Origin of the sequence: Mesorhizobium sp. M0410, from assembly GCF_040321435.1 — a bacterium.
GTDB lineage: Bacteria > Pseudomonadota > Alphaproteobacteria > Rhizobiales > Rhizobiaceae > Mesorhizobium.
The window spans coordinates 56,062-281,466 of record NZ_JAMYRN010000003.1 but is presented as its reverse complement, the minus strand read 5'-3'; the positions used below and the strand labels follow the sequence as shown (position 1 = coordinate 281,466).

At 63.1% G+C, this 225,405-nt stretch carries 217 protein-coding genes, 3 tRNA genes and 3 pseudogenes (2 of these 223 cut by a window edge); 111 read left to right on the top strand and 112 right to left on the bottom strand.

Translation table 11 applies throughout. From position 1 onward, the window contains the following. From NKI63_RS05495 to NKI63_RS05470, 6 genes are all read right to left on the bottom strand, one after another. On the bottom strand, positions 1–174 hold the 5' portion of the coding sequence (locus tag NKI63_RS05495; RefSeq protein WP_352506398.1) for an alpha/beta fold hydrolase. Its footprint begins 846 nt before the window's first position; 174 of the gene's 1,020 nt are visible here — the first part of the coding sequence; the start codon lies at positions 172–174; its stop codon lies off the left edge, out of view. A 43-nt stretch (positions 175–217) separates the two neighbouring features. Beyond that, positions 218–1,336, bottom strand: coding sequence for a redoxin domain-containing protein (locus NKI63_RS05490; RefSeq protein ID WP_352820675.1), 1,119 nt, complete (start codon positions 1,334–1,336; stop codon positions 218–220). 72 nt (positions 1,337–1,408) lie between these two features. Next, positions 1,409–2,005: a VOC family protein gene (locus NKI63_RS05485; protein WP_352478279.1), complete on the bottom strand. Its 597-nt coding sequence runs from the start codon at positions 2,003–2,005 to the stop codon at positions 1,409–1,411. Positions 2,006–2,054: 49 nt separating this feature from the next. After that, a complete protein-coding gene (locus tag NKI63_RS05480; RefSeq protein WP_352820672.1) occupies positions 2,055–3,389 on the bottom strand; it encodes an epoxide hydrolase family protein in 1,335 nt (444 codons plus the stop codon). After that, positions 3,386–3,814, bottom strand: a complete 429-nt coding sequence (locus tag NKI63_RS05475) for a DUF6130 family protein (RefSeq protein ID WP_352506306.1) — start codon at positions 3,812–3,814, stop codon at positions 3,386–3,388. Before NKI63_RS05475 ends, NKI63_RS05480 begins: the two co-directional genes overlap by 4 nt. 87 nt (positions 3,815–3,901) lie before the next feature. Beyond that, on the bottom strand, positions 3,902–5,263 hold the full coding sequence (locus NKI63_RS05470; RefSeq protein ID WP_352506307.1) for an epoxide hydrolase family protein: 1,362 nt from the start codon (positions 5,261–5,263) through the stop codon (positions 3,902–3,904). A gap of 224 nt (positions 5,264–5,487) precedes the next feature. Here NKI63_RS05470 and NKI63_RS05465 point away from each other — a divergent pair, with 224 nt between their 5' ends. Continuing rightward, positions 5,488–8,340 carry an ATP-binding protein gene (locus NKI63_RS05465; protein WP_352506308.1) on the top strand — a complete coding sequence of 951 codons (2,853 nt, stop codon included), beginning with the start codon at positions 5,488–5,490 and terminating at the stop codon, positions 8,338–8,340. A 401-nt stretch (positions 8,341–8,741) separates the two neighbouring features. Here NKI63_RS05465 and NKI63_RS05460 read toward each other — a convergent pair whose 3' ends face one another. From NKI63_RS05460 to NKI63_RS05450, 3 genes are all read right to left on the bottom strand, one after another. Continuing rightward, positions 8,742–9,794, bottom strand: a complete 1,053-nt coding sequence (locus tag NKI63_RS05460; protein WP_352820726.1) for an aminopeptidase — start codon at positions 9,792–9,794, stop codon at positions 8,742–8,744. Between the two features lie 332 nt (positions 9,795–10,126). Continuing rightward, the gene (locus NKI63_RS05455; protein WP_352688085.1) at positions 10,127–10,546 is read right to left on the bottom strand and encodes a DOPA 4,5-dioxygenase family protein; all 420 of its coding nucleotides are present in this window, start codon (positions 10,544–10,546) and stop codon (positions 10,127–10,129) included. A gap of 149 nt (positions 10,547–10,695) precedes the next feature. Beyond that, entirely contained in the window at positions 10,696–12,429 is a 1,734-nt protein-coding gene (locus NKI63_RS05450; protein WP_352820669.1) for a chloride channel protein, read from the bottom strand. A 343-nt stretch (positions 12,430–12,772) separates the two neighbouring features. Between NKI63_RS05450 and NKI63_RS05445 the strand changes: the two genes are divergently transcribed. Continuing rightward, on the top strand, positions 12,773–13,057 hold the full coding sequence (locus tag NKI63_RS05445; protein WP_352688081.1) for an SCP2 sterol-binding domain-containing protein: 285 nt from the start codon (positions 12,773–12,775) through the stop codon (positions 13,055–13,057). 60 nt (positions 13,058–13,117) lie between these two features. On the opposite strand, the gene NKI63_RS05440 is transcribed toward NKI63_RS05445, so the two are convergent. Both NKI63_RS05440 and odc2 read right to left on the bottom strand, forming a co-directional pair. Further along, positions 13,118–13,681, bottom strand: coding sequence for a GNAT family N-acetyltransferase (locus NKI63_RS05440; protein WP_352688095.1), 564 nt, complete (start codon positions 13,679–13,681; stop codon positions 13,118–13,120). A gap of 261 nt (positions 13,682–13,942) precedes the next feature. Continuing rightward, entirely contained in the window at positions 13,943–15,076 is a 1,134-nt protein-coding gene (odc2, locus tag NKI63_RS05435) for an ornithine/lysine decarboxylase (protein WP_352506312.1), read from the bottom strand. 563 nt (positions 15,077–15,639) lie between these two features. Between odc2 and NKI63_RS05430 the strand changes: the two genes are divergently transcribed. The 4 genes from NKI63_RS05430 to NKI63_RS05415 all read left to right on the top strand — a co-directional run bounded on the left by NKI63_RS05430 (position 15,640) and on the right by NKI63_RS05415 (position 19,637). After that, positions 15,640–16,839, top strand: a complete 1,200-nt coding sequence (locus NKI63_RS05430) for an amidase (RefSeq protein ID WP_352820667.1) — start codon at positions 15,640–15,642, stop codon at positions 16,837–16,839. Between the two features lies 1 nt (position 16,840). Further along, on the top strand, positions 16,841–17,740 hold the full coding sequence (locus tag NKI63_RS05425) for a LysR family transcriptional regulator (protein ID WP_352688077.1): 900 nt from the start codon (positions 16,841–16,843) through the stop codon (positions 17,738–17,740). An 86-nt stretch (positions 17,741–17,826) separates the two neighbouring features. Beyond that, the gene (locus NKI63_RS05420) at positions 17,827–18,495 is read left to right on the top strand and encodes a DUF1007 family protein (protein WP_254816980.1); all 669 of its coding nucleotides are present in this window, start codon (positions 17,827–17,829) and stop codon (positions 18,493–18,495) included. Further along, the gene (locus NKI63_RS05415) at positions 18,492–19,637 is read left to right on the top strand and encodes a nickel/cobalt transporter (protein ID WP_352820724.1); all 1,146 of its coding nucleotides are present in this window, start codon (positions 18,492–18,494) and stop codon (positions 19,635–19,637) included. Before NKI63_RS05420 ends, NKI63_RS05415 begins: the two co-directional genes overlap by 4 nt. Positions 19,638–19,662: 25 nt before the next feature. On the opposite strand, the gene denD is transcribed toward NKI63_RS05415, so the two are convergent. The 4 genes from denD to NKI63_RS05395 form a co-directional block, all read right to left on the bottom strand. After that, positions 19,663–20,640 (bottom strand): D-erythronate dehydrogenase, encoded by a 978-nt coding sequence (denD, locus tag NKI63_RS05410; RefSeq protein ID WP_352702815.1) that lies wholly within the window; start codon positions 20,638–20,640, stop codon positions 19,663–19,665. A 1-nt stretch (position 20,641) separates the two neighbouring features. Beyond that, the gene (locus tag NKI63_RS05405; RefSeq protein WP_254816978.1) at positions 20,642–20,848 is read right to left on the bottom strand and encodes a hypothetical protein; all 207 of its coding nucleotides are present in this window, start codon (positions 20,846–20,848) and stop codon (positions 20,642–20,644) included. 62 nt (positions 20,849–20,910) lie between these two features. Further along, positions 20,911–21,894 carry a cation diffusion facilitator family transporter gene (locus NKI63_RS05400; protein WP_352736981.1) on the bottom strand — a complete coding sequence of 328 codons (984 nt, stop codon included), beginning with the start codon at positions 21,892–21,894 and terminating at the stop codon, positions 20,911–20,913. 114 nt (positions 21,895–22,008) lie between these two features. Further along, the gene (locus NKI63_RS05395; protein WP_352647573.1) at positions 22,009–22,695 is read right to left on the bottom strand and encodes a GNAT family N-acetyltransferase; all 687 of its coding nucleotides are present in this window, start codon (positions 22,693–22,695) and stop codon (positions 22,009–22,011) included. An 82-nt stretch (positions 22,696–22,777) separates the two neighbouring features. On the opposite strand from NKI63_RS05395, the gene NKI63_RS05390 reads away from it, so the two are divergent. Then, complete coding sequence (locus NKI63_RS05390; RefSeq protein WP_352820664.1) at positions 22,778–23,962, top strand: pyridoxal phosphate-dependent aminotransferase; 1,185 nt, start codon at positions 22,778–22,780, stop codon at positions 23,960–23,962. Positions 23,963–23,984: 22 nt separating this feature from the next. Next, complete coding sequence (locus NKI63_RS05385; protein WP_254816974.1) at positions 23,985–24,365, top strand: YciI family protein; 381 nt, start codon at positions 23,985–23,987, stop codon at positions 24,363–24,365. Positions 24,366–24,385: 20 nt separating this feature from the next. Here NKI63_RS05385 and NKI63_RS05380 read toward each other — a convergent pair whose 3' ends face one another. Together NKI63_RS05380 and NKI63_RS05375 are read right to left on the bottom strand one after the other, a co-directional pair. After that, positions 24,386–25,141, bottom strand: coding sequence for an SDR family oxidoreductase (locus NKI63_RS05380; RefSeq protein WP_352688061.1), 756 nt, complete (start codon positions 25,139–25,141; stop codon positions 24,386–24,388). A gap of 222 nt (positions 25,142–25,363) precedes the next feature. After that, positions 25,364–26,110: a tellurite resistance TerB family protein gene (locus NKI63_RS05375; RefSeq protein WP_352469546.1), complete on the bottom strand. Its 747-nt coding sequence runs from the start codon at positions 26,108–26,110 to the stop codon at positions 25,364–25,366. Positions 26,111–26,385: 275 nt separating this feature from the next. Here NKI63_RS05375 and NKI63_RS05370 point away from each other — a divergent pair, with 275 nt between their 5' ends. Then, positions 26,386–26,745 (top strand): YybH family protein, encoded by a 360-nt coding sequence (locus tag NKI63_RS05370; protein WP_352820662.1) that lies wholly within the window; start codon positions 26,386–26,388, stop codon positions 26,743–26,745. Positions 26,746–26,766: 21 nt separating this feature from the next. Here the strand turns inward: NKI63_RS05370 and trhO are convergent, their stop codons facing one another. Beyond that, positions 26,767–27,684 (bottom strand): oxygen-dependent tRNA uridine(34) hydroxylase TrhO, encoded by a 918-nt coding sequence (trhO, locus tag NKI63_RS05365; RefSeq protein WP_352776978.1) that lies wholly within the window; start codon positions 27,682–27,684, stop codon positions 26,767–26,769. Positions 27,685–27,837: 153 nt separating this feature from the next. On the opposite strand from trhO, the gene NKI63_RS05360 reads away from it, so the two are divergent. Further along, positions 27,838–28,476: a 2-dehydro-3-deoxy-phosphogluconate aldolase gene (locus tag NKI63_RS05360; RefSeq protein WP_352752549.1), complete on the top strand. Its 639-nt coding sequence runs from the start codon at positions 27,838–27,840 to the stop codon at positions 28,474–28,476. A 41-nt stretch (positions 28,477–28,517) separates the two neighbouring features. On the opposite strand, the gene NKI63_RS05355 is transcribed toward NKI63_RS05360, so the two are convergent. From NKI63_RS05355 to NKI63_RS05345, 3 genes are all read right to left on the bottom strand, one after another. Then, positions 28,518–28,591 (bottom strand) — tRNA-Gln (locus tag NKI63_RS05355). 83 nt (positions 28,592–28,674) lie between these two features. Beyond that, positions 28,675–30,519 (bottom strand): peptidoglycan L,D-endopeptidase MepK, encoded by a 1,845-nt coding sequence (mepK, locus tag NKI63_RS05350; RefSeq protein ID WP_352736985.1) that lies wholly within the window; start codon positions 30,517–30,519, stop codon positions 28,675–28,677. A 359-nt stretch (positions 30,520–30,878) separates the two neighbouring features. After that, positions 30,879–32,441 carry a sigma-54-dependent transcriptional regulator gene (locus NKI63_RS05345; RefSeq protein WP_352820659.1) on the bottom strand — a complete coding sequence of 521 codons (1,563 nt, stop codon included), beginning with the start codon at positions 32,439–32,441 and terminating at the stop codon, positions 30,879–30,881. Positions 32,442–32,593: 152 nt separating this feature from the next. Between NKI63_RS05345 and NKI63_RS05340 the strand changes: the two genes are divergently transcribed. The 6 genes from NKI63_RS05340 to NKI63_RS05315 all read left to right on the top strand — a co-directional run bounded on the left by NKI63_RS05340 (position 32,594) and on the right by NKI63_RS05315 (position 38,762). Further along, positions 32,594–34,429 carry a M3 family oligoendopeptidase gene (locus NKI63_RS05340; protein WP_352688052.1) on the top strand — a complete coding sequence of 612 codons (1,836 nt, stop codon included), beginning with the start codon at positions 32,594–32,596 and terminating at the stop codon, positions 34,427–34,429. 391 nt (positions 34,430–34,820) lie between these two features. Further along, the gene (locus NKI63_RS05335) at positions 34,821–35,609 is read left to right on the top strand and encodes a helix-hairpin-helix domain-containing protein (RefSeq protein ID WP_352688050.1); all 789 of its coding nucleotides are present in this window, start codon (positions 34,821–34,823) and stop codon (positions 35,607–35,609) included. 156 nt (positions 35,610–35,765) lie between these two features. Beyond that, positions 35,766–36,911 (top strand): aminodeoxychorismate synthase component I, encoded by a 1,146-nt coding sequence (locus tag NKI63_RS05330; RefSeq protein ID WP_352506327.1) that lies wholly within the window; start codon positions 35,766–35,768, stop codon positions 36,909–36,911. Further along, a complete protein-coding gene (locus tag NKI63_RS05325) occupies positions 36,860–37,522 on the top strand; it encodes an aminotransferase class IV family protein (RefSeq protein ID WP_352688048.1) in 663 nt (220 codons plus the stop codon). Before NKI63_RS05330 ends, NKI63_RS05325 begins: the two co-directional genes overlap by 52 nt. A gap of 17 nt (positions 37,523–37,539) precedes the next feature. Continuing rightward, entirely contained in the window at positions 37,540–37,827 is a 288-nt protein-coding gene (locus NKI63_RS05320; protein ID WP_352688047.1) for a YciI family protein, read from the top strand. Next, positions 37,824–38,762: a heme-dependent oxidative N-demethylase family protein gene (locus tag NKI63_RS05315; RefSeq protein WP_352688045.1), complete on the top strand. Its 939-nt coding sequence runs from the start codon at positions 37,824–37,826 to the stop codon at positions 38,760–38,762. The genes NKI63_RS05320 and NKI63_RS05315 overlap by 4 nt, the downstream gene beginning before the upstream one ends. Positions 38,763–38,884: 122 nt before the next feature. Here NKI63_RS05315 and NKI63_RS05310 read toward each other — a convergent pair whose 3' ends face one another. Then, the gene (locus NKI63_RS05310; RefSeq protein WP_352688043.1) at positions 38,885–39,328 is read right to left on the bottom strand and encodes a hypothetical protein; all 444 of its coding nucleotides are present in this window, start codon (positions 39,326–39,328) and stop codon (positions 38,885–38,887) included. Positions 39,329–39,342: 14 nt separating this feature from the next. Then, the gene (locus NKI63_RS05305; protein ID WP_352752551.1) at positions 39,343–39,669 is read right to left on the bottom strand and encodes a MoaF-related domain-containing protein; all 327 of its coding nucleotides are present in this window, start codon (positions 39,667–39,669) and stop codon (positions 39,343–39,345) included. A gap of 16 nt (positions 39,670–39,685) precedes the next feature. Here NKI63_RS05305 and NKI63_RS05300 point away from each other — a divergent pair, with 16 nt between their 5' ends. The 8 genes from NKI63_RS05300 to NKI63_RS05265 all read left to right on the top strand — a co-directional run bounded on the left by NKI63_RS05300 (position 39,686) and on the right by NKI63_RS05265 (position 49,617). Beyond that, positions 39,686–40,912 (top strand): LacI family DNA-binding transcriptional regulator, encoded by a 1,227-nt coding sequence (locus tag NKI63_RS05300; RefSeq protein WP_352820723.1) that lies wholly within the window; start codon positions 39,686–39,688, stop codon positions 40,910–40,912. Between the two features lie 156 nt (positions 40,913–41,068). Next, entirely contained in the window at positions 41,069–42,307 is a 1,239-nt protein-coding gene (locus tag NKI63_RS05295) for a hypothetical protein (protein WP_352688037.1), read from the top strand. Positions 42,308–42,429: 122 nt separating this feature from the next. Beyond that, on the top strand, positions 42,430–43,875 hold the full coding sequence (locus tag NKI63_RS05290; protein ID WP_352688036.1) for a homospermidine synthase: 1,446 nt from the start codon (positions 42,430–42,432) through the stop codon (positions 43,873–43,875). 187 nt (positions 43,876–44,062) lie between these two features. Continuing rightward, on the top strand, positions 44,063–44,437 hold the full coding sequence (gene omp10, locus NKI63_RS05285) for an outer membrane lipoprotein Omp10 (RefSeq protein ID WP_254817073.1): 375 nt from the start codon (positions 44,063–44,065) through the stop codon (positions 44,435–44,437). A 290-nt stretch (positions 44,438–44,727) separates the two neighbouring features. Next, positions 44,728–46,854, top strand: coding sequence for a 5'-nucleotidase C-terminal domain-containing protein (locus NKI63_RS05280; RefSeq protein WP_352688035.1), 2,127 nt, complete (start codon positions 44,728–44,730; stop codon positions 46,852–46,854). 150 nt (positions 46,855–47,004) lie between these two features. Then, complete coding sequence (gene hemH, locus NKI63_RS05275) at positions 47,005–48,069, top strand: ferrochelatase (protein ID WP_352688034.1); 1,065 nt, start codon at positions 47,005–47,007, stop codon at positions 48,067–48,069. Between the two features lie 131 nt (positions 48,070–48,200). Beyond that, entirely contained in the window at positions 48,201–49,148 is a 948-nt protein-coding gene (locus tag NKI63_RS05270; protein ID WP_352688032.1) for an SPFH domain-containing protein, read from the top strand. Between the two features lie 4 nt (positions 49,149–49,152). After that, positions 49,153–49,617 carry an NfeD family protein gene (locus NKI63_RS05265; RefSeq protein WP_352506338.1) on the top strand — a complete coding sequence of 155 codons (465 nt, stop codon included), beginning with the start codon at positions 49,153–49,155 and terminating at the stop codon, positions 49,615–49,617. 13 nt (positions 49,618–49,630) lie between these two features. Here NKI63_RS05265 and NKI63_RS05260 read toward each other — a convergent pair whose 3' ends face one another. Then, positions 49,631–50,632 carry a KpsF/GutQ family sugar-phosphate isomerase gene (locus NKI63_RS05260; protein WP_254817072.1) on the bottom strand — a complete coding sequence of 334 codons (1,002 nt, stop codon included), beginning with the start codon at positions 50,630–50,632 and terminating at the stop codon, positions 49,631–49,633. Between the two features lie 150 nt (positions 50,633–50,782). Here NKI63_RS05260 and NKI63_RS05255 point away from each other — a divergent pair, with 150 nt between their 5' ends. Further along, positions 50,783–52,540, top strand: a complete 1,758-nt coding sequence (locus tag NKI63_RS05255; RefSeq protein WP_352506339.1) for an outer membrane beta-barrel protein — start codon at positions 50,783–50,785, stop codon at positions 52,538–52,540. A 131-nt stretch (positions 52,541–52,671) separates the two neighbouring features. Here the strand turns inward: NKI63_RS05255 and galU are convergent, their stop codons facing one another. After that, positions 52,672–53,577 (bottom strand): UTP--glucose-1-phosphate uridylyltransferase GalU, encoded by a 906-nt coding sequence (gene galU / locus NKI63_RS05250; RefSeq protein WP_352506340.1) that lies wholly within the window; start codon positions 53,575–53,577, stop codon positions 52,672–52,674. A gap of 207 nt (positions 53,578–53,784) precedes the next feature. Here galU and NKI63_RS05245 point away from each other — a divergent pair, with 207 nt between their 5' ends. Further along, positions 53,785–55,011: a lytic murein transglycosylase gene (locus tag NKI63_RS05245; RefSeq protein ID WP_254816924.1), complete on the top strand. Its 1,227-nt coding sequence runs from the start codon at positions 53,785–53,787 to the stop codon at positions 55,009–55,011. A 26-nt stretch (positions 55,012–55,037) separates the two neighbouring features. After that, positions 55,038–56,285 (top strand): SGNH/GDSL hydrolase family protein, encoded by a 1,248-nt coding sequence (locus tag NKI63_RS05240; RefSeq protein ID WP_352688030.1) that lies wholly within the window; start codon positions 55,038–55,040, stop codon positions 56,283–56,285. Between the two features lie 36 nt (positions 56,286–56,321). Here the strand turns inward: NKI63_RS05240 and NKI63_RS05235 are convergent, their stop codons facing one another. Next, entirely contained in the window at positions 56,322–57,776 is a 1,455-nt protein-coding gene (locus NKI63_RS05235) for a glutamate synthase subunit beta (RefSeq protein WP_254816922.1), read from the bottom strand. A 143-nt stretch (positions 57,777–57,919) separates the two neighbouring features. Next, positions 57,920–62,650 carry a glutamate synthase large subunit gene (gene gltB, locus NKI63_RS05230; RefSeq protein ID WP_352688028.1) on the bottom strand — a complete coding sequence of 1,577 codons (4,731 nt, stop codon included), beginning with the start codon at positions 62,648–62,650 and terminating at the stop codon, positions 57,920–57,922. Positions 62,651–63,127: 477 nt separating this feature from the next. Here gltB and NKI63_RS05225 point away from each other — a divergent pair, with 477 nt between their 5' ends. Next, positions 63,128–64,180 (top strand): threonine aldolase family protein, encoded by a 1,053-nt coding sequence (locus NKI63_RS05225; RefSeq protein ID WP_352820653.1) that lies wholly within the window; start codon positions 63,128–63,130, stop codon positions 64,178–64,180. A 90-nt stretch (positions 64,181–64,270) separates the two neighbouring features. Here the strand turns inward: NKI63_RS05225 and NKI63_RS05220 are convergent, their stop codons facing one another. Then, entirely contained in the window at positions 64,271–64,735 is a 465-nt protein-coding gene (locus tag NKI63_RS05220; RefSeq protein ID WP_352478207.1) for an Hsp20 family protein, read from the bottom strand. Positions 64,736–65,205: 470 nt separating this feature from the next. Between NKI63_RS05220 and NKI63_RS05215 the strand changes: the two genes are divergently transcribed. Together NKI63_RS05215 and NKI63_RS05210 are read left to right on the top strand one after the other, a co-directional pair. Next, positions 65,206–66,180: an alpha/beta fold hydrolase gene (locus tag NKI63_RS05215; RefSeq protein WP_352688026.1), complete on the top strand. Its 975-nt coding sequence runs from the start codon at positions 65,206–65,208 to the stop codon at positions 66,178–66,180. Between the two features lie 137 nt (positions 66,181–66,317). Further along, complete coding sequence (locus NKI63_RS05210) at positions 66,318–66,776, top strand: styrene oxide isomerase (protein ID WP_352752554.1); 459 nt, start codon at positions 66,318–66,320, stop codon at positions 66,774–66,776. A gap of 146 nt (positions 66,777–66,922) precedes the next feature. Here the strand turns inward: NKI63_RS05210 and hisN are convergent, their stop codons facing one another. Further along, positions 66,923–67,696, bottom strand: a complete 774-nt coding sequence (hisN, locus tag NKI63_RS05205) for a histidinol-phosphatase (RefSeq protein ID WP_352688022.1) — start codon at positions 67,694–67,696, stop codon at positions 66,923–66,925. A gap of 326 nt (positions 67,697–68,022) precedes the next feature. Next, positions 68,023–68,964, bottom strand: a complete 942-nt coding sequence (locus tag NKI63_RS05200; protein WP_254816915.1) for an N-formylglutamate amidohydrolase — start codon at positions 68,962–68,964, stop codon at positions 68,023–68,025. A gap of 153 nt (positions 68,965–69,117) precedes the next feature. Between NKI63_RS05200 and cpdR the strand changes: the two genes are divergently transcribed. Next, positions 69,118–69,480 (top strand): cell cycle two-component system response regulator CpdR, encoded by a 363-nt coding sequence (gene cpdR / locus NKI63_RS05195; protein WP_006199474.1) that lies wholly within the window; start codon positions 69,118–69,120, stop codon positions 69,478–69,480. Between the two features lie 103 nt (positions 69,481–69,583). Next, positions 69,584–69,658: transfer RNA gene (locus tag NKI63_RS05190), tRNA-Val, on the top strand. A 91-nt stretch (positions 69,659–69,749) separates the two neighbouring features. Here the strand turns inward: NKI63_RS05190 and fcl are convergent. Together fcl and NKI63_RS05180 are read right to left on the bottom strand one after the other, a co-directional pair. After that, positions 69,750–70,712 (bottom strand): GDP-L-fucose synthase, encoded by a 963-nt coding sequence (gene fcl, locus NKI63_RS05185; RefSeq protein ID WP_352752556.1) that lies wholly within the window; start codon positions 70,710–70,712, stop codon positions 69,750–69,752. A 162-nt stretch (positions 70,713–70,874) separates the two neighbouring features. Then, the gene (locus NKI63_RS05180; RefSeq protein WP_352820650.1) at positions 70,875–72,029 is read right to left on the bottom strand and encodes a dihydrodipicolinate synthase family protein; all 1,155 of its coding nucleotides are present in this window, start codon (positions 72,027–72,029) and stop codon (positions 70,875–70,877) included. A 245-nt stretch (positions 72,030–72,274) separates the two neighbouring features. Between NKI63_RS05180 and NKI63_RS05175 the strand changes: the two genes are divergently transcribed. The 13 genes from NKI63_RS05175 to NKI63_RS05115 all read left to right on the top strand — a co-directional run bounded on the left by NKI63_RS05175 (position 72,275) and on the right by NKI63_RS05115 (position 86,955). Further along, positions 72,275–73,330, top strand: coding sequence for a LacI family DNA-binding transcriptional regulator (locus NKI63_RS05175; RefSeq protein ID WP_352647626.1), 1,056 nt, complete (start codon positions 72,275–72,277; stop codon positions 73,328–73,330). Beyond that, positions 73,327–74,343 (top strand): Gfo/Idh/MocA family protein, encoded by a 1,017-nt coding sequence (locus tag NKI63_RS05170; RefSeq protein ID WP_352820648.1) that lies wholly within the window; start codon positions 73,327–73,329, stop codon positions 74,341–74,343. The genes NKI63_RS05175 and NKI63_RS05170 overlap by 4 nt, the downstream gene beginning before the upstream one ends. Then, positions 74,340–75,941, top strand: coding sequence for an acyl CoA:acetate/3-ketoacid CoA transferase (locus tag NKI63_RS05165; protein WP_352506353.1), 1,602 nt, complete (start codon positions 74,340–74,342; stop codon positions 75,939–75,941). The genes NKI63_RS05170 and NKI63_RS05165 overlap by 4 nt, the downstream gene beginning before the upstream one ends. Further along, positions 75,934–76,710 (top strand): enoyl-CoA hydratase/isomerase family protein, encoded by a 777-nt coding sequence (locus NKI63_RS05160; protein ID WP_352506354.1) that lies wholly within the window; start codon positions 75,934–75,936, stop codon positions 76,708–76,710. Before NKI63_RS05165 ends, NKI63_RS05160 begins: the two co-directional genes overlap by 8 nt. A gap of 15 nt (positions 76,711–76,725) precedes the next feature. Then, the gene (locus NKI63_RS05155; RefSeq protein ID WP_352506355.1) at positions 76,726–78,237 is read left to right on the top strand and encodes an aldehyde dehydrogenase family protein; all 1,512 of its coding nucleotides are present in this window, start codon (positions 76,726–76,728) and stop codon (positions 78,235–78,237) included. A gap of 60 nt (positions 78,238–78,297) precedes the next feature. Beyond that, positions 78,298–79,551 (top strand): ABC transporter substrate-binding protein, encoded by a 1,254-nt coding sequence (locus NKI63_RS05150; protein ID WP_352506356.1) that lies wholly within the window; start codon positions 78,298–78,300, stop codon positions 79,549–79,551. Positions 79,552–79,693: 142 nt separating this feature from the next. After that, entirely contained in the window at positions 79,694–80,653 is a 960-nt protein-coding gene (locus NKI63_RS05145; protein WP_352506357.1) for a carbohydrate ABC transporter permease, read from the top strand. Further along, positions 80,650–81,594: a carbohydrate ABC transporter permease gene (locus NKI63_RS05140; protein ID WP_254816905.1), complete on the top strand. Its 945-nt coding sequence runs from the start codon at positions 80,650–80,652 to the stop codon at positions 81,592–81,594. Before NKI63_RS05145 ends, NKI63_RS05140 begins: the two co-directional genes overlap by 4 nt. A gap of 4 nt (positions 81,595–81,598) precedes the next feature. Further along, a complete protein-coding gene (locus tag NKI63_RS05135; RefSeq protein WP_352506358.1) occupies positions 81,599–82,714 on the top strand; it encodes an ABC transporter ATP-binding protein in 1,116 nt (371 codons plus the stop codon). A 5-nt stretch (positions 82,715–82,719) separates the two neighbouring features. Beyond that, on the top strand, positions 82,720–84,234 hold the full coding sequence (locus NKI63_RS05130; protein WP_352506359.1) for a GMC oxidoreductase: 1,515 nt from the start codon (positions 82,720–82,722) through the stop codon (positions 84,232–84,234). Then, entirely contained in the window at positions 84,231–84,992 is a 762-nt protein-coding gene (locus NKI63_RS05125) for a 3-ketoacyl-ACP reductase (protein WP_352506360.1), read from the top strand. Before NKI63_RS05130 ends, NKI63_RS05125 begins: the two co-directional genes overlap by 4 nt. 12 nt (positions 84,993–85,004) lie before the next feature. Further along, entirely contained in the window at positions 85,005–86,633 is a 1,629-nt protein-coding gene (locus NKI63_RS05120) for a GMC family oxidoreductase (protein WP_352506361.1), read from the top strand. A gap of 10 nt (positions 86,634–86,643) precedes the next feature. Further along, positions 86,644–86,955, top strand: a complete 312-nt coding sequence (locus NKI63_RS05115; RefSeq protein WP_352506362.1) for a Dabb family protein — start codon at positions 86,644–86,646, stop codon at positions 86,953–86,955. On the opposite strand, the gene NKI63_RS05110 is transcribed toward NKI63_RS05115, so the two are convergent. The 12 genes from NKI63_RS05110 to NKI63_RS05055 form a co-directional block, all read right to left on the bottom strand. After that, positions 86,956–87,801 (bottom strand): EamA family transporter, encoded by an 846-nt coding sequence (locus NKI63_RS05110; RefSeq protein ID WP_352506363.1) that lies wholly within the window; start codon positions 87,799–87,801, stop codon positions 86,956–86,958. Positions 87,802–87,808: 7 nt separating this feature from the next. After that, positions 87,809–88,723 carry an endonuclease/exonuclease/phosphatase family protein gene (locus NKI63_RS05105; protein ID WP_352506364.1) on the bottom strand — a complete coding sequence of 305 codons (915 nt, stop codon included), beginning with the start codon at positions 88,721–88,723 and terminating at the stop codon, positions 87,809–87,811. 89 nt (positions 88,724–88,812) lie between these two features. Further along, positions 88,813–90,363: a cation:proton antiporter gene (locus NKI63_RS05100; RefSeq protein ID WP_352506365.1), complete on the bottom strand. Its 1,551-nt coding sequence runs from the start codon at positions 90,361–90,363 to the stop codon at positions 88,813–88,815. 140 nt (positions 90,364–90,503) lie between these two features. Continuing rightward, positions 90,504–91,568 (bottom strand): ABC transporter ATP-binding protein, encoded by a 1,065-nt coding sequence (locus tag NKI63_RS05095; protein ID WP_254816897.1) that lies wholly within the window; start codon positions 91,566–91,568, stop codon positions 90,504–90,506. 16 nt (positions 91,569–91,584) lie between these two features. Next, a complete protein-coding gene (locus NKI63_RS05090; protein ID WP_352478173.1) occupies positions 91,585–92,376 on the bottom strand; it encodes an ABC transporter permease in 792 nt (263 codons plus the stop codon). After that, a complete protein-coding gene (locus NKI63_RS05085; RefSeq protein ID WP_023675356.1) occupies positions 92,373–93,287 on the bottom strand; it encodes an ABC transporter permease in 915 nt (304 codons plus the stop codon). Before NKI63_RS05085 ends, NKI63_RS05090 begins: the two co-directional genes overlap by 4 nt. A gap of 64 nt (positions 93,288–93,351) precedes the next feature. After that, positions 93,352–94,458 (bottom strand): ABC transporter substrate-binding protein, encoded by a 1,107-nt coding sequence (locus tag NKI63_RS05080; RefSeq protein WP_352820642.1) that lies wholly within the window; start codon positions 94,456–94,458, stop codon positions 93,352–93,354. A 242-nt stretch (positions 94,459–94,700) separates the two neighbouring features. Further along, positions 94,701–95,873 (bottom strand): iron-containing alcohol dehydrogenase, encoded by a 1,173-nt coding sequence (locus NKI63_RS05075; protein ID WP_352820640.1) that lies wholly within the window; start codon positions 95,871–95,873, stop codon positions 94,701–94,703. A gap of 17 nt (positions 95,874–95,890) precedes the next feature. Beyond that, the gene (locus NKI63_RS05070; protein WP_352820638.1) at positions 95,891–97,279 is read right to left on the bottom strand and encodes an aldehyde dehydrogenase family protein; all 1,389 of its coding nucleotides are present in this window, start codon (positions 97,277–97,279) and stop codon (positions 95,891–95,893) included. A 181-nt stretch (positions 97,280–97,460) separates the two neighbouring features. Further along, positions 97,461–98,831: a glutamine synthetase family protein gene (locus tag NKI63_RS05065; RefSeq protein ID WP_352820636.1), complete on the bottom strand. Its 1,371-nt coding sequence runs from the start codon at positions 98,829–98,831 to the stop codon at positions 97,461–97,463. A 107-nt stretch (positions 98,832–98,938) separates the two neighbouring features. After that, the gene (locus NKI63_RS05060) at positions 98,939–100,495 is read right to left on the bottom strand and encodes an amino acid permease (protein WP_352820635.1); all 1,557 of its coding nucleotides are present in this window, start codon (positions 100,493–100,495) and stop codon (positions 98,939–98,941) included. 21 nt (positions 100,496–100,516) lie between these two features. Then, positions 100,517–101,341, bottom strand: a complete 825-nt coding sequence (locus NKI63_RS05055) for an N-formylglutamate amidohydrolase (RefSeq protein WP_352820633.1) — start codon at positions 101,339–101,341, stop codon at positions 100,517–100,519. Between the two features lie 145 nt (positions 101,342–101,486). Here NKI63_RS05055 and NKI63_RS05050 point away from each other — a divergent pair, with 145 nt between their 5' ends. Then, positions 101,487–102,314 carry a MurR/RpiR family transcriptional regulator gene (locus NKI63_RS05050; RefSeq protein WP_254816889.1) on the top strand — a complete coding sequence of 276 codons (828 nt, stop codon included), beginning with the start codon at positions 101,487–101,489 and terminating at the stop codon, positions 102,312–102,314. 35 nt (positions 102,315–102,349) lie between these two features. On the opposite strand, the gene NKI63_RS05045 is transcribed toward NKI63_RS05050, so the two are convergent. Continuing rightward, entirely contained in the window at positions 102,350–102,610 is a 261-nt protein-coding gene (locus tag NKI63_RS05045) for a hypothetical protein (RefSeq protein ID WP_352702741.1), read from the bottom strand. Positions 102,611–102,834: 224 nt separating this feature from the next. On the opposite strand from NKI63_RS05045, the pseudogene NKI63_RS05040 reads away from it, so the two are divergent. Both NKI63_RS05040 and NKI63_RS05035 read left to right on the top strand, forming a co-directional pair. After that, positions 102,835–103,649 (top strand): annotated as a pseudogene (locus tag NKI63_RS05040) (SDR family oxidoreductase). A gap of 39 nt (positions 103,650–103,688) precedes the next feature. Next, positions 103,689–104,183 carry a MaoC family dehydratase gene (locus NKI63_RS05035; RefSeq protein ID WP_031211357.1) on the top strand — a complete coding sequence of 165 codons (495 nt, stop codon included), beginning with the start codon at positions 103,689–103,691 and terminating at the stop codon, positions 104,181–104,183. A gap of 21 nt (positions 104,184–104,204) precedes the next feature. Here NKI63_RS05035 and NKI63_RS05030 read toward each other — a convergent pair whose 3' ends face one another. Beyond that, positions 104,205–104,912 carry a hypothetical protein gene (locus NKI63_RS05030; protein WP_352506376.1) on the bottom strand — a complete coding sequence of 236 codons (708 nt, stop codon included), beginning with the start codon at positions 104,910–104,912 and terminating at the stop codon, positions 104,205–104,207. 191 nt (positions 104,913–105,103) lie between these two features. Here NKI63_RS05030 and NKI63_RS05025 point away from each other — a divergent pair, with 191 nt between their 5' ends. Next, positions 105,104–105,745 (top strand): TetR/AcrR family transcriptional regulator, encoded by a 642-nt coding sequence (locus tag NKI63_RS05025; protein ID WP_254816887.1) that lies wholly within the window; start codon positions 105,104–105,106, stop codon positions 105,743–105,745. 177 nt (positions 105,746–105,922) lie between these two features. Further along, the gene (locus tag NKI63_RS05020) at positions 105,923–106,159 is read left to right on the top strand and encodes a DUF680 domain-containing protein (protein WP_352478154.1); all 237 of its coding nucleotides are present in this window, start codon (positions 105,923–105,925) and stop codon (positions 106,157–106,159) included. A 101-nt stretch (positions 106,160–106,260) separates the two neighbouring features. On the opposite strand, the gene NKI63_RS05015 is transcribed toward NKI63_RS05020, so the two are convergent. Genes NKI63_RS05015 through NKI63_RS04990 form a run of 6 tightly spaced genes read right to left on the bottom strand, consistent with a single transcriptional unit; the run spans position 106,261 to position 112,080 of the window. Beyond that, positions 106,261–106,485: a hypothetical protein gene (locus NKI63_RS05015; RefSeq protein ID WP_352506379.1), complete on the bottom strand. Its 225-nt coding sequence runs from the start codon at positions 106,483–106,485 to the stop codon at positions 106,261–106,263. A 53-nt stretch (positions 106,486–106,538) separates the two neighbouring features. Beyond that, positions 106,539–107,117 (bottom strand): sarcosine oxidase subunit gamma, encoded by a 579-nt coding sequence (locus tag NKI63_RS05010; protein WP_352820629.1) that lies wholly within the window; start codon positions 107,115–107,117, stop codon positions 106,539–106,541. After that, positions 107,110–110,103, bottom strand: coding sequence for a sarcosine oxidase subunit alpha (locus NKI63_RS05005; RefSeq protein WP_352820627.1), 2,994 nt, complete (start codon positions 110,101–110,103; stop codon positions 107,110–107,112). Before NKI63_RS05005 ends, NKI63_RS05010 begins: the two co-directional genes overlap by 8 nt. Next, positions 110,100–110,396 (bottom strand): sarcosine oxidase subunit delta, encoded by a 297-nt coding sequence (locus tag NKI63_RS05000; RefSeq protein WP_352506382.1) that lies wholly within the window; start codon positions 110,394–110,396, stop codon positions 110,100–110,102. The genes NKI63_RS05005 and NKI63_RS05000 overlap by 4 nt, the downstream gene beginning before the upstream one ends. 8 nt (positions 110,397–110,404) lie before the next feature. Further along, complete coding sequence (locus NKI63_RS04995) at positions 110,405–110,827, bottom strand: hypothetical protein (protein WP_352506383.1); 423 nt, start codon at positions 110,825–110,827, stop codon at positions 110,405–110,407. Beyond that, the gene (locus tag NKI63_RS04990; protein WP_352506384.1) at positions 110,827–112,080 is read right to left on the bottom strand and encodes a sarcosine oxidase subunit beta; all 1,254 of its coding nucleotides are present in this window, start codon (positions 112,078–112,080) and stop codon (positions 110,827–110,829) included. Before NKI63_RS04990 ends, NKI63_RS04995 begins: the two co-directional genes overlap by 1 nt. A 272-nt stretch (positions 112,081–112,352) precedes the next feature. On the opposite strand from NKI63_RS04990, the gene NKI63_RS04985 reads away from it, so the two are divergent. From NKI63_RS04985 to NKI63_RS04960, 6 genes are all read left to right on the top strand, one after another. Next, on the top strand, positions 112,353–113,111 hold the full coding sequence (locus NKI63_RS04985) for an SDR family oxidoreductase (RefSeq protein WP_352506385.1): 759 nt from the start codon (positions 112,353–112,355) through the stop codon (positions 113,109–113,111). Between the two features lie 108 nt (positions 113,112–113,219). Further along, the gene (locus tag NKI63_RS04980; RefSeq protein ID WP_352506386.1) at positions 113,220–113,606 is read left to right on the top strand and encodes an SET domain-containing protein; all 387 of its coding nucleotides are present in this window, start codon (positions 113,220–113,222) and stop codon (positions 113,604–113,606) included. 267 nt (positions 113,607–113,873) lie between these two features. After that, a complete protein-coding gene (gene rpsU / locus NKI63_RS04975; protein WP_023675331.1) occupies positions 113,874–114,146 on the top strand; it encodes a 30S ribosomal protein S21 in 273 nt (90 codons plus the stop codon). Between the two features lie 161 nt (positions 114,147–114,307). Further along, on the top strand, positions 114,308–115,153 hold the full coding sequence (locus NKI63_RS04970) for a tetratricopeptide repeat protein (protein ID WP_352478138.1): 846 nt from the start codon (positions 114,308–114,310) through the stop codon (positions 115,151–115,153). A 136-nt stretch (positions 115,154–115,289) separates the two neighbouring features. Continuing rightward, positions 115,290–115,763, top strand: a complete 474-nt coding sequence (locus NKI63_RS04965; RefSeq protein ID WP_352506387.1) for a DUF992 domain-containing protein — start codon at positions 115,290–115,292, stop codon at positions 115,761–115,763. A 409-nt stretch (positions 115,764–116,172) separates the two neighbouring features. Next, a complete protein-coding gene (locus NKI63_RS04960; protein ID WP_352776971.1) occupies positions 116,173–117,705 on the top strand; it encodes an MFS transporter in 1,533 nt (510 codons plus the stop codon). A 22-nt stretch (positions 117,706–117,727) separates the two neighbouring features. On the opposite strand, the gene coaBC is transcribed toward NKI63_RS04960, so the two are convergent. The 5 genes from coaBC to ubiE form a co-directional block, all read right to left on the bottom strand. Beyond that, complete coding sequence (gene coaBC / locus NKI63_RS04955) at positions 117,728–118,954, bottom strand: bifunctional phosphopantothenoylcysteine decarboxylase/phosphopantothenate--cysteine ligase CoaBC (RefSeq protein ID WP_254816873.1); 1,227 nt, start codon at positions 118,952–118,954, stop codon at positions 117,728–117,730. A gap of 25 nt (positions 118,955–118,979) precedes the next feature. Beyond that, positions 118,980–119,387 carry a type II toxin-antitoxin system VapC family toxin gene (locus NKI63_RS04950; RefSeq protein ID WP_352506389.1) on the bottom strand — a complete coding sequence of 136 codons (408 nt, stop codon included), beginning with the start codon at positions 119,385–119,387 and terminating at the stop codon, positions 118,980–118,982. Beyond that, the gene (locus NKI63_RS04945; protein ID WP_254816871.1) at positions 119,384–119,644 is read right to left on the bottom strand and encodes a FitA-like ribbon-helix-helix domain-containing protein; all 261 of its coding nucleotides are present in this window, start codon (positions 119,642–119,644) and stop codon (positions 119,384–119,386) included. Before NKI63_RS04945 ends, NKI63_RS04950 begins: the two co-directional genes overlap by 4 nt. A gap of 70 nt (positions 119,645–119,714) precedes the next feature. Beyond that, positions 119,715–121,289, bottom strand: a complete 1,575-nt coding sequence (gene ubiB, locus NKI63_RS04940; protein WP_352506391.1) for a 2-polyprenylphenol 6-hydroxylase — start codon at positions 121,287–121,289, stop codon at positions 119,715–119,717. A 70-nt stretch (positions 121,290–121,359) separates the two neighbouring features. Further along, positions 121,360–122,136, bottom strand: coding sequence for a bifunctional demethylmenaquinone methyltransferase/2-methoxy-6-polyprenyl-1,4-benzoquinol methylase UbiE (gene ubiE, locus NKI63_RS04935; RefSeq protein WP_352506392.1), 777 nt, complete (start codon positions 122,134–122,136; stop codon positions 121,360–121,362). Between the two features lie 167 nt (positions 122,137–122,303). Between ubiE and NKI63_RS04930 the strand changes: the two genes are divergently transcribed. The 3 genes from NKI63_RS04930 to NKI63_RS04920 all read left to right on the top strand — a co-directional run bounded on the left by NKI63_RS04930 (position 122,304) and on the right by NKI63_RS04920 (position 124,696). Beyond that, a complete protein-coding gene (locus NKI63_RS04930; RefSeq protein ID WP_254816868.1) occupies positions 122,304–123,278 on the top strand; it encodes an adenosine deaminase in 975 nt (324 codons plus the stop codon). Positions 123,279–123,405: 127 nt separating this feature from the next. Then, positions 123,406–124,035 carry a uracil phosphoribosyltransferase gene (upp, locus tag NKI63_RS04925; protein WP_254816867.1) on the top strand — a complete coding sequence of 210 codons (630 nt, stop codon included), beginning with the start codon at positions 123,406–123,408 and terminating at the stop codon, positions 124,033–124,035. Between the two features lie 100 nt (positions 124,036–124,135). Next, positions 124,136–124,696 (top strand): TIGR02281 family clan AA aspartic protease, encoded by a 561-nt coding sequence (locus NKI63_RS04920; RefSeq protein WP_352506393.1) that lies wholly within the window; start codon positions 124,136–124,138, stop codon positions 124,694–124,696. 107 nt (positions 124,697–124,803) lie between these two features. Here the strand turns inward: NKI63_RS04920 and deoA are convergent, their stop codons facing one another. Genes deoA through NKI63_RS04890 form a run of 6 tightly spaced genes read right to left on the bottom strand, consistent with a single transcriptional unit; the run spans position 124,804 to position 130,978 of the window. After that, positions 124,804–126,123: a thymidine phosphorylase gene (gene deoA, locus NKI63_RS04915; RefSeq protein ID WP_352687985.1), complete on the bottom strand. Its 1,320-nt coding sequence runs from the start codon at positions 126,121–126,123 to the stop codon at positions 124,804–124,806. After that, entirely contained in the window at positions 126,123–126,941 is an 819-nt protein-coding gene (locus NKI63_RS04910) for a purine-nucleoside phosphorylase (RefSeq protein ID WP_352820623.1), read from the bottom strand. The genes deoA and NKI63_RS04910 overlap by 1 nt, the downstream gene beginning before the upstream one ends. Then, positions 126,938–127,330, bottom strand: coding sequence for a cytidine deaminase (cdd, locus tag NKI63_RS04905; RefSeq protein ID WP_352509888.1), 393 nt, complete (start codon positions 127,328–127,330; stop codon positions 126,938–126,940). The genes NKI63_RS04910 and cdd overlap by 4 nt, the downstream gene beginning before the upstream one ends. A gap of 6 nt (positions 127,331–127,336) precedes the next feature. Then, positions 127,337–128,308 carry an ABC transporter permease gene (locus tag NKI63_RS04900; protein ID WP_352509889.1) on the bottom strand — a complete coding sequence of 324 codons (972 nt, stop codon included), beginning with the start codon at positions 128,306–128,308 and terminating at the stop codon, positions 127,337–127,339. Between the two features lies 1 nt (position 128,309). Continuing rightward, positions 128,310–129,449, bottom strand: coding sequence for an ABC transporter permease (locus NKI63_RS04895; RefSeq protein ID WP_352509890.1), 1,140 nt, complete (start codon positions 129,447–129,449; stop codon positions 128,310–128,312). Beyond that, positions 129,446–130,978: an ABC transporter ATP-binding protein gene (locus NKI63_RS04890; RefSeq protein ID WP_352478115.1), complete on the bottom strand. Its 1,533-nt coding sequence runs from the start codon at positions 130,976–130,978 to the stop codon at positions 129,446–129,448. Before NKI63_RS04890 ends, NKI63_RS04895 begins: the two co-directional genes overlap by 4 nt. A 181-nt stretch (positions 130,979–131,159) precedes the next feature. Here NKI63_RS04890 and NKI63_RS04885 point away from each other — a divergent pair, with 181 nt between their 5' ends. Beyond that, on the top strand, positions 131,160–131,381 hold the full coding sequence (locus NKI63_RS04885) for a SlyX family protein (protein WP_352509891.1): 222 nt from the start codon (positions 131,160–131,162) through the stop codon (positions 131,379–131,381). A 65-nt stretch (positions 131,382–131,446) separates the two neighbouring features. Here NKI63_RS04885 and NKI63_RS04880 read toward each other — a convergent pair whose 3' ends face one another. From NKI63_RS04880 to NKI63_RS04870, 3 genes are all read right to left on the bottom strand, one after another. Then, positions 131,447–132,436 (bottom strand): BMP family lipoprotein, encoded by a 990-nt coding sequence (locus NKI63_RS04880; RefSeq protein ID WP_254816859.1) that lies wholly within the window; start codon positions 132,434–132,436, stop codon positions 131,447–131,449. Between the two features lie 213 nt (positions 132,437–132,649). Next, a complete protein-coding gene (gene msrA / locus NKI63_RS04875; protein WP_352509893.1) occupies positions 132,650–133,312 on the bottom strand; it encodes a peptide-methionine (S)-S-oxide reductase MsrA in 663 nt (220 codons plus the stop codon). 68 nt (positions 133,313–133,380) lie between these two features. Then, a complete protein-coding gene (locus tag NKI63_RS04870) occupies positions 133,381–133,704 on the bottom strand; it encodes a hypothetical protein (protein ID WP_352509895.1) in 324 nt (107 codons plus the stop codon). Positions 133,705–134,130: 426 nt separating this feature from the next. Between NKI63_RS04870 and NKI63_RS04865 the strand changes: the two genes are divergently transcribed. Next, positions 134,131–134,220, top strand: a tRNA-Ser gene (locus NKI63_RS04865). Positions 134,221–134,975: 755 nt separating this feature from the next. On the opposite strand, the gene NKI63_RS04860 is transcribed toward NKI63_RS04865, so the two are convergent. Then, on the bottom strand, positions 134,976–135,692 hold the full coding sequence (locus NKI63_RS04860; protein ID WP_352820620.1) for a pentapeptide repeat-containing protein: 717 nt from the start codon (positions 135,690–135,692) through the stop codon (positions 134,976–134,978). Between the two features lie 365 nt (positions 135,693–136,057). Between NKI63_RS04860 and NKI63_RS04855 the strand changes: the two genes are divergently transcribed. Both NKI63_RS04855 and NKI63_RS04850 read left to right on the top strand, forming a co-directional pair. Beyond that, complete coding sequence (locus NKI63_RS04855) at positions 136,058–136,267, top strand: hypothetical protein (RefSeq protein ID WP_254816855.1); 210 nt, start codon at positions 136,058–136,060, stop codon at positions 136,265–136,267. 3 nt (positions 136,268–136,270) lie between these two features. Next, positions 136,271–136,462, top strand: coding sequence for a hypothetical protein (locus NKI63_RS04850; RefSeq protein ID WP_254816854.1), 192 nt, complete (start codon positions 136,271–136,273; stop codon positions 136,460–136,462). A 348-nt stretch (positions 136,463–136,810) separates the two neighbouring features. Here NKI63_RS04850 and NKI63_RS04845 read toward each other — a convergent pair whose 3' ends face one another. From NKI63_RS04845 to NKI63_RS04830, 4 genes are all read right to left on the bottom strand, one after another. After that, positions 136,811–137,218, bottom strand: a complete 408-nt coding sequence (locus tag NKI63_RS04845; RefSeq protein ID WP_352506573.1) for a hypothetical protein — start codon at positions 137,216–137,218, stop codon at positions 136,811–136,813. 268 nt (positions 137,219–137,486) lie between these two features. Continuing rightward, positions 137,487–137,741 (bottom strand): hypothetical protein, encoded by a 255-nt coding sequence (locus tag NKI63_RS04840; protein WP_352506574.1) that lies wholly within the window; start codon positions 137,739–137,741, stop codon positions 137,487–137,489. Between the two features lie 471 nt (positions 137,742–138,212). Continuing rightward, the gene (locus NKI63_RS04835; protein WP_352506575.1) at positions 138,213–138,821 is read right to left on the bottom strand and encodes a YdeI/OmpD-associated family protein; all 609 of its coding nucleotides are present in this window, start codon (positions 138,819–138,821) and stop codon (positions 138,213–138,215) included. Positions 138,822–138,885: 64 nt separating this feature from the next. Further along, complete coding sequence (locus NKI63_RS04830) at positions 138,886–139,107, bottom strand: cupin domain-containing protein (RefSeq protein ID WP_352737497.1); 222 nt, start codon at positions 139,105–139,107, stop codon at positions 138,886–138,888. Positions 139,108–139,316: 209 nt separating this feature from the next. Here NKI63_RS04830 and NKI63_RS04825 point away from each other — a divergent pair. Further along, positions 139,317–139,463, top strand: a pseudogene (locus NKI63_RS04825) (DUF3597 family protein); the annotation flags it as partial. 476 nt (positions 139,464–139,939) lie between these two features. Here the strand turns inward: NKI63_RS04825 and NKI63_RS04820 are convergent. Next, positions 139,940–140,188 (bottom strand): hypothetical protein, encoded by a 249-nt coding sequence (locus NKI63_RS04820; protein ID WP_352820618.1) that lies wholly within the window; start codon positions 140,186–140,188, stop codon positions 139,940–139,942. A 146-nt stretch (positions 140,189–140,334) separates the two neighbouring features. Here NKI63_RS04820 and NKI63_RS04815 point away from each other — a divergent pair, with 146 nt between their 5' ends. The 12 genes from NKI63_RS04815 to NKI63_RS04760 all read left to right on the top strand — a co-directional run bounded on the left by NKI63_RS04815 (position 140,335) and on the right by NKI63_RS04760 (position 151,883). Next, on the top strand, positions 140,335–140,523 hold the full coding sequence (locus tag NKI63_RS04815; RefSeq protein WP_292657372.1) for a DUF3606 domain-containing protein: 189 nt from the start codon (positions 140,335–140,337) through the stop codon (positions 140,521–140,523). Beyond that, positions 140,523–140,705 carry a hypothetical protein gene (locus NKI63_RS04810; protein ID WP_352649580.1) on the top strand — a complete coding sequence of 61 codons (183 nt, stop codon included), beginning with the start codon at positions 140,523–140,525 and terminating at the stop codon, positions 140,703–140,705. Before NKI63_RS04815 ends, NKI63_RS04810 begins: the two co-directional genes overlap by 1 nt. Before the next feature lie 113 nt (positions 140,706–140,818). After that, a complete protein-coding gene (locus NKI63_RS04805) occupies positions 140,819–142,300 on the top strand; it encodes a hypothetical protein (RefSeq protein WP_352820616.1) in 1,482 nt (493 codons plus the stop codon). 331 nt (positions 142,301–142,631) lie between these two features. Further along, complete coding sequence (locus NKI63_RS04800; RefSeq protein WP_023675300.1) at positions 142,632–142,721, top strand: K(+)-transporting ATPase subunit F; 90 nt, start codon at positions 142,632–142,634, stop codon at positions 142,719–142,721. A 25-nt stretch (positions 142,722–142,746) separates the two neighbouring features. Next, entirely contained in the window at positions 142,747–144,450 is a 1,704-nt protein-coding gene (gene kdpA / locus NKI63_RS04795) for a potassium-transporting ATPase subunit KdpA (protein ID WP_352820614.1), read from the top strand. Positions 144,451–144,457: 7 nt separating this feature from the next. Further along, a complete protein-coding gene (locus NKI63_RS04790) occupies positions 144,458–144,667 on the top strand; it encodes a hypothetical protein (RefSeq protein ID WP_352649577.1) in 210 nt (69 codons plus the stop codon). Then, a complete protein-coding gene (gene kdpB / locus NKI63_RS04785; RefSeq protein ID WP_352820612.1) occupies positions 144,664–146,751 on the top strand; it encodes a potassium-transporting ATPase subunit KdpB in 2,088 nt (695 codons plus the stop codon). Before NKI63_RS04790 ends, kdpB begins: the two co-directional genes overlap by 4 nt. Before the next feature lie 12 nt (positions 146,752–146,763). Beyond that, positions 146,764–147,333 carry a potassium-transporting ATPase subunit KdpC gene (kdpC, locus tag NKI63_RS04780; protein WP_352820610.1) on the top strand — a complete coding sequence of 190 codons (570 nt, stop codon included), beginning with the start codon at positions 146,764–146,766 and terminating at the stop codon, positions 147,331–147,333. A 53-nt stretch (positions 147,334–147,386) separates the two neighbouring features. Beyond that, positions 147,387–150,128 carry a DUF4118 domain-containing protein gene (locus NKI63_RS04775; protein ID WP_352820609.1) on the top strand — a complete coding sequence of 914 codons (2,742 nt, stop codon included), beginning with the start codon at positions 147,387–147,389 and terminating at the stop codon, positions 150,126–150,128. Beyond that, positions 150,125–150,817, top strand: coding sequence for a response regulator transcription factor (locus tag NKI63_RS04770; protein ID WP_352820607.1), 693 nt, complete (start codon positions 150,125–150,127; stop codon positions 150,815–150,817). The genes NKI63_RS04775 and NKI63_RS04770 overlap by 4 nt, the downstream gene beginning before the upstream one ends. Before the next feature lie 160 nt (positions 150,818–150,977). Continuing rightward, positions 150,978–151,244 (top strand): hypothetical protein, encoded by a 267-nt coding sequence (locus NKI63_RS04765; RefSeq protein WP_352687974.1) that lies wholly within the window; start codon positions 150,978–150,980, stop codon positions 151,242–151,244. Positions 151,245–151,373: 129 nt separating this feature from the next. Then, on the top strand, positions 151,374–151,883 hold the full coding sequence (locus NKI63_RS04760) for an NUDIX hydrolase (RefSeq protein WP_352820605.1): 510 nt from the start codon (positions 151,374–151,376) through the stop codon (positions 151,881–151,883). A gap of 76 nt (positions 151,884–151,959) precedes the next feature. On the opposite strand, the gene NKI63_RS04755 is transcribed toward NKI63_RS04760, so the two are convergent. From NKI63_RS04755 to NKI63_RS04730, 6 genes and pseudogenes are all read right to left on the bottom strand, one after another. Beyond that, positions 151,960–152,808, bottom strand: a complete 849-nt coding sequence (locus NKI63_RS04755; protein ID WP_352820603.1) for a citryl-CoA lyase — start codon at positions 152,806–152,808, stop codon at positions 151,960–151,962. Next, a pseudogene (locus NKI63_RS04750) lies at positions 152,805–153,470 on the bottom strand (CoA transferase); the annotation flags it as partial. The gene NKI63_RS04755 and the pseudogene NKI63_RS04750, both read right to left, overlap by 4 nt. 100 nt (positions 153,471–153,570) lie before the next feature. Beyond that, the gene (locus NKI63_RS04745) at positions 153,571–155,094 is read right to left on the bottom strand and encodes a tripartite tricarboxylate transporter permease (RefSeq protein WP_254816834.1); all 1,524 of its coding nucleotides are present in this window, start codon (positions 155,092–155,094) and stop codon (positions 153,571–153,573) included. A 4-nt stretch (positions 155,095–155,098) separates the two neighbouring features. Then, positions 155,099–155,632 carry a tripartite tricarboxylate transporter TctB family protein gene (locus tag NKI63_RS04740; protein WP_352506588.1) on the bottom strand — a complete coding sequence of 178 codons (534 nt, stop codon included), beginning with the start codon at positions 155,630–155,632 and terminating at the stop codon, positions 155,099–155,101. A 158-nt stretch (positions 155,633–155,790) separates the two neighbouring features. Continuing rightward, on the bottom strand, positions 155,791–156,768 hold the full coding sequence (locus NKI63_RS04735; protein ID WP_352476418.1) for a Bug family tripartite tricarboxylate transporter substrate binding protein: 978 nt from the start codon (positions 156,766–156,768) through the stop codon (positions 155,791–155,793). 205 nt (positions 156,769–156,973) lie between these two features. Continuing rightward, positions 156,974–157,513: a GNAT family N-acetyltransferase gene (locus NKI63_RS04730; RefSeq protein ID WP_352506590.1), complete on the bottom strand. Its 540-nt coding sequence runs from the start codon at positions 157,511–157,513 to the stop codon at positions 156,974–156,976. A gap of 226 nt (positions 157,514–157,739) precedes the next feature. On the opposite strand from NKI63_RS04730, the gene NKI63_RS04725 reads away from it, so the two are divergent. The 4 genes from NKI63_RS04725 (at position 157,740) to NKI63_RS04710 (ending at position 161,423) form a co-directional block, all read left to right on the top strand. After that, entirely contained in the window at positions 157,740–158,195 is a 456-nt protein-coding gene (locus NKI63_RS04725) for a DUF2214 family protein (RefSeq protein ID WP_352687967.1), read from the top strand. Positions 158,196–158,377: 182 nt separating this feature from the next. Beyond that, complete coding sequence (locus NKI63_RS04720; RefSeq protein ID WP_352820600.1) at positions 158,378–159,355, top strand: tripartite tricarboxylate transporter substrate-binding protein; 978 nt, start codon at positions 158,378–158,380, stop codon at positions 159,353–159,355. Between the two features lie 79 nt (positions 159,356–159,434). After that, a complete protein-coding gene (locus NKI63_RS04715) occupies positions 159,435–159,902 on the top strand; it encodes a tripartite tricarboxylate transporter TctB family protein (RefSeq protein ID WP_352702678.1) in 468 nt (155 codons plus the stop codon). A 9-nt stretch (positions 159,903–159,911) separates the two neighbouring features. Continuing rightward, complete coding sequence (locus NKI63_RS04710; RefSeq protein WP_352702676.1) at positions 159,912–161,423, top strand: tripartite tricarboxylate transporter permease; 1,512 nt, start codon at positions 159,912–159,914, stop codon at positions 161,421–161,423. Positions 161,424–161,461: 38 nt separating this feature from the next. Here NKI63_RS04710 and nth read toward each other — a convergent pair whose 3' ends face one another. Next, a complete protein-coding gene (nth, locus tag NKI63_RS04705; RefSeq protein ID WP_352702674.1) occupies positions 161,462–162,289 on the bottom strand; it encodes an endonuclease III in 828 nt (275 codons plus the stop codon). Between the two features lie 22 nt (positions 162,290–162,311). On the opposite strand from nth, the gene NKI63_RS04700 reads away from it, so the two are divergent. Next, entirely contained in the window at positions 162,312–162,806 is a 495-nt protein-coding gene (locus NKI63_RS04700; protein ID WP_352506595.1) for a DUF2244 domain-containing protein, read from the top strand. A gap of 9 nt (positions 162,807–162,815) precedes the next feature. On the opposite strand, the gene NKI63_RS04695 is transcribed toward NKI63_RS04700, so the two are convergent. Then, positions 162,816–163,631 (bottom strand): class I SAM-dependent methyltransferase, encoded by an 816-nt coding sequence (locus NKI63_RS04695; RefSeq protein WP_352702672.1) that lies wholly within the window; start codon positions 163,629–163,631, stop codon positions 162,816–162,818. A 114-nt stretch (positions 163,632–163,745) separates the two neighbouring features. Here NKI63_RS04695 and NKI63_RS04690 point away from each other — a divergent pair, with 114 nt between their 5' ends. From NKI63_RS04690 to NKI63_RS04675, 4 genes are all read left to right on the top strand, one after another. Further along, complete coding sequence (locus NKI63_RS04690; RefSeq protein ID WP_352687961.1) at positions 163,746–164,639, top strand: methylated-DNA--[protein]-cysteine S-methyltransferase; 894 nt, start codon at positions 163,746–163,748, stop codon at positions 164,637–164,639. 102 nt (positions 164,640–164,741) lie between these two features. Continuing rightward, positions 164,742–165,650 (top strand): ribokinase, encoded by a 909-nt coding sequence (locus tag NKI63_RS04685; protein WP_352687959.1) that lies wholly within the window; start codon positions 164,742–164,744, stop codon positions 165,648–165,650. 6 nt (positions 165,651–165,656) lie between these two features. Beyond that, complete coding sequence (locus NKI63_RS04680; protein ID WP_352820597.1) at positions 165,657–167,117, top strand: amidase; 1,461 nt, start codon at positions 165,657–165,659, stop codon at positions 167,115–167,117. Positions 167,118–167,220: 103 nt separating this feature from the next. Then, complete coding sequence (locus NKI63_RS04675) at positions 167,221–167,835, top strand: LysE family translocator (protein ID WP_352506599.1); 615 nt, start codon at positions 167,221–167,223, stop codon at positions 167,833–167,835. A gap of 124 nt (positions 167,836–167,959) precedes the next feature. Here the strand turns inward: NKI63_RS04675 and NKI63_RS04670 are convergent, their stop codons facing one another. Continuing rightward, positions 167,960–168,901: a nucleoside hydrolase gene (locus NKI63_RS04670; RefSeq protein WP_352506600.1), complete on the bottom strand. Its 942-nt coding sequence runs from the start codon at positions 168,899–168,901 to the stop codon at positions 167,960–167,962. Positions 168,902–169,045: 144 nt separating this feature from the next. On the opposite strand from NKI63_RS04670, the gene NKI63_RS04665 reads away from it, so the two are divergent. Continuing rightward, a complete protein-coding gene (locus tag NKI63_RS04665; RefSeq protein ID WP_023675270.1) occupies positions 169,046–169,471 on the top strand; it encodes an Hsp20 family protein in 426 nt (141 codons plus the stop codon). Between the two features lie 63 nt (positions 169,472–169,534). Continuing rightward, a complete protein-coding gene (locus tag NKI63_RS04660) occupies positions 169,535–169,792 on the top strand; it encodes a BQ00720 family protein (RefSeq protein WP_023675269.1) in 258 nt (85 codons plus the stop codon). Positions 169,793–169,903: 111 nt separating this feature from the next. Here the strand turns inward: NKI63_RS04660 and ptsN are convergent, their stop codons facing one another. The 6 genes from ptsN to lptC form a co-directional block, all read right to left on the bottom strand. Then, complete coding sequence (gene ptsN / locus NKI63_RS04655; RefSeq protein WP_023675268.1) at positions 169,904–170,368, bottom strand: PTS IIA-like nitrogen regulatory protein PtsN; 465 nt, start codon at positions 170,366–170,368, stop codon at positions 169,904–169,906. A gap of 59 nt (positions 170,369–170,427) precedes the next feature. Further along, positions 170,428–171,012: a ribosome hibernation-promoting factor, HPF/YfiA family gene (hpf, locus tag NKI63_RS04650; RefSeq protein WP_352506601.1), complete on the bottom strand. Its 585-nt coding sequence runs from the start codon at positions 171,010–171,012 to the stop codon at positions 170,428–170,430. Between the two features lie 291 nt (positions 171,013–171,303). Then, a complete protein-coding gene (rpoN, locus tag NKI63_RS04645) occupies positions 171,304–172,830 on the bottom strand; it encodes an RNA polymerase factor sigma-54 (RefSeq protein WP_352820594.1) in 1,527 nt (508 codons plus the stop codon). Between the two features lie 197 nt (positions 172,831–173,027). Continuing rightward, positions 173,028–173,846: an LPS export ABC transporter ATP-binding protein gene (gene lptB / locus NKI63_RS04640; RefSeq protein WP_023718959.1), complete on the bottom strand. Its 819-nt coding sequence runs from the start codon at positions 173,844–173,846 to the stop codon at positions 173,028–173,030. Next, positions 173,846–174,454, bottom strand: a complete 609-nt coding sequence (locus NKI63_RS04635; protein ID WP_254816816.1) for an LptA/OstA family protein — start codon at positions 174,452–174,454, stop codon at positions 173,846–173,848. The genes lptB and NKI63_RS04635 overlap by 1 nt, the downstream gene beginning before the upstream one ends. Continuing rightward, the gene (gene lptC / locus NKI63_RS04630) at positions 174,441–175,154 is read right to left on the bottom strand and encodes an LPS export ABC transporter periplasmic protein LptC (protein WP_352476407.1); all 714 of its coding nucleotides are present in this window, start codon (positions 175,152–175,154) and stop codon (positions 174,441–174,443) included. The genes NKI63_RS04635 and lptC overlap by 14 nt, the downstream gene beginning before the upstream one ends. Positions 175,155–175,459: 305 nt before the next feature. Here lptC and sppA point away from each other — a divergent pair, with 305 nt between their 5' ends. The 4 genes from sppA (at position 175,460) to lhpI (ending at position 178,192) form a co-directional block, all read left to right on the top strand. Further along, positions 175,460–176,416: a signal peptide peptidase SppA gene (sppA, locus tag NKI63_RS04625; RefSeq protein ID WP_352506604.1), complete on the top strand. Its 957-nt coding sequence runs from the start codon at positions 175,460–175,462 to the stop codon at positions 176,414–176,416. An 81-nt stretch (positions 176,417–176,497) separates the two neighbouring features. Then, positions 176,498–176,782, top strand: coding sequence for an integration host factor subunit beta (locus NKI63_RS04620; protein WP_023675261.1), 285 nt, complete (start codon positions 176,498–176,500; stop codon positions 176,780–176,782). A gap of 47 nt (positions 176,783–176,829) precedes the next feature. After that, positions 176,830–177,162: a LapA family protein gene (locus NKI63_RS04615; RefSeq protein WP_352649557.1), complete on the top strand. Its 333-nt coding sequence runs from the start codon at positions 176,830–176,832 to the stop codon at positions 177,160–177,162. 52 nt (positions 177,163–177,214) lie between these two features. Next, the gene (gene lhpI, locus NKI63_RS04610) at positions 177,215–178,192 is read left to right on the top strand and encodes a bifunctional Delta(1)-pyrroline-2-carboxylate/Delta(1)-piperideine-2-carboxylate reductase (protein ID WP_352506605.1); all 978 of its coding nucleotides are present in this window, start codon (positions 177,215–177,217) and stop codon (positions 178,190–178,192) included. A gap of 71 nt (positions 178,193–178,263) precedes the next feature. On the opposite strand, the gene NKI63_RS04605 is transcribed toward lhpI, so the two are convergent. Further along, positions 178,264–178,632: a VOC family protein gene (locus NKI63_RS04605; RefSeq protein ID WP_352506606.1), complete on the bottom strand. Its 369-nt coding sequence runs from the start codon at positions 178,630–178,632 to the stop codon at positions 178,264–178,266. An 86-nt stretch (positions 178,633–178,718) separates the two neighbouring features. Next, a complete protein-coding gene (locus NKI63_RS04600; protein ID WP_352820591.1) occupies positions 178,719–179,402 on the bottom strand; it encodes a helix-turn-helix transcriptional regulator in 684 nt (227 codons plus the stop codon). 123 nt (positions 179,403–179,525) lie between these two features. Here NKI63_RS04600 and NKI63_RS04595 point away from each other — a divergent pair, with 123 nt between their 5' ends. The 7 genes from NKI63_RS04595 (at position 179,526) to olsB (ending at position 186,969) form a co-directional block, all read left to right on the top strand. Then, a complete protein-coding gene (locus NKI63_RS04595) occupies positions 179,526–180,011 on the top strand; it encodes an anthrone oxygenase family protein (RefSeq protein ID WP_352506608.1) in 486 nt (161 codons plus the stop codon). Between the two features lie 89 nt (positions 180,012–180,100). Beyond that, entirely contained in the window at positions 180,101–181,162 is a 1,062-nt protein-coding gene (locus tag NKI63_RS04590; RefSeq protein ID WP_352506609.1) for an RsmD family RNA methyltransferase, read from the top strand. Further along, entirely contained in the window at positions 181,163–182,026 is an 864-nt protein-coding gene (locus NKI63_RS04585) for a TrmH family RNA methyltransferase (protein WP_352476400.1), read from the top strand. Between the two features lie 26 nt (positions 182,027–182,052). After that, positions 182,053–182,529, top strand: coding sequence for a signal peptidase II (gene lspA, locus NKI63_RS04580; protein WP_352820721.1), 477 nt, complete (start codon positions 182,053–182,055; stop codon positions 182,527–182,529). A gap of 51 nt (positions 182,530–182,580) precedes the next feature. Next, positions 182,581–183,570, top strand: coding sequence for an acrylyl-CoA reductase (NADPH) (gene acuI / locus NKI63_RS04575; RefSeq protein ID WP_352506610.1), 990 nt, complete (start codon positions 182,581–182,583; stop codon positions 183,568–183,570). Between the two features lie 85 nt (positions 183,571–183,655). After that, positions 183,656–185,944 (top strand): hybrid sensor histidine kinase/response regulator, encoded by a 2,289-nt coding sequence (locus NKI63_RS04570; RefSeq protein WP_352506611.1) that lies wholly within the window; start codon positions 183,656–183,658, stop codon positions 185,942–185,944. A gap of 149 nt (positions 185,945–186,093) precedes the next feature. Next, entirely contained in the window at positions 186,094–186,969 is an 876-nt protein-coding gene (gene olsB, locus NKI63_RS04565) for a l-ornithine N(alpha)-acyltransferase (RefSeq protein WP_023675251.1), read from the top strand. Positions 186,970–187,076: 107 nt separating this feature from the next. Here olsB and grpE read toward each other — a convergent pair whose 3' ends face one another. Continuing rightward, positions 187,077–187,712 (bottom strand): nucleotide exchange factor GrpE, encoded by a 636-nt coding sequence (grpE, locus tag NKI63_RS04560; RefSeq protein ID WP_352506612.1) that lies wholly within the window; start codon positions 187,710–187,712, stop codon positions 187,077–187,079. Between the two features lie 240 nt (positions 187,713–187,952). Here grpE and NKI63_RS04555 point away from each other — a divergent pair, with 240 nt between their 5' ends. Continuing rightward, positions 187,953–188,153, top strand: a complete 201-nt coding sequence (locus NKI63_RS04555; RefSeq protein ID WP_254816803.1) for a hypothetical protein — start codon at positions 187,953–187,955, stop codon at positions 188,151–188,153. A 125-nt stretch (positions 188,154–188,278) separates the two neighbouring features. Continuing rightward, complete coding sequence (locus NKI63_RS04550; RefSeq protein ID WP_254816802.1) at positions 188,279–189,301, top strand: fatty acid desaturase; 1,023 nt, start codon at positions 188,279–188,281, stop codon at positions 189,299–189,301. Between the two features lie 127 nt (positions 189,302–189,428). Here the strand turns inward: NKI63_RS04550 and NKI63_RS04545 are convergent, their stop codons facing one another. The 6 genes from NKI63_RS04545 to cysG form a co-directional block, all read right to left on the bottom strand. Further along, the gene (locus tag NKI63_RS04545) at positions 189,429–190,049 is read right to left on the bottom strand and encodes a DJ-1/PfpI family protein (RefSeq protein ID WP_352506613.1); all 621 of its coding nucleotides are present in this window, start codon (positions 190,047–190,049) and stop codon (positions 189,429–189,431) included. 126 nt (positions 190,050–190,175) lie between these two features. Then, positions 190,176–190,712 (bottom strand): DUF934 domain-containing protein, encoded by a 537-nt coding sequence (locus NKI63_RS04540; RefSeq protein WP_254816801.1) that lies wholly within the window; start codon positions 190,710–190,712, stop codon positions 190,176–190,178. A gap of 209 nt (positions 190,713–190,921) precedes the next feature. Beyond that, positions 190,922–191,686 (bottom strand): phosphoadenylyl-sulfate reductase, encoded by a 765-nt coding sequence (locus NKI63_RS04535; protein ID WP_352506614.1) that lies wholly within the window; start codon positions 191,684–191,686, stop codon positions 190,922–190,924. Next, positions 191,661–193,331: a nitrite/sulfite reductase gene (locus tag NKI63_RS04530; RefSeq protein ID WP_352506615.1), complete on the bottom strand. Its 1,671-nt coding sequence runs from the start codon at positions 193,329–193,331 to the stop codon at positions 191,661–191,663. The genes NKI63_RS04535 and NKI63_RS04530 overlap by 26 nt, the downstream gene beginning before the upstream one ends. A gap of 73 nt (positions 193,332–193,404) precedes the next feature. After that, positions 193,405–193,710 (bottom strand): DUF2849 domain-containing protein, encoded by a 306-nt coding sequence (locus tag NKI63_RS04525; RefSeq protein WP_352506616.1) that lies wholly within the window; start codon positions 193,708–193,710, stop codon positions 193,405–193,407. Beyond that, positions 193,707–195,158 carry a siroheme synthase CysG gene (gene cysG / locus NKI63_RS04520; protein WP_352506617.1) on the bottom strand — a complete coding sequence of 484 codons (1,452 nt, stop codon included), beginning with the start codon at positions 195,156–195,158 and terminating at the stop codon, positions 193,707–193,709. Before cysG ends, NKI63_RS04525 begins: the two co-directional genes overlap by 4 nt. Positions 195,159–195,593: 435 nt before the next feature. On the opposite strand from cysG, the gene NKI63_RS04515 reads away from it, so the two are divergent. After that, entirely contained in the window at positions 195,594–196,043 is a 450-nt protein-coding gene (locus tag NKI63_RS04515) for a baeRF12 domain-containing protein (RefSeq protein ID WP_352506618.1), read from the top strand. 177 nt (positions 196,044–196,220) lie between these two features. Here the strand turns inward: NKI63_RS04515 and NKI63_RS04510 are convergent, their stop codons facing one another. The 5 genes from NKI63_RS04510 to NKI63_RS04490 all read right to left on the bottom strand — a co-directional run bounded on the left by NKI63_RS04510 (position 196,221) and on the right by NKI63_RS04490 (position 202,117). Further along, the gene (locus tag NKI63_RS04510; protein WP_254816795.1) at positions 196,221–196,973 is read right to left on the bottom strand and encodes an SDR family NAD(P)-dependent oxidoreductase; all 753 of its coding nucleotides are present in this window, start codon (positions 196,971–196,973) and stop codon (positions 196,221–196,223) included. 61 nt (positions 196,974–197,034) lie between these two features. Continuing rightward, a complete protein-coding gene (locus NKI63_RS04505) occupies positions 197,035–199,287 on the bottom strand; it encodes a transglycosylase domain-containing protein (protein ID WP_352506619.1) in 2,253 nt (750 codons plus the stop codon). 425 nt (positions 199,288–199,712) lie between these two features. Beyond that, positions 199,713–199,964, bottom strand: coding sequence for a hypothetical protein (locus tag NKI63_RS04500; RefSeq protein ID WP_352468327.1), 252 nt, complete (start codon positions 199,962–199,964; stop codon positions 199,713–199,715). 43 nt (positions 199,965–200,007) lie between these two features. Continuing rightward, a complete protein-coding gene (locus NKI63_RS04495) occupies positions 200,008–200,628 on the bottom strand; it encodes a ribonuclease D (RefSeq protein ID WP_023675237.1) in 621 nt (206 codons plus the stop codon). Positions 200,629–200,731: 103 nt separating this feature from the next. Next, entirely contained in the window at positions 200,732–202,117 is a 1,386-nt protein-coding gene (locus NKI63_RS04490; protein ID WP_352506620.1) for a M20/M25/M40 family metallo-hydrolase, read from the bottom strand. A gap of 442 nt (positions 202,118–202,559) precedes the next feature. On the opposite strand from NKI63_RS04490, the gene polA reads away from it, so the two are divergent. Beyond that, positions 202,560–205,508 carry a DNA polymerase I gene (gene polA, locus NKI63_RS04485; RefSeq protein WP_352820585.1) on the top strand — a complete coding sequence of 983 codons (2,949 nt, stop codon included), beginning with the start codon at positions 202,560–202,562 and terminating at the stop codon, positions 205,506–205,508. A gap of 110 nt (positions 205,509–205,618) precedes the next feature. Here polA and NKI63_RS04480 read toward each other — a convergent pair whose 3' ends face one another. Continuing rightward, positions 205,619–206,023 (bottom strand): Fur family transcriptional regulator, encoded by a 405-nt coding sequence (locus NKI63_RS04480; RefSeq protein ID WP_023721937.1) that lies wholly within the window; start codon positions 206,021–206,023, stop codon positions 205,619–205,621. Between the two features lie 210 nt (positions 206,024–206,233). Between NKI63_RS04480 and NKI63_RS04475 the strand changes: the two genes are divergently transcribed. The 3 genes from NKI63_RS04475 (at position 206,234) to NKI63_RS04465 (ending at position 209,619) form a co-directional block, all read left to right on the top strand. After that, a complete protein-coding gene (locus NKI63_RS04475) occupies positions 206,234–208,435 on the top strand; it encodes a caspase family protein (protein ID WP_352506622.1) in 2,202 nt (733 codons plus the stop codon). A 102-nt stretch (positions 208,436–208,537) separates the two neighbouring features. Further along, positions 208,538–208,918 carry a hypothetical protein gene (locus NKI63_RS04470; RefSeq protein WP_352506623.1) on the top strand — a complete coding sequence of 127 codons (381 nt, stop codon included), beginning with the start codon at positions 208,538–208,540 and terminating at the stop codon, positions 208,916–208,918. After that, positions 208,915–209,619 (top strand): DUF4760 domain-containing protein, encoded by a 705-nt coding sequence (locus tag NKI63_RS04465; RefSeq protein ID WP_352506624.1) that lies wholly within the window; start codon positions 208,915–208,917, stop codon positions 209,617–209,619. Before NKI63_RS04470 ends, NKI63_RS04465 begins: the two co-directional genes overlap by 4 nt. Positions 209,620–209,702: 83 nt before the next feature. On the opposite strand, the gene NKI63_RS04460 is transcribed toward NKI63_RS04465, so the two are convergent. Then, positions 209,703–210,785: a trypsin-like serine peptidase gene (locus NKI63_RS04460; RefSeq protein WP_352506625.1), complete on the bottom strand. Its 1,083-nt coding sequence runs from the start codon at positions 210,783–210,785 to the stop codon at positions 209,703–209,705. 392 nt (positions 210,786–211,177) lie between these two features. On the opposite strand from NKI63_RS04460, the gene NKI63_RS04455 reads away from it, so the two are divergent. Continuing rightward, positions 211,178–211,804 carry a S1 family peptidase gene (locus NKI63_RS04455; protein WP_352820582.1) on the top strand — a complete coding sequence of 209 codons (627 nt, stop codon included), beginning with the start codon at positions 211,178–211,180 and terminating at the stop codon, positions 211,802–211,804. Further along, the gene (locus NKI63_RS04450; RefSeq protein WP_352506627.1) at positions 211,774–212,265 is read left to right on the top strand and encodes a trypsin-like serine protease; all 492 of its coding nucleotides are present in this window, start codon (positions 211,774–211,776) and stop codon (positions 212,263–212,265) included. The genes NKI63_RS04455 and NKI63_RS04450 overlap by 31 nt, the downstream gene beginning before the upstream one ends. Before the next feature lie 67 nt (positions 212,266–212,332). Here NKI63_RS04450 and NKI63_RS04445 read toward each other — a convergent pair whose 3' ends face one another. Continuing rightward, complete coding sequence (locus NKI63_RS04445; protein ID WP_352687935.1) at positions 212,333–212,683, bottom strand: hypothetical protein; 351 nt, start codon at positions 212,681–212,683, stop codon at positions 212,333–212,335. A gap of 189 nt (positions 212,684–212,872) precedes the next feature. On the opposite strand from NKI63_RS04445, the gene NKI63_RS04440 reads away from it, so the two are divergent. Then, positions 212,873–213,202, top strand: a complete 330-nt coding sequence (locus NKI63_RS04440; RefSeq protein WP_352506629.1) for a DUF2934 domain-containing protein — start codon at positions 212,873–212,875, stop codon at positions 213,200–213,202. A gap of 55 nt (positions 213,203–213,257) precedes the next feature. Here the strand turns inward: NKI63_RS04440 and NKI63_RS04435 are convergent, their stop codons facing one another. From NKI63_RS04435 to NKI63_RS04400, 8 genes are all read right to left on the bottom strand, one after another. Next, a complete protein-coding gene (locus NKI63_RS04435) occupies positions 213,258–213,950 on the bottom strand; it encodes a substrate-binding domain-containing protein (protein WP_352506630.1) in 693 nt (230 codons plus the stop codon). 117 nt (positions 213,951–214,067) lie between these two features. Next, the gene (gene mgrA / locus NKI63_RS04430) at positions 214,068–215,114 is read right to left on the bottom strand and encodes an L-glyceraldehyde 3-phosphate reductase (protein ID WP_352506631.1); all 1,047 of its coding nucleotides are present in this window, start codon (positions 215,112–215,114) and stop codon (positions 214,068–214,070) included. A gap of 130 nt (positions 215,115–215,244) precedes the next feature. After that, on the bottom strand, positions 215,245–216,393 hold the full coding sequence (locus NKI63_RS04425) for a Gfo/Idh/MocA family protein (protein WP_352506632.1): 1,149 nt from the start codon (positions 216,391–216,393) through the stop codon (positions 215,245–215,247). Between the two features lie 12 nt (positions 216,394–216,405). Continuing rightward, positions 216,406–217,152, bottom strand: coding sequence for a sugar phosphate isomerase/epimerase family protein (locus NKI63_RS04420; RefSeq protein ID WP_352506633.1), 747 nt, complete (start codon positions 217,150–217,152; stop codon positions 216,406–216,408). A gap of 74 nt (positions 217,153–217,226) precedes the next feature. Further along, positions 217,227–218,357: an ABC transporter ATP-binding protein gene (locus tag NKI63_RS04415; RefSeq protein ID WP_352506634.1), complete on the bottom strand. Its 1,131-nt coding sequence runs from the start codon at positions 218,355–218,357 to the stop codon at positions 217,227–217,229. 5 nt (positions 218,358–218,362) lie between these two features. Continuing rightward, positions 218,363–219,298, bottom strand: a complete 936-nt coding sequence (locus tag NKI63_RS04410) for a carbohydrate ABC transporter permease (RefSeq protein ID WP_352476375.1) — start codon at positions 219,296–219,298, stop codon at positions 218,363–218,365. Continuing rightward, entirely contained in the window at positions 219,291–220,184 is an 894-nt protein-coding gene (locus tag NKI63_RS04405) for a carbohydrate ABC transporter permease (protein WP_352476374.1), read from the bottom strand. Before NKI63_RS04405 ends, NKI63_RS04410 begins: the two co-directional genes overlap by 8 nt. 107 nt (positions 220,185–220,291) lie before the next feature. Next, entirely contained in the window at positions 220,292–221,530 is a 1,239-nt protein-coding gene (locus NKI63_RS04400; protein ID WP_352506635.1) for an ABC transporter substrate-binding protein, read from the bottom strand. Positions 221,531–221,922: 392 nt separating this feature from the next. Here NKI63_RS04400 and NKI63_RS04395 point away from each other — a divergent pair, with 392 nt between their 5' ends. From NKI63_RS04395 to NKI63_RS04385, 3 genes are all read left to right on the top strand, one after another. Beyond that, positions 221,923–222,972 carry a LacI family transcriptional regulator gene (locus tag NKI63_RS04395; protein WP_352506636.1) on the top strand — a complete coding sequence of 350 codons (1,050 nt, stop codon included), beginning with the start codon at positions 221,923–221,925 and terminating at the stop codon, positions 222,970–222,972. Between the two features lie 322 nt (positions 222,973–223,294). Then, positions 223,295–223,723, top strand: coding sequence for a YybH family protein (locus NKI63_RS04390; protein WP_352476371.1), 429 nt, complete (start codon positions 223,295–223,297; stop codon positions 223,721–223,723). Positions 223,724–224,139: 416 nt separating this feature from the next. After that, positions 224,140–225,405 carry the 5' portion of an adenylate/guanylate cyclase domain-containing protein gene (locus NKI63_RS04385; protein WP_352691141.1) on the top strand. The gene runs 453 nt beyond the window's last position, so only the first 1,266 of its 1,719 coding nucleotides appear in the window; the start codon lies at positions 224,140–224,142; the stop codon falls past the right edge of the window.

Genomic DNA, 225,405 nt, shown 5'->3' with positions numbered 1-225,405 from the left:
GCCGACGCTCAGCACGCCGGCCTCGATCCGCTTCAAGGGCCCAAAGGACGCCGCAGGCTCGCCAGTCGTCTGTTGCGCTTGTGCCGGGCCGATCAGGCCGAACTGAGTGGCGGCGACAGCCATCGCGGCGGCGCCAAAGAACCGACGGCGATCTTGGTCGATCTCATCCGGGATATTGAGTGAATGCATTTGGGAACCTCTATCCTTGCGCGGGCGATCAGCCGAACGTGAATGCAAAGACCTCCACGCCTGAGTCGAGAAACTCGATCTCGAACTGCCGATCGATGATGGGTTTCGATTGTCGGATCAGTTGGTACAGGCGCTGCTCTGTCACTGCGCCTTCGCCCTTTTCATTGACGTCGATGCCGTGAGCCGTGCCTGGCGGCTGTCCGTCGATCAGCACGCGAAATCTCACAGACGTTCCCGGCGCTGCCGGACCCATGACCAGATGAAGGTCGGGCGCGTGAAAACGGTACGCGATGCGGCCATCGGACTTGTTCAGTACGGCGGTTTCTTTCCTTACCGTCCAACTGCCAGACAGCCCCCACTCATTCAGGCGTAGTCGCGCCGGCACGTCGTAGATGTGCGGCGCGTCCAAGACCGCTTCATCGCCGGAGGCAAAATTCTGGGTGCGTTCGTAGCCGAGATAATTTTCCAGAGACTTGAGGGTCTCCCAATTGGCCGCGGCTTCGATGCCGCGGGCATCCACCGACACAGGCTCACGGTCGAATCCGCCGGCGCCAGCCTCAGTCAGCAATTCCTGGATGACCATTTCCGACTGTTGGTATGAGCCCTCGCCAAAGTGGTGATACCGGACGCGTCCTCGCGAATCGACGAAATAGAGTGCCGGCCAGTACTGGTTGCTGAAAGCCCGCCATATGAGATGGTCATTGTCGACGGCGATCGGGTAATCGATCCCCAGGTCTTTCACCGCCCGGTGCACGTTGTTCAGGTCTTTTTCGAACGCGAACTCCGGCGCGTGGATTCCGATCACCACCAAACCATGCTTCCGGTATTTCTCGTCCCAGGTCTGAACGTAGGGAAGCGTGCGCAGCCAGTTGATGCAGGTGTAGGTCCAGAAATCGATGAGGACGACCTTGCCATGCAAAGCCGACGCCGCCAGCGGCGGCGAATTTATCCACTCGTTCGCCACGCCAAGCGAAGCAAGCTCGGATTGACCCTCAAACTGGAGGGAGGAAAGTCCGTGAAGAAACGGAACCCTCATCGGTGCGGAGGCTATCGGCTGAGCCACATTCGCGTCTCCCAGAAAACTGGCAATCGGAGCCCCGATCGCCAGTGCGAGCGCCACCGCGACGAGCAGCTTGGTTGCTTTCATCGACGACGCCTTTTCAGTTTCGATCGATATCGCCGCGCGGACGATTCGGCGGCGCGCTGCGCGCTGAATCCTTCAAAGCGGAAGCTCTTTGCCGGCCTGCTCAGCCACCATGTATTCCGCGTACCAGTCCGGCCAGTTCTCATCGCGCTGGCCGCCGTTGCGCTTCTCGTGCTCGCCGTGGGCCTCCGACGCGCGTCGCAGCGCGGCAGCAAGATCCGCTCCGGAAGCGTAGGTCGTGACATTGGAGTCGATCCGGCCGGGAAAGCGGGTGGTGATTTCCTGCAGCAGCCATTCGTTGCCGTCCGGGTCCTTGAACGTCGCGAACGAGGAGTAGCTGCGCCGCTCGGGATCGCGCCCCTTGACCGCCGGCCTGCCGGGACCTGTGCGGTGAAACGCCTCGCTGACCTCGGCGCCGTGGCCAATGAGCTCGACGCGCGCCGCCTCGATGTCCGACACGACAAGATAAAGTCCGCTTGCCGAGCCGGGCGCCGCCGTCGTGATCCCCGTGCCGAAGTGGATCGAGGCAGGCGAGCCCGGAGGTGTGAACTGCACACCCCGGAACGTATCGCCGACGACGAAATCGCCGTCGAGCCGCCAGCCCAGGCCGCTATAAAAGCTCTTGGCGCGATCGACGTCCGAGACGGGGATGACCACGACCTCGAGCTTCATGTCGAGCGCCTGCTTTTTGAGGGTCCCGGTCGCAGTTTCGCGCTTTTCGTCATGGGGCGTTTTCATGGTTTGAGACATTTGTCGTTCCTTTCGAGTGAGGTGGTTGTTTGGTTTGCCGCAGCGGCCTGAACGCGGCGCGCAACTCGGCAGAAAAGAGCTCCGGCTGCTCCCACGCGGCGAAGTGGCCGCCTTTGTCGACCTCATGGAAGTAGATCAGGTTGGGGTAGGCGCGCCGGGCCCAGGTCTCGGGGGCCCGATAGCCTTCGCCCGGAAAGACCGTGATGGCCACCGGCAGCGAGACTTCGCTGGTCTTTTCAGCGCCGGCAAAAACGGGACTGCGCCCGCCGCCGTACTCCCAGTAAATTCGCCCGGACGAGGTGGCGGTGTTCGTCAGCCAGTACAGCGTGATATCGTCCAGCACTTCGTCAGGCGACTTTTCAGGGTCGCTTTTGTGGTAGGTCCAGCCCGAAAAGCCCGGATGTCCGAGCATCCAAGCGGCGAGCCCTGCGGGGGAGTCATTGATGGCGTAACCGATCGTCTGGGGCCGGGTGCCCATCATCGTGGCGTAGGATCTGTTCCCCATCTTGGCGGCCATGCTGAGCGCATCGAACGCCGCGCGCTCCTTGTCCGTGAGCCCCGACGGCGCCGGTCCGCCGGCGGCGAGCACCGCGGCAATCTCTGGCGGTACGACAGCCGGCAGGTTGACATGAATGCCGAGCAGGCCTGCCGGGGCCAGACGTCCCATTGCATTCGAAACGGGAGAGCCCCAGTCGCCGCCCTGGGCGACGTAATCTGTGTAGCCAAGGCGCTTCATCAGCTCTGCCCAGGCTCGTGCAATGCGGTCTGTACCCCAGCCAGTATCTGTGGGTTTGCCGGAGAAGCCGAAACCCGGCAACGACGGCAGTACGAGGTCGAACGCGTCTTCCGGGCTACCGCCATGCGCCGTGGGATCGGTGAGCGGGCCGACGGTCTTGAGCAGTTCGAGCACCGAGCCGGGCCAGCCATGCGTCATGATCAGCGGCAGGGCATTGGGATGTTTCGAGCGAACGTGAATGAAGTGGATTTCCACGCCGTCGATCGTGGTCATGAACTGGGGCAGGGAATTCAGCTTCGCTTCCGCTGTCCGCCAGTCGTAGGCCGTGCCCCAATACTCGACGAGCGGCCTGATCTTCGCGAGCTGTATGCCCTGCGACTGGTCATCGACCGTCTCCCGGTCGGGCCACCGTGTCTGCGCAATGCGACTGCGAAGATCATCGAGCGGCGCTTGCGGCACATAGACTTTGAAGGGCCGGATCGAGCGATCCTCAACCGGGTTGGCGGAGGCGGGCGCGGAAAGGATGCAAAGCCCGAATGCCAGCACGGCCGCCAGTTGGTCGAGCCTCATGGCTGCACCGTCTTGTCCGGAGTGTGGAACGTCACCGTTTGTTTGGTGAAGACTTTGCCTTCTGGATCCACCACCTCGATCAGCACCATGTGCTGGCCGCTTGGCATGCCCACCAAGATGATGGTGTTGCTCTGACCGTAGTCCGCCCACGCCCAAGGCAGGTCGTCGACAGTGACGTGCAGATGCCCGACCCGCGGAGACACGTTGCGCGCGGCCGCCCCGCCCACAGGCAGGATGCGCAAGTTCTCCACCCGGTACGGGATGAACACGACGCCGCCGACCAGCGGACCCGGAAGCGGCGGCTCCACGATCAGCTTGGGTGCGGGCTCGTTGTCGATGGGAACGACCGTGCTCTGGGCAAACGCGCCCGTGGCGAGCACGGTGCAAGCCGCGAGTGCGGCGAGCGTCTTGATGAGGGGGTTCATTGCAGTCGCTCCCTTCGGAGGTTCGCTACGCAGCTATCGCTGGGCGGAAGATGACGCGCGTCCGGCGCGCCATCCCCCGCCAACACGTCATGTCTGCAACGTCTTGAATGTTGCGCGCACCTCATCGGTGAAACTCTTCGGCTGCTCCCAGGCGGCGAAATGGCAGCCCTTGTCCGTGCGGCCATAGTGCAGAAGCTTCGGGAACGCGCGTTCGGTCCAACTCTTCGGTGCGGTGTAGATTTCGCTGGGGTTCGCAGTCGCACCGACGGGAATTGTGATGCCCTTGGCGTCGAAGAAGCCGGCCTTCGCCGTTTGCGTATGTTCCCAATAGAGACGCGCCGACGAGATCGCCGTGTTCGTCAGCCAGTAGAACGTGATGTTGTCGAGGATGTCGTCGCGGGTAAGGCCCTCCGGCTCTCCATCGAAGGAACGGGCGATCAGCGCATAACTATCCGCATCGTGATCGAGGATCCACGCCGCCAGGCCGGCCGGTGAATCGACGATCCCGTAGAGAGTTTGCGGACGAAGAGCCATCTCGTTGGCGTAGCCCAGGCCGTTTTTGTAGAAGAACGCTACCTGCTCGTAGGCACGCTTCTCGTCGGGGCCAAGATCAGCGGGGGGCGGACCGCCGGAGGCTAGCGCCTTCACGATCTCCGGCGGAATGGTCCCCGGCATATTCGTGTGGATGGCGACCAGCTCGGGAGGTGCGATCAGGGCCATCTGTTCCGTGATGAGTGCTCCCCAATCGCCGCCCTGCGCGACGTAGCGGTCGTAGCCGAGGCGTCTCATCAGCACGATCCACGCCCGCGCGATGCGCCCCGGATCCCAACCGGTTTCGGTGGGCTTGCCGGAAAAGCCGTAGCCCGGCATCGACGGGATCACCACGTCGAACGCGTCGGCCGCGGTACCGCCGTGCGCAGTGGGATTGGTGAACGGATCGATGATCTTTAGGAGTTCGATGACCGAACCGGGCCAGCCATGCGTGATGATGACAGGCAGTGCGCCCCGATGTTTGGATTTCACGTGGATGAAGTGGATGTCCAGGCCGTCGATCTCGGTGACGAAATTCGGCAGCGCCTTCAACCGCGCCTCGCATTTGCTCCAATCATATTCCGTTCCCCAATACTGCATGAGCTTCTGCATCGTGGCGAGTTGCACGCCCTGCGTTGGCCCTACCGTCGCAGGGGTCGACCAGATCCGCCGGGAGGCCTCGTCGGAGACGAGCTCGCGCTCGGGCCAGCGCGTAGCGACGATGCGCCGGCGAAGCTCGGTGAGCTCCTCCTGCGGGAAGCTAACGGTGAAAGGGCGGATGCCATCGCTGGTTGATGCGGCGGCCTTTTGTGACGGGAGCAGGCTCGCGGCGCCTGCGGCGGCGATGCCGACCGCGGCAGTGCCCAAGAGTCGCCGGCGATCCTGGTCGATTGTTTCGGAGGTTCTGGTCGTGTCCATGGGACTCTCCTGGGGTTGATGGATGCGATCTGCACTGCTTGACGTACCCCCGGGAGATGGGATTAGCCCGTTATGCGTCGTGAGCTCTTGTTAGTCGCTGCCCGCCAGCCGCTTTTTTGAGCAGATAGGAGGGGCCAGACAGTGGAGACTCCCTATGGTGCGGGAGCGTTCCTTGACTTAAACTGAGGCGCTGGGTGCAGGCGGCTCCCAAAAGAAGAGACGCCATGACGATAACGGCAAGTCAGGCCAAAGACAGATTGTCGTTTGGCCCTTTCTGCTTGGCTGCGGGTGAAAGGCTCCTGACAAGAGAGGGCGCTCCCGTAGAGCTGGGCTCGCGCGCCCTTGAAATTCTCATCGTCCTGACTTCCGCGCCGAATGAAGTCGTCAGCAAGAAGGATCTGATGTCGCGGGTCTGGCCCGATGTGGTTGTCGAGGAAGGCAGCCTGCGGTTCCACATGACCGGGCTGCGCAAGGCGCTGGGCGATGGAAAGGATGGCGCGCGTTACATCGCGACGCTTCCGGGGCGCGGCTATTGCTTCGTTGCACCGGTCTCGCGATCAAGCACACACGACGAAGCCCCATTCATCGCCGCTGGGTTTCCGCATGCGAATCTTCCAAACCGCTTGAGCAGAATGGTCGGGCGGGATGAGGACGTTCTCAAGCTGTCGGCGCAGCTGAATGCTTCGCGGTTCGTCACCATCGTTGGCGCCGGCGGTGTCGGTAAAACCACCGTCGCGATCGCAGTCGGGCATCATCTGATCGACGCATTTTATGGGGCAGTTCTGTTCGTCGATCTGGGAATGATCGGTGATCCCGGTCTGGTGACGACAGCCGTCGCCTCGATGCTTGGGCTGTCCGTTCAAACAGAAGATGCCACGCCCAACCTAATCGCTTACTTGCGCAACAAGCGGATTCTCTTGATCCTCGATACCTGTGAGCATCTCTTGGATGCGGTGGCGCCTTTGGCAGCAAGCATCGTCGATGCGACGTCACAGGTCCACATTCTGGCAACGAGCCGCGAGGTGCTTCGGGTTGAGGGCGAGCATATCTATCGATTGGATGCGCTTGCCTATCCGCCCGACGAACCTGGACTAACGGCGGCCATTGTCCAGACCTTCCCGGCCACCCAACTGTTCGTCGAACGAGCGGTGGCAGGCGGCGCTCGTTTGGACGTCAGCGATGCGGAAGCCCTGCTCATCGCAAGCATCTGTCGAAAGCTCGACGGCGTGGCGCTCTCCATCGAACTGGCGGCCAGGCGCGTCGAATCCTATGGGCTGCAACAGACCGCCGCGCTTCTTGATCAACGCCTGACACTGCTGTGGCTCGGTTCGCGGACCGCGCCGCCGCGTCAGCAAACCCTGCAGGCGACACTAGACTGGAGCTTGGGGCTCCTGACCGACCTTGAGCGCGTGGTGCTTCGCAGGCTCGCTGTATTCGTCGGTCATTTCACGCTCGATGCTGCACTGGAGGTGGTGACGAGCGCGACCCTCGACCGATCGACCGTCCTTGGCGCCATGGACAGTCTTGTCGCCAAATCGATCGTGGCGACGCGTCCGGTCGGAGCAATGATGCGCTACAGGCTCCTCGATACGACGCGCGCCTACGTTCTCGACATCCCGATCGATGACGCCGAGGCTGCCGATCTGGCAGTGCGCCACGCCGCCTACTATCGGAGATGGCTGGAGCAGACCGGGATCGAGTGGCCAAGCCTGGCGACCGGTGAGGAGCGGGCGCCTCACTTCGCCGCCATCAACAATGTCCGGGCTGCCTTGGAATGGTGCTTCGGCGACAGCGGAAACGCCGACATCGGCCTCGGACTCGCCACCGCTGTCGCGCCGGTTTTCCTGGCAATGTCCTTGTTGCCGGAGTGTCATCGCTGGTCTGAAAGAGCAATATTCGCTTTCGACGATGCCGCCCGCGGCGGACTTGACGAGATGCATCTTCAGGCAGCCCTCGGCGTGTCCTTCATGTTCATGCGGGGAGGACGCGACAGGGCGCGCGTAGCTCTGGAGAGGAGCCTGGCGATCGCCGAGGAGCGCGGCGATCCGCTGGACCGGGTGCGTCTGTTGGGTCCGCTCAACATGTTCCATCTGCGGACGGGCAATTTCGCAACCGCCCTTGAGTTTGCAAGGCGTTGTTCAGCCACAGCCGCGACCTTGGACGACTCGGTCGCCAGCGCGCTGGCACACTCGATTCTGGGCATCTCGCTCCACCTGCGAGGCGACCTCGCGCAGGCCCGCGCAGAGCTGGAGGCGGCGCTCGACCGTGGGCCGCGCTCCCAGCGGACCACGACGATCTATCTGGGGTTCGAAGGCAAAATCCTGGCCAGGGCCATCCTGGCGAGGAACCTTTGGCTACAAGGCCATCCGGATCAAGCCATGGCACACGCCCGACAGGCCGTCGAAGAGGCTGCCGCCATGGATCATTCTCTAACGTTGGCGATCGCGTTGATCTGGGCGATATCGGTCTTCCTTTGGACCGGCGACCTGAAGAGCGCCGAGGCGTACATAGATATGCTCATCGCCCGCGCGGAATCCCATTCCATGACTCCTTACCTGCTGGTCGGTCGGGGCTTCAAAAGCGAAGTCGCGATCCGTCACGGCGATGCAAAAAGCGGCGTCGAGGGCCTGCAGACATCTCTTCAGAAGCTCCACGCGGCGCCTTATGAATTGCTCACGACGCCGCTCAATCTCTCGCTAGTTAGGGGACTGTCCGCGACCGGTCAGGTTGATGAAGCCATTGCGTTGATCGACGAGTCGCTTGGTCAAGTCGAACAGAACGGCGATCAATTGTACCTCCCGGAGTTGCTCCGGATGAAGGGAAGCCTCCTTCTCCAGTCGGAGCGCAACCGTGATGAAGCTGCCGCCTACCTCATGCAGGCACTGGAGTTGAGCCGAAGTCAGCGCGCACGGGCATGGGAGTTGCGAACCGCAACCGACATGGCGACGCTGATGGCCGGGCGAAGGGAGGCGGATAGCGCTCGCGAGCTCTTGCAACCAGTCGTGGAGCATTTCGTTGAGGGCCAGGACACTGCGGATGTTAAGGCTGCCGAGCACCTTCTGGCTACGCTGAGGTAGCAATCGTCAACGAAACTTCTTTCACTGATGATGACCTCTGCTTTGGGAGTAAAGTTGCTTGGCCTGTGAATTTCGTGATGGCCGCTTTTGGCGAAGGAACGGCGCTGTCGTAGTGACTGGAATGGGCGCAAAGCGGCCGGTCATGCCAGCCTGAACTGCACTGCAGGCACACGCGATTTCCGACGCCGAACCTCACATACCGAAGGGCTACCCCGCCTCCCTACGCCCCCAGCGTCGGCTCCGTATTCACCTCCAGCGCCTCTTCCGCCTCATCGTCCTCGCCGAGAACCTCACCTTCACCCCGGCGGCCGGCCCGATCCAGATCGGGTCGACCAGACGGTCGCGCTTGGGGTTGGTGGTGTTGAGGTGGATGAGAATGTCCGGCCCGCTGCTTGTTCAAGTCACTCACAGCTATTCACCGCCTTCAGCGCTTCGGCGCGGGACGGTTTATCCGCAATCCGTCGAACAGACGCGTAGAACCTTGGATAGTCGCCTGAACACAGGTCGAACAAGCGAAGGAATGCCGGAACCTGTTCGCCGTAGACGGAAGTCGCGGCGAGCTTGGCGTTGTTGATCGGCTGTTCAAACCAGGCGTCGTATCCCTGGTATCCGGCCCAGCGCCGGTCGCGCATGTGCCGGTAGCGCAGCCGCAGCGTGTCGATCGCCGCTGCCTTGGCGGCCGCCATCTGCTGCGGGGTACGGGGACTTCCATAGACCTGGGCCAGTTCGTCGCGCGTTTTCGCCACCAGTTTGAGAAAATCGGCGTTGCGCTTGCGAGCGACTTCGTAGCGGCGCAATCCTGCCCGATCGCCGGCGGCGCGGAGCCATTTCCTTGTGCCGGTGGTTTCGACGGCAACGGCGAAAGCCTCGTTGAACGCGGAATCGCCCTCCACATAGAGGCGCTGATGCGCCAGTTCATGGAAGACAAGGCTTGCGAGATAGGTGTCGTCCTGACGAAGCATGGTGCTGAGCAGCGGGTCGCTGGACCAGCCCAGCGTGGAATAGGCGGTGATGCCTGTGACGTAGACGTCCAGCCCCTGTCTCTGAAGCGCGACAGCGCTGTCCGTCGCGGATTTCCGGGAGAAGTAACCCCGGTACGGAACGCAGCCGAAAACCGGAAAGCACCATGTTTTCGGCTCGAGTGAGAATTGCGGCGCGGCAAAAACGGCCCAAGTCACAGCGTCCCGGTGGATGTCGACGTAGCTGCGGTAGCTGCTGTTGTCAGGTAGGGCCAGTTCATCTGTCGCGAATTGTCTTATGGCGCTCGCCGACGTCAGCTTGCTGCGCAATGCCCTGGGCGTCGAAGGATCACGGATCAGTCTTCCAACATTCTTGCGCGCCGCCATGATCCGTACATGACCCTCCAGCGACTGCGCGTAGTAGGAAATGCTTGTGCAGCCGGCCACCCCGAACGCCATGGTCAGCGCGGCCAGTATTCGAAGAACGCGCCTCATAGTTTGCCCACCGCTTGCTTGTCTGCCCATGGAGCTCCCGTTCTCAAACAGAGCACCGATCTTCGTCAAGCAGACACCGGCCCAAAGTTACCGCACTCTTCGCCCGCCCCGACAACCGCATATGAGATTCTTGCGAGGAGGACCCCACCCTAACCCTCCCCACAAGGGGGAGGGAACGCTGCCGCGCACCTTTACGTCCTCCTTGGCATTGAAAGGGCATGCAATTTGCCGAGGTCAGCGCCAACAGAAGTTTCCCTCCCCCTTGTGGGGAGGGGTTAGGGGTGGGGGTACTCGTAGAGCGAAGACCTTGGTTGCCCTACGCGATTGCCCTGCTACACCCCCAACGTCGGCTGCGTATTCACCTCCAGCGCCTCCTCCGCCTCATCCTCCTCGCCAAGCACCTCGCCCTTCACCCCCAACGGCCGCCCTATCCAGATCGGGTCGACCAGATGGTCGCGCTTGGGGTTGGTGGTGTTGGGGTGGATGAGGATGCTCAGGCCGCCATGGTTCAGCATCAGCCATGGGACCAGCGTAGCGAAAATCCCGGTGGCGAAGGAGACCTGGTACATGGCCTGCTGATGCGGGCCGACCGGCTCGTCGCGCCAATTGCCCAGGCGCACGCGGAAACGCTCGCCGATGCGCAGGCGCAGCCATTCGGCATGCTGCCGCTCGGCCTGCCCGTCATAGTAGATGTGCGCGTGATAGCTGACAATTTCCGAAAGCGGCCTTGGACTTTTGGTGTTTTCGTTCACCTTGATGCTCTCCTTCGATGATTACCGGCGAACCCGAAGCATGGAAGGCCGACCTTGTCGAGGCAGCGTTGATGCCGCGTCTTTAGGGGGGAAAACCGGGACAACCGTCTCACTACCATCGATGACCAAGACTTGGCCTGTCACGTGCGCTACCCCTCGCCCGACAGATCGCGCCGCGCCTTGTCGAGTTCTTCGGCATAGCGCCGCATCAGATGGCCTTCGGTCAGCAGCCCGACCACCTTGCGGTCGGTGAAATCCTCGACCACCGCCAATTCCTCGGCGCCGGCGCGCTGAAAAGTCTCGGCGGCCGATTGCACGTTCATGCTCGGCACCAGCACCGCGTCCTTGAACTTGACGAAGGACAGCACCGGCATCTCGTCATCCGACAAATGGCTGTGCAATTCGGCGACGATCAGCACGCCGACATAATGCAGGTCGGCGTCGACCGCGATGACGCGCTGCGAGGCACCGAGCGGCACCTGCTTGCGGAATTCCGCAAGCGTCGTCGAGGCGTCGATGGTGCGGACATCCTTTCGCATCATCGAGCCGACAGTCAGGCTGCGCATCCAGCCGACATCATGCGCGCTGCGGATGGTTTCGCCGCGCAGGTGAAAACGCCATGTCGAGAAGGAATAGCCGAAAGTTTCGCGCACCAGGATCGCCGCCATGAGCGAGGCGGCCAGCACCACGCCGGTCAGCGTCAGGTCACGGGTCGATTCCAGCGCCAGGAAGGTCATCGTCAACGGGCCGCCGACGACGCCTACGGCGAGCGAGGTCATGCCGACGACCGCGGCGACGGCCGGGTCGATGCCGGTCGCCGGCGAGACGAATGCCATAGCGCCGGCAAACATCTTGCCGAGCAGCGCGCCGAGGAACAGCGAGGCAAAGAACAAGCCGCCACGGAAGCCGGAGCCGAGCGAGATCGCCGACGCCGCCAGCTTCAGCACGAAGACGCTGGCCACCACGGCCAGCCCGTAATTCATTGCGAATTCGCGGTGCAGCGCGCCATGGCCGCTGGACAGGACCTGCGGCGTGACCAGCCCCATCAGCCCGACCATCACGCCGTCGATGGCTGGGCGCAGCGAGGCGTCGATCGACAGCCGCGCAAAGACGCGCTCGATCATGCTCACCAGATGCATGATGGCGATGGAAGCGCCGCCGCCCAGAAGCCCGAGCAGCATGAACGGCAGATACTGGCTGACGGTGAGCTGCGGCAAACCGGCGAGTTCCAGCGGAAACGGCACGCCGCCGAACACCTCGGCGGTAAGCGAGGCTGAGATCGCGGCGGCCATCACCGGCGCGACATTGGCGACCGAGTAGATGCCGATGACCAGCTCGAACCCGTAGAAGGCGCCGGTCAGCGGCGCGTCGAAAGCGGCGGCGATCGCGCCGGCGGCACCGCAGCCGACCAGGATGCGGACATCGTTGCGGCGCAGCCTGAATAGGCGCGCCAGCCGCGACGCCAGGCCCGAACCCACCTGCGTATAGCCGGCCTCGAGCCCGACCGAAGCGCCGAAGCCGCTCGAGATCATCGTCTGCCCGGCGATGATGAAGGTGTCGGTCAGCGACATGCGGCCGCCGTAAAGTGCATTGGCTTCGATCGGATCGACCGGCGTGCGGAATTTTCGCTTTCTCAGCCAGATCACCGTCAGCCCGAGCAGGATGCCGCCGATCGCCGGTATCAGCGCCTGCTCCGGCCTTTGCAGCGAAAACATCGCCGAAAGCCGACCGCCGGGCTGAACGCCGAACATGAGCCCATGCAGGACCTGCACCAGTCCGCTCATGCCGGTGACCAGCGCACCCGCCATCATCCCGACCAGGGCCGCCAGAATGACCACGGCAATGCCGCGTGCCTCGAGCAGCGGGATAGATCTGATCAGCACCGCGCGCAACCGGCGGGCATAGACTTGCGGTTCGTTTCTGGGCGGTTCTTTTCTGGAAAGCACCGGGCGGCTCGCCGATATCCAAGGGGGGAGTGGTGCCTGATACCCTCGGCAACATCGCATGGCAACATGCCGGCCGCCAAGGTGTCATGCCCGCGTGATGCTGCGGCGATAAACCCCATCTTCATCTCGGGGAGCCGCGTTGACGTAAACGTCAACCCGAAGCTATATGCGCCGGCGACCGTGATCGCGAAATGCGCAAGACGGCGACTTCGGCCAGATCGAAGTGTCGCGGATCGAAGTGCCAATGTGCGACAAACGCAACGAGACGAGGAGAACCGCCATGGGCGTTCAGGAGATTGCCGACAAGATCAAGTCGCGCGTGGCGAGCGCCGGGTTCGATCGCTCCGTGAAATTCGACACCGGCAGCGACGGCGTCATCGTCATCGACGGCGCCGATGTCTCGACCACCGATGCGCCGGCCGATTGCACGATAAAGCTGTCGCTCGACGATTTGGACTCGCTGATCTCAGGCGATCTCAACCCGACCATGGCTTTCATGTCCGGCAAGATAAAGGTCGAAGGCGACATGAGCGTCGCCATGGCGCTCAGCCAGCTGATCGGCTGATCCACTCCGGTCCGGGATGAAAACGAGCCGCCGTGCAATGGGCGGCTTGTTTCTGATCCGTCACGCAGCGAGCGGCAGCCGCTGTGCCTTCAGCTTGCGCCCGGCCGCCTTCAGCGTGCCTTGCGCGCCGTCGAGCGCGCCTTCCACCAGTTCCAGCGCCAGCAAGCGGTGCCGTTCGTAAGGTCCCGGCATGGCCAGAGGGCCGGTCTTCGCGGCCGAGAACCCGAAGCGCTTGTAGTAGGGCGCGTCGCCGACCAACAGGATCGCCGCATGGCCAAGGCGCGCGGCCTCAGCGATCGCGTGGTGCATCAGCGCCGAGCCAATGCCGGCATTCTTGAGCGCCGGGTCGACCGCAAGCGGGCCGAGCAGCAACGCTGTCTTGCCGCCTTCGCCCAGTACCACGTCCCACAGCCGTACCGTGCCGGCAACAGTGCCCGACGCGTCGCGCGCGACAAAGGCCAGGCCCTCCGAAGGCCGGCGGCCGCGCCGCAGCTTTTCCGACGACTTTTTCCGGCGCTTCGGCCCCATGGCGCGATCGAGCAAAGCCTCGCGCGATGCAATATCTGCCGCAGTTTCGGCGACGATCGCAAAAGCGCCGGTTATCTCCCCCCTTGAGGGGGAGATGTCGCCGCAGGCGACAGAGGGGGTTGCCGCGCGTGAAGCGCTGGCCCCGCACAGTCCAAGAGAGGTCGACGCAGCCGAACCGACCCCCTCTGGCCGCTTCGCGGCCATCTCCCCCTCAAGGGGGGAGACCAGCCAGGCGCCTTCAACAATGAAATCTACAATGTCCATTTCCGCGATCCTTCACGAGCGGAGATCTGTTCCACAGGCGAACCCGGGCAGGCGAAAGGCGCCCACCTCGGGGTGATCTGAGGGCCGAAGCCTTCAGATCACGTAGGATCGGAGAGGCTCGAAGCCGTTGAAGGCGACCGAGGCGTAGGTCGTCGTGTAGGCGCCGGTGCCCTCGATCAGCACCTCGTCGCCGATGGTCAGTGACAAGGGCAGCGGATACGGCGTCTTTTCATACATCACGTCGGCCGAATCGCAGGTCGGGCCGGCGAGCACGCAAGGCGCGGTCTCGCTGCCGTCATGCGCGGTGACGATCGGATAGCGGATCGCCTCGTCCATTGTCTCGGCGAGACCGCCGAACTTGCCGATGTCGAGGAACACCCAGCGCACATTGTCGTTGTCGGCCTTCTTCGAGATCAGCACGACCTCCGATTTGATCACCCCGGCATTGCCGACCATGCCGCGGCCCGGCTCGATGATCGTCTCGGGGATGGCGTTGCCGAAATGCTTCCTGAGCGCCGAGAAGATCGCCTGGCCATAGGCCTGAGCCACCGGCACATCCCTGAGATAGCGGGTCGGGAAGCCGCCGCCCATATTGACCATCTTCAGCACGATGCCTTCGTCGGCCAGCGTCGCGAACACCTTCTTGGCATCGGCGAGCGCGCGATCCCAGGCAGTCAGGTCGGTCTGCTGCGAGCCGACATGGAACGACACGCCATGGGCGTCGAGGCCGAGCGCCTTGGCATGGCGCAGCACGTCGACCGCCATCGCCGGCACACAGCCGAACTTGCGCGACAGCGGCCATTCGGCGCCCTCGCCGTCGGTCAGGACGCGGCAGAACACACGGGCGCCGGGAGCAGCACGTGCGATCTTCTCGACTTCCTCGACGCAGTCCACCGCAAACAGCCGGATGCCGAGCTGGTAGGCGCGCTGGATGTCGCGCTCCTTCTTGATGGTGTTGCCGAAGGAGATGCGGTCCGCCGGCGCACCGGCGTCCATCGCCATCTCGACTTCGGCAACGGAAGCGGTGTCGAAGGACGAGCCCATCGCAGCAAGCAGGCGCAGGATTTCCGGCGCCGGATTTGCTTTCACCGCATAGTAGATCTTGGAATCGGGAAGCGCCTTCTCGAAGGCGCGGAAATTGTCGCGCACGACATCGAGGTCGACGACGAGGCACGGGCCGTTTGGACGTCGGGTGGCGAGAAAGTCAAGGATGCGCTGGGTAGCCATCGGGTCTCTCCATCAGCGCCTTTCGGCGCGCACAAAGGCTTGCGGACGCGGGCTCTCGGCCTCGCGAACACGCGGTGGACAAAGGCGGGACGTCAAATCCATGGAACCAGCCGGTGGAGACCCCGGAACCATGAAGCGCCGTCTCGCGGCGGTGAACCTTGGCCTTGCCCGGCCTCGGTTCGCTTTGTCTGCCTTGGCTTGGATGGGAGGCCCGTCCGCACTGCCGGCAATGAAGGTGTGCCTCTTCAGTAACCCCGGTCTTTGGACGACCGGCAGAACACCAGAAAGGCCCGCACCGTCGTTGCTTCAAGGTGTCCTCGGTTGGCGGTTGGCCGCTAAACCGACTGGAGGGGTTGGCTCCAGTTACCTTACCGATTGCCCTCACCATTCGAGGATCGGCGGACACCCACACGCACGTGCGACTTTGGGCAAGCGCGATATAAGATCGAAAGATTTCACAATCAATAAAAATCGTATGGCAGGTTGTAAAATTTGTGGCATCGAACAATGCTGCGGCAACCAGAAGAAAAATGCTGCGGCAAGCACATCCGGATATCGAACGCATGACAGGCACTCGCGGCCCGCTGAACGCTTTTCTCGACCTTGATCCAATCCCTGTAGCCAATGCGCAATCCGGCCCGCTTGCCGGCTTGCGGCTGGCCGTCAAGGACATCTTCGACGTCGCCGGCTACCGCACCGGCTGCGGCAACCCGCAGAAGTACCGGGACGCTTCACCGGCCATGGCGACCGCGCCGGCCGTCCAGGCGCTGCTTGATTCGGGCGCGCGCTTCGTCGGCAAGACGCAGACCGACGAACTCGCATTTTCCCTGCTTGGGTTGAACGCGCATTTCCCGTCGCCGGTCAACCCGGCAGCACCCGACCGCGTCACCGGCGGCTCGTCCTCTGGTTCTGCCGCGGCAGTCGCCGGCGGGCTGGCCGACATCGCCACCGGGTCCGACACCGGCGGCTCGATCCGTGCGCCGGCAAGCTTCTGCGGCCTGATCGGCCTGAGGACGACGCATGGCCGCATCTCGCTCGACGGCGCCATGCCGCTGGCGCCTTCGCTGGACACGTTCGGCTGGTTCGCAAGCGACATCGTCATCTATGAAAAGGTCGGCACGCTGCTGCTCGGCGACGATCCGCATCGCCACGAACTGAGGCGCCCCATCGCTCTCGATGCACTGGACGGCCTCGTGCTCGGCACGCTGGAGGCCGCGGAATATCGCGCCATGGTCCGCAGTGTCGCGTCCGTGCTGGGCGCACCGCGCACCGTCGGCCCGCTGTCGCATTCCACCGACGATCTCTATTGGTGCTTGCGCAAGCTGCAAGGCTATGAAGCCTGGCAAAGTCACGGCGCCTGGATCGCCGGCGGCGACCGCATGCTCGGACCCGGGGTCAAGGAGCGTTTCGAGCACGGCGCGACCATCGACGCGGCAACCGCACAACGTGAAACGGAACGTCGCGTTTCGTTTCGCCTCGCGCTTGCCGGCCTGCTTGGCGATGACGGCGTTCTTGTGCTGCCGACCGCGCCGGGTGCCGCGCCGCTCAAGGCCGCGTCATTCGACGATTTGCAGGCCTATCGCGAGCGCGCGCTGAGATTGCTGTGTCTTTCCGGCCTGTCCGGCTTTCCGCAGATCACGCTGCCGCTCGGCAAGGTCGGCGGGGCGCCGTTCGGGCTTTCGCTGCTCGGTCCGAAGAACAGCGACCGGCAGTTGATTGCGCTGGCCGCCCGCATCCTTTCAGCCCACCAAGGAGGCGCATGACATGGATACGCTGACCCGCATGCGCGCCTTCATCGACGTGGTCGAGGCCGAAGGCTTTTCGGCGGCGGCGCGCAAGATCGGCCGCTCGAAGGCGCTGCTGTCGAAATATGTGCGCGAACTGGAGGACGAACTCGGCGCACTGCTGCTCAACCGGACCACCAGGCAGTTCTCCCTGACCGAGGCGGGCCACACCTATTACCGGCGCGCCTCGGAGATCGTGCGCGAGGTCGACAGCCTTGCCGATGCGGTGCGCGAATCCTCCGGCGACGTGCGCGGCAGGATCAAGCTATCGGCGCCGCGCACTTTCGCCGACGCGCCGATCGGCCAGTCGCTGATCGACTTCGCCAAGCAGCATCCCGATATCGTACTCGACGTTCAACTCGACGACCGTTTCGTCGATCTGGTCGAGGAGGGCTTCGATCTGGCGGTGCGCATTTCGCGGCTGGAAAATTCCTCGTTGATCGCCAGGCGCCTGGCGCCGTTTTCGGTGCGGCTTTGCGCGTCTCCCGAGCTGATCGCCAAGCACGGCATGCCGGTCAGGCCGCAGGATCTTGCGCGTGTGCCTTGCATTATCGACACCAATGGCCGCTGGCTGACCAACTGGCCTTTCAAGGGCGACAGTGGCGATACGGTGAGCGTTTCGGTCTCCGGCCCGATGGAGGTCAACAGCCCGATGACGGCAAGGGCGGCGGCCGTGGCGGGCTTGGGGTTTTCCATCCTGCCGGATTTCATCGCCGCGCCCGACATCGAAAGCGGCAAGCTGGTGACTGCGCTGGATGACCGCATCCTGCCTGGTGGCGGCATTTTCGCCGTCTATCCGCACCGGCGCTATCTGCCTGCGAAAGTTCGCGTTTTCGTCGACTTCCTGGTGCAGTGGTTCAAGGCGCTGGACAACGCATGAGCTTTCAGCCGCCTTGCGGTCCCATTTTCGCCCCCTTTCTGGTAACTGTCGGCAATTCACCGAAGCCGATTGAATCGCGACCGAGAATGCACCTGAAACAGCAAGCCATCATGCTGGCTTCGGCCTTGACCGCGACGTTTGCCGCCGTCGGACCGGCTGAGGTGCATCCCCACGTCTTCGCCGAAGCCCGCCTCGAAGTGGTCCTGGGCCCGGATCACCAAACTGTGAAGGCATTGCGCCATGTCTGGCGGTTCGACGATTTGTTTTCGAGCACGGTGATGATGGAGTTCGACAAGAATTCCGACCTGAAGCTCGACGACAAGGAGCTGAAGGATGTTGCCGACACCGTCCATGCCTCGCTTGCCGAATTCAACTACTTCCAGCTCGTCACCGTCGACGGCAAGGACGTGGCAATGACCCCGCCGCCGCATCTGATGGCCAATTTCGATAATGACCAGCTGATCATCCTGTTTGAATCCGAACCGAAGGTGCCGATCAAACTTAGCGGCAAGATCGATATCGGCGTCTACGATCCGACCTTCTACACCGCGATCGATTTCACCGAGGATGCCAATCTGCAGGTCGATGGCTTGCCGCCGGCCTGCACCAGCAAGGTTGTCCGCCCCAACCCGGACGAGGCGATCGCCGAAAACCAGAAGACCCTGACCGAGGCCTTCTTCAACGATCCGACAGGTACCGACATGAGCAAGATCTTTGCCACCAAGCTCGAACTGACCTGTCAGCCGGAAGGATAGATCCAGTGGCGAAACCGTCCCTGCGTTTGGCATTCGGTCTTCTGGCCGCCGCCTTTGTGATGACGCACTTTCTCGGCTCCGCCCACGCCCAGAGTTCGCTGGGCATCGGCACCAATGACGGCATGGCTCCAACCGCCACCGGCCCGTTCGCCCACATCCTGATGTGGATCAATCTGCGCCAGCAGGAATTCTATCATGCGCTTGCCGGCGCGATGAACCAGGATGGCAGCAGGCTGTGGCTGCTCATCGGCCTGTCCTTTGCCTATGGCATTTTCCACGCCGCCGGCCCCGGTCACGGCAAGGCGGTGATCTCGTCCTACATGGTGGCCAATGAGGTGGCGCTCAAGCGCGGCATCATGCTGTCCTTCGTCTCGGCCCTGCTGCAGGCGCTGACCGCGATCGTGGTGATGCTGCTCGCCTATTTCGTGTTGCGCGGCACCGCGATATCGATGACCGACGCCGCATGGTTCCTCGAAATCATGAGCTATGTCTTCGTCACCCTGTTCGGCGCCTGGCTGCTTTGGCGCAAGGCCGGCCCGGCCATCCTTCGCCTGTTCGGCGCAAGCCCCGGCTACAGCCTCTCGGCTGCCCATGCCGGCCATTCACATGCCGGCCATTCACATTCCGCGCATGCCCATGCGGCACATTCCCACGCGCTTCATGCGCATGACGATCACGACCATGCGCACGACCATCATGACCACGGCGCACACGACCACGCCCATGCTGCGCACGATCACCACAGCCATGCGGCGGGCGAGGTCTGCGAGACCTGCGGCCACTCGCATGCGCCCGACCCGGCGCTGCTTTCCGGCGATCGCTTCGATTGGCGCACGGCCTGGTCGGCTGTCGCTGCCGTCGGCATCCGCCCCTGCTCCGGCGCGCTGATCGTGCTGAGCTTCGCCTTGCTGAACGGGCTATGGTTCGGCGGCATCCTGTCGGTGCTGGCCATGGCCCTCGGCACCGCAATCACCGTCTCGGCCCTGGCAACGCTTGCGGTGACCGCCAAGAACTGGGCGGTGTATTTCGCCGGCGACGGCCGCATGGGCAACCGCATCCATTCCTTCGTCGAGATCGGCGGCGCCGCCTTCGTCTTCCTGTTCGGCCTGCTGCTGCTCTCGGCCAGCCTGACCGGCGCCTGACCTCGTTGCGTCCGATCGGAGCGCTTTAACTAGGGATATTGCCGCCCAACTCGTCCTCGATATGGACGCGTATGATCTCGTCGAAGCTCGTCTCGGCGGCAAAGCCAAGGTCCCTCGAGCGCTGCGCCTCGAAGCGTGTCGGCCAGCCCTTGACGATAGCCCAGATCGTCTCGTCGGGCTCCTCGCGGATCAGTTTCACCGCCTTGGCGCCGGCGACACGCTCCAGCGCTTCGATCTGCTCGCCGACGCTGACGGCGACGCCCGGCATCGTCAGGTTGCGGCGCGGTCCGACGGCGGCACCGTCGATCTGAGCCGCATGGATCAGGAAATTCACCGCCGAACGCGGGCTGGCGTGTGTATGGATGACCGAGCGCGGCACCGGCAGGATCGCTTCATGGCCGCTCAGCGGCTCGCGGATGATGCCGGAGAAGAAGCCCGAGGCCGCCTTGTTCGGCTTTCCCGGCCTGACGCAGATGGTCGGCAGCCTGATGCCGATGCCGTCGAAGAAACCGCGGCGCGTATAGTCGGCAAGCAGCGCCTCGCCGATCAGCTTCTGCGTGCCGTAGGAGGTCAGCGGCGTCGGGTGGAACTCGTCCGGAATGACGTCGGGAAACGGTGCGCCGAACACGGCGATCGACGAGGTGAAGACGACGCGCGGCGCAAACCCCGCCAGCCTTATGGCATCGAACAGCGCCCTTGTGCCGTCGAGATTGACGCGGTAGCCGAGATCGAAATTGGCCTCCGCCTCGCCCGACACCACGCCGGCGAGATGAAAGATCACGTCGGGGCGCAGCGCGACCAGATTTGTCGTCGCGCCCGGCGCGGCAAGGTCGCCGGTGTGGGGGGTAATGCTGACACCTTCGAGCACCGGTGCTTGCGGCGGCACGATATCGTGAAGATCGAGCGCGGCGATCTTGCGGCCGCCGAGCGCCCCGTCCTTGGCCAACCTGGCGATGAGTTTGCGGCCGACCATGCCTGCCGCGCCGGTAATCAGAATGCGCATGTCACTTTCCCTTTTTGCGCTGGCTGCGGCTACGCAGCCAGAACACGACGAAGATTGCCACCATGAAGATCGCCGCGACGACGCCGGCAAGAACCGTCGAGATCTTGCCGACCGCCAGCATCACTGTTGGAAGATTATAGGCTGCGATGCCGAACAGCAGCAAAACCCAGGCGGCGCCGATCGCCGCATTGCGAGTGTCGCGGTCCATCACGCGGCACCAGGGCGGCGAGAGTTCATGTCGATCGTTGCCAATGCCCAGAACTCCCGAAGTCAGTGATAATGGCCGCGGTGCGCTGCCGTGTCATGCGCATGCTCGTGCTCGTCATCATACTCATGTCTGTCTGCACATTGACCGAATTCCGGTTCGACCGTGGCATGGGCTATGCCATGTTCCGCCGCAAGCCGCTTCTTGATCGCGCTTACCGCCATATGCGCGTCGACGCCGTCATTGAGGCAGGCATGCAACGTCGCCATGTTGCTGGAGCCGTCGAGCGACCAGACATGCATGTGATGTACCTCGCGCACGCCCTTGATCGAACCTTCGATGTCCCTCGCGATCAGGTCGCGGTCGAGGCTTGCAGGCACGCCTTCGAGCAGGACGTGGGCAGCCTCGCGCATCAGCGACCAGGCCGTGGACAGGATCAGCAGCGAGACCAGGACCGACAGGATCGGATCGATAGGTGTCCAGCCCGTCGCCAGGATCACCAGCGCCGCGACGATCGCCGCCGCCGAGCCGAGCAGATCGCCCAGCACATGCAAAATGGCGCCGCGCATATTCAGGCTGCCGCGGTCGCCGCCGTGCAGCACGTAGAACGAGCCGAGATTGACCAGCAGGCCGGCGATCGCGACGACCAGCATCGGCCCGCCGAGCACCGGAGCCGGCGCTAGCAAGCGGCCCCAAGCCTCGTAGACGATCCACAGCGCAATGGCGAAGATGGCGATGCCGTTGGTGTAGGCGACCAGCGTCTTGACCCGGCCGAAACCGTAGGTGAGGCGCACGGTCGCCGGCCGGCTCGCAAGATGAAAGGCATACCAGGCCAGGCCGAGCGCGACGCAATCGGCAAGCATATGGCCGGCATCCGCCAGCAGCGCCAATGAGCCGGTGAAGATGGCGCCCAGCGTCTCCGCAACCATGAAGCCGGCGGTCAAGCAAGCAGCGATCAGCACGCGCTTCTTGTCGGTCGAGCCGTGCACATCACCTGCGCCATGGCTGTGGTCGTGGCCCTGCGCAGCATGGTCGTGGGTATGCGCCATCTATGAGCTCCTGCTAGAGCCTGATCCATCCCGGCAGACCCGGGACGGAGGCTCTGTCTTCATGTTTGACCATGATCTTATCCGAAAACCGGCGTCCACTTTTCGGGATCATGGTCAGGCGCCGAACTCAGCGCGAAAATCCTCGAGCCGTCGCTTCTGCCGGCCGTCGCCCTCGAAATTGGCCGGATCGAGCCATGCCTCATAGGCTCTGCGCAATGCCGGCCACTCCTTGTCGATGATCGAGTACCACGCGGTATCGCGGTTTTCGCCCTTGACCACAAGATGCTGGCGGAAAATGCCCTCGAACTTGAAGCCGAAACGTTCCGCCGCGCGCTTCGACGGCTCGTTGCGGTTGTTGCATTTCCATTCGTAGCGGCGATAGCCAAGCTCATCGAAGATGTATTTCATGAATAGGAACTGCGCTTCCGTCGCCGCCGGCTTACGCGAGATCAGCGGACCCCAATAGATGTTGCCGATCTCGATCACGCCATAGGCGGCGTCGATGCGCATCAGCGTCTGGCGTCCGGCAATTTTTCCGCTGGCCTTGTCGATGACGGTGAAGAACAGCGGGTCCTCGCTGGCTTCGGCCTTGTCCAGCCAGGGCTGGAAGGCGGCACGGGTCTGCGGGGGGTAGTCGGGCAGCCAGGCGAAGCGGCCATCTATGTCGGGCACCGAAGATGCTTCAAACAAGCCGTCGCCGTGCTTTTCAGCGTTAAGCGGCTCAAGCCTGACAGTTCGTCCCTCCAGCACCTTGCGTTCCGGCCGCGGGCGCGGTTGCCAATTCTTGAGATTTTCCGACACGCGAAGCTCCGATCCGTTGACTTTTTCGGGCGGACGCTCACAAAAACGCACGCTCGCTGAAAGAACCACACGGACGGGAAAAATGCTCCACACGATTTCGGCCTTCGACCGCCTCGGCGAGGAAAATGCGTTCGCGGTGCTGGCGCGCGCCACGGCACTTGCCCATCAAGGCCGCGACATCGTCAATCTCGGCATCGGCCAGCCCGACTTCAAGACGCCGCAGCATATCGTCGAGGCGGCGATCAAGGCGCTGCGCGACGGCCATCACGGCTATACGCCGGCCAACGGCCTGCTGGCGACGCGCGAAGCGGTGGTACGCCGCACACTGGCCACCACCGGCGTCGAAGTCTCGCCGGAAGCGGTGATGATCCTGCCCGGCGGCAAGCCGACAATGTTCGCGGCGATCCTGATGTTCGGCGAGCCGGGCGCCGAAATTCTCTATCCTGATCCCGGCTTTCCGATCTACCGCTCGATGATCGAGTTCACTGGCGCTGCCCCCATCCCGGTGCCGATGCGCGAGGAGAACGGCTTTGCCTTTTCGGCTGCGGAGACACTGGCGCTGATCACCCCGAAGACCAGGCTGCTGATCCTCAACTCGCCCGCCAACCCGACCGGCGGCGTCACCCCCCGAGCCGAGATCGAGAAGCTGGTCAGGGGCCTGGCAGCACACCCGGACGTCGCCATCCTCTCCGACGAGATCTACGACGTGATGACCTATGACGGCGAGACGCACTGTTCGCTGCTCACCTTCCCCGAAATCCGTAATCGGCTGATCGTCCTCAACGGCTGGTCGAAGACCTGGGTGATGACCGGCTGGCGCATGGGCTGGTCGATCTGGCCGAACGGCGACAAGGGCGCGCATCTCTATGACAAGGTGCGCAAGCTGGCGGTCAATTGCTGGTCCTGCGTCAACGCGCCGAGCCAGTATGCCGGCATAGCCGCCATCGACGGCCCGCAGGACGACGTCGACAAGATGATGCGCGCCTTCGACCGCCGCAGGAAGGTCGTGGTTGAGGGGTTGAATGCCTTGCCCGGCATTTCATGCATCACGCCGAAAGGCGCCTTCTATGCCTTCCCCAATGTTTCCAAGACCGGCTGGAAGGCCAAGAAGCTCGCCTCGGCGCTGCTCGAGGATGCCGGCGTGGCGCTGATCGGCGGCCCCGATTTCGGCATTCTCGGCGAAGGCTATGTCAGGCTGTCCTACGCGAATTCCGAAGAGAACATCCTGCGCGCGCTGGAGCGGATCGAGGCGTTCCTGGCGAAGTGAGGACGACGAAAGGAGACGCCAGATGTTCTATGCCATTCTTGCCTATCACGAGGAAGAAGCGATCACGGCGCTGACGCCTGAGCAGGATGCGGCGCTGATGACCGATCTTCTCCAGATCAACGATCGGCTCTACCGTCAAGGCACCCTTGGGCCTGCGGCCCGGCTCGGCGCGACACAAGACGCCTGCACCTTGCGCGGGCCAGGCACCGGAATGGTTATCGACGGCCCCTTCGCCGAGACCAAGGAACAATTGCTGGGGCTCTATGTCGTCGACTGTGCCAACCGTGACGCCGCTATCGACATTGCGCGCGACCTTCGCCGCGTCAATCCGACCGCCGTCTACGAAATCCGCCCGATTTCGCTATATTTACCCGGCGTGCCGCTTCCGGTCACCCGGCCCTGATTTCACCGGGTGAGACTAATTTAGCCCCGCCCGACAAATGGCATCTTCGTCGCCATCACGGTCATGAACAGCACGTTGGCGTCGAGCGGCAGGCTGGCCATATGGAGGACCGCATCGGCGACGCGCTCGACATCCATCACCGCTTCGGCGGCAATGGTGCCGTTGGCTTGCGGCACGCCGACCGTCATCGCTTGCGCCATGTCGGTCAGCGCGTTGCCGATGTCGATCTGACCGCAAGCAATGTCGAAGGGCCTGCCGTCCAGCGCCAGCGTCTTGGTCAGCCCGGTGATGGCGTGCTTGGTCGCCGTATAGGGCACCGAGCCCGGCCGTGGCGCATAGGCCGATACCGAGCCGTTGTTGATGATGCGGCCGCCCATCGGCTGCTGCCTGCGCATGGCGCCGAACGCGGCGCGAGCACACAGGAACGAGCCGGTGAGATTGACCCCGACGATATCGTTCCACACTTCGACCGGGATGTCGTCGATCAATGTCGATTTGTAGCTCGTGCCGGCATTGTTGAAGAGCAGGTCGACGCGCCCGAAAGCCGCTGCCACCGTCTCGAACAGATCGTCGACCTGATCGGCCTTGCTGATGTCGCAGGCGAAGGCCAATGCCTTGGCCCGCGTCGGCCCGGCCGCGGCGATCGCATCCTCCAGCACCGGCTTGCGGCGACCGCAGAAGACCGTATTCCAGCCGGCCTTGAGCAGCGCTGTGGCGACGCTCTTGCCGATGCCCGTGCCGGCGCCGGTGACGATGGCGGTTTTATAGTCGGTCATGGCTGTACTCCCTGAAAGGGATGAGGCATCGCAAATGGCGAGAACCATGGCAAGCCGGCCCAAAGCCTGTGCTCACAAAAAGGGCGGCCGTTGGCGACCGCCCCTGATCCGAACCGGGCATGGGAGGAGGAAAGCCGATCCGACTGCCTGAAATCATGCGCTTCCGCGGTTAACGAGAAGCTAACGCCAACGGCGCCGAGTTCCCAGGCTTCCTCTTTCGAGCTACCAGCGCGAGCCTGCGACCGGCTTGGCTGTGCTGCCCGCTGCCGGCACCTTCGCCGCCGTCACCGTCGCCTCGACATGGTCGACCAGTGCATCCGGCAGGCCGAGACGGCCGGCAAGCAGGTCGAGATAGCCGCGTTCGGCCCGCGTGTCCGGATCGATGGCAAGACGCGAGGCGGTGTAGAGTTCCAGCTTTTGCGCATCGGTCTTGGCTCCTGCGATCAGCACATCCAGATCGAGCGGCGCCTCCAGTTCCGACATCAGGAATTTCTCCGCTTCGGCGCCGACGCCGGCGAGGCTGAGCTTGCCGGCGATCTTCTGCCGCTCTTCGTCATCGACGTGGCCGTCGGCCTTCGCCGCCGAGATCATCGCCCTGACCAGCGTCAGCGTGAATTCGTCTTCGCCCTGCGGCGCTTGCGACGGATGGAAGGCGGTATCGGCCGGCGGCGGCAGCAATTCCGGTTCGCCTGCAGCTTGCGTCTCGGCCGGCGCGTTGCCGTTCTTGTAGTTCTGGTAGGCCTTGTAGGCGAGGCCGCCGATCGCAGCCAACCCACCAAGCTTCACCGCCGCACCGGTGACCTGACGGCCTGGGCCGGTTCCGAGCAGCACCGCGGCCAGCGCACCGGCGGCAAGCGGATTGTCCTTGGCCATCTGCACCGCCTGCCCAGCCTTGTCGCGAACGGTCGATCCGGTGCCAGGAATTTGCGAGCCGAGCAGATCGTCGAGGAGCTTCTTGGGATCGAACATCTATGCCTCCAGAATTGGCCCGGCCGAAGGTGCGCGGGCAGGTTTGGACGTCGAAGACCTAGGTCCCGCAGTTTGACATTACAATGACGGGGTGCATCCTTTTGCCCGGTGCCACGCATGACCTCGCACCGACATCTGCTGGGATTACACGCAGAAATCAAAGAGCTGCAGCCTCCTTCCGCGCCCAAAAACACGTGGCGCTTGGACATTGGACGTGTCGAAACCGCCCTCGACTTCAACTAATGTCGCGGCATGTCGCTTGAGAGGAGCCTGGCATGACCGATGAGACTGACCGCGAACCGGCACGCGACCCCCAGGAACTGGAGCGCCTGCTGATTTCACGGCAATGGATCGGGGATATTGACGGCATGGCCGCGCTTTTTGAGCCGCATGCAGTCATCGACAGCGGTGGCGGACAGCTGACGTTCGGCCGCGAAGCCATCCGGGCGCTGTTCGCGGAGATCACCGCAACCGGCCGAAAATTTCAATCCGGAGATCAGCGTCCGGCTGTCGTCAATGGCGACCTGGCGCTCACCTCGACCCGGCTTCCCGACGGCACGATCACCACCGAGGTGGCGCGCCGGCAGAACGACGGGACATGGCTGTGGGTCATCGATCGCTTCTCTGTTGCTTGACGTGAAGTTGCTTCACGTGAGCTAACTTCCGATGTGGCGGTCCCCGCGTGCTTGCGCCAACTCGACCTGGCGCTGGCGCTCGGCGTAACGGGCGCGATCTTCGTCCGAACGGGCATCGAAGCAATGCGGGCATGAAACGCCGGTAGCATATCTCGGCGACAGCCGGTCTTCTGCGGCTAGCGGATGCCGACAGGCGCGGCAAAGTTCGGCCTCGCCTTCGACCAGCCCGTGCGACACCGAAACGCGCTCGTCGAAGACGAAGCATTCGCCTTGCCACAGGCTCTGTTCGGTGGGGACGTCCTCGAGATATTTCAGAATACCGCCCTTGAGGTGGAACACATCCTCGAAGCCTAGCGACTTCACATAGGCCGTCGCCTTCTCGCAGCGTATGCCGCCGGTGCAGAACATGGCGACCTTGCGCCCGTCGAGCTCGTGCCGATGCTGCTCGACCCAGGCCGGGAATTCGCGGAAGCTGTTGGTGGCGGGATCGACAGCGCCCTTGAAGGTGCCGAGCGACACCTCGTAGGCGTTGCGCGTGTCGATGACGATGGTACCCGTATCCGAGATCAGTGCATTCCAGTCGGCCGGCGCGACATAGGTGCCTGCACCTGCCGGATCGATATTGTCCACGCCCATGGTGACGATCTCGCGCTTCAACCGCACCTTCATGCGGTGGAACGGCATCGTTGCGGCGCTGCTGAATTTGATCTCGAGGCCGGCGAGACCGTCGATGGGTTCGAGATGATCGATGAGCGCGGCGATTGCCGTTTCACTGCCGGCGACCGTGCCGTTGATGCCCTCTCGCGCCAACAGCAGCGTGCCTTTGATGCCACGTGCGCAGCAGAAGGCAGCAAGCGGCGCGCGCAGCGCCTCGAAGGTGTCGAGCCGGGCGAAGCGGTAAAGCGCCGCAACGCGGAAGGCTTGGCTGGGCGGTGTCATCACCAAGCCACTAAACGCTCACGACAGCCGGATCAAGGCAGAGCCGGGAGGTTTCGAACACCACGCGTGACATCGCGACACGCCGCGTTTCGTGGACAGAAAAATCGCCTTCTGCTAACCGATCGACTTGATCAACAGAGGAGATGAAGACGAATGCCCAGCACGACCGAAAAGCTCCTGTCGCTCCTCAACGGCCAGCCGGTCATACCAGTGCTGAAGATCGCCAATCCCGCCGACGCGGTGCCGCTGGCCCGGGCGCTGGCCCGCGGCGGCCTGCCGGCGATCGAGATTACGCTGCGCACCGCCGACGCGCTGGAGGCGATCCGCCGGGTGGCGGGCGAGGTCGAAGACGCCGTCGTCGGCGCCGGCACCATCCTGGACGCCCGGCAGTTCGGCGCGGCGGCGGCCGCCGGTTCGAAGTTCATCGTCAGCCCCGGCATCACCCGCGAGCTTCTCGCGGCAGCCAACGACAGCGATGTACCGTTGCTGCCCGGCGCCATCACGCCGGGAGAGGTCATGGCCGCGCGCGAAGCCGGCCTGCGCTTTCTGAAATTCTTCCCGGCCGAACAGTCGGGCGGCATTGCCTCGCTCAAGGCTTTCGCCTCGCCGCTTGCCGACGTGAAATTCTGCCCGACCGGCGGTATCACCGGCAAGAACGCCGCCGATTATCTCAGCCTGCCCAACGTCATCTGCGTCGGCGGTTCCTGGGTGGCGCCGGACGATCTGGTCAAGGCCGGCAAATGGGACGAGATCGAAGCCTTGGCACGCGCGGCAAGCAAGCTCGGGCGCTAGCATCTTCTGCATCAAAGTCGCCGCCGATCTCGTTCGCCGGCTGGTTCCCGCTCATGGACTCGAACCACGATTCACGCCTTCAAAGGGCGCTGTCCTACCATTAGACGAAGCGGGAGAATGCTGACCGCTGGTTAGCATCCCGGGATGAAGGAAGCCAGTGTCGGCGTGGAGGCAGCCGCGCGAGGTGCCGAGCGGGGCCTACTCGGTCTTGAAGCGTGCCACCGACATGAACTTGACGGCTTTGCCGGTGAACCGGTTGGCGTCGGCCATCTCGTTGCCCGGCTGGAAGCCTACCGTATAGACCTCGCTCGGCGCCGTACGGACGAAGTCGTAGGCGTAGCGCGGCGCCGTTGTCGCATCTGAGACGGTTGCTACATACTCACCGCTGTGCAGCGCCCAACGGGCGGCCTGCGGCGCGGCGGCGACCACCACCGGCTTGGGGCCGGGTTTCAGGTCGCGGGCGGTTGCCCTGGGTTCCTTGCGTGTGGTCTTCACGCCTGCACCGATGACGGCAGCCGGATCGGAGCCGGCCGGGCGGGCAACGATGGCCTCGCGCGGCGATGCCCCGTCGTTCGAGGCCCGGTCGTCGCTAGCCGGTTCCTCGAACACCGATGCTTGCTCGGAAAGCGACGCGACCTTGTATTCGTCGGTCGCGCTGACCCTTTCCAGAACGGCCTTGACCTCGTCGGGCTGGGAAGTGTCGGGCCGCGCCGACGGCAATACCGAGAATGCGTCGGTGGCGGTGTTGCTCCGCTCTGCCGCACTCGCCAGCGCCAGCAACACTTGCTTGTCCTGCGGCGCAAGACCCGCCGGCGACAGATCGGCCGGCAGCGAATGATCGGGCCGCCAGCTCGGCACGGGAATGTTGTTTGCCGCGACCTGCACCGGGCCGGCAGCGACAGACGGGTCTGCTATGCCGAACGGAACACTTGCCGGCGCCACGCTTGCCGGCGCTTGCGCGGTCGCCACCGCCTGTTCAGTCGATCCAGCCGCATCCGCCACGCCGAACGGAACGTTTTCAGGCGGCTGAGCGCCGACGTCGGTCTTCGGACGCGGAGCAAAATCCGGCAGCGGAATGCTGCGCGCCGGCAATGCCGCGATGATCGTCTCCGGCGTGTCGTTCTCCGGTTCAGGCGCCGGAGCATCGGCGACGTCCGGAATCTCGGCGCGCTTGGCATCCTGAGGCGCCACGATGGCAATACCAGGCAGGTTGCTGCTCTTGGCGGACGGCGCCGGCTTCACGTTACGGGGCTTTGGTGCCGGCTCGGCCATCGCCACATCGGCGCTGTCGTCCGCCTCGTCGTCGCCACCGCCGAACAAGGCTGCCAGGAACCCGTGGGATTTTTTGCCGCCGCTTGCGCTGGCCAGTTCAATGGCCGGCGCGCCGGCGCCCTTGCGGGCTTTGTAGGAGGCGAGCGCCTGTTGATAACCAGGCAGCGGCTTGCCGTCGCTCGGCACATGCAGCGTCTTGCCGTTGGGGAACACGCGCGCCAGTTCCTGGCGGCTGATGCCGGGCCAGTGGCGCACATTGCCGACATCCATATGCACGAAGGGCGAGCCGGAGCTGGGATAGTAGCCGACGCCGCCGCCCTGCATCCTGAGGCCGATATCTCGCAGCTTCTTCAATGGGACACCGGGAATGTAGAAATCCATAGCCCTGCCGAGCATGTGCTGGCTCTTCTCGGCGACGCCCCTGCTGCGGCTGCGCAGCATCGAATTCGTGGCCGGCGAACGATAGCCGCAGACGACCTGGATGTAATCGGTGGCGCCGCTCTCCCGGTACGCTTCCCAGACTAGGTCCAGCAGACGCGGATCCATCTTGGTCGGCTCGTTGCGACGCCAGTCGCGCAGGATGATGTTGATCTTTCGCAACCCCGCCTGATCGTAGCGGCCGTTGCGCTTGTAGACGATCTCCGCCTTTTCATGCGTGTGGAGATGATAGAGCTTCAGCGAACGTGTCTCGGCGCTGGCGCCGGTTGCCGCCGCTGCAAGGAACCCGACGGCAACAATCACCGCTGCCAGCCATCTCGGCCAGACGCTCATGTGATAATGCCGCCCGTTTTCGTGTCGTTCGATTCTGTTCAAATCAAAAGGCCTTGCAGGCTGCCGTTTTGTCCCCGGATTTGACCAAACGGATGCGTGGTGTGTGCATCCGAATATCGATCCTAATGGTTAATCATCGCTTATTGAAGCCGAAATGCGGTAACACGGTGGCGATATCCCGCCAAAAATATTGCGCCGGATATCTTGGTAAACCGCTGGTTTAGATCATGTTTTGGCGCCAGCTCGAAACACGATCTGTTACCGTCCGCCTTAATACGTGAACACTGTGGCGAGCACATCATTTCGAGGCGCAGTTGCGTGGAATGATGTCCGGATGCGAACCGGCTTGGCCCTGTGACTCAGGAAGCGAGCCGTTCGACGCGGCCGGTTTCCGGGTCGATGCCGTATTCCTTGAGCTTGCGGTAGAGCGTCGACCGACCGATGCCGAGGCGGCGGGCGACTTCGCTCATCTGGCCGTTGTAGTGATCGATGGCGAGCTTGATCATTTCGAGTTCGACGTCGGCCAGTGCACGCACATTGCCGCGCTCGTCGAGCGCCCGCAGCGTGCCGAAACGAGGCTTGGCCGGTGCATCGGCGTCGGCGGCTGCGATGCCGCCAGCGGCCGATATGTTATCACGCGGCAGGCTTCCCGAAGCCAACCCGGAAACTGGCCACCCTGAAGCTGGCCCCACTGAATTGGGCAAGGCGATACCCGAATCGAGATTGACCGTGCCCTCGACCTGCGCCCGGATCTGCGGGAATTCCTCTTCGGTCAGCATGTCGCCGTCGGCGAGCACCGAGGCCCGGAAGACGGCGTTCTCGAGCTGCCTTATGTTGCCCGGCCAGTCATAGGCCTGCAGCATGGTAAGCGCCGCAGCCGAGATGCCTCGCAGGCGGTGGCGCGGATCGGCGGGCGCCACCTTCTCCATGAAGTGCTCCACCAGATAGGGGATGTCGTCGCGACGGTCGCGCAATGGCGGCACGAAGATTGGATAGACGTTCAGCCGATAGAATAGGTCCTCGCGGAACTTGCCGTCCTTGACCTGCTGCAGCAGGTTGCGATGGGTTGCCGAGATCAGCCTGATGTCGACCCTGACGGTCGAGCGCCCGCCAACCGGATCGACCTCGCCGTCCTGTACCGCGCGCAACAGCTTGACCTGCACGTCGAGCGGCAGGTCGCCGATTTCGTCAAGGAACAGCGTGCCGGTGTGCGCTTCGACGAACTTGCCGGTATGTTTTTCGGTGGCGCCGGTGAACGAACCCTTCTCGTGCCCGAACAGAATCGATTCGACCAGATTGTCGGGGATGGCGCCGCAATTGACGGTGACGAAAGGTTTCGAGCGGCGGTCGCCGCTGCCCTGGATGGCGCGCGCCACCAGTTCCTTGCCGACGCCGGATTCACCTTCGATCAGGATCGGAATGTTGGACGCCGCCGCCTTGCGGCCGAGCCGAATCACCCGATCCATCGCCGGACTGTGGGTGATCATGTCCTTGAACGTCAGATGGCCGCCGCGCTGCCGTGACGAGCGCTTCACTTCGCCTTCGAGCGCTTCGACCTTGAGGGCGTTGCCGATCGACGCCTGCAGCCTGTCGGGAGAGGCCGGCTTGACGACGAAGTCGAAGGCGCCGTGACGCATTGCCGAAACGACGGTTTCGATGCCGCCCTGCGCGGTCTGCACGATGACGGGAATGTGGATGCCACGCTCGCGCATCGCCTTCAGCACGCCGATGCCGTCGAGCCCAGGCATCATAAGGTCGAGGATGACCACCGACACGTCGCGCGCATTGGGTCCGTCGACTAACTCGAGACCCGCCTCGCCGCCATCGGCGACGATCGCGGTGTGGCCGAATTTCGTCACCGCCGCCTCGAGCAGCCTGCGCTGCACGGGATCGTCATCGACTATGAGTATGGAAGCTGCCATGACTGATCCGACCGTGCCCGCCCGAGAATGCGCCCTATGGATCATCTTGGCACAGGGTTCTAAATAAGCTTTCAAAAAACCCGGTGAATGAATTCCTTAGGATTTGACCGGCTTCTCGTTTCTTCGAATTTTTGTGTCTGGAAGGATCGGCAATGCGCATGGTTTTTGCTCGAAAGCTGGCGGCGGCGCCCGGTCAGGGCGTGGCGGAGCTTGGCGACCTGCCGGAATGGAATCTGGCCGATCTCTATTCGGGCATGGAAGCGCCCGAATTGAAGCGCGACATCGCCAAGGCCGCCGCCGATGCCATCGCCTTCGAGAGCCGTTGGAAAGGCACGCTCGCCGCCGAGGCCGGGCGTGGCAGCGCCGGCAGGCTTGGCGAGGCGCTTCAGGCCTATGAAGCGCTGGAGGAGCTGATCGGCCGCATCGTCTCCTATGCCGGGCTTGTCTATGCCGGCAACACGTCGGATCCGCAGCGAGCCAAGCTCTATGGCGATATCCAGGAAAAGATGACCGATGCCAGCGCGCACCTGCTGTTTTTCGCGCTCGAGCTGAACCTCATCGACGATGGCGCGATCGAAACCGCACTCGCCGCCGATCCGGCCTTCGCCCATTACCGGCCCTGGGTGCTCGATCTGCGCAAGGACAAGCCCTATCAGCTCGAAGACCGCATCGAGCAGCTCTTCCATGAAAAATCGATTACCGGGCGCGGGGCCTGGAACCGCCTGTTCGACGAGACGATGACCGATTTGCGCTTCGACGTCGACGGCGAGGAGCTGACGCTGGAGCCGGCGCTCAATCGCCTGCAGGACGCAGACAGCGAGGTGCGCCGCCGGGCGTCCGAGGCGCTGGCCACGACCTTCCGCAAGAATTTGCGCGTCTTTACGCTGGTCACCAACACGCTGGCCAAGGACAAGGAGATTTCTGACCGCTGGCGCGGCTTCGAGGATATTGCCGATTCCCGCCATCTCGCCAACCGCGTCGAACGCAGCGTGGTGGATGCACTCGCCGCCGCGGTTCGCGACGCCTATCCGCGCCTGTCGCATCGCTATTATGCGATGAAGGCGCGCTGGCTCGGCATGGAGGTGATGAACCACTGGGACCGCAATGCGCCCCTGCCGGAGACCCCGCAGGCGGTCATCGGCTGGGACGAGGCCAAGAACACCGTGCTTTCCGCCTACCAGCGCTTTTCGCCCGACATGGCGGAGATCGCCAGAACTTTCTTCGACCGCAACTGGATCGATGCACCGGTGAGACCCGGCAAGTCGCCTGGCGCCTTCGCGCATCCGACCGTGCCTTCGGCGCATCCCTATGTGCTGCTCAACTACATGGGCAAGCCGCGCGACGTGATGACGCTGGCGCACGAGCTCGGCCACGGCGTGCACCAGGTGCTGGCCGGCGGCCAGGGCGCCTTGATGGCGTCGACGCCGCTGACGCTGGCCGAAACGGCATCGGTGTTCGGCGAGATGCTGACCTTCCGCTCGCTGCTCGAGCAGACCACCGACAAGCGCGAACGCAAGGCCATGCTCGCCCAGAAGGTCGAGGACATGATCAACACCGTCGTGCGCCAGATCGCCTTCTACGAGTTCGAGCGCAAGGTGCATGCCGAGCGCAAGAGCGGCGAATTGACCTCCGACAAGCTCGGCCAGTTCTGGCTGGAAGTGCAGGCGGAAAGCCTCGGGCCGGCGATCAAGCTGCGCGAGGGGTACGAGGTTTTCTGGACCTATATTCCGCATTTCATCCACTCGCCTTTCTACGTCTATGCCTATGCATTCGGCGATTGCCTGGTGAACTCGCTCTACGCGGTCTACCAGAACGCCGAGCGCGGTTTTCAGGAGAAATATTTTGCCATGCTGCGCGCCGGCGGCACCAAGCATCATTCCGAGCTTCTGGCGCCGTTCGGCCTCGACGCGGCCGACCCTGCCTTCTGGCAAATCGGGCTTGGCGTGATCAGCGGACTGATCGACGAGCTGGAAGCACTGGACAATTGATGCGCAACACTGGGTGATGCGCAACACCGGATGACCGGGTTTTCCAGAACAGTTTAGCTGCAATGCATATTGGCGGTGGTTCTATTCTTGTCTTGGTTATTTGTTCTTAAATAACTTTCCATGGAAGTTTTCCGTTAGATTCCCGTAAGCTGTATGATAGCGTCCGCCCTCAAGCTCAGCCGGGCACGAATGGGCCTGGTCGGAAAGTCCCGACCGGTCATGGCGTGTCGGCGGATGCGACAATGGCTGTTGGCCAGGGGCAAACCGGTCGCCGACAGCTCGATCGAAGCCGGCTGTTCTGCAAATTGCGGAACCACCATCGAATGGTCCTTCGCCGAGGTCATGGCTCTACAGGCCAGGGCGGACGGATGGGACTGGAGAGAGAAAGACAATGGGCACTTTTTTCTACATGCTCCTGGCGTTCCTGGTAGGTGTGTTGGTTGGCTGGTTCATTTGGGGACGCCTGCGTGGCGAGCTCGACAGTTTGCGCGGCGATCTAGACCGCACGCGCAGCGAACGTGACAGATTGCGGGCCGATAGCGACCGTCTGACCGGTGAGTTGGATGCATGCGGCCGCGCCCGCGCCGATCTCGAACGCCGGCTGGGCGAGGCGAAAACCACCCAGGCGCCAACCGCGAAGGCGGCAACAGCCAAGGCGCCAGCCGCCAGGACCGGCGCGATCAAAGCCGCGATGCAGGCGCCGTCAACCCTGATGTCGACATCCGCACCGGCCAAACCGGCGCCGAAGAAATCTGCAACGGCGAAGGCCGCCACCGCGCCACGCGCAAGTGCCGCGAAAACGGCAACGCAGAAACCGCCTGTATCGAAGGCGAGCGCCGCGCCCAGGACCGCGCCGGCGGCAAGCAAGGCTGCGCCAATTGCAAAGAAAGCCGCGACCGGCAAGGCAACAGCCACCGCGGCAGGCAAAGCCAACGATCTGCGTCGCCTGCTCGGCATCGGCCCCACCAACGAGCGGCTGCTCAAAGGGCTTGGCGTCACGACCTATGCCCAGATCGCCGCCTGGACGCCCGACGATGTCAAGCGGATCGAGGCGACGTTGAATTTCGACGGCCGCATCGAACGTGAACGCTGGATCGAGCAGGCGAAACTGCTTGCCGCCGGTGACGAGAAGGAATTTGCGCGCCGCTTCCCGACCGCGGGGGAAGCCAGCAACACCTGACCCATCGCGAGGTGGCATTTTGGAACAAGGCGGCGCCCACTGGCGCCGCATTTGTTTTTGCCCCGCGCCTTTGCGTCTTGAGACGCCGCTCCCTCGATTGCACACGGTCGAGCCCCCATATAGATCGATCGCTGGTGACCGCAGCATTCGAGCCTTATGCCCCTGCCCTTTGCAATTTTCCGGAACGACGAGACCGCGCGTCAGCTCGTTTTCGACCGGCCGGCCGAGATAATCGCAGCGCATGGCGAGGCGGACTTTTTGCCGGTCCTGGAAGCAGCGCAGGCAGCACATGACGGCGGCAAATGGCTGGCCGGCTATTTCTCCTATGAGGCCGGTTACCTGCTCGAACCCAAGCTCGTTCCGCTGCTGCCGGCCGGCCGCCGCGCCCCGCTTTTCTGCCTCGGCGTGTTCGATGCGCCAGCCGAAGAGACGATCGCGCCAGGCGATCTGCCGGCCAGCAACGGCCCAATCTTCGACGCTAAGGCAGCCTGGTCTTCGGATGACTACGCCAAACGCTTTGCCAGCCTGCATGACCATATCCGCAAGGGCGACTGCTACCAGGGCAATCTGACCTTTCCGGTCCACGCACAATGGTCGGGCGATCCACTGGTCGCCTTCAACGCGCTGACTGAACGCCAGCCGGTGAAGTATGGGGCGCTGGTCGCGCTCGGCGATCCGATCGTCTTGTCGCGTTCGCCCGAACTGTTCTTCGAGGTCGACGCGGAAGGCATGATCGAGACGCATCCGATGAAGGGCACCGCGCCGCGCGGCGCAACAAAAGCCGAGGACGATCGCCTGAAAGCGTTCTTGCGCAACGACGAGAAGAACCAGGCCGAGAACCGGATGATTGTCGATCTCCTGCGCAACGACATCTCACTGATCAGCGAGGTTGGCACGCTCGATGTGCCGGAGCTTTTCCGCATCGAGAGCTACCCGACCGTCCACCAGATGGTGAGCCGCGTGCGGGCGAAACTCTTGCCCGGCCTTACCATCCGCCAGATTTTCGCCGCGCTGTTCCCCTGCGGTTCGATCACCGGCGCGCCGAAGATCCGCGCCATGGAGATCCTGCGCGAGCTGGAAGCTGGCCCGCGCGATGTCTACTGCGGCGCCATAGGCTGGATCGCGCCCGGCGGCCGGATGCGCTTTTCGGTGGCGATCCGCACCATCTCGCTCTTTGCCGATGGCGAGGCGGTCTACAATGTCGGCGGTGGCGTCGTCTTCGATTCGACAGCCGAAGAGGAGTACCAGGAGTGTCTGCTGAAAGCCCGTTTCGCGACGGGAACACTGCCGATTTCGAACTGATCGAAACAATGCGCTGGGAACCCGGCTCGGGTTTCCTCCGTTTAGACCGCCATCTCGCGCGGCTCTACGGCTCGGCAAACGAACTCGGCTTCGCCTGCGATCCGCAACGGGTCGGCGAAGCGCTGATGAATGCGGTCGGCCGCCAGCACATCGCGTTGCGCACCCGCCTCGTCCTGTCGCGCAATGGCGAAGCAGCGGTTTCGGTGCAGCCCTACGAGCCGCTCGCCGCAGACAAGGTCTGGACCCTGCAGCTGGCACGGGTGCGGCTTGATTCGAGCGACACGCTGCTGCGTCACAAGACCAGCCGCCGACAAACCTATACGCGCGCCCGCGCCGAATATCTGGCCGGCCGGGCCGACGAGGTGCTGCTCGCCAATGAGCGCGGCGAAATCTGCGAGGGCACGATCACCAACGTCTTTGCCGATTTCGGCGGCGGCGTGCTGGCCACGCCGCGGCTCGATTGCGGCCTGCTGGCTGGCGTCCTGCGCGGCGAACTGCTGGATCAAGGCCGCGCCGGTGAAGCGGTCTACACGTGGAACGAACTGAAATCGGCCAAGGCGCTGTTCGTCGGCAACTCGCTGCGCGGATTGATCCCGGCGCGGCTGGGCTGAAGCATCGGGAGACAACAATGTTCGTGGTTTCGCTGAACTACAAGGTGCCGCTGACCGAGATCGACCGTCTGCAGCAAGCGCATGTCGAGTGGCTGAAGGCCTGCTATACGCAAGGTATCTTTGTCGCCTCCGGGCCAAAGCGGCCAAGGACCGGCGGCATCATCATCGCGCGCGGTCCACGCGAAGTGCTCGATGCCAGACTGGCGGACGATCCCTTCGCCAAGGCAGGTGCCGCCGACTACGAAATCACCGAATTCACGGCGAGAATGGCCGCCGCCGCACTGGAAGTCTACAAAGAAGCATGAGTTTCCGCCCACCGACCCACACACCCTATGACGGCTCGTCGAAACTGTTCACCATCGGGCTGAAGCCGCTCAATCTCGATAGCTGGATCGAGGTCGACGAATATCTGCTGCCCTATCTTGCCAAGAAACGCCGGCTTTACACGGAAATTCCCGACAAGGTTTTTGTCGAGGAGCAAGCAACGCGCGACGCCCAGCGCGAAGTACTCGATCTGCTCGGTGTGCATCTGGCGGCGAACTTTCCTGAGACCCACAGGCGTACCGACAATGCGATCGAGGTGATCGACGGCATCGACAATCTCGAGGGCTCAGGCACCTCAGCTTCTTTCAGCGATGCGCCGCTTGTCGCGGCCTCGTTGCTCGTCCAGGAGGATTTGATCCTGATGCGCCGCGACGAGAGCGGCTGGCGTCTGGCGGCCGGCTCGCTCTGCTTCCCGTCGTCCTGGTCGCTGATCGAAAAATTCGGCAAGCCGCTGCAGCAGATCCACGCGCCGGTACCGGGTTTCGGTCCAGGCACACGCCCGGCCGATCTCATCAACCGCATGTTCGATGGCCTCCAGGGCCAAGCCGTCGAGCGCTACAACTGGTCGATCCAGGCGGGCGACGCACTCTACCATCCGCTCTCCAACATCGAACGCATCGACCGCGCCAGCAATCGCCCGTCGAGATTCCCGGACGGCGACATCGACGCTCATGCTTTCATCCGCGTCGAGCGTCAGACGCTGAGAAAGCTCCCGGTCTCGGGCGACATACTCTTCACCATCCGCATTCATCTCGACCCGCTCGCCGTGCTGGAGCGCCTCCGCGACCGCGCGGCGCTCGCAGCGTCCTTTGCCGAACAACTTCTGGCGCTGGACGAGGCACAGCTCGACTACAAGGGGATGACCGCCGACCGTGACCGGTTGGTCGAGCGGCTCGGGGCGCTGGCGCTGTCCTAGTACTACAGTTGCTAGAGCAGTTCGTCGTTTCACGGAAGCGCCGAACCGCTCTATCTCTTTGTCCTTGCTTGTTCTTGCGCAATTCCGGACGGAAAACCGTTTCACACTTTTCCTGGGATTCCCTAAATCGCAGCCACGCCCAGCAGCAGGATCGCGGACATCGCGGTAAAGACTGTGACGTTGACATCCCACCGCCAGCCCGCCGGTCCAAACGGCGGCCGGAACGGCAGATAGCCGTTCTCGTCATACAGCACGCCGCCGTAGATCGGCCGCGAGAGCATGGCCGCGAAGAATGCTCCATACATGGCCGCGGCCAATCCGCCCGCGAGATAGAGCCGCTCGGCTTCGAGTTGCCCCTTGATCCAGATGAGTCCGAGCGCAATCAGCGCCACTCCGGTATAGCTCAACACCTGCCAGACCACGTGAAACCGGGCGTGGGGAGTCCAGAGCGGGTTGGTGGCGTGGGTGGCGTTCAAGTCGGCTTTGATCATCACCACACCGTAGCCCACGGTCGCGACACTCAGCAGAATTCGAGCAAGCAGATGACTGTCGTAAGCGAGTTCCATCGCATTTTCCTCCCTTATGCAGGAACGACTTGAATGGCGCCCTGGGCACAGAAGAGCTGCCCATCGGCCAGCCGCGCATAATTATGAACGATCCCCTCCTCGTGGTCCTGCAACTGCACAATGAAGTTGCCGCTTTTCTCCGTCCAGCTCGCGAGCACGAGATTCTGGCGTACGCTGGTCAGGCCGACATTGACCACCTCGTCGATTTCGGTGGTCCCGATCGACGCCTGGATGTGCAATTCCTGCGCCGAGAGAAACGTCAGCCGCGGCACGAAGGGGCCGAAAACGCAGTCGAAAGTCTTGCCGACGAGCGAGGCTGGAAAAACATTGGTTTCTGCCATCATCCTCTCCTTGGGCATGGCCGCTGCGGCCACGCCATTTGACGATTCTCAATGTCTTAGTCGCAGAAACACTTCGAATATGTGCTCTTGGAGCGCTCCAAGAGACACGATCCACCTATTTCGGTTTGGAGTCAATAAATTCTTGGAGCGCTCCAAAAAATGGTCTACCTCAGGGAAAACGAGTGAATCGCCAATGCCCACCCTAGCCGATGTCGGCAAGGCTGCCGGAGTTTCCCGGGGGACTGTCTCCAACGTCTTCAACCGGCCGGAGCTGGTCAGGCCTGAATTGCGCGAGCGCGTCGAAGCGGCCGCGCGAGCGCTCGGGTTTGGCGGCCCCGATCCGAAAGGACGATTGCTGCGGGACGGCAAGTTCAATGCCATCGGGTTCATGCCGCCTGGCGCCTATGCCATCTCCGAAGTGATGAGAAGCCCATACCGCCGCGAGCTGGTGCTCGGCGTTTCGCTCGCCTGCGACGAGGCTGGAACGACGCTCAGCCTTGTAAACGGCACCGACAACACGCGCTTCGCCAGCATCCGCGATGCCCTGGTTGACGGCTTTATCCTTGGTCACAGCGCCGACATTGGTCTCATAGTTTCGGTCCAGAGACGCCGTCTGCCCTTCGTCATTCTCGAAAGCGACGCAGGTCCCGATATCAACTCGATAAAGATCGACGGCCGGAGCGGCGCGGTTGCTGCAGTCCGGCATTTGACCGGGCTGGGGCACCGGCATTTTGCCATCCTTTCGGTGCGCCGGACTCCCGGCCCGCCGATTGTCCACATGCCCGGACACGCAACGCGCCCGCTTCTGGCCGGCTTCCCGCTCGACGATGAAAGGCTCGACGGTTTCAAACAGGGTTTGGCGGAGGCGAATTTGTCAATCGATAATGTCCCGATCATCGAGACGATCCCAGGCGAGCCGTCTGCCGGAGCAGTGGTGTTCGACAGGGTGCCTGAAGCAACCGCGATCCTGACCATGTCGGACTGGCAGGCGATCACGATATTGGACGAGGCGGTTCGCCGCGGCATAGACGTGCCGGGCCACGTATCGGTCGTCGGCTTTGACGGCACCGCTGAATCCGCACGCACCACGCCTCCGATGACTACTGTCGCGCAAGACGTGATCGGAAAAGGCAGGCTTGCCGCCCGAATGGTTCTTGACAATGAAGCCCCCCGCCAGGTCGTTCTGCCGGTAGAACTGGTGGTTCGAGCCTCCACAGCCGCGCCGAGGACAAAAATCCGCTGAAACGGGCGGATGCGGCATCCGCACCAGGGGCGGCGTCGCAGCTTTTTTTCGCTGAGCAGCGTCTGGTGCTGGACGAGGCACAACTTGACTAAAAGGGCCTGACAGCCGACCGTGACTACTGGCGGACGACAACTCTAACTTGTGGCTTGGGGAGCAATGATCCAGCATCTTAGCAGGCCGGTCACGTTCATGGCCGCGATCCTGGTACTGTCGACAGCAGCCGAGGCAGAGCCGGTGACTTATGCCGGCAAGCTTGGAAAGAGCGATATCGTCGTCGAATTCACCGACGACCCCGCGGCGCCCGGCAGCCCGCTGGCCGGCCGCTATTTCTACCGCTCGAAGGGCGTCGACATCCCGCTGCAGGCCCGGTCCCAAAAGGGCAGCAGGTTCGAACTGGCCGAGGAGGAGGCATGCGGCGCCGACAATTGCGATGACGGAAAGGCCGCGCCGATTGCCGCCGTGTGGCGCCTGGCCTCGTCCAGTAACGGCAAGACCCTTGAAGGCAGTTGGAACGGAAAGAGGGCGCTGCCGCTCAGATTGGAGCGGGTCGCAAGTCGGCAGGTGACCGGGAACGAGCCCGGCAGCCCGCTCGATCTCTACGATTTCAGCTTCATGAAGTTCTTCGCCAATGACACGCCGATCACCATGGAGACGTCCCCGTATGACTATCTGCGGCTGAACACTCAGCTTGATAACGGCAAGACGACTGGCTGGCCGGACGCGACCTACCGCTATGTCGTCGACCCCCGCACCAAATTCGCCACGCCGCGCATTGTCGAACTGTCCGGCAACGTTCCGATCGAGGCCGCGAATGCTCTGCTGCAAGACAGGCACTGGCGCGCAAACATCGGCGCACTGGGCTGCGTGGCGGCGCAATATGCCGGTTTCAACGAAGGCGGGCCGATTGACGGCGTGAACGACGGCACGCTCGGAGGCTATGCGGACAGCACATTCGAAGTGAGCTCGCTGACGCCGCTGCTGATGAGCTGGCGGGAGTCCGGCAGCATCTTCTGCGGCGGAGCGCATCCGACCAACTATTCGGACGCCTACATCATGGATGTGCGGCGCGGCGTCCTGCTTGGCCTTCAGGACATTTTCTCGGATACGGTGGATGGCAAGCCCGGTCCTTCCCTCGTCTCCTTGGTCAAGCAGCGGCGCAAGAAACCGACCGACCAGACCGATATTGATCACGAAGCCGAATGCGGTATGGACGATCTCATCGGCGAATATTTGGCGGTCAGCCTCTGGCGTGAGGGCGACAAGCAGGTTCTGGTGTTCGGGCTCCAGACCCTACCGCATGCCATCCAGGCCTGCGCCGACGATCTGCTTGAACTGCCGGTCTCCGAGGCACATGCCCTCTTCAAGCCTGAATTCGCAAGACAGGTCGAGCCGTAGCCGGGATGGCGCGGCGTGAGGCCGGCCGTCCGCTTTTCGCTTTATTGTGACAATGATCTATGGTTTGTCGCGCCGCGGCCAAGCCGCTGTTCCGAAGCGTTTTTTGAGGGAGTAATCGATAAATGGCGAATGAAAACTGGCCCGTTTACGGTGAGATCACCGGCCCTGTCGTGATGATCGGCTTCGGCTCGATCGGACGGGGAACGCTGCCGCTGATCGAGCGCCATTTCAAATTCGACAAGTCGCGCATGACCGTCATCGACCCGCGCGACGGCGACCGCAAATTGCTCGACGAGCGCGGCATCACTTTCATGCAGGATGCAGTGACCAAGAAGAACTACAAGAAGCTGCTGACGCCGCTTTTGACCAATGGCGGCGGCCAGGGCTTCTGTGTCAACCTGTCGGTCGACACTTCCTCGCTCGAGTTGATGAAGCTCTGCCGCAAGCTTGGCGTCCTCTACATCGACACGGTGGTCGAGCCCTGGCTCGGCTTTTATTTCGACGAAAAGGCCGACAACGCCTCACGCACCAATTATGCGCTGCGCGAAACGGTGCGTACCGAAATCGCGAAGAACCCGGGCGGGACCACGGCGATCTCATGCTGCGGCGCCAATCCCGGCATGGTCTCGTGGTTCGTCAAGCAGGCACTGGTCAACCTCGCCACAGATCTTGGCCTCGACTTCGCGGAACCCGCGCAGCACGATCGCGAAGGCTGGGCCAAGCTGATGAAGAAGGCCGGCGTCAAGGGCATCCATATCGCCGAGCGCGACACCCAGCGCACCAAGAAACCCAAGCCGATGAACGTGTTCTGGAACACCTGGTCGGTCGAAGGCTTCATTTCGGAAGGCCTGCAGCCGGCCGAGCTCGGTTGGGGCACGCACGAGGCGTGGATGCCGAAGAACGCCAAAAAGCACAAGAACGGCTCGAAGGCCGCTATCTTTCTAGAGCAGCCCGGCGCCAACACGCGCGTGCGCACATGGTGCCCGACGGCCGGTCCGCAATACGGCTTCCTGGTGACGCATAATGAGGCGATTTCGATTGCCGATTTCTTCACCTTGCATGGCAAGAAGGGCAAGGTGCAGTACCGGCCGACCTGCCATTACGCCTATCATCCCTGCAACGACGCCGTGCTGTCGCTGCACGAGATGTTCGGTGCCGCCGGCAAGGCTCAGCCCGTGCATCACGTGCTCGACGAAAACGAATTGGTCGATGGCATCGACGAACTCGGCGTGCTGCTCTACGGCCACGCCAAGAACGCCTACTGGTACGGCTCGCAGCTGTCGCTGGCCGAGGCGCGCAAGCTGGCGCCCTATCAGAACGCCACCGGCATGCAGGTCACGTCGGCGGTGCTGGCGGGCATGGTCTGGGCGCTGGAAAATCCGGAGGCCGGCATCGTCGAAGCCGACGAGATGGATTACAAGCGCTGCCTCGACGTGCAGAACCCCTATCTGGGGCCGGTCAGGAGCTATTATACGGACTGGACACCGCTCGACAATCGGCCTGGTCTGTTTCCCGAGGACCTCGACACCAAAGACCCGTGGCAATTCCGCAACATCCTCGTTCGATAGCAGCGTTGCCTCGACACTCCGCCAGCTTGCAATCGCCCGGAAATCGGGCGATTGAAGAGGGGCGGCCTAGAGCGACGTGCGTCCATTTGGACGCACAAAGTACGCTCCAGCACTTTGAATGTGCGCATCGTGCTTTCCGAAAATCGGATCGATTTTCGAGCCGATGCGAGAGGAGAGGATCTTGATGATGACGATTGCGCAAAGACTGCTTTCGGCTGGCATTGCCGCGGCCGCTGCCGTCACGTTGGCGGCCTGCACCACCACCGGCCCGGGCGAGCCACCGGTGATCACCGCCAAAGGGGTCGAAGGCTCCTGGATCGACGCGCAGGGCACCGGCTTATCCACCTTCAAGGGCGGCAGCTTCGCGACCGTCGCCACCGATACCGGTCAGAAGCTTGCCGATGGCAGCTACACCATGACCGGCGGCACCTCGGTCGAGATCCATGGCACTTCGCTGATCCGCCAGACGCCGATCAGCTTCAACTGCTTGATGGTCTCGACCAGCCAGCTCAATTGCACCAGCGCGAGCGGACAGAATTTTGTGCTGACCAGGCGCACCTGAAGTTCGATTCCGAATTGACTTTGCACAAGGCGGCGGCTTCAAGCCGCCGTTTTCTTGCGCCGGCAAAGCTGATGCCGATTTCCGCTTGCATCGACTGAAACGCGATGTGAACATGGCCCGAGAGGCTGTTACATCCAAGTCAAACAAGAGCGTTAAACGCGTCTGCGCATGACCCCGAAAATCGGAGTCGATTTTCGGAAAGGATCATGCGCAAAATAAAAATGGTACAGCGTCCTTTGCGCGTCCCAAATGACGCGCGGCGCTGTACTCGAGTCATCCGGGAGACGAGAATGAAGAAGATCGCTGCCATCGCCGCGCTGTCGGCATCGGCGCTTGGCCTGTCGGCAGGGGCATCCTTTGCCGACTACACGCTGAACATCCTGCACATCAACGACTGGCACAGCCGCATCGAGAGCAACAACAAGTACGAATCGACCTGCTCGGCCGAGGAGGAGACCAAGGGTGAATGCGTCGGCGGCGCCGCCCGCCTCGTCACAGCGATCGCGCAGGAGCGCAAGAAGCTGGAAGGCCAGAACGTGCTGCTGCTCAGCGCCGGCGACAATTTCCAGGGCTCACTCTTCTACACGACCTACAAGGGCAAGACAGAAGGCGAATTCCTCAACCAGATGAAGTTCGATGCCGAGGCTCTCGGCAACCATGAGTTCGACGATGGCGAGTCGGCGCTGGCGCCGTTTCTCGACATGATCCAGTTTCCGGTGCTCGGCGCCAACGTGAAGGCCAATGCGCAATCCAAGCTCGGCGACCGCGTCAAGCCATCGATCGTGGTCGAGGTCGGCGGCCAGAAGATCGGCATCGTCGGTGCGGTCACCAACGACACGCCGGAGCTTGCCTCGCCTGGCCCGAACATCGCCATCGAAGACGACGTCAAGTCGATCACCGCCGAGGTCGAGAAACTGAAGGGAGAGGGCGTCAACAAAATCATCGCGGTCACCCATATCGGCTACAAGCGCGAGCGCGACGTGATCGCCAAGATCCCGGGCGTCGACGTGGTGGTCGGCGGCCACAGCCATTCGCTGCTCTCCAACACCGACCCCAAGGCGGAAGGCCCTTATCCGACGATGGTCGACAATCCGGACGGCTACAAAGTGCCGGTCGTCCAGGCGGCGTCCTATTCGAAATATCTCGGCGAGCTCAAGGTCGTGTTCGACGACAACGGCGTTGTCAAAGAGGCGAGCGGCGATCCCATACATCTCGACAAATCGATCACGCCCGACCCCGCCGTGCTTGCCCGCATCAAGGAACTCGGCGCGCCGATCGAGGCTTTGAAGAACAAGGAAGTCGCCGAGACCACCAAGGCGATCGACGGCAGTCGGGAAAACTGCCGCGCCCGCGAATGCGAGATGGGCAATCTGGTCTCCGACGCCGTCCTCGACCGGGTCAGGGGCCAGGGTGTCGAGATCGTCATCTCGAATGGCGGCGGCTTGCGCGCCTCGATCGACCAGGGCACCGTCACTATGGGTGAGATTCTCACCGTTCTGCCGTTTCAGAACACGCTGGCGACCTTCCATATCTCCGGCAAGGATCTGGTTGCCGGCCTCGAAAGCGGCCTCAGCCAGGTCGAGGACGGCGCCGGGCGCTTCCCGCAGGTTGCCGGCCTGAAATATGCGTTCGACAGATCGGCACCGCCTAACGGACGCGTCAAATCGGTCGAGGTCATGGAAGGCGGCGTCTGGACGCCGATCAAGCCGGACAAGGATTACCTTGTCGCCACCAACAACTATGTCCGCCAGGGCGGCGACGGCTATAAGGTGTTCGCCGAGAAGGCCAAGAACGCCTATGATTACGGCCCCGGGCTGGAACAGGTCGTCGCCGACTACCTCGGCGCGCACCGGCCCTATACGCCCAAGCTCGACGGCCGCATCACCGAGATCGCCGCGACCGTGACCCCGGCCGCGGAACCGGCCAAGCCTGCCGAACCGCCAAAACCTGCTGAGGCTGCGCCGGTAAAGCCTGCTGAACCGGCAATGCCCGAAATGCCGGCCGGCTCAGGCGATATTTCCAAGACACCGCCGGCCGTCCCGGCGGAAACCGCGCCGGCGGCACCCGCACCCGCCGAGCCGGCCCAGCCGGCGGCACCTGCGGCTCCGGTCACACCGGCTCCGGCGACCCCTGCTCCGGCCGAGCCCGCCGAGACAGCGCCGGCCCCGAGTCAGCCGGCCCCAAGTGAACCGGCGCCAACCGAGCCGGCAAAACCTGCCGAGCCCGCCAAGCCGGCTGAGCCGGCACCGGCCGAAGGCAGCCATGTAATCGTCGCCGGCGATACCTACTGGGATCTCGCGGTGAAGGCCTATGGCGACGGCACCAAATGGAAAATGATTTCCGATGCCAACAAAGCCTACGAGCCACGCCGGCTGCCGGTCGGCGCAACTTTGACGATCCCGGCGGCGTCGAAGTAATCCGGCCGCAGGAACGCAATGCACCCGCCCGGCAGACCGGGCGGGTGTTGCATTTCTGGGATAAGGTGCGGCCAGACGCAGCATTTGAAAACCGGCGCGGCATCGCTAATTTCGCCGCGGCACCGTTGGTTCGCGGTGTTGGAGAACCTCATGACGCTTGCCAACCCTGCTGAAATCAAAGCCGAGAAGACCGCCGCCTCGCCGTCGGCAGGGCGCCCTCCGGTCAGGACCGGCAAGGTCGGTGTCATGCTGATCAATCTCGGCACCCCCGACGGCACCGGCTTCAAGCCGATGTGGCGCTACCTCCGGGAGTTTCTGTCCGATCCACGCGTCATCGAGCTAAACAAGGCGATCTGGTATCCGATCCTCTACGGCGTGGTCCTCACCACCCGGCCGAAGAAGTCGGGCGCCAACTATGCCAGGATATGGAACCGGGAGCGCAACGAGTCGCCGCTGCGCACCTACACCCGCGCCCAGGCCGAGAAGCTCGGGCTCGCGCTCGGCGACCTACCCAATGTCGTTGTCGACTGGGCGATGCGCTACGGCAACCCTTCGACCGCGAGCGTGGCCGAGAGACTGGTCGAGCAAGGCTGCGACCGCATCCTGTCTTTCCCGCTCTATCCGCAATATTCGGCGACGACGACTGCGACTGCCAACGACCAGCTGTTTCGCGCGCTAATGAAGATGCGCCGCGCCCCGGCCATTCGCAGCGTGCCGCCCTATTACAACGAGCCGGCCTATATCGAGGCGCTCGCCCGTTCGATCGAAAAGCATCTGGCGAGCCTCGACTTCGAACCGGAAATTGTCATCGCTTCCTATCACGGCATTCCGAAACCCTATTCCGACAAGGGCGATCCCTACCAAGCCCATTGCCTCGAGACGACGCGGCTGCTGCGCGAAAAGCTCGGCTGGGATGAAAAGAAGCTGATCACCACCTTTCAGTCGCGCTTCGGCGCGCAGGAATGGCTGCAGCCCTACACCGACAAGACGGTCGAAAGACTAGGGCGCGAAGGCGTGAAATCGATCGCCATCGTCAACCCGGGCTTTTCCGTCGACTGCATCGAGACGCTGGACGAGATCGGCAGGGAAGCGGCCGAGACCTTCCACCATGCCGGCGGTGAAAAGTTCACACACATCCCTTGCCTCAACGACAGTGCCGAGGGCATGGCGGTGATCGAGGCAATGGTACGGCGCGAGCTGTCCGGCTGGGCCTGAACAGATCACCCGTCTATTCACCGGCAATCCATAATCACCTGATTGTAACGTTGCTGAAACACACTTAAGTGTTTGATCAAGCCGGCCGCGTGGAACTGTCCGGCATGGCCGGCCTTTGAGGGGAGAGCCAAATGGGTTTCAGTGGTTTCGATATCGCGCTTCTTGTTCTTGTCGCCCTTGTCGTGCTGGTGCTTTTCAAAGGCATCCGGACAATTCCGCAAGGCTATAATTATACCGTCGAACGCTTCGGCCGTTACACCAAGACATTGAGCCCGGGCCTCAACCTCATCGTGCCCTTCGTCGATCGTATCGGCGCCAAGATGAACATGATGGAGCAGGTGCTCGACGTCCCGACGCAGGAGATCATCACGCGCGACAACGCCACCGTTGCCGTCGACGGCGTCGCCTTTTATCAGGTGCTCAACGCGGCGCAGGCCGCCTACCAGGTCGCCGGCCTGCAGAACGCTATCCTCAATTTGACGATGACCAACATCCGCACCGTCATGGGCTCGATGGACCTCGACGAGCTGTTGTCGAACCGGGACGCCATCAACGAGCGCCTGCTGCGCGTCGTCGACGAGGCCGCGCATCCCTGGGGCATCAAGATCACCCGTGTCGAGATCAAGGACATCAACCCGCCGGCCAATCTCGTCGAATCGATGGGCCGCCAGATGATGGCCGAGCGCAATAAGCGCGCCCAGATCCTCGCCGCCGAGGGCCTCAAGCAGTCGCAGATTCTGGAGGCCGAGGGGCGCAAGGAAGCCGCCTTCCGCGACGCCGAGGCGCGCGAGCGATCGGCCGAGGCTGAAGCACGCGCCACGCAGGTGGTGTCGGAGGCGATTTCCAAGGGTGACGTGCAGGCGCTCAACTACTTCGTCGCGCTGAAATACACGGAAGCGCTGACCAGGATCGGCTCCGCGACAAACAGTAAACTCGTGCTGATGCCGATAGAGGCTTCCTCACTGATCGGCACGCTTGGCGGCATTGGCGAAATCGCCAGGGAAGTTTTCAAGGGCGAAGGCACCGCCGGTCCAGCACGACAGGCCCGCCCGCCCGTGGTTCGTCCCAGCGAGACCTGAGGCCATGTTCGACCGCATTGTTTCCGAACTCGGCCCGTGGAGCTGGATGGTCCTCGGCCTCATCCTGCTGGTGATGGAGGTCATCGCGCCCGGCATTTTCATGCTGTGGATCGGCATTGCCGCGCTGTTGATCGGCGTCGTCTCGCTGCTCATCTGGGACGCCGGTTTCTGGACCTGGCAGGTCCAGGTCGTCGCCTTCCTCGTGCTGTCGCTGGTCTCGGCTTATGTCGGCAAGCGGCTGGTGGGCGGACGCCACGATGAGACCGACCAGCCTCTGCTCAACCGCCGCGGCGCACAGATGGTCGGCCGGACGGCGACCCTTGCCGAGCCGATCAAGAATGGGCGCGGCCGCATCAAGCTGGGCGACACGTTGTGGCGTGTCTCCGGCCCCGACCTCCCGGCCGGCACGCAGGTGCGCGTGACGGGTGCCGCTGATACCGATCTGGAACTGACGGTCGAGGCGGTCTAGAAAACTCGCCAGACTAGGCAGCACCGATACGCAGCAGGTCGTGCAGATGGACGAGCCCGATCGGCCGCCTGCCTTCGACCACCATCAGGCTGGTAATGGCCGAGTCGTTGATCGTCTGCAGCGCCGTCGCCACCAGCGTGTCGGGCGCGGCCATTTTTGGCTCTCTGGTCATCACCTGATCGACGCTCATGGCCAAGAGATCGCTGCCGATATGGCGCCTGATGTCGCCATCGGTGATGATGCCGATCAGCTTGCCGTCCGCCGCAGTCACCGCCACGCAGCCAAACCCCTTGCGCGACAATTCGAGGATTGCCTCGCGCATGCCGGTGCCGGACGACACCAGCGGCAGCCTGTCACCGACATGCATGATCTCGCGGATCTGAGTCAGGTTGGCTCCGAGCTGGCCGCCGGGATGGAACGTGCGGAAATGGTCCGGGGTGAAGCCGCGTGCCTCGAGCAGCGCGATGGCCAGCGCATCGCCCATCACCATTTGCAGCAGCGTCGAGGTCGTCGGCGCAAGGCCGTGCGGGCAGGCTTCCGGTGCTCGCGGCAGCAGAAGCACCACGTCGGCCGCACGCGCCAGCGCCGATTTTTCGCCCGCGGTGACCGCGACCAGCGGGATCGAGAAGCGCCTCGAATAGGCGATGATGCCCTTGAGCTCGAGGCTTTCCCCCGACCACGACAGGGCGATGATGGCGTCGTTCCTGGCGATCATGCCGAGGTCGCCGTGATTGGCTTCGGCAGGGTGAACGAAGAAGGCCGGCGTGCCGGTCGAGGCGAGCGTTGCGGCAATCTTCGAGCCGATATGGCCGCTTTTGCCGACCCCGGTGACGATGACGCGGCCATCGATCTGCGACACCATGTCGACGGCCCGTGCGAACGGCTCGGCCAGCCCGTTTTCGAGCGCGTCGGCCAATGCCGCGACGCCGGCCTGCTCTGTCGCCACCGTTCTCAGCGCCGAGGCAATCGCGGCCTGCCCGTCGTGCCGCTTCCTGTCTGGGGATTTCACGTCCATGGACGATGCGATTAGCGCTTCGGCACGCGCCTGTCCAACGGAATTGCCGCTCCGAACACCCTGACGGGCCATCCCTCAACGCTCCGTTAACCATCCCCATTTACGGTTTCGTAAGTATGGCGCGCGTGCGCCGCGCAAGCAGTGGTGCCGATGTCCGGGTTTCAGCCTCAAAACAAAATGGGACGAAAGGGCAAGGCGGTTCGCGCATTGCTGCTGGCAACCACTGTCTTTGCGTTGTCGCGTCCGACACTGCTTTGCGCCCAGGAAACCGAGCTGCGCGGCGAGGTTTCGGATTCGCCAAACCTGGACGACCAGCAGTACAAGATCAGGCAAACGAGCATGGCTGGAACCCAAGCCGCCCAGGCGGCTGCAACCCCCAACGACAATACGCCGCTGCCTACCTATCGTCCGACCAGCCAGGGGGCGTTGCCTGACGACGGCACGGGCGAAGCGGCCGCAACCGGCGGCACTTTCGATCCGCCGGCGGCCAGCGGCGACCCATTTCCCGACAACCCAGCTCCGCCGCCGCGACGGCGGCCAAGCGCGACGCGCGCCGCCAACGCCGCCAACGCCGAAGCCGAGACCACGGACAGCCATACGAGCAAGAGAACCGCGACTGCAGCGACGACCAAGGACACCGATACCGCCGCCATAGACGAGCAGGATACGGCTAACCGCCGTGCGGTGACCATCGATTCCGCCGAAAGGCTCAGGCTCGACCCCGGCGCCGAGCGCACCGAAGCCATCGAAGGCCAGAACAAAAAGAACGAGGACGACCCGTTCGCCGCCACCGGCATCAAGCTCGGCTCGTTCGTGATCCGGCCGACGCTCGAGCAAGGCCTGACGTCTTCGACAAACGCCGATTCGAGCAGCCTCGGCAAGCCGGCCCTGCTGTCGGAAACGACGCTGCGCTTCAACGCCGTCTCCGATTGGCAGGAGAATTCAGCGACGGTTGAGGGCTATGGCATCTTCCGCGAAACCTTGTCCGGCTATGACATTCACGAGGCGCAAGGCCACGTCGACGGCACACTCAACATCGATCTCGACAATGATCTGCGCGCCATCGCCAAGCTGGGCTATGAGGCCGTGCCCGAATCGGCCTCGGCGCCGGACGCAGTCGTCGGCGCCGTTGGCCAGCCGGTGCGCCAGACAGTGAACGGCAGTCTCGCCGTCGAGAAGGATGCCGGCAAGATGCGCTTCGCGCTGACCGGCGCGGTCGAGCACGACATCTTTGGCGACGCTAAGCTTTCGTCGGGCGGATCACTGTCGCAGAAGGGCCGCGACTCGACGCTCTACACGGCCATTTTGCGCACTGGTTACGAGATCTCGCCTGCCATCACGCCGTTCACCGAAATCGAGATCGGCCGGCGCGCTTATGATTTGCGCGTCGATCCAAACGGCTTCCAGCGCTCCTCGACCAGGCTTGGCGCACGGGCCGGCGTCGAGCTCGATCTCCGCGAGAAGCTTACCGGCGAGTTCTCGGTCGGATGGCTGCGCGAAGCCATCGACGACGACGCCCTGCCGGCGATTTCGGGCGCGACGGTCAATGCCGATCTCAAATGGTCGCCGGAACGCGGCACCACGATCGGGCTCACCGCACAGACGACCGCCGAGAACACGACGAATGCGGGCGAAAGCGGCTCCATGCTCTATTCCGGCAGCCTCACGGGCGAGCGGCAGATCCGCGCCAACCTGACCGGAAATGCCGCTCTCGGCCTTGAATGGCGCGACTATACCGGCTCCGACGATCATGATTTGACGCTGAGCGCCGAGGCAGGGCTGACGTGGTGGCTGAACCGCTACACCGGGCTAACCACCCGCGCCAGGACTGAAAAACTGACCAGCAACCTGGTTGGGCGCGACTACACGGCCAATAGCATTTTCGTTGGCGTGAAGTTGCAGCGCTAAATGCATGTCGCGCAAAGGTGTGCAGCGGTTTTGCGATAACGACTGGCATAAAACAAGAGCCTAAGCGCGTCGCATGAGGCCGATCGAACGCGGCGCGCTTTCGCCGACCAGCGCGGCAACCGGTGCTGACACTATAAGGCTAGGCCGCGGCGCTCTGACGGCGCGAGTTCGTCGAGAAGTGTGCGAATGACACCGGCCATGCTTGCATTCATGTCGCTGCGCCACAGCGCGAAGGCAACGTTGGCCTCGACGAAGCCTTCGGGCGAGCCGCAGTCGAACGTGCGCCCGCGATAATGATAGCCGTAGAAGGGCTGTTGTTTCTGCAGTTTCAGCATTGCATCGGTGAGCTGGATCTCGTTGCCGGCGCCTTTTTCCTGGCCTTCGAGTATCTTGAATATCTCAGGCTGCAGGATGTAGCGTCCGTTGATGTAGAGGTTCGACGGCGCCGTGCCGGTCTTCGGCTTTTCCACCATGCCGGTGATGCGGAAACCGTGATGTGCGTCATCGCCGCGGCCGACAATGCCGTATTTGTGCGCCTCGGCCGGATCGCATTCCTGCACGGCGACGATGTTGTTGCCGGTCTCGGCGTAAAGCTCGACCATATCCTTCATGCAGCTTTTTTCCGACTGCATGATCATGTCGGGTAACAGCAGCGCAAAGGGCTCGTCGCCGACAAGCTCGCGCGCGCACCAGACGGCGTGACCAAGGCCGAGTGGTACCTGCTGGCGGGTGAAGCTGGTCTGCCCCGGCGCCGGCTGCAGCCGCTGCAGGCGGGCGAGCTGGTCGTCCTTGCCGCGCTGCGCAAGCGTGTCGTAGAGCTCGAACTGGACATCGAAGTGATCCTCGATGACCGCCTTGTTGCGGCCGGTCACGAAGATGAAATGCTCGATCCCGGCATCGCGCGCCTCATCGACCACATACTGGATGACCGGCCTGTCGACGACCGTCAGCATTTCCTTGGGAATGGCCTTGGTAGCAGGGAGAAAGCGCGTGCCGAGACCGGCAACCGGGAACACTGCCTTGCGAACTCTCTTCATGTGCCAATTATCCATTTGCATGCCTGTTCGGCAATCCCGATTCGAGACATTTTCATGCCGAAATCGAGGATTACTGAACGGTGGGTCATAAATCTCAGCTGGTAAAGCATTGACGCATCTTTTCACCCCGCACGGCACCTATGGTAAACCAAATGCTAACCGGGTTCGGCGATGAATAGTCTTCCTGAGATGAAGAAGGAGGAAAAGATGTCCGTTCGCAACGCCGCAAGGCGCTTCACCAGCGTCCTGACGGCCGCCAGCCTCTCGCTTGCTTTGCTCATGCCCAGCGGGCCGGCTTTTGCCGATGCCGGCTTCCGCCAATGGGTCGCCAGCTTCCGTGCTACCGCCGTGGCGAGCGGCGTTTCCGGCTCCGTCTACGACCAGGCATTCAAGGGCATCAACGATGCTGACCCGGTGGTGCTGGAAAAGGCTCGTACTCAGCCCGAATTCACCGCACCCGCCTGGGATTATTTCGACAACCGCGTCCATGACCAGTCGGTCGCCGTCGGCCAGCAAATGGCAAGGAAATGGAAGCCTTGGCTGGACAGGATCGAGGCAAGATACGGCGTCGACCGCTACATCCTGCTGGCCATCTGGTCGATGGAATCGAACTACGGCGAAACCCTCAAGCGCGATGATATCATGCGCAATGTCGTGCGCTCGCTGGCGACGCTTGGTTATGCGGACCCCAAGCGAGCGAAATTTGCCCGCACCCAGCTGATCGCGGCGCTGAAGATCCTGCAAACCGGCGACATCGACGAAAGCCATCTCAGCGGCTCATGGGCCGGCGCGATGGGCCATACCCAGTTCATCCCTACCAGCTACCTGTCCTATGCGGTCGATATGGACGGCAACGGCAAGCGCGACATCTGGAATTCTATTCCCGACGCACTGGCGACAGCCGCCAATTTGCTGCGGAAGAACGGCTGGCAGGCAGGCAAGACCTGGGGCTATGAAGTCAGCCTTCCGGACGGCAAGAAGCTGCCCGGAGGCTCGAAGTCGCTGTCGCAATGGCAGGCGCTGGGCGTCACCCGTGCCAACGGCAAGCCGTTCAAGAACGGTGCCGACAAGGCGACGTTGAAGCTGCCCGGCGGCCGCGGCGGGCCGGCTTTCCTGATGATCACGAATTTCTCGGTCATCAAGCGTTACAACAATGCTGACAAATATGCGCTCGCCGTGGGCCTTCTTGCCGACGAAATCGCCGGCTATGGCGGGCTTGTGCAGGACTGGAAGCGACCGTTTACCAAGCTCTCCTTCGAGGAAAGGCAGGAGCTTCAGAAGCGACTTTCCGAGCACGGCTTTTACGACGGCAAGTTCGACGGCAAGATCGGTGACGGATCGAAAACCGCCATCATGGCCTTCCAGGCAAAGGCCGGCTTGACCCAGGACGGGTATCCTAGCAAGGAAGTGCTCAAATGGCTCAGGCAGAACTAGAGCCGGTTACGGGATGGAGAGGGTGATTGGTTTCGGCTGCGCGCATCCGGTTAATTGTTCGTCGCGTGCCGATTCTGGTTCTGGCGATCGCCGTTCTGGCAGTCGGCGCCGCCAGTGCCTTTCATACCTCGGCCATGGCGCAGGAGCCGGAAAGTCGTGGCTGGTCGCTGCGCGACCTGTTGTTTCCGCGCAGAAGCGAGCGGTTTGAGCAGCCGCCGCCCGAATTCCAGAGAGAATTCCAGAGAACAAAGCCTAGGCCCAAGCTGAGAAAGCCCCGGTCAGTTCGCCGGCCGCCGCCGGCCGAGCCGACAACCCCAGTGGCCGAGAAGGCGCCGGATGCACGCGTCGTTCTGGTGGTCGGCGATTTCATGGCGTCTGGGCTGGCTGAGGGGCTCGACGCCGCCTTTGCCGAAAACACCGGCGTCAGGATCGTCGTCCGTGCCAACGGATCGTCCGGCTTCGTGCGTGACGATGTCTACAACTGGCCAGAACAGGTCAAGTCGCTGATCGCTGCCGAAAAACCGGCAGCCGTCGTCGTCATGCTCGGATCCAACGACCGGCAGCAGATGCGCGTCGGCGATGTGCGCGAGCAGCCGCGATCCGAGAACTGGACCAAGGAATACGAGCGCCGGACCGATGCGTTCGGCAAGGCCATCGCCGCAACCAAGGTGCCGTATTTGTGGGTTGGCATGCCGGCCTTCCGGGTCTCGAAAATGACCTCCGACATGCTGGCCTTCAACGATATCTTCCGCTCGTCCGCCGAAAGCCACGGCGGCGAATTCGTCGACGTCTGGGACGGGTTTGTCGACGAGAACGGCGCCTTCATCACCAGCGGACCGGACATCAACGGCCAATCGGTGCGCCTGCGCTCCGACGACGGCATCAACATGTCGAAGGCCGGCAAGCGCAAGCTCGCCTTCTATACCGAAAAGCCGCTGATGAAGATCCTGGGGCTGGCCGCGCCGGGAAGCGTGGTGACGGCTTCTGCCCCGGCCGGCGCTCCCGTCGAGGCGCCGGCACCTGCTGCCGCGCCGATAGCTGTCGATCGCACCGTGCCGATGCTGCTCAGCGATCCGGCGCTGGACGGCGGTTCGGAACTTCTCGGCGCCGCCCCGCCGGCAAAAGCTGACAAGAATTTGCCGGGGGAAAGGCTGATCGTCGAGGGCAAGGCGCCCGACGCCTCACCGGGCCGCGCTGACGATTTCTCCTGGCCGCCCAAGACACAGCCTGCGACGGCGGCCGCATCCGATACGACGACGGCGATCCGGCAGTAAAGCTGGCGCCTCTTTCTGTAGAGTTTCGGAACGGGCTCAGCGCGGCAGCACGCTCGATCCCATCAGCGCCTCGTCGATTGCACGCGCCGCCTGGCGGCCCTCGCGGATCGCCCAGACGACCAGCGACTGGCCGCGCCGCACGTCGCCCGCCGCATAGAGCTTTTCGACGCTGGTCCTGTAGTCCCGGTCATTGGCCTCGACATTCTTCGAGCGGCGGCTGTCGGTGACGATCTTCATCTGCCCGTCGAGTTCCGAGACCGGCCCGCGAGCGGCTGGCCCGGCAAAGCCGATGGCGATGAAAGCGAGATCGGCGCGGATGACGAATTCCGTGCCCGCGATCGGCTTGCGCTTTTCGTCGACTTCGCAGCATTTTACCCCGGTCAGCTGGCCGTCTTCGCCAATGAATTCAAGCGTCGCCACCTGGAATTCGCGCTCGGCGCCTTCGGCCTGCGAGGACGACGTGCGCATCTTGGTCGCCCAGTAGGGCCAGACCGACAGCTTGTCCTCCTTTTCCGGCGGCTGCGGCCGGATGTCGAGCTGGGTGACGCGCACCGCGCCCTGGCGGAAGGCGGTACCGACGCAGTCGGAGGCAGTGTCGCCGCCGCCGACGACGACGACGTGCTGGCCGCCGGCGACGATCGGGCGCGACGGCCATGCCACCGACTGGATCGGCTCGCCGCCGATACGCTTGTTCTGCTGAACCAGATACGGCATCGCGTCGTGCACGCCGTCGAGATCGTCGCCAGGGATGTTGGCCGGACGCGGTGTTTCGGAACCGCCGCAATAGAGGACCGCGTCATATTCGGCGAGCAGTTCGGCTACCGGCTTGTCGACGCCGACATTGACGCCACAATGGAAGCTGACACCTTCGCCCTGCATCTGCTCGATGCGCCGGTCGATATAATGCTTCTCGATCTTGAAGTCGGGGATACCGTAGCGCATCAGCCCGCCCGGCCGGCTCTCGCGCTCATAGACGTGAACGTCATGGCCGGCGCGGCCGAGTTGCTGGGCAGCCGCCATTCCCGCCGGCCCCGAGCCGATGATCGCGACGCGCTTGCCGGTCTTCCGTTCCGGCGGATAGGGCCGGATATGGCCGGTTTCATAGGCTTTGTCGGCAATCGCCTGCTCGATCGTCTTTATGGCGACCGGAATATCCTCGAGGTTCAGCGTGCAGGCTTCCTCGCAAGGTGCGGGGCAGATGCGGCCGGTAAACTCCGGAAAATTGTTGGTCGAATGCAGGTTGCGGATCGCGTTTTCCCAGTCGCCATTGTAGACGAGGTCGTTCCAGTCGGGGATCTGGTTGTGGATCGGGCAGCCGGTCGGTCCATGGCAATACGGAATGCCGCAATCCATGCAGCGCGCAGCCTGTTTCTCGACCTCCTTGTCCGACATCGGCAGCGTGAACTCACGGAAATGCCGGATGCGGTCGGAAGCCGGCTGGTACTTGTGCACCTGCCGGTCGATCTCGAGAAACCCTGTTACCTTGCCCATAGTCCAGTCCCTGCTGTCCGGAAGGTACGCCTGGCGACGCACCCGTTAACCTCATAAGGCAGCCGTGGCAACCTTCAGTCCGAGGTCAGGATTGTTGATGAAGATGGTTGCCAGGACGCATGGGCCCCCGGCAATTTCCAAATCTATTCCGCCGCCACGTTCATGCGCATCCGCTCCATCTCGATCAGCGCGCGGCGGTATTCGACCGGCATGATCTTCCGGAATTTCGGCCGGAAAGTCGCCCAATCGTCGAGGATTTCGCGACCTCGTACCGAGCCCGTGTAGTGGACGTGGTTGGAGATCAGCTGGTAGAGCCGCTCCTCGTCGTGGCTGGTCATATCGCCCGATACGTCGACACGGCCCTTATGGTCGAGATCGCCGCCATGGTGGAGCAGCTTTTCCATCAGGTCGTCCTCTTCCGGAACCGGCTCCAGCTCGACCATCGCCATGTTGCAGCGTTCGGCGAAATCGCCCGCCTCGTCGAGCACATAGGCGACGCCGCCCGACATGCCGGCGGCGAAGTTGCGGCCGGTCTGGCCGATGACGACGACGATACCGCCGGTCATGTATTCGCAACCGTGGTCGCCGACGCCTTCAACGACCGCGGCGACACCCGAATTGCGCACAGCAAAACGCTCTCCGGCAACGCCGCAGAAATAGGCCTGGCCCTCGGTTGCGCCGTAGAGCACGGTATTGCCGACAATAATGGACTCGGCAGCAACGATTTTCGTGTTCTCCGGCGGGCGGATGACGATGCGGCCGCCCGACAGACCCTTGCCGACATAGTCATTGGCAGCGCCCACCAGTTCGAACGAAATCCCGCGCGCCAGAAAGGCCCCAAAGGATTGGCCGGCCGTGCCGGTGAGCTTCACCGAGATCGTGTCCTCGCGCAGGCCCTTGTGCTTGAAGCGCTTTGCCACCTCGCCCGACAGCATGGCGCCGGTCGAACGGTCGACGTTGCGGATCGGCAGTTCGATGCCGACCGGCTGCCTGGCTTCAAGCGCCGGCTTTGCCAGTTCGATCAGCTTGCGATCGAGCACGTCGTCGATCGGATGCTTCTGCCGCTCGGTCCAGTGCACCGCCTCGTGTGGCGCATCGGGCTTGTAGAACATCTTGCTGAAGTCGAGTCCGCGCGCCTTCCAGTGCTGGATCAGCTCGCGCTTTTCCAGAAGGTCGGTGTCGCCGATGATCTGGTCGAGATGGGTGTAGCCCATCTCGGCAAGCAGCGCCCGCACCTCTTCCGCCACATAGAAGAAGAAGTTGATGACGTGCTCGGGCGTGCCCTTGAAGCGCTTGCGCAGCACCGGGTCCTGCGTCGCGACGCCGACCGGGCAGGTGTTGAGATGGCACTTGCGCATCATGATGCAGCCGGCCGCGATCAGTGGCGCGGTCGAGAAGCCGAACTCGTCGGCGCCGAGCAGCGCGCCGATGATGACGTCACGCCCTGTGCGCAGGCCGCCATCGACCTGCAGCGCGACGCGCGACCTGAGGCCGTTGAGCACCAGCGTCTGGTGCGTCTCGGCAAGGCCCATCTCCCACGGGCTGCCGGCATGCTTGAGCGAGGTCAGCGGCGAAGCGCCGGTGCCGCCGTCATAGCCTGATATGGTGATGTGGTCGGCACGCGCCTTGGCGACGCCGGCCGCAACCGTGCCGACGCCGACTTCCGAGACCAGCTTGACCGATACGTCGGCCGCCGGATTGACGTTCTTCAGGTCGTAGATGAGCTGCGCCAGATCCTCGATCGAATAGATGTCATGATGCGGCGGCGGCGAGATCAGGCCGACGCCCGGCGTCGAATGCCTGACCTTGGCTATGGTTGCGTCGACCTTGTGGCCCGGCAGCTGGCCGCCCTCGCCGGGCTTTGCCCCTTGCGCGACCTTGATCTGCATCATGTCGGAATTGACCAGATATTCGGCAGTGACGCCAAAGCGTCCCGAAGCGACCTGCTTGATCGCCGAGCGTTCGGGGTTCTTGCCGCCGCCCGGCAGTGGCAGATAGCGGTCGGCCTCTTCGCCGCCCTCGCCGGTATTCGACTTGCCGCCGATGGCGTTCATGGCGCGCGCCAGCGTCGTGTGCGCTTCCCTGGAGATCGAGCCGAAGGACATCGCCCCGGTCGAGAAGCGCTTGACGATATCGGCCGCCGGCATCACCTCGTCGAGTTCGACCTTCTTGCGCCCGGTCTCTTGCGCAAGCTTGATCTTGAACATGCCGCGAATGGTCTGCGCCTGCGCCGTCTCGCTGTCGATCTGGGCGGAATAGTCCTTGAACGTCTCCCACGAGCCCTGGCGCACAGCGTGCTGCAAGGTCGCCACTGCGTCGGGCGACCAGATATGGGCCTCGCCGCGCATGCGGAACATGTATTCGCCGCCGACCTCGAGGCTGTTGCGCAGCACCGGGTCGTTGCCGAAGCCGTCGGTGTGACGGCTGACCGTTTCGGCGGCGATCTCGTCCAGCCCGACGCCTTCGATCAGCGTCGCCGTACCGGTGAAGTACTTGTGCACGAACTCCGACTTCAGCCCAATGGCATCGAAGATCTGCGCGCCGCAATAGGACTGATAAGTCGAGATGCCCATCTTGGACATCACCTTCAGGATGCCCTTGCCGATCGACTTGATGTAGCGGGAGACGACCTCGTAGGCATCGACCTCCGCTGGCAATTCGCCACGCTTGTGCATGTCGAGCAGCGTGTCGAAAGCGAGATAGGGATTGATCGCCTCGGCGCCGTAGCCGGCGAGACAGCAGAAATGATGCACCTCGCGCGGCTCGCCGGATTCCACGACGAGCCCGACCGAGGTGCGCAATCCCTTGCGGATCAAATGATGATGCACGGCCGCCGTTGCCAGCAGCGCCGGAATGGCGATGCGGTCCGGGCCGAGCTGACGGTCCGACAGTATGATGATGTTGTAGCCGCCGGCGACCGCCGCCTCGGCGCGCTCGCATAGCCGGTCTATAGCGCCCTGCATGCCGGCCGCGCCTTCATTCGAAGCATAGGTGATGTCGATCGTCTTGGTGTCGAAACGGTCCTCGGTGTGACCGATGGAGCGGATCTTTTCGAGATCGCCATTGGTCAGGATTGGCTGGCGCACTTCGAGCCGCTTGCGGCGCGAATTGCCGACCAGGTCGAAGATGTTGGGCCGCGGCCCGATGAAGGACACCAGGCTCATCACCAGTTCCTCGCGGATCGGGTCGATCGGCGGGTTGGTGACCTGGGCGAAATTCTGCTTGAAATAGGTGTAGAGCAGCTTCGATCTGTCCGACATCGCCGAAATCGGCGTGTCGGTGCCCATCGAGCCGACTGCTTCCTGGCCGGTGGTCGCCATCGGCGACATCAGCAGCTTGGTGTCTTCCTGGGTGTAGCCGAACGCCTGCTGGCGGTCGAGCAGGCTGACGTCCCTGCGCAGGGCGCGCGGCTCGACCGGCTTCAAATCTTCGAGGATGAGCTGGGTGTTGGCGAGCCAGCTCTTGTAGGGGTGCCTGGTCGCGATCTCCGACTTGATCTCCTCGTCGGAAACGATGCGGCCCTTGTCCAGGTCGATCAGCAGCATGCGGCCGGGCTGCAGCCGCCACTTCTTGACGATCCTTTCCTCCGGCACCGGCAGCACGCCGGCTTCCGAGGCCATGATGACGCGGTCGTCATCGGTAACGATGTAGCGCGCCGGCCGCAGCCCGTTGCGGTCGAGCGTGGCACCGATCTGGCGGCCGTCGGTGAAGGCAACCGCCGCCGGCCCGTCCCACGGCTCCATCAGGGCTGCGTGATACTCATAGAAGGCTTTGCGGTCCTGACCCATCAGCTTGTTGCCGGCCCAGGCTTCCGGGATCAGCATCATCATGGCGTGGGCGAGCGAATAGCCGCCCTGCGTCAGGAATTCGAGCGCATTGTCGAAGCAGGCGGTGTCCGACTGCCCTTCGTAGGAGATCGGCCACAGTTTCGAGATGTCGTTGCCGAACAGTTCGGAATCGACCGAAGCTTGGCGCGCCGCCATCCAGTTGACGTTGCCGCGCAACGTGTTGATCTCGCCATTGTGGGCGACCATGCGGTAGGGATGCGCCAGCTTCCACGACGGGAACGTGTTGGTCGAGAAGCGCTGGTGGACCAGGATCAGCGCCGTCTCGAAACGCGGGTCGGTGAGGTCCTTGTAGTAGGCTCCGACCTGATAGGCCAGGAACATGCCCTTGTAGACGATGGTCCGCGACGACATCGAGACGACATAGAAGCCGTTGTCGACGCCTTTGGTCTCCTCGTGGATACGTCCGGAAATGACCTTGCGCAGGATGTAGAGCCGCCGCTCGTAATCGTCGTCGTTCTCGATCTCGGCGCCGCGGCCCAGGAACACCTGCCGGTGCACCGGCTCGGAAGCGGCGATGTCGGGCGCCTTGGACAGCGACGAATTGTCGACCGGCACGTCGCGAAAGCCGAGCAGCGGCTGGCCCTCGAGTTGCGCCACCTCGGCGATGATGCCTTCGATATGCGCCTGCAGCTCCGGGTCGCGCGGCATGAACACCTGGCCGACGGCATAGTGGCCGGGCTTCGGCAGTTCGACCCCTTGCTTGGCCATCTCCTCACGGAAGAAGCGGTCCGGCAGTTGCACCAGCACGCCGGCGCCGTCGCCCATCAGCGGATCGGCGCCGACCGCGCCGCGATGCGTCAGGTTTTCGAGCACGGCAAGGCCGTCCTCGACGATCTGGTGCGACTTCACGCCCTTCATGTTGACGATGAAGCCGACGCCGCAGGCATCATGCTCGTTGCGCGGATCGTAGAGGCCGCGCGCGGCATAGCCGGTGTTGGTTCGCCAAATATTGGTCAGAGACGGATTTTTGACGGCTGCCGCTTTCGTCTGCGCGGCCTTCGTCGCAGATGGCGTCATGTCCGTCATCGTCCTGTCCTCCGTTCCGTCCCCTTCGGGCGCTGGTTTCCGTCGGGAAGCGCGTGGCTCCCCTTTCAATCTTGCGGCACGTCTTGCGAAATTCTTGCCGACCGTGCGGCTTTCCGCATCGTTCGCATATGGTATTCGTACAGGCCAGAGCCAGGCTGTCTAGCTGTCGCTCGCGGCAATGGCCGCAGAGGCGCAATCATAATGCCAATGCGGGCAGTTTTGTGCGACAAAATAAGACAGCACTACTGTCCTAAATTTTTATGACAGAAATTTTGGATGCACACAAGACCGATTCACAAAATTCTTGAAGCTTTCGCGACAGAAAATTGCGCGGAACGCGGTATCAGCGTAACCTTTCGTCGCTGCATGTACGCTCATGCGTTTCGCTGGCTTTAGCGGATTTTCGGTGTCTGCCCCTTGCGGCCGGCATGCGAAAGCGGCCAAGCTCGCCCCGATTTCCCCAGCATAGGCAGACGCATGATTCTCGCTTCCGACAATTGGGCAGGCGCCCATCCCCGTATCGCTGCCGGCCTCTCGGCCCATGCCGAGGGCTTCTCCACCGCTTATGGCGACGGCGTCCTCGACAAGGCAGTTTACCAGCGCTTCAATGAGATCTTCGAATGCGAAGTCGCGGTGTTTTTCGTCGCCACCGGCACCGCTGCCAATTCGCTGTCGCTGACTACCTATAACAAGCCAGGCGGCATTTCCTTCTGCCATCGCGAATCGCACGTCATCGAGGACGAATGCGGTGCACCGGAATATTTCACCGGCGGTTCGCGGCTTTATACAGTCGAAGGCGCGCTCGGCAAAATCGATGCCGGCAATCTGGAACGGGCGGTGGACCGTTTCGCACCCGAAAACGTCCATTCCGGGCGGCCGGTTGCCGTTTCGATCACTCAGTCGACCGAGGTCGGAACCGTCTACACGCTGAACGAAATCGCCAGGATTTCGGCGATCGCAAAGCAGCATGGACTGCCGCTGCACATGGACGGGGCCCGCTTTGCCAATGCGCTCGTCGCGCTGGAAACGACGCCGGCCGAAATGACCTGGAAGCACGGTATCGACATCCTCTCCTTCGGCGGCACCAAGAATGGCTGTTGGTGCGCCGAGGCGATCGTGCTGTTCGACCTCGAGCGAGCCAAGGAATTGGCCTTTTTGCGCAAGCGCGCGGCCCAGCTGTTCTCGAAATCGCGTTTCATCGCCGCGCAATTCGATGCTTATTTCAGGGGTGGGCTATGGCTCGATACGGCACGGCACGCCAATGCGATGGCGGCACGGCTTGCCGCGGCGATAGAAGATTCCCCTTCCGCCCGGCTGGCCTGGCTGCCGCAGGCGAACGAGGTCTTCGCGGTCATGAAAAAGGCCGAGGCCGAAAGCATGCAAGCGGCAGGCGCGGCCTTCCACGACTGGCACAGGCCGCTCGGCTACGACGGCCACATCGGCGAGGACGAAGCGCTCTACCGCTTCGTCACCAGCTTCGCGACCACGCCCGACGAGGTCGACCGTTTCGGCTACCTGCTCGCCGGATAGCAAGCCTTACCCAGCAAAAAGAGCGGCGCATTGCTGCACCGCCCTTTCTTCCCGGGGAGTTGGCGTCCCCGGAGAACGTAGCTGCCTGGCTTAGGCGGCAGTCTTGGCCTCGATCTGCTTGGCCTTGGCCGGAGCCGAGGTGATCGCGATCTTGCGCGGCTTCAGCTCTTCGGGGATGTTGCGCTTGAGGTCGACGGAGAGCAGCCCGTTCTTCAGCGCGGCGCCGACAACCTCGACGTGATCGGCAAGCTGGAAGCGGCGCTCGAAGGCTCGGCTGGCGATACCGCGATAGAGCAGTTCGGAGCCTTCGCCATTGCCTTCCTCCTTGCGCTCACCCTTGACGGTCAGCACATTGCGGTGAGCTTCGATCGAAATCTCATCTTCCGAGAAGCCGGCCACAGCCATCGAGATGCGATAGGCATCCTCGCCCGTGCGCTCGATGTTGTAAGGCGGATACGTCTGGCCTTCCGGCTGCGCAAGCGAATCGAGCATGGTGAACAGCCGGTCGAAACCGACGGTCGAACGGTAGAGCGGGGAAAAATCAACGTGACGCATGATGTGTTCTCCTGTTGAGCAACAAGGTTGCGTATGGCCGGTGCGAAACCCGTAACAGCGTTCCGGATGGGCCAGCGGCCCCGACATTGGCGACCGCATGACAAATTTGGGAAGCGGACGACGGCATTTCAAGATTTTCCCGCGTCCAAACAGGACCGGTCCCGGCCGACGTCCCGATGCCGATGAACGGCAGATGAACCGTGGCTTCGGCGAGCGTTCAGCCAAGCGGCATTAAAACTGTTCTCGAGATAACGAACAGGTCGCGAAAAAGGCGACACGACGAGGCCGAACCGGGTGCAACGTCCCTTCCTCCCGGGTCGACAGAGGCCGGGAGTACGCCCAAGGCTGCTTCCGGCCTTATTTCTTCGCTGCCTGTCGAGCTCCCCGGCGTCCCGAATTCCTTTGCTTTTGGCGCATGGGCGTTTATGCCTGACTTGCGCCCGTCGGCCCCGACACCAGCCAAACACCGTATGACCGATCTTTTCCACCAGACCCCCGTCTTCCATGAAACTCCGGGCAATCCGCTGCCGGAAAACGCAGCCGGTGGCTTCTTCACCACGCGCGACGGCAAGAAGATCCGCTATGGGCTGTTTGCCGCGGTTGCCCGCCCCATGAAGGGCACCGTCGTCGTCCTGACCGGCCGCAACGAGTGCATCGAGAAGTATTTCGAGACCATTCGCAACCTTGCCGACCGGGGCTTTGGCGTGGCAACCCTCGACTGGCGCGGCCAGGGCGCTTCCGACCGGATGATCGGCAACCGACAGCGCGGCTACGTCCAGAGCTTCTTCGACTACACCGGCGATCTGGAGCAGTTCTTCGAAGAGATCGTGCTGCCCGATTGCCGAGGACCCTACTACATACTGGCCCATTCGGCTGGCGCGGTGATTGCGCTGCTCGCCGCGCCCTCGATGGCGAACCGCGTGCGCCGCATGGTGCTGATCGCACCGTTCTTCACAGTGCCCGACCTGCCGGTTTCGGTAATAACCGTTCGCCGCATCTGTTCGCTGTTCTGCCTTCTCGGCCTCGGCCGGCTCTATGCCGCATGGGGGCCGCGGCCGAAGGAATCGGTGCCCTTCGCCATGAACAAGCTGACCAGCGACCCGGCGCGCTATCGGCGCAACACGCTGATCTACGAAACCTATCCGCAGCTGGCGCTCGGCGGACCGACGATCCGCTGGCTGAAGGCGGCCACGGAGGCATCCTTGATCGTCAGCGACCCGGATTTCATGGCCAAGATCCAGGTGCCCTTGCTGATGATCGCCGCCGGCGCCGACCAAGTTGTCTCGACCAGGGCAGTCGAAGCCTATGCGAGACGTCTGCGCGTCGGCTCGCTAGTGATGATCGACGGCGCCCGCCATGAGATCCTCCAGGAAGCCGACCTCTATCGCGAGCAGTTGCTTGCGGCATTCGATGCCTTCATCCCCGGAACCGGCGACGCTGTTTGACCGCTTCGCGGCGCCCGCCAACAAAGCCCGCACGGGTCGCTTGTCCGGCGCAGCGTGCCCCCTTATTCCCGTTCAGGCATCGAGCGCTAGCTTGCTGCCAAAGAGGTTGGAGGCCATTCGCCGGGAGAAAAACGACCATGAACGCATCAAACACGCTGTCACGTCAGGGGCATCGGCTACTGCAGATTGGCGTCGCGCTGCTGCTGTTTTCGTCATTCCAAGGGTTTGCAATACCGTATCTCGCCGCACCGCGGCTCGGACTGTCCGCGCACACGCTCAGCGCCCTGGAGGGCGTTCTCTTGCTGGCGCTAGGCCTCACATGGTCTAGGCTCAATCTCGGCGCGGCGACGTCGCGGATTGCATTCTGGCTGCTGATCTATTCGGCTTTGGCGATCCTGGCCGCCTACGTGATCGCCAGCGCCTGGGCGGCCGGCAACGAGACTATGCCGTTAGCGGCCGGAGCCTTCCACGGAAGCGCCTTTCAGGAAGCTGTGATCAAAGGTGTGGCGTATTCGTCCGCGCCGACCGGCCTTATCTCTTTCGCGCTCATTTTGTGGGGCCTGCGTCTCTCGGACGCTTGGCCTGCCGATAGCTAATGCATGTCGAAGGTGCGCAGCGGTTGTACGATAACGACATACAAAAAATGCGAGCGCGCCCCCATTCAACGCGCGACGCACTTTGGAACCGTACCGCGGTTTCCGTCGGATTTGCGCAAAACCAGACGCGCGGGTGCACCGGATGCCTAGCCGCGCAGCGCCGCCATCGCCGCCGCGTGCAGTTCCGGTGTCGCCGCCGCCAGGATGTCGCCGCCCTTTTCCGCCGGTCCGCCCTCGAAAGTGGTGACGACGCCGCCTGCCTTCTCGATGATCGGGATCAGTGCGACGATGTCGTAGGGTTTCAATCCGGGATCGGCGACGATATCGACGCTGCCCGCGGCCACCATGGCGAAGGCATAGCAGTCGGTGCCGTAACGGGCGAGCTGGACCTGCTTCTCGAATACGTCATAGCGCAGGCGCGCGTCTCCCTTGAACAGCGCCGGCGTGGTAGTGAACAGCGTCGCCTCGGCGAGATTCGTCGTCTTGCGCGTCGCGAGTTTTCGCGGGCCACCCGGACCTTCATAATGCGAGCCGGAGGCATTGGCGTAGAACAGCTCGCCGGTGAAGGGCTGCGACATCATGCCGGCGACGGCATCGCCGTCGACCGTCAGCCCGACCAGTGTTCCCCATACCGGCAGGCCGGAGATGAAGGCGCGTGTTCCATCGATCGGATCGATCACCCAGACATGCCGGCTGGAGATGTTTTCGCTGCCATGCTCCTCGCCGAGGATGCCGTGATCGGGGTATTGCGCGTTGATCAGCGCCCGGATGGCCCGCTCGGCCTCGCGGTCGGCCTCGGTGACGGGGTCGAAGCTGCCGCGCTCCTTGTTGGTGACCGCGCCCTGATTGCGGAAGCGCGGCAAGGTCTCGGCTGCGGCGGCATGCGCAACGCGCCGCATGAACTCGATGCTGACGTCCAACTGATTCTCCCGCTCCAGCATGTTTGAGATGCCCGTTAGCCCTCGGTTTTATGCCGAAACAAGGGCGTTCGGAGCCTTTCGCTGGACGCTAACTGTTGCTCGAATGCAACGCAATCATCGTGGAAATGCAATTTCCACTTCACAGTGAATTAAAAAACCCGGAACGCGCCTTGACATTTGTGCAGCGCACAATACGTTTGTTCTCGGACAGGGTTCCTGTCCATGCCCTCCTTGGGCGTTTCCTCCCTAGACTTCGACCGTGTCGTGCAAACGATGCGGTCTTTTTTTGTGCCGCCGCATGAGCGGCGAGTGCCGCGATTCCGGCGCTATTCTGCGGCCAGAGGCAGATCCATGAAATTGTGATCGGGCATCGCCATCAGTTCGGCTGAAAACCGCGCCAGATCGTCCGCCAGGGCGTCGAAACCAGATGATCTCTGGAACGTCCGCTCATTCATGTAGAGCCCCCGATTGACCTCGATCTGCAGCGCATGCAGATGGCGCACTGGGCGGCCATAGTGCTCCGTGATGAAGCCTCCGGCATAGGGCTTGTTGTGGGCGACGCTGTAGCCCATGCCGGTGAGCAGGCCGATCGCGGTTTCGGTCAACGCCGCCGCGGCCGAGATGCCGAAACGGTCGCCGACGATGAAATCCGGCCGCAATCCGCTGTCGCCGACCCTTATGCTTGCCGGCATCGAGTGGCAGTCAATCAGCACGGCATAGCCGAAGCGCGCATGGGTTCTGGTCAAGAGCCGTTTCAGCGTCTCGTGATAGGGCTTGTAGACCGCTTCGATGCGCGCCACGGCTTCCGCCAGCGGCAAGCGGCCGGAATAGATGTCGAGCCCCTCGCCTACAAGCTTGGGCACGGTGCCGAGTCCGCCGGCCACCCGCGCTGAGCGGATGTTGCAGAATGACGGCACCGGTTCGGCGAACATGCGCGGGTCGAGTTCCCACGGCTCCCGGTTGACGTCGAGATAGGCACGCGGGAAGTTTGCCGCCAGCATCGGCGCCCCTAGCGCGACGGCACCGCCGAACAATTCCTCGACATAGCAGTCCTCGGAGCGACGGATCGCGTTGCGGTCCAGCTTGGCCATCGCCATGAACCGGTCCGGATAGTAGCGGCCGCTATGCGGCGAGTTGAAGAGGAAGGGAACGCGCTGTTCGGCGCCCGATCGGATTTCGAAGGGTGGAACGACCGAAAAATCCTCGGCTGCCGTTTTCAATTTGAACGAACCCGGGAATACCAATGCATCATGATAGGAAAGTGCCACCTCGCCGCTCGCATGTCCAGCCGCCGAAGCGCCAGCCAAATCAGGATTGTGCGCCCAACGTTCACTTGATGTTTACCGTCACCTCCTCATATACAGCATGGTTAACGGGCTTGCCGCACGGCATTGTCGGTTGGGTGATTCGGACGGGACAAGATGGCACGCATTCTGCTGGCGGAAGACGACGACGACATGCGCCGGTTCCTCGTCAAGGCGCTGGAGCGCGCCGGTTATCAGGTCAGCGATTTCGACAATGGCGCCAGTGCCTATGAGCGGCTGCGCGAGGAGCCTTTTTCGCTGCTTTTGACCGACATCGTCATGCCCGAGATGGATGGCATCGAGCTCGCCCGTCGCGCCACCGAGATCGATCCTGACCTCAAGGTGATGTTCATCACCGGCTTCGCCGCCGTCGCCCTGAACCCTGACTCCAAGGCGCCGAAAGACGCCAAGGTGCTATCGAAGCCGTTCCACCTGCGCGACCTCGTCAACGAAGTCGAAAAGATGCTGCAGGCCGCCTGACGCGCTTTTGTCGCGTCTTGACCGACGCCGCAAGCCAGCCATTCTTTCCCCTTTCCCGCTATTGACGTGCCGAACCAAAAATGGTGTATGCGCGGCTTCGGATGGGCGTGTAGCTCAGCGGGAGAGCACTGCATTGACATTGCAGGGGTCACAGGTTCAATCCCTGTCACGCCCACCATCCAGACAATCCCTCGATTGGCCGTCGGTATTTTCATCGGCTGTCGTTCTCAGCCTCATCCAATCCTGATGCCGAGCTCGCCAATTCAGCTTCAGGCCGCGCCGAGGCGGAGATCGCCGGTCTCGACGTGCTGGAGAAACCACGAATAGGTCTGTTCCAATCCGCTGCGCAGCGAGTAGCGCGGGCGCCAGCCGGTGGCGAACAGACGCGATACGTCCATCAGCTTGCGCGGCGTGCCGTCCGGCTTCGTCGCATCGAATGTTATTGCGGCATCGGCGCCGGCGACCGACACGATGGTGCGGGCAAGGTCGGCAATGGTGATGTCTTCCCCCGAGCCGACATTGATGTGGCTGTCGCCCGAATAATTCTTCAGCAGCCAGACCAGCGCGTCAGCGGCGTCGTCGACATGCAGGAATTCACGCATAGGCGTGCCTGATCCCCACACCTCCAGGCTCTTGCGCCCGGCGCGCTTGGCCTCGTGCGCCTTGCGCATCAGAGCGGGCACGACATGGCTGGAATTGAGGTCGAAATTGTCGCCCGGACCGTAGAGATTGGTCGGCATCGCCGAGATGTAGTCGACGCCGTACTGGCGCCGATAGGCCTGACACAGTTTCAGCCCGGCGATCTTGGCGATCGCATACCATTCGTTGGTGGGCTCGAGCGGCCCGGTCAGCAAGGCGTCCTCGGAGATCGGCTGCGCCGCGAATTTGGGATAGATGCAGGATGAACCGAGAAACAGCAGCTTCTGCACCTCGTTGCGGAAGGCGCTGTCGATGACATTGTTCTGCATGACGAGATTGTCCTGCAGAAAATCGACCGGAAGCCTGTTGTTGGCCAGGATACCGCCAACCTTGGCCGCCGCCATCACCACTGCATCCGGCTTGCGGTCGGCCATCCAGTGCCGCACGCCGGACTGGTCGAGAAGATCGAGCTCGGCGCGCGAGGCGGTCAGGAGCTCGCAATCCTCGTCGGCCAATCGGCGCAGGATGGCCGAGCCGACCATGCCGCGATGTCCGGCCACGAAAACGCGCTTGCCCTGAAGGTCGAAGGTCATCAGCTTACCCCAATGCAGAACGGCAGCTATGCCAGTTGGCCGGCGGAGCGCCGGATCGGCTTCTCTGTTGCCGGACGCATACCGCATACAGATTTGCCCAGACAAGGCAAATCGCAAAGCCACGCGAAGCAACCTTTGGATCGGACGCTGTAGCGCTCGCGATCAGACGCCCGCTACCGCGCAGAGGCTTGTCATTCTGGCAATGGCAAGCTTGGGGTCGGCCAGCAACCCTGCCTGGTCGGCAAGGCGAAAGACATCGGAATAGTGGCGGATGCCGCGCGCCGATTGCATGCCGCCGATCATCGAAAAATGCTCCTGGTGGCCGTTCAGCCATGCCATGAAGACGATGCCGGCCTTGTAATATTCGGTCGGCACCTCGAAGATTTTGCGCGACAGCGGCACTGTCGGGGCCATCAGCGCGTCATAGCCGGCGCGGTCGCCGGCGGCCAGCTTTGCCAGCGCTGCATTGGCGACCGGCGCGATCGCATCGAAGATGCCGAGCAGCGCGTGCGAATGTCTGTCGCCGTCGCCGGCGATCAGCTCGGGGTAATTGATGTCGTCGCCGGTGAACATCACCACGCCCTCGGGCAGCCGGTCCCTGAGGGCAATCTCCTTGCCGGCATCGAGCAGCGAGATCTTTATGCCCTCGACCTTGCCGGCATGGCGTTCGATGATCGCGATCACCGTCTCCAGCGCGGTTTCGAAATCGCTGCTGCCCCAGTAGCCTTTCAGCGTCGGGTCGAACATGTCGCCCAGCCAGTGCAGGATGACCTTGCCGGACGCCTGGGACAGGATGCGGTCGTAGACGCCGACATAATCGTCGGGGCCTTTGGCGATCGCCGCCAGCGTGCGGCTGGCCATCATGATCGCCTTGCCGCCAAGCCCTTCGATGAAGCCGAGCTGTTCTTCATAGGCCGCGATGACATCGTCGAGCGTGCTGGCGGCCCCCGGCGCCAGATGGTCGGTGCCGGCGCCCGACGCAAGATCGGCGCCGTCGACGCTGCGCGCCTCAGCGATCGAGCGGCGGATCAATTCCCTGGCGTTTGCCCAATCGAAACCCATACTGCGCTGCGAGGTGTCCATCGCTTCGGCGACACGGAAGCCAAGCCGCCAAAGGTGACGGCGAAACGCCATCGTCTTCTCCCAGTCGACCGCGGGCCTCGACCACGGATCGGTCATGGCGAGGGGATCGGCAACGACATGGGCGGCGGCGTAGGCGATGCGCGAGAACCGCGCGCCGGCCACAGGCTGCACCGGCTGGCCGACAAGCCTGTAGCGGATACGGCCGCCGCCTTCCCCGGGCAAGGTGATGTCCATGGCTCTCTCCCTTGCCCGCGCCTATTAAATGGAACGTTCCAATAAATCAAGATATTTTGACCGCCTGCCTCGTGCAGCTCAAAATTGCTGCATCGCAGCAGGCGAAAGCCATGCCTGCCAGAGGATTGCGCCCACTGAGCCGCATTTTTCTCGGGTTCGCAAAAACACGATTGACTCAAATGCCTCGCAGAGATTAGATCGTTCCAATAAAATCGCATAAGAAACCTCCGGGAGGACAGATCTGGATGGCCAGCCGGGCCAAGGCAACGATACTCGACATCGCCCGTGAGGCGGGCGTGTCCAAATCGACGGTATCGCTGGTGTTGCAAGGCAGCCGGCTGATCCGGCCTGAGACCGCGCTCAAGGTGCGCAAGGCGATCGAGGATGTCGGGTATGTCTACAACCGCGGCGCCGCCAATCTGCGCAAGGCCCACTCCAACGTCATCGGCATGGTCATCAACGATCTTACCAATCCGTTTTTCGCCGAGATGGCGGTCGGCATGGAGCGCGTCTTCCAGTCGGCCGGGATCGTGCCTTTCATCGCCAACACGGCGGAGAGCCCGGTGCGCCAGGAAGAGGTTCTGAAATCGCTGATGGAGCAGGGTGTCGCCGGGCTCGTCGTGTCGCCGGCGCGCGGCACCACGCCGGGCGCGTTCCGCCGCCTTGAGACCGCAGGCGTTCCGGTCGTCTTCGTCATGCGCCGCCTCCCCGAAAGCCGCATCCCGGTGATCACGCCCGACAATCATCGCGGCGCCTATCTTGCCACCGCCCATCTGATCGGCAAGGGCCACCGCCGGCTGGCCTTCTTCGGCGGTTCGTCCGATCTCGTCGTCTATCACGAGCGGCTGGGCGGCTTTCGCGAGGCCTGTGAAGCGCTCGGCATCGCACCAGCCGACAGGCTGGTCTTCGAGGGCGAAACCAGCCGCAAGGGCGGCATTGCCTGCCTGGAAACCGCCCTTGCCATGGCCTCACCGCCGACCGCGGCCCTTTGCTTCAACGATGCGGTCGCCTTCGGCGTCTTGCTGGCGCTGCGCAAGCGCGGCCTTGAACCCGGCGCGGACTTTGCCGTCGTCGGCTTCGACGACGTCGCCGAGGCCGAGCACTACATGCCGGCGCTGACCAGCGTCGCGGTGAACACCGCCGGCCTCGGCGAGCGCGCCGCCCATGTCGTGCTGAAGATGATCCAATCGCGCACCACGCGCGCCGAGGATCATATCGGCGCCGTCAACCTCGTGGTCAGGGAAAGCTGCGGCCCCGATCGCAAGGAGCATGGCTGCGCAGGAATGGGAGACGCGGCATGACCGTCAGTTGGGGGCTGATCGGCGCCAGCACGATCGCAAGACAGTTCATGATCGGCGCCATCCGCGCGCAGCCGGACGGCGAGATCGCCGCAGTGATGAGCTCCAGCCCGGAGCGGGCTACCACCTATGCTCGGGAAAACCGCATTCCGGCGGCGGTCTCGACGCTTGATGAATTGCTCGGCTCTGACATCGACGCCGTCTACATCTCGACCACCAACGAATTGCATCTCGAACAGACACTCGCCGCCATCGAGGCGGGAAAGCATGTGCTTTGCGAAAAGCCGCTGGCGCTGACCAGCGCCGACGCCCGCAAGATGGTCACAGCGGCCAGGGCCGCCGGCGTCGTGCTCGGCACCAATCACCATCTGCGCAATGCGGGCTCGCACCGGGCGATGCGCGAAGCGATCGCTGCCGGCCGCATCGGCAGGCCGATCGCCGCGCGCGTCTTCCACTCCGTCTATCTGCCGGAAAACCTGCAGGGCTGGCGCATCACCAGGCCGGACGCGGGCGGCGGCGTGGTGCTCGATATCACCGTCCACGATGCCGACACGCTGCGCTTCGTGCTCGGCGACGATCCGGTCGAGATCTCGGCGTTCACGCAATCGGCCGGCATGGCCGCCGGCGGGCTGGAAGACGGCGCCATGTGCCTCTGGCGTTTCGCATCGGGCGTCATCGCCCAGTCGCATGAGGGCTTCACCACCAGATTCGCCGGCACCGGCTTCGAGGTGCATGGCAGCGAAGGCTCGCTGATCGCCAGGGATGTGATGACGCAGAAGCCGGTCGGCTCGGTGTTGCTGCGCACGGCACAGGGCGAGGAGGAATTGAGCTTCGACCGCGAAGATCTCTATGCCCGTTCGCTGCACCAATTCCACGCCGCAATCCGTGGCGAGGGCCAGCCTTCCGCCACCGGCGAAGACGGCGTCTGGTCGCTGACATCAGCCGAAGCGGCATTGCAGTCGGCCAGGTCCGGCAAGGCCGTTGCCATCGACCCGAAGCTCGGGAGTGCCGCGTGAGCAAGCTCGTTTCCGCGGCTGAGGCTGCCGGCCTGATCAGGGATGGCGTGGTCGTTTCCGTGTCGTCGTCGAGCGGCCTCGGCTGCCCGGATGCGGTGCTTGCCGCGATCGGCGAGCGCTTCGACGCCGAAGGCCATCCCAAGGACATCACGACACTGCACCCGATCGCCGCCGGTGACATGTACGGCATCAAGGGCATCGATCACTTAGCCAAGCCCGGCCTGTTGAAGCGCACTTTGTGCGGCTCCTATCCATCCGGGCCGTCATCTTCCGAACCACCGCAGATCTGGAAGATGATCGGCGACAATTCGGTCGCTGCTTACAACGTGCCGTCCGGCATCCTGTTCGACATGCATCGCGAAGCCGCCGCCAAGCGTCCCGGCGTGCTGACCAAGGTCGGGCTCGACACCTTCGCCGACCCGCGCCACCAGGGCTGCGCCATGAATGCTGCCGCCAGCGAGCCGATCGTTTCGGTGCAGCAGTTCGATGGCGAGGAGTGGCTCTATTTCCGCTCGATCGTGCCGCAGGTGGCGATCATCCGCGCCACCACCGCCGATGAGCGCGGCAACCTCACCTATGAGCATGAAGGTGCTTATCTCGGCGGCCTTGAACAGGCGCTGGCCGCCCGCAACAATGGCGGCATCGTCATCGCGCAGGTCAAGCGCGTCGTCGAGAACGGCACGCTGAAGCCACACGATGTACGAGTGCCCGGCGTGCTGGTCGATCATATCGTCGTGGCGCCCGACCAGTTGCAGACGACGCTGACGCCCTACGATCCGGCCATCTCCGGCGAGATTTTCCGGCCGCTGTCGAGCTTCCGCAACGCCGAGATGAACGTCCAGAAGGTCATCGCCCGCCGCGTCGCCATGGAGCTTGCCGACGGCATGGCGGTCAATATCGGCTTCGGCATCTCGGCCAATGTGCCGCGCATCCTGATCGAGGAAGGCCAGCACGGCAAGGTCACCTGGGTCATCGAGCAGGGTGCGGTCGGCGGCGTGCCGCTGCTCGACTTCAAGTTCGGCTGCTCGTCGAATGCCGACGCCTTCATGCCCTCTCCGCACCAGTTCATCTATTTCCAGGCCGGCGGCTTCGACGCCTCGCTGCTGTCCTTCCTGCAGATCGACCGCCATGGCTCTGTCAACGTCTCGAAGCTTTCGGCGCGGCCCCACGTCACCGCCGGCGCCGGCGGCTTCGTCGACATCACCGCGCGAGCGAAGAAGATCGTCTTTTCCGGTTTCTTCAACGCCGGCGCCAAGCTGTCGCTTGCCGGTGACGGCATCCGCATCGACCAGGAGGGCAAGGTCAAGAAAGTCGTCGACGAGGTCGAGCATATCTCCTTCTCGGGCAAGCGTGCCGTCGCGCAGGGACAGGATATCACCTATGTCACCGAGCGTTGCGTGATGAAGCTGACGCCGGCGGGGCTGATGGTGACCGAGTTGGCGCCGGGCATCGATCTCGAGCGCGATGTGCTGGCGCAGGCCGAGATCCCGCTCGCCGTCGCCAACGAGCTGCAAGTGACGCCGGATGCGCTCTACCGGGACCGGCCGATCGGCCTGTCGCTCAATGGCGGCGCGTCGCTTGGAGGCGCACATGGCTGAGCGTCTGGTAACCTTTGAAACCGACGGCGCCATATGCATTGTCACGCTGCGCCGGCCGGAGAAATTCAACGCGCTCGATATTCCGATGCTGCGGGGGTTGGAAGCAGCGCTCGACGAAGCCGAGGCGGCGCAGACCGTCCGCGTCGTGCTGATCTGCGGCGAAGGCAAGGGCTTTTGCGCCGGCGGCGATGTCGAGGCTTGGGCAGAAATGAGCGCCGCCGATTTCCAGGTGCAATGGGTGCGCTACGGCCATCGCGTCTTTGATCGGCTGGCGCGGCTGCGGCAGCCGACGATCGCCGTGCTTGCCGGCCATGCGCTGGGCGGCGGGCTGGAACTGGCGGCGGCTGCGGACTTCCGCGTGGCGGAAACACAGGTGAAGCTGGGGTTCCCCGAAACCTCGATCGGCGTCGTTCCCGGCTGGTCCGGCACCCAGCGCGCCGTGCGCCGCTTCGGCGCACAGGCAGTGCGGCGGATGGCGCTCGGCGGCGAAGTGTTTCTGGCTACCGAGGCTCTTGCTCTGGGGATTGTCGACCGGGTGGTCGAGACCGGTAAGGCGTTCGCCGAAGCCAAGGCCTGGGCCGGCAAGATCGCCGAGCGCGGGCCACTCGCGACCGAGGCCGCCAAGCTGATGATTGCCATTGCGGAAAGCGAGGAGAGTGCTGCCGCGACCGAAGCGCTGGCCAGCGGCTTCATCGCGCTGACAAGCGATCTCAGGACCGGCGTCGAGGCTTTCAGCGCCAAGCAGAAACCGGCCTTCTCAAGATCTTAGGAACCTGAAACTCACATGAACGCACCTCTCAACATCGCCATGCCCGCCGAGGCAGCCGCAGCGCCGAAAAGCTACCGGCTGCTGATCGACGGCAAGTTCGTGGACGCTCGGGACGGCCGCACGCTGGGGCGCAGCAGCCCCGGCCACGGCTTCACCGTCTCGCGCTATGCACAGGCCGGCGCGGCGGACGTCGAGGCTGCGGTACAGGCCGCGCACAGGGCCTTCGAGACCGGCCCGTGGCCGCGCATGAAGGCCGCCGAGCGCGCCGCGATCCTGCTCAAGGCTGCTGACCTGATCGAGGCGCGGCTGGACGAGATTGCCCGGCTCGACGCGCTGGAATCCGGCAAGCCGATTGCCCAGGCGCGCGGCGAGATCGGCGGCGCCGTCGATATCTGGCGCTATGCCGCGGCACTTGCCCGCACGCTTCACGGCGAAAGCTACGCCAATCTCGGCGACGCCATGCTCGGCGTCGTGCTGCGCGAACCGATCGGCGTCGTCTCCATCATCACACCGTGGAATTTCCCGTTCCTTATCGTCAGCCAGAAACTGCCCTTCGCGCTCGCCGCCGGCTGCACGGCGGTGATCAAGCCGAGCGAGATGACCTCGGCCTCGACTTTCGTGCTCGGCGAGATCCTGATGCAGGCCGGCCTGCCGGATGGCGTCGTCAACATCCTTGCCGGTCTGGGCGCCGATATCGGCGCACCGATGGTCAGCCACCCGCTGGTCGAGATGGTGTCGTTCACCGGCTCCACCCGGGTCGGCAGGATGACCATGGCGTCTGCCGCCAACTCGCTGAAGAAAGTCTCGATGGAGCTCGGCGGCAAGAACGGCCAGATCGTCTTTCCCGATGCCGACCTCGATGCCGCCGCCGACGCGGCGGTATTCGGCGGCTTCTTCAACGCCGGCGAATGCTGCAATGCCGGCAGCCGGCTAATCGTCCATGAGGCGATCGCCGATGAGTTCCTCGGCGCCGTCAAAGCCCTCACCGCCAAGGTGACTGTTGGCGACCCGCTCGACGACCGCACCAAGGTCGGCGCGATGATCTCCGCCGACCACATGGCCAAGGTCACCGGCTACGTGACGGCAGCGGAAAACGGCGGCGGCCGGATCTATAGCGGCGGCAAGCAGCTTGCTGCGAGCGCCGGCCAGTATCTTGATCCAACCATCGTTCGCGACGTCACCGAAGACATGGCCATTGCGCGCGAGGAAGTGTTCGGTCCGGTGCTCTCGGTGCTGACTTTTGAATCGATTGAAAGGGCGTTGCACATCGCCAACAACACGCCCTATGGTCTGTCGGCGGGCGTGTGGAGCGCCAGCATCGATACCTGCATGTCGGTGGCGCGGAATGTGCGTTCGGGAACTGTTTGGGTGAACACGTTCATGGAAGGTTATCCCGAACTGCCTTTCGGCGGCTACAAGCAGTCCGGTCTGGGACGCGAACTCGGCAAGCGCGCCGTCGAGGATTATACCGAGGAAAAGACAATCCAGTTTCATCGCGGCCAGCGCACCGGATGGTGGGTCGGCTGAGTTGGGAAGAACCCGGTGGCCATCCGCCGGTCGTTGTAAGTTCAACAAGGGAGGAAGTACATGTTGCGCAAACTGCTTATCGGGACGGGTCTCGCAGCGGGCGTTGCGTTCGCGGCCCATGCCGAGGACGTCAAGGAAGTCCAGATGCTGCATTGGTGGACGTCGGGCGGCGAAGCTGCCGCTCTGAACGTGCTCAAGCAAGATCTGGCCAAGGAAGGCTTTGCCTGGAAGGACGTGCCGGTGGCCGGCGGTGGCGGCGACGCCGCCATGACCGCGCTGAAGGCGATGGTGGCGGCCGGCAACTACCCGACCGCCTCGCAGATGCTTGGCTATACCGTGCTCGACTACGCCGCGGCCGGCGTCATGGGCGACCTGACCGAGACGGCGATAAAGGAAGGCTGGGACAAGTCCGTTCCCGCCGCCCTGCAGAAATTCTCCGTCTATGACGGCAAGTGGGTCGCGGCTCCGGTCAACGTCCACTCGGTCAACTGGCTGTGGATCAACAAGGCGGTGATGGACAAGATCGGCGGCACCGAGCCCAAGACCTTCGACGACTTCATCGCGCTGCTCGACAAGGCCAAGGCGGCGGGCGTCATCCCGCTCGCGCTGGGCGGCCAGAACTGGCAGGAAGCGACCATGTTCGACTCGGTCGTGCTGTCGACCGGCGGGCCTGAGTTCTACAAGAAGGCCTTCAACGACCTCGACGAGGAATCCCTCAAGTCCGACACGATGAAGAAGTCGTTCGACAACCTCGCCAAGCTCGTCACCTATGTCGACCCGAACTTCTCGGGCCGTGACTGGAACCTCGCCACCGCCATGGTCATCAAGGGTGATGCGCTGGTACAGGTGATGGGTGACTGGGCCAAGGGCGAATTCAACGCCGCCAAAAAGGTCCCGGGCACCGACTTTCTCTGCTATCGCTTCCCGGGCACCGACGGCAGCGTGATCTACAACTCCGACATGTTCGGCATGTTCAAGGTTCCGGAAGACCGCAAGGCCGCCCAGATCGCTCTGGCCACCGCAACTCTGTCGAAGAGCTTCCAGTCGGCCTTCAACGTCGTCAAGGGCTCGGTCCCGGCCCGCACCGACGTGCCGGACACCGACTTCGACGCATGCGGCAAGAAGGGCATGGCCGATTTGAAGGCCGCCAATGAAGGCGGCACGCTGTTCGGCTCGCTGGCGCAAGGCTACGGCGCCCCTCCGGCGGTTGCCAACGCCTACAAGGATGTCGTCTCGAAGTTCGTCCACGGCCAGATCAAGACCTCGGACGAGGCGGTGACCCAACTGGTCAGTGCGATCGAAGACGCCAAGTAAGCACGCGCCCATGTGAACGATCTCCCCGGCGCAAGCCGGGGAGATTCCCTGCGGAGGGGTTTTGCGGTTGCGCTGACCGGCACGCTTCGTGCCGCAGAGGCCGCGACGACAGAATTCCGGACCCGCGATACGGAATGGATCGATGAGCATAGTTGCTGAAACCAGTATCACGCTGACGCCGGAGCACGGTGCCCGTCCGGGCGCTTCGGTGCGCTCGCGCCTGCAGGATGCGCTGCCGAAGCTCGTGCTGGCGCCGAGCTTCGCCGCCACCATCGTCTTCGTCTACGGCTTCATCCTGTGGACGATCTATCTGTCCTTCACCAATTCCAAGACCTTTCCCTCCTATGCGATCACCGGGCCACGCGCCTATCAGCGGCTGTGGCGCTGGACTTTCGAAAGCGATCCGCCGTCCTCCTGGTACACCTCGATCACCAATATGGGGGTTTTCGGCTTCCTCTATATTTCCATCTGCCTGGCGCTCGGCCTGTTCCTGGCGATCCTGCTTGACCAGAAGATCCGCGGCGAAGGCATGTTGCGGCCGATCTATCTCTACCCGATGGCACTGTCCTTCATCGTCACCGGCGTTGCCTGGAAATGGTTTCTCGACCCCGGCCTCGGCCTCGAGCAGACGCTGCACCAATGGGGCTGGACGAGCTTCCATTTCGACTGGATCAAGAACAAGGACTTCGTCATCTACACTGTGGTCATCGCCGGTGTCTGGCAGGCGTCAGGCTTCATCATGGCGATGTTCCTGGCCGGCCTGCGCGGCATCGACGGCGAGATCCTGAAGGCGGCGCAGATCGACGGTGCCACCACCTTCCAGCTCTACCGTCGCATCGTCATCCCGCTGCTGCGGCCGATCTTCCTGTCCGCCTTGATCGTCCTCGCGCATCTCGCCATCAAGTCCTACGATCTGGTCGTCGCGCTGACCAGCGGCGGGCCGGGCGGCTCGGCCTGGCTGCCGTCGAACTTCATGTATGAGTACACCTTCAAGCGCAACGAAATGGCCGTCGGCTCGGCCAGCGCCGTGATCATGCTGATGACTATCACCGCGATCATCGTTCCCTATCTCTATTCCGAGCTTCGGGAGAAGCCGCGATGAGCGCCATAGCCACTCCTGCTCGCCAGAGCACAGGCGGTATCAGCGCCAGGACGGTCAACCGTATCGTCATCTACGGGCTGCTGGCGCTGTTTGCGCTGTTCTATCTGATGCCGCTGTTCGTCATGCTGGTGACCTCGTTCAAGACCATGGACGAGATCCAGAACGGCAACATGCTGGCGCTGCCGCAGGCGCCGACCTTCGCCCCTTGGATAAGGGCATGGAGCGAAGTCTGCTCGGGTCTCACCTGCGTCGGCATGAAGGGTTATTTCTGGAACTCGATCAAGATGGTGGTTCCGGCGGTCATTATCTCGACCCTGCTCGGCGCGCTCAACGGCTATGTGCTGACGAAGTGGCGCTTTCGCGGGGCGACGCTGGTGTTCGGGCTGATGCTGTTTGCCTGCTTCATCCCGTTCCAGTCCGTGCTCTTGCCGATGGCAACGATCCTCGGCAGCCTCGGCCGGTTCGGTGTCAAGCTGCAGAACGCGACCGGCTTCACCTTCGGCTTCGGCAATCCAACCGTGAACCTGGTGTTCGTTCACGTCGTCTACGGCATCGGCTTCACCACCCTGTTCTTCCGCAATTATTACGAAGCGTTTCCGAACGAGCTGGTGAAGGCGGCGCAGATCGACGGCGCCAGCTTCTTCCAGATCTTCCGGCGCATCATGCTGCCCAACTCGCTGCCGATCATCGTGGTGACGGTGATCTACCAGTTCACCAACATCTGGAACGACTTCCTCTTCGCCTCCGCATATGCCGGCTCAGGCGACGTGATGCCGATGACGGTGGCGCTGAACAACGTCGTCAACACCTCGACCGGCGTCGTCGAATACAACGTCAATATGGCGGCTGCGATGATCGCCGCGCTGCCGACGCTCCTCGTCTATGTGCTCGCCGGCCGCTATTTCGTGCGCGGCCTTATGGCCGGCGCCGTCAAAGGATAATCGCATGGCTTTTCTGGAAATTGACGGGCTGAAGAAGCGTTTCGGAGCGGTCGAGATCCTGAAAGGCATCGACCTCGACCTGGAAAAGGGCGGCTTCCTCGTGCTGGTCGGGCCTTCCGGTTGCGGCAAGTCCACGCTGCTCAACACCATTGCCGGCCTGGAAACCATCACCGAAGGGGAAATCCGCGTCGACGGACGCACGATCAACGATCTTCACCCCTCCAAGCGCGACATCGCCATGGTGTTCCAGAGCTACGCGCTCTATCCGAACATGACGGTGGCCGGGAATATTGCCTTCGGTATGGAGATGCGCGGCGTGCCGGCCGGCGAGCGCCAGAAGGCGATCGACAAGGTGGCGAAGGTCCTGCAGATCGGCCATTTGCTGAAGCGCAAGCCAAGCCAGCTCTCCGGCGGCCAGCGCCAGCGCGTCGCCATGGGCCGGGCGCTGGTGCGCGATCCAAAGCTGTTCCTGTTCGACGAGCCTTTGTCCAATCTCGATGCCAAGCTGCGTGTCGACATGCGCATCGAGATCAAGCGCCTGCACGCCACCACCGGCACCACCATCGTCTACGTCACCCACGACCAGATCGAGGCGATGACGCTGGCCACCAAGATCGCGGTGATGCGCGACGGCGAGGTGCAGCAGTTCGGCACGCCAGCCGAAATCTATAACAATCCGGTCAACCTGTTTGTTGCCGACTTCATGGGCTCGCCGGCGATGAACCTGATCCCGGCGACGATCGGCAGCAACGGCAGCGGCTTCTCCGTCGTCATGGAGCGCGAGGCGCGCCAGCCGATCTCGCTGCCGCTGGGCAATGCGCCGGCCGGCCTGTCGGCATTCCAGGGAAAACCGATCATCTTCGGCGTCCGCCCGGAAGCACTGACCGATCCCGAGGGTGCCGAACGCAACGCCGCGAACATCGCCCGCGCCGACTGTCACATCGAGGTCATCGAGCCGGCCGGCTCGGATACGTTCGCGGTCACCAATCTCGGCGGCAAGGCCGTGGTGGCGCGGCTGCGCGCCGATGCCAAAATCCAGCCCGGCACGGTTACGCCGCTCGCCTTCAACCTGACTAAGGCGGTGTTCTTCGATCCGGCGACCGAGAAACGCATCGTCTAACGGCCATGACAAATCCCGACATCGTCATCATCGGCTCCGGCATAGGCGGCGCCACGATCGCCTCCGGCCTTGCCGGCGGTGGCGCCTCGATCCTGATGCTGGAGCGCGGCGAACCACTGCCAGCAACGCCGCACACACGCGACACCCACGCGATCTTCGTCGACGGCCATTATCGGCCGAAGGAGCTGTGGCTCGAGGCCGGCGGAGCGCCTTTCAACCCGGGCAATTACTACTATGTCGGCGGCAATTCGAAATTCTACGGCGCGGTGCTGATCCGCTACCGCAGGGAAGACTTTTCGGAGATGGAGCACTATGGCGGCATCTCGCCGGCCTGGCCGTTTTCCTATGAGGAATTCGAACCCTGGTATTCCAGGGCCGAGCAGCTGTTCCGCGTGCGCGGTGCACTCGGCGAAGACCCGACCGAGCCATTCCACTCGATGCCCTACCCTTTCGGGCCGATACCCGACGAGCCGCCGATCGCGCGCGCCCGCGCCGAGCTCAGGAGCCTCGGCCTGCACCCGGCATCGCTGCCGCTCGGCGTCGACATCGAAGCCTGGCTGAAAGACGGCAGCACGCCGTGGGACGCGTTTCCCAACACCGGGACCGGCAAGGTCGACGCCCAAACGGGACCGCTGGCCGCCGCCCTTACCGACCAGAAGATCAAGCTCGAGACCGGCGCCCATGTCGAATATCTCGAGGCATCGCCGGATGCGAGGACGATCATCGCCGTCCATTATCGACAGAACGGTACGCTGAAGAAAGTCGCGCCGAAGCTGGTCATCCTATCGGCCGGCGCAGTCAATTCCGCCGCCATCCTGCTGCGCTCGCCCACCCCTCAGGGCAGAGGCGGTGGCAAAGGCCTGGCCAACCGCTCCGACCAGGTCGGCCGCAACTTCATGAACCACAATTCGAGCGCCATGCTGGCGATCGATCCACGCCGCCGGAACAAATCCGTCTACCAGAAGACGCTGATGCTGAACGATTATTATCTGTCCGACGGCAAGGGCGGCAAGCCGCTCGGCAATGTCCAGCTCCTCGGCAAGATCGACGGCAACATCCTCAAGGCCAATGTCAGGCGCGCGCCCAAATTCGCGCTCGATTTCATGGCTGGCCGCGCCGTCGACTGGTATCTGATGTGCGAGGACCTGCCCGATCCCGAGAGCCGCATCATGGTCGACGGCAAGGACATCGTCATGCAGTGGCGGCGCTCCAACATGCAGTCGCTCGACGGACTGACCAAGGTGATGCGCGAGAATTTCCGCGCCTGCGGCTATCCGATCGTGCTGTCGCGGCCGTTTGACAAGCGCACGCCCTCGCATCAGTGCGGCACGGTGAAGATGGGCAACGATCCAGCGACCTCGCCGCTCGACCCGTTCTGCCGCTCCTTCGACCACAGCAATTTGTTCGTCGTCGATGCCGGCTTCCTGCCGAATTCGGCCGCCGTCAATCCGGCGCTGTCGATCGCCGCACAGGCGCTGCGCGTCGCCGATCATATCCGCAAGACGGAGCTTGCAACATGAGCCGCCCCGCAGCGATCGTCACCGGCGGCGCGCGCGGCATCGGCCTTGCTTGCGCCGAGGCGCTGGCCGATGCAGGCTTCGACATCCTCGTCTCCGACCTTGCCGACGAAGCCGCCGACGGGCTCGCCGCCGACATCACCGGGCGCGGCGCGAAATTCGCCTATGTCAGTTGCGACATCGCCGACCTCGACGGCCATGCAGCGCTGATCGAGGCCGCGACAAGCGCCTTCGGCCGCATCGACTGCCTGGTCAACAATGCCGGCATCGGCGCCGTCCTGCGCGGCGATCTGCTCGAGCTCAAGCCGGAAAATTTCGACCGGGTGCTCGGCATCAATCTGCGCGGCACGGTGTTCCTCAGCCAGCACGTCGCCAAAGCGATGCTCGGCCTGCCGAGCGATGGTGCGAGATCGATCATCACCATCACCTCGGTCAGTGCCGCCATGGCCTCGCCGGAACGTGCTGATTACTGCATCTCCAAGGCCGGGCTTTCGATGTGGGTGAAGAACCTGGCACTGCGGCTTGCCGCCGAAAACATCGCCGTGTTCGAGGTGCGCCCGGGCATCATCCGCACCGACATGACCGCCGGTGTGACCGCCAAATATGACGGGCTGATCGACGGCGGGCTGGTGCCGGCGATGCGCTGGGGCAAGAGCGAAGATATCGGTGCAGCCGTGGCAGCACTCGCCGGTGGCAAGTTCGGCTTTTCGACCGGCTCGGTCATCAATGTCGACGGCGCGCTGTCGGTGCCGAGGCTATGAACAGGTGACGCCATGACCGACTACATCATCGTCGGCGCTGGCCCGGCCGGCTGCGTACTCGCCAACCGGCTGAGCGAAGATCCGTCGCATCAGGTGCTGCTGCTCGAAGCCGGCGGCAAGGACTGGCATCCGCTGATCCACATGCCGGCCGGTTTCGCCAAGATGACCAAGGGCATCGCCGCCTGGGGCTGGTCGACGGTGCCGCAAAAGCACATGCAGGACCGTGTCTTCCGATACACGCAGGCCAAGGTGATCGGCGGCGGCTCGTCGATCAACGCGCAGATCTACACGCGCGGCAACGCCCGCGACTACGACGCCTGGGAGAAGGAAGAAGGTCTTGCCGGCTGGGGCTATCGCGACGTGCTGCCCTATTTCAAACGCGCCGAGAACAATCAGCGTTATGCCAACGATTTTCACGGCGACCAGGGCCCGCTCGGCGTGTCGAACCCGATCGCGCCGCTGCCGATCTGCGAGGCCTATTTCCGTGCCGGACAGGAGATGGGCATCCCCTTCAATCCCGACTTCAACGGGGTAGCCCAGGAGGGCGTCGGTTACTATCAGCTGACGCAGAAGGACGCGAAGCGCTCCTCCGCCTCTGTCGCCTACCTCCGGCCGATCCGCGAGCGAAAGAATCTCACCGTCAGGACCGGCGTTCTGGTGACACGCATCGTCGTCGACAAGGGCCGCGCCGTCGGCGTCGAGATCGTCGACAGGCCGGGCGGCCAGCCAACGATCCTGCGCGCCGAGCGCGAGGTGATCGTCTCGTCCGGCGCTATCGGCTCGCCGAAGCTTCTGATGCAGTCGGGCATCGGCCCGGCCGACCATCTGAAGGCGGTCGGCGTGACACCGGTGCACGATCTGCCCGGCGTCGGCTCCAACCTGCAGGATCATCTCGACCTGTTCGTCATCGCCGAATGCACCGGCGATCACACCTACGACAACTACGCCAAGCTGCACTGGACGGCTTGGGCCGGCCTGCAGTATCTGCTCCTGAAGAAAGGCCCGGTGGCTTCCAGCCTGTTCGAGACCGGCGGCTTCTGGTACGCCGATCCGACCGCCGCCTCTCCCGACATCCAGCTGCATCTCGGCCTCGGCTCCGGCATCGAGGCCGGCGTCGAGAAGCTGAACAATCCGGGCGTGACATTGAACTCGGCCTTCCTGCGTCCGCACTCGCGCGGCACGGTGCGGCTGAACAGCGCCGATCCGGCCGACCGCCCGTTGATCGATCCGAACTATTGGTCCGATCCCTATGACCGCGATATGTCGATCAAGGGGCTGAGGCTGGCGCGCGAGATCATGCGGCAGAAGGCGCTGCAGCCCTATGTGCTGCGCGAGGTATTGCCGGGACCCGACCTGCAGAGCGGCGACGAGCTGTTCGACTACGCCTGCCGCAGTTCCAAGACCGACCACCACCCGGTCGGCACGTGCCGCATGGGCCACGATGCGATGAGCGTGGTAACGCCAGATCTCAGGCTGCGCGGTATCGAGGGCCTGCGCGTCTGCGACGCCTCGGTGATGCCGCGCATCCCCTCCTCCAACACCAATGCCCCGACGATCATGGTTGGCGAAAAAGGCGCCGATCTGATCCTTGGCCGCGAGCCGCTGCCGCCGGCGGTGTTTTCCACCAACCAAGCGGCATGAGGGACAAAGAATGATCAGGCACTGTGTCTTCGTCAGATTTCGCAACGATGTCGCCGACGCCGACCGCGCGGCAATCCATGCCGATCTCGAAGCGTTGCGGGCGGTGATCGACGGCATGGGCAAGGTCGAATTCAGCGCCAATACCAGCCCGGAACCCTTCGCCCGCGGATTCACGCACGGCTTCACCATCGACTTTCGCGACGCTGCGGCACGCGATGCCTATCTGGAGCATGAAGCGCATCAGCGAGCCGGCGCAAAACTGGTCGCGGCGCTCGAAGGCGGCACCGACGGGCTGATGGTGTTTGATCTGGAGATCGCGTGACTATCCCATTCTCAGCGCAACGACGCCGGCAACGATGCTAAGCACCGCGGCACCTCGCCATGCCGTCATCTTCTCGCCGAGCGCGAACACCGAGATCATCATGGCGAACAGGATCGATGTTTCGCGCAGCGACGCCACCGAGGCGATCGGCGCCTTGGTCATCGCCCACATCACGATCCAGTAGGCGCCGCCGCTGAGCACGCCGGTATAGATTCCGGGCTTCCAGTCGCGCGCCAGCACCGGCAGCGCCTGTGGTCCGCGAAAGACGACGCATAGCACCAGCGCCCACAGCGCATCGCAGACGAACAGCCAGGCGGCATAACTCGACGCGGTGGCGGCCAGCCGCGCGCCGCTGCCGTCCGACAGCGTGTAGCTGGCGATGAAGATCGATGTGCCCAGCGCGAAGCCGACGGCGCGCAGGTTCAATTTCTCCAGATGCGCGCCGCCGCGAAACGACAGCACCAGCGTGCCCGCCGACAACAAGAGGATGCCGAGAATGGCGAGCGGCGCCGGCATCTCGGCAACCACCACAACGCCCCCCAAAGCGGCCAGCAATGGCGCGGTGCCGCGCGCCAGCGGATAGGTCTGGGCGAAATCGCCGGCCTTGTAGGCGCCGATCAGGAACGTCCTGTAGCCCATGTGGAAGACAACCGAGGCGAGGATGTATGGCCACACTTCCGGCTTCGGCACCTCGACGAAAGGCAACGTCACCAGCGCAGCGGCACCCATGCCGAGCGTCATCAGTGTGATCGACAGGAAACGGTCGAGATGGACCTTGACCAGCGCGTTCCAGATCGCATGCATGGATGCGGCGGCGAGCACCGCGAAAAAGACAAACAGGCTCATCGGCGGTTCATCCGCCGCCCGTCCCGATGACGATCGGCGTCTCCAGGTCGATATCGACCCAGAGCGGAAAATGGTCGGAAGCGATTTGGCCGATATCGGCGCTGACCGAGCGCACGCGCCCGGCAAACATGCCGCCGACGAAGCAATGGTCGAGCCGGCGCTTTGCCAGCCTGCCATCGATAGTCTTCACATGGGTGTGGAAATCCGCTGTCGGTTCCATTGCGACGGCGGCGGCATCGACAAAACCGTCGAGATAGGCGGCACCGCGATGATAGGGCGCGCTGCCGACAATGCGCCGGTACTCGGCGCTATCCGGCTCCATGTTGAAGTCGCCCAACCAGATCGCCGCTACGGGGTTTTCTGGCTCCTGTTCGCCATTGCTCCAGTTGCGCGCCGGCTCGTCGTCGGCGCCGCTCCATGGACCGCCCTCGGACGGCGCGCTGCGATGCTCGGCGAGCAAATAGTCGATCTGCTCCAGCCGCTCCTCGGCCGCGATATGCGCCAGATGCAACGACAGCACCCGCACCGGACCGGCAGGGGCGCGGATCATGCATTCGAGTGCGGCATTGCGGGTGTTGAGCGGCCGCAGCGTGCGCCTGAGCGGCAGCGTATGCAACCGCGACCAGACGATCGGAAGCTTCGACAGAACCATGGTGCCGAATTGCCGCCGCCGGTTGACGATGTGGCCTTCACGCCGGTGGCTGGCATCCATGTCGAAGGCCGGCCCGTAGACCCAATGATAGTCGGGCAGCAATTGCGAAAGAAGTTCCGGCTGGTCGTCCTCGTTGCTGCGCAACCAGTGCCGTTCCACCTCCTGCAAGGCGACGATGTCGGCGCCGGCCACGACCTTGGCACAACGCGCCAGGTCGTAGCGGCCATCGCTGCCGAAGCCGTACTGGATGTTATAGCTGACCAGCTTCATTGCTTATCCGGCTCAGTTTCCTGCTGGCAGTAGCCGTTCGCTGACAGCCTTGCAATGTGCAGCCGGGCGGAGGGAGCTTGGGCCAGATGCTAAGTGGTCAGCGGCTGGAACCGACCGGGCGGGGATGCTGCCAGTTCCGACCAGTCGATTTCTTCCTCAAGGCGGTGGTAGGCTTCGTCGCCGATCGTCCCGTCGATGCGCAAACGCTCCAGCGCATCACGCTGGCTCTTGATGGCGTAAAGACGCAATCTGTCATACTCGGTCGCCGCCTGGGCATCCTCCGGGTTTTCGGCGATGGCGCGCTGGGCGGCATATTGCTCTCGCACCGCCCCGGCCGCGCTCGATGTCTTGCCGCTGAGCACGTCCAGCGCCGCCTGCATGATGGCGACGCGCGCCTGCGCCACCTCCCGGTCGACCGTCCGGTCGAGGTCGAGATTGAGCAGAAGCAGCAACGGTTTCAGGCTGACGCCTTGCAGCACCAATGTGCCGAGCACGACCGTGAAGGCGGCGAGCACGATCGGATCACGGCCCGGAAAGTCGGCCGGCAAGGCGAAGGCTGCCGCAAGCGTCACCAGGCCACGCATGCCGCACCAGCCGATGAGCACGCCGCCGCGCAATGTCGGTGCGTCCTTCCGCCTGTCCTCGTCGCCCAGACGTGCCAGCGCTCTGAGGATCGCGCCGCAGCCCAGCACCCAGACGAGCCGCGATACGATGACAATGGCCAGCACCGCCAGGGCAAAGACGAACGCCTCGCTTTGTCCTTGCTCGGCAAGTCGACCGACAATCGATCGCGCTTGCAGGCCCATCAGGACGAAGGCCAGGACGTTGAGCACGAACACCGCCGTCTCCCAGACCGAGTAGGAACTGACACGATTCCTTGCCGGCATGCGGCGCGGCGATGTACGGGCGATCGTCATGGCATAGACGACGATCGTGATGATGGCGGACAGCCCTATCCTGTCGGCCAGGATCCAGACGCCAAAGGTTGAGGCGAATTGCACCACGGTGCCGCTCGCCGGGTCGTCGATACGGCCGAGTATGGCGAGAGACAACCGGCCGAGCACATAGCCTGCGGCAAGGCTGCCGACCGTCGACAGCAGGATCATTGGTACGGCACTGCTCAACAGGATGGAGCCGGCGGCTGCGGAAACCGACATTCGGTAGATCAGCAGTGCCGTCGCGTCATTGAGAAGGCTCTCGCCTTCCAGGATGGCGGTGATGCGATGCGGTACCTTGAACTGCCCGAGCACGGCCGCCGCTGCCACCGCATCGGGCGGCGCCACAATCGCGCCAAGCGCTATGGCGGCGGCGACGGGCAGGCCTGCCATCGTCCAGCCCACCAGAGCGACCGCCACCGTGGTGAAGATGACGGCGCCAAGCGCCAGCAGGATGAGCGAAACCTTGTAGCGGTTGAGATCGCGCAGCGACGTGTCGTAGGCCGCGTCGAGCAGAACCGGCGCGATGAACAGAGCGAGCGCCAGCTCCGGGTCGATCTCGATGGTCGGGGCAAACGGCAGGAAGGCGATGCCAGCGCCGGCCAGCGCCAACAATGAAGGATAGGGAATCTGCAGACGCCGCGACAGCGCGGTCAGGACGACCGCGATGAGAAGCAGGACAAGGGTGAGTTCAAAAAGCGCCATGCCTTATCGTAGCGGTGAAGCCGGGCGATTGGCACTGCAAAAACGGCAACGGCTTTGGCTGCTCGTGAATGGTGAATGGCTGCGTGTAGAGGAATTTGGCGCGTAAAGCGCATTCTCACTATTCACTATTCCCTCTTCCCCTAATGCAGCACCAGCATGTCGCCCGACGAGAACGAAATTTCGGCCTTTTCGCCGACGGCCGGCGGCGGCGTGGCCGGGCTGTTGAACGTGTCGAGCGAGACCGTGGCGCCGCCGATGCCGACGCGCACCCGGATGACCGAGCCGAGGAAATGCACTTCGGCGATTTCGCCCGAAAGGCTGGAGTCGCGGCCGGGGTGGCGCCCCAGCGAAATCGCTTCCGGACGCAGTGCCAACGACAGCGTGTCGCCGGATTTCGAGCCGTTGAGCTTGCCCTTGAGCGAAACCTCTTGCGAATTGACGCGCACCTTGCCCGAAGCCGCGTCTGTGACCGTGCCTTCAAGCACGTTCAGCGTGCCGACGAAATTGGCAACGAATTTGGTTGCCGGCCGGTTGTAGATCTCGAACGGCGTGCCTACTTGCTCGGCCTTGCCGCCATACATGACGGCAATGCGGTCGGAGATCGACAGCGCCTCTTCCTGGTCGTGGGTGACGAAGATGGTGGTGATGCCGAGCTTCTTCTGGATCGAGCGGATTTCCTCGCGCAGCGACACGCGCACCTTCGCGTCAAGCGCCGATAGCGGCTCATCGAGCAGCAACAGCTTCGGCTTCGGCGCAATTGCCCGCGCCAGCGCGATGCGCTGCTGCTGGCCGCCGGAAAGCTGGTAGGGATAGCGGTCGCCCATCTGCGGCAGCTTGATGATGTCGAGCATTTCGGCAATGCGCCTGTCGGCATCGGCCTTTGGCATGCCGGCGACCTTCAGCCCGAAGCCGATATTCTGCGCCACGGTGAGGTTCGGAAACAGCGCATAGGCCTGGAACACCATGCCGACATTGCGCTGATTGGGCTTCAGCCGGGTGATGTCCTTGCCGGCCACGACGATCTTGCCGGCGGACGGCTCTTCGAAACCAGCGACCATGCGCAGCACCGTCGTCTTGCCGCAGCCCGATGGCCCAAGGAAAGAGACGAATTCGCCCGGCTCGACGTCGAGGTTGAAATCCTGCACAACGGTGATGGGGCCGAAGGATTTTCGCACATGCTGGATTGAGAGGAAGGGCTCGGTCATGGCTTTTTCCTTCGGGTCAGTTCGGACGGTTCGCCGATCGCGGCGCGAAACGCGACAGGATCTGGATCAGCGACATGCAGCCCCAGGTGATGGCGAAGGCGATGATGGCAAGCGCCGCCGGCTCGTAGGCTCGGTTAGCGCCGACGTTCTGCAGATAGGGTCCGAAGGCAGGCCGGTTGAGCAGGCTAGCCATGGTGAATTCGCCTATCACGATGGCGAAGGTCAGGAAGGCGCCCGACAGCACCGCGATCAGCACATTGGGCAGGATGACCCGGGTGATGATCGTGCCCCAGCCGGCGCCGAGAATCTGCGCCGCCTCGGTCAGTGTCCGCACGTCGATCGTGCGAAGTCCGGTGTCGACGGCGCGATACATGTAGGGCAGTGCTAGTGTCGCATAACCGATGACCAGCAAGGCATTGGCTCCTGTCTCGCTGCCCAGGAACGGCAGCGGTGAGTTCGACCCGTACATTCTAATGTAGCCGAAGACGATGACGATGGCGGGAATGACCAGCGGCAGCAGCGTGATGAACTCGACGACGGGCCTGAGCTGCGGCATCCGCAGGCGGATCCAATAAGCGGTAGGCACCACGATCAGCACGCCGAGAATGATGGTGAAAACAGCAGCGAGTACGGAATAGCCGAAGGTCGCCTGGAAACGGGGGTCGCCAAACACGACTTTGTACGCATCGAAGGAATAGGCGCCGCGCCGCATGCGCATGGAAAATTCCACCGTCGCGATAAGCGGAATGAAGAAGTAGGCAGCGCCCAGCGCGAAGACGACCCAGGCCCAGAAACGTCCGCTCTTCATTTAAGCCACCTTTCCGAGCGCGTCCGGAACCAGATGTAGAAGACATTGGCAAGCCCGGTGATGACGATCATACCGAAGGCAATGGCATAGCCGAGATGGGCATTGTGCAGCACGTCACCGCGGATCTGCGCGTAGAGCAGGATAGGGACGATGTTAAGCGAGGAGCCGGTCAGAGCGTAAGCGGTGGCGATGGCACCGAAGGCGTTGGCGAACAAGAGGATGACGGTGCCGAGGAAGCTTGGCCAGATCACCGGAATGACGACCATACGCCAGAACTGCGCCTGGGTCGCGCCAAGCGTTGCTGCCGCTTCGCCCCATTCCTTCTTCAGCCCGTCGATCGCTGGCACGATGATCACCACCATCAGCGGGATCTGGAAATAGACATAGGTCAGTGTCAGGCCCCAGAACGACAGAATGTTGAAACCATGGGCATAAATGTTGAAGCCGACCAAGACGTTGAGCAGCACCGTGGCGAGCCCGAGCCGGCCGAGCGTCGCGAGAAAGGCGAAGGCCAGCGGCACGCCGGCAAAATTGGAGGCCACGCCGGAGAAGGTCAGTGTCGCCGAGCGTATCCATTCCGGCAGTCCGCCGCGCACGATGGCGATGGCAATGGCAAGCCCCGCGAAAGCACCGATCAGCGACGAGGCGAGGCTGACCTTGATTGAGATCCAGTAGGCGGCAACGATCGACGGCTGCGCCAAGGCCGCTATGTTTTCGAAAGTGAATTCGCCGGCATCGTTCCGGAATGCGCCCAGCATCAGATAGAGCGTGGGCAGGATCAGGAACATGATGGCGAAGATGAAGAAAGGCGCAACGCCAAGCCATTGTGTCGGCAGCCTCATACTGCGGGCGTCGGCAGGAGGCGCGGTCTTCCCGGCAACAGCGTGATCGGACAACGAGATATCGGTCATGCGCCGGCTACCGTCCTGGAGGTATGCCGGGCGGCGATCTAAGCCGCCCGGCTGATCTCAAGTCTTACTTGACGTTGGCGCCGACGACGGCATCCCAGTTCTTGGTGATGGCTTCCTTGGCCTTGCCCTGCTCGTCGAGCGTCGGGAACACCGCGGCTGCATAGGACTCGGCCGGCGGCAGCTTGGCCATCACGTCAGCCGGGAGCTTGCCATTCTTGGCGAGGTCGTTGAAGCGGATCGGGTGACAATAGCCCTTCAGCCAGCCGATCTGGCCTTCGTCGGAATAGAGATATTCCAGCCATAGCTTGGCAGCATTGGGATGCGGCGCGTAGGCGCTGATCGCCTGAACATAGACGCCGGCGACGACACCGGTCTTCGGCACGACGACGTCGACCGGCGGATTGCCCTTCAGCGTATCGCGGCCGGCAAGCGCGTTATAATCCCAGGTCACCAGGATTGGCGTCTGGCCTTGGGCAAGCGTCGCGGGCTTGCCGATGACCGGCACGAAATTGCCGGCGGCGTTGAGCTTCTTGAAGAAGTCGAGACCAGCCGTGCCGGCGGCTTCGCCGGCAGCCGCACCGCCGGAAAGGCCGGCGGCATAGACGGCCTGGATGGCCTGGTTCGAAGCACGCGGGTCACCGGCGAGCGCCACGGTATTGGCAAATTCCGGCTTCAGCAGGTCGGCCCAGTCGGCCGGCGCTTCCTTGACCAGGTCCTTGTTCACCAGAAACGAAAGCACGCCGTAGTAATCGCCGGTCCAAAAGCCTTCGGCATCCTTGGCGCTGTCCGGGATCGAGTCCCAGGTCGATACTTTATAAGCCTGGATCAGGCCATCCTTCTTTGCGGTGGGGCCGAAGCTCAGGCCGACATCGATGACGTCAGGCGCCTGCGGGCCCTTGTTGTCCTTGTTGGCCTTGATCGCTTCGACCTCGTCGCCGGAGCCGGCATCGGGATTGAGCTCGTTGACGGTGATGCCCGGATATTTTGCCTTGAAGCCATCGATGACCGCGCCGTAGCCGCACCAGTCATGCGGCAGCGCGATGGTGGTGAGCTGGCCTTCAGCCTTGGCTGCGGCGACCAGTTCATCCATGGACTGGGCCGACGAGATGGCAGAGGTCGCCATCAGGGCGACGGCCGTAAGGGAAAGCAGTTTTCCCGTGAATTTGAACATGTGTTCTCTCCGTTGAACTGACGCCGTTGGACGCCTGCGATGCGGTATCGTTTTCGTGTGACAGCCAGATGAAAGCTCTGTGAAAGCGATGCCCTGCAGTACGAAAAAGTAAACTCTTTTTAACCGGCTGTAGCAATCGCTACCCGGCTATTTTTCCGGCTAACTAGTTTCGGCCTTGTCGTTCATCCTTTCCCCCTTTCTTCGCCTCTTTTCCAAAGTGGATTTCCAATGCGGAAGTTGTCTCAGACGGCGCCGGCGATGGCATTTTCCAGCAGCGTCAGCGCCGCCTTCTTGGTCAGCTTGACCGGGTTGCCGCCGGCGGTCGGGTCGACTACCGCCATGTCGGCGATCAGGCCCTTGCGCTTCTTGTCCATGTCGAACCCCTTGATCAGGCCGGGCAGCGCATGCGGCACCTTGAGCTCTTTGCGCAGCTTGATGATCGCCTTGGCAAAACCGTCGAAGCCGCCCTTGATGCCGCAATAGGCGGCGAGCCGGGCGATGCGCGGCTCGATCGCCTCGCGGTTGAAGGCCAGTACATAGGGCATGAACACGGCGTTGGTCATGCCGTGGTGGGTGTCGTAAAGCGCGCCGATCGGATGCGACAGCGAATGAATCGCGCCAAGCCCTTTCTGGAAGGCGGCCGCTCCCATGGCAGCGGCGCTCATCATGTTGGCGCGGGCGACCAGATCCTTGCCGTTGGCATAAGCTTTCGGCAGGTTTTCGAAGACCAGCCTGATGCCTTCCACCGCGATGCCGTCGGCCATCGGGTGATAGCCCGGCGCACAATAAGCTTCGAGGCAATGGGCAAGCGCATCCATGCCGGTGCCGGCGGTGATGAAGCCGGGCATGCCAACCGACAGCTCCGGATCGGCAATGACGATCGCCGGCAAGAGCTTCGGATGGAAGATGACCTTCTTGGTGTGGGTCGCCTCATTGGTGATGACGCCGGCGCGACCAACCTCCGAGCCGGTTCCGGCGGTGGTCGGCACCGCGATGATCGGCGCGATCGCATCGGCATCGGCGCGCGTCCACCAGTCGCCGACATCCTCGAAATCCCAGACCGGCCGGGTCTGGCCGGCCTGAAAGGCGATGAGCTTGCCGAGGTCGAGCGCCGAGCCGCCGCCAAAGGCGATGACGCCGTCATGCTTGCCCTGCTTGAACACAGCGATGCCGGCGGTCAGGTTGGAATCGACCGGGTTCGGCTTGACCTCGGAAAACACGCCATACGGAACCTTGGCATCGTCCAGTATTTTCAGCGTCGAAGCCACCACCGGCAGTTTGGCCAGTCCCGGGTCGGTAACGAACAGCGGCCGCTTGATGCCGGTCGCCGCCAGCACCTCCGGCAGCTCCTTGATGCGTCCGGCGCCGAAGCGGACGGTCGTCGGGTAATTCCATTTGGAAACGAGTTTTGTCATTTTTGTCTTTCGAAAAGTCAGATGGCTTCGCGCAGATGGTATGATTTCGGCCTGGTCAGATTGTCGTAGCCGATGGCCGACAGTGCCGCGCCCTTGCCGGTGTCCTTGACGCCGGTCCAGACCAGCGCCGGGTCAAGATAGTCGCAGCGGTTCATGAACACCGTGCCGGTCTCGACGCGGTCGCCGATCGCCGCCGCGTGCTCGGTGTCGCGCGTCCAGATCGAAGCTGTCAGCCCATAGGGGCTATCGTTCATCAGCGCGATCGCCTCCTCGTCGTTGCGCACCTTCATGATGCCGACGATCGGGCCAAAGCTTTCCTCGCGCATGACGCTCATCTGGTGGTCGACCTGGGTCAGCACTTCCGGCGGCAGATAGGGGGAACCCTGCCTGTCATTGGCCACCTTCATATTGATGTGTGCCCTGGCGCCCTTGCGCAACGCCTCGGCCTTCTGCTCGCGGATCAGGTCGGCGAAGCGCGCCTGCGCCATCGGCCCCATGGTGGTCGCCTGGTCGAGCGGATTGCCGACGACGTAGTTCCTGGTCTCGGCAATGAAGCCCTCGACGAATTCATCGTAGACCTTCTCGTGGACATAGACGCGCTCGATGCCGCAGCAGCACTGGCCGGAATTGTAGAAGGCGCCGTCGACCAGATTGGCAACGGCATAGTCCATCTTTGCGTCCGGCAGCACATAGGCCGGATCTTTGCCGCCGAGTTCGAGGCCGAGCGTCATGAAGGTGCCCGCGGCCGCCTTTTCGATGGCGCGGCCGCCGGCGACCGAGCCGGTGAAGTTGACATGGTCGATCTTGCCGGAGCCGAGCAGCCTTTCGGTCTGCGCGTGGTTCATGACAAGGTTCTGGAACAGGCCCTTGGGCAGGCCTGCTCTGTCGAACGCCTGCTGAAAACGTTCGCCGACCAACAATGTCTGCGCCGCGTGCTTGAGGATGACGGCGCTTCCGGCCATCAGCGCCGGGACGATGGTGTTGACGGCGGTGAGATAGGGATAGTTCCAAGGCGCGATCACCATGACCACGCCGAGTGGCACCTTCTTCACATAACGGCGAAAGCCGTCCTTCGGGTTGGAGGCCATGACCGGCTTCAAGGCCGCCTCGGCGATCTCGACCATGTAGCTGACGCGTTCCCTGACGCCGCCGAACTCGCCGCCATAGCGAACCGGCCTGCCCATCTGCCAGGCGATCTCCGGCACGATCTCGCCGGTCATGGCGACCAGCGCTTCAAGCATGGCAAGCATGTATTTGCCGCGCTCGACGACCGGCGTCTCAGCCCACTTCTCCTGCGCCGCCTTGGCACGTTCGACCGCGGCACCGATCGCCTGGTCGGTGGCAAGAGGCCGTTCGGCATAGATCGAACCGTCGACGGGGGATTTTATCTTGACCGTTTCGGTCATGCCTTGGGTCCTCGCATTCTACAATAATTATCGTTGGTCACGCCGCCCTCATCCGCCTGCCGGCACCTTTCCGCCTATAGTGACGGAGAAGGGACAAGCTCCAGCGCTGGCGACCCCCCTCTCCCCGTTCTTCACGAGAGGGTAAAGGTGAGGGGCGGGCGGCGCCGACATTGCCAGCCATTCAATACCGCTCGAACCCCCTGTGTAATTCCCAGTCCGTAATCCGGCGGTCGTACTCGAACTGTTCCCAGTGTGCCGTGTGGACGTAATGCTCCAGCACATCGTCGCCGAGCGCGTGCCTCAGCATCTTCGATTCCGCCAGCGTTGCGGTGGCGTCGCGCAGTGTCTTTGGAATTTCAGGCAGCTGCGAGGCCTGGTAGGCGTCGCCGACGAAGGGCTTCTGCAGTTCAAGCTTTTCATCGATGCCGGCAAGCCCGGCCGCGATCAGTGCCGCGAAGGCGAGATAAGGATTGAGGTCGGCGCCGCCGATGCGGCATTCCATGCGGATGCCCTTGGTGCCCTCGCCGCAAAGACGGAAACCGGCGGTGCGGTTGTCCTCGCTCCACATGATCTTGGTCGGCGCAAAGGTGCCGGCCTGGAAGCGCTTGTAGGAATTGATGTAGGGCGCCAGGAACCAGGTGAATTCCTTGGCATATTTGAGCTGACCGGCCGCCCATTGCTGGCCGAGTGTCGACAGCGTCCACTCGGCATTTTTGTCGTAGAATAATGGCGTCTTGCCGTCGGCGCTCCACAGCGAATTATGGATGTGGCTGGAATTGCCGGCCAGCCCATAATTGTACTTGGCCATGAACGAGATCGCCTTGCCTTCGGACTCGGCGATTTCCTTGGCGCCGTTCTTCAGGATGACGTGGCGGTCGGCCATGTCGAGCGCCTCGGCGTAGCGGACATTGATCTCTTCCTGGCCTGGCCCCCACTCGCCCTTCGAATTCTCGATCGGGATGCCGGCCGCCTCCATCTCGTTGCGCAGCCGGCGCATGACGCCTTCTTCCTTGGTGGTGATGCCGATCTGGTAGTCGCCGATGTAGGGCGATGCCGTCTCGAGGCCCCGCCAGTGCTTCTTGCGGGCGGAATCGTAGGTTTCGCTGAACAGATAGAATTCGAGCTCGGAAGCGAAATAGCCGATATAGCCGCGTTCCTGCAGCCGCTTGACCTGCTTCTTCAGCATGGCGCGCGGCGAATGCGCAAGGTCGTCATGGGTATGGTGGTCGAGCACGTCGCAGATCACCAGCGCTGTCTTCTCCAGCCAGGGGATCCGCCGCAGCGTCGCAAGGTCCGGCTTCATGACGAAATCGCCATAGCCCTTCGACCAGCTCGCCGCCTTGTAGCCGGGCACCGGTTCCATATCGATGTCGGCGGCCAGCAGGTAGTTGCAGCCATGCGTCTCGTCATGCGCGGAATCGACGAAATACCGGGCCAGGAACCGCTTTCCCGCAAGCCGTCCCTGCATGTCGACGATGCAGGCCAGCACGGTGTCGACCTCTCCGCTGGAGACCGCTTGCTTCAACTGATCGAAGGAGAAATTTCCGGCCATTCCTTTGGCACTCCAGCGCTTGTCGTTTCGGGCCTGTAAAAAAGACCACTTTGAAGATGTGGGAAGCTATGGCCGGTAAAGCGCCGGCCATAGCTGGAGGACTTGCCTCAGTGGCCGGTTTCGCCGACGGCCTGTTCCGCAGCCTTGATCGCTGCCTGGCGCGCCGCGATGATGTCGCCGAGCGGCGGGCCCTGGAAGCGGTTGCGCTCGAAGGCAAACCAGACGATCGCCGTCAGGATGAAGAAGCCGACGGTGATGTAGAGCGCCCAGTCGTTCGGCGGCTGGATGCCGATGACGAAGATCAGGAGCATCGACAGGATCGAAAGCACGCCGAACAGCATGAAAATGGCGCGCCCCATGTTCCACGGCCCCATCTTGTCCCATTTCGGCGTTCCCCAGGCCAGCATGCCGAGCACGATCGGCACGGTGAAGGAGAGGAACAGGAAGATGACGGTGCACGACACGACGATGGTGTAGGCCGAGGTGCCTGCGACTGAAACCAGCGTCGAGCCCCAGACGAACAGGACGGACAGGATCGACGCCGTCCAGATCGCCGCCACCGGCGTGCGGTAGGTCGGGCTGACCTTGGCCAGTGCCGAGGAACCCGGCAGGCCGCCGTCCCGCGAGAAGGCGAAGATCATACGCGAAGCGGAGGTGACGGTGGCGAGGCCGCAAAGCAGCTGTGCCAGGAAGACGACGAGGTAGACGAACTCCTTGACGCCCGGGTTGACGCGCTGGTCGAAGGCCCAGAAGAACACGTTCCAGCCCTGTTTGGCCGCATCGTCCATGTTCGGGATCATCAGCACGAAGGCTGCGAGGAACAGATAACCGAAGACGGCCGACCAGATCACCGACATGACCATGGCGCGCGGCACGGAGCTCGCCGCCTTGATGGTCTCCTCGGAAGTATGCGCCGACGCATCGTAGCCGGTGATCGTATAGATCGGCAGCAGCAGGCCAAGCGCGAACACCCAGGCATTGGATACCGACGGCCACACACCGGCGCCGGCATCGCCGGAATAATTGTGGAAGGTGAACAGCCGGCTGAAATCCCAGGTTTCGGCCGAGATCAGGCAGACGACCGCGATGAGGATCGAACCGAAGAAGATCAGATAGCCCGAGAAGTCGGTCAGCTTGGCCGTCAGCTTGATGCCGAGGTGGTTGATCAGTGCCTGGGCGCCCGTGATGATGACCAGGAAGATCATCTGGTTGGTCAGCGTACCCTCGATGCCGAGCGCGGGTCCGAAGGCGCCGAGGAAAAACGTCCAGGTGCCGACATTGATGGCGCCGAGCACGGTGATCAGCCCGAGCAGGTTGAGCCAGGCCGTCACCCAGCCGGTGCCGCGATTGCCGAGGATCGAGCCCCAATGATAGAGGCCGCCGGCGGTCGGATAGGCCGAGCTGATCTGCGACATCGCTACAGCGAAGGTCAGCGAAACGAAACAGCCGACCAGCCAGCCAATGCCGATGCCGATGCCGCCGGAGCCGGAGGTTGCCTGCGCCAGCGAGTTGATGCCGCCGGACAGGATGCAGATGATCGAAAAGGAGACCGCGAAATTTGAAAAGCGACTGAGGCGCCGCTCCAGTTCCTGGGCATAGCCCATATTGTGGAGGACCTTTACGTCCTCCGCCTTGTCAACTTCAGTGTAGCCCGATGCTGCCATTTTTAGTCCCCTTTTGGTTTCTTAGCTGGCCGATTGAACTGACTTTCCGACTGCGCTTGGTCTGGAGGCCTTGGCCGCCTCGGGCTCCAGATTGAGAAAAATACTCGCGAGCAGATCCGCCCATTTCCGCTGCCCGGCTGCGCCGGCGATCTCGTCGTTGCGGACTTCGATCATCGCGCAAGGCAGCCCGCGGGAGCGCGCATGGCGCTCCAGCGTGAAATAGACCCGGTCGGCCGGCGAATAGGGTTCATTGACGCCGACGGTGACGCCGGCAAGCCGCTGCAGCGCCGCGATCAGCGGCGCCGCCAGCCGGCGGTCCTCATCATGGATGACGCCGATGTGCCACGGCCGGCTTTTGCCTTTATAGAGCGGCGTGAAGGAATGGATCGAGACCAGCCTGGTCTCCCGCCCGGCCGCCTGGCGTTCGTCGATGATCGTCGCGATCCGCTCGTGAAACGGTCGCCACGCCAGCGCGATGCGCGCCTCCCGCTGGTCGGCCGAAAGTCCCTGGTTGGCCGGGACCACGGTTTTTTCGCTGGCGCTGACCGTCACTATCAGGTCCGGCGCGTCGAGTGGCCGGTTGCAGTCGATAACGAGCCGCGAGATGCAGGTCTCGACCAGCGTCGCATCGAGTGCCTCGGCCATGCGGCGCGCCACCGGCAAGGCGCCGGGATCCCAGGCGATGTGGCGGGAAAGATCCTCGGCGGCAAGGCCGAGCGTTCCGAATTCCGGTGGCAGGAAATTCGAGGCGTGGTCGCAGGTCAGCACGAAAGGGCTCGATCCGCCAGGGTTCGTCACCCTTACGGTTTCAGGCGATGCAAGGCTGGCGGGCCGTGCTGTCTCCATTGTCTGCTGTCCCCGGGGAGCGCTGTATCGTATGTTACGTATTTTGCCTCATTGCGTCCCTGCGGATGATTTCATACAGTTTGGCCGGCTTTGTCAAACGCGATTTCGATAATGCGGTAACGGCACGGCCAGGGTGGGGAAAAACATGGTTTCCAGCATTGCCGAACTGATCTCCGACCGCATCGGCGCCATGCCGGCCGGCGAGCGGCGCGCTGCACAAACACTGATCGCCAGCTATCCGCTGATCGGGCTGAAGACGGTCGCCGAATTCTCGGCTGCCGCCGGCGTGTCGTCGCCGACGATCCTGCGTTTCGTCGCCCGGCTCGGCTTCCAGAACTATCCGGAATTCCAGTCGACGCTGCAAGACGAGCTGGCGGCGCAATTGCAGTCGCCGGCCTCGCGCACGCTCAATCCGCCATCGCAGGGCGCCAGCGCCGTCTCGCCGATGCTGGAGGCGACGCTCGACAATATGCGCGAGACATTCCGGCATCTCTCGGACAAGCAGCTTGCCGACATCGTCGCCAAGCTTGCCGACCGGCGCGGCAAGACATTCCTGATCGGCGGCCGCTTCACCGATCCGCTGGCGCGCTATATGGCGGCCCACCTTGCTATCATCAAACCCAACGTCTTCCATCTGGCCGGCCAGGAAAGCGTCTGGCGCGACCGGCTGATCGACATGGGCAAGCGAGACGTGCTGGTGATCTTCGACATCAGGCGCTATCAGGACAGCCTCGTCCGCTTTGCCGAGACCGCCAACCAGCGCGGCGTGCAGATCGTGCTGTTTACCGACCAGTGGCTGTCGCCGATCGCTCGCTTTGCCCGCCATGTCATCGCCGGGCGCACCGCCGTGCCTTCGGCCTGGGACTCATCCGCCGCCCTTTTCGTCGTTGCCGAAGCGCTGATCGGCGCCGTTACAAGGCAGCTCGAGGCCGACGGCGCCAAACGCATCCGCGAGCTGGAAAGCCTGCGGTAGCGCAGGCTTTTGGAAAAGCACGCTCCTGGCCGTGCCTAGTCAACCAAAAAACTGACCATCTGCAGGATCAGGATCAGCAACAAAACGCCAAAGGCAGACGCCAAAACAGCTGCCAGCAGGACGATGCGTTGTTTCTTACCCACAGCTCCCCCGGGAAAGCATAGCTCCAGTCCACGAACGAATGTCAGTCCTGCCCTATCGCTCGGCCACCGTCCCACGTCATCAAGACCCGCCTGCGGCTTGGCGGAGGAGTAATGACGACTTGCTTCACGCGCGAAATGAACCGCTGGGGCCAAGGTGCTCGCTTAGAGGGACGGCTGCATCATTCATCCGACCCATGTCACGGCCGAATGACCACCTTGCCGTTCGGGCTTAACCATTTCAGCCGCAAACCGTGCCATTGCCCCAATCCGGATACTTTAGCCGTGGCAAGGATAATCGTAGTTCGGCTAGCCTTGTCGAGGCGAAGCCGCTCCTTGAACCATCAGTCAAACAGCGGTGAACTGCGCGGAGGAAATCGATGAGCTATCTGGACGAGCTGTTCTCAGTCGCCGGCAAGACGGCGCTGGTCACCGGCGCCGCGACCGGCATCGGGCGCATGGCGGCGACCGCTCTGGTCAAGGCCGGCGCCACCGTGATGATCGCCTCGCGCAAGGGCGAGGATTGCGTCGGGGTAGCCGGCGAGTTGAACGGCCTTGGCGCGCCCGGCAGGGCGGAAGGTTTTGCCGGCGACGTCTCCAGCGAGGCCGGCATTGCGGCGCTTGTGGCCGAGGTCAGGCGCGGACCGAGCGGCTGCATATCCTGGTCAACAATGCCGGCATCTCCTGGGGGGCGCCGCTGGAAAGCTTTCCCTACCATGCCTGGGCCAAGGTGTTCGGCGTCAATGTGACCGCGGTCTTCCACCTGACGCGCGAGTTGCTGCCACTGCTCGAGGCCGCCGCCAGCGATGCCGACCCGGCCCGGGTGATCAACCTCGGATCGGTGATGGGCACGCAGCCTTTGGCCGAAGATGCCTACTCCTACTCGGCCTCGAAGGCCGCGGTTCACCACCTGACGCGCATCCTGGCGATCGAATTCGCCGCCCGCCGCATCACGCTCAACGCCTTTGCGCCTGGCCCTTTCCGGAGCCGGATGACGGCCTTCGCTACCGGCACCGAAGACCAGGCAAGACATGTCGGCAATCATGTTCCGATCGGCCGCATCGGCGCACCGGATGACATTGCCGGCGCAACGCTCTATTTGTGCAGCAGGGCCGGCAGCTATGTCACCGGCGCCATCCTGCCGATCGATGGCGGGCAGTCGGTGCAACACGGGCTGACATTGTTCAAGGAATGAGACGCACGCCATCCGGCGAGTGAAATGCCGGGGGTGAAGATGGAGGACATCAGCGTGGAACCGATCAGTCTCGATGTGCTTCTGGCCAACGTCGGCAAGGAAGTCGGCGTGTCGCCATGGCGGGTCGTCACCCAGCGCATGATCGACCAGTTCGCCGATGCCACCGACGACCATCAGTTCATCCATTGCGATCCGGAACGCGCCAGCCGCGAAACGCCGTTCGGCGGCACCATCGCGCATGGCTTCCTGTCGCTTTCGCTGTTGTCGGCGATGACCTTCGAAACCATGCCGCCGCTGGAAAACAGCAAGATGGGCGTCAATCACGGCTTCGATTCGCTGCGCTTCCTGGCGCCGGTGAAGACCGGCTCGCGCATCCGCACCCGTTTCGTGCTGGCCGACGTCAAGGTCAGGCCGTCGGGGTGGGTGCAGACGGCGCACGACGTGACGATCGAGATCGAGGGCTCGAAAAAACCGGCGCTGACCGCGCGCTGGCTGACGCTGACGCTGATCGAACGCCAACCGGAAGCGGTTTGACTGGCATCCAAGCCGGGGAACCTAAATCTGTTTGGCTTCGGCCGCGACATACTTCATATGGCGGCTGACCTGCAGCGCAATGTAGACGACCAGTGAGCAGCCGATTGGGAACACGATCTCGTTGAGGCCGGTTGCGATCGCCTGCGGCAGTGCGAGAGCAGCGTCATTTGCCGCGGCCGTGTCGATGGTCAGCACTGTGGTGCTGCCGCCGAATACCGCGCCTATCAGGACGCCTGCCAGCGCGAAATGGAGCGGACGCGGTTCTTCCTTCGATGCCAGCGACGCCAGTATCCAGCCGAGCAGCCTGTATTCGATCGCCCGCAGTACACCCAGGGTCGTGAGCGACAGGATGGCCGGCTTTGCCGCCGCGTCCAGCGCGCTGACCATGACCTTTTGCGTCCCTTTGGCGATGCCCATCGCCAGTGGCGCTGAAATCGCGCTGATCAAGCCGCCGAGCGAGGCTCGCACCTTGGTGAGTGCCGTGCCGAGGCTGACGCCGGCGCAGACGAAGAACGACCAGGTCACGCCTTGCGCCAGTTCGATCAGAACCTGCGTCGTCGCGGGGTAGGCACCTGCCGCAAATCTGACGGTCAGAATGAGAGCTTCCATGGCAAAGCCGAGCGCGATCGCCAGCCATGCGACCATGACGACGCGCCTGAGCGCCATCCTGGCGCGATGGGAAAGCGGGTCCACGTCCGGCACGCCGGACGAAAGCTCAGTTCCGGTCATAACGCCTCTCGAAACGAAATTCTTGCAGAGCCGCGAATTAGTCTTTGTCTGTAACAGTCCGATGTTGCCGTCTTTATTGCCGGGTTACATGGGTATTGCGACAGTCAACCTTCTGCTTGGTGCCACCCTTGCCCGACGCCGTACAGCGTATATATGCTGCATCCAGCCATCGGTCATAAGGCAGTAGAAAGTTGCAGCTAAGCGTCCAGGAGCGCCGCGAAAAACAAAAGGCCGAACTGCGTTCCGAACTTGTCGACGCCGCGCACAAGCTTGTCCAGGAAGAAGGCTATGACGGCCTCACCATCCGCAAGCTCGCAGAGCGCGTTGGCTATGCGCCAATGTCGGTCTATTCCTATTTCGCCGACAAGCAGGACATCCTGTTCGCGCTGGCCGAGGATGCCTTCGAGACCTTGGCCAGGCGCATCGCAAATCATACGGCCGACGACCCGATCGAGGCGCTCAAGGCGGTGCTTGTCGAATACGCCGCCTTTGGGCTGGAAAATCCCAACGAATACCGCACCGTCTTCATGACCGAAAAAGTCAGGCCGCCAGCCGGAAAAACCTTCGCCGAAATGGAGAGCGGCAACCCGGCGATGAAAGTGCTGATCGCGAGGGTCGAAGCCTGCGTTGCCGCCGGCAGGCTCAAAGGCGATCCACGCGCCATCGCCACCATGCTGTGGGCGGTCGGCCACGGCGCCATCTCGCTGCTGATCACCTTCCCGTTCTACCCGTTCGGCGACCAGACGACGTTCATCACACGGATCGGCGACATCATGCTCGAAGCCATCGCCGCGCACGAGATTGCGCCGCTCACGCCGCCGGTCAACTGCTGAAGAGCGGCGCTCCTCCCGATCTGCAGGATCTTCTTCGAACGATCTGCGCTGCGGCGCCGAGCGTTCGGCAATTCTCCGTACGCGTACGATTTTGCTTGAACACCGGGAGTCCAGGGCGTATCTGTACGCAATGTCGTACACGTACGAGAAATTCAATAGCTGAACCGGAGACCGACGATGAAGAAGGCAATCCTCACGTTCGCCGCCCTGCTGGCGCTCTCTGGCGCCGCATTTGCCGGCAGCAGTCAGCCAGCCAAGCAAGAAGCGGCCTGCATCGACACCAAGGCCGATGTGAAGCTCGATTGCGCGCCGACCGGATCGCTTGAAAAGGCGGACGCCGCGGCCCACAAGGCCAGCAAGGGCCCGAGGCTCGGCATCGGCATCGACCCGTGGATCGTGCCAAGCAGCTTCTGAGCCGGTCGGGCGACAATACGCGGTGAGGAAACGAAAGGGCGGCAGGACTTTCCGGCCGCCGATCTTGTCTGCTTCAGCCCTGCTTTATCGCGGCGTGCAGATCACTTCTTACGCTTCTGTCCCGCCACGTTTTTACGCTTGCCGGGTCTTGCCGGTGCGCCGGGAATGGCCGTTCCGGTGATCGACACCGGATCGCTGGCCGGGAATGTATCCTCGAGGCCTTCCTCGAGTTCCTCTTCGATATCTGTCCCAGTGCGCTGCTCGTCTTCAAAAGAGCGCACGGCCGGCGTCTTGACCGGCGACTTCGGCGCGGAGTTCGGCGGCATTTGCATTCTCCCTCGGCTCGCTGTCGCAGAACGGCCGGGCGCGGCGAACATGCCTATGCTGCCGCGTCGCGCGCTGCCTCGGACAGAAAAGTAAAGACATAATCGGAAAAGGAACGCCAGCATTCGACGCGGAACGCGTCGGCCGCCGTGCGCAACAGCACAATTTCGACCTTGCCGAGAATGCTACGCGACGCCGCCCCGACCGGAAAGGCGTCGAGCGACAGGTCCTGCGGGCAGCCGGCATTGATCGTCGCCGCGGCAGCCGGACCGGTAACCGATATGGCGACGTTGCGGTGCGAGATGCCGACCGCCGAATGCAGTACGGAAATGCTGGCGCAGTCGGCGAGCGGATCTTTTCCGTTCTCGTCGATGACCAGCCATTCGTCCGGCCCGAGCCACAAGGCCGTGCGTCCGGCCTTTGCCGCCGAGGTCTTCGGCCTTTGCGGCAGGACGACACCGAGCGCTTTCGAAAGTGCCGCAATCGAGGCTTCCGGCGCGCGCAGCGATATGCGCTCGGCCGGCGGCAGCACGGCAAGTGTAACGCCGGCGGCGGAAAGCGACTGGCCGGCGAGAGCCGGACGGCGTTCGACTGAGGGTCCGGCGGCGTCGGTTTTCACGGCGGCCTTAGCCATTGAGGCGCTCCCCCTTCTCATCGAAGAACACCATGCCGGTGACCTCCACCTCGATCACCCCGTTCGGCATCGGCACATAGAGCGTCTCGCCCGTGCGATCGCGGCCGCCGGCGACCAGCCCCAGCGCGATCGAGCGGCCGCAATTTTGCGACCAATAGCTCGACGTGACATGGCCAATCATCTTCATTGGGATTGCCTGCTTCGGGTCCGCGACGATCTGCGCGCCCTCCTCCAGCACCACCTTGGGATCCCTGGTCTTCAGGCCGACAAGCTGCTTGCGGCCCTTGGCGACCAGATCCGGCCGCGCCATGCCGCGAATGCCGACGAAGTCGGTCTTCTTCTTGCCGACCGCCCAGTCGAGCCCGGCGTCGTTCGGCGTCACCGTGCCGTCGGTATCCTGGCCGACGATGATGTAGCCCTTTTCGGCGCGCAGCACATGCATAGACTCTGTGCCATAGGCACAGGCGCCATGCTTCTGGCCCTCGGCCCACAACGCTTCCCAGACCGCTTCGCCGTAGTCGGCCGGCACGTTGACCTCGAAGCCGCGCTCACCGCTGAACGACATGCGAAACAGCCTGGTCGGCACGCCGCAAATCCGGCCTTCGCGCACCGACATATGCGGCAGCGCCTCATCCGACATGTCGATGCCCTCGACCAGCGGCGCAATGATGTCGCGAGACTTCGGTCCCTGCACGGCAATTACCGCCCATTGCTCGGTAATCGAGGTCAGCCAGACATTGAGATGCGGGAACTCGGTCTGGAGATAGTCTTCCATATGGTTCATGACCCGCGGCGCGCCGCCGGTCGTCGTCGTCACGTGGAAACGGTCGGGTGCAAGCCTGCCGACGACACCGTCGTCATAGATGAAGCCGTCCTCGCGCAGCATGATGCCGTAACGGCAGCGGCCGGGCTCGAGCTTTTCCCATGGATTGGTGTAGAGCAGTTCCATGAATTTGGCCGCATCCGGCCCGACCACCTCGATCTTGCCCAGCGTCGAGGCGTCGAACAGGCCGGCTGTCTTGCGCACCGTGACGCATTCGCGGTCGACGGCGGCATGTATGTCCTCGCCCGGCTTCGGGAAATACCAGGCGCGCTTCCACTGACCGACATCCTCGAATACAGCGCCCTGGCGCTCGGCCCAGGGATGGATCGCCGTCTTGCGGGTCGGGTCGAACAGGGGACCCCGTGCGTGCCCGACGATCGAGCCGAATGTCACCGGCGTGTAGGGCGCCCGGAACGTCGTCAGCCCGACCTGCGGGATCGGCTTGCCCAACGTCTCGGCGGCAATCGCCAGGCCGTGCATGTTGGAGGTCTTGCCCTGGTCGGTCGCCATGCCATTGGTAGTGAAGCGCTTGACGTGCTCGATCGAGCGCATGCCCTCATGCACTGCCTGGCGGATGTCCTTGGCGGTGACGTCGTTCTGGAAGTCGACGAACGCCTTCACCGTCGTGTCCGCGCCGGCACCGGGTGCTGCACCCAGCATGCCGCGCGACCAGCTTTCGCCGGCATCGACCTTCGGCTTGGCGCTCTTGGCGGGCTTGCCGCCGACATCTTTGGCCGCCTTGGCGCCGGCGGCGTAAGCTTCGTCGATGGTCGCCGACAGCCCGTCGGTGCCGTTGCAGGCGCCGACCGAGACGCAGTCCTGCGCATAAATTCCGGGCACAAAGCGCTTGGTCTCGTCGTTGAAGGCGACCTTGCCGCGTGATTGCGAGAACAGATGCACCGATGGCGTCCAGCCCGCCGACATCAGGATCGCGTCGACCGGAATGGTGCGCTCGCCGCCGCCGTTCTTCGGCTGCACGGTCATCGACGACACCCGCAATTTGCCGCCGGCGCGGATCACCGCGCGACCGAAATTGACCTCGATGCCGAGCGCCCTCGCCTCGTCGATCACCGGCCCGGTCGGGTTGTCGCGCAGATCGACGATCGCCGCCACGTTGATGCCGGCCTTCTTCAGATCGATCGCCGCCGCGTAGGCGGAATCGTTCGCCGTATAGACGCCGACATTCCTGCCGACGGCGACGCCGTAATGGTTGAGATAGGTGCGCGCCGCCGACGCCAGCATGATGCCGGGGCGGTCGTTTTCGGCAAACACCATGTGCCGCTCGATGGCGCCGGTCGCCAGCACCACGCGTTTGGCACGAACCTGCCACAGCCGCTCGCGCGGCAGGTCGCGTCCGGGGTTCTGCAGATGGTCGCTGACGCGCTCGACCAGCCCGACGAAATTCTGCGCGTAATAGCCGAACGCCGTGGTGCGCGGCAGCACGCGCATATTGTCCATCGACTTCAACTTGGCGACGGCGGACTGCGCCCAGGCAAAACCATCCTGGCCATCGATCCTGGCGCCGCTCTCGAAATGAAGGCTGCCGCCGAATTCCGCCTGCTCGTCGGCAAGGATGACACGCGCCCCGGTTTCAGCCGCGGCCAATGCCGCGGCGATACCCGCGGCACCGCCGCCCAGCACCAGCACCTCGCAGTGGGCGAAGCGCGCCGAATAATGGTCGGGGTCCGGCTGGTCGGGAGCGACGCCAAGGCCGGCGGCGGCCCTAATCTTGGGTTCGTAGAGGTTTTTCCATGCAGTCTTCGGCCACATGAAGGTCTTGTAGTAGAAGCCGGCCGAAAGCATCGGCGAGGCGATACTGCTGACGGCGCCGACGTCGAAGGCGAGCGACGGCCAGCGGTTCTGTGACTGTGCGGTCAGCCCGTCATAGAGCTCTTGCACCGTAGCTCGGACGTTCGGCGTCTTGCGTGCCGCGTCGCGTTTGATCTCGACCAGCGCGTTCGGCTCTTCGGCGCCGGCCGACAGAAAGCCGCGCGGCCGGTGGTACTTGAACGACCGGCCGACAAGATGGACGCCATTGGCAAGCAGCGCCGAGGCCAGCGTGTCGCCCTCGATACCGGTATAGGGACGGCCATCGAAGCTGAAGCCAGCTATCTTTGCCTGTTTGAGCCGTCCGGCGCCGGCAATGCGGAATGTCGCGCTCATTTTGCGGCTCCCGGCAGCTTTACGGGCTTCGGCTCGCCGGCCTTGTAGGTCATCAGGAACCTGTCGCTGACGGTGTCGCGCACGGCGTTGAAGAACCGCGCGCAGCCATGCATGTGCCGCCAGCGCTCATAGATGATGCCTTTGGGATTTGAGCGGATGAAGAAGAACTTTTCGAAATCGTCGTCGCTCTCGCCGGCGATGTTAAGGGAACGCGCAATATGCGCCTCGCCGGCGTTGCGGAACTCGAGCTCCGGACGCTCTTCCTCGCAATAGGGGCAGCGGATGAGAAGCATGGTTGGTCCTACAATTCGCCGTGGCCGAGGCGGGCGCCGGCCGGTTGGTCGCAAAGCCTCTGGCCCAAGGTCACGAAGGGCGCGACGAGCCGGATGCGCTCCTCGATGCTTGCCGCAGGGCTGAAGAGGTCGCGGTTGGCCATGTTGCCGATCGTCAGCAGGACCGGATCGACCGTGACGATGACGACGCGCGGTTCGAACGGCTCGTCGTCGTCCAGATCCGCCGGCCGGCCTTCAAGAAACGAGACGACCCTTTGTCCGCCGCTCCAGACGCAGGCCAGAATGCCGTCGTCGACGGAAAACGGCCATTCGGTCTCGTTTTCGGCGCGGCTGATCGGCTGCGTGCGCACCTCGTCCGGCGACGGAAAATGGAACAGGCCTTGCTCGCCGGCGAGCATCAGCGGCATGGCGACGGCCATCTCGGTCATCATCAGTGCGCCACCGCTGCCGCCGCCGCCTCGTCGATGAGGCGGCCGGTGCGGAAGCGCTCGATGGTGAAGGGCGCGTTGATCGGGTGCGGATCGTCCCTGGCGATGGTATGGGCAAAGACATGGCCCGAACCCGGCGTCGCCTTGAAACCGCCCGTGCCCCAACCGCAATTGACATAGAGGCCGGGCACTGGCGTCTTGGCCAGGATCGGCGAACGGTCCGGCGTCACGTCGACGATGCCGCCCCATGAGCGCAGCATCTTCATACGGGTGAAGATCGGGAACATCTCGCAGATCGCATCGAGCGTATGTTGCAAAATGTGCAGCCCGCCGGTCTGCGAATAGGAGACATACTGGTCGGTGCCGGCGCCGATGACCAGTTCGCCCTTGTCGGACTGCGAGATATAGGCATGCACCGTGTTCGACATGACTACGCAGGGCACCACCGGCTTGACCGGCTCCGACACCAGCGCCTGCAGCGGATAGCTTTCCAGCGGCATACGCACGCCGGCCATGTTCATGATCACCGAGGAGTGGCCGGCGGCGACCACGCCGATCTTCCTGGCGCCGATGAAGCCGCGCGTCGTCTCGACGCCCGTGACCGCGCCGTTCGGCGCCCGTTTGACGCCGGTGACCTCGCAATTCTGGATGATGTGGACGCCGCGCGCCGAGGCGCCGCGCGCATAGCCCCAGGCGACCGCATCGTGACGCGCCGTGCCGCCGCGGCGCTGCAGGGAGGCGCCCATCACCGGATAGCGCGCATTGCGCGAAATGTTGAGCGGCGGGCAGAATTCCTTGGCCTGCTCCGGCGTCAGCCATTCGTTGTCGATGCCGTTCAGCCGGTTGGCATGGACGTGGCGCTGCAGCACCTGGATGTCGTGGATGTTATGGGCCAGCATCATGACGCCGCGCGGCGAATACATGACGTTGTAGTTGAGCTCCTGGCTGAGCCCGTCCCACAGCTTCAGCGCGTGATCGTAGATTCCGGCGCTCTCGTCGTAGAGATAGTTCGAGCGGATAATGGTGGTGTTGCGGCCGGTATTGCCGCCGCCGAGCCAGCCTTTTTCCAATACCGCGACGTTGGTGATGCCGTGCACGGTGGCGAGATAATAGGCGGTGGCCAGGCCGTGGCCGCCGGCGCCGACGATGATGACGTCGTACTCCTTCTTCGGCTCCGGCGAGGACCACTGTTCCTCCCAACCCTTGTGGCCGCGCATGGCCTCGCGGGCGATGGCGAATACCGAGTATTTCTTCAACGTCGCAGGCCTCGCAAATGACGGCCGGGCAGATCAGCCAACCCCGGCGCGCGAGCTTGTATCACTAGCGAAACGGCGCTGCCAGCCTTGCACTGTTTGCGACGGCGCTTGCCGTTTTGCGCCGTGATGAAAAAGAGGCATGCGACGTGATGGAGCGATCAAACCACATCTGAAGCACCTTGCACGTATCGGGTGGCTCCGACCAACCCCATTTGCGACCAAGCATCCAATTGCCGGCAAAATGCCGGCGCGAAAAAAGGATGCAAAAAAAAATGCTCGCACTTGCCAACAAGATCGCCATCGTCACTGGCGCCAGTTCCGGCATAGGCCGCGCCACGGCCAAGCTGTTTGCGGAGGAAGGCGCCAAGGTGGTCGTCGCTGCCCGCCGCAAGGCGGAGCTTGACGCGCTCGTTGCCGAAATCGAAGACGCCGACGGCACCGCCATCGCCCTTGCCGGCGATGTCCGCGACGAAGCCTACGCGAAGGCCCTGGTCGACCTGGCGGTCGAGAAATTCGGCGGGCTGGACATCGCCTTCAACAATGCCGGTTCGGTCGGCAAGACCGGGCCGGTTTCGGAGCTGTCGCTGGAGGGCTGGCGCGAGACGCTCGACACCAACCTGACCAGCGCCTTTCTCGGCGCAAAATATCAGGTGCCGGCGATGGTCGACCGCGGCGGCGGATCGCTGATCTTCACCTCCACCTTTGTCGGCCACACGGTCGGCATGCCCGGCATGACCAGCTATGCCGCGAGCAAGGCCGGACTGATCGGATTGACGCAGGTGCTGGCCGCCGAATATGGCGCTAGGGGCGTGCGGGTCAACGCGCTGCTGCCGGGCGGCACCGACACGCCCTCGGCAACGTTCAAGACACCTGAATCGCGAGCCTTCGTCGAAAACCTGCATGCCTTGAAGCGCGTCGCCGAGCCTGACGAGATCGCCCGCTCGGCGCTCTATCTGGCTTCCGATGCATCGAGCTTCACCACCGGCACGGCGTTGTTCGCCGACGGCGGCGTCTCGATCACCCGCACGTGAAGCGTTTCGCGGTCGGCCTAGGCCCGCAAGCCGCAATGCCTGAAAACCGGTCTTGCTTTTCCCGGCGATTTGACGATTCCGTCTTCTCCTCGAAAACGGGTTGGAAACATGCTGCTGATCAGGACCTATATCGCTGCAAGCGCAATCGAAGGCGTCGGTGTGTTCGCCGCCGAGCCGATCCGGAAAGGGGCGCAGATCTGGCGGCTCGATCCGGACTTCGACCGGCTGATCCCGGTGGAAAGATACGAGACGGCGCCGCCGCACCTCAAGGAATTGCTCGACAGATATGCCTATCCCAGTCCGGACCGGCCGGGCTTCATGGTCTATGAGGTCGACAATGGCCGTTTCATGAACCACGCCGACAAGCCGAACACCGACTTTTCGCAATATGGCGGGGCCACTGCGACCCGCGACATCGCCGCCGGCGAGGAGATAACCTGCGACTACGGCGAGTTCTTCGAAGGTTTCGAGCAGCTCCACCTGGCCACGGTGTAGCGACGCCTATCTGGCCCACGGCGAATTTTGTTCTTGCTTTGTGCCGGCAGCTATGCTACTAATCTCAATATGGTGCTGATTCACACCAACGACCCGCCGCTGAGGCGGGTTTTTTCGTTTCGAGGTCGGCACCGCCTCTCAATCGGCAGTGGACAGAGCGCCTTGATTCTGCTATCAGCCGCCCCAATTCGTGGTGTAACGCGCCGCGGAGGCTTGTGGCTATGGCCGCTTGCCTATTGATTTCAAACCCGAAAGACAGGATTGCCCGTGCAGGTACTCGTCCGCGACAACAATGTTGATCAGGCGCTTCGCGCGCTCAAGAAAAAGATGCAGCGCGAAGGCATCTTCCGCGAAATGAAGATGCGCGGACATTACGAGAAGCCCTCCGAGAAGCGCGCCCGTGAAAAGGCGGAAGCCGTGCGCCGTGCCCGCAAGCTGGCCCGCAAGCGTGCCCAGCGCGAAGGCCTGCTGCCGATGACGCCGCGTCCGGTCGCGGCCGGTGCTGCCGGTGCCGGTGCCCCGCGTCCGCCGCGGTTCTGACGCCAATTTTTCGTCCTTTTCCAAGGATATCCAGGGTGGCGCGATGCGGAATCGCCGCCACCTTTTTGTTGTGATGTAGACCCGGTTCGAAAGGACCGGTTGGGAGAGATGCCGGTTCGGAGGGGGAACGGACCAGACGGCGCAGTAAGGACAGGGCAGACATGGACGCAATTACCGTAGAGCGCAGAACCGCGTGGCGCGGCCTCGCCCTGACGGCAGCCCTGCTTTCCGGGATGGCGCTTGCCAGCTGCCAGAGCGTTCCGACCGGCGAGTTCAACAACATCGACAAGGCGCAAGCCTCGAGCGAGAACATCTCCTCGCTGTCGGCGGTGATCCAGCGCAACCCCCAGGATCCGGAAGCCTACAATGTGCGCGGCTCGGCCTATGGCCGCGGCGGCCAGTACCAGGCGGCGCTGAAGGACTTCAACACCGCCATCCAGCTCAATCCGAATTTTTACCAGGCCTATTCGAACCGCGCGCTCATCCAGCGCTTCCTCGGCGACCAGGCGAGCGCGCTTGCCGACTACAACCGCTCGATCCAGATCAATCCCAACTATGACGCCGCCTATATCGGCCGCGGCAATCTCTACCGCAGGGCGGGCCGGGTGCAGGAAGCCTTCAACGATTTCCAGAAGGCCATCCAGCTCGACACGACCGACGCGCGCGCCTATCACAATCGCGGCCTGATCTACCAGAGCCAGGGCCAGCACGCCTTTGCCATCGAGGATTTCTCGACCGCCATTTCGCTGGCGCCGGACGCCTCCGAGCCCTACAATGGACGCGGCCTCTCCTACCTGGCCATGAACGACGAGGACAATGCCTTCGCCGACTTCAATATGGCCATCAAGCTCGACGGTAAGAACGCCGAGGCGTGGTCCAACCAGGCGCTGATCTACGAGCGGCGCGGCGACAAGGTCAGGGCCGCGAAATCATACCGCGAGGCCGTGCACCTCAATCCGACCTACCAGCCGGCCAAGGACGGCCTGGCCCGCACCAGCACCGGCTGAGCGGCCGGTTAATCGGGCGGCCCTTTCCGCGCCCCGACAACCCTGCGTTTACCCTTGCCTTGCTGGCGCCAAGTTGTCGGCGGAACGCTCGGCGTGCTCAGCCGTTTGTACAAGGCAATTTCGAAAGGACCCTGCCATGATCAAGAAACTCGCTTGTGCCGCCGCTTTCGCGACGACCGTCGTTGCCGCTCCCGCCAGCGCCAGCAAGCTCCAGCTCGGCGTGCTCGACTGCACCATCGACGGCGGCACGGCCTATCTCGTCACCTCCAACAAGGGTGTTTCCTGTGTCTTTCGTCCACATCGTGGCGGCCCCTCCGAAGTCTATACCGGGGTGATTTCCAAGCTCGGCGTCGATGTCGGCCGGACGCATCAGGGCCAGCTGGTATGGGCGGTTCTGGCGGCGACCCGCAATCACGATGAAGGCGACCTTGCCGGCAGCTACTATGGCGTGAACGCCGAGGCCAGCGTGGTCACCGGTGGCGGCGCCAATCTCCTGGTCGGCGGCCTCGACAGCGCCTTTTCGCTGCAGCCGCTCAGTGTCCAGGCACAGACGGGCGTCAACCTGGCGGTCGCCGTCACCTCGCTGGACCTGATCCATTCGTTCAAATAGCGGCGCGGCATGGCTCCCGAGCGGCGGGGAGCGTAGGTGTCGGCCTGCGAATAGCTGCCGAAGGTTCATAGATTCCGGCAGGCCCACTCCGCAGAGGATGGGCCGCCCTGATGTTCAAAGTTGCGGCGCTCGAAGATCACGGCATGGCAACTGTGTTCATGCCGTTACCGTGACCGAAGATTGCGGCGATCCAATATTGCTTGTCTTCGGTCTGACCAGAATCTCAACGCCTCGTGATCGTCCCCCATCGCGCAATTTGAAATCCGCCACGTCAACGGCGATCAAAACCGCTTGATCTCAACTCCGGTTGAGGTTCTAGAAGTCCTCCCATACTGCGGCATGTACTCATTTGGACGTGAAGAACGCTCCAATACTTTAGACCAGCGTCTGAGAAAGCCTGGGGGACTGGATGACCAAAACAAGCACAAACGGGGTCGATTGGCGCGCGCTGTGGGCGAGCGGCGATCTGGCGCGCTTCTGCTTCATCAGCCTCGGCATTCTGCTGCACGCCACCAACGAAACCATGGTAGCAACGGTCATGCCGGCCATGGTCGGCGAACTTGCCGGCGTGCAACTGGTCGGCTGGTCGCTGGCGATCTACGAGCTCGGCGCCATCGTTGCCGGTGCGGCCGCCGGACGGCTGGTGAGCTATGTCGCGCTGCGTACCAACATGATGGTCGCCGCAATACTCTATGCCGCCGGCGCGCTGGTCTGCGCCACCGCGCCTTCGATGCCGCTGTTCCTCTGCGGCCGCCTGATCGAAGGGCTCGGTGGCGGCGCGCTGGTGTCGCTGGCCTTCGTCTCGGTCGAGCGGCTGTTTGCCCGCGCGATCTGGCCGCAGCTTTTCGGCGTCATGTCGGCGATCTGGGGTGTCGCCGCTTTCAGCGGGCCGGTGCTCGGCGCGGTCATGACCGAATTCTCGTCCTGGCGCTGGGCCTTCGGCGTCTTCACCCTGGGAGGCACGGCCATGGCGCTGGCAAGCTTCCTCGTGCTCGATACGCCTGAAGCAACGAGGCCGCAGGCGACGGGCGGCTCGGCGCCGCCCTTCCCCTTTGCGGCACTTGGCTGCCTCGCCGGCAGCGTCGTGCTGATTGCCACTGCCGGCGTCGACATCGCCCTGCTGCGCTCGTCGCTGCTGCTCACCCTCGGCCTGATCGGCCTGGCGCTGTTTATCTATATCGACGCACTGAAGCCGCGCTCGCGCCTGTTCCCGTCGCGGCTGTTCTCATGGCGCTCGTCGGTCGGCGCGGGCATGACCATGGTCGCGGCGTTTTCGGTGGCGACCTGCTCGTTCGCGGTCTACGGACCACTGCTTCTGACCAGCCTTCACGGCATTCCGATCCTGACCACCGGCTACATCATCGCCGCCGAATCGATCGCCTGGTCGATCCTGTCGATCCTCGTCGCCAATGCGCCACCGGAGCGCGAGCGGCTGATCATCGTCGGCGGGGCGCTGATGGTCGCCACGGGCGTCGCCGGTTTCGCCTATACGGTGCCGGCCGGCTCGATCCCGCTGATCCTGTTTTGTGCTTTGTTGCAAGGCGGCGGCTTCGGCATAGCCTGGCCGTTCGTCACGCGTGTCATCGTGGTATCGGCCAAGGAAGGCGAGCAGACGATCGCCTCGGCCGCCGTGCCGACCATGCAGCGCATCGGCTATGCGGTGGGTGCGGCATTGACCGGCATCGTAGCCAACGCCAGCGGCTTTTCAGAGGGCCTGAACCGCGAGGCCGCGGCAAACGTCGCTGCCTGGCTGTTCCTGGCGTTTATCCCGCTCGGGATCCTGGGATGCCTTGCCGCCTTGCGGATTTCGGGGGCGCCGCCAGCGAAGCTGCCGATCTCCCCCTTCGCAGGGAAGATTGACCAATGCATGTCGCGCAAAGGTGTGCAGCGGTTTTGCGGTAACGACATGCATCAAAACAAGAACCTAAAGCGCGTCACATGAGGCCGGTCGAACGCGACGCGCTTTAGACGACGACCGTCTTCAGCCGCTCGGCGATCAGTGCCGCGAGCCGCGTCGCCACCTCATCCTTGCTCATCTCCGGCCATTCCTCGACGCCGGCCTTTGAGACGATCCGCACCTTGTTGCGGTCGCCGCCCATCACGCCCGGAGCACCATCTTCATGCGAGACATCATTGGCGACGATAAGATCGGCCCCCTTTTTTGCAAGCTTGGCCTCGGCATTCCTGACCAGATCCTGCGTCTCCGCAGCGAAACCGACCACCAGCATCGGCCGCTTTTTGTGATGCCCGACACCGGCAAGAATATCGGGATTTTCCACCATCTGCAGCGCCGGCGGCCCCTCGCCCGCCACCTTCTTGATCTTTTCCCCGGCCGAACTTTGAGTGCGCCAGTCGGCGACAGCCGCGACGAACACTGCCGCGTCGGCCGGCAGCAGCTGCTCGACAGCGTCCTTCATCTCGACGGCCGTTTCGACATGCAGCGTGGCGACGCCGGCCGGATCGGCAATGCCAACCGGACCGGAGACGAGACGCACATCGGCGCCGAGCCTGGCCAGCGCCGCCGCAATGGCGTGGCCCTGCTTGCCCGACGACCGGTTGGCGATGTAGCGGACCGGGTCGATCGGCTCATGCGTCGGCCCGGAGGTGACAATGATCTTCCTGCCTGCCAGCGGCTTTGGCCGGCCGTCGAGCAGCGCCTCGATCGCGGCGACGATCTCCAGCGGCTCGGCCATGCGGCCCTCGCCCACCTCGTTGCTCTCGGCCATCTCGCCCTTCGCCGGGCCGACGAATGCGACGCCGTCCTTGCTCAGCGCCGCACGGTTGCGGCGGACCGCCGGATGCGCCCACATTTTCGGGTTCATCGCCGGCGCCATCAAAACTCGCTTGTCGGTGGCGATGAGCACGGTCGAGGCAAGGTCGTTGGCATGGCCATTGGCGAGCTTTGCCATCAGGTCGGCGGTGGCCGGCGCCACGACCACAAGGTCGGCCTCGCGCGACAGCCTGATATGGCCGATATCGTGCTCGTCCTGCCGGTCGAACAGTTCGGTGAAAACATGGTCGGCGGACAGCGCCCCGGCCGACAGCGTGGTGACGAATTCCTGCGCCGCGGCGGTCATCACCACCCGCACTGCCGCACCGCGCTCGCGCAGCCGACGGATCAGGTCGAGCGCCTTGTAGGCAGCAATGCCTCCGCCGATGATGAGCAGGATGCGCTTGCCGGAGAGGGTCATGCCCGAGGCCAGTTCTTGTCCAATGTCATGCCGGCTTCAGCGCCGATTCGATGTCGGTATGGATGAAATCGTCACCCTTGAAAAGTAGCGGCAGGTTTCGGGTCTTGGCCAGGGCATAGGCGAAACAGTCGCCCATGTTGAGGTCAGCACGATGGCGGGATCCGCGACCGTACCGAGAGTAGGCAAGTCGTGCGACCTCGAGCTGAGCCAGATCAAAAGGAACGACCGTCAGTTCGAGGCGGTCGATGAGCACCTGAAGTTCGGCGGGGTTGATGCCACCGCTGGACCGGTTCGCCACACAATGTGCCTCCAGAAGTGTTGCAGTGCTTATCAGTACAGCAGATGAGGTGCCGAAAACATCGACGAATGCAGCCGCATCCGGCTCTGCGCCGATGATTGCGATTAACGCAGACGTATCAACTGCAACGGTCACAGAAGTCCCTCATCCCACATGTGATCAGTAAGCGCTTTGAGGTCAATGGGGTGTTCTGATTTCCGTCCGAGCGCCAAGATCTCGTCACGTGACGCTTTCAGCCGCCACTCCCCGTTCTGGAGCTTGCTCTCGGGGATCGTCACTTTGCGCAAGGCATCCCGCGCTTCCTGCTCCATCGAAACGCCGCGCGCGGCAGCGCGTTCGCGCAGCACCTGCTTCACTTCGTCATCAAGATTACGGATTGTGATAGTGCTCATAGCGTAGCTCCTCGCCGTTACATAAGCGACAAGCGGCGTGATTGCAATGACAGCACTGCTGTCATTGCAATCAGAGCAGCTTCCAGGCGATATACACCAGCGTCAGCGCGATCACCCACAGCGCCAGCCGGCCGGAGCGGGTGTGGCGCGCCTCGGCTTTGCCGATCGCGTCCGCCGTCCCCTCGTCGAAGCGCAGGCCGTTTTCGGCCATCAGGTCGATCTCACGCGACAGCCGCTCGGTACGGGCAGCGAGGTCCGGCGCCTGACGCGCCAGCGCCAGCAGCGCGCTGGCACCGTCGCGCGCATCGGCCAGCAGCGCGCGCGGGCCGAGATTGCGGGCAATCCAGCCGCTGACCACCGGCTCCGACGTCTTCCACATGTTGAAGGCCGGGTCGAGGGTGCGGGCGACGCCTTCGACAACGACCATGGTCTTCTGCAGCAGCACCAGTTCGGATCGCGTCGCCATGTCGAACAGGTCGGTCACCTCGAACAGCAGCGTCAACAGCTTGGCCATCGAGATGGTCTCGGCCGGCTGGCCGTGGATCGGTTCGCCGATCGCCCGGATCGCCTGGGCGAAAGCCGCAACATTGTGCTGGCGCGGCACGTAGCCGGCCTCGAAATGCACTTCGGCGACGCGCTGGTAATCGCGCGTAATGAAGCCGTAGAGGATTTCGGCGAGGAACCGGCGCTCCTTCCTGCCGAGCCGGCCGGCAATGCCGAGATCGACGGCGACGATGGTGCCGTCGGCTTCGATAAACAGGTTGCCCGGGTGCATGTCGGCGTGGAAGAAACCGTCACGCAGCGTATGGCGCAGAAACGACTGAACGAGGTTGGCGGCAATCGCCTTCAGGTCGTGGCCGGCGGCGGCTAGGCCGGCAATGTCGTTCATCTTGATGCCGTCGACCCATTCCATGGTCAGCACGTCACGACCGGTGCGCTCCCAGTCGACCGACGGCACACGGAAGCCGGGATCGTCCTTGGTATTCTCGCCAAGCTCCGAAAAAGCCGCCGCCTCCAGCCTCAGGTCCATTTCGATTTTGGTCGTCTGGGCCAGTGTCTCGGTCACCTCGACCGGCCGCAGCCGGCGCGACGACGGGATGTATTTTTCCTGCAGCCGGGCGGCGAGAAAATAGCTCTCGAGATCGCGAAAGAAGCGGCGGCGCACGCCCGGCCGGATGACCTTCACCGCCACCCGGGTAACGACGCCGTTCTGCAGGATTTCGGCGGTATGGACCTGGGCGATCGAGGCGGCGGCCACGGCCTCGCCAAAACTGACATAGAGCTCGTCGACCCTGCGTCCGAGCGAGGCCTCTATCGCGGCGACAGCCTCGGCCTTCGGAAACGTCTGCATCTTGTCCTGCAGCATGGCAAGATCAAGCGCGATATCGTTTCCGACGACATCCGGCCGTGTCGCCAGGAACTGGCCGAGCTTGACGTAAGACGGGCCGAGCCGCACGACCGCCTTGGCCAGCCTGTCGCCACGCTCATAGGCAAGCGCGTGACGGCGGGTGAACAGCCGGGCCATGCGCCAGCCGAATTTCGGCAAGCCGAAGAGCTCGTCACCGGGCAAAGCCGCGATGACACCCTCGCGGACCAGCACCCAGCCGGCCCGCACGAGCCTGAAACCAGCGCCGATGCTGCTCATGGCTGGCTTTGCCCCGCCGATTTCCTAGACCGGCGAAGAGCACATTGAGTACGAAGGATACGGGCCAGCTTCAAAGCTTCCAGCCCGAGTGGAGCGCGGCGATGCCGCCGGAGTAGTTGCGGAATGAGACGCGCTCGAAGCCCGCGCGCGAAATCATCGTCGCGAAATTCTGCTGATTGGGAAATTTGCGGATCGATTCGACCAGATAGGAATATGGCTCGCCATCGCCGGTCACCATCTTGCCGATCCGCGGGATGGCGTTGAACGACCATGCTTCGTAGACTTTGTCGAGCAGCGGCATCTCGACCTCGGAGAATTCAAGGCAGAGAAAGCGCCCGCCGGGCTTCAGCACGCGATAGGCTTCGGCGAGCGCCACATCGATGCGCGGCACGTTGCGGATGCCGAAAGCGATGGTGTAGGCGTCGAAAGTAGCGTCGGCAAAAGGCAGTTCCTCGGCATTGGCTTCGACGAAATCGGTATTTGCCGACAGGCCCTTTTTCTCGGCCCGGTCGCGGCCGACCGCGAGCATCGAGCCGTTGATGTCGAGAACCGTTGCATGAGCGTGCCTGCCGCTCGCCTCGACGATGCGGAAGGCGACATCGCCGGTGCCGCCGGCAACGTCGAGAACGCTCCAGCCCGGCCGCTTCGGTGGATTGAGCCAGGCGACCAAGGCGTCCTTCCACAACCGATGCAACCCCGCCGACATCAGGTCGTTCATCAGGTCGTAGCGGTTCGCCACCTTGTGGAAAACATCATTGACCAGGGACTGCTTGTCGCCTGGTCCTACCCGCTTGAAACCATAGGAGGTTTCCATGCCGCCCGCAGCAGTGGTTCTTTCAACCGACATCGTTTTGATCCGCCATAAAATCGGCGGGACCATAGCCGATCGATGGTGCGGGCGCTATTGTTTAAGGCGCGGTGTTCGGCCGCGCTTCGAAGCAGGTTCCGGAAAAGTGTCACACGGTTCCGACAGGAACTTGCGTCATAAGAAAAAAAGCCTGACGGGATAATTGAATGCCTTTGAAAGCAGAACTGCACTGCCACATCGAAGGGGCAGCGGCGCCTGAACTCGTCCTCCGCCAGGCTGAGAAATACGGCAAGGATGCCTCGCCCTACATCCAGGACGGCTCCTTCGTGTGGCACGACTTCACCTCTTTCCTCGCCGCCTACGACTTCTCGTCGGACCTGTTCCGCACCGAAGAAGACTATGCGCGGCTGGCCGATCACTACCTGACCAGCCTCGCCCGCGACGGCGCCATCTATTCCGAGGTTTTCACCTCGCCCGACCATGCAAGCAAGGCTGGGCTGTCGCCGAAGGCCTATACCGACGCGCTCGGCGAAGGCATGGCCCGCGCCAAGGCGAAGACCGGCATCGAAGGCCGCATGATCGTCACCGGCGTGCGCAATTTCGGTGTCGAATCGATCGAACGGGCGGCACGTTTCGCCGCCCGGTGTGGGCATCCGCTGGTCACCGGTTTCGGCGTCGCCGGCGACGAGCGGATAGGTGATCTGGAAGATTATGTCAGGGCCTTCGAGATCGCCCGCGAGGCCGGCCTCGGCATCACCGTGCATGCCGGCGAATTGATGGGCTGGGAGAGCGTCGAGGCGGCACTCGACCACATCCGCCCGTCTCGCATCGGCCATGGCGTGCGCGCCATCGAGAACCCCGATCTCGTGCGGCGCATCGCCGACGAAGGCGTCGTGCTCGAATGCTGCCCCGGCTCCAACATCGCGCTGAAAATCTTTGACAGTTTCGCCGACCATCCCTTTCCCGCCTTGAAGGCGGCGGGCTGCAAGGTGACGCTCAACTCAGATGACCCGCCCTATTTCTGGACCTCGCTGAAACGCGAATACGACATCGCCGCCGAGCATTTTGCGATGGACGACAAGGCGCTCACCGCCGTCACCAGGACGGCCATCGAGGCAGCCTTCGTCGACAGGAAGACCAGGGCGGCGCTGCTGGGCAGGCTCGGCGCCAAGGGCAGGTGAATGGTGAATGGCTCACCCGGCGCTTCGGTCCGTCAACTGCGGGCTTTGCCGCGCACCAAGGACTCGCAAACCAGTTCACTATTCACTATTCACCATTCACCATTCACTTGCGCAGTTGGAGAACACCATGAAGGGCGTCACCGTCGTCGACCATCCGCTTGTCCAGCACAAGCTGACCATCATGCGCAAGAAAGAGACTTCGACGGCCGGCTTCCGGCGGCTGCTGCGCGAGATCTCGCTGCTGCTCGGCTACGAGGTCACCCGCAACCTGGAACTGACGACGACGACGATCGAGACGCCGATCGAGACGATGGAGGCGCCGACGCTGGAGGGCAAGAAACTGGTTTTCGCCTCGGTGTTGCGCGCCGGCAACGGCTTGCTCGAAGGCCTGCTCGATCTGGTGCCGGCGGCGCGTGTCGCCCATATCGGCCTCTACCGCGACCATGAGACGCTGGAAGCGGTCGAGTATTTCTTCAAGGCGCCGGGCGACCTCGCCGACCGGCTGGTGATCGTCGTCGACCCGATGCTGGCGACCGCCAATTCGGCGATCGCGGCGATCGACAAGCTGAAAGGCCGCGGTGCCACCAACATCCGCTTCCTCTGCTTGTTGGCGGCACCAGAGGGCCTTGAGCGGTTCACCCACGCGCATCCCGATGTTCCCGTCTTCACCGCTTCCATCGACCGCCAGCTCAACGAGAAGGGCTACATCATGCCCGGCCTTGGCGATGCCGGCGACCGCATGTACGGCACCAAATAGATCCGTTTACCGACTGTTTACGCAAACGGCTGGTTTCCGCATTCGTTAAAGCGGCAAACACCATGTCGGACTAAGGATCGGCAACCACAAAGGCCGGTCCATGCTGCGCAAGCTTCTCATCCTTGGCGTGTTTGCCGGAACGTCGGCATCGCTGCCGATCGTATATCAGTCCAATTCACAGGTAATCGAGCGGCTGTTGAAATCCGCCATCGGGGCCAGGCCGGCCGACACCCAAACCGACCTGAATCTCGCCGCCGTTCGGGACAGGCCGGCGACGCCGCAGCCGCTCGGCCGCAAGGTCGTCGTCACCGCGGACGCGCGCGGGCATTTCATGTCGGTCTTCAAGTTGAACGGCCGACAGATCGACGGCATGATCGATACCGGCGCGACGCTCGTCGCCATCAACAGTTCGACCGCGCGCAGGATCGGCATCTCGCTCAATCCGACGGACTTCAGCCATCAGGTCAACACCGCCAACGGTGCGATCAAGGCCGCCGTGGTGACGATTGATCGGCTGCAGATCGGCAGGATCACCGTCGAGGGCGTCGAGGCCGTCGTGCTCGACGACAGGGCGCTGCACACCAACCTGATCGGCATGAGCTTTCTGCAGCGGCTCGAAAAATACCAGGTCGAAGACGGCACGCTGCTGCTGGTTCAGTAGGCAGTGATCCCGAACCGCAGGTCCACGCCAGCGAAAAGGGGACCGGTCGTCGGACAAGATCATGGTCCAAGAAAGATAGAGCCCATTCGATACCATCGGAATGGGCTCTATCCGCGCGGCAGGATCCGCCGGATGACGGTTTTCTCCGTGGCCGGTCTGGAAGGGCCGATCGTATAGGCCGAAAGCACGACGGCCGCGGCCGCTTCGGCATCCCCGGTATTTCGGGCATGGACTAGTGCCAGCGCTTCGCCGGCCCGCACTTCGGCGCCGACCGGCAACAGCCTGGTGATGCCGACGGCGTGATCGATCCTGTCGTCGGGCCGCGTCCGCCCGCCGCCAAGCCCGACCACGGCAAGCCCGATCTCGCGCGTCGCGATGCCGGAGACAAAGCCGTTCGCGCTCGCCTTGACCGCGAATTCCGTTGCCGCTTTCGGCAGATATTTTTCCGGATTGTCGACAAAGTCGGCGGGACCACCCAGTGCCGCCACCATGCGCGCGAAGATGGAAGCGGCGCGGCCGCCGGCCAGCGTCTCGGCGGCGCGGCGCAGGCCGTCCTGGTTGGACGACACCAGGCCTGCCGATTGCAGCATCTCGGCGGCCAGCGCCAGCGTCAAGTCCTCCAGCCGCCGGTCGCGAAAGCGGCCGGTGAGAAAATCGACGGCGTTGCGCATCTCGACCGCATTGCCGGCGGCGGAGGCCAGCGGCTCGTTCATGCCGGTGACCAGCGCCGATGCCTTCAGGCCGGCGCCATTGGCGACCTCGACCAGGCTGTTGGCCAGCGCGGTTGCGTCGCGCGATTTCTCCATGAAGGCGCCGTTGCCGACCTTGACGTCGAGCACCAGCGAACCAAGGCCGGCCGCCAGCTTCTTCGACAGGATCGAGGCGGTGATCAGCGGCACGGATTCGACCGTTCCCGTCACATCGCGGATCGCGTAGAGCCTGGCGTCGGCGGGTGCGAGGTCTGCGGTCTGGCCGATGATGGCGCAGCCGGTTTCAAGCACGGTCTTGCGGAAGCGCGCAACATCCGGCTGGCTGATATAGCCGGGGATGGCATCCATTTTGTCCAGCGTGCCGCCGGTATGGCCCAGACCCCTGCCGGAAATCATCGGCACATAGGCGCCGCAGGCAGCGACGATCGGCGCCAGCATCAAGGAGACATTGTCGCCGACGCCGCCCGTCGAATGCTTGTCGGTGACCGGGCCGGGCAGATCCGACCAGTCGAGCACATCGCCGGAATCGCGCATCGCCATAGTCAGCGCCACCGCCTCGTCGCGGCTCATGCCGTTGAAGAATACTGCCATGGCGAGGGCACCGACCTGTGCGTCGGTAACGGTGCCGGCGGCCAAGCCCTCGATGAAGAACGCGATCTCCTCAGCCGAGAGCTTCTGCCCGTCGCGCTTGCGGCGGATGATTTCCTGGGGAAGCATCAGGCGTCGACCCTGTGCTCCGGAAGCCCGTCCTGAAAAACACGCTGCAGGATGGTCGCCAGCCGCGCACCGCCGACCGGCGCCATGTCCTTGGTCTCCTGGTGCGACAGCTCGGCTCCGGTCATGCCAGCGGCAAGGTTGGTCACGACCGAACAGGCGGCGACGCGCAGCCCGAGGAAGCGCGCGAGAATGATCTCCGGCACCGTCGACATGCCGACCGCGTTGGCGCCCATGACGCGCGCCATGCGGATCTCGGCGGGCGTCTCGAAGCATGGGCCGGAGAACCACATATAGACGCCCTTGTGCAGCATGGTACCGGTCGCCTTCGCCGCCCGCTCGATGGCGGAGCGGAGATCGGCGTCATAGGCTTCGGTCAGGCCGACGAAACGGCGGTCGCTCGGTTCGCCGATCAGCGGGTTGGACCCCGAGAAATTGATGTGGTCGGTGATCAGCATTACCGAGCCCGGCCCCATCCCGGGATCGACCGAACCGGCGGCGTTGGTGAGGATCAGCCGGGAGATGCCGATGCCGGCGAGCACTTCCAACGCCGGCCGCATCGCCGCTGCGTTGCCGTGCTCGTAATAGTGTGCGCGGCCGGACAGCATCAGCACCGGCGTGCCGGCAAAGAGCCCCGCCACCACCTCGCCGGCATGGCCGCTGACACCGCTTCGGGGAAACCCCGGCAAGTCGGCGTAGGAGATGCGCACCGCATCCTCGACCTGGTCGACGAGCCCGCCAAGCCCTGACCCCAGCACCAAGGCCGTGGTCGGCGCCAGCCCATCCAGCCTTTCGACGAGGTGATCGAGCGCTTCCTTCATTTCAGCACATCGCCTTCAAACCCGTATGGCAACAACTCGCCCATGGTCACGGTCTCGACCACGCCGCTGTCATCGCAGAGATAGAACTTCGTTTCCGGCCGGCAGAATTCGGCCAGCCGCTGCCGGCAGCCGCCGCAGGGCGAGCATTTTGCCACGCGTTCGGCGATCACGGCGATTTCCGTGATCTTGCCGCCGCCGCCCATGACGTAGTGGCCGAGCGCGGTGGTTTCGGCGCACCAGCCCTCAGGATAGGACGCGATCTCGACATTGGCGCCGGTGAAGACACGCCCGTCCTCGGTGCGCAACGCCGCGCCGACCGGAAATTTCGAATAGGGCGCATAGGCCTTGGCCATGGCGGCTTTCGCCGCTTCGAACAGATCATGAGTCATGATAGATCAGCGTTCCTTGACATAAGGCACGCCGCCGGCGCGCGGCGGGATTGCCTTGCCGATGAAGCCGGCAAGCAGGATGACGGTCAGCACATAGGGCAGCGCCTGCATGAATTGCACCGGCACCTTGCCGATCAGCGGCAGCGGCGTGCCTTGCAGGCGGATCGACGCGGCGTCGAGGAAGCCGAACAGCAGGCAGGCGAACATGGCGTTGACCGGTTTCCATTTGGCGAAGATCAGCGCGGCCAGCGCGATGTAGCCCTTGCCGGCGGTCATGTCCTTCACGAAGCCGCCATTCTGCACCATCGACAGATAGGCGCCGGCAATGCCGGTGAGCACGCCGGTGCAAATCAGCGCCCGGTAGCGCAGCCAGGCGACCGAGATGCCGGCGGTGTCGACCGCAGCCGGGTTCTCGCCGACAGCGCGCAGGCGGAGCCCAAAGCGGGTGCGAAACAGCACCCACCAGGTGAACGGCACGGCCAGGAAGGCGAGATAGACCAGCACGGAGTGGCCGGAGATGAGTTCCGAATAGATCGGCCCGAGAATCGGAACGCCCCTGAGCGCATCCGCGCCCGGCCAGATGATTGCTTCGAAGCGCTCGCCGGCAGCCAGCGCCGGCGTGCGCCCGCCTTGCTGGAACCAGGCCTGGCCGAGCATGATCGTCGATCCGGCGGCAATGAAATTGATCGCGACGCCGGAAACGATCTGGTTGCCGCGATGGGTGATCGAGGCAAAGCCGTGGATCAGCGCGAAGGCAACCGAGATGAGGATGGCCATGCCGAGGCCGAGATAGGCCGAGTGGAAGACCGAGGCGGCGGCCGCACCGGCGAAGGCGCCGACAAGCATCTTGCCCTCGAGCCCGATGTCGAAGACGCCGGCCCGCTCCGAATAGAGGCCGGCGAGGCAGGCGAGCAGCAAGGGGACCGAAAGGCGGATGGTCGAGTCCAGGACCTGTACGATGGCGTTGAAGAAATCCATCTCAGGCGCCCTTCCCTTTGACCGCTTCCATGCCGACCGATTTCGGGCTGAGCGAGGCGAACAACGCCTGGACATAGGGCCGGAACATATGCTCGAGCGCGCCGGCGAACAGGATCACGAGGCCCTGGATGATGACGATCATGTCGCGGCTGATCGCCGGCATCTCGAAGGCGAGCTCGGCGCCGCCCTGGTAGAGCATGCCGAACAGGATCGCCGCCAGCACGATGCCGACCGGGTGCAGGCGACCCATCAGCGCCACCGCGATGCCGACGAAACCGGCGCCCGAAACGAATTCGAGCGCGACATTGTGCTGGTCGCCCATCGTCGGGTTGAGCGCCATCATGCCGGCCAACGCGCCCGAGATCATCATCGCAATGATGATGATGCGTATCTCCGAAATCCCGGCATAACGCGCCGCTTTCGGGCTGTGGCCATAGGTGCGCATCTCGTAGCCGAGCTTCGTGCGCCAGATCAGCACCCACACCAGAAAGGCCATGGCTAGCGCCAGCAGGGAACTGACGTTGAATGGCGCCGAACGGATTTTGGCGCCGAACAATTCGATGACCCAGTTGAGCTTCGGCAATTGCGCGCCTTCGAGGAAGGTGCGCGTCTGCGGCGCCATCGAGCCGGGCGGCTTCAGCATCCCCACCAGCGCATAGACCATGACGCTGGCGGCGATGAAGTTGAACATGATGGTGGTTATGACGATGTGCGAGCCGCGCTTGGCCTGCAGATAGGCCGGGATCAGCGCCCACAGCGCGCCCATCGCCGCGGCGGCGATAATGGCAATCGGGAAGGTCAGCCACCAGGGCAGCACGCTGTCGAAGGCCAGGCAAACGATGCCGATACCGAGACCGGCGATATAGCCCTGGCCCTCGCCACCGATGTTGAACAGGCCGCAATGCGCCGCAACCGCCACCGAAAGCCCGCTGAAGATGAAGGTGGTAGCATAGAAAAGTGTAAACGCGATGCCTTGGCCGCGACCGAAGGCGCCCTCGACCAGGATGACAGCCGCGCGCAACGGGTTCTCACCGACCAATATGACGACGAAGCCGGCAACGACGAAGGCGACGAACAGATTGATCAGCGGGATCAGCACGTAGTCGGCCCAGGCCGGGAGCTTGGCATAGGGAGTGCTCATTCCGCCGCCTCGCGCTGCTCGACGCCGGCCATCAGCAGGCCGAGCTCGCCCTCGGTCGCGTCGGGGCCGCGTTCGCCGACGATGCGGCCGGCAAACATCACCAGGATGCGGTCGGACAGCGAGCGGATCTCGTCGAGTTCGACCGAAACCACCAGCACCGCCTTGCCCTGGTCGCGCATGGCGATGAGGCGCTTGTGGATGAATTCGATGGCGCCGACATCGACGCCGCGCGTCGGCTGGCCGACGATCAACACGCCGGGATCTTGTTCCATTTCCCGCGCCAGCACGATCTTCTGCTGGTTGCCGCCGGAGAAATTGGCGGTCTTGAGGCGGCAGTCCGCCGGGCGGATGTCATATTTGACGATCTTGTCCCGGGCATCGTCACGGATGGCGTCGATGTCGAGAAACGGCCCCTTCAGATAGCGCTCATCGTCCTGGTAGCCGAGGATCGAATTCTCGTTCTCCTCGAAGGCCAGCACCAGCCCGACGTGATGGCGGTCCTCCGGCACATGAGCAAGGCCGCGCTCGCGCAGCTCGCCAGGGTCGGCGGCGCCGGTGAGGTCGATCGGCTTGCCGTCGAGCATGACCGAGCCCGAAACGGCATGCCTGATGCCGGAAATCGCCTCGAGCAATTCGGACTGCCCGTTGCCGGCGACGCCGGCAATGCCGACGATCTCGCCGGCATGGACGTCGAAGGAGACGTCGTCGACCATGGTGACGCCGCGGGAATCCTTGACCGTCAGGTTCTTGACCGCGAGCTTGACGCCGCCGGCCTTCGCCTCGCCCTTCTCGACGCGCAGCAGCACGCGCCGGCCGACCATCAGCTCCGCCAGTTCCTCGACCGTGGTCTTCCTAGTTTCGCGTGTCGCCACCATCGTGCCTTGGCGCATCACCGAGACGGTGTCGGTGATCGCCATGATCTCGCGCAGCTTGTGGGTGATCAGCACGATCGTCTTGCCCTGCTCCTTCAGCTGCCTGAGGATGCGGAACAGATGGTCGGCCTCGGCCGGCGTCAGCACGCCCGTTGGCTCGTCGAGGATCAGGATTTCGGCGCCGCGATAGAGCGCCTTGAGGATTTCGACGCGTTGTTGCAGGCCGACCGGCAACTCCTCGATGATGGCGTCGGGATCGACTTCGAGCCCGTATTCGCGCTCGAGCCGCTCCAGCTCGGAACGCGCCTTGGCGATGCTCTTCTTCAGCAGTGCATCGCTTTCGGCGCCGAGAATGACGTTTTCCAGGACCGAGAAATTGTCGACCAGCATGAAATGCTGATGGACCATGCCGATGCCGAGCGCGATCGCATCATTCGGTGTCTTGATCGATGCCGGCTGGCCGCCGACACGGATTTCGCCGGAATCGGCCTGGTAGAAACCATAGAGGATCGACATCAGCGTCGACTTGCCGGCGCCGTTCTCACCGACGATGCCATGGATGGTGCCCCGCATAATCTCCAGATTGATGTCGCGGTTGGCGCGCACGGCGCCAAAGCTCTTGTCGATGCCGATCAGCTCGATTGCGGCTTGCGCCATGCAGCCTGTTCCCACTGTTATTTTTTTACCGCTTGGTCAAACGCCTAGCATGACGCCCAGTCTATGCCAATTGGGTCTATGTCAATTGCCCGGAGCAGGGTTCACTCTCGACAAATCCCGCCATGCTTGTCAATTTCCAACGTGGCCGCAGCCTGCACAATCGCCTGATCGAGGATTTGAGATGACCATGCCCGCCCACATGCCCGACCACCGGCTGACGACGCTGGAAATCCGCGCCGCCGAGCAGGAGAAGACAATCGAGGAACTGTCAGGCCAGATCGCCGAGCAGTGGAAGGTGATCGAGCGCATGCAGCGCAAGCTCGACGCGCTGGCCGAGCGCTTCCTGGCGCTGGAGGAACAGGCCGCACCCGACGTGCCGGTGACCAAGCCGCCGCACTGGTGAGCGGCTGACAATGCAAAACCGCCGGGCTTTCACCCGGCGGCTCGTCAGTCTTCAATGTCGATCAATCAATACGGGCAGGCATTGTCCGACATGTAGTCGTGCACCTTGATGGTGCCGGCGATGATGTCGGCCTTGGCCTTTTCGACCGCTGCCTTCATCGCGTCGTCGACAAGCGCCTTGTTGTTGTCGTCCATGGCGTAGTCGACGCCGCCTTCCTTGAGGCCGAGATCGTTGACGCCGGCCGTGAACTTGCCGTTCTTGGCATCCATGAAGGTGTTGTAGACGGCAACGTCGACGCGCTTGACCATGGAGGTCAACACCTTGCCGGGTTGCAGGCCGTTCTGGTTGGAATCGACGCCGATGCCGAGCTTGCCGGCGTCGGCCGCTGCCTGCAGCACGCCGACACCGGTGCCGCCTGCCGCCGCGTAGATTACGTCGGCGCCCTGGTCGATCTGCGTCTTGGCGATCTCGCCGCCCTTGGCCGGATCGTTCCAGGCTGCCGGCGTATCGCCGGTCATGTTCTGGATGACGTCGGTGGCGCCGGCCGCCTTGGCGCCGCCTACATAGCCGCAGCCGAACCTGCGGATCAGCGGAATATCCATGCCGCCGACGAAGCCGACCTTCTTGGTCTTGGAAGCCATCGCCGCCATCACGCCGACGAGGTACGAGCCTTCCTGCTCCTTATAGACCAGGGAGCGGACATTGGGCTTGTCGACGACCATATCGATGATGGCGAATTTGGTGTCGGGGAACTCGGTGGCGATCTTGTCAAGCGCGTCGGCCCAGGAGAAGCCAGCCATGACGATCGGATTGCGGCCGTCCTCGGCGAAGCGGCGCAGCGCCTGCTCGCGCTGGGTGGCGTTGCTGACCTCGAATTCCACATAGGGGATGCCGGTCTCGGTCTTGAACTTTTCGGCGCCGTTGAAGGACGCTTCGTTGAACGACTTGTCGAACTTGCCGCCGAGATCATAGAGGATCGCGGGTTGAATGTCCGCGGCGAAGGCCGGGAGAACCATTGCAGCTGCGGCCATAAGGCCGAGAACGATACGTTTCATGTGATCCACACCCCTGTCGGTTATTTGTCCATTATGCACCGCATGCCGGCCCGGTTCTCCGGCAGGCATGCAGCGTCAGGCAGGAGTGTCTTCCTCCCGCTTCGGGTCAATCTGGCACGGCCCGAAACAAAATTCACGTGGAATTTTGACCCTTTGGAAAAGCATGGCGCCGCATCGCGGCGCCACAGCATATTCCTTGCGTCAGGGGCATAATCAGGCGGAGACGGCGGCCGGAATGGCGCAGGAGACGCCGGTTCCCCGCAGGCCGCAATAGCCGTAGGGGTTCTTCGCCAGATATTGCTGGTGGTCTTCCTCGGCGAAGTAGAATTCCGGCGCCGGTGCGATCTCGGTGGTGATCTTGCCGCGTCCGGCACCGCGCAGCGAAGCCTCGTAGGCATCGCGCGAGGCGAGCGCCGCCTGGTACTGCGCGTCGTTGAACGTATAGATCGCCGAGCGGTAGGTGGTGCCGACATCATTGCCCTGGCGCATGCCTTGCGTCGGGTCGTGACTTTCCCAGAACAGCTTCAAAAGCTCGGCATAGGACACGATCTTGGGATCGTAGACGACGAGCACGACTTCGGCATGGCCTGTGAGCCCGGTGCAGGTTTCCTGATAGGTCGGGTTGGGCGTGACGCCGCCGGCATAGCCGGCCGCCGTGACCCAGACGCCCTCGACCTGCCAGAACAGGCGCTCGGCGCCCCAGAAGCAACCCAGCCCGAACATCGCCGTTTCCAGCCCTTCGGGATAAGGACCCTTGAGCGGCCTGTTCGAGACGAAGTGCTTCGATGCAGTCGGGATCGGCCGGTCGCGGCCGGGCAGCGCCTCGGAGGGCTTCGGCAGGTTGAGCTTCTTGTTCAGCATGTCGCTGAGAAACATAGTGCGGTTTCCTTTTCTTCTTGGTTGAGCCTTCCCCGGCACGGGAACACCGGGTCAGGCTGGAAATGTCAGGTCGCGGCGAACCGCCCGCTGGGGCGCGGCCGCCTGTAGCCGATGGCGTAAAGAATGAACGCCAGCACCGCGAACACGGCGAAGCCGGGCTGGCTGAGCACCCAGGCGATGGCGCCATCCCACAGCAGCGGATTGACCTTGTCGCGGACGAAGCTTTCGAAGGCGCTGCGCGTATCCGGCGAGACCGCGAGCCAGCTGGAATTAAGCGGTGTCATCACCAGCGCCGAAGCCGCCACCGACCGTGTCGCATCGAGCACGGCCATGATGACCGAAACCGACAGCGCGACCATTGCAGCGAGACGAAAGATGAAGCGGAACATCCAGACCCTTCCTCCCCAGGAGATTATCAGAATGTCGTATCGGACTGTTAGATAGGATCTACTTGCTTCGCCTGCAATCGCGACACGCGAAGTTGAACCGGCGACCGCCGGTTCGCTGGAACCGGCGGCGCGCCGGACGGCGAGCACACCTCGGCCGCCCCTTTCGATAGGCTCCCTACGGGTGCTCCGGTAACATGGGGTGAGCATCCGTATCCGGCAAAGCGAATAGACTATCGTTATGTCTTGGCATTCGGCACCGGATCGACTAGATGAGCCCCGCGCCTGTTGCTTTGACGGCTCAGGTGTGGGGAAAGGGTATCCGCTGGTCGACGGCGCCCACGGCCGGAATTCCGGTCCGGAATCCCAAAGGAGATGCATCTCCCCAACCCGCGCGGCGAAACCGGCCGCGTCGAAAATGCTAAAGACGGAGAGGTGGCCGAGTGGTTGAAGGCGCACGCCTGGAAAGTGTGTTTACGGGAAACCGTAACGCGGGTTCGAATCCCGCTCTCTCCGCCAGATACCCACTTAAGCGTCTGTTATTGTTTCGCTTTGTGAGTTGCGGCCTTTCCGTTCCTAACGTCCGCAAACGATGAAGCTCGGCCACCATGCCGCCGCCCCTTTGTTGACTTTGCTTGGGAATCGGAGTGTCCGGAAAAAACCGCAGGGCAGCCCGCAGGATTCGCGTCTGCGGACCCCAATCCGCCCCGCCGGCGCCTACAGGCAATCTACCCCAACGCCCCCCAAGCGGCGCCGGCCACTTTCAGCCCCTTCGTTCGAAAGTTGGCTTCCAGTCGCGATTGCGCGCCCGCTGATGGCCTTCGTAGTCAGGAATGCATGCGAAGAAGGTCGGTCACGGCCGGCAGCCTTGCAATTTGAGCAGACAAAGAGCCCGACCAAGTCGTCATGCATCGAGCCGTGGTCATGGCCGAGCCTGTCAATCAGCGCCTGGATGTCAAGTTTCGTCGATTTGCAGCACATCGGGTGCGCACAATTGACTTAGATGGGTTCGCGGGCGGACAGAGTGTCGGCGAGGGTCTTTCGAGTCATGGCGATTCTCCGTTGAAGGGGCTCGCCGCAACGGGAGGATTATATTCCTTAATGCTGATCCCCTGCATTGTCTCGTGCGGAATGGGCTCTCCGGCATTAGACAGGGATATCCGGAGTTCGCCGTCTCGGGTGGTGGCTTCGACCTTAATGGGCATGCCCGCGGCACAAAGTTACCGGTTCGAATCCTGTCGGGTGCAGCATTGCCGCGGTTCGCTTGCCGACAACTATTCCTGCTGGAATTGACAGGGCCAATCTTCAGGCCTCGTCAAGCCAGAAGGCAACTCGGTCCGGGCGTCTCCGCAAGCCATGTTGAGCTGCCACTGGGACAGACCCACCGAATTGGAAAGGTCGAGGCCCTCGATACGGGTCAGAAAGAAAAAGGCGCGGTCAAAGTCTATCGGCGCGGTGAACCTCGCTCCTCGGAAGTCCGCCCGTGCGAGATTGGCAAACGAGAAGCGGCTGCCGCTGATATCGGCGTCATGGAACTGCGCACGCCCCAGTTCTGCCTTTGTGAAATCAACATTGGTCAGATTGGCGTCCTGGAAATTCGAGCGCTGCATTTCCGCGCTCGCAAACACAGCGCCCTGCGCGTCCATACGGCTGAAGTCGGTCCTGTAGCCCTCGATTCTGTCGAACCGGGCGCCTTTGGCGGTCGAGTCGGCCAGGGAAGCACGCACAAGCGTTGCCTTCTCAAGATTTGCGGCAACGAGATTGGTGTTCCTGAGGTCGGTCGAAGTGAAATCAACACCGAACAGGTTCGCCCCGCTCAGGTCCTGTCCGTCTAGGATGAGAAGCTTCTTGTCACACTCTTGCCAATTGACGCCAGGCGTCGCGGCGGCGTCGCAATTTTGAGCGGCAGCGGCGTTCTGCCAAGCAAACACAGTGCAAACCGCTAGAACCAAGCCGGATGTGCCGTAAGCTCTGGTTCGCCTCAAAGTCATTGTTGCTGGACCTCTGCTACTCGCCGACACTCACCCTTACCACATCTGCTGACACTCGAGCCACGGTGACCACATGGCTGTGCTCGCGGCGCAGTGGGTCAAGCCTGGCGTGAAGCTCCGCGTCAAACAGCTTCGCGGCGAATTCTAGGCGGCCAGCTTACATTAGCCAGAGTGAACAGAACGTGATTACGGGCCAGGCCTTCACACCTTCGCCTTGCACCAGCCCGCCCACCTAGCATGCCCCGCCATCGCGAACGGCCCAGCACGGGCGAAAGACAAGCTCCTTCCTGGCGCTGCGCCGCGTGCAGTCGGAACAAATGGGATCGACGCCGGTTAACAATCGAAGGGACCGCAAACGAAGCGGTATGATGATGATTGATATTTTTAGCTTCGAACTGGCCAATGCCAGGCTGCGCGTTAAACGGGCCGAGCGCTCGCTGAAGCGTGCGAATGAACTGTTGTTGAACGATGGCTGTGTCGCCGTCAATCTCGCGTTGTGCGACCGCATACGGTCTGAGCAAAAACGCGTGATTGAGGCCCGGGAACGCATGACGAAGATCGATCGGAAGAATTGACCCATGATGCTCGCGACCCTCCACCTTGAAACTGCGAGATACGGCGACGAATATCGCGTCGCAAGGCTCGCGCTGCTGAGGCAGCAAATGATACGGCACATCAAGCGCACAGACGCCTCGGCGCAGAAAGTCGAACAATCGCTGGCAAGATTGGCCGAAGCAAACACGCTCGGGGACCGGCTCGCGCAACAGTAGGTCCGCGCGCTCTACCGTCGTTTGACGATGACCCCGTCATGCTGCGTCGCCAACAACAAGGCTGCATCAACGTCGCACCTGCGCTCGCTGGGCGTCGCGCCCCAAAAGCACAAGGCAGTCGTTTCGGCGAAGATCCAAGAAGTGTCGATATTTTCACCTTCCTGGGGACGCAGGCACAACGCCAAAATGAAGGCCGCGATAAGCAGCATGGCAGGCAGAGGGGCGCGCGAAGGCTACTGAGCGGCTTTCATCTCCCCGCACTCTTGCCTCAGATCAGCCTACAACCAATCGGCCCGCGCTTCACCAGAAGCACGGGCATTGATAGGCTCGGCACTATCGCCGCCCCGTCTACCGCGGGACCGCTGGTATTCCCGAGACTGAGCGCTCTGTTTCGCCGGAGAAAACCACGAAGGCAAAGATCAGCACGGCGGCAGCGACAATCATTGAGCCGGTGGCGACGATCGGCTCGAGCGCCGGATTTCCCTGCAGCATCAGGTAAAGCGCCGGCAGCATCACGACCAGGCCGAGATTGTACACGCCGTAGTGGATCATCGCCGTCCTGCGGGCAGCCTTCGCCGGGTTCAGCGCATAATAGCCGCCGAATATTGCACTGGTGACCCATCCCAGCAGGTTGATGTGCGCGTGAGCCGGAAACGCGCCGTGATCGCCTGAAATTGCCATCTGCAGGCCAGCTGCAATTCCCAGAATAAGAAAGACGATGGCTGTCTTGAAAAAAAGCTCCGAAACCTTAGGCATATCATTCCCCCAAACCCGTTTTGCCGCCGCATCATGCCCTGGTTCCGGCGATCTTGCCAAGGGGACCGTCGGGCCTGCGGCACCATTTGTCGCCGGCTTGACGGCCCGTCGGCAGCCGGCCGCCGGGCCTGGCCGGTTGCGAGTCCAGCCGGCAAAAAATATGCGCTCACCCTAATTTAATTGCAATATCACCCGCCAGGCTTCCATGTCGTTCTCCCTAAGGAAGTCCTGCACAATCGTGGTGCCATACGCGCCAAAGGCCTGCCCGTCAGTGTTCCAGCAAGGCCTCGCCGAACTTCTCCCACAGCTGTGCGCAATCTGTAGCTCTGAGGCCGGGGGTTCCGAGTGGGCCATATCTGATGACGGCGGCGTGAACATCATAGCCAACGATGGGTGCATTGGCGACAAAGTGGATAGCCTCGCCCAATCGGCGAGAGCCCATTGGCGCATCGGTTTTGTTGGTGATGTCGAAGACACCACGAATGTCTGCTTCCTGGTTCCTGGCTGCCAACGCAGCCGCCATTGCCCTTTCGTGCATCATCGAATCTCTCCGATCGGTCTAAGTCTAAGAACCGCGGCTTGTGCCGGTCCGGCAACTGGCAACCGGCAAATCGAAGTGCCTTTTGCAGCATCTCGATTGGCTCTTGCTGCGAGCCACTCCGCCCGCTGCCGCGGCAAGCCGATAAGGCAACTGCCAGCGAAATCCGCAGGCACGTCCACGGTCGCATCAAACACGGCCCACGTGCCAGTCGGCTCCTGAACGGGCAAAAACCTCATAACAGCGCCTGCTAATATACTATGCCGACTGTGAGGACGAGACTTTTTCCTGCATCCACTAAACGAATGAGAGATGGTGTCGAAGTGCCGGGCGACGCTCGTCGAAAACAATCGTCTGCGACATCGCCAGGATCGGAGATGGGCCTGAGCCGGCCGCATTTTGGGAGTCGCCGCAAGGGACAAGCACAAGACGCAGCACACAAACGCGGCCAAATGTTTATCCAGAATCGCGATTTCGTTGCGGATAGATGGTCTCGCCGCGCTTCAGCATCGCCACGAACGCCGCGATCTTCTTCTTGCGCCCGGCTTCGGTCTTCATGTTGTGGATGCGGAAGGCGAGCGCGAAGCGGTTTTGCCCGCTGAGCTTTGCCAGCATCTCTTTCGCCCTGGGCTCGGCGTCTATTGCCGCCTGGAGGTCGTCGGGGATCTTCATCTCCTTGCCGCTCTTGTAGGCGCGCGCCCAGCGGCCGTCGGCCTTGGCCGCATCGACCTGCCTCAGCCCGTGCTCGGTCATCCGGCCCTCCTCGATCAGCCGGGCGACATTGTCGACATTGATCTGGCTCCAGGTGCTCTTCTTGCCGCGGGGGGTGTAGCGCTGCAGATAGCTTTTGCCGTCGAACGCCTTGCGCACCGCGTCGATCCAGCCCCAGCACAACGCCACGTCGATGGCTTGCTTCGGCGTGATCGACGGCAGCCCCGAATCGAGCTTATGGATCTTGATCCAGACTTCGTCCTCGCTGTCGTGATGCTCGCCAAGCCAGGCATGGAAGCTTTCGGCATCCCTGAACTCGCGCACATTGGCGGGGTCGACCTTCACGGGCGCCATCAGCTGGTCCGCCCATGACGCGAGCGCGTAACGACGCCAAACCGCTTGCCGGCCGCGCGCGCGCTCATCTCAGCTCCGAGTCCGCAATCCGCAGGCCTGGTGATTCTCGTTTCGGCGGCAGCATGACGTTATCGAATGTCTGCGTGAACATCGCCGCCGCAAAGAAAGCGTCTCTTCGGTGGCGTGGGTGTTGCCAGCCGAGCCGCTTGCCGGGCTCGATCTCGTAGACAATGACCGAGGACTGGGTAGTGCCCTGCCCGCCGCAAACCGCGAAAGCGCCGGCCATTTGACCGACGGATCGTCCTCTGCCCAAACCGGCGAACGTTCGAGCCTGTCGGATGCGAGACTGCTGTCATGGCTTCGTTCCTCTCAGCGAATTGCGAACACGAATCTAGATGATTTTTCTGGTCCGCGTCAGCAAAACTGGCTGCTGACCGTTCCCTCGCCCATTGCGCGTCGACGGCGCCTACCCGATCCGGCCGGCTGCAACCCTGGCTCCGGCAGCGCAAGGAGCTGGCCCACGAGCTGAACTACACCGGCGATATGAACGACACTGTAACGATGAATCTGTGGCTGCACGACGCACTGATGAAAAAGCTGGCCGAGAATGGCGGCAAGCTTCCGAGCGACCTAGCCGCCTAGAGTCACAAGACAAGCAATTCCAGGAAAACGTGTGAACGGTTTTCCGTCCGGAATTGCGTCAAACAAAAAAAGACAGACCGGCTCGGCGTTTCCGTGAAACGACGAACCGTCCTGGTCCTGCCCGCACCGTGGTTCTTGCTGCGCCAACTTCGGCCGCAACCGAGCAGACCACGATGCCAAGCGTCAGACCGCCAGGTAAATAAAATTGAGACCCGTCCCGACCGTCAGGATCGGTGTTTGGCGAGGTGGCATGCCACAAAAAGCGCTTGCCGCCTCGCACCCGGATTGCCTCACGCAAAGCGCCGATTTCGGTCGCTGCCCACGCGCTGGTAGGACCACCATTTTGCTGGCGAAACGCGACGTTCGGCGTATCATTCTCCCCGGAGAGAGTTCATGGTGGGAGGAAGCCAATGAACGTGGTGCAGAGGGTGACTGTCGCTGACTTGACGGCCCAAGAGCTTGTTTCATCTGCGCTTTCACGGTTCGGTGCCGGCGACACCATATCGACGAGGGCGATGCTGGACATCGTTCGCAGGACGGCCCCGGCCTGCGGCAACAGTGACGACGATCTGGTCGAGCTTATCGTCATGACGGCCGTTGGTAGGACCATGGGCGTCGTGTTCGACCATCGGTCCCAATAAAACAATCCGGAACGAATACCAGGCTGCGCCCAGGAGCAGTGGCGGGCGGTTGGCAGCGCCAAAGAGGCCAGCCTGTTTGTGCATGAAGGCCGTCCTGGCACCAAGCCCTTGCTTTGAACAAAACCGCTGCTCATGCCGGGTCATGCCGAAGGCGGTAATTGGGCGACACGCTCGAAGGAACTCGCTGAAATCTTGCCCGTTATGCTCTCGTCGAGATGAGGAGAGCTGCCATGGCCGACGACAAAACCAAGACCGACAGTCGCGACCGCTCACGAGTGGCGGGCGGCGAAGACTACGAGGTACGTCACTTCGCCGAGGAAGCGGGCATCACCCCGGATCAGGCACGCACGCTGATCAAGCGTCACGGCACCGACCGCAAGGTGCTGAACGAAATCGCCGAAAGCATAAGAGCGTCGTAATGGCTGACAAGAAAACCGCAATGGCCGACCGCAAGACGCGTGATCCGGACGAAAAGGAGGCTCTGCGTCTGGCCGAAACCACCGACGTTTCGCCGAAGCAGGCGAAGGATCTGATGCGCAAGCACGGCAAGGACAGCCCGAAGGTCGCGAAGGAAGCCAAGAACTTCAAGGCCGAGGGCTGAGCCGCCGAGCCGGTCGGACGCGCGGTACAGGGGTGTGGCCGCAATCCTGGAGCTTATCGGTTTTCTAACAAATTCGGCCTATCCCTTCCGCTATCGCGGCTCAGGGATGCCATATGCGCGGGATATCTGGTGAGGCGAGGCCGTCGATAGGCGATATACGGCATGTGAGGTTGGTATTTTGCCTGCTGGCGGCGGTCGTGATGGCGGCGGCGCTCCTCGCCTTTGCCACCTCCCTCCTGCAGGATCCTGATAGCTGGTGGCACATCAAGGTCGGCATGGATATGCTGGCAAGCCGCACATTCCCCACTGTCGACGTCTATTCCTACACTTTTGCCGGCCAGCCATGGATCGCCAAGGAATGGCTCAGTCAGCTTCTCCTTGCAATTGCCTTTGAAGCCGGCGGCTGGAACGGCGTGGTGCTGCTGGCGACTGCAGTAATCGCGCTCACGATCTTCTTGACGTCGTGGTATCTCAGCGCGTGGTTGAAGCCGACGCTGGCGATAGGACTGACGCTGGTTCTCGCGCTTTTGATCGGGCCAATCTATGTCGCCCGGCCGCACATCTTTACCTTGCCCATCATCGTCGTCTGGACCGCCGGTCTTTTCCAGGCCGCACGCAACGAGAAAGCGCCGCCTTTGTGGCTGCTGACGCTGCTTTGCCTGTGGGCCAATCTCCATGCCACCTTCACCTTCGGTTTCGTCATCGCCGCCTTCGCCGGGCTCGATCTCGTCATGCGCACGCGCTTGTCGAACCCCCGGCTGCTGGCCAAGTGGATCGTTTTCGGGCTGCTTTGCCCGCTGGTCAGCCTGCTCAATCCCTATGGCGTCAAGGCCATACTCGCCACATTCACCGTGGCCTATGGCAATGAGGCGGTGCGTTACATTGCGGAGTGGCAACCCTTCGACGCCTCGCGGCACACCCTCCAGGAGGTGGCCCTGCTGGTGGCGTTTTTCGGGCTGCTCGTGTCGAGATTGCGCATTGGCTGGGCCAAGGCGCTGTTCCTTGTCTTCACGTTGCACGTCTATCTCACCCACATACGGTTCATGTACCTGTTCTTTCTTCTCGTGCCGGTGGTCCTTGCCGTCGAGGTCGCACAACAATATCCAGTGCTTTCAGCCGAGAAATGGGCGGCGGAAAAGCGCGACGGACTTGAACAATTTTTCGCACGGCAATTTTCCAGGATTTGCGCTGGACTTGCCGTTTTGCTGGTTTTGGCGGCTGCCGCCTTCACGACCTATCCGGTCGCGCCGAGCCAGAAGACCTCGGCGAGGGACGCGCTGGCCTTCGCCCAAACCCATAATCTGTCGGGCAATCTGCTGAACTCCTACGATTTTGGCGGTACGCTGATTTTCCATGGCATCAGGACGTTTATCGACGGCCGCGCGGATCAGCTCTTCCTGAATGGCTTTACGGAAACGGATGAGCAGACTGGGCACAGCCGGGGCAAGCCGATCCTGAAAGCCCAACTCGAGAAATATACGATAGGCTGGGCATTGTTGACCGCCGACGACAGCCGCATTCCGTTCTTCGACGAACTGGGCTGGAAGCGGGCCTATGCGGACGATTACGCGGTGATCTACACCCGCGCGGACTGAGCCCCGGCAGCTTCGCGCGCCGGTGTGCGCATCCCTCCTGAAGCTGTGGCCAGCGCCGAGGCGGCGAAATCCTTATGGGATTTTGATTTCTTTGCTCCGCGTCCCGTCTCGACCCTTTATGGCACTTTGATCCATATTCACCGAAGCGGTGTATCCAGCCGCCGATATGATGCGGCGACCGGTTTTGGTAGTTTGTTAAAGTAAACACACAAATACAACATAGGAAAATGCGCGGTGGACATAGTTGTTGTCGCGATTGGAATCGCGTTCTTTGCTCTATGCTTCGGCTACATCAAAGCCTGCGACAAGCTGTAAGGGTAGGGATCGTAACATGCTTTTCGACTATATCCTCGGCGGCGCCGTGACCTTGTTTCTTCTCGCCTACCTGACATACGCCCTCGTTCGCCCGGAACGCTTCTGATCTCCGCTGGCAAGGAGCCAACCCCATGACAATCAACGGATGGCTGCAGATCCTCGTCTATTGCGGGATCGTCGCTCTGCTGGCCAAGCCGCTCGGCGGCTACATGTATCGCGTTTTCAGCGGCGAGCGCACATTCCTGTCGTCAATTCTGGCCCCGCTCGAGCGCGGGCTCTACCGCATATCAGGGACCAGCGAGCGCGAGGAGCAGCACTGGACCTCCTATGCGGCGGCCCTGCTGTTCTTTAACCTGGCCGGCTTCCTGGTGCTCTATTCGCTGCAACGGCTGCAAGGCGGCCTGCCCTACAATCCGGCCGGCATGACCGCCGTCGAACCTGAGCTGGCCTTCAACACCGCCGCCAGCTTCATGACCAACACCAACTGGCAGAACTACGGCGGCGAAAGCACGATGTCCTATCTCGTGCAGATGGCCGGCTTGACCGTGCAGAATTTTCTGTCGGCGGCGACCGGCATCGCCATTGCGGTCGCACTGATCCGCGGCTTTGCCAGGGCCTCAGGCAAATCGATCGGCAATTTCTGGGTCGATATGACCCGCGGCACGCTCTATCTGCTTTTGCCGTTCTGCATCGTCCTGACTCTGGTCTATGTCTATCTCGGCATGCCGCAGACGCTCGCTGCCTACGTCAACGCGACGACGCTCGAAGGCGCGCAACAGACTATAGCGGTCGGGCCGGTCGCTTCCCAGGTTGCCATCAAGATGCTCGGCACCAATGGCGGCGGTTTCTTCAACGCCAATGCAGCACATCCCTTCGAAAATCCCGACGCAATCTCCAACCTGATCCAGATGGTGACGATCTTCGCCCTCGGCGCGGCGTTGACCAATGTCTTCGGCCGCATGGTAGGCAACCAGCGCCAGGGCTGGGCAATTCTGTCGGCTATGGGCGTGCTGTTCATCGCCGGCGTTGCCGTCTGCTACTGGGCGGAATCCGCAGGCAATCCGCTGGTCCACGCGCTGGGCGTCGACGGCGGCAACATGGAGGGCAAGGAGAGCCGTTTCGGCATCGCTCTGTCGGCGCTGTTTGCCGTCATCACCACCGCCGCTTCCTGCGGCGCGGTCAATGCCATGCATGACAGCTTCACCGCACTTGGCGGCATGATCCCGATCATCAACATGCAGCTCGGCGAGGTTATTGTCGGCGGCGTCGGAGCCGGCTTCTACGGTATCCTGATGTTCATCGTCATCGCCGTCTTTGTCGCCGGGCTGATGGTCGGACGTACGCCCGAATATCTCGGCAAGAAGATCGAGGCCAAGGAGGTCAAGATGGCGATGCTGGCCGTGCTCTGCCTGCCGCTGGCAATGCTGATCTTCACCGCTATCGCGGTGCTGCTGCCGACGGGCGTTGCTTCCATCGCCAATGCTGGTCCACACGGCTTCTCCGAGGTTCTCTATGCCTACACCTCGGCCGCGGCGAACAATGGCTCCGCCTTTGGCGGTCTCAGCGGAAACACGCCCTGGTACAACGTAACGCTCGGCATCGGCATGCTGATGGGCCGCTTCCTGGTCATCATTCCGGCGTTGGCGATTGCTGGCTCGCTGGTTGCGAAGAAGACCGTCCCTGCCTCCGCCGGCACCTTCCCGACCGACGGTCCACTGTTCGTCGGGCTGCTGGTCGGTGTCATCTTGGTCGTCGGTGGCCTGACCTTCTTCCCGGCCCTGGCGGTCGGACCGATCGTCGAGCACCTGGCGATGATTCACGGTCAGACATTCTGAAACGGCCATGCCCTGGTTCAAGATCATACCTCGAAAGGTCCGGCATCGCCCCGAGCCGGAGGGAGAGAAAACGCCCCCTCCTTTCCCGACGCTGTCCACATTCCTCGCTATTGCGGCAGCCTTGATCATGATCTGGCTGCTGGCTTACGGGCCGCCGCACCTTCGTTCGGCACAGGATCGACCGGTCAACAACATCGACACTGGAGCCACCAAATGAGCCCGTCGAAATCCGTGAGCATCATGGATACCCGCATTCTGTGGCCCGCTATCGCCGGTTCCTTCAGAAAACTGAACCCGCGCACCTTGATGCGAAACCCGGTGATGTTTGTCGTCGCCGTCGTCTCGGCGCTCACCACCGTGCTGTTCGTCAAGGATCTCGTTACCAGCGGCGGCGATCTTGGCTTCACGCTGCAGATCATCATTTGGCTGTGGTTCACCGTGCTCTTCGCCAATTTCGCCGAAGCGGTGGCCGAAGGCCGCGGCAAGGCGCAGGCAGACTCGCTGCGCCGGGCGCGAACCGAGACGCAGGCCAAGCTGTTGAACGATGGCGACCGCAGCAAGTTCAAACTGGTGCCCGGCACCAGCTTGAAGGTCGGCGACATCGTGCTTGTCGAAGCCGGCGACATCATCCCCTCGGACGGCGAGGTGGTCGAAGGCGTGGCGTCAGTCAACGAGGCGGCCATCACCGGCGAATCCGCACCGGTCATCCGCGAATCCGGCGGCGACCGTTCGGCGGTGACCGGCGGCACGCAGGTCTTGTCCGACTGGATCCGCGTGCGCATCACCGCGGCTGCCGGCCATACGTTCCTCGACCGCATGATCTCGTTGGTCGAGGGCGCCGAGCGCCAGAAGACACCCAACGAGATCGCGCTCAATATCCTGCTCGTCGGCATGACGCTGATCTTCGTGCTGGCCACGGCGACGATCCCGAGCTTCGCCTCGTATTCGGGCGGTCATATCTCGGTGACGGTGCTGGTCGCCCTGTTCGTTACCCTGATCCCGACCACAATTGGCGCCCTGCTGTCGGCGATCGGCATTGCCGGCATGGACCGCCTGGTGCGCTTCAACGTGCTGGCCATGTCGGGCCGCGCCGTCGAGGCGGCCGGCGATGTCGACACGCTGCTGCTCGACAAGACCGGAACCATCACGCTGGGCAACCGGCAGGCGACGGCATTTCGTCCGGTCAAGGGCGTCACCGAACAGGAACTGGCGGACGCGGCCCAGCTTGCCTCGCTTGCCGACGAAACGCCGGAAGGCCGCTCGATCGTCGTCCTGGCGAAGGAAAAATACGCCATCCGCGCCCGCGACATGGCAAGCCTGCACGCGACGTTCGTGCCTTTCTCCGCGCAAACCCGCATGAGCGGCGTCGATCTGGAAGGCTCCTCGGTCCGCAAGGGCGCAGTCGATGCGGTACTTGCCCACGTCAAGCTCTCGACGGTTGCCACAGGCCGTACGCGCAGCGACACCGTCCGCGACCTTCAGGCGATCGCCGACGAGATCGCCAAATCGGGTGGCACTCCACTCGCGGTCGAGCGCGACGGGCGCCTCCTCGGCGTCGTCCATCTGAAGGACATCGTCAAGGGCGGCATCGCAGAACGCTTTGCCGAATTGCGCCGCATGGGCATCCGCACGGTTATGATCACCGGCGATAATCCGATGACCGCGGCGGCGATCGCGGCGGAAGCCGGCGTCGACGACTTCCTTGCCCAGGCGACGCCCGAGGACAAGTTGAAGCTGATCCGCGACGAGCAGGCCAAAGGCAAACTTGTCGCGATGTGCGGCGATGGCACTAACGATGCGCCGGCCCTCGCGCAGGCCGATGTCGGCGTTGCCATGAACACCGGCACGGTCGCGGCGCGCGAGGCCGGCAACATGGTCGATCTCGACAGCGATCCGACCAAGCTGATCGAGATCGTAGAAATCGGCAAGGCGCTGCTGATGACGCGTGGCTCGCTGACCACCTTCTCCATCGCCAACGACGTAGCCAAGTATTTTGCCATCATCCCAGCAATATTCGCCGTCTTCTACATCGCCCCGGGCCAGACCGCCGGGCCGCTGCAAGCGCTCAATGTCATGCATCTGGCGACGCCGCAGAGCGCTATCCTCTCGGCCATCATCTTCAACGCGCTGATCATCATCGCGCTGATCCCGCTGTCGCTGAGGGGTGTCAAATACCGCGCGGTCGGCGCCGGTGCGCTGCTCAGCCGCAATCTCATTGTCTATGGCCTCGGCGGCGTGGTCGTCCCCTTCGTCGGCATCAAGGTGATCGACATGGGCATCACCGTTCTCGGTCTCGCCTAAGGAACCACGTCGATGCTCAATCAAATCAGGCCCGCGATCGTCATGATCGTCTTCTTCACCATTCTGACGGGTTTGGTCTATCCGATCGGCATGACCGGCATTGCCCAGGCGCTGTTTTCGCGCCAGGCCAATGGCAGCCTGATCGAGAAGGACGGCAAGCTCGTCGGTTCCGAGCTGATCGGCCAGGCTTTCGAAAGCGACCGCTACTTCCATGGCCGCCCGTCGGCTGCCGGCGACGGTTACAATGCCGCCGCCTCGGGCGGCTCGAATCTCGGCCCGACCAACCCGAAGCTCATCGACAGGATCAAGAGCGACGCCGAAAAGCTGAGAGTGGAAAACCCGAGCCAGCCGGTACCGATGAATCTGGTCACCACGTCCGGCAGCGGTCTCGATCCGCATATCAGCCCCGACGCGGCCTATTTTCAGGTCGCCAGGGTGGCCAAGGCCAGGGGCGTCGATGAATCCAGGATCAAATCGCTTGTCGACAGCCATGTCGAAGATCGCGAATTGGGATTCATCGGCGAGCCGGTAGTTAATGTGCTGGCCCTCAACCTTGCGCTGGACGATGCGATGAAACAGTAAAGGACCGGCGCCGGGATCGACACCGAAGCCGGCGCCGTTCATGATTGACGCTTATGCCAGACGACAGCCGCACCGCCGAAACCAGGCCCTCTCCCGACGCGCTACTCGAGCATGCCCAGCGAGAGGAGCGCGGTCGCCTGAGGATATTTCTCGGCGCCGCCCCCGGTGTCGGCAAGACCTGCGAGATGCTGATGTCGGGCCGCGCCAGGCTGGCCGACGGGATCGACGTAGTAATCGGTATCGTCGAGACGCACGGCCGCAATGAAACCCAGACGCTGGTCGAAGGCTACGAGGTCATTCCTCGCCTTGAGATCGATTACAAAGGGCGGATCCTCGAGGAGATGGATCTCGACGCCATCCTCGCCCGGCACCCGGCGCTGGTTCTGGTCGACGAACTTGCCCATACCAACGCGCCGGGCAGCCGTCACCCCAAGCGCTACCTCGACGTCCAGGAAATCCTGACGCACGGCATCGATGTCTACACGACGCTGAATATCCAGCACGTCGAGAGTCTGAACGATGTCGTGACGCAGATCACCCGCGTCAGGGTGCGGGAAACTGTCCCAGACTCCATAATCGACCAGGCAGACGATATCGAGATCATCGACCTGACCCCCGACGATCTGATCAAGCGGCTTGAGGAAGGCAAGGTCTACATCCCCAGCACCGCCCAGCGCGCCATCGAGAACTATTTCTCGCCGGGCAATCTGACGGCGCTTCGGGAATTGGCGCTCCGCCGCACTGCCCAGCGGGTCGACGAGCAGTTGCTGACCCACATGCAGGCCCACGCGATACCCGGGCCTTGGGCGGCGGGGGAAAGGGTTCTCGTCTGCGTCGATGCGCGTCCGGGCGGGGCGGCCCGTGTACGTTATGCGCGGAGGTTGGCCGACCGGCTCCGCGCCCCTTGGACGGCGCTTCATGTCGATACCCCTCGTTCAGCTGCCATGCCCGAGGAGGACAAGGATCGGCTGGCGACGCAGCTGCGCCTTGCCGAGCAGCTCGGTGCCGAGGTGACGACCATTCCGGGTCAGAACGTCGCGCAAGACATCGTTCGGCATGCGACGGCGAACAACTTCACCCATATCGTGATCGGCAGGCCGACCCGATCGCGCTGGCGGGAATTGATCGAAGGCTCGCTCACTTACGATCTCATCCGCAATGCCGGCGACATCAGCGTCCATGTCATTTCGGGAAACGAACGCAACGCCGAAGCGACGTCGACGACCGTCAAGGCGGCGGACGAGCAGTGGCAGTTCGAGATCTGGCCCTATCTCAGGGCCACGGCCTATGTTGTTGGCTCGCTCGCCTTCGCCGTCCTTCTCGACCAGTTTCTCGACGTCCGCAACCTGGCGGTCATCTTTCTCATTGGGGTCCTGACGTCGGCTGTGACCGGCGGTCTCTGGCCGGCTTTGTATGCCTGCCTCATCAGCGCCATTGCCTTCAACTATTTCTTCCTGGAACCACGCTACACGCTGACGATCGAGGATCCGGAGAGCATCGTTGCGCTGGCTGTCTTCCTGGTTGTTGCGGTCATTGCCAGCAATCTAACAGCGCGCGTGCAGCGTCAGGCGGTCGCTGCGCGCTCGCGGGCACGCGCCACTGAAGATATTTATCTCTTCTCAAAGAAGCTCGCCGGTGCTGGCACGCTCGACGACGTTCTCTGGGCGACTGCCTTCCAGATCGCCTCGATGCTGAAGCTGCGCGTGGTGCTGCTTCTGCCGGAGGACGGTACAATTGCGGTCAAAGCCGGCTACCCACCCGACGACACGCTGGCCGAGGCCGACATTGCAGCAGCCCGCTGGGCCTGGGAGCATAACCGCGCCGCGGGGCGCGGCGCCGACACGCTGCCCGGAGCAAAACGCCTCTATCTGCCCTTGCGAACCGGACGCACGGCGGTGGGCGTTGTCGGCCTCGACAACGATAAGCAAGGTCCGCTGCTGACACCCGAGCAGCAGCGTCTGCTCGATGCGCTTGCCGACCAGGCGGCGGTCGCCATCGAGCGCATCCAGCTCGTCGCCGATGTTGACCGGGCCAAGCTTGCGGCCGAGGCAGACCGTCTGCGCTCGGCCTTGCTCACCTCCATTTCCCACGATTTGAAAACGCCGCTTGCCGCCATCATGGGCGCGGCCGGAACACTCAGGGACTTCGAGGCCGCGCTTTCCGAGCAGGACCGGACGGAACTGCTGTCGACCGTGCTCGATGAGGCGGAGAGGCTTAACCGCTTTATTGCCAATCTGCTCGATATGACCAAGATCGAATCCGGCACGATGGAGCCGAACTACGCCTTTCACTATCTCGGCGACATTGTCGGCTCAGCTCTGCATCGGGCCCGCAAAATCGTCCGCGAGCATAAGACCGAGATCGACATTCCATCGGATCTGCCGATGTTGCGGGTCGACCCCGTTCTGTTCGAACAGGTGCTGTTCAACCTCCTCGACAATGCTGCAAAATACGCGCCACCAGGTTCGACGATCCGCCTGCAGGCCTGGGCCGATAACGGCTTCATCATCCTGCAGATCATGGACGAGGGACCAGGCATTCCGCCAGCGGACCTGAAGCGCGTTTTCGACACTTTCTACCGTGTGCGCAAGGGTGACCAGGTGCGTGCCGGCACCGGGCTCGGCCTGTCGATTTGCCGCGGCTTCATCGAAGCGATGGGCGGGACGCTCTCGGCGGCAAACAGGTCCGACCGCTCGGGGGCGGTTTTCACGATCAAGATGCAACTGGTGCCGGCGGAACTGCCCAATCTCGGCGAACCCGAGACGGACCATCAAAATACGGACGATCTGCCATGACGAGCCTGGACGTCAGGATATTGGTGGTCGACGACGAACCGCCGATCCGGAAACTGCTTCGCGTCGGGCTTGACAGCCAAGGCTATGCGATCAGCGAGGCGCCGAACGCCAGGGCGGCGATTGAACTCATCGAGACGGAAAAGCCAGACCTTGTGCTGCTCGATCTCGGCCTGCCCGGCATGAGCGGGCATGAGCTGCTCCGCAAATGGCGGGATGATGGCCTGGACATTCCCGTGGTTATTCTTTCCAGCCGCACTGATGAGGCCGGCATCGTCTCGGCCCTCGAACTCGGCGCCGACGATTATGTAACCAAGCCATTCGGTATGAACGAGCTTGTCGCACGCATCCGCGTCGCGCTTCGCCACAAGTTCCAGCAGCAGGGTGAGAGACCGGTGTTCCAGACCGGCGACCTCTCCGTCGATCTGGTGAAGCGCATCGTCAAGGTCGAGGACAAGGAGATAAAGCTCTCGCCGAAGGAATACGACATCCTCCGCATCCTCGTACAGCATGCCGGCAAGGTTCTCACCCACCAATTCCTGCTGAAGCAGGTCTGGGGCGATTCCACCGACATTCAATATCTCAGAGTCTACGTCCGGCAGATCAGGCAAAAGATCGAAAAAACGCCCGACCAGCCTCGCTATATCACCACCGAGACTGGCGTCGGATACCGGCTGCGCGAAGTCGATTGACGCGACGAGCATCCGAAGCCGAAATGCCTCTTCCAATCCGCTTCAAATCAGCGGCGGCCATGGTGTCGCCGGACAAAAGCCCTATATTAAGGAAAGATCGGTTTTGTGCGGGAATGAATGGATGTCGCGGCTTCGTCTATTGAGGTTTTTAGGGTCGGCAATGCTGACTTCGGCGATGCTGTCGGGCGTAAATCCTGCTGCATCGGCACAGGTCGTCAGTCCCGCCGACCGCAACGTGTTGATCCAGCAGGACCAGTTGCAGATGTTGGAGAACAGGCTGCGGCGGCAGCAATACCAGCAGCAGCAACAGCAGTACCGTGCCCAGGATCGCCAAATCCCAACACCGGAACGGCAGGAGGTGCCGCAGATGAGGCCAACTTGCCAGTTGCTGCCGTCGGGGAGCGGCTTCGTCAGCACCTGCCGCTGACGACCGGCCCTTTCATTTATTTAGCCGACTTATATATTGTGGAAACCGCTCCGCTTGCGCCCCATTGAAAGCGGCCGACTTTGCAACGCTGCCCTTGCCGTTTGGGCACCGCCTCGACTGGATTATCGAATGGCAGCCAGCAAGAAGAAGGTCGTACGCAAGGCAAGGAAGGGCGACCGGATTCGCCAGGTCGCGGCGATTCCGTTTCGGCTGAACGAGCATGGCGACGTCGAGGTGATGCTGGTTACATCGCGAACGACAAGGCGCTTTATTGTGCCGAAGGGCTGGCCGATGAAGGGCAAGAGCGGCCGCAAGGCGGCCACCATCGAAGCACAGGAAGAAGCCGGCGTTCTGGGCAAGACACTGAAACAGCCGGCCGGCACCTATTGCTACTGGAAGCGGCTGGCGAACCGCTTCGTCCGTGTCGACGTCGTCGTCTATTTGCTGGAGGTAACCGAGGAACTTGCCGACTGGGAAGAATCCAAGAGGCGTCAGCGCGCGTGGCTGGCGCCGGCCGACGCGGCGGTGCTCATCGACGAGCCGGATCTCTCGACGCTGGTGAGGAACATCAGGATTCCCGAGCTGGAGTATAATTCCAAAAAACAGAATCCGGCTTTCGGAAAAGATCACGCTCAATAAAAGATCGAGGCTAGCCCGACTGGATCGGGATGGAATTGGCCCCAGCGCCTGCCGCCGTCACACTTGAACCGAAATCTCACTTGCCGCCGTCGCCCTCGGGCAAAGACCGCACCGGCGTGCCGGAATAGGCCCACAGCCATTCGCGCGGCAGCGGCCCCTTGTTGCGGTCGCTTTCCTGCGACTGTTCCCATGCATGGGCGAGGATGCCGACCGAGCGCGACAGCACGAAAAGGCCGCGCGTCAGCGGCGGCGGGAAGCCGAGCTCGCCGTAGATGACGGCCGTGGCGCCGTCGATGTTGAGCGGGATTTTTTTGCCCTTGCGCCGCGCCACCTCGGCCTCGATCGCCTCGGCAATGTCGGCGAAGCGCCCGCTGACGATGCCGCGCGCGGCAAAGTCGCGGGTTAACTCGATGAGGCGGGGCGCGCGCGGGTCGACCGGATGGAAACGATGGCCGAGCCCGGGCACATAGCCGTTTTCCCCGGCAAGGAAACGATTGAGCCGCGCCGACACGGCGTCCGCAAGCGGCATGCCGGCGTCCAGTTCGGCAGCGATGTCTCCGTAGAAGGAAAGCGCCTGTTCGCCGGCGCCGCCATGCACATCGCCAAGCACGTTGACGGCTGATGCCATGGCGCTGTTGATGCCGACGCCGCAGGTGATCGCCATACGGGCGATGGCGATCGACGGCGCCTGCGGCCCATGGTCGACGGCAGCACCCAGCGCGATGCCAAGCAGCGCCGCCTGCTCCTCGCCTGGCAGTTCGCCGCGCAGCATCAGCCAGATCATTGCCGGAAAGCTGACGCGGCCGATCAGATCCTGGATTTCATAGCCGCGCAGCCGGATGACGCCGGGGCGCATCTCGATGATGCCGGTCTGCCACCATTCCTCGCCGCGTGCGCGACCAGTCTTGTTTTGCGTTCCGCTCATGCCTTCGCTCTTTTCCTGGCACGCGGCGGCAGGCCGGCAAAAACCTCGCCCATATGCTCGCCGAGCCCCGGCGGCGGCCTGCTCGGCAAAGGTGCCTGGCCATCGACCATGAAGCCGCCGCGCACCACGGTCAGCGGCTGGTCCATCCCGGACACAGCCGGGAAGCGCGCCGTCATGCCGCGCTCGATCACCTGTCGCTCCTGCAGTATCTGCGGGATTGTCAGCACCCGGCCTGCCGGCACGCCGGCGCGATTGAACGTCTCCTCCCAGGCGGCGGCCGAGCCGCTCGCCAAGGCATCCTCGATCAGCGCTTTCAATGCAATGCGGTTCTGCTTGCGCGTTTCTCGCTCGGCAAAGCGGGCGTCCGACGCCAGCTCCGGCCGACCGATCAACCGGCACAGTGTGACGAACTGCTCCTGCTTGTTGGCTGCGATGTTGAGCAAGCCGTCGCCAGTGCGAAACGCGCCAGACGGTGCGGCCGTCATATTTTCATTGCCCATCGGCTGCGGCTCGACGTCCGCCGTCAGATAGTTCGACACCGGCCAGCCGAGCGCAGAAAGCGTGCATTCGAGCATCGAGACGTCGAGGAATGCGCCCTCGCCTGTCGTCTTCTGCTTGACCAATGCGGCGGCAATGGCGAACGCCCCGACCAGCCCGCCCGAGCAACGCCAGCTGGTAGGCGCAATAGGGGCCGGCCAACACATTGGTCAGGTCAAGGATGCGGATGCCGCAAAGCAGGTCTGTCATGACGTCACGAACAGCTCAGGCATCGCCCGGCACGTGCTCCGGTCCACGCATGCGTCTGTGCTCGATGTAGGCCCAGATATGCGGGCCAACCAGCCCGATGAAGGCCAGCGTCAGCAGCGTCAGCGACAGCGGATGCTTGTAGAACACCGTCCAATCGCCGTTGGAGATGGTCATCGCGCGGCGGAACTGCGTTTCGGCAAGGGGCCCGAGAATCATGCCGATGATAACCGGCGCGGTCGGAAAATCGAAACGCCGCATCAGGAAACCGGCGGCACCGAGCAGATAGAGGATGACGAGGTCGATCGGCGATTGCGAGATGCCGTAGGTGCCGACTGTGGCGAACACCAGGATGCCGGCATAGAGCTGCGGCGCCGGGATCTTCAGCAATCGCACCCAAAGCCCGATTAGCGGCAGGTTAAGGACGACGAGGATGACGTTGGCGATGAACAGGCTGGCGATCAGCCCCCACACCAGGTCGGCCTGCGTCGTCAGCAGCAGCGGCCCCGGATTGATACCGTAGCTCTGGAATGCCGACAGCATGATTGCGGCCGTCGCCGAGGTCGGCAGGCCGAGCGTCAGCATCGGCACCAACACGCCGGCCGCGGATGCATTGTTGGCCGCTTCCGGTCCGGCAACGCCCTCGATGGCACCGACGGTGCCGAACTCGTCCTTGTGTCTGGAGAGTTTCTTCTCGATGGCATAGGAGAGGAAGGTCGGGATTTCGGCGCCGCCGGCCGGCATGGCGCCGATCGGGAAGCCGATCAGAGAGCCGCGCAGCCATGGCCTCCACGAGCGCGACCATTCGGCCGCGGTCATGTAGAGCGACCCTTTCAACGGCACGATGTCGTCCTTGCCGGCATAGCGGCGCGAGGCCATGTAAAGCGTCTCGCCAACGGCGAACAGGCCAACGGCGACGACGATGACGTCGACGCCGTCCAACAATTCGCTCATGCCGAAGGTGAAGCGCGGCTGCCCCGTCTGCAGGTCGACGCCTATCATGCCGACGACGAAGCCGGCGAACAGGCTGGTCAGGCCGCGTACCGACGACGAGCCGAGCACCGCCGAAACCGTGATGAAGGCCAGCACCATCAGCGAGAAATATTCGGCCGGGCCGAAGGCCAGCGCAAATTTGACGACGATCGGCGCCAGAAAGGCAACGCCGATCGTGCCCAGCGTGCCGGCGACGAAGGAACCGATCGCCGAGGTCGCCAGGGCCGCACCGCCACGGCCGGAGCGGGCCATCCTGTTGCCCTCGAGCGCGGTGACGATGGTGGCGCTTTCGCCAGGCGTGTTGAGCAGGATCGATGTCGTCGAGCCGCCATACATGGCGCCGTAATAGATACCGGCAAACAGGATGAAGGATGCCTCCGGCGCCACCTGATAGGTGATCGGCAACAGCAGCGCTATGGTCAGTGCCGGTCCGAGACCGGGCAGCACGCCGATCGCAGTCCCAAGCGTGGTGCCGACCAGGCACCATATGAGATTGATCGGCGAGAAGGCGACCGAAAATCCGTGCGCGAGATGGCCGAGCGTTTCCATGGCGTCAGCCCCTCAGCATGGTGACGAGCGAATCGACGATCGCGTTCAGCTGGTTTTCGATGAAGCCGGCGCCGATATTGACGCCGAGCGCCCTGGCAAAGCCGAAATAGGCGGCCAGCGCCAGGATCAGCCCGAGCAGCACGTCACGCAGCGGACGCCGGCTGCCGAAACCGTGGCAGATGAGAACGAACATGATGACAGATGCCGCGGTAAAGCCGAGCGGCTGGATCAGCACGAGGTTGGCGATCAGTCCGAGGGCGACGATGCCCATCGCCTTCCAGTCGGTCGGCGTCGCCTTTTCGTCCTCCGGCTGCCAGCCGCCCCGCAAGGCGGCAATGATGAGCAGCAGCGACAGGATGACCATGCCGGTCATGGTGATGTAGGGAAAGACGGTCGGACCGACCTTGGAATAGAGCGGCGACACCGGGATTGCCAGCGTCTGCCAGGCAACCGCACCCGCACAGGCGAGGAGCCCGACGCCGATCAGCAGTTCGGGCACTGCAAGGCGCGGCGGCGCCGGCTGGTCGCTGGTGCTCATCATCGTCCTCCCAATGTCGGTCCCTTGGGGCCGGTTCTCCCTGGACCGGTCTCACTCGGCCGATCTTGGCGCAGTTTCACCTCCGGCGCGGCGTATGTCCATGCGGCTGGCGAAAGTCGGCAAGGGTTGGCGCAGGCTGCCACCCCTTGCCGAGAGCATCACGCTAGACCGAGGTCCTTGAGGATCGTCCCGATGCGGGCCGTGTCTTCTGCGACGAATTTCGCATAATCGTCACCGGTGAGCAGGATCTGCGTCCAGTTGCGGTTCTTGCATTCGGTGGCCCAGGCGTCGCTCTTGGCCATGGTCTCGATCAGCTTGATCATTGCTGCCTTGTCGGCGTCCGAGACGCCGGGCGGTGCGAAGACGCCACGCCAGTTGAACAGCTCGACATCGATGCCTGCTTCCTTCATCGTCGGCGCATCGATCCCCTCCTGGCGTTTGTCCGCGGAGATGGCCAGCAGCCGCAGCGCACCCGCCTTGACCTGTTCGGCGAACTCGCCATAGCCGGAGATGCCGGCCGCGACCTGGTTGCCGAGCAGCGCCGAAAGCGCCTCGCCGCCGCCGGCGAACGGCACATAGGAAAGATTGGTGGCCGGAACACCAACGGTCTTGGCGATGAGGCCGAACAATATATGGTCCGAGCCGCCGGCCGAACCGCCAGCAACCGGAACCTGCGTCGGGTCAGCCTTGAGAGCAGCGACAAAGTCCGCGGCCGTCTTGAACGGGGAGGCGGCCGGCACCACAAGCGCCTCGAACTCGCCGGTGAGGCGGGCGATCGGCGTGACCTCGGTAAGGTTGTTGGCCGCCTTGTTGGCGATGATGGCGCCTACCATGACCATGCCGGCCACCATCAGCGCATTGCCCTTGCCCTTCCATTGGTTGACGAATTGCGGCAGGCCGACAGTACCGCCGGCGCCGCCGACATTGGTGATCTGCGAGCCGGAAATCAGTTTTTCGCTGCGCAGCACCTGGTCCATGGCGCGCGCCGTCTGGTCCCAGCCGCCCCCCGGCGCCGCCGGCACGAAAATCTGCAGCTGCGGCGCGTCCTGCGCAAAGGCGGGGACAAAATGCGATGCCGCGAGTCCGGCAGCACCTGCTGCCGCGGTGCTCATCAAGAATCGGCGTCTGTTCAGCATGGGATTCCTCCAAATCGCGACACCTCCTCCGGTGCCTGCCAGAAACGTGGCCTGATTTCAGACCCGCTCGATAAAATTCATGCAGAGTTTGCGTCCTCCTGTCAAAGACAGAACACGCTGCATGCGGCACAATCGGCCTGTGCGGTCTTCAGGCAGGCGAACTCGACGCCGGACGACGTGGCAGGCAGAGGCCAGACGGTGTCCGTCAGGGCTGCCGCTCCAGCAGGATGGTCGGCTTGCCTTGGTAGACGGTTCGCAGCACTTCGCCATAACCACATTTTGCCGCGACGTTTAGCGATCCGGTGTTCTCCGGATCGATGATGCAGACGGTCGTCGCGGCGCCGAACGTTTCGTCGCCCCAGGCAAGCACCCGTGCGACGACTTCGCTGGCCAACCCGTGGCCATGCGCGCCCGAAACCAGAGCCCAGCCGGTCTCCGGAATGCCCTCGATCGACGGCGTCATGTCGCGTTTCAGATCGTGAAAGCCGGCCTCGCCGATGAAGCAGCCGGTCGCCTTATCCTCGATCGCCCAGAAGCCGTAGCCCAGAAGCGACCACAGGCCGGCGTGGCGTAGGAAGCGCATCCAGCTTTCCTCCCGCGTGCGCGGCTTCCCGCCGATAAAGCGGGTGACGACGGGATCGGCCCACATAGCGACATAGGCGTCGAAATCGTCAAGCCGGTGCGGCCGCAGGACCGTGCGCGAGGTCTCAAGCACTGGGGCGACAATTGTATGCGGACTGGCCATGGTCATGTCTCGTTTGTGTTGCCGGTGCCTAACGCAGGTCTTCCAAAAGGGGGACAGCGACACGCACGAGACGGGAAATCCAAATCCGTTGTGAAAAACAAGAGCCAAGGCTGTGTAGATCATCTTCCAGGCTGATGTGAATCCTGCCAGGCGGTGTTAGTTTTTCTCCGGTATTGGTTCAGGCGCGTTGGGTTTCGGCGCTGCCGTCCGACAGAGGGAATCCAGCATGGACACCACCGACCTTGTGCTTGCCATCTGCCATCATTTGCTGGTGTTTTCGTTGGCAGGCATCATCGGCGCCGAATTCGTCCTGATCCGCAGCGACTTGTCCGCCGCGACGCTGAAGCGGCTCGTCGGCATCGACCGCCACTACGGCATCATTGCCATGCTGATCATCGTCGTTGGCATCGGCCGCGTCGTCTATGGTCTGAAAGGCTGGGAATTCTACGTCTACAATTGGATGTTCTGGGCAAAGATGGCCGCTTTCGCCATTGTCGGCCTGTTGTCGATTATCCCGACCATCCGTTTCCTATCCTGGAACACGCAGGCGAGCATCAGTCCCGGCTACCAGGTTCCTGCGGCGGAGCTGGCGTCCGTTCGCACCTATGTCCGCACCGAGGCATCGATCTTCCTATTGATCCCGGTGTTCGCGGCGGCGATGGCGCGCGGCTACGGCTACTAGAATAGGTTGGAGGAAGGGCATCGCACGGCCCAACGTTGCCACTCATTTGCGCAGAGAAACGTGCGGTTTGCCGTTTGAGCGCGATTGTCATTTGTCGGGTTGCGCTAGTTATTGCTCTATCTACAGTCGGTTTTAGAGGAACCCGCGCAGCGGTTGGCAATCATATCCTGGGAGGAAACACGATGCGAAAACTCATCGCCGCGTTGGCTGCCGCTGCGGCCGCCATGCTTTATCCGTCGGCCGCTGGCGCGCAGACCTACCCCGAACGCACCATCACCATTGTCGTGCCGTTTTCGGCCGGTGGCCCGACCGACACCGTCACGCGTCTTGTCGCGGAAGCTATGTCGAAAGACCTCGGCCAGCAGGTCATCGTCGAGAATGTCGGCGGCGCCGGCGGCACGCTCGGCGCCGGCCGCGTCGCAAATGCCGAGCCTGACGGCTACACGCTGCTCCTCCATCACATCGGCATGGCTACCAGTGCTACGCTCTATAGAAAGCTCGCCTACGACACACTGAACGGCTTCGAATATGTCGGCCTCGTCACCGAGGTGCCGATGACCATCGTCGGCCGCAAGGACCTCGAGCCGACCGATCTGAAGGGGCTGGTCGACTATGCCAAGGCCAACAAGGACAGCATCACCGTTGCCAATGCCGGGATCGGTGCCGCCTCGCATCTGTGCGGCATGCTGTTCATGAGCGCTATCGGCACGCCGCTGGTCACCGTACCCTACAAGGGCACTGGCCCGGCCATGACCGATCTTCTCGGCGGCCAGGTCGATATCATGTGCGACCAGACGACCAATACCACCAAGCAGATCCAGGGCGGCACTATCAAGGCCTATGCCGTAACCTCGCCACAACGCCTCGATGTGCTGCCGGACGTGCCGACGACGATAGAAGCCGGCCTTCCCCAGGTGCAGGTCGGCATCTGGCACGGCATCTATGCCCCCAAGGGCACACCGGCCGAGATCACCGAACGCCTTTCGAAATCGCTGCAGGTGGCGCTGAAGGACCAGAATGTCGTCGCCCGATTTGCCGAACTCGGCACCAAGCCGTCGCCGGAGGCCGATGCCACGCCGGCCGCGCTCAAAGCCAAGCTGGAAAGTGAGATCGCGCGCTGGAAGCCGATCATCGAAGCGGCCGGCCAGTACGCCGACTAAGGTTTTAACGGGGCGCCGCCAGCGCCCCGTTTTTTTACACCGGCATCGGCACGCCCATGAGGCGAGCCGGGAGGACGCAATGAAACCTTTCGCAATCGACAGGACCAACGGCATATGCGCCGCGCTGTTGGTCTTTATTGGCGCCTTTTTCGCGCTGCAGTCGCTGGGCCTCGAAATCGGCACCGCCTTTCGCATGGGGCCGGGCTATTTCCCGCTGGTGCTGGCGATCGTGCTGATCCTGCTTGGCGCCGCCATCCTTGTCCAAGCGGTGCGTTTCGAGAGCGAGCCGATCGGTTACATCGCGTGGCGCGGCATGCTGTTTATCCTGCCTGCTCCGATCTTCTTCGGCCTGACGGTGCGCGGCCTCGGCTTCATCCCGTCGATCTTCCTGACGGCGCTGATCGCATCGTTCGGTAGCGGCCGCATGAGGCCGCTGACCGCACTCGTGCTGTCGGCCGGCCTGACGCTGTTCGCATTCATCGTCTTCAGCTACGCACTCGGCCTGCCGTTCCGGCGTTTCGGCCCGTGGTTGCCACTGTCGTTGTGAGGAGATGAAATGGAACTCCTCAACAATCTCGCACTCGGCTTTTCGACAGCCACATCTTTGGCAAATCTCGGTTTCTGCCTGATCGGCGTCCTTCTCGGCACGCTGATTGGCGTCCTGCCCGGCATCGGTGCCACCGCAACCATCGCCATGCTGTTGCCGATCACCTTCCAGATCGGCGACCCGGTTTCCTCTCTCATCATGCTCGCCGGTATCTATTACGGCGCGCAGTATGGCGGCTCGACCACCGCCATTCTCATCAACATGCCCGGCGAATCCTCGTCGGCCGTCACCGCAATCGACGGCTATCAGATGGCCAGGAACGGCCGCGCCGGAGCAGCTCTGGCGACCGCGGCAATAGGCTCGTTCTTTGCCGGCACGGTGTCGACCTTCCTCGTTGCCATCTTCGCCCCACCGCTGACGGCGATAGCGCTGAGATTCGGCGCTGCCGAGTATTTTTCGCTGATGATCGTCGGCCTGGTCTCGTCCGTCGCGCTCGCCCACGGCTCGATCGTCAAGGCGCTGGCCATGGTCGTGCTCGGCCTGCTGCTGGGACTTGTCGGCACCGATATTTACACCGGTACGCCCCGCTTCACGCTCGGCATCCGCGAATATGCCGACGGGCTGAATTTCGTCGCGGTGGCGGTCGGCGTCTTCGGCGTCGCCGAGATATTGCGCAAACTCGAAAACGAGCATGAGCGTTCCGTGCTGATCCGAAGTATCTCCGGCCTTATGCCGAGTAAAGAAGATTTTCGGCGCATGGCGGCTCCCATCGTGCGCGGAACGATCATCGGTTCGGCGCTCGGTATCCTGCCCGGAGGCGGCGCGATCCTTGCCGCCTTTGCGTCCTACACCATCGAAAAGCGCGTCTCGAAAAACCCGGAGGAATTCGGCAAGGGCGCCATCGAAGGCGTCGCCGGACCGGAATCGGCCAACAATGCCGGCGCCCAAACCTCCTTCATCCCAATGCTGACGCTCGGTATTCCGGCCAACCCGGTAATGGCGCTGATGATCGGCGCGATGATCATCCAGGGCATCGTGCCCGGCCCCAATGTCGCCATCGAACAGCCCGCGCTGTTTTGGGGGATCATCACCTCGATGTGGATCGGCAATCTGATGTTGATTGTCTTGAACCTGCCGCTGATCGGGCTCTGGGTGAAACTCCTTACCATCCCCTACTACGTGCTCTTCCCGATTATCATGGCGTTCTGCTCGATCGGCGTTTACAGCGTCAACACCAATGTCTACGACCTCTATGCCGTCGCCTTCTTCGGCTTGCTTGGCTACCTCCTGACCAAGCTGCGCTGCGAACCTGCGCCGCTGCTGCTCGGCTTCGTGCTCGGCCCGCTGCTTGAGGAAAACCTGCGCCGCGCCATGATCCTCTCGCGCGGCGACCCAAGCACCTTCGTGACGCGGCCGATCAGCGCCAGCCTGCTCCTCATCGCGCTCGCCGTGCTCGTCATCGTCTTTCTCCCCGCGGTCAAGAAGAAGCGCGAAGAGGTGTTCGTCGAGGAGAGTTCCTGAACATGGATGTCGCCGCATAACAGGAACTTTAGATTCAGCTAGCGGGCAGTGGTTGCCGCTGCTCGGTCCTGAGCTGCTTCCACTGGCCCGAGCGGCCCGATCTCGACCAGTGGTGCAGGCACGCTGGTCGTCTTTTCCTTGGCCTTGCAGATATCGGCGATGACGCAGGCCGGGCAATCCGGCTTGCGTGCCTTGCAGACATAGCGGCCGTGCAGGATCAGCCAATGATGCGCATGCCGGATATATTCATCCGGAATGATCTTCAGGAAACCTTGCTCTACCTGTTCCGGCGTCTTGCCCGGCGCCAGGCCGAGCCTGTTACCGATGCGGAAGATGTGCGTGTCGACTGCCATCGTGTGCTGGCCGAAGGCGACGTTGAGCACGACATTGGCGGTCTTGCGGCCGACACCCGGTAGCTCGACCAGTTGATCGCGATCCTCAGGCACCTCGCCGCCATGGTCACGGATCAGCGCCGCGGACAGCGCGATGACGTTCTTGGCCTTGTTGCGCCATAGCCCGATGGTGCGGATATGGTCGCCGAGCTTGGCCTCGCCCAGCGCCAGCATCTTTTGCGGCGTGTCGGCAATTTTGAACAGCGCCCGCGTCGCCTTGTTGACGCCGGCGTCCGTCGCCTGCGCCGAAAGCACCACTGCCACCAGCAGCGTGAAGGGGTTGATATGTTCGAGTTCGCCTCTCGGTTTCGGCCGCTGAACGGAAAAACGGCGAAAAATCTCATGCACCTCCGCCGGGCTGTAAAGCGCCCGCGATCTCGCCGGCCGCGGACGCGGCTTGGCGTTCGAGCCATCGCGGCCGGGCAGCAGGTCTTTTTTGAGCGCGGAAGAGTTTTTGGGCTTGGGGCTTGTCATTGCCTTCCTATAATATTCCCCAATGAGCGACACAAACGCCTCATTTCAGGCCGACGAGCCATTCTTCCAGGCGCTGCTGACACCGCACCGGTCGCTGGGCAAGACCGGCTTTGCCATCCTGATGGGCGCACTGCTGTTCGGGTGGCTGGTGACCGGAGCGTTTTTTCTGTCGCGCGGCGCCTGGCCGGTGTTCGGCTTCTTCGGCCTCGACGTGATCGGCGTCTATATCGCCTTCCGTGCGAATTATCGCGCCGCCCGGGCTCGCGAGGAGGTGTCGGTGTCGCGCACCAGCCTCGATATCCGCAAGACTGCCCCGTCAGGCAAATCGGAATCACACCGCTTCAATCCGTTCTGGGCACGCTTTTCGATCGCCCGCCACGCCGAGATCGGCATCACCAGAATGGCGGTCGAGGCGCAAGGAAAAACCGTCTCGATCGGCGCCTTTCTCAACCCCGACGACCGCGAGAGTTTTGCCACCGCATTTTCGCGCGCTCTGGCGACCGCCAAGGCGCGCTGAGCCAGCGTTTCAGAACCGATAGCGCAACAGCCTGCCGATCTTGCGCAATGCTGGAATGTATTTCCAAAAGCGAACAAACAGTTTCGCGAGCCAGCGCATGCGAGCGGCATGTTCCGGCTTATAGGCAGGGATGTCCTCGATGAACCGCAGCTTCGGAACGGCTCGCTCCAATTCATGCGGGTTCTCAATGCTCCAATGGACCTCGGCGCCGGTGGCGCGGAAGGAGGAATTGAGGCGAATTATCTTCAGGCCCAGGCGAGTATAGGCATCGAAAACCAGTTCGCCGCTCGAAAGATGTCCCACCAAACGAGAAAACAGTTGCTGCCCGTCCTCGGCGGCCAGGTAGGGAGTCAGGCCTTCCGCCACGACTATGGCCGGGCGATCCCGAGGTACTTCGTTCAGCCATCCAGGTTCGGTGAGCGACGAAGCGATCAGGTGGTAGCGATCCCGCACGGGATAGAGCCTGCGCCTGAGGTCGATGACTTCGGGATAGTCGACGTCGAACCAGTCCACGCCGGCTGGCGGGTCGATACGGAATATGCGCGTGTCGAGCCCACACCCCAGATGCAGCACGATGGCGTCAGGATTTCGGGCGAGAAAGTCCTGAACGCAGACGTCCAGCGTCTTTGCCCTGATTGCCAGACCGATGCCGAGATTGTTGTCGACCTTGAGCCGTGAGAAATCATAATCGATGTTGCGCACCGCCTCGTCGGCAAAGTAGTCCCTGAGCAGCGAATTGGGCAGCCGGCTCTCCAGCGCCTTGCCGTAAAGTGTCAAAAGCAAAGTCTCCTTTGCCCCGGTCAGGTTTACCTTTTCACCAGCCACGACCGTCCTCCCCATTCAAAGTCAGCTCTATCTGGGTACATGCTGCGGGAAAGCAAGTTTCGGGTGGTGATCGCCGCCGCGAAGGACGATATTCGCACGCAAGGAGATACTGCCATGAACGCCCAAATGCCTCTCAAAACGACAGCAATCCTTCAGAAAGACATCACGCCTGAAGGCGGTGACTACGAAATCGTCCGTCGTGCCATCGAAAAGATCAGCCTCGACTATCGCGACCAGCCTTCGCTGGAAGTGCTGGCCGAGGAGGTCGGCGAAACGCCGACCGGGCTGCAGAAGCTGTTCACCCGCTGGGCCGGCCTGTCGCCCAAGGCTTTTCTGCAGGCCGTTACCCTCGATCATGCGCGCAAGCTGCTCGATGCCGGCATGCCGCTGCTTGAAACCTCGTTCGAGCTCGGCATGTCCGGTCCAGGCCGGCTGCATGATCTGTTCGTCACCCACGAAGCGATGTCGCCGGGCGACTACAAGACCCGCGGCGCCGGGCTCACCATCCGCTACGGCTATCATATCTCACCTTTCGGCATCGCGCTGATCATGGTGACGGACCGCGGCCTCGCCGGCCTCGCCTTCAACGATCCGGGCGGCGAGCGTGCGGCCTTTGCCGACATGTCCAGCCGCTGGCCGAACGCTAGCTATATCGAGGACATGGCTGCAACGGCGCCCTATGCCGCGCGTATTTTCGATCCGACGCTGTGGCGCGCCGACCAGCCGCTCCGCGTCGTCATGATCGGCACCGACTTCCAGGTCCGCGTCTGGGAAGCCTTGCTGCGTATTCCGATGGGCCAGGCCTGCACCTATTCGTCGATCGCCGCGCGCATCGGCGCACCGAGCGCCAGCCGGGCTGTCGGTGCCGCGGTCGGTGCCAATCCGATGTCCTTTGTCGTGCCGTGCCACCGGGCTCTCGGCAAGTCCGGTGCGCTCACCGGCTACCATTGGGGCCTGACCCGCAAACGCGCCATCCTCGGCTGGGAGGCGGGACAGGTCTCTTCGTGAATAGCCAAAGAATGGAACGATAGGAGCGATGTAAGGACCGCTAGGGTGACAAGCAGCGATCTTACGGAGTAGCTTCCCGCATGCGCTAGCGGGAGGCACTTCTTGATCGTCGTCATCGGCTCCATCAATCTCGACCTCATCGCCAGTGTCGACCGCTTGCCCGGTCCCGGCGAGACGGTGCGCGGCTCCGGTTTCGCTACTGCTCCCGGCGGCAAGGGCGCCAACCAGGCGCTGGCCGCCGCCCGCGCCGGGGCCAAGGTGCGCATGGTCGGCGCAGTCGGCAAGGACAGCTTCGCCAGCGAGGCTCTGGCGCTGCTGCGCGACGGCAAGATCGACCTGTCCGGCGTCGGCGAGACCTTTGCCTCTACCGGTACTGCGCTGATCATGGTCGGCGCCGACGGCGAGAACGTGATCGCTGTCGTGCCGGGCGCCAATGATTCGGTCGTGCCGGGTGACCTTTCCAAGGCCTTCCTGAAAAACGGCGACGTCGTGCTGCTGCAACTGGAGATCCCGCTGCAGACCGTCGAGGCAGCACTCGACGCGGCAAGGACGGCCGGCGCGATCACAGTGCTCAACACCGCACCTTTCCACAGCGACGCTGCCGGCTTCCTCGGCAAGGCCGACTATCTCGTCGCCAACGAAACCGAGTTCGACCTCTATGGCGAGGCGCTGTCATTGAGTGGCCGCGACCGCCCGGCGCGGATGCGCGACTATGCCTCGAGAACCGGCCGCACCATCGTCGTCACGCTTGGCCCGGACGGCGTTCTGGCGGCAACGCCGGACGATCTTCTGATGGTTCCGGCGCTGAAGATCACCCCGCTCGACACGGTCGGCGCCGGCGACACGTTCTGCGGCTATTTTGCAGCCGGGCTGGCAGCCGGCCTGCCGCTCGACCAGGCGCTTGCCCGCGCTGCCGCCGCCGGTTCGCTGGCCTGCCTGAAAGCCGGTGCACAGCCGGCCATCCCGCTGGCCAGGGATGTCGATGTCGCCCTGCAGAAATCCGCAGGCTAAAGCGGTATGACAGCCGTGCGCCCGACCACGAAGCATGCGGTACCGCCCGCCGGCGACATCTGCCGCCTGTCTGCCGTGGAGCTTACCGAGAAGATCAGGCACCGGCAGCTTTCGGTGCGCGAAGTGGTCGCGGCATTCCTCGACAGGATCGAGGCGGTGAACCCGCTGGTCAACGCTATCGTTTCATTGCGCGAACATGCCGACATCCTGCGCGAGGCCGACAACGCTGACGCCCATCTGGCGCGAGGAGGAGATACCGGATCGCTGTTCGGCCTGCCGATCGCGATTAAGGATCTTGCGCTGACAAAAGGCCTGAGAACCACCTTCGGCTCGCCGATCTTCGTCGATTTCGTGCCTGAGGAAGACGATTTCTTCGTCGAGCGCGTCCGCAAGGCCGGCGCCATCATCATAGGCAAGACCAACGTTCCCGAATTCGGGCTCGGCTCCAACACCTACAACACCGTGTTCGGCCAGACGCTCAACGCATTCGACCCGACGCTGACCGCCGGCGGCTCGAGCGGCGGCGCGGCGGTCGCGCTGGCGCTCGACATGGTTCCCGTTGCCGATGGCAGCGATTTTGGCGGCTCGTTGCGCAATCCCGCTGCCTACAACAATGTCTATGGGTTCCGCCCGTCGCAGGGATTGGTGCCGGCTGGCCCTGACCTTGATGTGTTTCATGCGCAAATGGGCGTCGAAGGGCCGATGGGGCGTAACGTGCGCGACATGGCGCTGCTGCTCGACGTGCAGGCCGGCTATCATCCTCGCGCGCCGCTGTCGCATGATAAGCCAGGCTCGTTTCTCCAAGGGGTGGAAACGCCGGCGGCCGGCGGGCGTATCGCCTGGCTCGGCGATCTCGACGGTCATCTGCCGGTTGAAGCAGGCATTCTACAGCTTTGCGAGGCAGCACTCGGCCGGTTCGCGGATGTGTCCTTCGAGGCCGAGCCGCTGACGCCGGAATTCGACTTCGAAGCGCTGTGGCAGGCCTTTGTAACGCTTCGGCAGGCGAGCAGCGGTTGTGCGCTCAAGGTGCACTACGATGATCCCTTGAAACGCAGTCTGCTGAAGGCGGAGGCCGTGTGGGAGGTGGAACATGCGCTTCGCCTCACCGCGCCGCAAATCCATGCCGCAACTGTGAGGCGCTCGTCCTGGCATCGAATGCTGCTATCGCTCTTCGAGCGTTTCGACCTGATTGCGCTGCCAGCCGCACAGGTCTTTCCCTTCGACGTCGCCACCCTCTGGCCAAGGGAAGTGGCCGGGCGTGCCATGGACAGCTATCACCGCTGGATGCAGGTCTCAGCGCTCGCCACGCTGGGCGGCTGCCCGGCGATCAATGTGCCGGCGGGCTTCGACTCCAGGGGCAGGCCAATGGGCATGCAATTGATCGGGCGGCCGCGCGGTGACCTCTCCGTGCTGAGGGCGGCTGCCGCCTATGAGGCAACGCTGCCATGGCAGGCCGGCGCCTGCTGAAATCAGCTCCGCATTGTCGGCGCCTCGCCGACTTGCACGCAGCTCATCGCCATGCATTGATCGCGACAGCACGCCGCACGAGCGGCATTCTGCGGAGGGAAAAATGTCGCTGGAACTCTACGCCACCTACGTCGTCGCCTGCATCGTCATCGTCCTGGTGCCTGGACCGACGGTCACGCTGATCATCGCCAACAGCATACGCCATGGCTCCCGCGCCGGCCTCGCCAACGTCGCCGGCACCCAGGCCGGGCTAGCCATCATGATCGCCATCGTCGGCATCGGATTGACTTCGCTGATCGCCGGCATGGGCCACTGGTTCGAATTGGTCAGGCTGATCGGCGCTGCCTACCTGATCTGGATGGGCGTGCAGATGTTCCGCTCGAAAGGCAAGCTGAACGCCGACGGATCGGCAAAAAGACCGCGCGGCGGCTTCTTTTTGCAGGGCCTGCTGGTGGCGATCAGCAATCCGAAGACGCTGGTGTTCTTCGGCGCCTTCTTTCCGCAGTTCATTGCGCCTGAAGGCAATTATGCGTTACAGATCGGCGTCATGGGTCTCACCGCGATGATCTTCGCCGCCGTCTCGGATTCGACCTACGCGCTGGCCGCCGGCCGCGCCGGGCGCCTGCTGTCGGCCGGCCGCGTCAAGCTGCTGTCGCGGATCAGCGGCAGCTTCCTGGTCGGCGGCGGCCTGTGGCTGGCATTTTCCAAGGCGAAGTAACGGCACCTTTCCCTTCTCGCGTTGTGGAGAAGGTGGCCGAGCGAAGCTCGGTTGGATGAGGGGTGTTCCAGCTTGGCAATGACTGCACTCCGCCCAACCCATCAAGGGGGAATGAAAGACGGCGCTAAAGCCGCCCCAGCCTTTCCAGCAACAGCGCGAAAAACGCATCGTGGTCGATGTCACGCATCACCATGGCGTTCTTCGGCCGCTTGGTCACTCCCCACCAGTCGATCACCGTCATGCCCATGGTGAGCTCCGAGGCGGTTTCCACGCTGACATTGCAGTTGCGGCCCTTGAACAGCTTCGGCTTCAACAGATAGGCGATGACGCAAGGATCGTGCAGCGGGCCGCCGTCGGTGCCGTATTTTTCCTCGTCGAACCGTTCGAAGAATTCCAGCATGTCCGCGGTGGCCGTGCCGACCCGGGTGCCGAGCTTGCGGAAGGCCTTCGTGCGCTTGGCGGTGGTCAGCGCCTTGTGGGTGACGTCGAGCGGCATCATTACGATCGGAATGCCGGATTTGAACACGACGTCGGCGGCATGCGGGTCGACATAGATGTTGAACTCGGCGGTCGGCGTGACGTTGCCGCCCTCGAAGAAGCCGCCGCCCATCAGCACGATCTCCTTGATGCGCGGGCCGATCTTGGGCTCGCGGATCAGCGCCAGCGCAACATTGGTGAGCGGTCCGAGCGCGCACAGCGTGATCGTGCCGCTCTCCTCCCTCATCAGCGTCTCGACGATGAAATCGACCGCATACTCGTCCTGCAGCTTCATCTTTGGTTCGGGCAGTTGCGGTCCATTGAGGCCGGTCTTGCCATGCACTTCCTCGGCGGTGACGAGTTCGCGCGCCAGTGGCCGGATGGCACCTGCATAGACCTGGACGTCCGTCCGGCCGGCCAGTTCGCAGATCTTGCGGGCGTTTTTTTCGGTAAGTTTCAGCGGCACGTTGCCGGCCACCGCGGTGATGCCGACGATCTCCAGCTCGGCGCTGCCCAGCGCCAGCAATATGGCAACGGCATCGTCCTGGCCGGGGTCAGTGTCGATGATGATCCTGCGGGATTGGGGCATTTCAATTCCTTGTTTTGGCAAGTCTTTTTGGGCGGGACGTGTGACGGCTTGAAGTCTGCCGGGCGGCGGACCATATCAAGACCATCGGGAAAAATGCCATCCGGGTTTTTCCACTTTATGTCGCTCTTGAGAGGACACTGTAACATGAGCCGAATGACGCCTTTTTCCAGCCCGCTTCTCCTCGGTTTCGATTCCATGGAAAAGACGCTGGAGCGCTTGGCAAAGTCCGGTGACAGCTATCCTCCCTACAACATCGAGCGCCTCAGCGGTGCCGACGGCAAAACCGAAAGGCTGCGTATCACGCTCGCCGTCGCCGGTTTCGCGGAAAGCGATCTCGATGTCACAACGGAGGAGAACCAGTTGGTCGTGCGCGGCCGTCAGAACGACGACACCGAGCGCGAATTTCTCCACCGCGGCATCGCTGCGCGCCAGTTCCAGCGCTGTTTCGTGCTGGCCGACGGCATGCGGGTGATTGCGGCGGAATTGAAGAACGGCCTTCTGTCGATCGATCTCGATCGGCCGGAGTCCGAACGGCTGGTACGAAAAATAAACATATCGGTGAAAGACTGATTTTTGCCGATAGCTCTCATGCGGGATGGCCTTGAGCGGCGTCTCGCGGCAAGGAGGCTTGAAATGACCAGAACTAACGAAAATATCATCATGACCAGCGGCGAATTCGCCCATCTCGGCGAAGGTTCGGTCGCCTATCTCAGGAAAGTGTCGAGCGACGATCTGCGCGGCCGTTTCCCGGGCCTCGGCGAAATCGCGCCCGGGCTGGAACTGTGGGCCCTGTTTGCCGCCAATGGCCAGCCGATCCTGCTTTCGGACGCTCGCGATCGGGCACTGGCTGGCGCGCTGGAAAACGATCTGACCCCGGTCGCTATCCACTAACGTCGTTATCCACTGACAACGGCGCCATCAACTGACAAATATGGCGCGGCGATCTGGTTGGAGACGGACAGGGCCGCACACGGCGGCCCTTCAAGGGATTTAATCAAAACCTCAGGCGGCGTGCGAGGCCTGCGTGTCCGACAGCAGCGCGTGGATGGCTACGGCGTCGCGCGTGCCTCTGATCTTGGCAACCGTGTCGGCATCGCGCAGCACCCGCGCGATGCGCGACAGCGCCTTGAGATGGTCGGCGCCGGCACCTTCGGGAGCCAAAAGCAGAAACACCAGGTCGACCGGCTGATCATCGAGGGCCTCGAAGTCCACCGGTGTCTCCAGCCGGGCAAAGACACCGGCGATCCGCTTCACCCCAGCCAGCTTGCCGTGCGGAATAGCGATGCCGTTGCCGACGCCGGTCGAGCCGAGGCGCTCGCGTTGCAGGATGGTGTCGAACACCTCTCGCTCCGGAATGCCGGAAATCGCCGCCGCCCGTTCGGACAGCAATTGCAGCAGCTGCTTTTTGGAGTTCGCCTTCAACGCCGGCATGATTGCCGGAACGCTGACGAGATCGCTCAGATCCATGCTTGAAATCCCTTGTTCGCCTGCCGTCGCCAGTCCCCACGCTCGCGTGCGGCTGGTTTTTACCCCTGCGCGACCTTGGCCGTGGACGGGTCGATCCAGCCGATATTCCCGTCCGGCCGGCGATAGACGATATTGAGATGGTCGTTTCCGGCATTGCGGAAGACCAGGACCGGGCTGTCCTTGGTGTCGAGTTCGATCACCGCTGACGCCACCGACATGGTCCGCAGCGTCATGGTCGATTCGGCGACGATGGCCGGCGCGAAATTCTCCGGTATGTCCTCCTCGTCGTCGGTAAGCGGCGCCATCACCGTATAGGCGACGTCGGTGAGCTCGCCGTTGCTATTGCCTGAATTGTGCGACTTCAGCCGGCGTTTGTAGCGCCTGAGTCGTGTTTCCAGACGGTCTGCCGCGGTATCGAAGGCAAGCGTTGGATCCTGGGCATCGCCGGTCGCCTGCAGCGAAGCACCGGAGTCCAGCCGGATCATGCAATCGGCCGTGTAGCGCGACCCCGATTTGACGACTACGATTTGCCCTGAAAAGCCCCGATCGAAATATTTCCCGATCACTTCCCCGACACGGTCGTTGATGCGCGTACGGAACGCATCGCCGATATCCATGTGTTTTCCCGATATGCGCAGTGTCATCTGAAAACTGACCTTCCTTGCTCAGGCTTCAAACTGTCCCGAGTTTATACTCGTGGTCCGCGCGCACAAGCTTTTGCGGCGTCACTTGCGCCGATTTTAGATCCGAACTTTCCGGTTGATCACAAGCCGCCTTCTTGGCCGTCCCGTGGCCTACGTCGTGACGGACCATCTCTCGTGCGGGCATCGGCGAACTCAAATCCACTCGCTAGCCCGTCTCATGCGGGCGGGCTTCTAGCCACTTCGTTGCCGCTTGTCAATGAACTGCGAAAGCTGTGGAAATTCCGTCGGAGCTCAACGGCCGGCGCTGGCCAAAGCGCGTTTTTCGCGCCGCCGCTGCACCGAAGAGGGTATGTTCATGCCTTCCCGGTATTTGGCCACCGTGCGTCTGGCAATGTCGACGCCGCTTTCCCGCAGCATGTCGACGATGGCATCGTCGGAAAGCACATCGACGGCTTTCTCCTCGTCGATCAGCTGCTTTATGCGGTCGCGCACCGCTTCCGACGAATGCGCATCGCCGCCACCTGACGAAGCGATCGAGGCGGTGAAGAAATAGCGCAGCTCGAACACACCGCGCGGCGTCAGCATGTATTTGTTTGCCGTGACCCGGCTGACCGTTGATTCGTGCATGCCGATGGCGTCCGCCACCGTACGCAGGTTGAGCGGCTTCAGGTGCCGCACGCCGTGGACGAGAAAAGCGTCCTGCTGGCGCACGATCTCAGAGGCCACCTTGAGAATGGTCTTCGCCCGCTGGTCGAGGCTGCGCGTGAGCCAGTTGGCGTTCTGCAGGCATTCGGCGAGGAAATCCTTTTCCGCCTGGTTTTTCGCATGTGGCGTGACCTGGGCGAAATAGATGTGATCGACCAGCACGCGCGGCAGCGTCTCGGCATTGAGATCGACCGTCCAGCTGCCGTCATTGGCTGCGCGCACCTCGACGTCGGCCACGACTGCGTCGCTGGCACCGCACGAAAATGCCATTCCTGGCCGCGGGTCGAGCGCCCGGATCTCGGCCAGCATGTCGAGCAGATCCTCCTCGTCGACGCCGCAAATCCGCTTCAGCGTCTGGAAATCGCGCCGTGCCAGGAGTTCGAGATTGGCGATCAGCGCCTTCATCGCCGGATCGAGCCGGTCGCGCACGGCAAGCTGCAGCAACAGGCATTCGGCGAGGTCGCGGGCGAAGATGCCGGCGGGCTCGAATGTCTGGCAGACCGCCAGGACCCTTGCCACCGCCGTGGCGTTCGTGCCGAGGCGGGCCGCGATCTCGGCCATGTCGGCACGCATGTAGCCGGCCTCGTCGAGGCCGTCGGCAAGCTCGCTGGCGATCAGGCGGGCCGCCGGATCGGCAAAGGCGAGCGCTACCTGCTCGCCGACATGGTCGCGCAGCGTGATGGCAGCCGCCGCCATGTCCGCGACGTCAAAGCCGTCGGAGGAAGAGGTGGAACCGTTGCCGGACGCCGATTTCCATTGCGCCGTCAGGTCGGGCCCCAGCCGCTCGCTCGTACCAGGATCATCGGGAAACAGGTTTTCCAGCGATGTATCGAGCTTTTCCGAGATCGCCTCGGCGCTCCACGCCGTCTCCGCTTCGAACCAGTCGCCGTCGGCAGCTGGTTCTGGTGCAGCGTCGCCCTTCTGCGCCTGGTCGCTGGCGGCGTCCTCCTGCGGTTCGGCACGTTCCAGCAGTGGATTGCGTTCGATCTCGTCGTCGATGAAGCGTTCCAGCTCGAGATGGGTGAACTGCAGCAGGCGGATTGACTGCATCAGCTGCGGCGTCATCACCAGCGACTGCGACTGTCGTAGCTGTAGTTTTGCCGCCAACGCCATGGTTCGGTTTCAAACGCTCCGTCTACACACCCGCACTGCTGGAAGGAATTTTCCAGGCCAGCATAGAAACTGGCCCGGCTTTTGCTTGTCAAGGCGAGGAGCGGTAAAACTCGCCTGCCGACACGTTTTCAGGCAGAAAATTGAAGAAAAAGCTGCTGGACTACGCCGGAAATCCCGCTCGAACCGGAATTTCGCACTTAGAGCGTAAATCCCTCGCCGAGATAAAGCCGCCGCACATCGGCATTTGCGACTATCTCGTCGGCCCGGCCATGGGTCAGCACCTGACCGGCATGGATGATGTAGGCGCGGTCGATCAGGCCAAGTGTCTCGCGGACATTGTGGTCGGTGATCAGCACGCCGATGCCACGTGCCGTCAAATGGCGCACGAGCTGCTGGATGTCGGCGACGGCGATCGGATCGATGCCGGCGAACGGTTCGTCGAGCAGCATGTAGGCAGGGCGGGTTGCCAACGCACGGGCAATTTCGAGGCGTCGCCGCTCACCACCGGAGAGCGACAGCGACGGAGCCTTGCGCAGATGGCTGATGTGAAATTCCTCGAGCAATTCGTCGAGCAGCCGCTCACGCTCCTTGCGGCTCTTTTCGACCACTTCGAGCACGGCCCGGATGTTTTGCTCGACATTCAGGCCGCGAAAAATTGACGCTTCCTGCGGCAGGTAGCCAATGCCGAGACGGGCGCGGCGATACATCGGCATCGATGTGACGTCGAAACCGTCGATTTCGATGGTGCCTTCATCGACCGGCACCAGGCCGGTCACCATGTAGAAACAGGTCGTCTTGCCGGCGCCGTTGGGGCCGAGCAGCCCAACCGCCTCGCCGGCGCGCACGCCCAGCGTCACGCCGCTGACGACTTTGCGGCCCTTGTAACTTTTGGTCAGCCCTTTGGCGATCAAGGTTCCCTTGAACTTTGCCGCTTCGACGGTGACCCTGGCCGGTGCCGCAAGTTTGCTGGCGGCGCGCCCTGGAAGACGCGCCAGCAGCGACGATATGCCGGTCATCAGGGTTTCGCTGCTCCAGACTTCGCCGGCGGCGTGATCGACATCATGACGCGGCCGCCGCAAGCGTCGACCTGGGCAAGGCCGCTCTTCATCTGCACGGTAAGCTTGCAGCCGACAAGCACGTTGTCGCCTTGCGAGAGCACGACCTTGCTGCCCGAAAGCACCAGCACTTCGGTCTTCATGTCGAAGGTGCCGCGGTCGCCGGTGGCAACCTGATCGTCCGATTTGATGTAGACCTTATCGTCGACCTCGAGATGGTCGATGTTGGCGGATCCGGTCATTGCCGCGGCACCCGCGGGCTGGGCGCCTTTGGCGGCGCCTGCATCCCTGACGTAATAGACCGTCATTTTGCCGGCCTTGAGCACGGTTGGACCCTGGACGACGTTGACGTTGCCGGTGAAGACGGCGACGCTTTCCGCCTGGCGCACCTCGAGCTTGTCGCTTTCGATCTGGATAGGCTTGTCGCCCGACAGCCTGAGGCCGGACATTTGGCTGGTGGCACTGGATTGCGCCAGCGACGGCGCCGTCCCGAAGGTCAGCCCCAAGGGCAACCCAAGCGTTAACGCCGAGATCGCGGCGAGGCGCCGTGCCGAACTACTGAACCGCATTGGTCTCTCCGCTCTTTGCCTCTGCCGCCTTCAAACTGGCGGGATCGATGTCGACGCGCACCTTGTTCTCGAAAATCAGGACCTTGCCATTGTCCTGGACCGACATCGAATCCGCCCTGATCCGCGACCCGCCGCGGCTGACATCGACAGGTTCGCTTGTCTTCATAGTGCCTTCGGCCATGTCGAGATAGACTGATTTAAATTTTGCCACCACGCCATCCGTGGTCGACACGGTCACGTCGCTGGTCAGGCTGAATGTGTTGCCGTCGCGATCGTAGGTGCCGTGCGCAGCACCGATGGCGGCGGTGTTGTCGGCCGCAATCGGCAGCTTGGCCTTGATACCTTCCAGATCGATGATGCCCTGTTTGCTGACATCCTGTATGGCGCGGAGCGCTGTCATCGAATAGGGCAGGTTTTGCTTGGTGAAGCCGTTGAGCTTGGGATTGGCCATCACCAGCTTGCCATCGGCAAAGGCGCCGCCGTCGGCCTGCACCTCGATTGCAGCGGGTGCCATGAGATAGGAATAGACCGGAAACGCGACCGCGATCACGGCGGCGACCAGCGGTACGGCCAGCTTCAGGATCCGGACCCGGCGCGAATGACGCTGCGCAATGTCAAACGCGTCGACCCGCGCCCGGCCTGCGGCCTTGGGAGCCAACTCCGTCTCGGTGTTGGTCGGTTCGATTGGTCCCGCTAACATGACTGCTTCTTCTAAACCCCTGCCCGCCAGGCCGCCCTATAGGTGGGATGCCGGCGCCCTCAAGCAAGCAAAAGCCGAGGAAAACCGCAAAAATGTGACAGCCGCCCCTGTACAACGAAAATGGCCCCAGCGCAGCCTGTACCTCATACCAGATATAGGCGCACAGTGTTAGAGCCTGTGGAACGCGACAGGTTGAGGCTTGCCGCGAATGCCTGAGGCCTTTGTCGCAAGCCCGTCAGGAAACGGTAGCCGGGCGCGAATGGTTGCTTTAAAAGCATCTGCTCCCACCGACTACGAGGCTGACCATGGCATTGAGAGCCGACGACCTGATCGACCGCCGCCGCTTGCGCCGCAAGCTGACATTCTGGCGTACCGCGGCGATTATCGTCGCCGCAGCCGGGCTGATCGCCTTTTCGGCGTGGATCTATGGTGACGACTTCACCAGCGCGGCAGTCGACCACATCGCCAAGGTCAAGATCGAAGGTACCATCACCGAAGACGAAGAACTGATCAAGCGGCTGGAGGCCATCCGTCAGTCGCCGCGCGTCAAGGCTGTGATCCTGTCGATCGATTCACCCGGCGGCACCACCGTCGGTGGCGAGTCGATCTATGAGGCAGTGCGCAAGCTCGCCGCCGACAAGCCGGTGGTGGCCGAGGTCGGCACGCTCGCGGCTTCGGCGGGCTACATGATCGCCACCGCGGCCGACCATATTGTCGCACGCAAATCCTCGATCGTCGGCTCGATCGGCGTGCTGATCCAGTACCCGGACGTCAGCGGCCTCATGGACAAGCTCGGCGTCAAGCTGGAGGAGGTGAAATCCTCGCCCTTGAAGGCGTCGCCTTCTCCCTTCAAGCCGACCAATGACGATGAGCGCGCCATGGTCCGCAAGCTCATCCTCGACAGCTACGACTGGTTCGTCGGCATCGTCGCCGAGCGCCGCAACATGACCAAGCCGGAGGCGCTGGCGCTCGCAGACGGGTCGATCTTCACCGGCCGGCAGGCGGTCGCCAACAGATTGATCGACGCGGTCGGCGGTGAAGCCGAAGCGATCGACTGGCTTGCAGGCAAGGGTGTCGATGCCAAGCTCAAGGTGCTGGAATGGAAGGACACGGAAAAACGCGGTGGTTTCCTGTTCTCCAAGGCGATGGCGCAGACCGTCGGCGCTGCGCTTGGCCTGCCCGGCCATGGCGGCGACGTCCTTCACGAAATTGGAGCGGACCGCTTGTTTCTTGACGGTCTCGTTTCCGTCTGGCACCCTTGAGGAACCGCTTGGGACGAGTGAAAAACCAAATAAAATCATTCTGATAATTTCGGCGGCACTGCTTTCACGGGGAGCCTTTTCATGATCAAATCCGAACTTGTTCAGATCATCGCCACGCGTAATCCGCATCTTTTCCTGCGCGACGTCGAAAACATTGTCAGCGCTATCTTCGATGAAATCACCGACGCGCTTGCCGAGGGCAACCGGGTCGAGTTGCGCGGCTTCGGCGCGTTTTCGGTGAAAAACCGCCCTGCCCGCACCGGCCGCAACCCGCGCACCGGCGAATCCGTGGAGGTTGAGGAGAAATGGGTACCGTTCTTCAAGACCGGCAAGGAATTGCGTGAAAGGCTGAACGGAGGCAAATAGGCGCGGCACGCGCCACCGCTCCTGCCTTTTCTTCCGAACGGAAAAACATGTTCAATCGCTTCATTCTCATCGTGGTTTTCGTGCCGCTGGCCGTCATCCTGATTGCGCTGGCCGTCGCGAACCGCGAACCGGTAGCCTTCACACTCGATCCGTTCAATCCCGGCAATCCGGCGCTGACGCTGACCGTGCCGCTCTTCATTTTCCTGTTCCTGGCGCTGGCTATCGGCATGATCGTCGGCAGCCTGGCGACCTGGATCAAGCAGGGCCGCTACCGCAAGCTGGCGCGCCAGCGCGGCGCCGAGGCCGAGAACCTGCGCCAGGCGGTCAGCCGCGCGCCCACCGCGTCGCAGAGCCCAGTCTTGCCGAAGCCGACGAACTGAGCCGCGGCTCGGGCCTGAGGCACAACCGGCCTAGTCCTCCACGGAGCCTTTCATGCTGACCATTTCCGCCGCCGAGGTCGACCGCGCGCTGACCTTTTCCGGGCTGGTCGAGACGTTACGCACCGCCTTTCGCGATGGCGCCGTGCAGCCGGTCAGGCACCATCACACTGTCGAGCGGCCCGATGGCGCCGCCTCGACGCTGCTTTTGATGCCGGCCTGGACCGACTTCAACGCAGCCGGCACCTCGGCCGATGGCCATATCGGCGTCAAGATCGTCACCGTGTCGCCTGACAACAATGCTGTCGGCAAGCCCGCGGTGATGGGGCTTTACCTCTTGCTCGACGGCGCCACAGGCGAGCCTCAGGCCTTGATCGATGGCCAGAGGCTGACACAGTGGCGCACGGCCTGTGCCTCGGCGCTGGCTGCCTCCTATCTGGCCCGCGAGGATGCATCGCGGCTGCTGGTGGTCGGCGCCGGCGCGCTGTCGCCATTCCTTGCAAAGGCTCATTCGGCGGTGCGTCCGATCAAGAACATCCGCATCTGGAACCGCACGTCGTCGAATGCCGAAAAGGTCGCGGCAAAATTGCGTGCCGAGGGTTTTGCGGCCGAAGCAGCAGGCGATCTCGACGCCGAACTCGGAAAGGCCGATATCGTATCGTCGGCGACCATCACCACCATGCCACTGATCAAGGGCGCACTCTTGAAGTCCGGCACCCATGTCGATCTGGTCGGCGGCTTCACGCCGGCGATGCGCGAAAGCGACGACGACGCGATTGCACGCGCCCGCGTCTATGTCGACACCCGCGCCGGCGCCACCAAGGAAGCCGGCGATATCGTCCAGCCGCTGGCCTCCGGCGTTCTGAAGCCGGAAGCCATTGTCGCCGACCTCTATGAACTGGCGCGCGGCCAGAAAAAAGGCCGGCAGAACGACGACGAGATCACGCTGTTCAAGTCGGTCGGCGCAGCCCTCGAGGACCTCGCCGCCGGCATTGCCGTGTATCGGGCAAGCGAAAGGGGAGTAGGGGAGTAGGAACCGCACTGATCGTGCGGCGCCGCGCCAGCTATGTTTCCTGTCACGTACTCCCCTACTGCCCTACTGCCCTACTCCCTTTGCCAATAAACCCGCAGCCGGTGGCTGTCGGGATCAAGCGCGACGAAGGTGCGGCCGAAATCCATGTCGGTCGGCGTCTGCAGAATTTTCAGCCCGCGGCCGGCCCACTCGGCATGGGTGGCGTCGACGGCACCCGGCGTGTCCAGCGCAAAGACGATCTCGGCGCCGCCGCCCGCTGCCGCGGCAGCCGGCTCCACGGTGTGACGCGACCAGAGGCCGAGCTTGAAGCCGTTGTCGAGCACGAACAGCACGAAGGTCGGCGAGGTCTCGACCGGTTGCCGCCCAAGCAGCGCGCTATAGAAGGCGCCGCTTTGCTCAGGCTTGTCGACATAGAGGATGACGAAATTGGGCGGTGTCATGAATTGCTCTCCAGATGGTTTCGACTGGAGGAGCATAGCGTATGCCACTGCCAGATTCTGGCAGCAGTCTCAACTGAGCAGCAGCCTTAGCTTGGCGTGTCGAGCGTCGCCCGCCATTCTTTGAGCAGCACCTGACGGCGGCGCGGATAGCGCATCTCGGTGGCGTTGAGGCCGGATATCCGATCGGCGCGAAAGTGCCTGAAATCCTGGCGCATCTCGCACCAGGCCGCGACGACGCGCACCTTGTCGAAGAAGCCGAGTGCGAACGGCCAGACGGTGCGCTCGGAGGCAGCGCCGCCGGCGTCGCGATAGACAAAGCTCAGCTTGCGCTCCTCGCGGATGGCCTGCCGCACCACGCCGAGATCGATGCCTTCTGTGACCTCGGTGCGCGACCCGACCAGCAGCGTCGAGGCATCGAGTTCCTCGCGCAAATCGTCCGGCAGCACCGCCGCGATCTTGGCCAGCGCGTCGGTGGCGGCGTTCGCAAGCCGCCAGTCCGGCTGCTTGGCCACCCAGCGCGAACCGAGAACGATCGCCTCGATCTCCTCATCGGTGAACATGAAGGGCGGCAGCATGAAACCTGGCCTGAGCACGTAACCCAGCCCCGCCTCACCCTCAATCGGCGCACCCTGCCCCTGCAGCGTGGCGATATCGCGATAGAGCGTGCGGATCGACACACCCATTTCGTCCGCGAGGCTGCGGCCGCTGACCGGCCGGCGATGCCGGCGCAGGATCTGGATCAGGTCGAGCAGGCGTTCGGCGCGGGACATGGATCGCAACCCGGTTTGATGGATGCCCAATTTGAATGGACGATAGTGCGCCTGCCCTTTCGACGGCAAGCAAGACGATCGCCGACCGGAACGTCTGCGCCCTGACGCCGTTGTCTGGCCATTATGGATATACGCGGTTTTCTGTTGTTCTGGTCGGTTTTGACCGCCATCGTCGCGGCGCTCAGCCTTGGGCCGTCTTTCGCCCATGTGCTGGAATCGGTGCCGCGGCTGACCAGATGGCGGCCTTCGCTCTGGCGTGAAACCACTGTCTTTAACGCTCAGTTCCAATTCTTCGCGATTATCGGCGCACCGCTGGACCTGGCGGCAATCGTCTGTCCGGGCCTCCTCGCCTGGATGCTGCGCAGCGATCGTCCGGCATTCTGGTGGGTCTTGGCCGCCACCGTGCTCTACCTGCTAGCGCTTGGGGCGTGGTTTGCGCTGGTCAAACCGGCAAACGATGTCCTGGCCACTTGGGTACCTGGACCGATCCCAGGCAATTTCGAAACCATCCGGAGCCGCTGGGAAACCGGCCATATGGTCGTCACCGGCTTCAAGGCCGTTGGTTTCATAGCGCTCGCAATCGGCCTGCTGTCGATCAGGCGCGGCTGATCCGGCTGCGCACGTCGGCAGCCCTTTTGTTGCGCCGGTCAATGTGCTGTGGCAGAAGCGGCCAAGCCGCCGTCCGGAGATGCGCCTTCTTGAAACCTTTTCGCGACAGACGCCGCGACAGCCGACCGCCCGCAAAAGGCGGGGCGGAGCATGTCCGGCGGCGCGACGCCAGCCCAACCGCCGGTCCGGAGCCTAAACCGCAAGACCGGTCCGAGCCAAAAGCCGCGCCGCGCATGCTCTCGCGCCGCGATGGCGCGCTGCCCGCCGAACATCTGCCGCTGATCCTCGAAGTCGGCCCCAATCAGGACTACGCGCTGCTAGACAGTGGTGCCGGAGAAAAACTCGAGCAATACGGCCCCTACCGCATCGTTCGGCCGGAGGGCCAGGCGATCTGGCAAAAGGCATTGGCGGCCAGGGACTGGGAACGCGCCGACGCCATCTTCACCGGCGATACCGACGAGGAAGGCATCGGCCGCTGGCGCTTCCCCAAGACGCCGCTCGGCGAGACCTGGCCGATGAAGCATGACGGCATCGACTATCTCGGCCGCTTCACTTCGTTTCGCCATGTCGGCGTCTTTCCCGAGCAGGCCTCGCACTGGGACCACATGGCCGGACTGATCGCGGCGGCAAAACGGCCGGTGAAGGTGCTGAACCTGTTCGGTTACACCGGCCTTGCCTCCCTGGTGGCGGCGCATGCCGGCGCCGAGGTCACCCATGTCGATGCTTCCAAGAAGGCGATCGGCTGGGCACGCGAAAACCAGGAGATGGCGGGCCTATCGAAAAAGCCGATCCGCTGGATCGTCGACGATGCCGTGAAATTCGCCGAACGCGAGGAGCGCCGCGGCAGCCGCTACGACATCATCCTGTTCGACCCGCCCGCCTATGGCCGCGGACCGAAAGGCGAGGTCTGGCAGTTGTTCGAGGACCTGCCGGCGCTGACCGATATCTGCCGCGCGATCCTGACGCCGAAGCCGCTCGCCGTGGTACTGACCGCCTATTCGATCCGCGCCTCTTTTTTCGCGATCCATGCCCTGATGCGCGACACCTTCGCCGGCATGGGCGGCACGGTCGAGTCGGGCGAATTGATCATCCGCGAGAAATCTGCCGGTCGGGCGCTTTCGACCTCGCTGTTCTCGCGCTGGGTGGCCTGAATGAGTGCGTACGAACGGCACGCAGGCGCGCCAGGGCAGGTGAAGGAAGTCACCAGCCTCGCCAACCCGCTGATCAAGGACATCAAGGCGCTCGCGCTGAAGAAATTCCGTGACCAGCAGAATGCCTTCATGGCCGAAGGCCTGAAGCTGGTCATCGACGCGCTCGATCTCGGCTGGTCGATCAGGACATTGGTCTTCGCCAAGGCCGGACGTGGCAACGCGGCAGTCGAAAAGGTCGCGGCGCGCACGGTCGCCGCCGGCGGCACGGTACTTGAAGTCTCGGAAAAGGTGCTGGTCGCCATCACCCGCCGTGACAATCCGCAAATGGTCGTCGGCGTGTTCTCGCAGAAATTGCTGTCGCTGAAGGACATCCGCGTCGAGGACAGCGATGTCTGGGTAGCACTCGACCGCGTTCGCGACCCCGGCAATCTCGGCACCGTCATCCGCACGGTCGACGCTGTCGGCGCCAGGGGCGTCATCCTGGTCGGCGAGACCACCGATCCCTTTTCGGTCGAGACGGTGCGCGCCACAATGGGCTCGATCTTCGCCGTGCCCGTCGCCAAGGCGTCGCCCGAGGCTTTTCTCGCCTGGCGAACGAGCTTTCCCGGCCTCGTCGCCGGCACTCATCTGAAGGGTGCGGTCGACTACCGCTCGGTCGATTTTTCAAAAGGCCCGGTGCTTTTGGTGATGGGCAACGAGCAGCAAGGCCTGCCTGACGAGCTTGCCGCAAGCTGCGACAAGCTGCTGCGGATACCGCAGGCCGGCCGCGCCGATTCGCTCAACCTTGCGGTGGCCACCGGCGTCATGCTGTTCGAGATCCGGCGCGACGCGCTGAAGCTCGGCCCGGAGGACGCCAGATCGTGACATCTCAAACCGTGAAACTGCAAACCATGAAGTCCTGGAGGCCGTACGCTCTTCTGGTCGTCGCCGCGATAGCGCTCGACCAGTGGCTGAAATACCTGGTCGAAACCGGCCTCGCCTTTCAGGAACGGCTCGACCTGCTGCCGTTCCTGGCGCTGTACCGCACCTACAACACCGGCATCGCGTTCTCGCTGTTTTCGTCCTTCGGCGACACCGGCCTGGTGGTCGTCGCGGTTCTGGCGGTCGCTTTCGTGCTCTATCTTGCGGCCCGCACGCCGCCCGGCCACCTGCTTGCCCGCATCGGCTTCGCACTGATCGTTGGCGGCGCGCTCGGCAACCTGATCGATCGCGCAATCTACGGCCATGTCATCGACTATGTCCTGTTCCATACGCCGGTCTGGTCCTTCGCCGTCTTCAACCTCGCCGACGCCTTCATTTCCGTTGGTGCCGTGCTGGTCGTCTTCGATGAGCTCATTGGTTGGCGGCGCGGAATGTCGAGCGATTGACCTCACTCGCCTGGCGCCGCACATTCTGATCTGCAAGCCCGAGGAGAAAACATGCCCGAAACCTTCAAAGCCATCCTCGTTTCGCGCGACGCCGAGAAAAACCAGTCGGTCGCGGTGACCGAGCTTACAGAGGCAGACCTGATGGAGGGCGACGTCACCGTCGCGGTCGAGGCGACGACGGTGAACTACAAGGACGGCCTTGCAATTACCGGCAAGGCGCCGGTAATCCGCCGCTGGCCGCTGGTGCCGGGCATCGATTTCGCCGGCACAGTCATCTCGTCCTCCAATCCTGACTGGCGCAAGGGTGACAAGGTCATATTGAACGGCTGGGGCGTCGGCGAGACGCATTTCGGCGCCTTTGCCGGGCGCGCCCGTGTCAAAGGCGACTGGCTGGTGCCGCTGCCGGACGGAATGAGCCCGCACGATGCGATGGCGATCGGCACCGCCGGCTACACCGCCATGCTTTGCGTCATCGCGCTGGAGCGCCACGGCATCGTGCCCGATCGTGGTCCGGTGGTGGTGACCGGCGCTGCCGGTGGCGTCGGCTCGGTCGCGATCTCGATCCTGTCCAGCCTCGGCTATCACGTCATTGCCTCGACCGGCCGCGCTGCCGAAAGCCCCTATCTGATCGACCTCGGCGCCGCGGAAGTGATTTCACGCGACGAGCTTGCGCAGCCGGCAAAACCGCTCGCCAAGGAACGCTGGGCCGGCGGCGTCGATGCCGTCGGCAGCCACACGCTGGCCAACGTTCTGTCGATGACCTCCTATGGCGGCGCCGTCGCCGCTTGCGGCCTCGCCGGCGGCATGGACCTGCCGGCCAGCGTCGCCCCCTTCATCCTTCGCGGTGTCTCGCTGCTCGGCATCGATTCGGTGATGGCGCCCAAGGCGGTCCGCCTCGAGGCCTGGCGCCGCATCGGCACCGATCTCGATCACGCAAAGCTTGCCAGTCTGTCGACGAGCATCGGCTTCGACGGCATCATCGGCGCCGCGCATGACATCGTCGAGGGCAAGATCCGCGGCCGTGTGGTGGTGGACATGTGAGCCTCTTGGGGAAAAAGAGCGCGACCGCTAAAATTCGAACGATCAATCACAACCTTCGATAAGCTCTGTCTGGCAGGAGTTCCGTATGATTGCGGAACCCGGCATCAGAGCGGCGGAACCAGCCGAACGGGCCGACGGGACGGCCCCCGATACGCCAGCACGGCAGCTTGTCGCCGCGCCACCGCTGGCGCCGGAATTGCCCGACGCCAACCGCGAAGGCCTGTCCTTCCTGACGCTGGTCGCCATCGTCGTGCTGGCGGGCCTGTCGCATTTGACCGGAGCGCCGATCTTCATCACCATCGGCCTTTTGGCGACAGCCATGGCCGGGCTCGCCATGCATCTGCGCAACAGGCGCACCGAGCGCCGCGCAGTGGCCCTGCTCGATGCCACCACCGCCCGCAGCCGCGCCGAAATCGAGACGCTGGCCGACCGCATGTGGGAGATGCAGGAGAGCGAGGAGCGCTTTCGCGGTCTGATCGATGCACTCGGCGATCTCGTCGTCCACCGCGACCGCGACGGCCACATTGTCTACGCCAACAAGGTTTTCGCCGACCTTGTCGAAACCGACCAGCGCGAGCTTGCCGGCAAGGCCCTGGCCGAACTAGGCATCGATGTCGGCATCGTCCCCGACGCCGCCTTTTCCGACCATGAATGCCTGAGTTCCACCGACGTCGCCATTCGCACGCCGGACGGTCCACGCTGGTTCTCTTGGATCGAGCTGTCGGTGCGCGACAAGGACAGCGGCGCCGTTTCGCATCGCGCCATCGCCCGCGACATCACCGCCCGCAAGCGCGCCGAATCCTCGCTGATCACCGCCCGCGAGCGGGCCGAATATGCGAGCCAGGCCAAATCGCGTTTCCTCGCTACCGTCAGCCACGAGATCCGCACGCCGATGAACGGCATCATGGGCATGGCCCGGCTTCTCGCCGACACCAGCCTTTCGCCCGAGCAGCGGACCTATGTCGGCGCCATCTCGACCTCGGCCAGCGCGCTGCTGGCGCTAATCGAGGACCTGCTCGACTACTCCAAGATCGAGGCCGGCCGCTTCGATCCAGAACCGCAGCCGATGTCGGTGCGTGAGATCGCCGACAATGTCGTCGAGCTTTTGGCGGCGCGGGCTTTTGCCAAGGATATCGGCCTCGGCTGTCATGTCGAACCCGACGTGCCGCAGCTGATCACCGCCGACCCCGGCAGGGTCAGGCAGGTGCTGCTCAACCTCATCGGCAACGCCGTCAAGTTCACCGACAGCGGCGGCGTCCTGGCAAGCATCGCCCGCGTCCGCACCGAAATCACCGACCGCATCCGCTTCACCATCACCGACACCGGCCCCGGTCTGCGCGAGGAGGACATGGAGCGTATCTTCGAGGACTTTGAACAGGCTGACGGCACCTCGACCCGTGCGCATGGCGGTGCCGGCCTCGGTCTTGCCATTTCCAAGCGCCTGGTGACCGCCATGGGCGGCACCATCTCTGTGTCGAGCCGCCTTGGCCAAGGATCTGAATTCGTCTTCGAGATTCCCGCTATTTCCGCCGTCGAGGCGCCGCAGATCCGCGAGAACCCGCTGTCGGGCCGGCATGCGGTGATCGTGTCGAAGAACCCGGTCGAGGCCGAAGCCATCGCCCGCACCATTCGCGCCAATGGCGGCACGGTCGATCTGGCCACCGCCGCCGCCCAGGCCACCGCTTTCGCCGAGGGCTGTGACGTGCTGCTGATCGATGCTGCCATGGAGCAAAGCGACGGCAGGCTGCTCAGGCGCCTGCGCCAGAGCGGATTTGCCGAGTGCGAGGCAGTGACGCTGATCGCGCCGACCGACCGCGGCATGCTTGGCGAATTCCGTGCCAATGGTTACGCCACCTTCCTGGCGAGGCCGGTGCGCGGCGAGACACTGCTGCGCGTGCTTTTGACCAGCCACGCGCCGGTCATCGCCGAGCCGCAACTGCAAAGGCGCGGCGCGCAGGCGGGGCATGCCATTGGCGCCCGCCAGCAGGGCCTGTCGGTGCTGATCGCCGAGGACAACGACATCAATGCCATGCTGGCCCGCGCCACGCTGCTGAAGGCCGGGCATCGCGTGAAAGTGGTCGGCAACGGCAAGGCCGCGGTCGAGGCGGTCATCAGCACCGGCCACAAGCACCGCTACGACGTGGTGCTGATGGACTTGCACATGCCTGTCATGGACGGCCTGGACGCCATCGCCGCCATCCGCCGCCATGAGGAGGAGACCGCGGTGCCGCCGGTGCCGATCATGGTGCTGTCGGCCGACAGCCAGGAAAAGACCCGCCACGCCGTGCTCGCTCACGGTGCCAGCGGCTTCGTCACCAAGCCGCTCGACCCCGATGCCCTGGTTCATGCCGTCGAGGGGCAAGTGGCCGCCTGAGGCACAACATAGACGGTTGATAGATTACCCAGCCGACGAAGTATTGCCCGCAGAGCCGTATCACGGTACTGTCACAATCCTGTTGCACCTACACCGTATCCCCGTGCCAAGAGGGATGGCTCGAAGGAGAATCACTCGTGCATACAGTCATGCCGGAATGTGATGCTCGGCCGAACGCCAGCGGGCCTTTGCTCGTCGGCCGGAACGCCGATGCCGTCATAAAAGGCGCATCGCTCGGCCGCATCGGCAATCTCGAAGTGCGGCTCGCCCGCAACGAGGCCGAGATCGCTGCCGCGCAGGAAGTGCGCTACCGGGTGTTCTACGACGAGCTTGGTGCCAGGAAGGACCTGTTCCAGATGCAGGACCGCCGCGATGCCGATCGCTTCGATCCCCTCTGCGATCATCTGCTTGTGTTCGATACTTCGCTTTCCGGCCCCGAGCATCGCCGCATCGTCGGCACCTACCGCCTGCTGCGGCAGGAGATTGCCGCAGCGGCCGGCGGCTTCTATTCCGAAGGCGAATTCGAGCTGACCAAGCTGATCGCGCGGCATCCCGGCCAGCGGTTCCTCGAGCTCGGCCGCTCCTGCGTTCTGCCGGAATACCGCTCGAAGCGCACCATCGAGGCGCTGTGGCAAGGCATCTGGGCCTATATCAACCATTACGGCATCGGCGTGATGACCGGCTGCGCGTCGTTCCACGGCACCGTGCCGGCGGCACATGCCGAGGCGTTGACCTATCTTGCCCACCACTGCCGGACGAATTCATCCTGGGACGTGCGCGCCGTCGCCGGGCGCTATTGTTCCATGGACCTGATGCCGATCGAGGCCGTCAACACCAAGGCGGCGATCGCCGCGATGCCGCCGCTGGTCAAGGGCTATCTGCGCGTCGGCGCGCGCATCGGCGACGGCTGCGTCATCGACCGTGAATTCTCGACCGTCGACGTGTTCGTGGTGATGCCGGTCAAGGAGATCGGTGCCCGCTACGTCAATTATTATGGCGGAGAAGCGCAGCGGTTTGCGGCCTGAGTAGGGGAGAGAAGGCAACGGCCGGAGTAGGCAAGTGCTCTGCTCTATTTTACCCGACGTAGCGGTATTCCCTACTCCCGTACTGCCTATTCCCCTACTCTCCTAACTTACGCATCCTTCTCAGCTTGCTCATTCACCGGCCCCGGCTCCACCGGCGCTTCGCTCGCCACATGCTTGGGGCCGCCCTTGGCGACGCCGACCATGGCCGGCCGCAGCACACGCTCGCCGATCGAATAGCCGGGCTGCACGACCTGCACGACTGTGTTGGCCGGTACGTCGGGATTGGGCACCTCGAACATCGCCTGGTGGAAATTCGGATCGAATTTCTCGCCCTCGGGCTCAAGCTTCTTCACGCCGTGACGTTCAAGCGCCGACAGCATGGCGCGCTCGGTGATCTCGACGCCGTCGATCAGCGCCTTGAAACCGGCATCGTCCGAAGCCTTGGCCTCCTCCGGGATGGCATCCAGAGCGCGGCGCAGATTGTCTGACACCGAAAGCATGTCGCGGGCAAAGTTGGCAACCGCATAGGCGCGCGCATCGTGCACGTCGCGGGCGGTGCGGCGGCGCAAATTCTCCATGTCGGCCGCGACGCGCAGCGCGCGATCCTTCAGCTCTTCGTTTTCCTTCAGAAGCCGCACAAGCGCTTCATAGTCGCTGTCGACGCCGCCTTCCCTTGGCTCCGCGGCAGCCTCGGTCTTCTCGGCTTCATCGGGCGCGCGTTCGTCTTTTGCCTGGTCGCTCATCGCCGTTTCCCGTCATTTTCGAATGGTGTGGATTTGCGCCCGATATCGAGGTTTGGCGGCCAAAAATCAAGGGGCAAGCGATACTGCAGCCGCTGGCCACGGCTTGAGGGCGAACAGCGGAGACTTTTCGATTTTAATTCAAACTTTACCGTATCCGACGGCTTTGCTTGCCAGGCTACTACAATGCGGGAACCATTCCTCCTGTGGAAGAGTTTCGAAGCCGACACAGGATTTTGGAAGATGTCCCGCACCAATGGCGAAAAGCACGACGCGCTCGCCGTCGATATCCGGCGCCAGCTCGGCAATGAGACCACCAAGCGCTTCCTGCGCACCCTGCCGGCATTCCGCACGGAGACGGATATTCCCGACCGCCTGAAGAAATTGCTCGACCGCCTGGATGGCATCGAAACCAACATGGTCGCAGGCGGGCGCCGTCGGTAGGCGCCGTTGCCGGCGACGCGCCCGGCGACTGTGGCCGGGATTCGTCGCATCGCGCGACATTTACCCGCAGTAACTTTGCGTGATCTCCGTCTTGCGGCAGCGCCCTGCTCCGCCTATGTTTCATGATGAACATGATTTCCCCCGAAGCTGTGGCAAACAGCAAGCGCGCCTGGTTGAAAATCCTGTCGCGCTATAAAAAGCCCGACAGGCGTCGCAGCGCCGTCGAACTCGCCATCACCCTCATCCCTTTCGCCACGCTGTGGGCATTGTCCTCGGCCGCCTATGCCTATGGCCATTGGTGGGGTCTGGTCCTCATCCTTCCGGCCGCCGGCTTTCTGGTGCGGATCTTCATGATCCAGCACGATTGCGGTCACGGCTCCTTCTTTGCCAATCGCTATGCCGACGACTGGATCGGCCGTGTGCTTGGCGTGCTAACGCTGACGCCCTACGATTGCTGGCGCCGCGCCCACGCAACCCATCACGCCAGCGCAGGCAATCTCGACGAGCGCGGCACCGGCGACATCAAGACACTGACCGTCGCTGAATACCGGCAACTGTCGTGGCGAGGCCGGCTCGCCTATCGCCTCTATCGCCATCCGCTGGTGATGTTCGGCCTTGGCCCGATATGGATTTTCATGTTCGAGCAGAGACTGCCCTTGGGCATGATGCGGGGCGGTTTCACCCCCTGGGTGTCGTCGATGTCGACCAACCTCGCCATCGCCGTCATCGCCGCGCTGCTTATCTGGTTCGTTGGCCCCGGCGCGTTTCTGGTCGTGCATCTGCCGATCGTCATCCTCGCCGGATCGGCCGGCATCTGGCTGTTCTATGTCCAGCATCAGTTCGAGGAGACGGAGTGGACAAAGGACTCAGAGTGGGAATTCCAGCACGCTGCCCTGCACGGTTCGTCCTATTACGACCTGCCGCCGGTGCTGAACTGGATCACCGGCAATATCGGCGTCCACCACGTGCACCACCTTTCGGCCAAGGTGCCGTGCTACCGGCTTCCGGAAGTGCTGAGGGACTATCCGGAATTGCGTGAGATCGGCCGCGTCACGCTCCTCGACAGCCTGCGCTGCGTCAAGCTGGCGCTGTGGGACGAGACCCGCAGCAAGCTGGTATCGTTCCGCGAAGCGCGGATGGCCGTGTAGGCGCACCGCCGCACCTAAGGCGCGTCGCGCTCGACCAGCCTCATGCGACGCGCTCTTTATCGCAAAACCGCTGAACACACTTTTGCGCGACATGCGTTAGGGGTGCGGCAGGCTCCAAATTCCGAGCTTAAGCCGCCTGGCGTTGGTCGCGCATCAGGATCTCGCCTTGGCGGATCTCGGTGGCCAGCACTTTCAGGCATTCGCGCATGAACGCGGCAAGGCCCGGCCAGCCCTTGGCCGACACCAGATTGCCGTCGACATGGGCGCCGGTCGGCGCAACATCGATATAGATGCCGCCGGCCAGCGTGACTTCCGGCTCGCAATATTGCAGTGCCGCGACTTCGCGGCCGCGCACCACGCCGTCGACTGCGATCAGGATCTGCACGCCGTGGCAGATGGTGAAGATCGGCTTTCCCGTCTCATGGAAATGCCGCACCAGCGCCTGCACGCGTTTGTCGATGCGGATATATTCCGGCCCGCGCCCGCCCGCCGCGTGGACGGCATCGTAGTCGGCGGGATTGACCTCGGAAAACGTCTTGTTGAGGATGTAGTCGTGGCCGAGCTTTTCCGTATAGGTCTGGTGGCCCTCGAAGTCGTGCAGCGAGGTCTTCAGGATATCGCCCGCCTTCTTGTCGGGGCAAACGACATGGACGGTGTGGCCGACCGCATGCATGGCCTGTTCAAAGACGAAAATCTCGTACTCCTCGCTGAACTCGCCAACGAGCATCAATATCTTCTTGCCAGCCATATCCTCCCTTGTGGCCACATTTATTCGGATCACGAAATAATGGGCCTATCCTAAGGCGGAGAGGCGCAAAAAGGCTGAATCGGGAATGTGGTCCGACCAGACAGGCTTCTGGCCCTCTGGAGCAGATCAGCCGGGGCGCACCCGCCGCCAGGAATATTTCGGGCCTTTGGGCTCCGGCTTCACCGCCGGCTGATAGAACAGCGGCAGTCCGCCTGTGCGGCCTTGCTCGAGCCGCTTCAGCAGCACCGGGTGCGAGATCTCGAATTCGTCGAAGCCGAGGCGCAGCATATGCGGCAGCTGGTCGATAAGCACCTGCCCGGTGGCGCGCATGGCGCCGGTGAAGTGGTAACGGCTGCGCAGCAATTCGCCCTTGGAGAACGAGCGGCCGTCATTGAACGCCGGAAAGGCCAGCGCCACCAACGACAGCTGGTCGAGCAGGCCGGCGATCTTGTCGAGCTGGTCGCCGGGCTGCAGCAGCACGCCGATGCGTTCCTTCGCCGACCGCCGCACCTCCGGATCGAGGCCGAGAAACGCCTGCAACGGCAGGATGAAACGGCCATTGCCGACCAGCGCCTCGGCGCTTTCGGCATGAACCCACTCGTCCTCGCGGAACCCATCCGGTGTCCACAGCCGCGTGCCGTTTTCGGCTATCAAGTCGCTCATCAAGAAAATTCCCAAGTCCAAAGAGTCTAAAGTGCGAAGCACCTCAGGGTGCGTTGAGATTCAGGTCAGGCCGAGCCGGAGCCGAAGGCGGGCGCGAAGCGACCAAACTGCGTTGCTTCCGAAAACCGGAGCGGAGCGTACTCTTTGGTACGCGAGCACCGGAAGCGCAGGAAGCCGCCATTTGCAGGCCGGCTGAATATCAATATGCCCTAAAGTGAGGCGTCAGTCAGCGACCTTTCCAAACCCGACAAGTGGATGCCGCATTCGGTCTTGGCGTGCCCGGCCCAGCGGCCGCTGCGCGCGTCGTCGCCCGGTTGCACCGGCTGCGTGCATGGGAAGCAGCCGATCGACAGATAGCCATAGGCGACCAGCGGGTTTTCACGCAGCGCATGCGCGCGCATGTAGCCGGCCTGGTCCGATGTCGTCCAGTGCGCCAGCGGATTTATGCGGATGCGCGAGCCGACCGCCTCGAACACCGGGAGCGCTGCCCGGGTCGCCGCCTGGAAGCGCTTGCGGCCGGTGAACCAGGCGCGGAACGGCTCGACGCCGCGCGCCAGCGGCTCGACCTTGCGCACGTCGCAGCAGGCGTCGGTGTCGGTCTCGTTCAGATTGCCGGTCGGGTCGATCCTTGCCAGCGCCGCATCGTCGGGCCTGATCACCCGGATATCGGTCAGCCCGAAATCGGCGGCCAGCGCGTCACGATAGCCGAGCGTCTCCTCGAAATGCTTGCCGGTGTCGAGAAAGATCACCGGCAGCGTGCGGTCGATCTCGGCGATCATGTGCAGCAGCACCGCCGAATCCGCGCCGAAGGACGAGACGGCGGCGATTTCGCCGTGAAAGAATTCCCGGGTTGACCGCTCGATGATCTCCAGCGGCTTCAGATGGCCGTAGAGCGCGTCGAGACCCGCCGCTTGGGCGGCGATGCCGGCCTCGACGTCGACAATACGGTCAAGCGGCCTTGGCTTCGCCAGCATAGAGCGCCTCCTTGAACGGCGCAGGACCGACACGGCGGTAGGCGTCGATGAATCTTTCGTTTCTGTCCAGCCGAAGCCCGAGATAGGTCTCGACGATCTGCTCGATGGCATCGGTGATCTCTTCCGAACTGAAGCCGCGGCCGATGATCTCGCCGACCGAGGTGTTCTCGTCGGCCGAGCCGCCGAGCGTCACCTGGTAGAGCTCGGCGCCTTTCTTCTCGACCCCGAGGATGCCGATATGGCCGACATGGTGATGGCCGCATGCATTGATGCAGCCGGAAATCTTCAGCTTCAATTCGCCGATCTCGCGCTGGCGCTCCAGTGAGGCGAAGCGCCGCGAGATTTCCTGCGCCACGGGAATCGAGCGCGCCGTCGCCAGCGCGCAATAATCGAGGCCGGGGCAGGAGATGATGTCGCTGATCAGGTTCGAATTGGCCGTCGCCAGCCCGATATCGACAAGCGCGTCATAGACCGCCTTGAGGTCGGCCCGCGCGACATGCGGCAGGATCAGGTTCTGCTCGTGGCTGACGCGCAGCTCGTCGAATGAATATTTTTCGGCAATGTCGGCGACCGCTTCCATCTGGCTGTCGGAGGCATCGCCCGGCGTCTCGCCGATGCCCTTGAGCGAGATGGTCACCGCCGCGTAGTCGGGATGGCGATGGGTGACCACATTCTGGTCCAGCCATTCGGAAAAGCTCTTGGAGTCGAGGCGGGCAAGCTTGACCGCCTCGTCGCCTTCCGGCCGATCGACAAGCGGAGGCGGCGCGAAATAGGCGTCGATGGCGCGGATGTCTTCTTCCGGCAGCCTCAGCTCGGCGTCCTTCAACGCCTGCCATTCGGCCTCGACCTGGCGGGTGATCTCCTCGACGCCGGTCTCATGGACCAGGATCTTGATGCGCGCCTTGAACTTGTTGTCGCGCCGGCCATAGAGGTTGTAAACGCGCAGGATCGCCGTGCAGTAGGACAACAGATCCGCTTCGGGCAGGAAGTCGCGGATCTTCTTGGCGACCATCGGCGTGCGGCCCTGACCGCCGCCGACATAGACGGCGAAACCGAGCTCGCCGGCGGCGTTCTTCTTCAGGTGCAGGCCGATGTCGTGCGTCTGAATGGCGGCGCGGTCGCGCTCGGCGCCGGTCACCGCGATCTTGAATTTTCGCGGCAGGAACGAGAACTCCGGATGCACCGAGGACCATTGCCGCAGGATTTCGGCATAGGGGCGCGGATCGGCAACCTCGTCAGCGGCGGCGCCGGCGAAGTGGTCGGCGGTGACGTTGCGAATGCAGTTGCCGCTGGTCTGGATGGCGTGCATCTCGACGCTTGCCAGATCCGCCAGGATCGCCGGAATGTCCGACAGCGCCGGCCAGTTGAACTGGATGTTCTGGCGCGTCGTGAAATGGCCGTAACCCTTGTCGTATTTGCGGGCGATGTGGCCGAGCATGCGCAGCTGCTTGCTGTTCAGCGTGCCATAGGGCACCGCGATGCGCAGCATGTAGGCATGCAGCTGCAGATAGACGCCGTTCATCAGCCGCAGCGGCCGGAACTGGTCCTCGGTGATCTCGCCGGCAAGGCGCCGCGCGACCTGGTCGCTGAACTCGGCGACGCGGGCCTTGACGAAATCGTGGTCGAACTCATCGTAACGGTACATATTCAGGTCTTTCCGGGCGCGTCCGCCCGTTATTTTCTTCGTTCGAGCATGATCGGGACCATGCTTGTGTCATCTATGCCGCGTGGGCGGCTTGCGGACGGGCCTGCTTGCCCAGATCGTGACGGGTGGTCGGGCCGGCGGCACGGATCTTTTCACGCAGCCGGACCGCTTCGACCGTGCCGTTGGCCACGGTCACGTCTATCAGGTTGACGTCGACCACTTCGTTGTTGGCGGAGGCCTTGGCGCCGATCGCCTCCAGCCGGTCCTCGGCCGCCTTGTCATGGGCGATGTCGGCATGGTCGATGGTCTCGGCCCAGCCGCCATTGGCGTACCAGACGGCTATGCCGTCGGCGAGGCGGTTCGCGGTCAGGACTTTCATTGGTTCACTCCTTGCGCGGCAGCACGGGCCACGCTTTCCTGCCTGTGTGCCGCCAGCGGCTCGGACCGTTCGAAATTGGCGCCGGCGACGGCGTCGCCGATGATTGTCATCACCGGGCCGCTGAGGTCGGCGCGCGCCTCCAGCGACGGCAGGTCGGCGAGCGTGCCGTGGAAACGGCGGCGGTTGGCAAGGCTGGCATTCTCGACCACGGCGACGGCGGTATCCGGCGACAGGCCGGCTTCGATCAGCCGGCCGGCGACCTCGGCGGCGACCGAGCGCCCCATATAGACGGCGACCGTCGCGCCGGAAATGGCGAGCTTTGCCCAGTCGGGCAGCGAATTTCCCTTGAGGTCGTGGCCGGTGGTGAACACCATCGACGACGACACGCCGCGCAGCGTCAGCGGCAGTTCGAAATCGGCGGCGGCGGCGAAGGCCGCGGTGACGCCCGGAACCACTTCGTAGGCGACGCCGGCATCGCGAAGTGCCGCCATCTCCTCGCCGGCCCGGCCGAACACCAGCGGGTCGCCGGACTTCAGCCGCACGACGCGCTTGCCGGCGTGGCCAAGCTCGACCAGCAGCGCATTGATTTCGGCCTGGCTCTTGGAATGGCAGCCCTTGCGCTTGCCGACCGGCAGGCGCTCGGCATCGCGGCGGCCCATGGCGACGATCGCCTCCGGCACCAGCGCGTCATGGACGATCACGTCGGCTTCCATCAGCAGGCGATGGGCGCGCAGCGTCAAAAGGTCCTCGGCGCCGGGACCGGCACCTACAAGCGCGATATGGCCCGATGCCGGTTCTGTCGAAAGCAGCAGGCCGACGGCCGCATCATGCGCCTGCGAAAGCTCGCCTGCCTCGACAGCTCGGGCCGGCGCGCCGCCAAAGAAATCGCTCCAGAAGCGGCGGCGGGCATTGCCCTTCGGCAGCAGTCTTTCGGCGGTGTCGCGAAACGAAGCGGCGAGCGCCGCGAGCGGCCCGAGCGAGGGCGCCAGCATGCGGTCGATGCGGCTGCGCAGCATCTGCGCCAGCACCGGGCCGGCACCTTCCGTGCCGATGGCAATGGCGACCGGCGCGCGGTTGACCAGTGCCGGCGTGAAGAAATCGCATAGCTCCGGCCGGTCGACGGCATTGACCGGAATGCCCAGCCGGCGCGCATCCCCGGCAACGCGGCGATCGAGCGCCTCGTCGCCGCTGGCGGCAAACACCATCACCGCACCATTGAGATGTGCCGCATCATAGGCGTCGGCGATGTGGGCGGCCCCCGTCTCGGCGATAAAGGCCAGCAGCTCCGGGCTTGTTTCATCGCTGACGATGCGCAGCTCAGCGCTCGACTGCGCGAGCAGCCGCGCCTTGGCCAGCGCTTCCTCTGCGCCGCCGACGATGGCTACGGCTTCGCCCTCGACCCGCATGAAGACGGGAAAGGCATTGAGCTTGGGCGTGGCTTGCGGCATGACGAGCGGAATCCTGGAACCTTTTGTCAGTTCTACGCGGGGGCGCGAAAAACCAGAAGGCACCCACTCGCGCATCGCTTCGTAGCAGGCAATCTCTTTTCTGCAAGCATGAAGGCCAAGAGAAAAATATTCCACATTCAAATGCGGAGCAGATTGAAGCTGCTGTTGCAGCCCTTGATCCGCTGCCTTTTTAGCGGCCGGAGGAGCTAACCACAAACCAGATTTTTCTAAATTCTATCAATTTAGTAGATTAAGCCGCCGGATGCTGACCGAGCGATCGACGGCAGCCCGCGCTCTCGCCGACCCTGTCGGAGCACCGGGTCCGAGTGCCGGAACATTCCCGCCTCGGTACGCGTTTGCCCTATGGACCCGGGCCGGTCACACCCCTGCGGCAAAGGCCCGGCGGTGGGTTCGAAAATCAAAAAGGAGCGCCCCATGAGCAACGTCAGACTGAAACGCGGACTGTGGATCGTGGTGGCAGATGGCGAAAAGGCGCTGTTCCTCGAGAACCGTGGAGACGTCCAATATCCCGACCTTCAAGTCGTGCACGAGATGGAACAGGAAAATCCGGCAACCCGAGAACAAGGCACGGACCGCCCCGGCCGCTACAGCGACGGCCCTTCAATCCACCGCAGTGCGGTCGAGGACACCGACTGGCACCGTCTCGGCAAGGAGCGTTTTGCCGAAGAGATTGCCGACAGGCTCTACAAGCTCGCCCATCGCGGCACATTCAAGGAGATCGTGCTGATCGCGCCGCCGCCGGTGCTGGGCGACATGCGCAGGAAACTGCACAAGGAGGTCACCGACAAGTTAACGGCCGAAATTCCAAAGACGCTGACCAACCACAGCATATCCGATATCGAGAGCCTGCTGCAGGCGAGCTGATCGGGCATCGGCGGCGTGCAATTTCCTTATTAATCCCAGGCTGGAGCAGGTCCTCCCGTCAAGGATGGGGAGAGGGGGTCGCCAGCGCTGGGGATCCCCCTTCTCCCCGTTCTTCACGGGGAGAAGGTCCCGGCAGGGAATGAGGGGCAGCGCCGACGATTGACAAAACTCAGCCGCTCAAACGTGCTGGCCGCCGTTGATGTGAATTTCCGAGCCGGTCACGTAGGACGCCTGCTGCGAGCACAGGAAGAAAATGATGTCGGCAACTTCCGCCGTGGTGCCCAGCCGCCTCAGCGGGATCGTCTCGACGATTTTTTCCGTGCCCGGCGACAGGATCGCCGTATCGATCTCGCCCGGCGCAATCGCATTGACGCGGATGCCGTGCGGGCCGAAATCATGCGCCATTTCGCGCGTCAGCGAGCCGAGCGCCGCCTTCGATGTCGCATAGGCGGTGCCGGCGAAAGGATGCACGCGGGTGCCGGCGATCGAGGTGACGTTGACGATCGAGCCCTTGGCCGAAGCCAGCTCCTTGAACAGACCGCGCGCCAGCATGATCGGGGCGAAGAAATTCACCTGGAAGACGTCGCGCCAGACATGCATCGGCGTGTCGATCGAGTTCATGCGGCTGTTGCCGTCCTTGAGCTTCGGCGAGATGCCGGCATTGTTGACCAGCGCATGCAGCTGGCCGCCATGTGCTTCCAGGCGGTGGCGAATCTCGGAGATGGCGATGCCGACATCCTCCTGGTCGGCGAGATCGACCTTGATATGGTCTTCCGGGCCGGCCGGCCACGGGCAGTCCTCGGCAAAGGCCTGGCGCGAGCAGGTGATGACGCGCCAGCCTTCGCGTGAAAAGCGCTTGACCGTGGCATGGCCGATGCCGCGGCTGGCGCCGGTCAGCACGATCGTCTTTCTGGTGTCGAGTTCAGCCATGTCGCTTGTCTCCAGGCGGACATGTAGCGGAACACGGTCGCGGTTGCGAGGGGGATCAGCCTCAGCCGCCCGTCAGAATATCCAATATCGAGGTCTGCCGCTTCTTGACCGGGCCGCCGACGTCGCCGGGCGGCACCGGGTGCTTGATCGATCCGGTGGCGCTGTCGACGCCCGGCATGGCCAGGCCGCCGGCATCGACCGTCTCGGCAGGACGCACGGGACGCGAAACCGGCTGGGTCGCTGCTGTAGATGGCGCCGATTGGCCGACGGAAGCGACCGGCCCCGGCGGCGCCGTGTCGGACGGTATGTCGTCCGGGACGATGGTGTCGGGTGGCGTCGATTTCCAGGTTCCAGGCAGCGGCCGCACCGGCACGCCCTCATGCGCGGCGACCATGAACTCGTGCCAGGCCTGCGCCGGCAGCGCGCCGCCGGTGACCTTTTTCATCGCGCTGCCGTCATCATTGCCGAACCAGACGCCGGTGGTCAAATTGGCTGTATAGCCGATGAACCAGGCGTCGCGCGAATTCTGGCTGGTGCCGGTCTTGCCGGCCGCCGGCCAGGCGAACGCCGCCTTCCTGGCAGTGCCGATCTCGACCGTGCCGGTCATCATCGAGTTCATCATACCGACGACATCGGGCTTGACGACGCGCGGCGCACCGCCGCCATTGTTTTCGTAGAGCACCTTGCCGTCACTCGTCGTGACCCGGCGGATGAAATGGATGTCCGGCTTGTAACCGCCATTGGCGAAGGGAACATAGGCCGAGGTCAGTTCCAGCGGCGTCACTTCGGAGGTGCCCAGCGCGATCGAGGTGTTGGCCGTCAGCTCGGACTGGATGCCCATGCGGTGCGCCGCCTCGACCACCGCATTCGGCCCGACTTCCATGGTTAGCTGCGCGGCCACCGAGTTCAGTGATTTTGCCAGCGCCGTCGCCAACGTCACCTTGCCGAAATACTTGCCGCCGTAATTGTCGGGCGTCCAGTTGCCGATCTTGATCGGCGCGTCGTTGCGCACGCTGTCGGGCGTGCGGCCGGATTCCAGCGCCGCCATATAGACGAACGGCTTGAACGCCGAGCCCGGCTGCCGGCGCGCTTCCGAGGCGCGGTCGAACTGGCTGGTCGAATAGTCGTAACCGCCGACCATCGCGCGCACCGCGCCGGAATTGTCGATCGACACCAGCGCGCCTTGGCTGACATTGAGTTTTTTGCCGCTCTGGTCGATCAGCCGGCGGATCGATTGCTCGGCGAGCTTCTGCAGCGTCAGATCGACGGTCGTGTCGACGACGATATCGCGGCGCACGTCGCCGATCAGATCGGGCAGTTCTTCCATGATCGTATCGGCGACGTAGTTTTCCGAGCCGGTCCAGTAGGACGGCGCGCGTGTCGCCGGCGCGCTCATTGCCGTGGTCTGCTCCTTGGCGCTGATCTTGCCCTCGTCGCGCATCGCGGCGAGCACCAGCTGCGCGCGCTGCTCGGCCGCCTTTGGATCGCGCGCCGGCGACAGCCGCGACGGCGCCTTGAGCAGGCCGGCGAGAAGGGCGGCCTCCGACAGCGTGACGTCACGCGCGCTCTTACCGAAATAGCGGCGCGAGGCCGCTTCGACGCCATAGGCGCCGGAGCCGAAATAGACCCGGTTGAGATACATTTCGAGAATCTGGTCCTTCGTATGCTTGTGCTCCAGCCACAGCGCCAAGAGCACTTCCTGCACCTTGCGTTCCAGCGTGCGGTCCGGCGTCAGGAACAGGTTCTTGGCCAGCTGCTGGGTCAGCGTCGAGCCGCCCTGCGAAAAATGCCCGCCCAGCACATTGGTCACCATGGCCCGGGAAAGGCCGATCGGGTCGATGCCGAAATGCGAATAGAAGCGGCGGTCTTCGATAGCGATGACGGCCTCGGGAATATAGGGCGACATTTCGTGCAGGCCGACGGCCTCGCCGCCGCTCATGCCGCGATTGCCAAGCAGCTGGCCGTCGACCGAGACGATCTTGATGTTGGGGGCGCGATCGGGAATGGCCCAGGTGGTGGCCGCCGGCATTTTCGCGCCGTAATAGACGACGATGCCGGCAGTGGCGATGCCGCCCCAGATGGCCAGCACGAAGCACCAGTAGAACAGCCGGCCAAGCACGCCGAACACGCCGCGCCGGCTTTTGCCGCGCCCGCCACGAGACGGCTTGGCCTTGGTCGATTTGCGCTTTGCAGCGGCTTTACGGTTGCTCGGCACGACGCGGTCCTCCTCGCTCACCGAAAAACCGGCCGAGGATCTCGCCCCCGGCGATGCCTCGAAGCTGGGCTCGATGCGGTTGTCTTTCCGGTTCGCCATGCGCTGTGCTGTCTTCCCGATGCTTATGGCGTTGGGGTTGAAGACTAGATGCGGCGATTTAAGGGCGGGTTAAGTCGGGAAAAATCGAAGTAAAGTGTATTCAACCGTTTGCGGAGCAGGCGCGGCCCGCGACAGCGCCAAAGCCGGAAATGAAAAAACCCGCCTCGGCGGGCGGATTGTTGGAGCCAATGAGCACCATAGCGACATTAGTAGCATAGTTGCCGGCACAAAGCAAGAACAAAATACGCGTTGCCGCACAATAGTCGTTCGGTTGCGCTGCCCCTCACCCTTACCCTCTCCTCGTGAAAGACGGTGCGAGGGGAGATCGCCGGCGTTGCGGCCAAGCCCCTTCTCGCCGTTCTCACGGGGAGAAGGTCCCGGCAGGGGTTGAGGGGCAGCGCCGAGTTCGACCGTTGCGACAACCCTCAGTCGTCCGCGTCCGGGTCGTCGGAGGCCGGCCGCCAGCTGATTGGCTCGATCTTCCTTTGCGTATGGCCGTCCGTATAGGCCCACCAGCCGGCATCGCTTTCGTCCCAGTCGCCGCCGGCCGCCTTCAGCCGGTCGAGCGAACGGTATTGCGCGATGCTCTCGTTCATCACGCCGTCGCTGTCCTGCCAGTAGACCGTGATCTTGGAACCGTCCTTGGGTGCCGTCTCGATTGGTTTTCGCGCAGCCATTTCAATTCCTCCCGGCCGACGGCGTTAAAGTGCCAGAAGGCCATTAGCTGTGGGCGAAGATGTCCTCTTCATCCCAGCCCATCAGGTCGAGTTTCGCACGCGTCGGCAGGAAGCGGAAGCAGGCATCGGCCTCCCTGGTCCGGTTGTCGCGTGCCAGACGCGCGCTCAGTACGTCGCGCAGCCGGTGCAGGTAGAGCACGTCGGAGGCGGCATATTCGAGCTGCTCAGGCGACAGCGTCTCGGCTGCCCAGTCGGATGATTGCTGCGCCTTCGACAGGCCGACCCCGAGAAGCTCGAAGCAGATGTCCTTCAACCCGTGCCGGTCGGTGTAGGTGCGCGTCAGCCGCGACGCGATTTTGGTGCAGAACACCGGCTCCGGCATGACGCCGAAGGCGTTGTAGAGCACGGCGAGATCGAAGCGGCCGTAATGAAAAAGCTTGGTGATGCTGCGGTTCTTGAGCAGGCTGACGAGGTTCGGCGCCTTCTTCTGGCCGGGCGCAATCTGGATGACGTCGGCCGAGCCGTCACCCGGCGAGATCTGCACGACGCAGAGCCGGTCGCGATGCGGGTTCAGCCCTAGCGTCTCGGTGTCGATGGCGACCGCCCCGACATCGTAATGCAGCAGGCCGGGCAGATCGTTTTTGTGGAAACGTATGTCGCTCATCGTCTTCTCCGGTCGCGGCCCCGTGCAGCGATGCGCGACGGACCGTGCCCGTCCTTGCCGCGATCCGGCGAAAAATCAACAAAAACTTGAGTCTGGCGCAATTTCAGCGTGTCAGCGCCTCGAGAATGCGCGCCCAGGAGCGCTGGCCCTTGTGGAAGGAGCTCATCTCGTACTTCTCGTTCGGCGAGTGGATGCGGTCGTCGTCGAGGCCGAAACCGACCAGCAGCGATTCCATACCGAGATAGGTCTGGAAATCGCCGACCACCGGGATCGAGCCGCCGCCGCCGGTTATTACCGCCGGCTTCGGCCATTCGTCGGACAGCGCCTGCTTGGCCTTGGCCAGGAAGGGCGAGTCGTAGGAAAGCTGGATTGCCGGCGAGCCGCCATGCGGATGAAATTCGACCGAGCAGTCCGCTGGCACGCGCTGCCTGGCAAATGCCTGGAAGGCGGCGCGGATTTTTTCCGGATCCTGTTTGTGGACCAGGCGGAAGGAGACTTTTGCCGAGGATTGCGCGGCGATCACCGTCTTGAAGCCCTTGCCGGTATAGCCGCCGATAATGCCGTTGAACTCGGCCGTCGGTCGCGCCCAGGTGAGCTCGAGCACCGAGCGGCCCTTTTCGCCGGACGGAATCGACAGGCCAATCGGGCCGAGGAAGGTCTCGGCCGTCTCGCCGAGCGACAGCCACGACTGCAATATCTGCGACGGCGTTTCCTCGACGCCGTCATAAAAACCTGGAATGGTGACGTGACCATCGGCATCGTGGATGTCGGCCAGGATCTTTGCCAGGATGCGGATCGGATTGGCGGCCGCACCGCCATAGAGCCCGGAATGCAGGTCGCGGTCGGCGGCAGTCACCGTGATCTCCTCGCCGACCAGCCCGCGCAGCGAGACGCAGATCGACGGCGTATCGCGGTCCCACATGCCGGTGTCGCAGACGAGCGCGAAATCGGCCTTGAGCTCGTCCGCATTCGCCTCGAGAAACGGCTTCAGCGACGGCGATCCGGACTCCTCCTCGCCCTCGAACAGGATTGTGATTCGGCACGGCAATCCGCCATGCACCTGCTTCCACGCGCGGCAGGCCTCGACGAAGGTCATCAGCTGGCCCTTGTCGTCGGCCGCGCCGCGGCCGGTGATCACCTTGTGGCCGGGCTCGATCTCCTTAACCGCCGGCGCGAACGGGTCGCTTTCCCACAGCTCGATCGGATCGACCGGCTGGACGTCGTAATGGCCATAAAACAGCAGATGCGGCGCGCCCGCCGGCCCATCGTGATGCGCGACCACCATCGGATGCCCCGGCGTGTCGCGCAAGCTGGCGTCGAAGCCGATCAGCTTGAGCTCGGCGACCAGCCATTCGGCGGCCTTGCGGCAGTCGGCGGCGTAGTCCGGATCGGTGGAGATTGACTTGATGGCGAGCAGGCCGAACAGGCGTTCCAGGCTCTGGTCAAAGTTCTTGTCTAGGCGGTCGAGAACAGGGGAAACTGCGGACATCTGGCGGGCCTTTCGATTCTGGCGGCAAATCTAGAGTCCATGCGGCGAAACGGAAAGCCCGCGACCGTTGGGCCACAGCTTCCTGTCCAACGGCAAAAAAATGCCGCCGTGGTGGAGGGGAACCACGGCGGCCTTTACTCGAAACGATGCGGCAGCCCGGAGAGGGGGGATAGGCTGCCGCAAGTGTCCGGGATAGGCGGGGGACGGGCCTTGCTCCGGACTTCGGCGAAAACTGCCGATGCGTTTTATCTGTGTCTGCGAACGTGGCGATTCAAGGGCACAAAAATTACACTTTTGTAACATAGGCGTGAGCGAACAAAGCTGCGGCCAAGCGCCAGGGCCGGCCAAGCTCGCACGCCATTTGTCAGGGTGTTGCCGGAACCCTTGGCGCAAGCCGCCTTTGGCATGGACCGCGGCGCTGCGCCGCGCTATCCCTCGTGGCATGAAAAAAGGCGATCATCTCTTCCTTGTCGACGGCTCCGGCCACATCTTCCGTGCCTATCACGCGCTGCCGCCGCTGTCCCGCAAGTCCGACGGGCTGCCAACCAGTGCCGTGCTCGGCTTCTGCAACATGGTCTGGAAGCTGACGCAGGACGCCCGCAACACCGATGTCGGCATCGTGCCGACGCATTTCGCCGTGATTTTCGACTATTCGTCGAAGACCTTCCGCAACGACCTCTACCCCGAATACAAGGCCAACCGCTCGGCGCCGCCGGAAGATTTGATCCCGCAATTCGGCCTGATCCGCCAGGCGACCAGGGCATTCAACCTGCCATGCCTCGAGACGGAAGGCTACGAGGCCGACGATTTGATCGCCACCTATTGCCGGCTTGCCTGCGAAGCCGGCGCCGACACCACCATCATCTCCTCCGACAAGGACCTGATGCAGCTGGTCGGCCCAACGGTTGCCATGTACGACCCGATGAAGGACCGCCAGATCGGCGTTTCCGAGGTGATCGAGAAATGGGGCGTGCCGCCGGAGAAGATGATCGACCTGCAGGCGCTGACCGGCGATTCGGTCGACAATGTGCCGGGCGTGCCCGGCATCGGGCCGAAGACGGCGGCGCAATTGCTCGAACAGTTCGGCGACCTCGACACGCTGCTCGCCCGCGCCGGCGAGATCAAGCAGGACAAGCGGCGCGAATCGATCATCGCCAATGCCGACAAGGCGCGCATTTCGCGTGACCTGGTGAGGCTGAAGAACGACGTGCCGGTGACCGAAGGGCTTGACGAGTTCGTGTTGCATGCGCCGGACGGCCCCAGGCTGATCGGCTTTCTCAAGACCATGGAATTCTCGACGCTGACCCGCCGCGTGGCCGAAGCGACCGGAACCGACGCGGGCGATGTTCCAGCCACTCCCGTCACCATAGAGCGTGCCGATACCGCGCATGGCCCCGATATGGGTTTTGGCCTGCCCGCGGTCGCCGAGAGCGCGCCGCCGCCGGACGAAGCGGCACTCGAAGCCCCGACCGCAGCCAAGCAAGGCGACACCCCATCCCTGCTTTCGGCGCTTCGCCTGGAGGCTGCCACCGCCCGCAAGATCGACACCAGCGCCTACGCCTGCATCCGCGACGCCGCGACGCTGAAGGTCTGGATCGCCGAGGCGATGGAGAGAGGCATCGTCGCCTTCGACGTTAAGGCCTCCTCGCCCGATCCGATGCGGGCCGAACTGATCGGCCTTGCCATGGCCGTCGCGCCTGGCCATGCCGCTTATGTGCCGCTTGCCCATAAGAACGGCAATGGCGACCTGCTCGGCGGCGGCGCGGTCGAAAACCAGATCCCGGTCCGCGACGCGCTGGCGTTGCTCAAGCCGCTGCTCGAGGACAAGTCCGTCCTCAAGATCGTGCACGACATGAAATACCGCCTTGTCGTGATGAGCCGTCACGGCATCGAGGTCGGCCCTTATGACGACACCATGCTGATCTCCTACGTGCTCGAGGCCGGCACCCACGGTGGCCACGGCCTGGAGGCGCTGGCCGATAAATGGCTCGGCCACGCGACCATTCCGCTGAAGGAACTGGCCGGCTCGGGAAGAAGCTTCGTCGGCCTCGATCAGGCCGACCTCGACAAGGCGACGGCTTACGGCGCCGAGCACGCCGACGTCGCGCTCAGGCTCTGGCAGGTGCTGAAGCCACGGCTTGCCGCCAAGGGCCTGGTCTCGGTCTATGAACGGCTGGAACGGCCGCTGGTGCCGGTCTTGGCGCGGATGGAACAGCGCGGCATCTCCGTCGACCGGCAGATCCTGTCGCGGCTCTCCGGCGAACTGGCACAGGGTGCCGCACGGCTTGAGGACGAAATCTACCAGCTGGTCGGCGAACGCATCAACATCGGCTCGCCAAAACAGCTCGGCGACATCCTGTTCGGCAGGATGGGCCTGCCCGGCGGTTCCAAAACCAAGACCGGCCAGTGGTCGACCTCGGCGCAGCTTCTCGAAGACCTCGCCGCCGAAGGCCATGAATTGCCGCGCAAGATCGTCGACTGGCGCCAGCTGACCAAGCTGAAATCGACCTATACCGACGCGCTGCCCGGCTTCATCCATCCCGACACCAAGCGCGTCCACACCTCCTACGCGCTTGCCGCGACGACGACCGGGCGGCTTTCGTCCTCGGATCCCAATCTGCAGAACATTCCGGTGCGCACCGTCGAGGGTCGAAAGATCAGGACGGCTTTCATTGCCGACAAGGGCAACAAGCTGGTTTCCGCCGACTACAGCCAGATCGAGCTGCGCGTGCTCGCCCACGTCGCCGAAATCCCGCAGCTCAAGCAGGCCTTCGCCGACGGCGCCGACATCCACGCCATCACCGCGTCTGAAATGTTCAACGTGCCGGTCGAGGGCATGCCTTCGGAAGTGCGCCGCCGTGCCAAGGCGATCAATTTCGGCATCATCTACGGCATTTCCGCTTTTGGCCTCGCCAACCAGCTGTCGATCGCGCGCGAGGAAGCCGGCGACTACATCAAGAAATATTTCGAGCGTTTCCCCGGCATCCGCGACTATATCGATGCGACCAAGGCCTATGCCCGCGAGCACGGCTATGTCGAAACCATTTTCGGCCGCCGCATCCACTATCCGGAAATCAGATCGTCAAATCCTTCGGTCCGTGCCTTCAACGAGCGCGCCTCGATCAACGCCCGCCTGCAGGGCACCGCCGCCGACATCATCCGCCGCGCCATGATCCGCATGGACGATGCCCTGGAAAAAGCCAAGCTTTCCGCCCGCATGCTGCTGCAGGTGCATGACGAGCTGGTCTTCGAGACCGTCGAAGCCGAGGTCGAGGCGACGATCCCGGTCGTCTGCCACGTCATGGAGAACGCCGCCATGCCGGCGGTGTCGATGTCGGTGCCGCTGCACGTCGACGCCCGCGCCGCCGACAACTGGGAAGAGGCGCATTAGCGTGCGGACGTCCGCGGCCGACCAATTGTAATCTGTAGCGATCTTTCGCGCCCCCTCTGTCCTGCCGACATCAAAAGGTCGCCACCGCTATGTTGCGGCCTAACCGGCCTTCAAGCCGCTTCAGCCAAACACTTCGCACAAGTCCCACGAAACTCGATCACCGCCTTCTTGGCGGCGAAGCCGGTCGAGCGCACCCATTCGTCGAGCCGGTGGCCGACATCGTGGTCGGAGAACTCGGTCACCTGGCCGCAGCTGTCGCAGATGGCAAACGCCGTCATCGAATGGCTGTGGTCGTGCGGCTCGGCACAGGCGACGAAGGAATTGAGGCTTTCGAGCCTGTGCACGAAGCCGGACTTCACCAGCGTGTCGAGCGCCCGATAGACCTGCAGCGGCGCGCGAAAACCGCGCTCGCGCAATTGGTCGAGCAACGTATAGGCGCTGAGCGGCCCGCTGGCGGCCTCGAGTTTCTCGAGAACGCAAAGCTGGTTCTTCGTCAGTACATCCCTTGCCGCCATGATCCCGTTCCAAGCCGCTTCCGTGCCGATCGCTGCCATTAGGCATGCAATCCGGCCTCTTCCACTGAGATAGCGACGAACTGCCTTTTTTGCTACTGTTTGTATTCGCAGCCGATGGTCGGCTGGCCGGCGACGCCCATATTCAAAATACTGACATCCTCGGCCAGGCTGGCCGTGCTTGAAGATTCGATCGGGCTTGGGGAAGCAATCATGATCAAGGTGACGCGGCGGACGCTGCTTGCCGGCACGTCCGCGCTGGCCGCTGCCGGCCTGGTGCCGTTTCGGGCATTCGCAGCGGCGCGCACCTACCATGCGCTGCTTGTTGCCTGCACCGATTATCCGAACCTGCCGAAGAAGAACTGGCTGATCGGACCGAAGAACGATGCCGGCCTGGTGCGCGATTACCTCCTGAAGTACACGCCCGCGCCGGTGAAGTTTTCAGCCGAAAACGTCGCGCTGCTCGCCAAGGATGTCGAAGGCGCCAACGGACCGCCGACACATGCGGCGATCAAGGCAGCACTCGCCGACCTTGCCGCCAGGGTCCAGCGTGACGATTTCGTCTACCTGCATTTGTCCGGTCACGGCGCGCAGCAGCCGGCGGCGAACAAGGGCGACGAGACGGACGGCCTCGACGAGATTTTCTTGCCGTCCGACATCGACAAATGGGTCAACCGCGAAACGGGCGTGCCCAATGCGCTGGTCGACAACGAGATCGGCACCGCGCTCGACGCTATCCGCGACAAGGGCGCCTTTATCTGGGCCGTATTCGACTGCTGCCATTCCGGCACTGCGACGCGCGCCGCCGAGGTCGACGACGAGCTGGAACGCAAGGTCGAGTTCGCCGATCTGGTCGGCGGCGACGACGCTGCCAGGGCGGCTGCGGTGAAAGCCTATGACGAGATTGCGTCGGCCGCGCCGCGCGGCTTTGACGAGGACGGGCAGCGCAAGCCGGCCTTCAAGCTGACGCCGACCGGCGCCGAGCCGACCACCAAAGGCAAATTGGTCGCCTTCTACGCGGCGCAGACGGTGGAGACGACGCCCGAGATGCCGCTGCCCAAGGGCACGGCCGATGCGCCTCGATTCGGGCTGTTCACCTTCACCATCCTGTCGAAACTGGCCGAGAATCCCAACATCACCTACCGCCAGCTCGGCCAGGCCGTGCTGCAGCAATATTCGGCGGACGGCCGCACCCGGCCGACGCCGCTGTTCGAAGGGGAACTCGACGCCCGCGTCTTCGGCACCGACAAGACAGACGCGGTCATGCAATGGCCGATCGTCATCGAGAACGACAAAGCCACGATCGGCGCCGGACTGCTGCATCGCCTCACCCCAGGCAGCAGGCTCGCAATATTGCCCTCGGCGCTGTCGCCGCTGTCGAACGCGCTTGGCTATCTCCAGGTGCAGTCGGCGAAAAACCTGGAAAGCCGGGTCAAGCCGGTCGAGTTCGGCGGCAAGCCGGCGATCAAGCTGGCCGACATCCCCGCCAATGCCTATGCCCGGCTCGCCGAGCTCGCCGTCGACTACAAGCTCGTGATTGCGCGGCCGGCGGCGACCAAAGGCCTCGAGAAAGAGGCCGCGCTGGCGAACTCGGTTCTCGACGATCTGGCGGCCAGGGAGAACTCAGGGTTCCACATCGCGCTGGTCGAGCCGGGCAAGAGCGCAGATCTGCGTCTCGCCGTGCTGCGCGAGAACGCCATTGCCGGCGCCGCCGAAGATGCCACCGACGCGCCGGCGCTGTGGTTCCTGCCGGCTTCGGGCGACATGACGCTCAAGGAGGGCAGCAAGCCGCCGATGATCGTCATTCATCCGGACGACCGCGAAAAGTTGGTCGATGCAGCGGCCAAGAACCTGACGAAAATCTTCCGCGCCATCGGCCTGTCGAGGCTGGCCGCCGCTTCCGATTATCGGCCGGAAGAGGTCAGCGTCGAGTTCCGGATCAAGCGTTTTGATAGCGACACGCTGCAGCCGATCGAACCGTCGACGGTGCCGCGTGTTTCGCCCGACGATCAGGTCCACGTGCTGGCCAGGAACGGTTCGACCGATCTGGTCGACATCAACGTGCTCTATGTCGGCTCCGACTATTCCATCCAGCATTTTCTTGCCGAGCGCCTGACCGAAGGCGCCGTGCTCGAGGAAGGCCTGTTCAAATTCACCGACACCAGCTTCGGCATGGAGCGGATGATCGCCGTCTTGACCGAAGCACCGCCGCAGAGCGAGAAGCAGGATCTGAGTTTCCTGGCGCAAGAGGGCGTTGTCTCTGTAACGCGCGGACTTGGACAACCAAACTTCTCCGATATGCTGGCCGATATCGGCAGGGCGCCGGCGACGCGTTCGGCCATGCGGCTCACCGACGACAAGGGGTCGAAGGGCGCCGTGATGATCTTCCCGATGGAGACGGTGCCGCGCGCCTGAGGCGGGGTCAGGTGCCCGGCCGGGCCTCTTGCCTAATCGGCTGATAATGAACATTCTTCGACCGCTGCTGTCGGCGGCCGAACGGAACGGATGAGGGCGTTCGTGAACAGGATCGTATTTTCGTGGCGCGCAACAACCGCCGGTCTTGTCGCCGGGCTGCTGCTGGCCGCCAATGCTTCGGCGGACGAGGCTTGCGGCCTTTGCGCTAAGGAGGTCGTCATCAATTCCGAACTGGCGAGCTGCTTTCTCGACCAGTACGACCAGATCGCCAAAACCGGCAACGCCGCCGTCATCGTCGATCTCAGCAGCTGCACCTCACGCGGCGTGGTCGAACCATTGCCGTCGCCGGGCAAGGCGCAGGTGGCGCCTGACGTGCAGTTCATCGTTTCGCGGGCGCAGCTGGATTGCCTGAAGAAGAAGCTGGAGACGCCGGGCATCGTGCTCGACCCGTCCGCCACCATAGACCTGGACAGCTGCGGATGACGAAAGCGGGGGGCAACGCAACGCAGCAGGCAGTGACGGCGCCGGTGCCGCAAAAGAAGCCGGTGTCGCTGCCGGAAACCGTCGAAGGCCTGCCGTGGGTGAGCAATCACGAGGTCAAGAAGGAGGCGAACCCATTCACCGATCGCGACTGGCGCATGCTCGTCTATGCCTGGTCCGGATTGCTGGTGCGCCTGGCGATCATCTTCACCCTGATCTTTTCGGTCTACCAGTTCCTGGCGAACCAGGAGCAGAAGCGCGTCGAGCAAACGATGTCGCTGGTCGAGCTCTGGGAAAGCAAGGATTACCAGCAGGCGCAACGGGCCCTCAAGCAACGCCTGGCGGCGCTCAACGCCAAATACGGCAATCTGCTCAGTGCCAATCCGACGCCGACCGAGGAACAGGTGTTCAGACAACGCATCGGCATCGAAGCGATGAGCGCAACCGGCGGCGACATGCCGCTTGCCGAGTTCAGCGACAATTTCGACCGCATCGTCTATTTCCTCAACCGCCTTTCCTCCTGCGTCGAAGGCGGGCTGTGCTCGCGTGAGGTCGCCGACTCCTATTTCCGCGACTATGCCGCTTCCTTCTGGAGCTATTTTGCCGGCTATATCGACAAGGAGCGCAAGGCCGGTTCACCGACTTTCGCCCAGCCGATCGAGAACTATGTCCGCCAGGCGCCACCCTCGGCCCAGTCCAGATAATCCCGAAAAATGCGAAGCCGGCGACGGAAATGCTCCGCCGCCGGCTAGTTCTCCGCGATGATCGCGGCGGGAACTCTGCAGGCCTATTTGTACAGGCTGTTGATCCACTGGACGTTGATGGCGTTCAGACGCACGGCGGTGTTGGCATCCGGGCTCTCGGCCACGTTCACGCCGGTGATGACGCGCTGCTTTGAGCCATTGTCATAAGCGTAGACCGAGCTGCCGCTCGATCCCGGATAAGTGTCGCAGTCGTACTGGAAATACTCGGTGGCGATGTGTTCGGCGAGCACTTCGCAGGTCGCCTTCCACATCGTGCCCATCGGCTTGTCGCCGGGATAGCCGACGATGTTGGCGGTGAAGTCGCCGAGATCCACATAATCGGCATAGCCCAGCCAGCCGAGGTTGGTGCCGACATCCTGCTTCAAGGTGACGATGCCGAGATCCCATGGCACGACCGAGCCGTAAAAGCCCTGATAATTGTCGATGAAGCCCTGGACGATATAGGCGCTTTCATAGGTGAAGGCGCCGAACGGTGCGTCGTCGGCAGTCTTGCCGTTGAGAGCCGGCACGAACAGGATATCGTCCAGCCAGGCCTTGTCTTCGTGGCTGTAGAGGCAGTGCGCCGCGGTGAGCACCGTGCGCGGGCCGATCAGCGTCGCCGAGCAGCTGCCATAGCTGCCGCTCTTCGATTTGCCTTCGAGGTAGCCGATCGCGGTGAACGGGTAGGTTTTGGTATTCTTGATCTGCTCCCGGTCGTCCGTCCCGAACACCTGGCGGCCGGCCTCTTCGCCTCCGCTCAGCCCGGAATTCTGGGACTTCTGTCCCTCGGCGGGCGCGTTCATTTCCTTGATGACAAGGTCCTTCAGCGTCTCGTTCGGATCGATCTTGATGTCCTTGCCATCGGCGGAGCGGCCGACGATGCCATAGGATTTGACGGCCGTTGCTTCGTCGGTGAGCGGCGCGGCGCGGTTGGCCTCGTCCTCGGTCAGTTTCGGCGGGGCGATCGGTTTCGCCCGGCCAGGCTTGTAATCGCCCGATGTCACGTCACGCATGCTTTCGCCGTTGCCGGCGTTGGCGGAACCTGGCTCGGCAGCCAAGGCAGGAACCGCCCACATTGCGGTGGAAAGCAACGCGGACGCAATAATGCACTGTGTCAGTTTTGTCATGGTGAGACTCTCCCAAAAGTCAGCAAGGACTGGATCAAGATATAGAAATATTGTCGAGATCGTGGTGGCGCCGAAAAATGAATTTGGTTGCCGGCGCCTTTACCGGGCCATTATTCAGTGCAGCCAGTTTAGGTCCCCGCCAAAAATGCCCGCAACGGTATACTGCCTAAAATAATCCAACATTGGCAACGACAAATTGCTTCCACATAGCCCGTGGGGGATTATAGATTTGGGCGGGTTTGGCTCGACACCACGATTTAGCAAAAGTGGTACTCGGTTTTTTGACGGATCACGCTCCACATCGGCGCATGATCGGCTCACCGGCCGGTTCCCCTTTCAGTGGATCACGCGTCGAGGCTGATCTGTCGGAACATCGTCTCAGGGGGTTCGAGGTGAAGATCATCCATAGGTTCAGACCGATTGCTGCAGCCTCGCTGCTTGCCATCGCGGCGGCCTTGCCGGTCGTCAATTCCGTTCATGCCACGGACGCGGCCGCCCGGCCGGAGGCGGCGATCTCGCCGATGAAACGCGTGGCCGAGGCCAGGGCAAAAGCCAAGGCGGAGAACCCCGACGGCACCGATCGCGTCTACGGCGGCAAAGAGGCCGAGAAGGGCGCCTATCCGTTCCAGGTGGCGTTGCTGACCACCGGCAAACTGGACGAAAGTCCGGCCTCGCAGGCGAATGCGCAGTTCTGCGGCGGCAGCCGGATCGCGCCGCAATGGGTGCTGACGGCGGCGCACTGCCTCAACGACGACGGCGAGCCGATTTCGCCTGATGTGGTCACCGTGCTCACCGGCGCCACCGATCTCAGCGAGGGCAAGCGCTACAAGGCGGTAGAGATCATCGTCAACGAGGGCTACAGCGAGCAGACGCTGGACAACGATCTCGGCCTGATCCGGCTGGCCGAGCCGGCCGATGCCCCGACCATCAAGATTGCCCGTGAGCCGACCCCCGACGCCGGCAAGACCACGGTCACCGGCGGGGCAAGATGCAGGACGGAACATTTCCCACCGCGCTGATGGTTGCCGACTTGGACCTCCAGCCGAACGCAACCTGCAACAACGGCATCAGGGCGATTTATGCGCGTGATTTGAAGGCTGCGCTCGGCGAGCTCGCCCGCCGCATGCGTTACTCGGAAAGGGGCATCGAGGCGGCCGCCAATGCAATTGCTGCTGATATGGCCGATCCGCTGACCGGCAACATGATCTGCGCCGGCACCGTCAGCGGCGAGCGCGACGCCTGCAATGGCGACAGCGGCGGACCGCTGTTCATGACCGGCGCCGATGGTCCGGTGCAGGTTGGCGTCGTCAGCTGGGGCGAAGGTCCGGCCGACGGCAGCACCGCCTGCGGCCACAAGAACGCCTACGGCATCTACACGCGGCTGGCGAATTACACCGGCTGGATCGAGGAGAAGATGAAGACGGCAGCGCCTGCAGCGCCCAAAGCCCTCGGCACGGCGCAGAAGCCCGCCACGCCCTGACCGGTGTCATTTGCTGAATGACGGCGGGAGCAATCCCGCCGTTTCTGCCCGGAACCTTAGGTTGGGACTAGAACCAGCGATCGCGGCGCTGGTCTGTGGCGGCCAAGGCGAGGCCCAGTAGCGCCCCTACGGCCGCTCCGAGTATGAATGCGGACGATACCGTGCCGGGATTCTCCTGGACGACCCCGGAAACCGTCTGCGCCCTGTTGCGCAGGGCTTGTGCCGTCCGCGAGGCGCGCTCGGCAGCGCTGTCATACCAGTCGCCGGCGTCTTCGATCGCCTCTTCCGCGCGTTCGGCCAAGGTCCGATTGATCTTGCTTATCTCGCGCTTCAGCTGCGCGACCTGCTTTTCCAGGGCTTCCTGAGCTTCACGTTGAGTCATCTTCGGTGTTGCGGATTCGTTCGGTTCGTCGGCCATGGTAATCTCCTTTGCTCAGGTTCGGCTCAACGGCCGGCCCGCTATCTAGGTTCCTCCGCAAAACGCATCTGTCCGGTGTTTGTTCGATGAGAGACCGGGTTTTGTCCGGCAGTGTGCGAAATCGGCCTGAACATAGGATCGTTCCGGCGCTCCCCGCGTTGGTGAAAACGCCACAAGGGAGGAACCGTCATGGACAACGATCGGCATGAAAAGATTCGGCAGCGAGCCTATGAAATCTGGATGCGCGAGGGCCGCCCGGATGGCGCGCATGAGCGTCATTGGCAGCAGGCGAAGCAAGAGCTTGGCTACGATGAGACGACGACCGGCCAGGCTGATGATGACGCGGCCGAGCACGGTCCCACTGGAACGATCGCCAGTTCCGACGTTCTGACGGTCGAGGCACTGGCGATGCGCACCGGGATAACCGGTGATCAGGCGCAAGAGCTGATCGACAGGCTTGGCAACGACAGGGCGACGCTCGAGCAAGCCGCGCGGAACATCAAGGCAGCCGAAAATTAGAGCCTGTTTGAGGAGAAATCCCCAACGTGCCTCTGGCGTGATTCATCGCACGCTCTTAGCGGCGCTCGACACCCTTTGCCGCCAGCATGTCGTCAACGGCTGCCGACATCAGAAATTCCGACAGCCGCTCGGCAGCTTCTGCGTTCGTTGAACCGGCACTGATGCCAATGGCGAAGTCGACGTAACTTTGGAGTTCTGCCGGAAACCGACCGACAAGCACGACCTCGGGAGCGGCCGCGAAAATCGAAGTCACGGGAACGACCCCCAACTCGGCTTCCCCACGGCCCACGGCTTGCGCTGTCTGTCCTCCTGGTATGGCTACCAGCTTGGGCTTCACCTCATCCGCTATCCCCAAACGTTCCAGCAAACCGGAGAAGTAGCCACCGCTGGTTCCTTCACTGGCGTAGGCGATCGATCTGGCGCTCTTCAACGCCTGTTCGAATGCTTCCACGGACCCGATATCGAGCGGTCGACTGCCTGCCTTGGCTGCCACCCCCATTGCTATCCGGCCAAACGCCACCTGGCTCCCCGCCTTGACCTTTCCCGAGGCAGTCAGATCCTGAACCAGGTCCGGATTGGTGATGACGAGGTCAAAAGCTTCCCCAGCTTCAATCTGCTTCTTTACTGTCGGATTGAGCTCCCACCTGACCGCAACCGTGAATCCTGTGGCCGTTTCGAACTGGGGTATGAGGGATAGGATGGCGGGGCGGACCGCAATAGCGCCAAAAAGCCGGGTTTCCTGATTCATCGCCTAACCCCGAATCGGGCGAAACGACCTTCTTGCAATACCCATCCAGCTGCCCGGCCATTCCATGCTCAGCGTCCCGGAAGCCGTCGCCCTTCGGCCACCGGATACCGTCGTCGCCTACTTCCTCGGCGGCCCCTTGCGCTCGGCCGATGCCGCCCAGAGGTTGATGTCGGACTCGCGGGCAAAGGTGTCGATCTCGGCGAGCTCGGCATCGCTGAAGTCGAGCGCCTTCAGCGCCCCGACGCAATCCTCGACCTGTTCCGGCCGGCTGGCGCCGATCAGCGCCGATGTGACCCTGCCCCTGCGCAGCACCCAGGCCAGCGCCATCTGCGCCAGCGTCTGGCCGCGGCGGCGGGCGATGACGTTCAGCGCCTCGATATTGGCGATCGATTTGTCGTTGATGAATGCCGGGCGCAGCGACTTGCCCTGGCTGGCGCGGCTGCCATCGGGGATGCCGCCGAGATATTTGTCGGTCAGCATGCCTTGCGCCAGCGGCGAGAACACGATCGAGCCGACGCCAAGCCCCTCCAGCGTATCGAGCAGGCCATCATCCTCGACCCAGCGGTTGAGCATCGAATAGCTCGGCTGATGGATCACGCAAGGCGTGCCGAGCTGCTTCAAAATGTCGGCGGCCTCGCGGGTGCGCTGCGAATTATAGGAGGAAATGCCGGCATAGAGCGCTTTGCCCGAGCGCACCGCGTGATCGAGTGCGCCCATCGTCTCTTCCAGCGGCGTGTCGGGGTCGAAGCGGTGCGAATAGAAGATGTCGACATAGTCGAGTCCCATCCGCTTCAGGCTCTGATCGAGGCTGGCCAGCACATACTTGCGGCCGCCCCATTCGCCATAAGGTCCTGCCCACATTTCGTAGCCGGCCTTGGTCGAGATGATCAGCTCGTCGCGATAACCGGCAAAGTCCGTCCGCAGGATCTCGCCGAACGCCCGCTCCGCCGAGCCGGGCGGCGGGCCGTAATTGTTGGCGAGATCGAAATGCGTGATGCCCAGATCGAAGGCCCTGCGCGTGATCGCCTGCTTGGTTCTATGCGGCGTGTCGTCGCCGAAATTGTGCCACAGCCCAAGCGAGATCGCCGGCAGCTTCAGGCCGGACCGCCCGCAGCGATTGTAGACCATCTTTTCGTAGCGGTTTTCGGCGGGAACATAGGGCATGGGAAATCCTCATATCGAAACGAGCCGACAGCTGCCGCCGCGATGACGGGCAAGTCGAGGCCGGCCCACCCTTAGCCTCTCCCCGCGCAAACGGGGAGAGGCTTTTTGCGGTGCTTGGGAGGTGCGCCGCCTACTTGGTTTTCTTCTTCGCCAGCAGCTCCTTCGCCGCCTTGACGCCGAGTGCCGCGGGCCGCTCGCAGCTGGTCTGCATGGCGACGAACTTTCCGGTTTCGCCCGAACGCAACAGGCCGGTCATGACGTCGACGGCATGCAGCGCCAGTTCCATCGAGCAGCGGTGCGGCCGGCCTTCTCTGATCGCGATCGCCATGTCGGCCAAACCGGCGGTGCGGTAGTTGGCCATCATGCCTTGCGAATGCATCTCGTTGGGCACGCCGAACGGATGCGGCCATTTCGGCAGCTTCTTCACCGGCTTGGCGGCTTCGGTGTAGCGCACCTCGCCGCCGAAGAAGTTCGGATCCGGCACGAACACCGTGCCCGCCTCGCCATAGAGCTCCATCGGAGCGTGGCCGTGGCTCCAGACATCCCAGCTGGTGTTGAGCGTCACAACGGCGCCGTTCTCGAATTCCAGCACGCCATGGATCGTCGTTGGCGTGGAGACCGGTATCTTTTCGCCGGCGCGCGGCTTCGAGCTGATGATGCGTTCCGTCATCGGGATCGAAGCGAAGGCAGCGACCCGCTTCACCGGCCCGATCAGCTGGATCAGGTTGGTGATGTAATAGGGTCCGATATCGAGCACCGGCCCGGCGCCCGGCTGGAAGAAGAAGTCCGGATTGGGGTGCCAATGCTCCATGCCATGGCTCATCACATGACAGGTGCCGCTGGTGACCTTGCCGAGCCTGCCGGTGTCGATCAGGTCGCGGACAAGCTGGTGCGCGCCGCCAAGGAAGGTGTCGGGGGCAGAGCCGATGCGCAGCCCCTTGTTTTCCGCCCGTTTCTTCAGGTCGAGCCCTTCCTTGACCGACAGCACGAAGGGCTTCTCCGAATAGACGTGCTTGCCGGCGTCGAGGATCTGCTTCGACACCTCGTAATGCACCGCCGGAATGGTCAGGTTGACGATGATGTCGATATCGTCGGCCTTGAGCAGCCCCTCAACGGTCTCGGCGCGCAGCTTGAACTCCTTTGCCCGCGCTTTCGCCGCTTCCATGTTGATGTCGGCGCAGGCGCGCATCTCGATGCCGCGAAACAGCGGCGCCAGCGAGAAATACGCCTTCGAGATGTTGCCGCAGCCAATCACGCCGATGCCAAGTTTTGTTGCCATGCTGATGTGCTCCTAATAGGTCTTGGCGGCTGCGATGGAGCGGCGGGCGAAGCGCTCGATGTCGTTGGGATTGTCTTGTTCCATGACGTAGTATTTCGCAGCGCTTTTGGCGCGCAGCGCCTTGATCAGGCCGGGCCAGTCGATGGTGCCGTGGCCGACGTCGGACCAGCCGTCCTCGTCGAGGCCCTCGCCCGGCTTGGCCAAGTCCTTGACGTGGACGGCTACGATGCGCTTGCCGTGCTTCTCGATCCAGGGCAGCGGATCGACGCCGCCCCGCACCACCCAGGCGACATCCATCTCCCAGCCGATGTCGGGCGCGGAGGACAGGATATGGTCCTGCGGCACCGAGCCGTCGGCGAGCGCCTTGAATTCGAAATCATGATTGTGCCAGGCAAAACCATAGCCGGCTTTCCTGGCCGTCTCGCCGACCTTGGCCAGGCGTTCGCCGAAGCCGCGCCAGCCGGCCGCGTCGGCCGGCCTGAACTCGGCGTTCAGGAAGGGGCAGATGAGCAGCGTGATGCCGAGCGCATCGGCCGTCCTGCGCACGCCGTCGAAATCCTTCTCGAGCGCGTCGATCGAGAAATGCCCGGTCGGCATGGCAAGGCCGTTCTTGTCGAGCTCGGCACGGAACGCCTTGGGATCGTCATAGACGCCACCGAACCCTTCGACTTGGCTGTAACCAAGCTCGCCCAGCATTTTGAGCACGCCCTCCCAGGGCTGGAAATTACGCGCGCTGTAAAGTTGGAATGACCAGTTCATCGTCTCTGTCCGTTTCTTGGGGATGGTTAGTCTTGGGGGGAAATGGAAAAGTCTTGGGAGGCTAAAATCAGGCTCTAGAGGCGGTTACCTGTGGCGGCGTCGAACAGCGAGGCCCGCATCGGGTCGAAACCGATGCCGACCGCCTCCGCGTTGTTTGGCGTACGCTCGGCTGTCACCCGTACCGTGAAATTCTGGCCGGCGAGCTTCAGCCAGACCAGCGTGTCGGAACCCATGGGCTCGACGACCTCGACATTTGCCGTGGCTGCGAACGGCCATCCCGTGCCGCTGTTGAACGCCACGTGCTCGGGGCGGATGCCGAACACGGCCGGCCCTGGCACCGGGTCCTTCTCGAAAGCATAGGTGGCCAGCGGTATCCGCACATCCTCGGCGACGAAGTGCCAGTCGCCTGCCGCTTGGTCAAGTCTGCCGTCGAGGAAGTTCATTGCCGGCGAGCCGAGGAAGCCGGCGACAAACCGGTTGACCGGCCGGTTATAGATGGTCTGCGGCGCATCGAGCTGCTGGATGACCCCGCCCTTCATCACCGCGATACGGTCGGCCAGCGTCATCGCCTCGATCTGGTCGTGGGTGACGTAGATCATGGTGTTCTCAAGCTTGCGATGCAGCAGCTTGATTTCGACGCGCAATTCTGCGCGCAGCTTGGCGTCGAGGTTGGAGAGCGGTTCGTCGAACAGAAAGACATCGACGTCACGCACAAGTGCGCGCCCGATCGCCACACGCTGGCGCTGGCCGCCGGACAGGGCCGCCGGCTTGCGATGCAAAAGCGGTTCGATCTGCAGGATCTCGGCGGCCCGGGCGATGCGCTTGGCGATCTCGTCCTTGGCGAGACCGGCAACGCGCAGCCCAAACGACAGGTTCTTCTCCACCGTCATCTGCGGATAAAGCGCGTAGGACTGGAACACCATGCCGATGCCGCGATCCTTGGGCTCTTCCCAGGTGACGTTCTTGCCCTTGATGAAGATGCGGCCTTCGGAAACGTCGAGCAGCCCGGCAATGCAGTTGAGCAAGGTCGACTTGCCGCAGCCGGACGGGCCGAGCAGCACGATGAACTCGCCTTCGGCGACATCGAGGTTGAGCGTCTGCAGCACTGATATCGCGCCGAAATTCAGCGACAGGTTCTGGATCGAGACGCTGGTGCCGTTTGCCCCGTTGCTGCCGTTTGCCGCAACGCTGCCGTTTGCGTTCATCGCCATCATCCTTTCACCGCGCCGGCGGCGATGCCGCGCACAAACAATTTTCCGGACAGGAAATAGACGATCAGCGGCACCAGGCCGGTCAGGATGGTGGCTGCCATGTTGACGTTGTATTCCTTCACGCCTTGCACCGAGTTGACGATGTTGTTGAGCTGCACCGTCATCGGATAGGTGTCGGGGCGGGTGTAGACGACGCCGAACAGGAAGTCGTTCCAGATGCCGGTCACCTGCAGGATGATGGCGACGACGAAGATCGGCAGCGACATCGGCAGCATGATGCGGAAATAAATGCCCCAGAAGCCGGCGCCGTCGACACGCGCTGCCCGGAACAGCTCCTCCGGCATGGAGGTAAAGTAGTTGCGGAACAACAGCGTGAGGATCGGCATGCCGAAGATGGAATGGACGATCACCAGGCCGCTGAGGCTGCCGTAGAGGCCGACTTCGCGCAGGATGATGACGATCGGATAGATCATCACCTGATAAGGGATGAAGGCGCCGACGATCAGGATGATGAAGAAAGTGTCGGCGCCTTTGAAGCGCCAGTTGGCAAGCGCATAACCGTTCACCGAGGCGAGCGCGATCGACAGGATCACCGACGGGATGGTGATGCGCACCGAATTCCAGAAGCCACGCGACAGCCCGTCGCAGTTGAGCCCGGTGCAGGCGCTCGACCAGGCCTTGACCCAGGGCTCGAAGGTGATCTCCATTGGCGGCGAGAAGATGTTGCCGAGGCGTATCTCGGGCATGCCTTTGAGCGATGTCACCACCATCACGTAGAGCGGCAAAAGATAGTAGAGCGCCACCACGATCAGCGTGCCGTAGAGGAAGATGTTACGGCGCGAGAATGTGTGGCGCGGCTTCGGCCCGCTCGGCCCGTAGGCTTCGAGCCCGCCGGCGCCGGCAATGGCGGGCAATGAAACGGTATGGTCAGACACGCTTCTTGCCTCCGAACTCGAGATAGGCCCACGGCACGATGACGATGATCACCGACAGCAGCATCATCGTCGAGGCGGCGAACCCTTGGCCGAGGTTCTGGGCGAAGAACATGTAATCATAAACATATTTGGCCGGGACTTCGGAGGCGATGCCGGGCCCGCCGCTGGTCTGGGCGACGACAAGGTCGTAGACGCGAACGATGTTGGAGGCGACGATGACCAGCGTGGTGATGAAGACCGGCCGCATCATCGGTATGATGATGAACAGATAGGTCTTCCAGGTCGGTATCCCGTCGACCCGCGCGGCCTTCCAGATATCCTCGTCGATGCCGCGCAGGCCGGCCAGCATCAGGCACATGATGAGCCCGGTGCCTTGCCAGAGAGCGGCGATCAATATGCCGTAGATGACGATGCTGGAATCATAGAGCGGATTGAAGCTGAAGCTCGTCCAGCCGAGGCTGCGCACCACTGCCTGGACACCGAATTCGGGGTTGAGCAGCCACTGCCAGACCAGACCGGTGACGATGAAGGACAGGGCGAAGGGATAGAGGAAAATGGTCCGGAACGTGTCCTCGAACCGGATCTTCTGGTCGAGCAAGGCAGCAAGCAGGAAGCCGATGACAAGCGAGAACACCAGCGACAGCACGCCGTAGATCAGCAGGTTCTCGATCGAGATCAGCCAGCGCGGCGTCGCCCACAGCCGATAGTACTGGTCGAGACCGACGAAGTGCAGCCGCGGCAGCAGCTTGGAATTTGTGAAGGAATACAACACCGTCCAGAGGGTGCCGCCGACAAAAATCACCAGCGCGGTGAAAATCATCGGGATCGAAGCGACTTTCGCATTGAGGTTGCGAAAGAGTTGGCTCGGGCGTTCGCTCTTGCTCATCTGCACAGCCGCGCTGGATCGGGGAAGGGCCGGAGGGTCAAGAGGCCTTGACCCAAGCTCCCGACCCTGCGTTCGCAGGGGCGGGAGTGAGGCGGTTGGTCGATCGCTCAATCGGCCGAACCGACGATGGCGGCGAAGCGCTTCTGCGCATCTTCCACGGTCATGTCCTGCTTGGCGAAGAACTCGGAGAACAGATCCTCCTTCTGCTTCTGCGTATCCTGCGAAAGCAGCTGGTCGGTCCAGGGCATGACATTGCCCTTGGCGAGAATTTCGAGCCCCTTCTTCATGCAGTCGTTCGCCGCCTTGAGGTCGACGTCGCCGCGCACCGGCAGCGAACCTTTCTTGAGATTGAAGGCGACCTGCGTCTTGGGATCGAGCAGCGTGTGGGCCAGCACTTCCTGTGCCTTCGATTTTTCGGGATCCTTCAGCAGCGGAAAGTAGAAAGCGTCGCCGCCGGTGGCGATGACCTCGTTGAGACCGAGGCCCGGAAGGCAAGTATAGTCCTTGCCGGCGGTCTGGCCGGCAACCTGGAACTCGCCCTGCGCCCAGTCACCCATGATCTGGCCGCCCGCCTTGCCGGTGATGACCAGATTGGTGGCCTGGTTCCAGTCCTGCACATTGGTGTTCTTCGCCATCTTGCGGGCGTCGTCCGCGGCCTTGAAGACCTTGGCGACTTCGGGCCCGGCGGCGAATTCGGCGTCCTTGTCCTTGTAGACCTTGAGGAAGGCGTCGGTGCCGCCGACCGCCGCAAGCAGCACGTCGAAAGCGCCGGAGGCCTGCCAGGGCTGGCCGCCGACCGCGAGCGGCTGGATGCCTGCCTTTTCCAGCGCGGGCGCCGCAGCGACGTATTCATTCCAGTTCTTCGGCACGGGCACGCCGGCCTTTTTGAAGGCGGCGTTCGACAGCCACAGCCATTGCCAGGAGTGGATATTGACCGGCACGCAATAGATCTTGCCGTCGAGGGTACAGCCGTCGAGCAGGCTCTTCGGCTGCACGATTTCCGTCCACTTTTCCTTGGTGGCGAGATCGGTGAGGTCGCGCATCAGCCCGGCCTGCACCAATTCTTCCGCCTGCCGGCCGTGATTGAACTGGGTCGCGCCCATCGGGTCGCCGCCGGTGATGCGGCTGATCATGATCGGCCGCGCCGTGCCGCCGGAACCGGCGATGGCGCCGTCCACCCAGTGATTGCCGGTTGCGTCGAAAGCCTTGGCGAGTTCTGCGACCGCTGCCGCCTCGCCGCCGGAGGTCCACCAATGGGTGACTTCCAGATCCGTCGCGGCCGCCGGGCCGGCGAATTGCAGCGCGACCGTCGCAGCCAGCGCAGCAGTCATGAGTTGGTATCGCATTTCGTTCCTCCCAGAATCTGAAACGTTACAGATTTTCGATACGGCAATTGCTTGAGGCGCGCAACCCCTCAGGCGAAGGTGGCATCAAGTTTTTTCGAAGCGCGAATAAAATCGCGCGGCTCGCTGGCCTACCGCATCGCAACCAGAGAGGTTGCACTGCAAAATAGAATGCTGCGGCGCCGAAAAATCGGAAAATCCCGTTCCAATCGCTGTTTTGCGCCGATTGCAGCGCCGCTCGTTCTGCATCTGTCACCAGTGGTGTGGCAATGGTCGTGACAATCTGTAACGTTTCAGTATATAGCGGTCTCATTCGGTGAAGGCCGCGGCGTGCCCGCGGCCGGCCGATTGCCGGGCTGTCCGGCAACTGCTATGCGCCTGACGGGGCGGGACGAATGAACAGGCATCAAAAAGAGAAGGCCGACGACGCGTCGGGCCAGGGCCGGCCGACGCTGAAGACGCTCGCCTTCATGACCGGGCTGGGCGTCACCACCGTGTCGCGTGCGTTGAAGGACGCCCCCGAGATCGGCGCCGAGACCCGGCGGCGCGTCCAGCTTGTCGCCAAGCAGATCGGCTATCGCCCCAACCGTGCCGGCGTCCGCCTGCGCACCGGCAAGACCAATGTCATCAGCCTGGTGCTCAACACCGAGCACGAGATCATGAGTTTTGTCTCCGACATCATCTACGGCGTTTCGGAAGTCATCGCCGACACGCCCTATCACTTGATCGTGACACCCTATTCGCGCTCCCAGGATCCGCTCGACCCGATCCGTTACCTCGTGGAAACCGGTTCAGCCGACGGCGTCATCATTTCGCGCACGCAGCCGAACGATCCGAGAGCCCGCTATATGCTGGAGCGCGGCATCCCCTTTGCCACGCATGGCCGCACAGACATGGGGCTGATCCATCCCTATCACGATTTCGACAATTACGCTTTCGCAGCCGAGGCGGTGCGCCATCTGGCCGGCCTCGGCCGCCGCCGGATGGCTCTGTTGGCGCCGCCGGTCGAGCTGACCTATCACGGCCACACGCTCGCCGGCTTTGCCGATGCGCTGAGCGAGGTCGGCGCCAGCGAGATCCCGTTCAACACCGTTTCGATCGATCATTCGATCGAGCAGATCAGAATGCGGACGGCGCAGTTGATGCGCCGCGATGTCAGGCCGGACGGTTTCATCAGCAGCGCCGCCGCCGCGACGCTCGCCATCGTCGCCGGCATCGAAGACGCCGGCCTCAAGCTTGGCCGCGATGTCGATGTGGTGTCCAAACAATCGTCGGAGCTTCTGCACCTGTTTCGCAGCGAATTGCTGGTCGTCAACGAGAACTTCCGGCTGGCCGGCGCCGAACTCGCCCGCTCGGTGCTGGGCTGGATCGGAGGCGCCGCACCTGGCACCCTGCAGAGCCTGAGCGAGCCAGGCGAAGTCCAGGCCTATCGCCGCCCCGACTAGGGCGGGATATGTTCAAATTGAAATGGGCTCCATCTATTTGCCTTAGCCGCATTTCTGCGACGCCAAGTGATTCCACTTGGCTGGAAAATGTGCGCTGCCGACGGCAACCTTGGGACCGAATGCTGTCCGTCCGATATGGGGACGAGATCACCAAAGAGCGGCCGTAGGAGCACGCGGCAGTCACGTTTCGGGACTAAGGGGCTCATCACTCTTAATACCACGATGCAACAGCAGCTTGGACCGGCCATATTTGTTACGAATAGTGTCGATGTCGGATTGATCGCCCCGGCCTCGTCGTTCCAGAAAATGAAGGAGCAACGATATGTCTGAAAAGGAAGTCTTGTCTGTCATCCGGGGCCAGGAAGACGCAACTGCCAAGGGGGACGCCCGCGCCAACGTCGATGCCATGGACCCGGATGTCGTGGTTTTCGATCTGCCGCCGCCGCTCGCCTATAGAGGCGAACAGGCACGCGACATCGAAGGGATAAATGCTTGGTTTGCAACTTGGCGCAACGGCGTCACCGTTCACATGGCTGACCCGCAGCTCATGATCGACGGCGATCTTGCAGTGGCCTTCGGGCTGTCGCGCATGACTGGCATTAAGACGGATGGCACAGAGGTCGACTCCTGGAGCCGGCGAACCATCGTGCTAAGGCGCATCGGCGGTTCTTGGAAAATCATCCACGAACATGCCAGCTTCCCTATGGCAATGGACGGAAGTGGGCGCGCTGTGACGGATCTCTTGCCGTAGTTCCGGAACGCCTAACGTCCTCAACAGGGATGTCGGCTTCACGTGGCAAGGGTTCGTAGGCGAACGGTCGAATTGGCGGCCCGTTGCTGACAGTCAATCTTCGGGCCGAAAGCGGATTGGCAGCTCCGGGCCGCAGATCTTTAATTGCGGACATTTAGGTCGGCGTGGGCATCGTCGTGACCTGGCCCGAAGCGGTCACGGGTCCGGTTGAGAGGCAACTGCCGCGAACAAGCGGTAGGGATAGATGGGACTCGCTCGTCAGTGGCGCTGCGCAGGAGAGCCAAGGCGTCGCGCGAGTCATACTCTCAAGAAGCGTGATCTGTGGTATAGAGGCCGGTGAGGGCACGCCGGAGGCGCCGGTCCTACCTGCCTCTGACCTGCGCCTGGCGTGTCGCGAATCTGAACTGAGGCTCAACATGGAGCGGAAGCTCGCTGCCATCCTTGCCATTGATGTTGTCGGTTACTCGGCGCTCATGGAGGTGGATGAAGCGGGCACCTTCGACCGGCTGAAACGGGGCCGCAAAGAGTTGTTCGAGCCGGAAATCGCGACGCGACACGGGCGAATCTTCAAGCTTATGGGAGACGGCCTGCTGGCGGAGTTCGGTAGCGTGGTGGATGCGGTCGAATGCGCGGTCACGCTTCAGCGCGGCATGACGGAACGTAACGCGAGCGTCGCCGAAGACCAGCGCTTCGAAGTCCGGATCGGAATCAACCTTGGGGAAGTGATCGTCGAAGGGGACGATCGCTATGGCGAGGGCGTGAATGTAGCGTCGCGCCTCCAACAACTCGCCGAGCCCGGTGGCATCTGCGTTTCGGAGAAGGTGTCCAAGGAGGTCAGGCAGAAGCTGGCGTTTGCGTTCGAGCCTATGGGCGAGCAGCGGGTGAAGAACATAGCCGAGCCGATATACTGCTATCGCGTCAACCTGCAGCTTCCGAGAGCCGCTCAGGTCGGGCGACTGGCATCGCTGGAATTGCCCGACAAGCCCTCGATCGCGGTCTTGCCTTTCACCAACATGAGCAACGATCCGGAGCAGGAAACCTTTGTCGACGGCTTGACCGAAGACCTGATCACCGACCTATCTCGCTGCGCCGGCCTCTTCGTCATCGCACGCAACTCGACCTTTGCTTACAAAGGGCGGTCGGTCGATGTGCGTTTGGCCGCGCGTGATCTTGGGGTGCGCTATGTGGTTGAAGGCAGCGCCCGGCGCGCCGCGGGGCGCGTGCGCATCAATGCGCAGCTGATCGACGCGATCGGCGGCGATCATATCTGGGCCGAGCGCTACGACAGCAGCCTCGAGGATATCTTTGCAGTGCAGGACGAGGTCACGGCCAAGATCGTCGAAGCCCTGGTCGGCCGATTGGCCGGACAGCCGGCGCGCAAACGGCCGACGAGTCTCGAAGCCTATGACCTCTGTGTACAAGCCCGCGGCGTCAGTTTTCAGACCGGGTTAGGCGCGCAGGAAGCGCGCATGCTGCTGGAGAAGGCGATCAGACTCGATCCCGACTATGCCGAAGCGCATAGCTTGCTGGCCCTCAATCTTTGGCTCGGCTGGCTGTTCTGGAACGAGCCGAAGGAAACCAACCAACCTCGCTCGCTCGCGGAAGCGCAGCAGGCAGTGGCGCTCGACCCTAACGATGCCGGGAACCGGTGGGTGCTGGGCATCATACTTGGTCACGAACGG

Bases quoted from the DNA above. Each gene is read 5' to 3' on its own strand.
- NKI63_RS05060 (WP_352820635.1), bottom strand. From the start codon at position 100,495: ATGGCAGCATCGGGCTACACTGAAGTTGACAAGGCGGAGGACGTAAAG.
- NKI63_RS04440 (WP_352506629.1), top strand. From the start codon at position 212,873: ATGGACAACGATCGGCATGAAAAGATTCGGCAGCGAGCCTATGAAATC.
- NKI63_RS04555 (WP_254816803.1), top strand. From the start codon at position 187,953: ATGTCCCGCACCAATGGCGAAAAGCACGACGCGCTCGCCGTCGATATC.
- NKI63_RS05485 (WP_352478279.1), bottom strand. From the start codon at position 2,005: ATGAAGCTCGAGGTCGTGGTCATCCCCGTCTCGGACGTCGATCGCGCC.
- NKI63_RS04535 (WP_352506614.1), bottom strand. From the start codon at position 191,686: ATGCTGGCGAAGCCAAGGCCGCTTGACCGTATTGTCGACGTCGAGGCC.
- NKI63_RS05420 (WP_254816980.1), top strand. From the start codon at position 17,827: ATGCACCTGAAACAGCAAGCCATCATGCTGGCTTCGGCCTTGACCGCG.
- NKI63_RS05245 (WP_254816924.1), top strand. From the start codon at position 53,785: ATGTCCGTTCGCAACGCCGCAAGGCGCTTCACCAGCGTCCTGACGGCC.
- NKI63_RS04835 (WP_352506575.1), bottom strand. From the start codon at position 138,821: ATGGCGCCCGTGAAGGTCGACCCCGCCAATGTGCGCGAGTTCAGGGAT.
- NKI63_RS04885 (WP_352509891.1), top strand. From the start codon at position 131,160: ATGACCATGCCCGCCCACATGCCCGACCACCGGCTGACGACGCTGGAA.
- NKI63_RS05335 (WP_352688050.1), top strand. From the start codon at position 34,821: ATGGGCACTTTTTTCTACATGCTCCTGGCGTTCCTGGTAGGTGTGTTG.
- NKI63_RS04525 (WP_352506616.1), bottom strand. From the start codon at position 193,710: ATGAAAGTCCTGACCGCGAACCGCCTCGCCGACGGCATAGCCGTCTGG.
- NKI63_RS05020 (WP_352478154.1), top strand. From the start codon at position 105,923: ATGAAGAAGGCAATCCTCACGTTCGCCGCCCTGCTGGCGCTCTCTGGC.
- NKI63_RS05110 (WP_352506363.1), bottom strand. From the start codon at position 87,801: ATGAGCCTGTTTGTCTTTTTCGCGGTGCTCGCCGCCGCATCCATGCAT.
- NKI63_RS04715 (WP_352702678.1), top strand. From the start codon at position 159,435: ATGAAACCTTTCGCAATCGACAGGACCAACGGCATATGCGCCGCGCTG.
- NKI63_RS05000 (WP_352506382.1), bottom strand. From the start codon at position 110,396: ATGCTTCTCATCCGCTGCCCCTATTGCGAGGAAGAGCGTCCGGAGCTC.
- NKI63_RS04495 (WP_023675237.1), bottom strand. From the start codon at position 200,628: ATGAGCGACATACGTTTCCACAAAAACGATCTGCCCGGCCTGCTGCAT.
- NKI63_RS05315 (WP_352688045.1), top strand. From the start codon at position 37,824: ATGAGTTTCCGCCCACCGACCCACACACCCTATGACGGCTCGTCGAAA.
- NKI63_RS04745 (WP_254816834.1), bottom strand. From the start codon at position 155,094: ATGGAAACGCTCGGCCATCTCGCGCACGGATTTTCGGTCGCCTTCTCG.
- NKI63_RS05140 (WP_254816905.1), top strand. From the start codon at position 80,650: ATGAGCGCCATAGCCACTCCTGCTCGCCAGAGCACAGGCGGTATCAGC.
- NKI63_RS05490 (WP_352820675.1), bottom strand. From the start codon at position 1,336: ATGAAAGCAACCAAGCTGCTCGTCGCGGTGGCGCTCGCACTGGCGATC.
- NKI63_RS05360 (WP_352752549.1), top strand. From the start codon at position 27,838: ATGCCCAGCACGACCGAAAAGCTCCTGTCGCTCCTCAACGGCCAGCCG.
- NKI63_RS04860 (WP_352820620.1), bottom strand. From the start codon at position 135,692: ATGACTTTGAGGCGAACCAGAGCTTACGGCACATCCGGCTTGGTTCTA.
- NKI63_RS05180 (WP_352820650.1), bottom strand. From the start codon at position 72,029: ATGGACATCACCTTGCCCGGGGAAGGCGGCGGCCGTATCCGCTACAGG.
- acuI (WP_352506610.1), top strand. From the start codon at position 182,581: ATGCCCGAAACCTTCAAAGCCATCCTCGTTTCGCGCGACGCCGAGAAA.
- NKI63_RS04515 (WP_352506618.1), top strand. From the start codon at position 195,594: ATGAGCAACGTCAGACTGAAACGCGGACTGTGGATCGTGGTGGCAGAT.
- coaBC (WP_254816873.1), bottom strand. From the start codon at position 118,954: ATGACCCTCTCCGGCAAGCGCATCCTGCTCATCATCGGCGGAGGCATT.
- NKI63_RS04765 (WP_352687974.1), top strand. From the start codon at position 150,978: ATGCTGACTTCGGCGATGCTGTCGGGCGTAAATCCTGCTGCATCGGCA.
- omp10 (WP_254817073.1), top strand. From the start codon at position 44,063: ATGACGATTGCGCAAAGACTGCTTTCGGCTGGCATTGCCGCGGCCGCT.
- NKI63_RS05005 (WP_352820627.1), bottom strand. From the start codon at position 110,103: ATGAGCGCGACATTCCGCATTGCCGGCGCCGGACGGCTCAAACAGGCA.
- lhpI (WP_352506605.1), top strand. From the start codon at position 177,215: ATGCTGACCATTTCCGCCGCCGAGGTCGACCGCGCGCTGACCTTTTCC.
- NKI63_RS04890 (WP_352478115.1), bottom strand. From the start codon at position 130,978: ATGGCGCAAGCCGCAATCGAGCTGATCGGCATCGACAAGAGCTTTGGC.
- NKI63_RS05470 (WP_352506307.1), bottom strand. From the start codon at position 5,263: ATGGACACGACCAGAACCTCCGAAACAATCGACCAGGATCGCCGGCGA.
- NKI63_RS04600 (WP_352820591.1), bottom strand. From the start codon at position 179,402: ATGTCCCGCGCCGAACGCCTGCTCGACCTGATCCAGATCCTGCGCCGG.
- NKI63_RS05015 (WP_352506379.1), bottom strand. From the start codon at position 106,485: ATGCCGCCGAACTCCGCGCCGAAGTCGCCGGTCAAGACGCCGGCCGTG.
- NKI63_RS04510 (WP_254816795.1), bottom strand. From the start codon at position 196,973: ATGGCTGAACTCGACACCAGAAAGACGATCGTGCTGACCGGCGCCAGC.
- NKI63_RS05405 (WP_254816978.1), bottom strand. From the start codon at position 20,848: ATGGACCGCGACACTCGCAATGCGGCGATCGGCGCCGCCTGGGTTTTG.
- NKI63_RS05050 (WP_254816889.1), top strand. From the start codon at position 101,487: ATGGTTTCCAGCATTGCCGAACTGATCTCCGACCGCATCGGCGCCATG.
- NKI63_RS05260 (WP_254817072.1), bottom strand. From the start codon at position 50,632: ATGGACGTGAAATCCCCAGACAGGAAGCGGCACGACGGGCAGGCCGCG.
- sppA (WP_352506604.1), top strand. From the start codon at position 175,460: ATGGCATTGAGAGCCGACGACCTGATCGACCGCCGCCGCTTGCGCCGC.
- NKI63_RS04790 (WP_352649577.1), top strand. From the start codon at position 144,458: ATGCCCTGGTTCAAGATCATACCTCGAAAGGTCCGGCATCGCCCCGAG.
- NKI63_RS04920 (WP_352506393.1), top strand. From the start codon at position 124,136: ATGCTGCGCAAGCTTCTCATCCTTGGCGTGTTTGCCGGAACGTCGGCA.
- NKI63_RS04635 (WP_254816816.1), bottom strand. From the start codon at position 174,454: ATGCGGTTCAGTAGTTCGGCACGGCGCCTCGCCGCGATCTCGGCGTTA.
- NKI63_RS05220 (WP_352478207.1), bottom strand. From the start codon at position 64,735: ATGCGTCACGTTGATTTTTCCCCGCTCTACCGTTCGACCGTCGGTTTC.
- NKI63_RS05480 (WP_352820672.1), bottom strand. From the start codon at position 3,389: ATGAGGCTCGACCAACTGGCGGCCGTGCTGGCATTCGGGCTTTGCATC.
- NKI63_RS05330 (WP_352506327.1), top strand. From the start codon at position 35,766: ATGCCCCTGCCCTTTGCAATTTTCCGGAACGACGAGACCGCGCGTCAG.
- NKI63_RS04435 (WP_352506630.1), bottom strand. From the start codon at position 213,950: ATGAATCAGGAAACCCGGCTTTTTGGCGCTATTGCGGTCCGCCCCGCC.
- NKI63_RS04800 (WP_023675300.1), top strand. From the start codon at position 142,632: ATGCTTTTCGACTATATCCTCGGCGGCGCCGTGACCTTGTTTCTTCTC.
- NKI63_RS05080 (WP_352820642.1), bottom strand. From the start codon at position 94,458: ATGTTCAAATTCACGGGAAAACTGCTTTCCCTTACGGCCGTCGCCCTG.
- cpdR (WP_006199474.1), top strand. From the start codon at position 69,118: ATGGCACGCATTCTGCTGGCGGAAGACGACGACGACATGCGCCGGTTC.
- NKI63_RS04755 (WP_352820603.1), bottom strand. From the start codon at position 152,808: ATGAGCGGAACGCAAAACAAGACTGGTCGCGCACGCGGCGAGGAATGG.
- NKI63_RS05390 (WP_352820664.1), top strand. From the start codon at position 22,778: ATGCTCCACACGATTTCGGCCTTCGACCGCCTCGGCGAGGAAAATGCG.
- denD (WP_352702815.1), bottom strand. From the start codon at position 20,640: ATGCGCATTCTGATTACCGGCGCGGCAGGCATGGTCGGCCGCAAACTC.
- NKI63_RS04980 (WP_352506386.1), top strand. From the start codon at position 113,220: ATGCTGCTGATCAGGACCTATATCGCTGCAAGCGCAATCGAAGGCGTC.
- NKI63_RS04660 (WP_023675269.1), top strand. From the start codon at position 169,535: ATGACCAGAACTAACGAAAATATCATCATGACCAGCGGCGAATTCGCC.
- NKI63_RS04895 (WP_352509890.1), bottom strand. From the start codon at position 129,449: ATGAGCACTCCCTATGCCAAGCTCCCGGCCTGGGCCGACTACGTGCTG.
- NKI63_RS04505 (WP_352506619.1), bottom strand. From the start codon at position 199,287: ATGGCGAACCGGAAAGACAACCGCATCGAGCCCAGCTTCGAGGCATCG.
- NKI63_RS04670 (WP_352506600.1), bottom strand. From the start codon at position 168,901: ATGCCCCAATCCCGCAGGATCATCATCGACACTGACCCCGGCCAGGAC.
- NKI63_RS04945 (WP_254816871.1), bottom strand. From the start codon at position 119,644: ATGAGCACTATCACAATCCGTAATCTTGATGACGAAGTGAAGCAGGTG.
- NKI63_RS04810 (WP_352649580.1), top strand. From the start codon at position 140,523: ATGGCTGACAAGAAAACCGCAATGGCCGACCGCAAGACGCGTGATCCG.
- NKI63_RS04540 (WP_254816801.1), bottom strand. From the start codon at position 190,712: ATGAGCGACTTGATAGCCGAAAACGGCACGCGGCTGTGGACACCGGAT.
- nth (WP_352702674.1), bottom strand. From the start codon at position 162,289: ATGACAAGCCCCAAGCCCAAAAACTCTTCCGCGCTCAAAAAAGACCTG.
- NKI63_RS04450 (WP_352506627.1), top strand. From the start codon at position 211,774: ATGCAGGACGGAACATTTCCCACCGCGCTGATGGTTGCCGACTTGGAC.
- NKI63_RS05400 (WP_352736981.1), bottom strand. From the start codon at position 21,894: ATGGCGCATACCCACGACCATGCTGCGCAGGGCCACGACCACAGCCAT.
- NKI63_RS04550 (WP_254816802.1), top strand. From the start codon at position 188,279: ATGAACATGATTTCCCCCGAAGCTGTGGCAAACAGCAAGCGCGCCTGG.
- NKI63_RS05425 (WP_352688077.1), top strand. From the start codon at position 16,841: ATGGATACGCTGACCCGCATGCGCGCCTTCATCGACGTGGTCGAGGCC.
- grpE (WP_352506612.1), bottom strand. From the start codon at position 187,712: ATGAGCGACCAGGCAAAAGACGAACGCGCGCCCGATGAAGCCGAGAAG.
- fcl (WP_352752556.1), bottom strand. From the start codon at position 70,712: ATGACCTTCGACCTTCAGGGCAAGCGCGTTTTCGTGGCCGGACATCGC.
- NKI63_RS05280 (WP_352688035.1), top strand. From the start codon at position 44,728: ATGAAGAAGATCGCTGCCATCGCCGCGCTGTCGGCATCGGCGCTTGGC.
- NKI63_RS05135 (WP_352506358.1), top strand. From the start codon at position 81,599: ATGGCTTTTCTGGAAATTGACGGGCTGAAGAAGCGTTTCGGAGCGGTC.
- NKI63_RS04995 (WP_352506383.1), bottom strand. From the start codon at position 110,827: ATGATGACCGAGATGGCCGTCGCCATGCCGCTGATGCTCGCCGGCGAG.
- NKI63_RS04830 (WP_352737497.1), bottom strand. From the start codon at position 139,107: ATGGCCGGCGCTTTCGCGGTTTGCGGCGGGCAGGGCACTACCCAGTCC.
- NKI63_RS04730 (WP_352506590.1), bottom strand. From the start codon at position 157,513: ATGGCCAGTCCGCATACAATTGTCGCCCCAGTGCTTGAGACCTCGCGC.
- NKI63_RS05460 (WP_352820726.1), bottom strand. From the start codon at position 9,794: ATGAGGCGCGTTCTTCGAATACTGGCCGCGCTGACCATGGCGTTCGGG.
- NKI63_RS04735 (WP_352476418.1), bottom strand. From the start codon at position 156,768: ATGCTGAACAGACGCCGATTCTTGATGAGCACCGCGGCAGCAGGTGCT.
- NKI63_RS05160 (WP_352506354.1), top strand. From the start codon at position 75,934: ATGGCTGAGCGTCTGGTAACCTTTGAAACCGACGGCGCCATATGCATT.
- NKI63_RS05475 (WP_352506306.1), bottom strand. From the start codon at position 3,814: ATGAACCCCCTCATCAAGACGCTCGCCGCACTCGCGGCTTGCACCGTG.
- NKI63_RS04475 (WP_352506622.1), top strand. From the start codon at position 206,234: ATGATCAAGGTGACGCGGCGGACGCTGCTTGCCGGCACGTCCGCGCTG.
- NKI63_RS04930 (WP_254816868.1), top strand. From the start codon at position 122,304: ATGCCTTTGAAAGCAGAACTGCACTGCCACATCGAAGGGGCAGCGGCG.
- kdpC (WP_352820610.1), top strand. From the start codon at position 146,764: ATGCTCAATCAAATCAGGCCCGCGATCGTCATGATCGTCTTCTTCACC.
- NKI63_RS05100 (WP_352506365.1), bottom strand. From the start codon at position 90,363: ATGGCGCTTTTTGAACTCACCCTTGTCCTGCTTCTCATCGCGGTCGTC.
- NKI63_RS04700 (WP_352506595.1), top strand. From the start codon at position 162,312: ATGAGCGACACAAACGCCTCATTTCAGGCCGACGAGCCATTCTTCCAG.
- NKI63_RS04490 (WP_352506620.1), bottom strand. From the start codon at position 202,117: ATGTCCGCAGTTTCCCCTGTTCTCGACCGCCTAGACAAGAACTTTGAC.
- NKI63_RS04390 (WP_352476371.1), top strand. From the start codon at position 223,295: ATGTCTGAAAAGGAAGTCTTGTCTGTCATCCGGGGCCAGGAAGACGCA.
- NKI63_RS05175 (WP_352647626.1), top strand. From the start codon at position 72,275: ATGGCCAGCCGGGCCAAGGCAACGATACTCGACATCGCCCGTGAGGCG.
- NKI63_RS04775 (WP_352820609.1), top strand. From the start codon at position 147,387: ATGCCAGACGACAGCCGCACCGCCGAAACCAGGCCCTCTCCCGACGCG.
- NKI63_RS05035 (WP_031211357.1), top strand. From the start codon at position 103,689: ATGGAGGACATCAGCGTGGAACCGATCAGTCTCGATGTGCTTCTGGCC.
- lptC (WP_352476407.1), bottom strand. From the start codon at position 175,154: ATGTTAGCGGGACCAATCGAACCGACCAACACCGAGACGGAGTTGGCT.
- NKI63_RS04480 (WP_023721937.1), bottom strand. From the start codon at position 206,023: ATGGCGGCAAGGGATGTACTGACGAAGAACCAGCTTTGCGTTCTCGAG.
- NKI63_RS04900 (WP_352509889.1), bottom strand. From the start codon at position 128,308: ATGGATTTCTTCAACGCCATCGTACAGGTCCTGGACTCGACCATCCGC.
- trhO (WP_352776978.1), bottom strand. From the start codon at position 27,684: ATGACACCGCCCAGCCAAGCCTTCCGCGTTGCGGCGCTTTACCGCTTC.
- NKI63_RS04665 (WP_023675270.1), top strand. From the start codon at position 169,046: ATGAGCCGAATGACGCCTTTTTCCAGCCCGCTTCTCCTCGGTTTCGAT.
- mepK (WP_352736985.1), bottom strand. From the start codon at position 30,519: ATGAGCGTCTGGCCGAGATGGCTGGCAGCGGTGATTGTTGCCGTCGGG.
- NKI63_RS05215 (WP_352688026.1), top strand. From the start codon at position 65,206: ATGACCGATCTTTTCCACCAGACCCCCGTCTTCCATGAAACTCCGGGC.
- NKI63_RS05095 (WP_254816897.1), bottom strand. From the start codon at position 91,568: ATGACCGAGCCCTTCCTCTCAATCCAGCATGTGCGAAAATCCTTCGGC.
- NKI63_RS05075 (WP_352820640.1), bottom strand. From the start codon at position 95,873: ATGACAAAACTCGTTTCCAAATGGAATTACCCGACGACCGTCCGCTTC.
- NKI63_RS05030 (WP_352506376.1), bottom strand. From the start codon at position 104,912: ATGACCGGAACTGAGCTTTCGTCCGGCGTGCCGGACGTGGACCCGCTT.
- NKI63_RS04880 (WP_254816859.1), bottom strand. From the start codon at position 132,436: ATGAAACGTATCGTTCTCGGCCTTATGGCCGCAGCTGCAATGGTTCTC.
- NKI63_RS04445 (WP_352687935.1), bottom strand. From the start codon at position 212,683: ATGGCCGACGAACCGAACGAATCCGCAACACCGAAGATGACTCAACGT.
- NKI63_RS04595 (WP_352506608.1), top strand. From the start codon at position 179,526: ATGGATATACGCGGTTTTCTGTTGTTCTGGTCGGTTTTGACCGCCATC.
- NKI63_RS05345 (WP_352820659.1), bottom strand. From the start codon at position 32,441: ATGGCAGCTTCCATACTCATAGTCGATGACGATCCCGTGCAGCGCAGG.
- NKI63_RS05070 (WP_352820638.1), bottom strand. From the start codon at position 97,279: ATGACCGAAACGGTCAAGATAAAATCCCCCGTCGACGGTTCGATCTAT.
- NKI63_RS04845 (WP_352506573.1), bottom strand. From the start codon at position 137,218: ATGCCTAAGGTTTCGGAGCTTTTTTTCAAGACAGCCATCGTCTTTCTT.
- NKI63_RS05010 (WP_352820629.1), bottom strand. From the start codon at position 107,117: ATGGCTAAGGCCGCCGTGAAAACCGACGCCGCCGGACCCTCAGTCGAA.
- rpoN (WP_352820594.1), bottom strand. From the start codon at position 172,830: ATGGCGTTGGCGGCAAAACTACAGCTACGACAGTCGCAGTCGCTGGTG.
- NKI63_RS05430 (WP_352820667.1), top strand. From the start codon at position 15,640: ATGACAGGCACTCGCGGCCCGCTGAACGCTTTTCTCGACCTTGATCCA.
- NKI63_RS04820 (WP_352820618.1), bottom strand. From the start codon at position 140,188: ATGCACAAACAGGCTGGCCTCTTTGGCGCTGCCAACCGCCCGCCACTG.
- NKI63_RS05290 (WP_352688036.1), top strand. From the start codon at position 42,430: ATGGCGAATGAAAACTGGCCCGTTTACGGTGAGATCACCGGCCCTGTC.
- odc2 (WP_352506312.1), bottom strand. From the start codon at position 15,076: ATGGCTACCCAGCGCATCCTTGACTTTCTCGCCACCCGACGTCCAAAC.
- NKI63_RS05310 (WP_352688043.1), bottom strand. From the start codon at position 39,328: ATGGAACTCGCTTACGACAGTCATCTGCTTGCTCGAATTCTGCTGAGT.
- NKI63_RS04530 (WP_352506615.1), bottom strand. From the start codon at position 193,331: ATGTACCGTTACGATGAGTTCGACCACGATTTCGTCAAGGCCCGCGTC.
- NKI63_RS05115 (WP_352506362.1), top strand. From the start codon at position 86,644: ATGATCAGGCACTGTGTCTTCGTCAGATTTCGCAACGATGTCGCCGAC.
- NKI63_RS05125 (WP_352506360.1), top strand. From the start codon at position 84,231: ATGAGCCGCCCCGCAGCGATCGTCACCGGCGGCGCGCGCGGCATCGGC.
- upp (WP_254816867.1), top strand. From the start codon at position 123,406: ATGAAGGGCGTCACCGTCGTCGACCATCCGCTTGTCCAGCACAAGCTG.
- NKI63_RS04910 (WP_352820623.1), bottom strand. From the start codon at position 126,941: ATGAAGGAAGCGCTCGATCACCTCGTCGAAAGGCTGGATGGGCTGGCG.
- NKI63_RS05145 (WP_352506357.1), top strand. From the start codon at position 79,694: ATGAGCATAGTTGCTGAAACCAGTATCACGCTGACGCCGGAGCACGGT.
- NKI63_RS04400 (WP_352506635.1), bottom strand. From the start codon at position 221,530: ATGCGATACCAACTCATGACTGCTGCGCTGGCTGCGACGGTCGCGCTG.
- NKI63_RS04395 (WP_352506636.1), top strand. From the start codon at position 221,923: ATGAACAGGCATCAAAAAGAGAAGGCCGACGACGCGTCGGGCCAGGGC.
- mgrA (WP_352506631.1), bottom strand. From the start codon at position 215,114: ATGCCCTATGTTCCCGCCGAAAACCGCTACGAAAAGATGGTCTACAAT.
- NKI63_RS04460 (WP_352506625.1), bottom strand. From the start codon at position 210,785: ATGACAAAACTGACACAGTGCATTATTGCGTCCGCGTTGCTTTCCACC.
- cdd (WP_352509888.1), bottom strand. From the start codon at position 127,330: ATGACTCATGATCTGTTCGAAGCGGCGAAAGCCGCCATGGCCAAGGCC.
- gltB (WP_352688028.1), bottom strand. From the start codon at position 62,650: ATGACGGACATGACGCCATCTGCGACGAAGGCCGCGCAGACGAAAGCG.
- olsB (WP_023675251.1), top strand. From the start codon at position 186,094: ATGCCGGAATGTGATGCTCGGCCGAACGCCAGCGGGCCTTTGCTCGTC.
- NKI63_RS04675 (WP_352506599.1), top strand. From the start codon at position 167,221: ATGTCGCTGGAACTCTACGCCACCTACGTCGTCGCCTGCATCGTCATC.
- NKI63_RS05120 (WP_352506361.1), top strand. From the start codon at position 85,005: ATGACCGACTACATCATCGTCGGCGCTGGCCCGGCCGGCTGCGTACTC.
- NKI63_RS05270 (WP_352688032.1), top strand. From the start codon at position 48,201: ATGGGTTTCAGTGGTTTCGATATCGCGCTTCTTGTTCTTGTCGCCCTT.
- NKI63_RS05155 (WP_352506355.1), top strand. From the start codon at position 76,726: ATGAACGCACCTCTCAACATCGCCATGCCCGCCGAGGCAGCCGCAGCG.
- NKI63_RS04500 (WP_352468327.1), bottom strand. From the start codon at position 199,964: ATGGCTGCGCGAAAACCAATCGAGACGGCACCCAAGGACGGTTCCAAG.
- NKI63_RS05265 (WP_352506338.1), top strand. From the start codon at position 49,153: ATGTTCGACCGCATTGTTTCCGAACTCGGCCCGTGGAGCTGGATGGTC.
- NKI63_RS04720 (WP_352820600.1), top strand. From the start codon at position 158,378: ATGCGAAAACTCATCGCCGCGTTGGCTGCCGCTGCGGCCGCCATGCTT.
- NKI63_RS04970 (WP_352478138.1), top strand. From the start codon at position 114,308: ATGGACGCAATTACCGTAGAGCGCAGAACCGCGTGGCGCGGCCTCGCC.
- NKI63_RS04690 (WP_352687961.1), top strand. From the start codon at position 163,746: ATGAACGCCCAAATGCCTCTCAAAACGACAGCAATCCTTCAGAAAGAC.
- NKI63_RS05210 (WP_352752554.1), top strand. From the start codon at position 66,318: ATGAACGCATCAAACACGCTGTCACGTCAGGGGCATCGGCTACTGCAG.
- cysG (WP_352506617.1), bottom strand. From the start codon at position 195,158: ATGCCGCAAGCCACGCCCAAGCTCAATGCCTTTCCCGTCTTCATGCGG.
- NKI63_RS05300 (WP_352820723.1), top strand. From the start codon at position 39,686: ATGGCCGCTGCGGCCACGCCATTTGACGATTCTCAATGTCTTAGTCGC.
- NKI63_RS04620 (WP_023675261.1), top strand. From the start codon at position 176,498: ATGATCAAATCCGAACTTGTTCAGATCATCGCCACGCGTAATCCGCAT.
- NKI63_RS04680 (WP_352820597.1), top strand. From the start codon at position 165,657: ATGACAGCCGTGCGCCCGACCACGAAGCATGCGGTACCGCCCGCCGGC.
- NKI63_RS05055 (WP_352820633.1), bottom strand. From the start codon at position 101,341: ATGGAGACAGCACGGCCCGCCAGCCTTGCATCGCCTGAAACCGTAAGG.
- NKI63_RS04965 (WP_352506387.1), top strand. From the start codon at position 115,290: ATGATCAAGAAACTCGCTTGTGCCGCCGCTTTCGCGACGACCGTCGTT.
- NKI63_RS04840 (WP_352506574.1), bottom strand. From the start codon at position 137,741: ATGGCGGCTGCGTTGGCAGCCAGGAACCAGGAAGCAGACATTCGTGGT.
- NKI63_RS04425 (WP_352506632.1), bottom strand. From the start codon at position 216,393: ATGGCAACAAAACTTGGCATCGGCGTGATTGGCTGCGGCAACATCTCG.
- lptB (WP_023718959.1), bottom strand. From the start codon at position 173,846: ATGACCGGCATATCGTCGCTGCTGGCGCGTCTTCCAGGGCGCGCCGCC.
- NKI63_RS04740 (WP_352506588.1), bottom strand. From the start codon at position 155,632: ATGAGCACCAGCGACCAGCCGGCGCCGCCGCGCCTTGCAGTGCCCGAA.
- NKI63_RS04415 (WP_352506634.1), bottom strand. From the start codon at position 218,357: ATGAACGCAAACGGCAGCGTTGCGGCAAACGGCAGCAACGGGGCAAAC.
- NKI63_RS04605 (WP_352506606.1), bottom strand. From the start codon at position 178,632: ATGACACCGCCCAATTTCGTCATCCTCTATGTCGACAAGCCTGAGCAA.
- deoA (WP_352687985.1), bottom strand. From the start codon at position 126,123: ATGCTTCCCCAGGAAATCATCCGCCGCAAGCGCGACGGGCAGAAGCTC.
- NKI63_RS04615 (WP_352649557.1), top strand. From the start codon at position 176,830: ATGTTCAATCGCTTCATTCTCATCGTGGTTTTCGTGCCGCTGGCCGTC.
- NKI63_RS05305 (WP_352752551.1), bottom strand. From the start codon at position 39,669: ATGGCAGAAACCAATGTTTTTCCAGCCTCGCTCGTCGGCAAGACTTTC.
- ptsN (WP_023675268.1), bottom strand. From the start codon at position 170,368: ATGGATCTGAGCGATCTCGTCAGCGTTCCGGCAATCATGCCGGCGTTG.
- galU (WP_352506340.1), bottom strand. From the start codon at position 53,577: ATGAAGAGAGTTCGCAAGGCAGTGTTCCCGGTTGCCGGTCTCGGCACG.
- polA (WP_352820585.1), top strand. From the start codon at position 202,560: ATGAAAAAAGGCGATCATCTCTTCCTTGTCGACGGCTCCGGCCACATC.
- NKI63_RS05255 (WP_352506339.1), top strand. From the start codon at position 50,783: ATGTCCGGGTTTCAGCCTCAAAACAAAATGGGACGAAAGGGCAAGGCG.
- NKI63_RS04725 (WP_352687967.1), top strand. From the start codon at position 157,740: ATGGACACCACCGACCTTGTGCTTGCCATCTGCCATCATTTGCTGGTG.
- NKI63_RS04960 (WP_352776971.1), top strand. From the start codon at position 116,173: ATGACCAAAACAAGCACAAACGGGGTCGATTGGCGCGCGCTGTGGGCG.
- NKI63_RS05370 (WP_352820662.1), top strand. From the start codon at position 26,386: ATGACCGATGAGACTGACCGCGAACCGGCACGCGACCCCCAGGAACTG.
- NKI63_RS04710 (WP_352702676.1), top strand. From the start codon at position 159,912: ATGGAACTCCTCAACAATCTCGCACTCGGCTTTTCGACAGCCACATCT.
- NKI63_RS04465 (WP_352506624.1), top strand. From the start codon at position 208,915: ATGACGAAAGCGGGGGGCAACGCAACGCAGCAGGCAGTGACGGCGCCG.
- NKI63_RS04420 (WP_352506633.1), bottom strand. From the start codon at position 217,152: ATGAACTGGTCATTCCAACTTTACAGCGCGCGTAATTTCCAGCCCTGG.
- NKI63_RS05445 (WP_352688081.1), top strand. From the start codon at position 12,773: ATGGGCGTTCAGGAGATTGCCGACAAGATCAAGTCGCGCGTGGCGAGC.
- msrA (WP_352509893.1), bottom strand. From the start codon at position 133,312: ATGTTTCTCAGCGACATGCTGAACAAGAAGCTCAACCTGCCGAAGCCC.
- NKI63_RS04985 (WP_352506385.1), top strand. From the start codon at position 112,353: ATGCTCGCACTTGCCAACAAGATCGCCATCGTCACTGGCGCCAGTTCC.
- NKI63_RS05385 (WP_254816974.1), top strand. From the start codon at position 23,985: ATGTTCTATGCCATTCTTGCCTATCACGAGGAAGAAGCGATCACGGCG.
- kdpB (WP_352820612.1), top strand. From the start codon at position 144,664: ATGAGCCCGTCGAAATCCGTGAGCATCATGGATACCCGCATTCTGTGG.
- NKI63_RS04405 (WP_352476374.1), bottom strand. From the start codon at position 220,184: ATGAGCAAGAGCGAACGCCCGAGCCAACTCTTTCGCAACCTCAATGCG.
- NKI63_RS05130 (WP_352506359.1), top strand. From the start codon at position 82,720: ATGACAAATCCCGACATCGTCATCATCGGCTCCGGCATAGGCGGCGCC.
- NKI63_RS05105 (WP_352506364.1), bottom strand. From the start codon at position 88,723: ATGAAGCTGGTCAGCTATAACATCCAGTACGGCTTCGGCAGCGATGGC.
- NKI63_RS04855 (WP_254816855.1), top strand. From the start codon at position 136,058: ATGATGATGATTGATATTTTTAGCTTCGAACTGGCCAATGCCAGGCTG.
- kdpA (WP_352820614.1), top strand. From the start codon at position 142,747: ATGACAATCAACGGATGGCTGCAGATCCTCGTCTATTGCGGGATCGTC.
- NKI63_RS05380 (WP_352688061.1), bottom strand. From the start codon at position 25,141: ATGACCGACTATAAAACCGCCATCGTCACCGGCGCCGGCACGGGCATC.
- ubiE (WP_352506392.1), bottom strand. From the start codon at position 122,136: ATGTCGGTTGAAAGAACCACTGCTGCGGGCGGCATGGAAACCTCCTAT.
- NKI63_RS05375 (WP_352469546.1), bottom strand. From the start codon at position 26,110: ATGTTCGATCCCAAGAAGCTCCTCGACGATCTGCTCGGCTCGCAAATT.
- NKI63_RS05295 (WP_352688037.1), top strand. From the start codon at position 41,069: ATGATCCAGCATCTTAGCAGGCCGGTCACGTTCATGGCCGCGATCCTG.
- NKI63_RS05170 (WP_352820648.1), top strand. From the start codon at position 73,327: ATGACCGTCAGTTGGGGGCTGATCGGCGCCAGCACGATCGCAAGACAG.
- lspA (WP_352820721.1), top strand. From the start codon at position 182,053: ATGAAGTCCTGGAGGCCGTACGCTCTTCTGGTCGTCGCCGCGATAGCG.
- NKI63_RS05235 (WP_254816922.1), bottom strand. From the start codon at position 57,776: ATGGGCAAGGTAACAGGGTTTCTCGAGATCGACCGGCAGGTGCACAAG.
- hpf (WP_352506601.1), bottom strand. From the start codon at position 171,012: ATGACACTGCGCATATCGGGAAAACACATGGATATCGGCGATGCGTTC.
- NKI63_RS05065 (WP_352820636.1), bottom strand. From the start codon at position 98,831: ATGGCCGGAAATTTCTCCTTCGATCAGTTGAAGCAAGCGGTCTCCAGC.
- hemH (WP_352688034.1), top strand. From the start codon at position 47,005: ATGACGCTTGCCAACCCTGCTGAAATCAAAGCCGAGAAGACCGCCGCC.
- NKI63_RS05090 (WP_352478173.1), bottom strand. From the start codon at position 92,376: ATGAAGAGCGGACGTTTCTGGGCCTGGGTCGTCTTCGCGCTGGGCGCT.
- NKI63_RS04760 (WP_352820605.1), top strand. From the start codon at position 151,374: ATGGCAGCCAGCAAGAAGAAGGTCGTACGCAAGGCAAGGAAGGGCGAC.
- NKI63_RS05150 (WP_352506356.1), top strand. From the start codon at position 78,298: ATGTTGCGCAAACTGCTTATCGGGACGGGTCTCGCAGCGGGCGTTGCG.
- NKI63_RS04850 (WP_254816854.1), top strand. From the start codon at position 136,271: ATGATGCTCGCGACCCTCCACCTTGAAACTGCGAGATACGGCGACGAA.
- NKI63_RS04585 (WP_352476400.1), top strand. From the start codon at position 181,163: ATGAGTGCGTACGAACGGCACGCAGGCGCGCCAGGGCAGGTGAAGGAA.
- ubiB (WP_352506391.1), bottom strand. From the start codon at position 121,289: ATGAGCAGCATCGGCGCTGGTTTCAGGCTCGTGCGGGCCGGCTGGGTG.
- NKI63_RS05465 (WP_352506308.1), top strand. From the start codon at position 5,488: ATGACGATAACGGCAAGTCAGGCCAAAGACAGATTGTCGTTTGGCCCT.
- NKI63_RS04870 (WP_352509895.1), bottom strand. From the start codon at position 133,704: ATGTTCCGCTTCATCTTTCGTCTCGCTGCAATGGTCGCGCTGTCGGTT.
- NKI63_RS05225 (WP_352820653.1), top strand. From the start codon at position 63,128: ATGATTCTCGCTTCCGACAATTGGGCAGGCGCCCATCCCCGTATCGCT.
- NKI63_RS05320 (WP_352688047.1), top strand. From the start codon at position 37,540: ATGTTCGTGGTTTCGCTGAACTACAAGGTGCCGCTGACCGAGATCGAC.
- NKI63_RS04815 (WP_292657372.1), top strand. From the start codon at position 140,335: ATGGCCGACGACAAAACCAAGACCGACAGTCGCGACCGCTCACGAGTG.
- NKI63_RS04545 (WP_352506613.1), bottom strand. From the start codon at position 190,049: ATGGCTGGCAAGAAGATATTGATGCTCGTTGGCGAGTTCAGCGAGGAG.
- NKI63_RS04770 (WP_352820607.1), top strand. From the start codon at position 150,125: ATGACGAGCCTGGACGTCAGGATATTGGTGGTCGACGACGAACCGCCG.
- NKI63_RS04805 (WP_352820616.1), top strand. From the start codon at position 140,819: ATGCGCGGGATATCTGGTGAGGCGAGGCCGTCGATAGGCGATATACGG.
- NKI63_RS05085 (WP_023675356.1), bottom strand. From the start codon at position 93,287: ATGACCGATATCTCGTTGTCCGATCACGCTGTTGCCGGGAAGACCGCG.
- NKI63_RS04570 (WP_352506611.1), top strand. From the start codon at position 183,656: ATGATTGCGGAACCCGGCATCAGAGCGGCGGAACCAGCCGAACGGGCC.
- NKI63_RS05340 (WP_352688052.1), top strand. From the start codon at position 32,594: ATGCGCATGGTTTTTGCTCGAAAGCTGGCGGCGGCGCCCGGTCAGGGC.